The organism is Paraburkholderia diazotrophica (assembly GCF_038900755.1).
Classification (GTDB): Bacteria; Pseudomonadota; Gammaproteobacteria; order Burkholderiales; family Burkholderiaceae; genus Paraburkholderia; species Paraburkholderia diazotrophica_A.
In genome coordinates, this window is sequence record NZ_JBBPEN010000008.1 from 1 (window position 1) to 230,686 (window position 230,686).

The 230,686-nt window shown below is 63.4% G+C and carries 198 protein-coding genes, 1 tRNA gene, 2 pseudogenes and 1 riboswitch (1 of these 202 cut by a window edge); of the genes and pseudogenes, 92 read left to right on the forward strand and 109 right to left on the reverse strand.

What is annotated here, in order from left to right:
- The first annotated feature begins 257 nt into the window (after positions 1-257).
- A complete protein-coding gene (locus AABE10_RS23365) occupies positions 258-656 on the forward strand; it encodes a hypothetical protein (protein ID WP_342935618.1) in 399 nt (132 codons plus the stop codon).
- A 132-nt stretch (positions 657-788) separates the two neighbouring features.
- Here the strand turns inward: AABE10_RS23365 and AABE10_RS23370 are convergent, their stop codons facing one another.
- The 9 genes from AABE10_RS23370 to AABE10_RS23410 form a co-directional block, all read right to left on the reverse strand.
- Positions 789-2,315 (reverse strand): acyltransferase, encoded by a 1,527-nt coding sequence (locus AABE10_RS23370; protein WP_342935619.1) that lies wholly within the window; start codon positions 2,313-2,315, stop codon positions 789-791.
- A gap of 18 nt (positions 2,316-2,333) precedes the next feature.
- Positions 2,334-3,395, reverse strand: a complete 1,062-nt coding sequence (locus AABE10_RS23375; RefSeq protein ID WP_342935620.1) for an NAD-dependent epimerase/dehydratase family protein — start codon at positions 3,393-3,395, stop codon at positions 2,334-2,336.
- Between the two features lie 51 nt (positions 3,396-3,446).
- On the reverse strand, positions 3,447-5,372 hold the full coding sequence (locus AABE10_RS23380; RefSeq protein WP_342935621.1) for a rhamnan synthesis F family protein: 1,926 nt from the start codon (positions 5,370-5,372) through the stop codon (positions 3,447-3,449).
- Between the two features lie 141 nt (positions 5,373-5,513).
- A complete protein-coding gene (locus AABE10_RS23385) occupies positions 5,514-6,704 on the reverse strand; it encodes a class I SAM-dependent methyltransferase (protein ID WP_342935622.1) in 1,191 nt (396 codons plus the stop codon).
- A 512-nt stretch (positions 6,705-7,216) separates the two neighbouring features.
- A complete protein-coding gene (locus AABE10_RS23390) occupies positions 7,217-7,930 on the reverse strand; it encodes an ABC transporter ATP-binding protein (RefSeq protein WP_342935918.1) in 714 nt (237 codons plus the stop codon).
- A gap of 7 nt (positions 7,931-7,937) precedes the next feature.
- The gene (locus tag AABE10_RS23395; protein WP_342935623.1) at positions 7,938-8,741 is read right to left on the reverse strand and encodes an ABC transporter permease; all 804 of its coding nucleotides are present in this window, start codon (positions 8,739-8,741) and stop codon (positions 7,938-7,940) included.
- Between the two features lie 104 nt (positions 8,742-8,845).
- A complete protein-coding gene (locus AABE10_RS23400) occupies positions 8,846-9,823 on the reverse strand; it encodes a glycosyltransferase family 2 protein (RefSeq protein WP_342935624.1) in 978 nt (325 codons plus the stop codon).
- On the reverse strand, positions 9,820-10,791 hold the full coding sequence (locus tag AABE10_RS23405) for a CgeB family protein (RefSeq protein WP_342935625.1): 972 nt from the start codon (positions 10,789-10,791) through the stop codon (positions 9,820-9,822). Before AABE10_RS23405 ends, AABE10_RS23400 begins: the two co-directional genes overlap by 4 nt.
- Complete coding sequence (locus tag AABE10_RS23410; RefSeq protein WP_342935626.1) at positions 10,779-13,310, reverse strand: glycosyltransferase family protein; 2,532 nt, start codon at positions 13,308-13,310, stop codon at positions 10,779-10,781. The genes AABE10_RS23405 and AABE10_RS23410 overlap by 13 nt, the downstream gene beginning before the upstream one ends.
- A 101-nt stretch (positions 13,311-13,411) precedes the next feature.
- Here AABE10_RS23410 and AABE10_RS23415 point away from each other — a divergent pair, with 101 nt between their 5' ends.
- The gene (locus tag AABE10_RS23415) at positions 13,412-14,323 is read left to right on the forward strand and encodes a glycosyltransferase family 2 protein (RefSeq protein ID WP_342935627.1); all 912 of its coding nucleotides are present in this window, start codon (positions 13,412-13,414) and stop codon (positions 14,321-14,323) included.
- A gap of 55 nt (positions 14,324-14,378) precedes the next feature.
- Here the strand turns inward: AABE10_RS23415 and rfbD are convergent, their stop codons facing one another.
- From rfbD to AABE10_RS23445, 6 genes are all read right to left on the reverse strand, one after another.
- A complete protein-coding gene (gene rfbD / locus AABE10_RS23420) occupies positions 14,379-15,266 on the reverse strand; it encodes a dTDP-4-dehydrorhamnose reductase (RefSeq protein WP_342935628.1) in 888 nt (295 codons plus the stop codon).
- 8 nt (positions 15,267-15,274) lie between these two features.
- Positions 15,275-15,826 (reverse strand): dTDP-4-dehydrorhamnose 3,5-epimerase, encoded by a 552-nt coding sequence (gene rfbC / locus AABE10_RS23425; protein WP_342935629.1) that lies wholly within the window; start codon positions 15,824-15,826, stop codon positions 15,275-15,277.
- Positions 15,811-16,704, reverse strand: a complete 894-nt coding sequence (rfbA, locus tag AABE10_RS23430; RefSeq protein WP_342935630.1) for a glucose-1-phosphate thymidylyltransferase RfbA — start codon at positions 16,702-16,704, stop codon at positions 15,811-15,813. The genes rfbC and rfbA overlap by 16 nt, the downstream gene beginning before the upstream one ends.
- A gap of 10 nt (positions 16,705-16,714) precedes the next feature.
- A complete protein-coding gene (rfbB, locus tag AABE10_RS23435) occupies positions 16,715-17,776 on the reverse strand; it encodes a dTDP-glucose 4,6-dehydratase (RefSeq protein WP_342935631.1) in 1,062 nt (353 codons plus the stop codon).
- Positions 17,777-17,973: 197 nt separating this feature from the next.
- Positions 17,974-18,876 carry an NAD-dependent epimerase/dehydratase family protein gene (locus AABE10_RS23440; RefSeq protein WP_342935632.1) on the reverse strand — a complete coding sequence of 301 codons (903 nt, stop codon included), beginning with the start codon at positions 18,874-18,876 and terminating at the stop codon, positions 17,974-17,976.
- A 33-nt stretch (positions 18,877-18,909) separates the two neighbouring features.
- Positions 18,910-19,149 (reverse strand): hypothetical protein, encoded by a 240-nt coding sequence (locus AABE10_RS23445; protein ID WP_342935633.1) that lies wholly within the window; start codon positions 19,147-19,149, stop codon positions 18,910-18,912.
- Positions 19,150-19,209: 60 nt separating this feature from the next.
- Between AABE10_RS23445 and AABE10_RS23450 the strand changes: the two genes are divergently transcribed.
- Complete coding sequence (locus tag AABE10_RS23450) at positions 19,210-20,058, forward strand: symmetrical bis(5'-nucleosyl)-tetraphosphatase (protein ID WP_342935634.1); 849 nt, start codon at positions 19,210-19,212, stop codon at positions 20,056-20,058.
- 27 nt (positions 20,059-20,085) lie between these two features.
- Here AABE10_RS23450 and AABE10_RS23455 read toward each other — a convergent pair whose 3' ends face one another.
- The 8 genes from AABE10_RS23455 to AABE10_RS23490 all read right to left on the reverse strand — a co-directional run bounded on the left by AABE10_RS23455 (position 20,086) and on the right by AABE10_RS23490 (position 27,395).
- Positions 20,086-20,940 carry a lysophospholipid acyltransferase family protein gene (locus AABE10_RS23455; protein WP_342935635.1) on the reverse strand — a complete coding sequence of 285 codons (855 nt, stop codon included), beginning with the start codon at positions 20,938-20,940 and terminating at the stop codon, positions 20,086-20,088.
- A gap of 60 nt (positions 20,941-21,000) precedes the next feature.
- Positions 21,001-22,278 (reverse strand): dihydroorotase, encoded by a 1,278-nt coding sequence (locus AABE10_RS23460; RefSeq protein WP_342935636.1) that lies wholly within the window; start codon positions 22,276-22,278, stop codon positions 21,001-21,003.
- A gap of 55 nt (positions 22,279-22,333) precedes the next feature.
- Positions 22,334-23,374, reverse strand: a complete 1,041-nt coding sequence (locus tag AABE10_RS23465) for an aspartate carbamoyltransferase catalytic subunit (RefSeq protein ID WP_342935637.1) — start codon at positions 23,372-23,374, stop codon at positions 22,334-22,336.
- 220 nt (positions 23,375-23,594) lie between these two features.
- Complete coding sequence (gene pyrR, locus AABE10_RS23470; protein ID WP_342935638.1) at positions 23,595-24,107, reverse strand: bifunctional pyr operon transcriptional regulator/uracil phosphoribosyltransferase PyrR; 513 nt, start codon at positions 24,105-24,107, stop codon at positions 23,595-23,597.
- Complete coding sequence (gene ruvX / locus AABE10_RS23475) at positions 24,094-24,534, reverse strand: Holliday junction resolvase RuvX (RefSeq protein WP_342935639.1); 441 nt, start codon at positions 24,532-24,534, stop codon at positions 24,094-24,096. The genes pyrR and ruvX overlap by 14 nt, the downstream gene beginning before the upstream one ends.
- Positions 24,531-25,106 (reverse strand): YqgE/AlgH family protein, encoded by a 576-nt coding sequence (locus AABE10_RS23480; RefSeq protein ID WP_342935640.1) that lies wholly within the window; start codon positions 25,104-25,106, stop codon positions 24,531-24,533. Before AABE10_RS23480 ends, ruvX begins: the two co-directional genes overlap by 4 nt.
- Before the next feature lie 264 nt (positions 25,107-25,370).
- Positions 25,371-26,789 (reverse strand): hypothetical protein, encoded by a 1,419-nt coding sequence (locus AABE10_RS23485; protein ID WP_342935641.1) that lies wholly within the window; start codon positions 26,787-26,789, stop codon positions 25,371-25,373.
- 435 nt (positions 26,790-27,224) lie between these two features.
- Positions 27,225-27,395 carry a rubredoxin gene (locus tag AABE10_RS23490; protein ID WP_004186709.1) on the reverse strand — a complete coding sequence of 57 codons (171 nt, stop codon included), beginning with the start codon at positions 27,393-27,395 and terminating at the stop codon, positions 27,225-27,227.
- Positions 27,396-27,655: 260 nt separating this feature from the next.
- Here AABE10_RS23490 and AABE10_RS23495 point away from each other — a divergent pair, with 260 nt between their 5' ends.
- Positions 27,656-28,516, forward strand: a complete 861-nt coding sequence (locus tag AABE10_RS23495) for a hydroxymethylpyrimidine/phosphomethylpyrimidine kinase (protein WP_342935642.1) — start codon at positions 27,656-27,658, stop codon at positions 28,514-28,516.
- A gap of 414 nt (positions 28,517-28,930) precedes the next feature.
- Positions 28,931-29,563, forward strand: a complete 633-nt coding sequence (gene cysC, locus AABE10_RS23500) for an adenylyl-sulfate kinase (protein ID WP_428983378.1) — start codon at positions 28,931-28,933, stop codon at positions 29,561-29,563.
- Between the two features lie 145 nt (positions 29,564-29,708).
- On the opposite strand, the gene groL is transcribed toward cysC, so the two are convergent.
- The 3 genes and pseudogenes from groL to AABE10_RS23515 all read right to left on the reverse strand — a co-directional run.
- The gene (groL, locus tag AABE10_RS23505; protein WP_342935643.1) at positions 29,709-31,349 is read right to left on the reverse strand and encodes a chaperonin GroEL; all 1,641 of its coding nucleotides are present in this window, start codon (positions 31,347-31,349) and stop codon (positions 29,709-29,711) included.
- Positions 31,350-31,392: 43 nt separating this feature from the next.
- Complete coding sequence (gene groES, locus AABE10_RS23510; protein WP_342935644.1) at positions 31,393-31,683, reverse strand: co-chaperone GroES; 291 nt, start codon at positions 31,681-31,683, stop codon at positions 31,393-31,395.
- A 367-nt stretch (positions 31,684-32,050) separates the two neighbouring features.
- A pseudogene (locus AABE10_RS23515) lies at positions 32,051-32,281 on the reverse strand (transposase); the annotation flags it as partial.
- 628 nt (positions 32,282-32,909) lie between these two features.
- On the opposite strand from AABE10_RS23515, the gene AABE10_RS23525 reads away from it, so the two are divergent.
- Entirely contained in the window at positions 32,910-34,019 is a 1,110-nt protein-coding gene (locus tag AABE10_RS23525) for a glycosyltransferase family 4 protein (RefSeq protein WP_342935920.1), read from the forward strand.
- Complete coding sequence (locus AABE10_RS23530) at positions 34,016-34,861, forward strand: polysaccharide deacetylase family protein (RefSeq protein ID WP_342935645.1); 846 nt, start codon at positions 34,016-34,018, stop codon at positions 34,859-34,861. The genes AABE10_RS23525 and AABE10_RS23530 overlap by 4 nt, the downstream gene beginning before the upstream one ends.
- Before the next feature lie 112 nt (positions 34,862-34,973).
- Here AABE10_RS23530 and AABE10_RS23535 read toward each other — a convergent pair whose 3' ends face one another.
- Positions 34,974-36,203: an acyltransferase gene (locus AABE10_RS23535; protein ID WP_342935646.1), complete on the reverse strand. Its 1,230-nt coding sequence runs from the start codon at positions 36,201-36,203 to the stop codon at positions 34,974-34,976.
- Between the two features lie 464 nt (positions 36,204-36,667).
- Here AABE10_RS23535 and AABE10_RS23540 point away from each other — a divergent pair, with 464 nt between their 5' ends.
- On the forward strand, positions 36,668-38,413 hold the full coding sequence (locus AABE10_RS23540; RefSeq protein WP_342935647.1) for a SulP family inorganic anion transporter: 1,746 nt from the start codon (positions 36,668-36,670) through the stop codon (positions 38,411-38,413).
- A gap of 291 nt (positions 38,414-38,704) precedes the next feature.
- Positions 38,705-40,261, forward strand: a complete 1,557-nt coding sequence (locus tag AABE10_RS23545; protein ID WP_342935648.1) for a hypothetical protein — start codon at positions 38,705-38,707, stop codon at positions 40,259-40,261.
- An 84-nt stretch (positions 40,262-40,345) separates the two neighbouring features.
- Here AABE10_RS23545 and AABE10_RS23550 read toward each other — a convergent pair whose 3' ends face one another.
- From AABE10_RS23550 to xylA, 6 genes are all read right to left on the reverse strand, one after another.
- A complete protein-coding gene (locus tag AABE10_RS23550; RefSeq protein ID WP_342935649.1) occupies positions 40,346-41,743 on the reverse strand; it encodes an MFS transporter in 1,398 nt (465 codons plus the stop codon).
- Between the two features lie 57 nt (positions 41,744-41,800).
- Positions 41,801-42,547, reverse strand: a complete 747-nt coding sequence (locus AABE10_RS23555) for a type IV pili methyl-accepting chemotaxis transducer N-terminal domain-containing protein (RefSeq protein ID WP_342935650.1) — start codon at positions 42,545-42,547, stop codon at positions 41,801-41,803.
- 534 nt (positions 42,548-43,081) lie between these two features.
- Positions 43,082-44,278, reverse strand: coding sequence for a sugar ABC transporter permease (locus tag AABE10_RS23560; RefSeq protein WP_342935651.1), 1,197 nt, complete (start codon positions 44,276-44,278; stop codon positions 43,082-43,084).
- Complete coding sequence (gene xylG / locus AABE10_RS23565) at positions 44,275-45,861, reverse strand: D-xylose ABC transporter ATP-binding protein (RefSeq protein WP_342935652.1); 1,587 nt, start codon at positions 45,859-45,861, stop codon at positions 44,275-44,277. The genes AABE10_RS23560 and xylG overlap by 4 nt, the downstream gene beginning before the upstream one ends.
- A 76-nt stretch (positions 45,862-45,937) precedes the next feature.
- Positions 45,938-46,966 carry a D-xylose ABC transporter substrate-binding protein gene (xylF, locus tag AABE10_RS23570; RefSeq protein ID WP_342935653.1) on the reverse strand — a complete coding sequence of 343 codons (1,029 nt, stop codon included), beginning with the start codon at positions 46,964-46,966 and terminating at the stop codon, positions 45,938-45,940.
- Positions 46,967-47,224: 258 nt separating this feature from the next.
- Complete coding sequence (gene xylA, locus AABE10_RS23575; protein ID WP_342935654.1) at positions 47,225-48,550, reverse strand: xylose isomerase; 1,326 nt, start codon at positions 48,548-48,550, stop codon at positions 47,225-47,227.
- A 297-nt stretch (positions 48,551-48,847) separates the two neighbouring features.
- Here xylA and AABE10_RS23580 point away from each other — a divergent pair, with 297 nt between their 5' ends.
- The 3 genes from AABE10_RS23580 to AABE10_RS23590 all read left to right on the forward strand — a co-directional run bounded on the left by AABE10_RS23580 (position 48,848) and on the right by AABE10_RS23590 (position 52,322).
- The gene (locus AABE10_RS23580) at positions 48,848-50,074 is read left to right on the forward strand and encodes a DNA-binding transcriptional regulator (RefSeq protein WP_342935655.1); all 1,227 of its coding nucleotides are present in this window, start codon (positions 48,848-48,850) and stop codon (positions 50,072-50,074) included.
- 60 nt (positions 50,075-50,134) lie between these two features.
- Positions 50,135-51,226 carry an aldose epimerase family protein gene (locus AABE10_RS23585; protein WP_342935656.1) on the forward strand — a complete coding sequence of 364 codons (1,092 nt, stop codon included), beginning with the start codon at positions 50,135-50,137 and terminating at the stop codon, positions 51,224-51,226.
- Positions 51,227-51,665: 439 nt separating this feature from the next.
- On the forward strand, positions 51,666-52,322 hold the full coding sequence (locus AABE10_RS23590; protein WP_342935921.1) for a PepSY-associated TM helix domain-containing protein: 657 nt from the start codon (positions 51,666-51,668) through the stop codon (positions 52,320-52,322).
- Positions 52,323-52,468: 146 nt separating this feature from the next.
- On the opposite strand, the gene AABE10_RS23595 is transcribed toward AABE10_RS23590, so the two are convergent.
- On the reverse strand, positions 52,469-53,242 hold the full coding sequence (locus AABE10_RS23595) for an SDR family oxidoreductase (RefSeq protein WP_342935657.1): 774 nt from the start codon (positions 53,240-53,242) through the stop codon (positions 52,469-52,471).
- Between the two features lie 161 nt (positions 53,243-53,403).
- Between AABE10_RS23595 and AABE10_RS23600 the strand changes: the two genes are divergently transcribed.
- Positions 53,404-53,994 (forward strand): helix-turn-helix domain-containing protein, encoded by a 591-nt coding sequence (locus AABE10_RS23600; RefSeq protein ID WP_342935658.1) that lies wholly within the window; start codon positions 53,404-53,406, stop codon positions 53,992-53,994.
- 57 nt (positions 53,995-54,051) lie between these two features.
- Here the strand turns inward: AABE10_RS23600 and AABE10_RS23605 are convergent, their stop codons facing one another.
- The 5 genes from AABE10_RS23605 to AABE10_RS23625 form a co-directional block, all read right to left on the reverse strand.
- On the reverse strand, positions 54,052-54,903 hold the full coding sequence (locus tag AABE10_RS23605; RefSeq protein WP_342935659.1) for a carbohydrate ABC transporter permease: 852 nt from the start codon (positions 54,901-54,903) through the stop codon (positions 54,052-54,054).
- Positions 54,904-54,913: 10 nt separating this feature from the next.
- A complete protein-coding gene (locus tag AABE10_RS23610; RefSeq protein ID WP_428983379.1) occupies positions 54,914-55,864 on the reverse strand; it encodes a carbohydrate ABC transporter permease in 951 nt (316 codons plus the stop codon).
- Between the two features lie 90 nt (positions 55,865-55,954).
- Positions 55,955-57,226 carry an ABC transporter substrate-binding protein gene (locus AABE10_RS23615; RefSeq protein WP_428983374.1) on the reverse strand — a complete coding sequence of 424 codons (1,272 nt, stop codon included), beginning with the start codon at positions 57,224-57,226 and terminating at the stop codon, positions 55,955-55,957.
- 50 nt (positions 57,227-57,276) lie between these two features.
- Complete coding sequence (locus AABE10_RS23620; RefSeq protein ID WP_342935661.1) at positions 57,277-59,259, reverse strand: beta-galactosidase; 1,983 nt, start codon at positions 59,257-59,259, stop codon at positions 57,277-57,279.
- An 11-nt stretch (positions 59,260-59,270) separates the two neighbouring features.
- Positions 59,271-60,422 (reverse strand): sn-glycerol-3-phosphate ABC transporter ATP-binding protein UgpC, encoded by a 1,152-nt coding sequence (locus tag AABE10_RS23625; RefSeq protein ID WP_342935662.1) that lies wholly within the window; start codon positions 60,420-60,422, stop codon positions 59,271-59,273.
- A 240-nt stretch (positions 60,423-60,662) separates the two neighbouring features.
- Between AABE10_RS23625 and AABE10_RS23630 the strand changes: the two genes are divergently transcribed.
- Positions 60,663-61,691, forward strand: a complete 1,029-nt coding sequence (locus AABE10_RS23630; RefSeq protein WP_342935663.1) for a LacI family DNA-binding transcriptional regulator — start codon at positions 60,663-60,665, stop codon at positions 61,689-61,691.
- Positions 61,692-61,814: 123 nt separating this feature from the next.
- Here AABE10_RS23630 and AABE10_RS23635 read toward each other — a convergent pair whose 3' ends face one another.
- Complete coding sequence (locus AABE10_RS23635) at positions 61,815-62,417, reverse strand: lipocalin family protein (RefSeq protein ID WP_342935664.1); 603 nt, start codon at positions 62,415-62,417, stop codon at positions 61,815-61,817.
- Between the two features lie 249 nt (positions 62,418-62,666).
- Between AABE10_RS23635 and AABE10_RS23640 the strand changes: the two genes are divergently transcribed.
- Positions 62,667-63,662 (forward strand): aldo/keto reductase, encoded by a 996-nt coding sequence (locus AABE10_RS23640; protein ID WP_342935665.1) that lies wholly within the window; start codon positions 62,667-62,669, stop codon positions 63,660-63,662.
- A gap of 10 nt (positions 63,663-63,672) precedes the next feature.
- Here AABE10_RS23640 and AABE10_RS23645 read toward each other — a convergent pair whose 3' ends face one another.
- From AABE10_RS23645 to AABE10_RS23675, 7 genes are all read right to left on the reverse strand, one after another.
- Positions 63,673-64,164 carry a YbhB/YbcL family Raf kinase inhibitor-like protein gene (locus tag AABE10_RS23645; RefSeq protein ID WP_342935923.1) on the reverse strand — a complete coding sequence of 164 codons (492 nt, stop codon included), beginning with the start codon at positions 64,162-64,164 and terminating at the stop codon, positions 63,673-63,675.
- Positions 64,165-64,367: 203 nt separating this feature from the next.
- Positions 64,368-65,159: an ROK family protein gene (locus AABE10_RS23650; protein WP_342935666.1), complete on the reverse strand. Its 792-nt coding sequence runs from the start codon at positions 65,157-65,159 to the stop codon at positions 64,368-64,370.
- 50 nt (positions 65,160-65,209) lie between these two features.
- Positions 65,210-67,945 carry an MGH1-like glycoside hydrolase domain-containing protein gene (locus AABE10_RS23655; RefSeq protein WP_342935667.1) on the reverse strand — a complete coding sequence of 912 codons (2,736 nt, stop codon included), beginning with the start codon at positions 67,943-67,945 and terminating at the stop codon, positions 65,210-65,212.
- Between the two features lie 34 nt (positions 67,946-67,979).
- Positions 67,980-69,977 carry an amylo-alpha-1,6-glucosidase gene (locus tag AABE10_RS23660; protein WP_342935668.1) on the reverse strand — a complete coding sequence of 666 codons (1,998 nt, stop codon included), beginning with the start codon at positions 69,975-69,977 and terminating at the stop codon, positions 67,980-67,982.
- A 113-nt stretch (positions 69,978-70,090) separates the two neighbouring features.
- The gene (locus tag AABE10_RS23665; protein WP_342935669.1) at positions 70,091-71,446 is read right to left on the reverse strand and encodes an ATP-binding protein; all 1,356 of its coding nucleotides are present in this window, start codon (positions 71,444-71,446) and stop codon (positions 70,091-70,093) included.
- A complete protein-coding gene (locus tag AABE10_RS23670) occupies positions 71,443-72,156 on the reverse strand; it encodes a response regulator (RefSeq protein WP_342935670.1) in 714 nt (237 codons plus the stop codon). The genes AABE10_RS23665 and AABE10_RS23670 overlap by 4 nt, the downstream gene beginning before the upstream one ends.
- Before the next feature lie 59 nt (positions 72,157-72,215).
- Positions 72,216-72,509 (reverse strand): EF-hand domain-containing protein, encoded by a 294-nt coding sequence (locus AABE10_RS23675; RefSeq protein ID WP_342935671.1) that lies wholly within the window; start codon positions 72,507-72,509, stop codon positions 72,216-72,218.
- A gap of 371 nt (positions 72,510-72,880) precedes the next feature.
- Here AABE10_RS23675 and AABE10_RS23680 point away from each other — a divergent pair, with 371 nt between their 5' ends.
- From AABE10_RS23680 to AABE10_RS23705, 6 genes are all read left to right on the forward strand, one after another.
- Positions 72,881-73,276, forward strand: a complete 396-nt coding sequence (locus AABE10_RS23680) for a hypothetical protein (protein WP_342935672.1) — start codon at positions 72,881-72,883, stop codon at positions 73,274-73,276.
- 162 nt (positions 73,277-73,438) lie between these two features.
- Positions 73,439-73,912, forward strand: a complete 474-nt coding sequence (locus AABE10_RS23685; protein WP_342935673.1) for a ferritin-like domain-containing protein — start codon at positions 73,439-73,441, stop codon at positions 73,910-73,912.
- Between the two features lie 329 nt (positions 73,913-74,241).
- Positions 74,242-75,849 (forward strand): efflux transporter outer membrane subunit, encoded by a 1,608-nt coding sequence (locus AABE10_RS23690; RefSeq protein ID WP_342935674.1) that lies wholly within the window; start codon positions 74,242-74,244, stop codon positions 75,847-75,849.
- Positions 75,850-75,972: 123 nt separating this feature from the next.
- Complete coding sequence (locus AABE10_RS23695) at positions 75,973-77,124, forward strand: efflux RND transporter periplasmic adaptor subunit (RefSeq protein ID WP_342935675.1); 1,152 nt, start codon at positions 75,973-75,975, stop codon at positions 77,122-77,124.
- Between the two features lie 11 nt (positions 77,125-77,135).
- The gene (locus AABE10_RS23700) at positions 77,136-80,189 is read left to right on the forward strand and encodes an efflux RND transporter permease subunit (protein ID WP_342935676.1); all 3,054 of its coding nucleotides are present in this window, start codon (positions 77,136-77,138) and stop codon (positions 80,187-80,189) included.
- A gap of 146 nt (positions 80,190-80,335) precedes the next feature.
- Positions 80,336-80,995, forward strand: a complete 660-nt coding sequence (locus AABE10_RS23705) for a LysE family translocator (protein WP_342935677.1) — start codon at positions 80,336-80,338, stop codon at positions 80,993-80,995.
- Between the two features lie 71 nt (positions 80,996-81,066).
- Here the strand turns inward: AABE10_RS23705 and rarD are convergent, their stop codons facing one another.
- A complete protein-coding gene (gene rarD / locus AABE10_RS23710) occupies positions 81,067-81,942 on the reverse strand; it encodes an EamA family transporter RarD (RefSeq protein ID WP_342935678.1) in 876 nt (291 codons plus the stop codon).
- A 352-nt stretch (positions 81,943-82,294) separates the two neighbouring features.
- Between rarD and AABE10_RS23715 the strand changes: the two genes are divergently transcribed.
- A complete protein-coding gene (locus AABE10_RS23715; protein ID WP_342935679.1) occupies positions 82,295-83,083 on the forward strand; it encodes a sulfite exporter TauE/SafE family protein in 789 nt (262 codons plus the stop codon).
- A gap of 58 nt (positions 83,084-83,141) precedes the next feature.
- Here the strand turns inward: AABE10_RS23715 and AABE10_RS23720 are convergent, their stop codons facing one another.
- From AABE10_RS23720 to AABE10_RS23730, 3 genes are all read right to left on the reverse strand, one after another.
- On the reverse strand, positions 83,142-83,396 hold the full coding sequence (locus AABE10_RS23720) for a hypothetical protein (RefSeq protein ID WP_342935680.1): 255 nt from the start codon (positions 83,394-83,396) through the stop codon (positions 83,142-83,144).
- 297 nt (positions 83,397-83,693) lie between these two features.
- On the reverse strand, positions 83,694-85,769 hold the full coding sequence (locus AABE10_RS23725; protein WP_428983380.1) for a D-(-)-3-hydroxybutyrate oligomer hydrolase: 2,076 nt from the start codon (positions 85,767-85,769) through the stop codon (positions 83,694-83,696).
- A 651-nt stretch (positions 85,770-86,420) separates the two neighbouring features.
- The gene (locus tag AABE10_RS23730) at positions 86,421-86,777 is read right to left on the reverse strand and encodes a BON domain-containing protein (RefSeq protein WP_342935682.1); all 357 of its coding nucleotides are present in this window, start codon (positions 86,775-86,777) and stop codon (positions 86,421-86,423) included.
- A gap of 873 nt (positions 86,778-87,650) precedes the next feature.
- Between AABE10_RS23730 and iscB the strand changes: the two genes are divergently transcribed.
- The 4 genes from iscB (at position 87,651) to AABE10_RS23750 (ending at position 92,666) form a co-directional block, all read left to right on the forward strand.
- Positions 87,651-89,045, forward strand: coding sequence for an RNA-guided endonuclease IscB (gene iscB / locus AABE10_RS23735; RefSeq protein WP_342935683.1), 1,395 nt, complete (start codon positions 87,651-87,653; stop codon positions 89,043-89,045).
- Complete coding sequence (locus AABE10_RS23740; RefSeq protein WP_342935684.1) at positions 89,042-90,583, forward strand: TAXI family TRAP transporter solute-binding subunit; 1,542 nt, start codon at positions 89,042-89,044, stop codon at positions 90,581-90,583. The genes iscB and AABE10_RS23740 overlap by 4 nt, the downstream gene beginning before the upstream one ends.
- A gap of 156 nt (positions 90,584-90,739) precedes the next feature.
- Positions 90,740-91,384, forward strand: coding sequence for a 2-hydroxychromene-2-carboxylate isomerase (locus AABE10_RS23745; protein WP_342935685.1), 645 nt, complete (start codon positions 90,740-90,742; stop codon positions 91,382-91,384).
- Positions 91,385-91,718: 334 nt separating this feature from the next.
- Positions 91,719-92,666, forward strand: a complete 948-nt coding sequence (locus tag AABE10_RS23750; RefSeq protein WP_342935686.1) for a LysR substrate-binding domain-containing protein — start codon at positions 91,719-91,721, stop codon at positions 92,664-92,666.
- Between the two features lie 105 nt (positions 92,667-92,771).
- On the opposite strand, the gene xdhC is transcribed toward AABE10_RS23750, so the two are convergent.
- From xdhC to AABE10_RS23770, 4 genes are all read right to left on the reverse strand, one after another.
- Entirely contained in the window at positions 92,772-93,362 is a 591-nt protein-coding gene (gene xdhC / locus AABE10_RS23755) for a xanthine dehydrogenase accessory protein XdhC (RefSeq protein WP_342935687.1), read from the reverse strand.
- Between the two features lie 17 nt (positions 93,363-93,379).
- The gene (gene xdhB / locus AABE10_RS23760) at positions 93,380-95,743 is read right to left on the reverse strand and encodes a xanthine dehydrogenase molybdopterin binding subunit (protein WP_342935688.1); all 2,364 of its coding nucleotides are present in this window, start codon (positions 95,741-95,743) and stop codon (positions 93,380-93,382) included.
- Between the two features lie 33 nt (positions 95,744-95,776).
- Positions 95,777-97,294, reverse strand: coding sequence for a xanthine dehydrogenase small subunit (gene xdhA, locus AABE10_RS23765; protein WP_342935689.1), 1,518 nt, complete (start codon positions 97,292-97,294; stop codon positions 95,777-95,779).
- A gap of 161 nt (positions 97,295-97,455) precedes the next feature.
- Positions 97,456-97,632: a hypothetical protein gene (locus AABE10_RS23770; RefSeq protein WP_342935690.1), complete on the reverse strand. Its 177-nt coding sequence runs from the start codon at positions 97,630-97,632 to the stop codon at positions 97,456-97,458.
- A gap of 59 nt (positions 97,633-97,691) precedes the next feature.
- Between AABE10_RS23770 and AABE10_RS23775 the strand changes: the two genes are divergently transcribed.
- Positions 97,692-98,903: an MFS transporter gene (locus AABE10_RS23775; protein WP_342935691.1), complete on the forward strand. Its 1,212-nt coding sequence runs from the start codon at positions 97,692-97,694 to the stop codon at positions 98,901-98,903.
- Between the two features lie 77 nt (positions 98,904-98,980).
- Here the strand turns inward: AABE10_RS23775 and AABE10_RS23780 are convergent, their stop codons facing one another.
- The 3 genes and pseudogenes from AABE10_RS23780 to AABE10_RS23790 all read right to left on the reverse strand — a co-directional run bounded on the left by AABE10_RS23780 (position 98,981) and on the right by AABE10_RS23790 (position 101,970).
- On the reverse strand, positions 98,981-100,225 hold the full coding sequence (locus AABE10_RS23780) for a pyridoxal-phosphate-dependent aminotransferase family protein (RefSeq protein ID WP_342935692.1): 1,245 nt from the start codon (positions 100,223-100,225) through the stop codon (positions 98,981-98,983).
- 166 nt (positions 100,226-100,391) lie between these two features.
- A pseudogene (locus AABE10_RS23785) lies at positions 100,392-101,786 on the reverse strand (bifunctional aspartate transaminase/aspartate 4-decarboxylase); the annotation flags it as partial.
- A gap of 16 nt (positions 101,787-101,802) precedes the next feature.
- Positions 101,803-101,970, reverse strand: coding sequence for a hypothetical protein (locus tag AABE10_RS23790; RefSeq protein ID WP_428983375.1), 168 nt, complete (start codon positions 101,968-101,970; stop codon positions 101,803-101,805).
- A gap of 581 nt (positions 101,971-102,551) precedes the next feature.
- Here AABE10_RS23790 and AABE10_RS23795 point away from each other — a divergent pair.
- Both AABE10_RS23795 and AABE10_RS23800 read left to right on the forward strand, forming a co-directional pair.
- Complete coding sequence (locus AABE10_RS23795; protein ID WP_342935693.1) at positions 102,552-103,538, forward strand: LysR family transcriptional regulator; 987 nt, start codon at positions 102,552-102,554, stop codon at positions 103,536-103,538.
- A 51-nt stretch (positions 103,539-103,589) separates the two neighbouring features.
- On the forward strand, positions 103,590-104,591 hold the full coding sequence (locus tag AABE10_RS23800; RefSeq protein ID WP_342935694.1) for a 2-hydroxyacid dehydrogenase: 1,002 nt from the start codon (positions 103,590-103,592) through the stop codon (positions 104,589-104,591).
- Between the two features lie 136 nt (positions 104,592-104,727).
- Here the strand turns inward: AABE10_RS23800 and AABE10_RS23805 are convergent, their stop codons facing one another.
- A complete protein-coding gene (locus AABE10_RS23805; RefSeq protein ID WP_342935695.1) occupies positions 104,728-105,285 on the reverse strand; it encodes a plasmid fertility inhibition factor family protein in 558 nt (185 codons plus the stop codon).
- A 261-nt stretch (positions 105,286-105,546) separates the two neighbouring features.
- Here AABE10_RS23805 and AABE10_RS23810 point away from each other — a divergent pair, with 261 nt between their 5' ends.
- The 3 genes from AABE10_RS23810 (at position 105,547) to AABE10_RS23820 (ending at position 109,050) form a co-directional block, all read left to right on the forward strand.
- Positions 105,547-106,446, forward strand: a complete 900-nt coding sequence (locus AABE10_RS23810) for a crotonase/enoyl-CoA hydratase family protein (RefSeq protein WP_428983381.1) — start codon at positions 105,547-105,549, stop codon at positions 106,444-106,446.
- Positions 106,447-106,649: 203 nt separating this feature from the next.
- A complete protein-coding gene (locus AABE10_RS23815) occupies positions 106,650-107,807 on the forward strand; it encodes an MFS transporter (RefSeq protein WP_342935696.1) in 1,158 nt (385 codons plus the stop codon).
- An 85-nt stretch (positions 107,808-107,892) separates the two neighbouring features.
- Entirely contained in the window at positions 107,893-109,050 is a 1,158-nt protein-coding gene (locus AABE10_RS23820; protein ID WP_342935697.1) for an MFS transporter, read from the forward strand.
- Between the two features lie 105 nt (positions 109,051-109,155).
- Here the strand turns inward: AABE10_RS23820 and fahA are convergent, their stop codons facing one another.
- Together fahA and hmgA are read right to left on the reverse strand one after the other, a co-directional pair.
- On the reverse strand, positions 109,156-110,466 hold the full coding sequence (gene fahA, locus AABE10_RS23825; RefSeq protein WP_342935698.1) for a fumarylacetoacetase: 1,311 nt from the start codon (positions 110,464-110,466) through the stop codon (positions 109,156-109,158).
- Positions 110,463-111,785: a homogentisate 1,2-dioxygenase gene (gene hmgA, locus AABE10_RS23830; protein ID WP_342935699.1), complete on the reverse strand. Its 1,323-nt coding sequence runs from the start codon at positions 111,783-111,785 to the stop codon at positions 110,463-110,465. The genes fahA and hmgA overlap by 4 nt, the downstream gene beginning before the upstream one ends.
- A 237-nt stretch (positions 111,786-112,022) precedes the next feature.
- Here hmgA and AABE10_RS23835 point away from each other — a divergent pair, with 237 nt between their 5' ends.
- Positions 112,023-112,853: a diguanylate phosphodiesterase gene (locus tag AABE10_RS23835; RefSeq protein ID WP_342935700.1), complete on the forward strand. Its 831-nt coding sequence runs from the start codon at positions 112,023-112,025 to the stop codon at positions 112,851-112,853.
- Between the two features lie 29 nt (positions 112,854-112,882).
- On the opposite strand, the gene AABE10_RS23840 is transcribed toward AABE10_RS23835, so the two are convergent.
- On the reverse strand, positions 112,883-113,689 hold the full coding sequence (locus AABE10_RS23840; protein ID WP_342935701.1) for an IclR family transcriptional regulator: 807 nt from the start codon (positions 113,687-113,689) through the stop codon (positions 112,883-112,885).
- A 117-nt stretch (positions 113,690-113,806) separates the two neighbouring features.
- Here AABE10_RS23840 and AABE10_RS23845 point away from each other — a divergent pair, with 117 nt between their 5' ends.
- Positions 113,807-114,997, forward strand: a complete 1,191-nt coding sequence (locus AABE10_RS23845; protein WP_342935702.1) for an acyl-CoA dehydrogenase — start codon at positions 113,807-113,809, stop codon at positions 114,995-114,997.
- 99 nt (positions 114,998-115,096) lie between these two features.
- On the opposite strand, the gene AABE10_RS23850 is transcribed toward AABE10_RS23845, so the two are convergent.
- Positions 115,097-115,735, reverse strand: coding sequence for a peroxiredoxin (locus AABE10_RS23850; protein WP_342935703.1), 639 nt, complete (start codon positions 115,733-115,735; stop codon positions 115,097-115,099).
- Positions 115,736-116,120: 385 nt separating this feature from the next.
- Between AABE10_RS23850 and AABE10_RS23855 the strand changes: the two genes are divergently transcribed.
- From AABE10_RS23855 to AABE10_RS23865, 3 genes are all read left to right on the forward strand, one after another.
- A complete protein-coding gene (locus tag AABE10_RS23855; protein ID WP_007584918.1) occupies positions 116,121-116,423 on the forward strand; it encodes a DUF883 family protein in 303 nt (100 codons plus the stop codon).
- A 123-nt stretch (positions 116,424-116,546) separates the two neighbouring features.
- Positions 116,547-116,930, forward strand: coding sequence for a phage holin family protein (locus AABE10_RS23860; RefSeq protein WP_342935704.1), 384 nt, complete (start codon positions 116,547-116,549; stop codon positions 116,928-116,930).
- 72 nt (positions 116,931-117,002) lie between these two features.
- Positions 117,003-117,479 carry a DUF3318 domain-containing protein gene (locus AABE10_RS23865; RefSeq protein WP_342935705.1) on the forward strand — a complete coding sequence of 159 codons (477 nt, stop codon included), beginning with the start codon at positions 117,003-117,005 and terminating at the stop codon, positions 117,477-117,479.
- A gap of 27 nt (positions 117,480-117,506) precedes the next feature.
- On the opposite strand, the gene AABE10_RS23870 is transcribed toward AABE10_RS23865, so the two are convergent.
- The 7 genes from AABE10_RS23870 to glyA form a co-directional block, all read right to left on the reverse strand.
- Positions 117,507-117,938, reverse strand: a complete 432-nt coding sequence (locus AABE10_RS23870) for a type IV pilin protein (RefSeq protein ID WP_342935706.1) — start codon at positions 117,936-117,938, stop codon at positions 117,507-117,509.
- A 40-nt stretch (positions 117,939-117,978) separates the two neighbouring features.
- A complete protein-coding gene (locus AABE10_RS23875) occupies positions 117,979-118,497 on the reverse strand; it encodes a hypothetical protein (protein WP_342935707.1) in 519 nt (172 codons plus the stop codon).
- Between the two features lie 11 nt (positions 118,498-118,508).
- On the reverse strand, positions 118,509-119,267 hold the full coding sequence (locus AABE10_RS23880) for a PilW family protein (protein ID WP_342935708.1): 759 nt from the start codon (positions 119,265-119,267) through the stop codon (positions 118,509-118,511).
- 80 nt (positions 119,268-119,347) lie between these two features.
- Positions 119,348-119,770 (reverse strand): type IV pilus modification PilV family protein, encoded by a 423-nt coding sequence (locus AABE10_RS23885; RefSeq protein ID WP_342935709.1) that lies wholly within the window; start codon positions 119,768-119,770, stop codon positions 119,348-119,350.
- Positions 119,771-119,781: 11 nt separating this feature from the next.
- Entirely contained in the window at positions 119,782-120,342 is a 561-nt protein-coding gene (locus AABE10_RS23890; protein WP_342935710.1) for a GspH/FimT family pseudopilin, read from the reverse strand.
- Between the two features lie 169 nt (positions 120,343-120,511).
- Entirely contained in the window at positions 120,512-121,003 is a 492-nt protein-coding gene (gene nrdR / locus AABE10_RS23895; protein ID WP_342935711.1) for a transcriptional regulator NrdR, read from the reverse strand.
- Between the two features lie 6 nt (positions 121,004-121,009).
- Positions 121,010-122,257, reverse strand: coding sequence for a serine hydroxymethyltransferase (gene glyA, locus AABE10_RS23900; protein WP_342935712.1), 1,248 nt, complete (start codon positions 122,255-122,257; stop codon positions 121,010-121,012).
- Positions 122,258-122,441: 184 nt separating this feature from the next.
- Positions 122,442-122,556, reverse strand: a riboswitch (ZMP/ZTP riboswitch).
- Positions 122,557-122,743: 187 nt separating this feature from the next.
- Here glyA and ydfG point away from each other — a divergent pair.
- From ydfG to AABE10_RS23945, 9 genes are all read left to right on the forward strand, one after another.
- Positions 122,744-123,490: a bifunctional NADP-dependent 3-hydroxy acid dehydrogenase/3-hydroxypropionate dehydrogenase YdfG gene (gene ydfG / locus AABE10_RS23905; protein WP_342935713.1), complete on the forward strand. Its 747-nt coding sequence runs from the start codon at positions 122,744-122,746 to the stop codon at positions 123,488-123,490.
- A 108-nt stretch (positions 123,491-123,598) separates the two neighbouring features.
- Positions 123,599-124,069 (forward strand): tol-pal system-associated acyl-CoA thioesterase, encoded by a 471-nt coding sequence (ybgC, locus tag AABE10_RS23910; protein WP_342935714.1) that lies wholly within the window; start codon positions 123,599-123,601, stop codon positions 124,067-124,069.
- Positions 124,070-124,234: 165 nt separating this feature from the next.
- Entirely contained in the window at positions 124,235-124,912 is a 678-nt protein-coding gene (tolQ, locus tag AABE10_RS23915; RefSeq protein ID WP_012401829.1) for a protein TolQ, read from the forward strand.
- Positions 124,913-124,922: 10 nt separating this feature from the next.
- Positions 124,923-125,369 (forward strand): protein TolR, encoded by a 447-nt coding sequence (gene tolR, locus AABE10_RS23920; RefSeq protein WP_342935715.1) that lies wholly within the window; start codon positions 124,923-124,925, stop codon positions 125,367-125,369.
- The gene (tolA, locus tag AABE10_RS23925; protein ID WP_342935716.1) at positions 125,366-126,379 is read left to right on the forward strand and encodes a cell envelope integrity protein TolA; all 1,014 of its coding nucleotides are present in this window, start codon (positions 125,366-125,368) and stop codon (positions 126,377-126,379) included. The genes tolR and tolA overlap by 4 nt, the downstream gene beginning before the upstream one ends.
- A 124-nt stretch (positions 126,380-126,503) precedes the next feature.
- A complete protein-coding gene (gene tolB / locus AABE10_RS23930; RefSeq protein ID WP_342935717.1) occupies positions 126,504-127,796 on the forward strand; it encodes a Tol-Pal system beta propeller repeat protein TolB in 1,293 nt (430 codons plus the stop codon).
- Positions 127,797-127,815: 19 nt separating this feature from the next.
- On the forward strand, positions 127,816-128,322 hold the full coding sequence (pal, locus tag AABE10_RS23935; protein WP_342935718.1) for a peptidoglycan-associated lipoprotein Pal: 507 nt from the start codon (positions 127,816-127,818) through the stop codon (positions 128,320-128,322).
- Between the two features lie 15 nt (positions 128,323-128,337).
- On the forward strand, positions 128,338-129,087 hold the full coding sequence (gene ybgF / locus AABE10_RS23940) for a tol-pal system protein YbgF (RefSeq protein WP_342935719.1): 750 nt from the start codon (positions 128,338-128,340) through the stop codon (positions 129,085-129,087).
- 236 nt (positions 129,088-129,323) lie between these two features.
- Positions 129,324-129,399, forward strand: a tRNA-Lys gene (locus AABE10_RS23945).
- 290 nt (positions 129,400-129,689) lie between these two features.
- Here AABE10_RS23945 and AABE10_RS23950 read toward each other — a convergent pair.
- Complete coding sequence (locus AABE10_RS23950; RefSeq protein ID WP_342935720.1) at positions 129,690-129,878, reverse strand: hypothetical protein; 189 nt, start codon at positions 129,876-129,878, stop codon at positions 129,690-129,692.
- 376 nt (positions 129,879-130,254) lie between these two features.
- On the opposite strand from AABE10_RS23950, the gene AABE10_RS23955 reads away from it, so the two are divergent.
- Positions 130,255-130,656 (forward strand): 3-hydroxyacyl-CoA dehydrogenase NAD-binding domain-containing protein, encoded by a 402-nt coding sequence (locus AABE10_RS23955; RefSeq protein WP_342935721.1) that lies wholly within the window; start codon positions 130,255-130,257, stop codon positions 130,654-130,656.
- A gap of 70 nt (positions 130,657-130,726) precedes the next feature.
- Here AABE10_RS23955 and AABE10_RS23960 read toward each other — a convergent pair whose 3' ends face one another.
- Both AABE10_RS23960 and AABE10_RS23965 read right to left on the reverse strand, forming a co-directional pair.
- Positions 130,727-131,791, reverse strand: a complete 1,065-nt coding sequence (locus AABE10_RS23960; protein ID WP_342935722.1) for a glycosyltransferase — start codon at positions 131,789-131,791, stop codon at positions 130,727-130,729.
- Positions 131,791-133,038 carry an oligosaccharide flippase family protein gene (locus tag AABE10_RS23965; RefSeq protein WP_342935723.1) on the reverse strand — a complete coding sequence of 416 codons (1,248 nt, stop codon included), beginning with the start codon at positions 133,036-133,038 and terminating at the stop codon, positions 131,791-131,793. The genes AABE10_RS23960 and AABE10_RS23965 overlap by 1 nt, the downstream gene beginning before the upstream one ends.
- 285 nt (positions 133,039-133,323) lie before the next feature.
- On the opposite strand from AABE10_RS23965, the gene AABE10_RS23970 reads away from it, so the two are divergent.
- The gene (locus AABE10_RS23970) at positions 133,324-134,583 is read left to right on the forward strand and encodes a group 1 glycosyl transferase (RefSeq protein ID WP_342935724.1); all 1,260 of its coding nucleotides are present in this window, start codon (positions 133,324-133,326) and stop codon (positions 134,581-134,583) included.
- Positions 134,584-134,700: 117 nt separating this feature from the next.
- Here AABE10_RS23970 and AABE10_RS23975 read toward each other — a convergent pair whose 3' ends face one another.
- Positions 134,701-135,846: an acyltransferase gene (locus AABE10_RS23975; protein ID WP_342935725.1), complete on the reverse strand. Its 1,146-nt coding sequence runs from the start codon at positions 135,844-135,846 to the stop codon at positions 134,701-134,703.
- Between the two features lie 396 nt (positions 135,847-136,242).
- On the opposite strand from AABE10_RS23975, the gene AABE10_RS23980 reads away from it, so the two are divergent.
- Positions 136,243-137,751 carry a hypothetical protein gene (locus AABE10_RS23980; protein WP_342935726.1) on the forward strand — a complete coding sequence of 503 codons (1,509 nt, stop codon included), beginning with the start codon at positions 136,243-136,245 and terminating at the stop codon, positions 137,749-137,751.
- Positions 137,752-137,823: 72 nt separating this feature from the next.
- On the forward strand, positions 137,824-139,083 hold the full coding sequence (locus tag AABE10_RS23985; protein ID WP_342935727.1) for a glycosyltransferase: 1,260 nt from the start codon (positions 137,824-137,826) through the stop codon (positions 139,081-139,083).
- A 127-nt stretch (positions 139,084-139,210) separates the two neighbouring features.
- On the opposite strand, the gene AABE10_RS23990 is transcribed toward AABE10_RS23985, so the two are convergent.
- On the reverse strand, positions 139,211-140,956 hold the full coding sequence (locus AABE10_RS23990) for a GMC family oxidoreductase (protein WP_342935728.1): 1,746 nt from the start codon (positions 140,954-140,956) through the stop codon (positions 139,211-139,213).
- 255 nt (positions 140,957-141,211) lie between these two features.
- Positions 141,212-141,898: a DapH/DapD/GlmU-related protein gene (locus AABE10_RS23995; RefSeq protein ID WP_342935729.1), complete on the reverse strand. Its 687-nt coding sequence runs from the start codon at positions 141,896-141,898 to the stop codon at positions 141,212-141,214.
- Between the two features lie 199 nt (positions 141,899-142,097).
- Between AABE10_RS23995 and AABE10_RS24000 the strand changes: the two genes are divergently transcribed.
- A complete protein-coding gene (locus AABE10_RS24000) occupies positions 142,098-142,793 on the forward strand; it encodes a hypothetical protein (protein ID WP_342935730.1) in 696 nt (231 codons plus the stop codon).
- 179 nt (positions 142,794-142,972) lie between these two features.
- On the opposite strand, the gene AABE10_RS24005 is transcribed toward AABE10_RS24000, so the two are convergent.
- The 9 genes from AABE10_RS24005 to AABE10_RS24045 form a co-directional block, all read right to left on the reverse strand.
- Positions 142,973-144,316, reverse strand: coding sequence for a glycosyltransferase WbuB (locus AABE10_RS24005; protein WP_342935731.1), 1,344 nt, complete (start codon positions 144,314-144,316; stop codon positions 142,973-142,975).
- Between the two features lie 117 nt (positions 144,317-144,433).
- Positions 144,434-145,576, reverse strand: coding sequence for a glycosyltransferase family 4 protein (locus AABE10_RS24010; RefSeq protein ID WP_342935732.1), 1,143 nt, complete (start codon positions 145,574-145,576; stop codon positions 144,434-144,436).
- A gap of 105 nt (positions 145,577-145,681) precedes the next feature.
- A complete protein-coding gene (locus tag AABE10_RS24015; RefSeq protein ID WP_342935733.1) occupies positions 145,682-146,665 on the reverse strand; it encodes a GDP-L-fucose synthase in 984 nt (327 codons plus the stop codon).
- Between the two features lie 5 nt (positions 146,666-146,670).
- Positions 146,671-147,798, reverse strand: a complete 1,128-nt coding sequence (gene gmd, locus AABE10_RS24020) for a GDP-mannose 4,6-dehydratase (protein ID WP_342935734.1) — start codon at positions 147,796-147,798, stop codon at positions 146,671-146,673.
- 59 nt (positions 147,799-147,857) lie between these two features.
- The gene (locus AABE10_RS24025; protein WP_342935735.1) at positions 147,858-150,080 is read right to left on the reverse strand and encodes a polysaccharide biosynthesis tyrosine autokinase; all 2,223 of its coding nucleotides are present in this window, start codon (positions 150,078-150,080) and stop codon (positions 147,858-147,860) included.
- Positions 150,081-150,160: 80 nt separating this feature from the next.
- Positions 150,161-151,300, reverse strand: a complete 1,140-nt coding sequence (locus tag AABE10_RS24030; RefSeq protein ID WP_342935736.1) for a polysaccharide biosynthesis/export family protein — start codon at positions 151,298-151,300, stop codon at positions 150,161-150,163.
- A 54-nt stretch (positions 151,301-151,354) separates the two neighbouring features.
- Complete coding sequence (locus AABE10_RS24035; protein WP_342935737.1) at positions 151,355-152,740, reverse strand: undecaprenyl-phosphate glucose phosphotransferase; 1,386 nt, start codon at positions 152,738-152,740, stop codon at positions 151,355-151,357.
- Between the two features lie 65 nt (positions 152,741-152,805).
- Positions 152,806-154,410 (reverse strand): mannose-1-phosphate guanylyltransferase/mannose-6-phosphate isomerase, encoded by a 1,605-nt coding sequence (locus AABE10_RS24040; RefSeq protein ID WP_342935738.1) that lies wholly within the window; start codon positions 154,408-154,410, stop codon positions 152,806-152,808.
- A 75-nt stretch (positions 154,411-154,485) separates the two neighbouring features.
- Complete coding sequence (locus AABE10_RS24045) at positions 154,486-155,487, reverse strand: GlxA family transcriptional regulator (RefSeq protein WP_087732615.1); 1,002 nt, start codon at positions 155,485-155,487, stop codon at positions 154,486-154,488.
- 862 nt (positions 155,488-156,349) lie between these two features.
- Between AABE10_RS24045 and AABE10_RS24050 the strand changes: the two genes are divergently transcribed.
- The 3 genes from AABE10_RS24050 to AABE10_RS24060 all read left to right on the forward strand — a co-directional run bounded on the left by AABE10_RS24050 (position 156,350) and on the right by AABE10_RS24060 (position 159,535).
- Positions 156,350-158,632, forward strand: a complete 2,283-nt coding sequence (locus tag AABE10_RS24050) for a hypothetical protein (RefSeq protein WP_342935739.1) — start codon at positions 156,350-156,352, stop codon at positions 158,630-158,632.
- A gap of 203 nt (positions 158,633-158,835) precedes the next feature.
- Complete coding sequence (locus AABE10_RS24055; protein ID WP_342935740.1) at positions 158,836-158,976, forward strand: hypothetical protein; 141 nt, start codon at positions 158,836-158,838, stop codon at positions 158,974-158,976.
- 85 nt (positions 158,977-159,061) lie between these two features.
- Entirely contained in the window at positions 159,062-159,535 is a 474-nt protein-coding gene (locus AABE10_RS24060) for a GDP-mannose mannosyl hydrolase (protein WP_342935741.1), read from the forward strand.
- Between the two features lie 151 nt (positions 159,536-159,686).
- Here AABE10_RS24060 and galU read toward each other — a convergent pair whose 3' ends face one another.
- Positions 159,687-160,604 carry a UTP--glucose-1-phosphate uridylyltransferase GalU gene (gene galU, locus AABE10_RS24065; RefSeq protein ID WP_342935925.1) on the reverse strand — a complete coding sequence of 306 codons (918 nt, stop codon included), beginning with the start codon at positions 160,602-160,604 and terminating at the stop codon, positions 159,687-159,689.
- 184 nt (positions 160,605-160,788) lie between these two features.
- Here galU and AABE10_RS24070 point away from each other — a divergent pair, with 184 nt between their 5' ends.
- The 3 genes from AABE10_RS24070 to AABE10_RS24080 all read left to right on the forward strand — a co-directional run bounded on the left by AABE10_RS24070 (position 160,789) and on the right by AABE10_RS24080 (position 163,620).
- Positions 160,789-161,850 carry a GlxA family transcriptional regulator gene (locus AABE10_RS24070; RefSeq protein ID WP_342935742.1) on the forward strand — a complete coding sequence of 354 codons (1,062 nt, stop codon included), beginning with the start codon at positions 160,789-160,791 and terminating at the stop codon, positions 161,848-161,850.
- A gap of 289 nt (positions 161,851-162,139) precedes the next feature.
- Positions 162,140-162,532 carry a hypothetical protein gene (locus AABE10_RS24075; protein ID WP_342935743.1) on the forward strand — a complete coding sequence of 131 codons (393 nt, stop codon included), beginning with the start codon at positions 162,140-162,142 and terminating at the stop codon, positions 162,530-162,532.
- Between the two features lie 275 nt (positions 162,533-162,807).
- Positions 162,808-163,620 (forward strand): mechanosensitive ion channel family protein, encoded by an 813-nt coding sequence (locus AABE10_RS24080; protein ID WP_342935744.1) that lies wholly within the window; start codon positions 162,808-162,810, stop codon positions 163,618-163,620.
- 105 nt (positions 163,621-163,725) lie between these two features.
- Here the strand turns inward: AABE10_RS24080 and AABE10_RS24085 are convergent, their stop codons facing one another.
- Entirely contained in the window at positions 163,726-164,415 is a 690-nt protein-coding gene (locus AABE10_RS24085; protein WP_342935745.1) for a DedA family protein, read from the reverse strand.
- A gap of 254 nt (positions 164,416-164,669) precedes the next feature.
- On the opposite strand from AABE10_RS24085, the gene mutL reads away from it, so the two are divergent.
- Together mutL and miaA are read left to right on the forward strand one after the other, a co-directional pair.
- Positions 164,670-166,799: a DNA mismatch repair endonuclease MutL gene (mutL, locus tag AABE10_RS24090; RefSeq protein ID WP_428983376.1), complete on the forward strand. Its 2,130-nt coding sequence runs from the start codon at positions 164,670-164,672 to the stop codon at positions 166,797-166,799.
- A gap of 31 nt (positions 166,800-166,830) precedes the next feature.
- Complete coding sequence (gene miaA / locus AABE10_RS24095; RefSeq protein WP_342935746.1) at positions 166,831-167,799, forward strand: tRNA (adenosine(37)-N6)-dimethylallyltransferase MiaA; 969 nt, start codon at positions 166,831-166,833, stop codon at positions 167,797-167,799.
- A 109-nt stretch (positions 167,800-167,908) separates the two neighbouring features.
- Here the strand turns inward: miaA and purM are convergent, their stop codons facing one another.
- The gene (purM, locus tag AABE10_RS24100; RefSeq protein ID WP_342935747.1) at positions 167,909-168,976 is read right to left on the reverse strand and encodes a phosphoribosylformylglycinamidine cyclo-ligase; all 1,068 of its coding nucleotides are present in this window, start codon (positions 168,974-168,976) and stop codon (positions 167,909-167,911) included.
- Positions 168,977-169,082: 106 nt separating this feature from the next.
- Between purM and AABE10_RS24105 the strand changes: the two genes are divergently transcribed.
- From AABE10_RS24105 to AABE10_RS24140, 8 genes are all read left to right on the forward strand, one after another.
- Positions 169,083-170,159: an AI-2E family transporter gene (locus AABE10_RS24105; RefSeq protein WP_342935748.1), complete on the forward strand. Its 1,077-nt coding sequence runs from the start codon at positions 169,083-169,085 to the stop codon at positions 170,157-170,159.
- A 42-nt stretch (positions 170,160-170,201) separates the two neighbouring features.
- Positions 170,202-170,954, forward strand: coding sequence for a DnaA regulatory inactivator Hda (gene hda / locus AABE10_RS24110; RefSeq protein ID WP_342935749.1), 753 nt, complete (start codon positions 170,202-170,204; stop codon positions 170,952-170,954).
- A 34-nt stretch (positions 170,955-170,988) separates the two neighbouring features.
- Positions 170,989-171,675: an HAD family hydrolase gene (locus AABE10_RS24115; RefSeq protein ID WP_342935750.1), complete on the forward strand. Its 687-nt coding sequence runs from the start codon at positions 170,989-170,991 to the stop codon at positions 171,673-171,675.
- Complete coding sequence (gene pcnB, locus AABE10_RS24120; RefSeq protein WP_342935751.1) at positions 171,672-173,306, forward strand: polynucleotide adenylyltransferase PcnB; 1,635 nt, start codon at positions 171,672-171,674, stop codon at positions 173,304-173,306. The genes AABE10_RS24115 and pcnB overlap by 4 nt, the downstream gene beginning before the upstream one ends.
- A gap of 48 nt (positions 173,307-173,354) precedes the next feature.
- Positions 173,355-173,942, forward strand: coding sequence for a 2-amino-4-hydroxy-6-hydroxymethyldihydropteridine diphosphokinase (folK, locus tag AABE10_RS24125; RefSeq protein WP_342935752.1), 588 nt, complete (start codon positions 173,355-173,357; stop codon positions 173,940-173,942).
- Positions 173,943-173,953: 11 nt separating this feature from the next.
- Positions 173,954-174,634, forward strand: a complete 681-nt coding sequence (locus AABE10_RS24130) for a deoxynucleoside kinase (protein WP_342935927.1) — start codon at positions 173,954-173,956, stop codon at positions 174,632-174,634.
- A 42-nt stretch (positions 174,635-174,676) separates the two neighbouring features.
- The gene (gene panB, locus AABE10_RS24135) at positions 174,677-175,492 is read left to right on the forward strand and encodes a 3-methyl-2-oxobutanoate hydroxymethyltransferase (protein WP_342935753.1); all 816 of its coding nucleotides are present in this window, start codon (positions 174,677-174,679) and stop codon (positions 175,490-175,492) included.
- 205 nt (positions 175,493-175,697) lie between these two features.
- On the forward strand, positions 175,698-175,832 hold the full coding sequence (locus AABE10_RS24140; protein WP_342935754.1) for a hypothetical protein: 135 nt from the start codon (positions 175,698-175,700) through the stop codon (positions 175,830-175,832).
- A gap of 33 nt (positions 175,833-175,865) precedes the next feature.
- On the opposite strand, the gene AABE10_RS24145 is transcribed toward AABE10_RS24140, so the two are convergent.
- From AABE10_RS24145 to grpE, 5 genes are all read right to left on the reverse strand, one after another.
- Positions 175,866-177,746 (reverse strand): bifunctional anthranilate synthase component I family protein/class IV aminotransferase, encoded by a 1,881-nt coding sequence (locus tag AABE10_RS24145; protein ID WP_342935755.1) that lies wholly within the window; start codon positions 177,744-177,746, stop codon positions 175,866-175,868.
- Positions 177,747-177,770: 24 nt separating this feature from the next.
- On the reverse strand, positions 177,771-178,904 hold the full coding sequence (dnaJ, locus tag AABE10_RS24150; protein ID WP_342935756.1) for a molecular chaperone DnaJ: 1,134 nt from the start codon (positions 178,902-178,904) through the stop codon (positions 177,771-177,773).
- A gap of 262 nt (positions 178,905-179,166) precedes the next feature.
- Positions 179,167-181,119: a molecular chaperone DnaK gene (dnaK, locus tag AABE10_RS24155; RefSeq protein ID WP_342935757.1), complete on the reverse strand. Its 1,953-nt coding sequence runs from the start codon at positions 181,117-181,119 to the stop codon at positions 179,167-179,169.
- A gap of 152 nt (positions 181,120-181,271) precedes the next feature.
- Positions 181,272-181,769 (reverse strand): thioredoxin family protein, encoded by a 498-nt coding sequence (locus AABE10_RS24160; RefSeq protein WP_342935758.1) that lies wholly within the window; start codon positions 181,767-181,769, stop codon positions 181,272-181,274.
- Positions 181,770-181,788: 19 nt separating this feature from the next.
- Positions 181,789-182,388, reverse strand: a complete 600-nt coding sequence (grpE, locus tag AABE10_RS24165) for a nucleotide exchange factor GrpE (RefSeq protein ID WP_342935759.1) — start codon at positions 182,386-182,388, stop codon at positions 181,789-181,791.
- Positions 182,389-182,735: 347 nt separating this feature from the next.
- Between grpE and AABE10_RS24170 the strand changes: the two genes are divergently transcribed.
- The gene (locus AABE10_RS24170) at positions 182,736-182,897 is read left to right on the forward strand and encodes a hypothetical protein (RefSeq protein WP_177200512.1); all 162 of its coding nucleotides are present in this window, start codon (positions 182,736-182,738) and stop codon (positions 182,895-182,897) included.
- On the opposite strand, the gene AABE10_RS24175 is transcribed toward AABE10_RS24170, so the two are convergent.
- The 3 genes from AABE10_RS24175 to hrcA form a co-directional block, all read right to left on the reverse strand.
- Complete coding sequence (locus tag AABE10_RS24175) at positions 182,869-183,276, reverse strand: RNA-binding S4 domain-containing protein (RefSeq protein WP_342935760.1); 408 nt, start codon at positions 183,274-183,276, stop codon at positions 182,869-182,871. The genes AABE10_RS24170 and AABE10_RS24175 overlap by 29 nt on opposite strands.
- Before the next feature lie 96 nt (positions 183,277-183,372).
- Positions 183,373-184,443 (reverse strand): ferrochelatase, encoded by a 1,071-nt coding sequence (hemH, locus tag AABE10_RS24180; RefSeq protein ID WP_342935761.1) that lies wholly within the window; start codon positions 184,441-184,443, stop codon positions 183,373-183,375.
- A gap of 194 nt (positions 184,444-184,637) precedes the next feature.
- Complete coding sequence (hrcA, locus tag AABE10_RS24185) at positions 184,638-185,657, reverse strand: heat-inducible transcriptional repressor HrcA (protein ID WP_090870768.1); 1,020 nt, start codon at positions 185,655-185,657, stop codon at positions 184,638-184,640.
- 306 nt (positions 185,658-185,963) lie between these two features.
- Between hrcA and AABE10_RS24190 the strand changes: the two genes are divergently transcribed.
- Positions 185,964-186,866, forward strand: a complete 903-nt coding sequence (locus tag AABE10_RS24190) for an NAD kinase (RefSeq protein ID WP_342935762.1) — start codon at positions 185,964-185,966, stop codon at positions 186,864-186,866.
- Between the two features lie 79 nt (positions 186,867-186,945).
- Positions 186,946-188,613: a DNA repair protein RecN gene (gene recN, locus AABE10_RS24195; protein WP_342935763.1), complete on the forward strand. Its 1,668-nt coding sequence runs from the start codon at positions 186,946-186,948 to the stop codon at positions 188,611-188,613.
- 231 nt (positions 188,614-188,844) lie between these two features.
- Here recN and glnE read toward each other — a convergent pair whose 3' ends face one another.
- Entirely contained in the window at positions 188,845-191,637 is a 2,793-nt protein-coding gene (gene glnE / locus AABE10_RS24200) for a bifunctional [glutamate--ammonia ligase]-adenylyl-L-tyrosine phosphorylase/[glutamate--ammonia-ligase] adenylyltransferase (RefSeq protein ID WP_342935764.1), read from the reverse strand.
- A gap of 186 nt (positions 191,638-191,823) precedes the next feature.
- On the opposite strand from glnE, the gene AABE10_RS24205 reads away from it, so the two are divergent.
- From AABE10_RS24205 to AABE10_RS24230, 6 genes are all read left to right on the forward strand, one after another.
- A complete protein-coding gene (locus AABE10_RS24205) occupies positions 191,824-196,059 on the forward strand; it encodes a YhdP family protein (protein ID WP_342935765.1) in 4,236 nt (1,411 codons plus the stop codon).
- A gap of 167 nt (positions 196,060-196,226) precedes the next feature.
- Positions 196,227-197,075 (forward strand): carbon-nitrogen hydrolase family protein, encoded by an 849-nt coding sequence (locus tag AABE10_RS24210; RefSeq protein WP_342935766.1) that lies wholly within the window; start codon positions 196,227-196,229, stop codon positions 197,073-197,075.
- Between the two features lie 99 nt (positions 197,076-197,174).
- Positions 197,175-198,641, forward strand: a complete 1,467-nt coding sequence (gene tldD / locus AABE10_RS24215; RefSeq protein ID WP_342935767.1) for a metalloprotease TldD — start codon at positions 197,175-197,177, stop codon at positions 198,639-198,641.
- A gap of 385 nt (positions 198,642-199,026) precedes the next feature.
- A complete protein-coding gene (gene aroG, locus AABE10_RS24220) occupies positions 199,027-200,100 on the forward strand; it encodes a 3-deoxy-7-phosphoheptulonate synthase AroG (RefSeq protein ID WP_342935768.1) in 1,074 nt (357 codons plus the stop codon).
- A gap of 180 nt (positions 200,101-200,280) precedes the next feature.
- Positions 200,281-200,619, forward strand: coding sequence for a type II toxin-antitoxin system RelE/ParE family toxin (locus tag AABE10_RS24225; RefSeq protein WP_090870752.1), 339 nt, complete (start codon positions 200,281-200,283; stop codon positions 200,617-200,619).
- A complete protein-coding gene (locus AABE10_RS24230) occupies positions 200,616-200,951 on the forward strand; it encodes a helix-turn-helix domain-containing protein (RefSeq protein ID WP_342935769.1) in 336 nt (111 codons plus the stop codon). Before AABE10_RS24225 ends, AABE10_RS24230 begins: the two co-directional genes overlap by 4 nt.
- A 171-nt stretch (positions 200,952-201,122) precedes the next feature.
- On the opposite strand, the gene AABE10_RS24235 is transcribed toward AABE10_RS24230, so the two are convergent.
- The gene (locus AABE10_RS24235; RefSeq protein ID WP_342935770.1) at positions 201,123-201,689 is read right to left on the reverse strand and encodes a cob(I)yrinic acid a,c-diamide adenosyltransferase; all 567 of its coding nucleotides are present in this window, start codon (positions 201,687-201,689) and stop codon (positions 201,123-201,125) included.
- 228 nt (positions 201,690-201,917) lie between these two features.
- Here AABE10_RS24235 and AABE10_RS24240 point away from each other — a divergent pair, with 228 nt between their 5' ends.
- The 6 genes from AABE10_RS24240 to proC all read left to right on the forward strand — a co-directional run bounded on the left by AABE10_RS24240 (position 201,918) and on the right by proC (position 209,112).
- Positions 201,918-203,333, forward strand: coding sequence for an FAD-binding oxidoreductase (locus AABE10_RS24240; RefSeq protein WP_342935928.1), 1,416 nt, complete (start codon positions 201,918-201,920; stop codon positions 203,331-203,333).
- Positions 203,334-203,397: 64 nt separating this feature from the next.
- Positions 203,398-204,903, forward strand: coding sequence for an FAD-linked oxidase C-terminal domain-containing protein (locus AABE10_RS24245; RefSeq protein WP_342935771.1), 1,506 nt, complete (start codon positions 203,398-203,400; stop codon positions 204,901-204,903).
- Positions 204,904-205,118: 215 nt separating this feature from the next.
- On the forward strand, positions 205,119-206,207 hold the full coding sequence (gene glcE / locus AABE10_RS24250) for a glycolate oxidase subunit GlcE (RefSeq protein ID WP_342935772.1): 1,089 nt from the start codon (positions 205,119-205,121) through the stop codon (positions 206,205-206,207).
- A gap of 7 nt (positions 206,208-206,214) precedes the next feature.
- A complete protein-coding gene (gene glcF, locus AABE10_RS24255; RefSeq protein WP_342935773.1) occupies positions 206,215-207,441 on the forward strand; it encodes a glycolate oxidase subunit GlcF in 1,227 nt (408 codons plus the stop codon).
- Positions 207,442-207,585: 144 nt separating this feature from the next.
- Entirely contained in the window at positions 207,586-208,284 is a 699-nt protein-coding gene (locus AABE10_RS24260; RefSeq protein WP_342935774.1) for a YggS family pyridoxal phosphate-dependent enzyme, read from the forward strand.
- A gap of 12 nt (positions 208,285-208,296) precedes the next feature.
- Positions 208,297-209,112, forward strand: a complete 816-nt coding sequence (gene proC / locus AABE10_RS24265; protein ID WP_342935775.1) for a pyrroline-5-carboxylate reductase — start codon at positions 208,297-208,299, stop codon at positions 209,110-209,112.
- Between the two features lie 86 nt (positions 209,113-209,198).
- On the opposite strand, the gene ubiA is transcribed toward proC, so the two are convergent.
- From ubiA to recG, 7 genes are all read right to left on the reverse strand, one after another.
- Positions 209,199-210,062, reverse strand: coding sequence for a 4-hydroxybenzoate octaprenyltransferase (gene ubiA, locus AABE10_RS24270; RefSeq protein WP_342935776.1), 864 nt, complete (start codon positions 210,060-210,062; stop codon positions 209,199-209,201).
- A 180-nt stretch (positions 210,063-210,242) separates the two neighbouring features.
- On the reverse strand, positions 210,243-210,731 hold the full coding sequence (locus AABE10_RS24275; RefSeq protein ID WP_342935777.1) for a Dps family protein: 489 nt from the start codon (positions 210,729-210,731) through the stop codon (positions 210,243-210,245).
- Positions 210,732-210,904: 173 nt separating this feature from the next.
- Positions 210,905-211,063, reverse strand: a complete 159-nt coding sequence (locus tag AABE10_RS24280) for a hypothetical protein (RefSeq protein WP_342935778.1) — start codon at positions 211,061-211,063, stop codon at positions 210,905-210,907.
- Between the two features lie 73 nt (positions 211,064-211,136).
- Positions 211,137-212,591 (reverse strand): catalase, encoded by a 1,455-nt coding sequence (locus AABE10_RS24285; RefSeq protein WP_342935779.1) that lies wholly within the window; start codon positions 212,589-212,591, stop codon positions 211,137-211,139.
- A gap of 65 nt (positions 212,592-212,656) precedes the next feature.
- Positions 212,657-212,791 (reverse strand): hypothetical protein, encoded by a 135-nt coding sequence (locus tag AABE10_RS24290; RefSeq protein ID WP_342935780.1) that lies wholly within the window; start codon positions 212,789-212,791, stop codon positions 212,657-212,659.
- 171 nt (positions 212,792-212,962) lie between these two features.
- A complete protein-coding gene (locus AABE10_RS24295) occupies positions 212,963-213,922 on the reverse strand; it encodes a LysR substrate-binding domain-containing protein (RefSeq protein WP_087732579.1) in 960 nt (319 codons plus the stop codon).
- Positions 213,923-214,045: 123 nt separating this feature from the next.
- Entirely contained in the window at positions 214,046-216,277 is a 2,232-nt protein-coding gene (gene recG, locus AABE10_RS24300; RefSeq protein ID WP_342935781.1) for an ATP-dependent DNA helicase RecG, read from the reverse strand.
- 233 nt (positions 216,278-216,510) lie between these two features.
- Here recG and queA point away from each other — a divergent pair, with 233 nt between their 5' ends.
- The 6 genes from queA (at position 216,511) to AABE10_RS24330 (ending at position 223,281) form a co-directional block, all read left to right on the forward strand.
- On the forward strand, positions 216,511-217,572 hold the full coding sequence (queA, locus tag AABE10_RS24305; RefSeq protein ID WP_342935929.1) for a tRNA preQ1(34) S-adenosylmethionine ribosyltransferase-isomerase QueA: 1,062 nt from the start codon (positions 216,511-216,513) through the stop codon (positions 217,570-217,572).
- A gap of 82 nt (positions 217,573-217,654) precedes the next feature.
- On the forward strand, positions 217,655-218,860 hold the full coding sequence (tgt, locus tag AABE10_RS24310) for a tRNA guanosine(34) transglycosylase Tgt (protein ID WP_342935782.1): 1,206 nt from the start codon (positions 217,655-217,657) through the stop codon (positions 218,858-218,860).
- Between the two features lie 218 nt (positions 218,861-219,078).
- A complete protein-coding gene (gene yajC / locus AABE10_RS24315) occupies positions 219,079-219,408 on the forward strand; it encodes a preprotein translocase subunit YajC (protein ID WP_012401902.1) in 330 nt (109 codons plus the stop codon).
- Positions 219,409-219,529: 121 nt separating this feature from the next.
- The gene (secD, locus tag AABE10_RS24320; protein WP_342935783.1) at positions 219,530-221,584 is read left to right on the forward strand and encodes a protein translocase subunit SecD; all 2,055 of its coding nucleotides are present in this window, start codon (positions 219,530-219,532) and stop codon (positions 221,582-221,584) included.
- 18 nt (positions 221,585-221,602) lie between these two features.
- Positions 221,603-222,553, forward strand: a complete 951-nt coding sequence (gene secF / locus AABE10_RS24325) for a protein translocase subunit SecF (RefSeq protein WP_152755222.1) — start codon at positions 221,603-221,605, stop codon at positions 222,551-222,553.
- Positions 222,554-222,876: 323 nt separating this feature from the next.
- Positions 222,877-223,281, forward strand: coding sequence for a hypothetical protein (locus AABE10_RS24330; RefSeq protein WP_342935784.1), 405 nt, complete (start codon positions 222,877-222,879; stop codon positions 223,279-223,281).
- Between the two features lie 71 nt (positions 223,282-223,352).
- Here AABE10_RS24330 and AABE10_RS24335 read toward each other — a convergent pair whose 3' ends face one another.
- From AABE10_RS24335 to AABE10_RS24350, 4 genes are all read right to left on the reverse strand, one after another.
- Positions 223,353-224,630, reverse strand: coding sequence for an MFS transporter (locus tag AABE10_RS24335; protein ID WP_342935785.1), 1,278 nt, complete (start codon positions 224,628-224,630; stop codon positions 223,353-223,355).
- A 264-nt stretch (positions 224,631-224,894) separates the two neighbouring features.
- On the reverse strand, positions 224,895-225,464 hold the full coding sequence (locus tag AABE10_RS24340; protein ID WP_342935930.1) for a YceI family protein: 570 nt from the start codon (positions 225,462-225,464) through the stop codon (positions 224,895-224,897).
- 40 nt (positions 225,465-225,504) lie between these two features.
- Positions 225,505-226,068: a YceI family protein gene (locus AABE10_RS24345; RefSeq protein WP_342935786.1), complete on the reverse strand. Its 564-nt coding sequence runs from the start codon at positions 226,066-226,068 to the stop codon at positions 225,505-225,507.
- A gap of 8 nt (positions 226,069-226,076) precedes the next feature.
- Positions 226,077-226,649: a cytochrome b gene (locus AABE10_RS24350; RefSeq protein WP_342935787.1), complete on the reverse strand. Its 573-nt coding sequence runs from the start codon at positions 226,647-226,649 to the stop codon at positions 226,077-226,079.
- Between the two features lie 424 nt (positions 226,650-227,073).
- On the opposite strand from AABE10_RS24350, the gene AABE10_RS24355 reads away from it, so the two are divergent.
- The 4 genes in view from AABE10_RS24355 to AABE10_RS24370 are tightly spaced (at most 7 nt apart) and all read left to right on the forward strand, a layout consistent with a single transcriptional unit that may run on beyond the window.
- The gene (locus AABE10_RS24355) at positions 227,074-227,802 is read left to right on the forward strand and encodes a paraquat-inducible protein A (RefSeq protein WP_342935788.1); all 729 of its coding nucleotides are present in this window, start codon (positions 227,074-227,076) and stop codon (positions 227,800-227,802) included.
- Between the two features lie 7 nt (positions 227,803-227,809).
- Positions 227,810-228,478 carry a paraquat-inducible protein A gene (locus AABE10_RS24360; protein ID WP_342935931.1) on the forward strand — a complete coding sequence of 223 codons (669 nt, stop codon included), beginning with the start codon at positions 227,810-227,812 and terminating at the stop codon, positions 228,476-228,478.
- Complete coding sequence (locus tag AABE10_RS24365) at positions 228,475-230,115, forward strand: intermembrane transport protein PqiB (RefSeq protein ID WP_342935789.1); 1,641 nt, start codon at positions 228,475-228,477, stop codon at positions 230,113-230,115. The genes AABE10_RS24360 and AABE10_RS24365 overlap by 4 nt, the downstream gene beginning before the upstream one ends.
- On the forward strand, positions 230,112-230,686 hold the 5' portion of the coding sequence (locus AABE10_RS24370) for a PqiC family protein (protein WP_342935790.1). Its footprint extends 163 nt past the window's final position; the window shows 575 of its 738 coding nt (coding positions 1-575); the start codon lies at positions 230,112-230,114; the stop codon falls past the right edge of the window. Before AABE10_RS24365 ends, AABE10_RS24370 begins: the two co-directional genes overlap by 4 nt.

The window sequence follows — 230,686 nt, forward strand, 5'->3', positions numbered from 1 at the left end:
TCGCCCACGTGCAGACTCATCACCCCGATGCGGACATTGCCGGTTGACCCCGACCATCGCGATTCGGCTACGCTCGCCCGTCAGTTGCAAACAATTCCTTATTCGGTGTGCTGAAATCACCGCTTACCTTGAATCGCTGTATCAGGAGCTTCTGAAGCACGGGTTCGGCGAAGAGTACGCTGCTTACGCGGACTCTGCCCTTTCGCACGGAGTCGTCAAGTTCAAGGAGTGGGCGTTTCACTTCGACTGAGCAATCCTTGCGGTATTTCTTTAGGAATCGCGCCGAGCGCGAATTGCTGCCGCCTGAGACAGAAGCCATTCGACAATTCTGCCGCCAGGATGTAGGACGCCTGGCAACGGGCGATACGCTCGGCGATGCCATAGCGCGGAAATTCGCTGCCTCCAACGTAACGCTTTGTCGCGAGCATCGATCGAATGATGCCCGCTTATGCATGCGCGACGGTGTCGATCGGTCTATCCCGCGCGCAAGCATCGAGAAGGTTTTTTCGTTCGAGACGTACGTCACGCTGCAGGAAGTCGCCGATCTGGAGGCAAGCGCCGCTACCGCCAATGACCCGGCATCGAGCGCAAAGATCGAGCAGCGCGTGCGGGCATGGCGGTCCTGGATCGGAAGCCCTGCGGCAAACGCGCCTTGAAGCGGCGGCAGTCAGAGGCGACGATCACGTCCGCCTGTGCTTGATCGACTCATACGTGCGGCGCAATGTGCAGGAATGGCGCCCCGTTCTATGGCAGTTCGTCGGCATGGTGACGTCGCCACGGCACCGAGTTCACGGAGAACGCGATGCACTGGGCGCGGGAAAGTGAGAGTCGACGGGCAGCAGTGCAAACCGACTATCCTTGACCACGAGAAGAACAGGCTGCGAGCAGCCAGCAGATGTGTCGTTATGCGTGCCAACGTCAGCTTCGAAGCCGGGGGTCACACCTAGCCGTGAGAGTTTGAGCACTTGCACGACGTCCGCTCGCGCGAATTTAGGAAGTGCGCTTCCCCGGTAGCCGCCGCCCTGAAAGACCAGAACGGCGATTCCACCGGAGCCGGCCTCTCGGTCGGCCGCCCAGCCACGAATTTGCATCACGCCGTCAGCGCCGCAGGTCAAGCTGTCTGCGTGACCGACTAACTCTGGGGCCGGCACCAGATGAGCCCGTTGCGCCGCGTCCGCGAGAGCGTCCAAACTGACCGGCTGCGACCTGGAGATTTCATGTCCGAGTTCGTCGGCGCGTGCAGCCAACTGGGAATCGCTCCAGGCCCTCACTTCAGCGTGTCCGCTATATGCGACAAGACACGCCGCCACTGCCGGACCAAGTCTCGCACAGGTAGTCTTGCTGAAGCCGTCGACGATGCCTTTGAGCCGTCTGTATAGCCAGAGGTCCACTCTGCCTATCAACGCAGCACCAAGGAGGCTCAATACGATGCTAGCGACCCAGAGCAGTGACCCAGACCAGTGCGCAGGCGCAAGCCGAAAGATCCAGAGCATGATCGGCACATGACACAAATAGAGCGCATAACTCCAGTCGCCCAAACGCGTCAACCATTTAATCTCGCGTGCCTTCTCCACCCCTTCGGGACGCGGAATCACCGCCCAATGCACGAGGCACAAACAACCCGCCGGCAGAAGATACGCGGCGTGCTGCGGAAATACTGCCGCCGATGCGACGATTGCGAGCCCCAATAGCCACGAGAACGAGGAGACGATACCGTACCGTATGATGGTTGGGACCAACATTCCCAATGCAAACGCCAGCGTCCATTGAGACACCAGCAGGTGAGACAGGCGGGGAAACTGGCCTTGGGAAATGCCCGGAGCGAACTGAACCACGGCCAGAATGCCAAGCGCCCAAAGCGCCGCAATCACCGGTACCGCACGCGTGGCGCGAAATAGAACGATAAAAAAGACGACAAGATAAAACGAAAGCTCAAACGGAAGCGTCCATTCCACCCCGAGCGGATAGATGCGTCCAGGTCCTGGAAGCAGGAGAAAGGACGCGAGGTCGAACGTAAATCCGTAGCCAAGCACTGAGCTACCGAAAAAGAACAGCAACACAACTATCCAGTAGACGGGATAGATGCGAATAACGCGGTGCAGAAAAAACTGTCCCGCGCTGTTCTTACCCGCCAGAGTGGCCATCAAATAGCCGGAGATAACAAAAAATAGCGTGACGCCGAACGCTCCCGATATGCCAGGAGTATGCAGCAGGACCGAGTTGTCGGCGCGCGTGTTCCACAAGTGGTAACTCGCATGCCATACAACGACCATAAACGCAGCGATTGCCCGCAGATACTGAAGCCTGTATTTCATTCGGCGCCTTCGCTCAGATCAGGATGCCCGGGTCTCGTCAATCCAGGCGCAAAGCGCTTTGACGCCACGCTCCAGACTCCATTGCGGCTTCCACCCGAGTTGTTCGCTCGTACGGGTGATGTCGGCCGACGCAGCCCGAACGTCGCCATTACGGAATGCACCGTTCACAACGGGCTCCGGCGCACCGTAAATAGCGCTGATCAGCGTGGCCAGTTCACGAATCGTCGTCTCCTTGCCCAGGCCGACGTCGTATATGGCACCGGGAACGAGCGACTGTGCGGTCGCGATTCGGATCACGGCGTCAGCGACGTCATCGATGTAAACGAAGTCTCGAACGATCTCGCCGTCTTCATAAAGCGGAATGGCTTTCCCGGCGCGAGCGAGCTGGGCGAAAAGCGACACAATGCCCGTATAGGGATTGCTCAGCGATTGTCCAATACCGTACACGTTCTGCAACCGCAACAGGCCAACCTCGACCCCGAACGACAACGCCCATGCGCTCAGCACCATCTCTTGCGTGAGCTTGGTGGAGCCGTAAATGCTCGTTGGACGGGGTTGCGTGCGCGTCGCTTCGAATGGCAGGCATTTCAGTCCCGGGAAATCCCAGATGCCCTTTTCGAGCTGATCGCGCGATCGCTGCCCTGGGTACGTGACGGTGCCGGCCGCATCCTGCCAGGCTCCCTCACCGTACACTGCACGGCTCGATGTCAGCACGACACGGCGCGGCAACGCTTCGTGGCGGACAAGCGCATCCAACATCTGGGTCGTACCGACGACGTTGACCATCGCGTGCCGCGTACCTTCCGTAAGGGACTGTCCCGTTCCCGTTTCTGCCGCAAGGTGGATCACGGTGTCAGGCTTCACATCCTTGAGAAGGCTGTCCCACGTTTCTCTTTGCGTGACGTCACCTACGATCAGCTCTACGCCCGCGTCGAGTCGCGACGGACGATCAGGTGTGGCATGGATCTGCGGATGCATATTGTCGATGGCCACAACCCGATCGAATTCGCGAACGAGCGCAGGAGAAATGGCACAGCCGATAAATCCGGCACCGCCGGTGACAAGGCAGGTTCCCTTCATGATTTTCGTTCCAGTTTGCGTTTGATTCGTTACTTACCACACTGCGCCACGTCAAGCACCTTCGCGCCGTTTCGTCGACCGCGGAACGACGAGGCGATACATCGGGCGAAGAGCCTTGAACGTAGTAGGCGATCGATAAAGAATTGACGACTTGATGGCCAATAAGAGATCAGCCCAAGACCGGCGTATGGAAGTAGGTTGGACACCCGGCAATTGCTGACCATTCGCAAAGGGATAGCCCGCGGCCTTCCATCGTTCAAGCAAATGGCTCTGTCCGTTGAAATCCCAGTTTGGCAGCGAGGCAGAAAGTTTCTGGAGCTTGTATTCGAGCACTGCATAGTTCCAGCCGGCCAGATGCGAGCTGAGAATCTGTTCGGTCGTGTAGCGCGCGTCCTGTGCGACGTAACAGATCAGGCGCTCCAGAGCGTGCGCCAAGCCGCCGTCAACGTGATGCGGCTCGGCGTTGAAGTCCGTCCACTTCCACTGATGTTCGAACAGCTTTCGGAGGGCTTTGGGACGGAACCAGAACATCGTCCCGTATGCCGCAATCGGCGTATCGGCATCGAAATGCACCTTGAGATCAAGCAGCTTGGCAACCTCTTCCGTCTTGGCACGGTTGGCATACCACGCGTGACCGAGGGTCCCATAGGAATACTGCACGACTGGCGGTATCGCAACGCCGATCCACGGATTGTCGCGGAACATGTCCAGCACGTTGCTCGTAAAACCCGAACTGTTCAGCAGATTCTCGAACAGATGACGCTTGAACAGATTGCCACGTCCCGGGTGAACTTGCGGCGACTTTTTCGTATGAAGTCGGCATACGAGATCGTACGGCCCGTCAAGGAACAAGTCGCGGCACGAGATGAAGAGCGCGGACATATCCCGACCTCGATTCTGCTCGACGACTCTAACAATGAATTTGTCAATATTGGCTCGACCCGCCACAGTCTTTTCGATGATTTCCTTCTTCGCAATCGTTTCCGTCGTGGCGATGAAATCGAACTTTCCAGGGATCGTATCGGTTAGCGCGAGAATTTCATCGAGCATCTCCGTGTAGTAGACGTGTACACATACTGCCAGGCGTCCATAGTCCGGCAGAGGTTCGTCCTGCTTTAGTCGCACGTCCGGAAGCACTCGGGTCAATGCCGCATTCGTGTTTAGCGTGCGCAGTTCGGCCTGGCGCGTTACATTGCGCCAAATGAGCCCGAAATCGTAGTCGGATGTTTTGCCGATGATGCTGAGCGCTCTCGGCAGGTCAGCAGCATTGTGCTCAAGAAAGCGTGGATCGTGAAAAAAAGCGCGGCGCTTGATGATCGGATTGCGATCTATGATGGTTTCATCTACGTCGATGATCAACGGATAGTGACTACCATACTTGCGTGAGTCGATGTAGGTTTCGCACTTGTAGCCGAGCTTTGTGAAATACTCCGTAAAGCGGGCTTCATGGCTCATGATCGCCGCTTCATAAGTGGTGCTACAGGTCATTTGCTGCCAGTACTGCTGAAACGTCTTCGACTGGAGCATGTCGCGGCGAACAGCAATGAAATTCGCATTCAGATGGTACGGAAGAGAGCCGGTGCCAGTGAATGGATTTGGCGTCAATTCCATATGCGCCGTAATGCCCCAGAAATCGCAAGAACGCGATTCCATCTCCGAGAACAGTTCGCTAAACGGAAATAGCGGACCGTAGCACGTGTGGTTGACCATCAAGACTTCATCATAAAACCCGAGACGATCGAACTTGATTTTTTCCAGGCCTTCCTTATATGCGAGGACATCGAACCCTTCATTCGGTCTCAGGATGACCTCGCTGACCACTCCCTGCAATGCAATCTCTGAGTCGCGCGATAGCGGCCCATTCGAATAGAAAATTGTTTTCTCGACAAATTTGCCAAGTTCTTTCAAAAAGAAAATGACGTATTCATCGACAATCCCGTACTCGTCGTAGAAGGAGAATATACAAAGCCTGCGCATGGTCACTCTTGCAAATAAGGAAAAGGAAGTACGAAAAAGGCTGCCGTCGAAATATCGAAGGCTCTATCCTGAACACGCCGACCGCATCCTGTTTGCGCGCGCCGAGCCCAAGCGAACCTCTCTGAATTTTTGATGATCAGCTCAACCTAACCGCGAGCGCCCCCGAAGCCCGCTAATCTCCGCGTGCAGCGCATCTTGCTGCTTCTTGTGTTGCTCTAATTCCTGTCGAAGCTCCTGGATGTCGGTGCGCTCAGGCGCTCGGCGTAAATCGACAAGTTCCGCGCGGAGTGTCTGATTGGTCGCAAGCAAATCATCACCCCAAGCCTTCAATTCGTCGACTCGTGCCGCGAGCGCATCTCCTCGCTCGGTTTGCTCTTGGAGCGCATCGTGGAGCGTCTTTCTAGCTGCCTCAACCTCCGCGAGTTGCGTACGCAAGGATGCAGCCTCTTCGGTGCGATTCGCCTCGATCGCATTGACCTCTTTTAACGCTCGTTCCAGTTGGTCTGCATGAGCAATTCGTCCTTGCATCTGTGCATTGAGATCATCGACCATCAATGCCAGCCTGCCGATTTCGGCCACCCGCTGTGCATCGCGAAACTCCACGTTCCATCGCTCGCCGACCAACGCGAACCGTTCGCGAATCGAATTTACGCGACTGTCGTCATCGATCGAACAGAGCTGCCGAGCGGCAGCAGGAACCGCTTTCCCAACCGCAAGCACGCCGAGCCCATGACCATGCGTGAACGTGAAGCTGGGGTAACGCTCTTGCAATTCGCTCCAAACCTTCCACACGCCGAAGTCGTTGGCACGCACATTGATATCGTGAAAAAGAACGACTGCCCTATCCGTGAGCTTTGGCAACCAGCTCTCGAAATCATGACGCACTGCGTCGTATGTGTGCAGTCCGTCAATGTGCAGGAGATCGATTGAGCAATCGGGAAAATAGCCGAGCGCTTCGTCGAAGGTCGAGCGCACGAGCGTTGAGAACGAGCCGTATCGCGAGTCATGAAACGTCCTGAGCTCTGCGTAGACGCCTTCGCTATAGCGGCCGGCGTGCTCGTCACCGAGCCATGTATCTACGGCGCTGCATTGCGTATCGAGCCCTTCGCGAACGACTGCTTCGCAGAACGCCGAGTACGATACGCCATTGTGAGTACCGAGTTCAACGATAGAACGCGGACGGATCGACGCGACCAGCCAATGTGCAAACGGCACATGCTCCCACCAGGCACTGGTGATACCAAGACGAACCGGGCGCCAGAAGAGCGGAGCGAGTTCCCGACTGCACATTGCGTCAAGCATCGTACTTTTGCCCAGAGGAATATCCCCCATCCTTAAACTCCACGTTTCAGACGTACATCAGAGCATCCCCGATCGCAGCACCAATTCACACAAAACAATCGGGGTTGAAGCTGGAAGGATACTATACCTCGCCGCCGATAAGACTAGCTCCGAGGCACTTCGAAGCAGCGCACAGGCACGAATGCGGCGGCGAGCCCGACTTGCGCGTCAGCTTACATCGTACAGTCGCGGATGACTGTCACGTGTGTGCCCGCCCGCGTGCACGGACGGCAAGCGAACCAGCGCGCAGCGCCTTCAATACGGGACGAACGCGAGCATTACGAAACGATTGCGATTGCCAGTCATCGGCCGGTGCCCTGGAGACACAGACGGGACCGCCAAACCGAGGCTATGAGCAGTGGACCGTTGAAAACTCGCGCGGCACGGTTACGCAAGCGCGCGACATGCCGCGCGCGCATGACGTACGGTGCGTAAGCGTGGGCGATGACCGATTCGTGCAGCCAGAAGAGCCGCCGTCCGCGGGCTCCGGCCAGCGCAAAAGACTAGCCCTCGGTGATCTGGCCGTGCTGGAATGTCAGCACGCGATTGCACATCTTCTCCACCAGTTTTGGCGAGTGCGACGCGAGCACCAGAATAGATGAATTCTCGACGACGCTGTCCAGACGCTCTGCTGCCTTCTCGTTGAAGGCCGCGTCGCCGACAGACAGCCACTCGTCCATCAGGACGATGTCCGCATGAATCGACGTCGAAACGGCGAATGCCAGACGCAGCATCATACCGCTCGAATACGTGCGCACCGGCATGTTCAGGAAGTCTTCGCCCAGTTCGCTGAACTCCGCGATCGCGTCAAGCTTCTGTTCAATTTCACGCGGCTTGATGCCCATCATGATGCCGCGCAGAAAGATGTTCTCGTAGCCGGTCGCTTCCTGGTCCATCCCGAGCGAGATGTCGATTAGCGACACGATGCGTCCTTTGACTTCCAACGTGCCGGCGACAGGCGGATAAACGCCCGCCAACACCCGCAACATCGTCGTCTTGCCTGCGCCGTTGTGGCCGACGAGACCAACCCGGTCGCCCGGTTTGAATTCAAAGCTGACGTTGTCAAGCGCCCGAACGGTGACACGCTTCGCGGCGTCTGCCGCGACACGGCCGCCCGTCGTCGCGCGCATCAGCGACTTGCGCAGCGAACGATGCGATGCGTTATAGATCGGGAACTCCACGACCACATTTTGTGCACGAATGTAAGACTCACTCATTCCCGACTCACAGCCAGTAAGCGATTCGATCGCGGAAACGGCCCTGCAGCGCGATTCCTGCGACGAGAAGAACAAACGTCGTTGCCAGCGACCAGATCCACGATTCACCGGGAAATTGAGCGTTGATGATGGGCGCGCGCACAATCTCGACCAGGTGCGCAAACGGGTTGTAATCTGCCACCCAATGGTATTTGTTGCCCAGCGCTTCCGGCCGCCAGATGATCGGTGTGAGGTAGAACAGCACCATGATCACATTCGAAACAATCATCGGCATGTCGCGAAAGCGCGTGCAGAAGACGCTGACGATCATCGAGATAGCCAGCATCGCGACCGTGCCGAGGAAAAGCCCGGGAATGGCGAGCAGCGCGTACCACGTCAACGACGGCCCCAACAGCGCGATCACGATAACGATGATCACGCAGTTGTGAGCAAGGATGATCAGATTGCGCACCAGGATGCGCAGCAGGTACACGCCCATCGGAAAGCGGATCTGCTTGATCGTCGTTTCGAACTGCGTGAACCCTGTGCAGGCTTCATTGATCTGCGAGGCGTAAAACGTCCACAGGACGTTGCCGATCGCGAAGAATGGCAGGAACGACGTGATGTCGTTCTTGAACAGCTCCGACCACAGCAGGCCCATCGTGCCGATCATGATGCCCGTGGAAAGGGTGACCCAGAACGGCCCCAGGATGGAGCGACGATAGCGCTGACGGATGTCGTACCACGCCAGCAAAGCCCATAAGTGCGGGTTCGCAAGCGCGGCCCAGAATTCGCGCAACCCGTTATAGCGTTTCATTGCGGTTGTGTTCATACTCGCTTGCAATCAACTTATTCCAATATTGTAACTTAATGCCCTCTGGCTCCGACCCAACGCGGGAACATCATGCCCTCCCCTCGCGCCGTCGGATGCCACCACTACGACGTAGCAGAGACGGCTCGCGTACCGTTTCGCTCGGTCAAGCCTGTCCACGCACCCGACAGCATGGCGCGCAGGCGAAGCAGCCGCGGCGGCGCGAACAGCGTCTGCACGACGAAAAGACGCACGAGGCGTCGCGCCCAGAAACGCCGCCAGGCCGGCGATACGTACGGCGAACGCATCAGCCGGACAGAATTGCGGAAATAGAAGTAGTCGCGCGCCGGACTATGCACGGGCAATTCACGCCGCCCGAACAGCCAGAACGACACGACGTCGTCACCGATTGCGTGCTCGAGCCTCGCCTGCGGGACGCAGAAAATCGCGCGCCCGGCAGCGCCCGCTCGCAGGCACCACTCGACATCGACCTGATCGACGAAATACGCTTTGTTCATCGGACCAGTCGCGTCGAATGCTTCCAGCGCGATCAACATGCCTGAGGCGATCAGATATTCGCAGCGAACAGGCGCCTCGCCCATCGCGCCGACGAATCGTACTCTTCCGCCCGTGACGACGGGTACGGGCGCCGCCGTTCGCGATTTCCTGTCCACGATCGCGGGCCCGACGGCACCCAGCACCCATCCGGATCCACGTAACTGGCGGGCGGCATCGGCAAGAGCCATCACCATGCCCGCTTCCGGCACGCTATCGTGATCGAGCAGAAGCACGTCGGTCGCACCCCGCTCCCTGGCAAGCGCGATTCCCTTGTTCTGCGCGGCGGCGATGCCCAGATTCACGGACATCCGATGCAGCGCCGCTCGCTGCGCACACGCACGCTCGATGTGCGCGACGCATTCATGCGTAGAGCCGTTGTCGATCACGAGCGTCGCGTCAACCTGCGCACAGGTCGCATCCAGCAGCGCGGCGAAAACATCCGGCTCGGGATTGAGCGTCACGACGATCGCGAACACACGACGTCCCGCCCGCGCGTTGCCCGCTTCGCGCGCCGCGCTCGTGTCGCGCTCGGACAGCCCACTCATGCGTTCGCCAGACTGCCGATCAACGACAGGATGCGCTCCGCGCGCTGGGTATAAGTATGGTCGGCGAGTGCGCGCCGCTGCGCTGCATTCGCGATGGCCATGGCCTTTGCCGGCTCCGCGCGCAACATCTCGACGTGACGCCGCAACTCCGCCGGCGAATCGAAAAGCAGGATTTCTCCGGCGTCGGGATCGAAATAGTCGTAGATCTCCAGCCCTTCGACGAACATGCATTGCACCGTCCCCGACATTGCCGCTTCGAATGTGCGCGGGCCCGGCGTGGGCGCATCAAGATTGAAGCGTGCGTTCGCGAGATCGAAACGCCGTCCGATATTCAGCGTAATCAACGAGCTGGCGTAGTAGTCGGGTAATAGGCGGTTTTCGATACGCTCGTTACGTGCAAACCGTATTTCCTTCGGCCATTCGGCACCCAGCACCTCGACCTGTATGCCGTTCAGGCTCGACACGCAATCACGCAACAGCGAGACACGGTTCGGAAAACCGACGCCGCAGAAAAAGACTTCACGATCTTTTTGTGCATGCAACGGCCGATAGTGCTCCGCTTTGCTCGCACCGAGTGGCACGTGATAAACATGCGGATGCTGATAATGCGTAACGGCCCATCGGTCGTTCGAGAATATGACGTCCGCGATATTCAGCAGCTTGTAGTTGAAGTCGAACTCGTACGGATCGTCGTGCAGCCAGAACGCCAGGCAAGCGCCGTTGCGCAGGCAGTAGTTCTTTAGACCGTGATAGACGCTCACGGCCGGCATGCATGAACCGAACACCAGCACCAGTTGCGGACCAAACGCCTCGGCGCAGTATTCCGCGACTTCCAGTGAGCAGACCCGAACGGCGGCATCGCCCAGCAGGTCGCGGAATCCTTCACCGACATAGCCGCGCAATTGCGCGTTGTTGTTGATCGAATCCGGCGAGGCACCGCATACGAGTACTCGCTTTATCGGGTCCATAAGATCCTTTTCGCATGTTTGGCCATCAGCGCCGCTGTTTTTCTAATGCCGTGCTGTGTGAAATACGCGTATACCCGTCGCGCTTTTGATCGCTGCAGCAACTCGCTTCTGATCTGCGCACGCATCGCTGGCAAGCGCGGACGGGCGCCATGCTGGAACCACGATGGCGATTGCAGCGCCACGCCCAGCTCCGCAATACCTCTTGGGCGGACCACGGCATCCACTGCGCGGTCGTGTGCCAGATTCCGCCAATGCTTGCGGTATTCGCCGGCCAAAGCGGCAACGTGAGGTGTTAGCGTCGGATACAGGTCGCCTGTGATGTTTGCGCGCAGCGTCGCGAGGAGTTGGCGGTCTTCGGCGAGCAAGCGGATCGCATTGACGAGATCGCCCTCCTCACCCTCCCGGATCTTGAGCCCGTTGACAAGGTTGCGCACCCGCTCGCCAAGCGCGCCGATATCGGCGACGATGGGCACGATGCGATGCTGCCATGCTTCGGATAACGTGAGGCAATACGTTTCCGGCCAGATCGACACATGCAGCGACACGTCGCATTCGAGCAGCGCGGGCGGCAGATCATCTGCGTGATAAGTGCCGTGCACGAAGACGTTCGGAAACCGCGCTTTGTCTTCGAGGTGTTTGTACTCGTCATCGAGGCGGCCGAATACATGGAACTCGATGGGAAGGCCGCTCAGTTGGGCAACGGTCGGCGCCAACAGATCGCCACCCTTTCCATGCGTGACGTTGCCGAGCAGCGCAACCTTCAGCGCCGGCATTGCGCCCCCGGCACCGGCCGACCGCTGCACGGGTTGAGCAACGGCCTCGTCGTCGAGGATCGGCACGGGCAGAACGATTGCGCCCGAATGCTGGCGCATCGCCGGATAGATCGTTCTGAAGAGATTGCGCGCTCCCGCGGTGTTGAAGAACACAATGTCCGCTGCGGCGAGCACGCCGTTCCAGAAGTCGCGACGCGCGGCCTGCGAGCCCGGCTGAATCTGCGACTTGTTCCAGAGACACAGGTCGCATTGCGCGAGCGACACATCCGGTGCGCCACAGAAGCGCCCTTTGAATGAGATTAGCTGATACTCGTTGCACACGGCAAAGTAGTCGTGAGCGGTGATGGCGGTCGGTATGCCCAGCGACTTCGCGATGTAGACGAGCGAAGGCGCATGTCCGATGAAATGCTGGAAGTGAACGAAATCGACCTGGTGCTCGACGAGCAACTCATGAAACGCTTTCTCCCGCTCCGGTGACGACAGCATCTGCACCGCATAGCGTTCCGCGAACTTGTAACGCTTGATCAGCGCGTAGTCCCGGTCCAGCAGCTGCGTTTCCCACTGATCGCCCGACTCGCCGCGCACGTAGAACAGCACATTGAACTCGCCGCCCAGCTTCGCCCGCAAACGGTCGAGGTAAATTTCGACACCGCCGAAGTGCCCGCGCCCGATGTGGTTATGCGCGACGAAGAGAATTGTCTTGCGCGCAGCAGACGGCGCTGGCAATCCGTGTGCGACCGTCGATACGGCCAGCGGATCTGCGACGGGCGTGCGCGCCGGCAGTTGCGCGACTTGTCCGAGCATCGTCGCGACGCGCTGATCATATGTGTGATCGCGCAAGGCCCGCTCGCGCGCGGCCGTGGCGATGCTGTTGCGCAGAGGCCGGTCATCGATGAGCCGGGTCGCCTTCCGGATGAAGTCAGCTGCGTCGGAGAACAATACGATCTCGCGATCGGGTTCGAACGCGAGCGCCACTTCGGCGAGCGATTCCTGCACCATTTGCACGCCACCGGCAAGCGCAGCCTCGAAAAGGCGCGGCGGCGGCGTTTCGGCAAACTCCCTGTCCCCTGATGCCGAAAAAACACGTGGCAGCAGGATCGTGACAGCCGAGCGATTGACGAAACGGCCAAAATCCGGCGGTGACGTGCGCCAGTTGATCAGGCTTTCCGGCAGATCGACATTGCGCGGCGGCAAATGTTCGTTGACGGGAAGCGCAAACTTAAAGCGCCAGCTGGAAGGCATCTCGCCAAGTATCGATCGGACGAAGGCCGTGCGATTGGGCCACGCGGTGCCCGCGAAGAACAGGTCATAGCGCAGCGGCCTGTCAGTTGTCAGGACGGGAATATCGTGAAACTCAATCGCTCCGGCGAGGGGCAAATGCCGCCCCTTCCCGCCATACTCGGCGACGCTTGACGAATCGTTCGTGAATACGAGATTGAAGATCGCCGCATTGCGTTTGTTGACGGACACCTCATAGGGATCTTCCGTCACCCACAGCAATGACCGGCCGCACGCGCGCGCGAGGCGCAAGCACAATGTCTGATCGAGCTCTTCTCCGTCGAACGCCACGAACAGGTTGCAACGATGTTCGTAAGCCTTGTTGATGGCGTCGAGTGGGTCTGCCTTGACGATGAACTCGACATTCCGGGAACGGCCGAAGGCGTCGCGCAGCGCGATGCAGATATAGTGGTTCGGGTTGCGAAACTTCGTATCGAGCAACAGTATCCGGTAATTCTCGCTACTCATGTGTATCCTAAGTTAGTCGCCTTGGTACTGAAGTCAGCCAATTGACCACCGTGCAACTATTCGATTAACCTGCTCGAACTTTCCCGTCTGGACCCTGCCTCTTGTCTCAACGTACCGCCGCCGTCATTGTCACATACGAGCCAGAGCGCGAAACCTTGCTGCGCCTGATTGAGACTCTCGCAACACAGGTACGAACGATCTTTATCGTCGACAACGCGTCCGGCAACCTGGAACAATGGCAACAGGCACTACCTCCCGCGCACTGCGACATCATCCGGCTCTCGAGCAACGAAGGAATCGCGGCTGCCCTCAATCACGGCCTCGCGCGCGCGCAAAGCGAAACGCGCATTGAGTTTTGCGCCCTCTTCGATCAGGACAGCGCGCCATCCGCTGACATGATCGACCGGCTCGAGGCCTACCAGGATCAGTTGTCGTCCCGTGGACCGGTCGCGCAAATCGGCCCTTACTTCTTCGAGCACAACCGCGGGATCTTCCTGCCGTTCATCGAGTTCCGATTCGGCTTCCCGCGCAGAAAGCGCGACCCCGGCAACGGCACATGGACGACTGCCGACTACCTGATCTCGTCCGGCGCCCTGCTGTCGATTGCAGCACTGAAGGCAGTCGGCAACATGGACGAAGCATTGTTCATCGACTACGTCGACATCGAGTGGGGACTGCGCGCTCAAGCTGCGGGTTTTCAGAGTTACGGCGCGTTCGACGTTCGCATGGAGCACCGGATCGGCGAGAGCGCGCTCGAGGTCGCCGGCATTCGTCTCGCCGTGCACAAGCCCATCAGGCGCTACTACTACTATCGCAATGCCCTTCTGCTGTGCAAGCGTCGCTATATCTCCGTTGCCTGGAAGGTCAGCGAGATGGCTCGCCTTGGGATCAAGTTCTTTGTGTTCGCCGCGATGTCGAAACGCCGCGCGGCTGACGTCGCAATGATGACCAAAGGCATCTGCGACGGGCTGCGCGGCAAGACCGGCAAATTCGAAGAAGCCGGCCGGTCCTGACGCGCACGCGCAATCCGGCCCAGGCCTTTTACCCCTAGACCCTTTTAGGCAGCAACTACATTTCGCCGATACACAGGCGCAACGCGTCGTCCCATTGCGGCACCTGCAAGCCAAACGACGCAGCGAGCTTTTCGCACGACATGCGCGAGTTCGCTGGCCGCCTGGCGGGCGTCGGATACTCGCTTGCCGGAATCGCTTCGACGGAAGGCTTGTTGTCGAGCGCGGCCGTCTGGAAGATGGCCTGCGCAAAGCCTGCCCACGACGTCGAACCGCCCGCCGTCAGGTGATACACACCTGCCTTCGAGGCCCACCATTCGGCGCCGGCCGCGTGACCTTGCGCAACTATATGCGCAGTCAGCGCAGCGATCGTCTTGCTCCACGTCGGCGCGCCGAACTGATCGCCGACGATACGCAACGACGGTTTATCCGCGGCAAGACGCAGCATCGTCAGAAGAAAATTCTTGCCGCGCCGGCCGTACACCCAGCTCGTGCGGAAGACCAGCGACGCCCCGCCGACTTGGGCAATAGCCCGTTCGCCGGCCAGCTTGCTCGCGCCATACACATTCTGCGGGTTCGTCTCGTCCGACTCGACATAGGGCGCCGGCTTCGTGCCGTCGAACACGTAGTCGGTTGAAAAATGCAGCATCGGCGCACCCAGCTTCTTCGCCTCTTCCGCGATGATGCCAGGCGCTTCACCGTTGATCCGCATTGCGTCGTCGCGCTCTTTTTCAGCCAGGTCGACGGCCGTGTACGCAGCCGGATTGACGATCAGCGCAGGCTTCAATTCGCGAATGACGCTGCGAATCTGGTCGAAGTTCGCGAGGTCGAATTGCTGCCGGTTCAGCGCCGCAACGTTGCCGAGACCTTGCAGGCTTCTCGCCAGTTCGAAGCCAACCTGACCGTTGACACCCGTTACGAGGATGGTGCGTTGTTCAGTCGTCATCTACGTCCTTATGCAAAGCAATCGGCTTCCGCCAACCGCTTGCCCGCCGCATCCTTCGCCGCGAGCAGGGGCTCGAAATCGATCGGCCATTCGATACCGATCTCCGGATCGTTCCACACGATGCTGCGCTCATGCGCCTGATACCAGTAATCGGTCGTCTTGTAGAGGAACTGCGCCGACTCCGACAACACGACGAAGCCATGCGCAAAACCAGGCGGCACCCACAACTGCCGATGGTTTTCTTCCGACAGATTCACACCGACCCACTTGCCGAAATTCGGCGAGCTCTTGCGAATGTCGACGGCGACGTCGAACACTTCGCCTTCCACAACACGCACGAGCTTGCCCTGCGCGTGTTCGATCTGATAGTGCAACCCGCGCAGCACGCCCTTGGCTGAACGCGAATGGTTGTCCTGCACGAACTCGACACCCGCCTCGACGTGCTCGGCGAATTCGCGCGCGTTGAAGCTCTCGTAGAAGAACCCGCGCGCATCGCCGAACACCTTCGGCTCGATGATCTTGACTTCGGGAAGTGCAGTTGCAGTTACGCTGATGGCCATGCGACTTGATCCGTAAGAATGTTTTGCAGATATTGCCCGTAGGCATTCTTCGAAAGCGGCTTTGCGAGCGCGAGCAGCTGTTCGCCGTCGATCCACTTGCGACGGTAAGCGATCTCTTCCGGACAGGCGACGACCAGCCCCTGACGCTTCTGCAGCGTCGCAATGAACGTCGCGGCCTCGATCAGCGAATCGTGCGTACCCGTGTCGAGCCACGCATACCCGCGTCCCATGATTTCGACGTCGAGCTTCTTCTGCTCGAGGTAGCGCGAGTTGACGTCCGTGATTTCCAGTTCGCCGCGCGCGGAAGGCTTGATATCGGCGGCGATATCGCAGACCTTGTTGTCGTAGAAGTACAAACCCGTGACCGCGTAATTCGAACGCGGCTTTGCAGGCTTTTCTTCGATCGACAGCGCGCGGAATTCCTTGTCGAATTCCACCACGCCGTAGCGCTCGGGATCGTGCACGTGGTACGCAAACACCGTCGCGCCGTCGGTGCGCCCATTCGCGCGCTCCAGTTGCTTCGCGAGATCATGACCGTAGAAGATGTTGTCGCCGAGGATCAGCGCCGACGGATCGTTACCCACGAATTCACGGCCGATGATGAACGCCTGCGCGAGACCATCGGGCGATGGCTGCACCGCGTACTGAATATTGATGCCCCACTGACCGCCGTCGCCGAGCATCGCCTCGAAGCGCGGCGTGTCTTGCGGCGTCGAGATGATCAGCACGTCGCGAATGCCCGCGACCATCAGCGTCGACAGCGGGTAATAGATCATCGGCTTGTCGTAGACGGGAAGCAATTGCTTCGACACGACATGCGTAATCGGATACAGCCGCGTGCCCGACCCGCCCGCGAGAATGATGCCTTTGCGTGCCATCGTGCCGCCCTTACGCGCGCTGCGCGTAGTTGGTTTCGACCCACTTGCGGTACTCGCCCGAAGCGACTTCGTCGACCCATTCCTGGTTGTCGAGATACCACTGGACGGTCTTCGCAAGCCCCGTCTCGAACGTTTCGGCCGGCTTCCAGCCAAGCTCGCGCTCGAGCTTGCGCGCATCGATCGCATAGCGGCGATCGTGGCCCGGACGGTCCTTCACATACGTGATCTGATCGCGATACGAGCCCTTCGCTTTCGGCCGCTGCTGGTCCAGCAGGTCGCACAGCGTGTGCACGACTTCGAGGTTCTTCTTCTCGTTCCAGCCGCCGACGTTATACGTCTCGCCCGGCACGCCGCGCGCGAGCACTTCGCGGATCGCGCTGCAGTGGTCGCCGACGTACAACCAGTCGCGCACGTTCTGACCGTCGCCGTAGACGGGCAGCGGCTTGCCGCCGAGCGCGTTCGCGATCATCAGCGGGATCAGCTTTTCGGGGAACTGGTAGGGGCCGTAATTGTTCGAGCAGTTCGTCGTCAGCACGGGCAGGCCATACGTGTGGTGATACGCGCGCACGAGATGATCGGAGCCCGCCTTGGTCGCCGAATAAGGGCTGTTCGGCGCATAGGGCGTGGTTTCGGAGAATTGCGGATCGGTTGCGGACAGCGAACCGAAGACCTCGTCCGTCGACACATGCAGGAAGCGGAAAGCGGCCTTGTCCGCATCGTTCAGCGCGCTCCAGTAAGCACGGGCTGCTTCGAGCAGCGTGAACGTGCCGACGACGTTGGTCTGCACGAAGTCCGCCGGTCCGTGGATCGAGCGATCGACGTGGCTTTCGGCTGCAAAGTGCAGCACTGCGCGCGGCTTGTGCTCGGCAAAGAGTGCGTCGAGCGTCGCGCGGTCGCAGATGTCGGCGCGGACGAACACGTGACGGGGATTGTCCTGCTGCGACTTCAAGGTGCCCAGATTACCGGCATAAGTGAGCTTGTCCAGATTGAGGACTGGCTCATCGGAGGCGTTCAGCCATTCAAGCACGAAATTGGCGCCGATAAAGCCGGCACCGCCCGTTACCAGGATCATGGGATTCCTTCTAGAAATTTTCTCGAACGAGTGGCCGGTAGTCGCAGCCGCCGAAAACCCGGCAGCCTTTACCCGAGTGGCCCGGACTCCGGCAACGTTGACCGGCCCGCGCGCGAGGCGCGTGGTTTTGCAACGGGCAATTATAAAGGTGTCAATGCGAAACACCAGCGTGCTAACAAACTGAGACGTTTTGTAAGTCAGGCCAGAGCAAGCATCCAGTCGATGGTGTCTTCGAGCCCGATGGCGGGCATCTCCGGCACCACGCGGTTCAGCCGTTCGGCCGAACCCACCAGCACCCTGACCTCGTTTTGACGCACGAACGCAGGATTGACGCGAACCTCCAGATCGTGCCCCGTCGCTTCCCGCACCATATTGACGATATCCGTCAGCGTGCGCGGCCTGCCGCTGCAGACGTTGAGCGTCTCCCCCGCAACCGGCGATTCCAGCAGCGCCCGATAGGCGGTCGACACCATCCGCACATCGGAAAAGTCGCGCGCGACGTCGAGATTTCCCAGCTCGATAAACGGCCGCCGCCGGACGAAATGGGAAACGATTTTGGGAACCAGGAAACGCTCCGATTGCCCGCGTCCCGTGTAATTGAAGGGCCGCGTGACAACGATGGGCAGGCGATCGAACCATGTCCGCACCAGATGCTCCATCGCCAGCTTGCTCGCCGCGTAGTGGTTGACGGGCGCGGGCGCGGTAGCTTCGTCGACGACGCCCTCCGCGTTGCCATAGACGTTCGCGCTGCTCGCGATCAGGATCTTGCGCGGCTCGTGGCCGACGTCGACGCACGCCTGCAGCAGGTTCGTCGTGCCGATCACGTTGACGTTGTATAGATCCAACGGGTCGTCATGCGCGACGAAGCTGATCGCCGCCAGATGCACGATGAATGCGGGTTTCAGTTCGCCGATCACGCGGCGGCAATCGGGCAGCGACGTGATGTCGAGGGTGCGCTCGCCGGGCTCGGGCGCGCCCGCCGTCGTGCCGATGACCTCATAGCCCGTGTCGGCCAGTTCCTCGCGAACGTAGGCACCGGTGAAACCGCTCGCCCCCGTAAGGAGCACACGATGGATGACCCGCTCAGACGGATGCCGCAAACCCTTCCTCCCCTGCTCTGAAATGCTCGCCGTTTAGGCGACCGGCCGATTGGACGAATAAATCGGCCCGCTCCATTCCTCAGGCGCGAAAAGCGAGTTTGACGGCCAGAAAATCCTCAAAAAATCCGAAAAAATCAAAAAATATTTCTGTAATTGCGCCGTCGGCGCGATGTCGGCGACGTCGAGACTCGAGCGCTCAACGACGGTGTCACGGGCACGCGCTATGATGTCGGGTTGTGCGGCGCGGGTTGTCTGCGGTCTGTCCGTTCGCATATCGAGCGGGCATCCGTCATGTCACGACACTGCCGTCCTTTGGAACCACCCATTCTCCCGATGACCGTTTCCACCAGCTCCCCTCCCCTCGCTTTCGGCGATCTGCAGGGCTGCCGCACCCAGTTCCAGCAACTTCTCGCAAAGGCTGCGCCGCCCGCCGATGCGCCGCTGTGGTTCGCGGGCGATCTGATCAATCGGGGCGGCGAATCGCTTGCGACGCTGCGCGACATCATCGCGCTCGGCGAACGCGCGGTTCCCGTGCTGGGCAATCACGACCTGCATCTGCTGTCGGTGTCGGCGGGCATCCGCAAGTCGAAGAAAGGCGACACGATCGACGAAATCCTTGCCGCGCCCGATGCCGAAGATCTGCTGCACTGGATTCGCCACCGGCCGCTTGCGCACTACGACAACGGCATGCTGCTCGTGCATGCGGGCGTGCTGCCGCAATGGGACGTCGATCTGACGCTGGAACTCGCCGATGAACTGCAACGCGCGTTACGCGCGCCGGGCTGGAAAGAGACGCTCGCGGGCCTGTACGGCAACGAGCCGAACCGATGGAAGCCGAGCCTGAAAGGCATCGACCGCCTGCGTCTGACCTGCACCGCGCTCACGCGCATGCGCTTTTGCGATGCCGACGGCGCGATGGATTTCTCGTCGAGCGGCGGCATCGGCTCTGCGCCGAAGGGCTTCATGCCGTGGTTCGACGTGCCCGAGCGCAAGACGGAAGACATCACGGTCGTGTTCGGACACTGGGCCGCGCTCGGCCTGATGATCCGCGACAATCTGATCGGCCTCGATTCGGGCTGCGTGTGGGGCGCGCAGCTGACAGCCGTCCGGCTGGCGCAGTCGCCCGCCGAACGCACGGTCACGCAGGTGGAATGCGAAGGCTGCCGCGCCGACGCGGGTTGAGCGGCGCGTGATCGGAGCCTGATCGCGTTACGCGTGACGCGTCAAATCGACGTCCGAACCGCCGTCCAGCGGTTCCGTCGTGCTGTTCGAGTTCGCGTCGATGAACTCCTGAGTCCGGCCGGCGATCTGTCCGGAGCGGCGCGCCTCCGGGTCTTGCAATGCGGCGAGCGCCGCTTGCACGGAAGCCTGCGCCTCCGCCGCCAGCACGCGCCGGTCGGCACCCGGCGCGAGCGGCGCGCCGACATACACATGCGCGGTCAACGGCCCGCCGCGCAACAGCGCATCAAGCGATTCGCCAAGCGACATCTCGCCGATATACGCAGGCGCCGTCGATTGCCGGCCCCGCGCATCTTCATACATCAGGCACAGCGGCTGCACGGGGCGTGACGCCGATACGGGCGCCTGAAACATGTTCGCGTGAAACGGCAGCAGTTGAGTGCCGTCGGACGTGGTGCCTTCCGGAAACACGCACATCAGTTCGCCCGAGTTCAGCCGGTCGGCGAGTTCGTGCATGATGCGTTTCGCGTCGCTGCGCTTCTCGCGCTGGATGAACACGGTGCCCAGTTGCTGCGCGCACCAGCCGACGACGGGCCACTTGCGGATTTCCGCCTTCGACACGAATGGCGTCGGCCGCCACGCGTTGATCACGTAGATGTCGATCCACGAAATATGATTCGCGACGACCAGCACGCCTTCATTGAGCCGCACGCCATCGTTGTGCACGACGAGGCGCATGCCGCACAGTTGCAGCATGCGCAGCGACCAGGCGCGATTCAGTTCCAGACGCTGCCGCGCAGTCGCACGAGGAAAACGCGTCCAGACGGTCCACATGCCGTGCAGCAGATGCACGACCAGCCGAACCTTGCGAAATGCGAGCTTCATGGTAAGAGTTTCCGCATACCTTCCGATCCTTCGGAGCTTCTTCTCTGCCGACGTCCGGCCTCAGCGCTGCTCGAACGCAACCTGCCCGCCGACCACCGTCGCACGCACCCGCGCAGGCAACTCGTAGCCGAGGAACGGCGTGTTGTGCCCCTGGCTCTTCAGCGCGCGAGGCTCGACGCGCCAATGCGCGCCGCGGTCGAACACGCACAGGTCGGCGGTTGCGCCCGCTTCGATGCGTCCCACGGGCAGCTTCAACACGTCGGCGGGCGCGGCCGTGACGCGGTTCAATGCCTTCGCGAGCGAAACGCCCGCCTCGTCCGCCCACTTGATCGTTAGCGACAGCAGCAGCTCGAGCCCCGTTGCGCCCGGCGTCGCCTCGGCGAACGGCAGCAGCTTTTCGTCGTCGTCGACGGGCGTGTGGTCCGAGCAGATCGCGTCGATCGTGCCGTCGAGCAGACCCGCGCGAATCGCCTCGCGGTCGCGTTGCGAGCGCAGCGGCGGATCGAGCCGGAACTGCGAATCGAAATAGCCGATGTCGATGTCGATCAGATGCACGTGATTGATCGTGACGTCGCAAGTGACGGACAAGCCTTCCGCCTTCGCTGCGCGCATCAGCGCGACGCCCGCGCCCGACGACACGTGCGACAGATGCACGCGCGCGCCCGTCACGCGGACGAGTTCGAAAATCGTGTGCAGCGCGATCGTTTCCGCCGATACGGGCACGCCCGACAGCCCGAGGCGCGACGCAAGCGGCCCGCTCGCCGCGACGCCGCCCTTCGCGAGATACGCATCCTGCGGACGCAGCCACACGGTATAGCCATACGTGTTCGCGTACTGCAGCGCGCGCAGAAGCACCTGCGTATCGACGATGGGCGTATCGGCCTGCGAGAAGCCGATGCAGCCCGCTTCCGTCAGCTCGACCATCTCGGTGATCACCTGCCCCTTGAGGCCGACCGTCAGCGCACCCAGCGGATACACATGCGCGCGGTTCAGATTGCGCGCGCGGAACTTGAGCATTTCGACGAGACCCGGCTCGTCGAGCACGGGATCGGTGTCGGGCGGACAAACGAGCGTCGTCACGCCGCCCGCGAGCGCCGCAGCCATTTCCGATTCGAGCGTCGCCTTGTGCTCGTAGCCGGGCTCGCGCAGCCGTGCCGACAAATCGACGAATCCGGGCGCCACATACAGGCCCTTCGCATCGATTGTCCTTGCCGCGTTGAAATCGGCAGGCGCGCTGCCGAGCGCGACGATCTTGCCCGCCGCAATGAATACGTCCTGTTGCTGCTCGGTGCCCGCGACCGGGTCGATCAGCGTGCCGCCTCGAATATGAATCTTCATGCGCTGCCTTTTTTGCCTGCCTGTGCCCGATGTGATTGCGCGAACTGCGCGCGAATCAGTCGTTGTTGCCCGCGACGATGCCCATCACCGCCATGCGCACAGCGATGCCGAACGTCACCTGATTAAGGATCACCGATTGCGGACCGTCCGCGACCTGCGAATCGATTTCGACGCCGCGGTTCATCGGACCCGGGTGCATCACGATCGCATCGGGCTTCGCGAGCGCGAGACGCTCGGGCGTCAGCCCCCAGCTCTTGAAGTACTCCTGCGCCGACGGCAGCAGCGCGCCGCTCATCCGCTCGTTCTGCAGACGCAGCATGATGATCACGTCGACGTCCTTCAGCCCTTCGTCGAGGTTGTGGAACACGCGCACGCCCATCTGCTCGAGACCGCCCGGCAGCAGCGTGCGCGGACCGATCGCGCGCACTTCCGGCACGCCGAGCGTGGTGAGCGCGTGAATGTCGGAGCGCGCGACGCGCGAATGCAGAATGTCGCCGACGATCGCCACGCGCAGATTCGTGAAATCGCGCTTGTAGTGGCGGATCGTGTACACGTCGAGCAGACCCTGCGTGGGATGCGCGTGCCGGCCGTCGCCGGCGTTGATCACGTGCACGTGCGGCGCGCAGTGCTCGGCGATCAGATACGGCGCGCCGCTCGACGCGTGACGCACGACGAACATGTCGGCATGCATCGCCGACAGATTGTTGATCGTGTCGAGCAGCGACTCACCCTTGCTCGTCGACGAAGCGTTGATGTTCAGATTGATCACATCCGCCGACAGCCGCTTCGCGGCAATCTCGAACGTGGTGCGCGTGCGCGTCGAGTTTTCGAAGAACAGATTGAATACCGACTTGCCGCGCAACAGCGGCACCTTCTTTACCTCGCGGTCGGTCACGCTGACGAACTGCTCGGCCGTATCGAGAATGTGGCTGACGATCGCGCGCGGCAAGCCTTCGATTGTCAGCAGATGCTTCAGCTCGCCGTTCTTCGTGAGCTGCGGATTGCCCTTCAGGAAACCGTAGCGAAAACGGTCCGCTGATGCGGCGCTCGCGGTCGAATCGGTGGAACCTTGGGAAACCGGGTTGGGCGTGTTCATGGTGTTCCTGGATCAGACTTGGGACTGCGGGTGATGCTTTGCGTGATGCCTGGTGCGCTGCGCCGGAGTGCTGCTTGCGATGCCGCCTTTCGAATGCTGCCGGGAGATAGGATCTCTTCGCGTCGCGCTCGCGTGTATTACATGCGCTACGCCCGCGATGCGCACCAGCACGTTTGATTTGCTGCCGCGAATGATGCTGATCCCGCTAATGCGCCCGCGCTCAATCCGCGCGCGGCTCGGTGTGAAACGTGAAGCGCTCGCCGTTGCGCGCGAGCACGAGCGTCGTATTGGCCGGCACCTCGATCGTGCCGCCGACGAAGCGCGCGGCCACCGGCAACTCTCGCCCGCCCCGGTCGGCGAGCACGGCGAGTTCGACGGATGCGGGACGCCCATAGTCGTACAGTTCGTTCAATGCGGCGCGCACGGTGCGGCCCGTGTACAGCACATCGTCGACGAGCACGATGCGGCGGTTGTCGACTTCGAACGGCAACGAAGTCGGGCTCGCCTGCGTGTGCAGACCTTTCTTCGCGTAGTCGTCGCGATGCAGCGCGACGTTGACGACGCCGAATGTCGCGACGTTCAGGTCTTTGGCGAGGCGCTCGGCGAGCCACGCGCCGCCGCTGTAGATGCCAGCGAGCACCGCGCCGTCGGGACCGCCCAGCGTGTCACCGTATGCGGCGCGAATCTGTTCGAGCACGGCGCGATAAAGCGCCTCGGCGTCAATGGGACTCATGATCGTCGGAAAGTCCGTCCAGATATTGCTGAAGAATGATGCACGCGGCTTCGGCGTCGAGCATGCCGGCCTGTCTCGACCCGCTACGAATGCCCGCCTCTGCTTCGACCGACGAATAGCGCTCGTCGACCCACGAGACGGGGAGATTGAAGCGCCCGTTCAGCTGATTGCCGAAGCGCTTCGCAAGCTGGGTTCGTTCGTGCGCGGTGCCGTCGGGATGCATCGGCAGCCCGACGACGAGCGCATCGGGCTTCCATTCGTCGATCAGCTTGCCGACGGCTTCGAAACGGTATTCGCGATTGCGGTTTTGCAAAACGACGAGGGGCCGCGCGCTGCGCGTCAGTGAATTGCCGACGGCCACGCCGATGCGTTTTTCGCCATAGTCGAACGCAAGCAGCGTCGCTTCACGTCCGGCTATGTCGCTCATGCGTGACCCGCTTCGCCGGAGAGCATCGACGACGAAATACCGAGCAGTGCGAGCGCGGCTTCGAAGCGGTCTTCGGCGGGCACGTCGAACACGATCTTCGGATCGGCCTGAACGGTGAGCCAGCCGTTCTTCGAGATTTCATCTTCCAGTTGGCCCGCGCCCCAGCCGGCATGACCGAGCGTCAGCAGGAAGCGCTGCGGGCCCTTCCCGCTCGCGACGGCTTCCAGCACGTCTTTCGACGTGGTCATTTCGAGCCCGCCCGGCACCTGCATCGACGACGTATACGTGCTTTCCGATGCGTCATGCAGCACGAAGCCGCGTTCTGTTTGCACGGGGCCGCCGAAGTACACGGGGACATGCAGCAGAGGTTCGATTTCGAGCTTGAGATCGATGCGATTGAAGAGCGCCTGAAGGTCGATGTCGGTTGGCCGGTTGATGACGAGGCCAAGCGCGCCACGCTCGCTGTGATCGCAAAGGTAGACCACCGTTCCTGAAAACGTGGGGTCCGCCATGTTCGGCATGGCGATCAGGAACTGGTTGGTCAGATTGATGCGATCGTTACTCTTGGGCATAGGTCGAATTTTAGCAAAGACGGTGCGCAACTGCGGCCTTCCGGGCTCACACACGGAGGCCTGCCGGATCGTACCGCGCGCCACGCTTGCAACCTGTGCGCAACCGGTGTGCATCGGTGCGCGGACGGCAAGAACCGCAGTTCATGAAACTGCACTCTATCACGCGCTTCCCCCTTGCCGGGCAAGTGGAACGTGCGCTATCGAGCGGCAGATGGCATAGGACAAGTGACCGTCCCTGTTCAACCCGCGTGAGCCTTCGACCCGCTACGCGCCGCCCTGTTCGATCGCGTGCGTGAGCGACGCGAGAGCGCTCGTCGCGGATTGCGGCGCGACACCCGCCGCCACCTTGTGCAACATCGCGCGCAGCGCCTCGACGGCGGCTTCGAGCGAAGGCGCGCCGGGCGCGTCGACGACGACGTGTGCGCGAACCGCGGGCGTCGACACGCCGGCATGCGCGCGACGACGCCACGCAAGCCCGAGCGCATCGGCGAGCAGCGCCACCTGTCCCAGTCCGAGCGCGGACGCCGCCGCGCCCAGCCGGTACGCGGCATCGCCCGCCTGCAGCGCGGCGCTCGGGTCGGCCTTCTGCGGATTGTCCGCAGCGCGCGCATGGTCGGTCAACGCGACGATCGCGCCATCCGCCGTTTGCAGGAAGTTCTCATAGGCGTTGGCATTGACCGTCAGCACGCCCAGCTCGCGCGTCATCGCGACGTGCGCGGTCAAGGCCAATGCCTCGGCCTGGTGCGCGCCCGCCTCCCACAACGCCTCCGATGCCTGCGTGCCCGCAACGTGCCAGTCCACCGTCAGGCCATAGTCGCGCAGCAGTTCCACGTGTTCGGTGTCTTCGGCGGCCGCGCCGAAAAGCGCGTAGTCGCGCCACAGAAGCGCGAGCGTCGCGCGCACGAGCGAGCGCGGCGCAAGGGGGATGCCCCGCGCGGCGTCCGCGAGCGCCAGATTGCAGCGCGCATAGAAACGCCGCGTCTCGGCGTCTTCGATGGACAGGCCGCGTGTACGCAGCGCGCGGGCACAGGCGGACGCGAGACGCCAGAAGTCGTATGGATCAGGGCCCGCCAGTTCGGCAAGGCACGCATCGAGCTCGCCGAGCGCGGCGTTGACGGCGCCCGCCACCGCGGCGCTCGCGCCGACGTTGCCCTTCGAACGCAGCACGGGCAGCAGCGCCCGCTCGTAACGCGCCCGCGCATGCGCGAGACGCGCGGCAGACTGCGAGCGCAGCGTGACGGGCGGAATCGGCCGGCTGGCCAGCGCGATGTCCTCGAAGGTCACGCTGTAGCCGGGCGTGTGCTGCGCGATATGCGTGCTGAGCGCCTGGTAGTGCGAGAACAGCGAAGGCGAGCAACTCAGCTCGCGCAGATTGCGCCGCTCCAGCGCCGCGTGAAACGCGTGCAACGCCGCGCCGAACGTGGCGCGCGCGGGGGCCTCGTCAAGGAGACCGCTGGCGGCCATCGGCGATACCAGCAGCAACGCGTCGGTGAAACGTTGCGCGGCCACCCAACCCGCCTCGCGCAGCGCGCGCACTGCGACGAGCAGTTGCGCAGTCATCTCGCGACGCTCGTCGAAGGCGTCGAGAGCATCGGCAATAGCCTGTTCCACCGGACGGACAGCGCCGCCACGGGGGTTCGGTAAAGCGTCGAGCGTATCGGGCGATGCGGATCGAGGAGTCATGAGCAGGCTGCAGGTACGCCGGCATGTCAGGCGGACACCGGCACGGCGCCGCCCGAATTGCCGCAGTGGCGAAAGTAAAGCAACCGCAGGGCCATCGGACGCCTCACCGAAACGGCGCCGCGTCTTTCGAAGACCCGAAGACGCGATACGACGGGCGGGCGGCAACGGCTACGCGAGACGGCAAGCGCACCCGTCGCGCATATCGGCGATCGCCGGCAAACGTCGACGCCGACGAGACGGCACCTGCTGGACCAAAACCACAATCAGGCGCAATAGCGCACCATAAAGCGCAATGAAAGCCCGGTGACGCGTTACCTGCGACACCGCGTGTGCACGGATGTTCCATTCCGCGCGAAAACATGCAATTCGGGTCTTGCAGCCCTTCGCGTGTACGACGGGCAAACAGATGCCGCCCGTCGCCGAACGATGGGTCGCTCAGATCTGGACCATCTCGAAGTCTTCCTTGCGCGCGCCGCACTCGGGGCAGGTCCAGTTGATGGGGACATCTTCCCAGCGCGTGCCCGGCGCGATTCCTTCCTCTGGCAGACCGGCTTCTTCGTCGTAGATCCAGCCGCAGATCAGGCACATCCAGCTCTTATATTCCATTCTTGAGTCGCGTCGAAAAGTCCGTGGAAACGGGAGCCATGATGGTACCGTGTTGCCGCCACTATGCCTAGCGGATGCGGGGCCCGAGCGGCTCCGCGCGGGCCCCGTGGCCGCTTTATCTATGATGGGACAGGCTGCATGATGCGAAAAAATGCCGGATGCCGAGATAAAGCCGCATAATTGAGCCGTCTGCGGGCCCCATCGGCGCCTCGCGCGCTACGGCCCACGAACGTCCCGCTTATCGACTCATCAAAGATTTCATGGCCAGCGACACCCCTCCCATCGTTCTCACCTTCGGCCTCTCCGATCCGACGGGCGGCGCCGGGCTGCAAGCCGACCTGATGACGCTTGCCAGCATGGGCTGCCACGGCGTGTCCGTGCTGACCGGCTACACGGTGCGCGACTCGGCGAACTGCGACGAAGTGACCGGGCTCGACCCGGAAGTCGTCGCTACGCAGGCGCGGATGCTGCTGGAAGACATGCCCATCGCCGCGTTCAAGGTCGGCGCGGCGACGCGTGCGGAAGTGGTCAGCGCAATCGCCGAAGTGGTCGCCGATTACGACGACATCCCGCTGATCCTCGCTCCCGACTTCACGCTCGACGACGAACACGTGCTCGCCGCCGACGAATTGCGCGAGGCGATCGCCGATCTGCTGGCGCCGCAGACGACGCTGCTCGTCGCGGACACCACCGCGCTGCTCGCGCTTGCGCAACCGGACGGCGACGCCGAAGCGCCGACGCTCGATGCCGCAATCTCGCATCTGCTGTCGCAAGGGTGCGAATACATCCTGTCGACGGAAACGGGCACGCACCGGCTCGTCAATACACTATTCAGCGACGACGGCCAGATACGGCAGGACATGTGGGATCGCGCCCAGCAGCGCGTCATGGGCATCACGGATACGCTCGGCGCCGCGATCGCCGCGCTGCTGGCGAATGGCCAGGAGCCCGCCGAAGCCGTGCGTGAAGCGCAGGAGTATCTGTTCCAGGCGACGCAGGCCGCGTTTCGCCCGGGCATGGGCGCTTACTTGCCGGACCGCTTCTTCTGGGCACGCAGCAGCGATGAAGACGTGCCGCTTGCCGGAGGCAAGGAGACGCCGCCGGGCGAGGCGCGGCACTGACCCGTCGGGTCGCGCGCTCTCCCCGTTCCGTGCCGTCGCCCTTCGCTCGCAGCTTGCGGAGGGCGCAGCCGCATCACCCGCGTTCACACCAATCCGATAGTCAAGCATGAATTGGCAAGCCGGATATTACTTCCGTAATCAAGCGTTACAGCAACGTTAAATCTAATGGATTAGAGTTACGAACTGTAAAGTTGAACTCTGTCCCCGCCTGTCTTTATTCACTTGCCCGCGCAAGCTGCGATTCGCACCCGAGCGTCCATTCGGGCAGTGTCGAAGGCAGGCTGTTGAACTCCTTCGGTCGAAGAAAAGGAAATAGCCGAATTGGAAAACGTTTGCCCTGGCGGCACCTACAACACTGAACCGAGGCCATCTCACGCGCGCGACGACGCAACGAACAACCGCGCCGCACGTGAGATCGGTGAAACGCCCGCCCAACGCGTCCAACCCGTCCAGCCGTTTGTGCGTCGTTTCAATGGAACGATCACGGAACCCGACCGCGCGCTGATGTTCGGACACAAGCCCGTCACCGTGTGGCTGACCGGCCTGTCGGGAGCCGGCAAATCGACCATTGCGTTTCATCTGGAACGCGAACTCATGTCGATGGGCCATGCGTGCTACGTGCTCGACGGCGACAATGTTCGTCACGGCCTCACGAGCGATCTGGGTTTTTCGAAGGAAGATCGCCGGGAAAATATCCGGCGGGTCGCGCATGTCGCGCAACTGATGAACGACGCAGGCCTGATCGTGATTGCCGCGCTTATTTCGCCGATGCGCGACGACAGGGCGATGGCCCGCGACATCATCGGACGCGAGCGATTTGTCGAAACTTATTTATCCGCTTCGGCAAACGATTGCGCGAAACGCGATCCGAAGGGCCTCTATGCGAAGGCGATTGCGGGAACCATCAGGTCGTTCACGGGCATATCCGCGCCCTATGAACCGCCTGAAAATCCAGACCTGCTTCTCGAAACAGCCGTGGAAACGGAAGCCGCCAGTGTGTCGTGCGTGCTCGATCATCTGGGCGCGCACTTTCTGCTGAAGCGCTGACGCAATCGGCACAGCGGCGCCGTACGCAAGAACACCGCTTGCCTGCCGGAAGCGCAAAACAAAAAACCCGCATCGCTGCGGGTTTTTTGTTTTTGGGAAGCACGCCTTGCGACGCGCCTCCCGCATGCATTTCCGTTGCCGGAAATTACATGTCCATGCCCATGCCGCCCATGCCGCCGGGCATGCCGCCAGGCATCGGTGCATCTTCCTTCGGCAGTTCGCAAACAGCAGCGTCCGTCGTCAGCAGCAGGCCCGCGACGGAAGCTGCGTTTTGCAGCGCCGTGCGCGTCACCTTCGTCGGATCGACGACACCGGCTTCGACCAGGTCGCCGTACTCGCCCGTTGCCGCGTTGTAGCCGTAGTTGCCCTTGCCGGCAGAAACAGCTGCCACCACGACGCTGGCTTCTTCGCCGCCGTTCGTGACGATCTGGCGCAGCGGCTCTTCCATCGCGCGCAGCACGATCTTGATGCCTGCGTCCTGGTCAGCGTTGTCGCCCTTCACACCAGCAATTGCGCTGCGAGCGCGGATCAGCGCGACGCCGCCGCCAGCCACGATGCCTTCTTCCACAGCTGCGCGCGTTGCGTGCAGTGCGTCTTCGACACGTGCCTTCTTTTCCTTCATTTCGACTTCGGTCGCGGCTCCAACCTTGATCACTGCAACGCCGCCGGCCAGCTTGGCCACGCGCTCTTGCAGCTTTTCACGGTCGTAGTCCGACGTCGCTTCTTCGATCTGCGTGCGCACTTGCTTCACGCGTGCTTCGATGCTTGCTGCTTCGCCAGCGCCGTCGATGATCGTCGTGTTTTCCTTGCCCACTTCGATGCGCTTCGCTTGACCCAGCTCTTGCAGCGTAGCCTTTTCCAGCGACAGGCCGGTTTCTTCAGCGATGACCTGGCCACCCGTCAGGATCGCGATGTCTTCCAGCATTGCCTTGCGACGGTCGCCGAAGCCCGGAGCCTTCACAGCAACGGTCTTCAGAATGCCGCGGATGTTGTTGACGACCAGCGTAGCGAGCGCTTCGCCTTCGACGTCTTCAGCGATGATCAGCAGCGGACGGCCAGCCTTCGCGACTTGCTCCAGAACCGGCAGCAGATCACGGATGTTCGAAACCTTCTTGTCGTGCAGCAGCACGAACGGGTTTTCCAGAACAGCGACTTGCTTGTCCGGATTGTTGATGAAGTACGGCGACAGGTAGCCGCGGTCGAACTGCATGCCTTCGACAACGTCGAGCTCGTCTTGCAGCGACTTGCCGTCTTCGACGGTGATGACGCCTTCCTTGCCGACCTTGTCCATTGCTTCAGCGATGCGATCGCCGATCGACGCGTCGCTATTCGCCGAGATCGCGCCGACTTGCGCGATTTCCTTGTTCGTCGTGCAGGGCTTGCTGATCTTGCGCAGCTCTTCGATTGCTGCAGCGACGGCCTTGTCGATGCCGCGCTTCAGGTCCATCGGGTTCATGCCCGATGCGACGTACTTCATGCCTTCGCGAACGATCGACTGGGCCAGAACGGTTGCCGTCGTCGTACCGTCACCGGCGTTGTCGCTGGTCTTGGAAGCAACTTCCTTGACCATTTGCGCGCCCATGTTCTGAAGCTTGTCCTTCAGTTCGATTTCCTTCGCGACCGACACGCCGTCCTTCGTGACCGTCGGGCCGCCGAAGCTGCGCTCGAGAACAACGTTACGGCCCTTCGGACCCAGCGTAACCTTCACTGCGTTGGCGAGAATGTTCACGCCTTCAACCATCTTGGCACGGGCGGAATCGCCGAACACGACGTCTTTAGCTGCCATCTTCTAACTCCTTGAATTCTTGAGATTGAACCGGAACAAGTGCTTACTTGTTGACAACGGCCATGATGTCTTCTTCGCGCATTACCAGCAGTTCGCTGCCGTCGACCTTGACGGTCTGGCCTGCGTACTTGCCGAACAGGACGCGATCGCCGACCTTCACGTCGAGCGCGATCGGGTTGCCCTTGTCGTCACGCTTGCCCGGGCCGATGGCCAGCACTTCGCCTTGATCCGGCTTTTCTGCTGCTGCGTCGGGGATCACGATGCCCGATGCGGTCTTGGTTTCCTGATCCAGACGCTTGACGATCACGCGATCATGCAAAGGACGAAGGTTCATGGATATATCCTCTCTTGATTGGGACTGAAGTACGCTGAGGAAAGCCAGCTGGCTGAGCCAGCCGGCGAAGTTGTTAGCACTCTCGTGCAGTGAGTGCTAATTATATGGACGGGGAATTACATTTTCAAGAAGGGGCGTCGGATCGGAATCGAGGTCTGAGTGAGCCAGAACTTTGTTCCCGTCCTTTAACGTCGTGCAGAGCGCCAAGAGGGCAATATTCAGTCGATACAATAGCTTAAGGCTCCTCGTCACCCTCATATGGCGCGGCAGCCCTACCCTCGTCCGTCACTTTTGATGGGCAGCGATGCCGCCCGCGGAAGCTCAGTGGAAACCCTTAGAGACGGTTTCATAAAGTCTGTTGGGCTCGCTAAAAAGTGTTCCAGCAGATCAAGCAACAGCCGAGCTTGAGGAACGCTTCGTGGATGTCAGCGCGACGTTCGAAACGAATACGTAGACGACGGAAATGATGCAGCCAGGAATGTGTACGTTCGACAACCCAACGGACTTTTCCAAGGCCGCTACCGTGCGGATGGCCGCGCCGCGCAATGCTGGTGGGGATGTTGCGCTCGTGCAGGATGCGTCGGTATTTCGCGTGGTCGTCAGGAATTTCGGCCATTTCGCAAACGAAGCCGCCGGCAAACTGCTGTACCGCTCTTTGAACCAGACGTGCGGAACTCCCGCCTGGCTCTCGAACAAGACATCGTCCTTCTAGACGGGTGCTCATTCGCCCTGTCGTATCAGCCTTCTCCGATCGGTGTTGTCATGATGGCCTGCGCATCGAGCTTTTGAGATTTGCTCGCCCGTTCCCTCGCGCTGTGGCATGCACACTCCCGCTGCCGCCAATTCATGACACGCATCATCGAAGGCTTCAGCCATTTTGTCGCCTTCAATTGCTCCTGATATCAGTCGCCGGGCGGAACTTGCGCCCGCTGAAAAGCGCCACTTCCGCGCACACCTCCATCCGGCCACTGATCGTAGCGCGTTCAGCCGCAGCTTCCGATGCTTAAGCAGCCAACCTGGCCTGATTGGGTAGCTGTTCAATAGCCAGGGAGGACTGAAGGAGCCGCGCAGGGCTTCCCGCGACGTCGGCTAGCGGCTCGCATCTTGATTCTGTTCTCTGCATGGAGACCAAGAAATTACAGAAGCCGACAATAATTACTGTATATTACGAACTTTTGCCTGCAAATTCAGTTGCTTACAAGCAGATTTCAAGGATGGATCAGGGCATGGATATTTTGCACAGCGAATCTTCAACGGGGTGGGGAGGCCAAGAGATTCGCACATTAAAGGAGATGGTCGCATTGCGTGAGCGGGGGCATACCGTCGAGCTGGTCTGTCCGGCGAGGGCGGAGCTCGGCCGGCGCGCGGCGGCTGGTGGTTTTTCCGTGCATCACGCCCCCATGAGAACTGGCGGCGATGTTGCGTCAATGGTGGCGATTCGGTCGCTTGTGAGCCGTCGTGCATTCGATGTGGTCAACACGCACAGCGGTCACGACACCCTCGTTGCCGGATTCGCGGCCCGGTCCGCCGGTACGCCACTTATAGTCAGGACGCGGCACCTGGCGTTGCCGGTCACGTCGCTGGCGACGTATCGGTGGATTCCGCACCGTGTGATCGCCGTCAGTTCGTACGTGCACCGATATCTGGTCTCAGCCGGTGTCGATCATGACCGGATTGCGACCATTTATGATGGCGTTCCCGAGCCCGAGCAGCAAATCGAATCGACATTGCGCAGCGAACTCGGCCTTGGCGCCGACGCTGTGATCGGCTGCATGGTCGCGATGATGCGGGACCAGAAAGGCCACGACGATCTGATTGAAGCGGTGCGGCCTTTGTTGGGAAGCCGGCCCGAATTGCATCTGGTCATGGCCGGCGACGGACCGAGCTTTGCGCGAATCCGAAGCCGTATCGACGCGTTGGGGCTGAGTAGCCGGGTCCATCTGCTCGGTTTGCGTGCAGACGTGCCGAATGTGCTGCGAGGCAGCGACTTTTTTGTGCTGCCGACTCATCAGGAAGCGCTCGGGCAGTCGTTCATCGAGGCCATGTCGCGCGGCTTGGCGGTCATCGGCACGCGCGTCGACGGCGTGCCGGAACTGATTGAGGATAGCGTCAACGGGTTGCTGGTTCCTCCGAAAGATCCTGTCTCGCTAAGGGCGGCGATCGTGCGGCTGCTCGACGATCGTGCGCTGCGCACGCGACTTGGGGAGCAGGCGCGCCGTATCATGGGGCGCTTCACGATCGCGCAGATGGCAGATCAAACGATCGCGTTTTACCGCCGATGCCTCACCGAGCGAAACTACCATCGGAAACTGGCCGGACTGGGGCCGGTGTCATGAAACACGTTGCGCGCGCGGTTCCGGTGCTGATGTATCACCACGTCAGTACGTCGCCCGGCATGATCACGGTTACGCCCGAGCATTTCGCCGAACAGATTGCATGTCTTGCGCAGCTTGGCTACCGGACGCTGAGCGCGCGCCAGTTCGCGGACTACCTGGCGGGAGCGCCGGTCCCGCCGAAGTCGGTCGTCATCACGTTCGACGATGGGTATCTCGACAACTGGGTGCATGCGCATCCCATTTTGCAGCGGCACGGCTTCAGCGCGCTTTGCTTTCTTGTAAGCGCGTGGCCGGGCGAAGGAGCGCCCCGGACTAACGTGGCAGATGACGACATCACCACGCTGCCGCGCCTGCTTGGTCACGAGGAGGGTGAATCAGCCATCGAGCAAGGCCGGGCCGACGATGTGATCCTCCGCTGGTCTGAAATCGAGGCGATGCGGCACGCCGGCACGTTCGAGTTCCACAGCCACACGCACACGCATGCTCGCTGGGATCGGCTGACACAAGATCGTGACGAAAAACGGGAACGACTGCGCGACGATCTGGTGAAAGCACGCGCGACACTTCGTCAGCGGCTTGGCGATGTGTCGGACCATCTTTGCTGGCCGCAAGGCTATTACGACGACGATTACCGCGAGATCGCGCTCGCCGCCGGGTTCCGGCACTTTTATACGTGCGACCGGGGCACGAATCCAGTCCAGCGGCAACCTCTTCCAACGGAAGCCGGGCGATCGATCAGGCGGCTTGAAGTGCGGGACAGGCCGGCGGCATGGCTTGCCAGTCGTCTCTGGGTCCATAGCCGTCCGGGAATCAGCCGGGCTTACCTCGCAATCAAGCGCTGAAGCCGATGGGCGCCGGTCAGTGTGGCGGCCACTGCGACGACGTTCGCCCTAATGTCGCTGCATCGGAAAAACCCGAAGCTCCCGGCATAAAAAACGCCCGCCGCGACCCATCCTAATCCGGCGACACGACGGAATGCACGGGCACGGCCGCGATTTTCTCGCGCGTCAGGGCGCGGCGCACATACGTTCTCGTGGGGGCGACGACCTTCTCCTGAAAGACAATTGCCACGCAGGCGATCAACACCAGAAAGACGGGATAAAAGGAAAACCGCAACGGTATTCCACCCGCGATATGCGTGCACAGATGCAAGCGATCAAGACAGGAGAGCATCGGGAATGGCAGGTCCAGGATCTTTTCCATCTTTGCATACAGGTCGAACAATGGGCTTTGAAGCGCAAAGATCGACAGGGACGCGTTTCCGAGCCGACGCACAAACTCACGCGACTGCGCCGACACGTCGCGCAGCAAGCATGAAAACACGATCACGACGGTTATTTGAGTGGGCAGCATTGCGCCGTTATGAAGCAGAACCCGTGTCGAATACGAGCCGTTCGCATACACGTAGCTCGCAACGCAGAAAACGACTGCCAGCAAAGAGAGCAAATAGCGCCAATGGCGCGCGACAGTATCGGCGATCTCATCGCTATGTTTGACGAATAGGCCGTATGCGAGTATCCCCGCCAGGAATTCCGGAAGACGGAGTAGCGGGTTCGTATGAAGCATTCCAATTACACCGATGCCATGCCGCTTCTCCACAATCGCAACCAGTGCAACGACGAGATAGACCGCACACACCGAGAGCAGCATTGCGGCTTTATTTGAAATCCTCATCAGTCGCGGCGCGATTGCCGGAAATACCAGATAGAAGAACATCAAGGTCGAAATCGACCACGCGGGGATGTTGTACGACAGATAAAACGGATTCCACGCCTGCAGCAAGAGAAGCTGCATGAGCAGGTTCAAAACGGCCTCATCCACTCCCCTTGTGTGCGGCGCTATCGTTTGCAAAAGCGTATCGTTCGGATGAGAACTCAAAAGCGCCAGTGCAATGGTCAACAGCAAGGTGAAAATATGGATGGGATAAAGACTGCTGAATCGCTTGATGAAAAATCGGGACGCTGAAACTCTAAATCCTCGCCGCGGTTCCGCGCCGATATAAATGTGCGAAAGAATAAATCCGGACAAAACGAAAAACGTGCTTGTTGCGTAGCCGCCGAATCCGAACACGTCATACAGACGCATCGACCCGTATTCCTTATACGACGGCAATGTATGAAAAAGAACCAGATAGAATGCGAGCAAAGCTCGCAGTGCATCCAGTCCAGGAAACGTCCTGTTCAATTTATTCTCCCCTTTCGGGCCGATATATTTCTTTTTTGATTGAAATTATCTTTCCCTCACACTACACGCTTGCATTTTTCTGAACGAAACATTCTCGATTGAAAGTTTCGTTCAATACGAGCACGCTAATATTCTTTGGACGGCCTGCTTTAAGTCTGTACGTTGTCGCACCTTCTTTCCCGCGCATTGAATGCTTGCGAAGCCTTTTCAAATGCGTCGTTAAGCGCGATGAAATATGATACAGGCTGATTGCAAGTCCGCTAAGTGAGGAACGCTAATTTCCTTCATCGCGAGTTGTCGATGAAGCGATAAGCATGGCCCCGCCGCGCTGCTCATGCGAGCAATCGCGCCACGAAGCCGCTCGTCCGCTACTACACTGGGATATTGGCAGCGTCGCACGCCGGGCCGCATGGGCCGCCGCGTAGACCGCGCACCTTCGGGCCACCGATATGCAATCGTCCAGCATGAACGACAGAGTGCTTGCACGCCTCGCGCGGATCGCGCCGGGCATCGTCGCCTTTGTCCGCTATCGCCGCGAAGACCTGCGCCATGACGTAGTCGCGGGTGTGTGCGTGGCTTCCGTCGCGCTGCCCGTCGGTGTCGCCTATGCGGAGCTGGCCGGATTCAACCCGGCCGTCGGCCTGTACTCGTGCATGTGGCCGCTCGTCGCTTATGCGCTCTTCGGCACCTCGCGCCAGTTGATCGTCGGTCCGGATGCGGCGACCTGCGCGCTCATCGCCGCGTCGATCGCGCCGCTCGCAGCCGTCGGCTCCCCCGAATACATGTCGCTGTCGATCACGGTCGCGTTCCTCGCGGGTGTGTTCTGCATCGCCGCGAGCTTCGTGGGCCTCGGCGCATGCGCCGACTTTCTGTCGCGGCCGATTCTCACTGGCTTCATGAACGGCATCGCGATATCGATCGCGCTCGGACAGGCCGGCAAGCTGCTCGGCTTCAAGATCGAGTCGACGGGCGTCGTGGGTCCGCTGATCGAAATCGTGACGAAGATCGGGCAAACACATCTGCCGACGCTGGCCGTCGGACTAGGCGCGTTCGCACTGCTCCTGCTCATGCCGAAGTTCGCGCCCCGCGTGCCCGCAGCGCTCGCCACGCTTGCCGCGGCCGCGTGCGTGACGGCGCTGCTCGCGCTCGACACGCATGGCGTGCGCACGATCGGCGCCGTGCCTGCGGGCCTGCCTTCGTTCGTCCTGCCGCGCTTCTCGCTGGATACCCTCGACACGCTCGCCGTCGATGCCGCAGGCATCGCGTTGATTTCCTTCTGCAGCGCGACGCTGACGGCGCGCAGTTTCGCCGCGAAAAACGGCTATGACATCGAGGACGACCGCGAGCTGTCGGCGATCGGCGCGGCGAACATTGCGTCGGCGCTCTCGCACGGCTTCGCGATCAGCGGCGCCGACTCGCGCACCGCGATGAACGACATGGCGGGAGGACGCACGCAACTGGCATCGATCGTCGCCGCGGCCGCCATCGCGTTCGTGCTGATTTTCCTCACGGGGCCGCTGCGGTTCGTGCCGACTGCGGCGCTCGGCGCGGTGCTCGTGATGGCCGCGATATCGCTCGTCGACATCACCACCGTCAAGGCACTCTGGAGCGAAGCGCGCGGCGAGTTTGCCATCTGCATCGTCGCGACGGTGGGCGTCGTTGCGCTCGGCTCGCTCAAAGGAATCATGCTTGCCGTCGCGCTCGCGCTGTTCCGCTTCATCCGCCTCGTTGCGCGCCCCTCCTATGAAGTGCTCGGCCAAGTGGACGGGATGAAGGGCTTTCACAGCACCGCGCGTCATCCCGATGCGCGCTGCACGCCCGGACTGTGCCTGTTCCGTTTCAATTCGCCGATCGTGTTTTTCAACGCGCGATACTTCAAAAGAACGGCACTCGACGTGGTTGCGGAAACGGAGCCGAAGCCGCAATGGCTCGTGCTGGACGCACTAGCCGTGACGGGCGTCGATGTCACCGGGAGGCACGCGCTCGACGAGCTGCGCGAAAAGCTCGGGCAGCGCGGTGTCTCGCTCGTGCTCGCGGGACGCCGCACGCAACGGCTCGACTGGCTTCGCAAGCACGGCATGGACGACGTGACGGCCGCGCAGTTGCACTTTCCGACGCTGCGGGCCGCGGTGCGGTCGTATCATGCAGCGCAGCGCGGTGATGCGCCATTGTCCGCTTCGATGTCGCGCGAGGCGCAAGAACAAGGATAAGCAGATGCTCCCATGCAGAATCCGCTCGACGAGACCGTCTCGCCTCCGACGCAAGGCGGACGAAAGCCCGCATAGCGCAACACTCGTCTGCACGTTGCCGCGTCATACCCGATCGACCTCAAGCCCCACATCGACGCCGTGCAAGCCACGACCCCGCATCGTGCGACAACGTACATTGCATTCGCCGCGATCGATCTACAGTAAAACCCCGGGCTCGAGAGTTGACGTCGGATCCAGATTGATTGTGTCGCTGGGCCTTAACAAAGATCGCATCGAGGGGAGAAGCGCGATATGGCCCGCGACCGTCAAGTGAATGAACATCAGTTTGCCGGCGTAAAGGCCGCTGTGCTCGGCTTCTTTCTTTGCTTCTTCCTGTTGATATCGAGTGGAAGAATAGGCAGCTATGACGCCGGCCAGCAGCTTTCGGCCGCCACGCTGGCCGCGACCCAGCATGCGCTCAGCACGTCGAACCCACCGGATCCCGTCTTCTGGAGCCATGCGCCGAATGGTCGCTACTACGAGCCGCACGACCTCGGCGCTGAGCTATTGATGCTGCCCGCCGCGTGGATCGGCGCGCAACTGGATCACCGGCCCGTCGACAGCCAGTTTCTCAATCCGCCCTTGCCTGCCAAAGTGGGCGTCTCGCTGACCTATGCGGTCGTTTGCGCGACCGGCTGCTTCTTTCTGTTCCTGCTCTTCGCGCAGCGCTACGCGGTATCGCAAGCGTTCCTGATCGTGTTCACATTTGCGGCAGGCACCTACTATCTCGCGTATGCAAAGGTCGCGTGGGACGTTGCGCCTTGCGCCGCTGCAATGTGCGCATTCCTCTACTACGCGCAGCGCATGCTGCTACCCGATGCGAGCGCTCGGACGTTTGCGGCAGCCGGATTCTGGCTAGCCGTCGTTTGCACGTTCCGCTACTCGATGGCTCCCGCGTTCGTCGTTGCGCTCGTGTTCCTGTGGTGGCGCACGCGGGCATCGCTGCGCCCTTACCTGCTGCTGGCATCCGTATTCGTGCTCGGCATGGTTCCGATGTTCGTCTACAACGCCGCGCGCACAGGCTCGTTCTGGCGCCCGGCCAACACATCCGCATTCGAATTGAGCCACGGCAATGCGATGGACGGCAACATCGTTCATGGCTTTTTGGGCCTGATATTCAGCAGCAATCGCGGCCTTTTCTTTTATTCGCCGATCCTGCTGCTCGGCCTGCTGCTGCCGTGGATCTGGCGCGGCCTGCAAGCGAGGCATCGACACCTCATCGAAGCGATGTCGATTGGCACGTTCCTCTATATGCTGGTCGTCTCGAAGCTCAACCATTGGGGAGCGTTCGGATGGGGGCCGAGATATCTGCTGCCGTGCCTGCCGATCATGTTTCTCGTCGTCGGTCCGTGCCTCGTTGAGGTTGTGAAGAAATCGCGACTTGCCGCGAGCGTTGCGATTACGGCAGCCGTGCTCTTCAACGTTGCGCCCGCAACGACGAACTGGCACGTCATCATCGCCGAATACCCGGGGGCCGAAGTGATGGACGCGTCGACGCCCTATGCGCTCGAAGGAATCTGGGAAGGATTCTGGCGCGGAGTCAACGACAAGCCACTCGTCTTCGCCAACTCGAATGCGCAGTTCGCGAAGTCCGATGACGGCCGGCGCTTTCCGGATTTCTGGACCGCGAGGCTGATCGAGCGCTCGTCCGCGGGCCGCGTCGCCGGCTGGCTGATCATCGCCGCGTTACTCGGCGGCATGGCAGTGGCGCTGCGACGAATCGTTCGACGTGCCTCAGACGGTGGATCGTTCGATGGTCTCGACGGGATACAGATACAGCCTGAACGCACGAACGGGTTGCTGTCCTGAAGGCAAGCGCGTCATCAAGCAACGAAAATCGCCAGCGCGCGACACGCTGGCGATCATCCGCAACTCAAACCACCACGGACATCATCAAGCCCCGCTATCCGCGCTCACGCCCGCGCGAATCGGCTCGACGACAGCATGGCTCTCCTTAGGCAGCGCCCATTCGAGCCAGCGCGCGCGATGCAGCACCACCAGGCCGAATGCAATCGCCGCAAGCATGCCGAACGTCGCAAAGCCCATCTGATAGCTGCCCGTGCTTTCCTTCGCGATGCCCATGATGACGGGCAGATAGAAGCCGCCGATCCCCCCCGCCGCACCGATGATGCCCGACATCAAGCCCGTCTTGCCCTTCCAGCGCTGCGGCACGAGCTGGAACGTCGCGCCGTTGCCGAGACCGAAGCACACATACGTCGCGATCAGCAGCACGATACCCGCCGACAGCGGCGGCATCCAGGCGGCAAACAGGAAGTCGCACAGCGAGATCGCCGCAAGCAGGATCACGAGCGCGCGCACGCCGGAAATGCGATCCGCGACGAGCCCGCCGACGGGCCGCACGAGCGCGCCGATGCACGCGAGCAGCGACATGAAGAGACCTGCTTCGAGACGCGGCATCTGATAGAGCGAGATGAGCAGCGTCGTCACGTACGACGACATGCCGACAAAGCCGCCGAACGTGATGCTGTAAACAAGCATCACGATCCACGTATCGCCCTCGACGAGCACGCTCCGATAATGCTTCGGCAGCACGGCGATCGCGAGAAGCGCGCCGAGCACGGGCAACAGCAGCACGCCCGTCTTGCCCGCGCCGAACACGCCCGAGTGCACGGCAACGACGAGCGCGACGAGACCCACGAGCGTCACGATGAAGCTGCGCAACGCCTGCGAGCCGCTGCCCGTCTTCGGCCCGAGATCCTTCGCCCAGAAAAACAGCGCGACAGCGGCAAGGCCCAGCAGCGGCAGCGCGGCGCCCGCGGCCTTCGCCCAACCGAAGTGATCGGCGAGCGCAGGGAACATGAAGCCGTCGAGCACTGCGCCGATGTTGCCCGCCGCCGCAAGGCCCAGCACGAGGCCCTGCACCTTCGGCGGATAGTTGCTGCCCGCCATCGGCAATGCGACCGCGAAGCTCGCGCCGCCGACGCCGAGAAACACGCCGAGAATCAGCAGCATTGTGTACGACGGCGTGCCGGGCATCAGCAGCAGCACGATCGAAGGAATCGCCGACAGCGCGACGCCCATCAGCGCAACGCGTCTGCCGTCGCAAGCCTGATAGAGATTGCCGAGCGTCACGCGCAGGATCGCCGCGCCGAGCACGGGCACCGCGACGAGAAAGCCCAGTTCCGCGGGCGACATCGCGATGTCCTTGTGAATGAACGGCGCGAGCGGCCCGAACATGACCCACACGGTGAAGCCCGTATCGAAGTACAGGAAGCACGCGAGCAGCGCGCGCCAGTTACCGCTTGCAAGCGAATTCAGCAGGTTTTTCATCGGTCTCTCTCTTTGAACGAAAGCAGGACTGGTGCGTTGGTGATGCAAATAAAACGGTCAGGCGCGTTCGGCGATCCGACTCCGCGCGTAAATGGTTGGAACAGCAACGGATGAAACGCTGCGCGGCGAGTCGCGTCGCGGCGAAGCGTCGCCGTCATCGCCATCGACGACGCTGTAGATCAGCGCGTCCATCTCCTTGATGATGTCGGCGAGCACGGTCGTGATGACGGCGAACTCGCGGCCATACGAGCCCGCGCGCGCCGCCGATATACGCGCATTCAACGCGACGATGTTCGCCTGCATCGAAATGCTCGACAGTTGCTCCGCGATGGCCGCCTGACGGCGTTGCGCGGCGGCTTCGATGCCGCGCATCTCGTGCTGGTACGCGAGCGTGATTTCCTGAAGCAGTTCGAGCAGCGGCGTCGCCTGCGCGACGAGGGCTTCGACATGCGCTTGCGCGGCGTCGTCGCGCGCCTCCACGTGCGCGGCCGTTTGCTCCGTCAGCGCGATAAAGCGTCCCACGCGCTCGTCCGCCTTGCGCGTGCCGAAGTAAAGCTGGCGCAACGCGTCCGAGAACACGCCCGGCAGATGATCGTCGCCGTTTGCGAGCACCGCGTGTGTCGTTGCGAACGTCGCGAGGCATTCGCGCGCGACGGCGAGCGCGGCCATGTCGCCATGCGACGCGAGCAACACGTGCAGCACGATGCGTTGCGAAAGCATCCGCTGACGGCCCGACAGATTGATCAGTTCCCCGATCGTCTGCCCCGATACTTCGATGCGTTGCGTGCAGGTCTGCTCGTTCATCGTGCCGATTGTTTCAAATGAGCGCGTCGGATGCGCGTGTCAAAAGCGCGCGCGTTTCGAGCGCATTTCCAGAGCGCTTCGAAGCGCGTTCCGTTTGCGCAAGAAAAAGCGTCCCGAACCGCACGCATGTGCCGTCGACCGATGCGATCGAGCGATCCTCGCGTTGCGTTTCGGGACGCCGTTGCCCCTGGTCGCCCGCCATGCGAGCGTCCGCAAATAGTCAGAAATCCTTGAAGCCGCCGTTGGCCCCGCGGCCGATAATGCAATAGGTATGCCATCGGCCTTCCCCAGGCCGTCGGCTTGACGTCGAAACGGGTTTCAACAAGCGCTAGCGAAGCGTGCGAGCATCGCCCAATCGGTTGCAGGACAAGGCTTGCGCGCTTTGTTTTATTTTTCTGACGCGCCGCACGTCCCGCCCGTTTTCATTCGCGTATGACAAAAGAAAAGCGCCCTTTGCAGGGCGCCTGCACGCGCCTTCACGAAGCGCGCGGATGCTGTGCCGTGGTGCAGCGCACCACAGCCGTGCGCGATGCGCTACCGCCGTTCGGACCCTGAGACCACGTCGATCCATACGGCCAGCACGAGAATGCCGCCCTTCACGATCATCTGCCAGTACGAGTCGACGTCGAGCATCGACATGCCGTTGTCGAGGCTCGCCATCACGAGCGCGCCGATCAGCGCGCCGTAGACGGTGCCCGAGCCGCCGCGCATCGACGTGCCGCCGATGAAGCACGCCGCGATCGCATCGAGTTCGCCCATCGATCCCGCCGAAGGCGACCCCGCCGCGAGACGCGCGGTGTTGATGAGCCCGCCGAACGCGCACATCAGGCCCATCAGCGCGAAGATAGCGAGCTTCACGCGGTTCGTGTTGATGCCGGACAACCGCGTCGCTTCGAGATTCGAGCCGACCGCATAGATGCGCCGGCCGAACACCGTTTGCGTCGCGATGTACGTGAAGATGCCGAGCAGCGCGAGCAGCAGCAGCACGGGCACGGGAATGCCGCCGTAGCGGTTGAGCGTCGCGACGAACGCGAGCAGGATCAGCCCCGCCGCGACGATCTTCACGCCGTCTTGCCACAGCGGCACGACGCTCAGGTTGTAGTGCTGGCGCTTCTGCCGCTGCCGCACCGTCAACGCGGCGAGCAGCACGAACAGCACGACGGCGAGCGTGTCGCCGGCTATACGCGGCAGATAGCCTTGCCCGATGAACACGAAGTTGTCGGAGACGGGCGCGATCGTCGAACCGCCCGTGATGCCGAGCAGCACACCGCGATACGCGAGCATGCCGCCCAGTCCGACGATGAACGACGGCACGCGCAGATACGTCGACCACCATCCGTTGAAGAGCCCGACGGCGATGCCGAGCACCATCACGACGGGCAGCGTCGCCGCGAGCGGCCAGTGATACGTGACGTCGAGAATCGCCGCGACGCCGCCCAGCAGACCGAGCAGCGAACCGACGGACAGATCGATCTCGCCCGAGATGATGACGAACACCATCCCGCACGCGAGCATCCCGGTGATCGACATCTGCCGCAGCAGATTCGACAGATTGCGCGGCGTGACGAATGCGCCATCGGTCAGAAACGAAAAGAAAATCCAGATGACGGCGACGGCGAGCAGCAGCGCGAGCAGCTTGTAACGCGCGAACAGCAGCTTGATGCGCTGCCCCGACGCGAGTGATGCGCCGTGTTTTGCGTGGCTATCGGTGGAAGTGAGATCAGGAGTCATGCGACGCTCGCCAGTTGAGTGGGGTCGTTGCCTAAGGTGCCATTGTTCCCGGTGTCGTTACCTCCGGCGCCGATGGCCGCCGTGAGAATGTGCTCCTGCGTGAGGCCGTCGTTGGCGAAATCGCCGCGCAACTCGCCCTCGCCGATCACGAGCACGCGATCGCTGACGCCGAGCACCTCCGGCAATTCCGACGACACCATGATGATCGACACGCCGCGCTTCGCGAGCGCGAACATCAACTTGTAGATTTCATACTTCGCGCCGACATCGACGCCGCGTGTCGGCTCGTCGAGAATCAGCACGGACGGATCGGTGAGCAGCATGCGCGTGAGCACCGCTTTCTGCTGGTTGCCGCCCGAAAGACTCGCGATCGACAGCATCGGATGCGCGGCGCGCACCGACAGCCGCTTCATTTCGGTGTTGATCGTGTCGAGTTCCGACGCCGTGTCGATGCGTCCGCCTTTCGCAAAGCGTTGCAGCACCGCGAGCGTGATGTTGTGGCCCACGCCCAGTTGCGGCACGATGCCATGACGCTTGCGGTCCTCGGGCACCATCGCGATGCCGGCGGCGATCGCATCGGCGGGCGTGCGGATCTTGAGGTGCTTGCCGTTCATCCACACTTCGGCTTCGCTGATGCCCGCATACGCGCCGAAAATCGCCTGCATCAGTTCGGTTCGGCCCGCGCCGACCAGCCCCGCGACGCCGAGTATTTCGCCTTTGCGCAACGCAAACGACACGTTGTCGACCCGCTTGCGGTTTGTGTTCGTCACGTCGTAGCACGTGACGTTGCGCGCTTCGAATACCACATCGCCGATATCGTGCGGCTCGCGTGGAAAGAGATTCGTGATCTCGCGCCCGACCATCATCGCGATGATGCGATCGGTGTCGAGCTGCTTCATCGGCTGCGTGCCGACGTGCTTGCCATCGCGTATCACGGTGATCGTGTCGCACACGGCTTCCACTTCGTCGAGCTTGTGCGAGATGTACACGCATGCAACGCCGCGCTGCTTCAGGTCGCGCACGATGTCGAGCAGAATCTTCGTTTCCGCCGCCGTCAGCGACGAAGAAGGTTCGTCGAGAATCAGCAGCCTTGCCTGCTTGTTGAGCGCCTTGGCGATTTCGATCAGTTGCTGATGCCCGCCGCCGTAGTTCATCACCGGCTGCGCGACGTTGATGCCCGTGATGTTCAACTCTCGCAGGAGCGAATCGGCGCGCTGATACATTGCCGCATAGTTCATGCGGCCGCCGGGCAGCGTGATTTCGTTGCCGAGAAAAATGTTCTCGGCCACCGACAGTTGCGGCACCAGCATCAGTTCCTGGTGAATGATGACGATGCCCGCGCGTTCGGTATCGCGGATGTTCTGCGCGACGAGTGGCTTGCCGTCCCAGACGATTTCGCCCGACCATTCGCCGTGCGGATAGACGCCGGACAGAATCTTCATCAGCGTCGATTTGCCTGCGCCGTTTTCACCGCACAGTCCGACGCATTCGCCGGGCGCGACGACCAGATCGATGCCGTCGAGCGCCTTCACTCCGGCAAACGACTTGGCGATGCCGCGCATCTCCAGTAGCGCTTGTGCCATGCGTAATGTCCTGGATGGATGAAAGATGCGCGCGCGCTATCCCGCATGCGGATACGGGAAAGCGCCGCGCCCGCTATCAGTTGCCAGCCAGTTGCGCCTGCGTGTAGAAGCCGTCCTTGATCACGACGTCGACATTGCTCTTCGTGAGGAGCGTCGGTTGCAGCAGAACGGTATCGACCTGCTTCTTGCCGTTGTCGTACTTTGCGTTGAACGCGGGCTTCTCGCCCTTCGCGAGATCGACGGCGAGCTTCGCGGCTTCGCCTGCAATCAGCTTCAGCGGCTTGTAGACGGTCATCGTCTGCGTGCCGGCGATCACGCGCTTGACGGCTGCGAGGTCGGCATCCTGGCCGGACACGGGCACCTTGCCCGCCATCTTCTGCGCGGCGAGCGCCTGGATCGCGCCGCCTGCCGTGCCATCGTTCGACGCGACGATCGCATCGATCTTGTTGTTGTTCGCCGTCAGCGCATCTTCGGTAATGCGCAGCGCCGTTGCCGCGCTCCATTCCGGCACCCACTGCTGGCCGACGATCTTCACGTCGCCGCGATCGATCGCGGGCTTGAGCACCTTCATCTGCCCTTCGCGCAGCATCTTCGCGTTGTTGTCGGTCGGCGCGCCGCCGAGCAGGAAGTAGTTGCCCTTCGGCTGCGCGCTAAAGACGCCCTGCGCCTGCAGTTCGCCCACTTTCTCGTTGTCGAACGAGATATACGCATCGACATCGGCATCGAGAATCAGGCGGTCATATGAGACGACCTTGATGCCTGCCTTGTGCGCTTCGGCAACGACGTTGCCGAGCGTCTTCGAGTTGAACGGCACGATCACGATTACGTCGACGCCGCGCGAGATCAGGTTCTCGATCTGCGAAATCTGCCGCGCTTCGCTCGCATCGGCGGATTGCACGGAGACTTTCGCGCCGAGCTTCGTTGCAGCGGCGACGAAATAGTCGCGATCGCGCGACCAGCGCTCGACGCGCAGATCGTCGATGCAGAAGCCGATCTCGGGCTTGTCCTTGCTCGCGTGCGCGAGCGGCGCCACCATCGTCAGGCCCGCCGCCATCGCGGCGCAAACGAGAGAACTCAATACGGAACGACGCATTGCAGATTTCATGTCTCACTCCATTTAGGGTTGCGTGCGGTATCGAATGCGAGAACTCGAAAACGCCGTCTTAACCTCAAGGGCGCGCCGCGAATACCTGTTCGCGAGCGTCTGTTGTTGTCGAAAGCCGTGCCCCATTTTTATTCGCACGACAGCGTGTGCCGTGCGCGCCGGCGGAGCAATTGCGAAATCTGCCGGCGCTGCTAACGATATTTCGTGTGGCGTGAAGGCCCGGTTAAAAGGCCTGTTTGAAAGGCTTGTTTGAAATGCCTATTCGGCGTGCGAGTAAATCGCCTGATTGACGATGTTCTCCAGATGCTCCTGCTGTCCGCTGACATGGCGCGGCGCGATGTTCCGCTGCACGGCATCGCTTGCAAGCGACTCGAGCGTATAGCCGCCCGTAAGCACCTTGCGTCCGAACTCGCTGTCCCAGCCCGCGTAGCGCTGCCGCTTGAATGCGTCGAGACGATCGTTTTCGACGAGATGCGCGGCGCGCTCCAGCGCGATTGCGATCACATCGATTGCGCCAATATGACCATGCAGCAGGTCTTCAGCATCGATGCTCTGGCGCCGCACTTTCGCATCGAAGTTCATGCCGCCCGTCGTAAAGCCGCCGTTGCGCAAGATCTCGTAGAACGCAAGCGTCAGTTCTTCGACACTATTTGGGAACTGGTCCGTATCCCAACCGTTTTGCGGATCGCCGCGATTTGCATCGACGCTGCCGAAGATCCCGAGCGCAAATGCATTGGCGATTTCATGGTGGAACGAATGGCCCGCGAGCGTCGCATGATTCGCTTCGATGTTCACGCGGATTTCATTCTGCAAACCGAATTGCGTCAGAAAGCCGTGAACGGTAGCGACGTCATAGTCGTATTGATGCTTGGTCGGCTCCTGCGGTTTCGGCTCGATCAGCAGCGCGCCCTTGAAGCCGAGCTTGTGCTTGTGCTCGACGACCATGCTCATGAAACGGCCCAACTGCTCGCGCTCGCGCTTGAGATCGGTGTTGAGCAGCGTGTCGTAGCCTTCGCGGCCGCCCCACAGCACATAGTTCGCGCCGCCAAGCCGATGCGTCGCTTCCAGCGCGTGGAAGACCTGCGTGGCGGCAAACGCGAACACATCGGGATTCGGATTGGTCGCCGCGCCCGCCGCATAGCGCGGATTCGAGAAGAGATTCGCCGTGCCCCACAGCAGCCTGACGCCCGTCTCCTGCTGCTTGCGCGCGAGCACGTCCGTCATTGCCTTGAAGTTGTTCACATACGTGTTGATGCTATCGCCTTCAGGCGCGACGTCGGTGTCATGAAACGTATAGAACGGCGTATCCAGTTTCGAAAACAGCTCGAATGCATGGTCGGCTTTCATATGCGCCTTTTCGAGCGCGTCACCCGAGCGATGCCACGGACGCTCGAACGTCCCCGCTCCGAAAATGTCCGTGCCCGGCCACACGAACGTATGCCAGTAACAGACGGCAAGGCGCAGATGATCTTCCATGCGCTTGCCGAGCACCAGTTTGTTCTTGTCGTAATGGCGGTATGCGAACGGGTTGTCCGTCTGCGGGCCTTCGTAGCGCACAGCGGGCAAATGTTCGAAGTAAGACATGCGCGTCTCCTTGGGTATCGGCCCGGCGTTGCATTGGGCCATGCATGATGTGACGCCATGCTGACGCTTGCCGCTTTGCGCGGCAATTGCGAAATTCGCCAGCGCGCTTGGTGATTCTTGCTGGCGCTTAAAATCCATTGGCGGGCAAGGGAAAGTGACGCCTAGAATAAGCAGAACACTTAAATGTCTGCGCCACGCATCGCTAATGCAGCCGCAAACATAAAAACGCAAGTCCGGAGACAACGTGATGATCAACATAATGAGCGCGCCGCGCCGCAGCATGCGCCAGGAATTTCGATGACACGACAGCACGCCGCTCAACGCACGCACCGGATCGCACTGCTGTTCAATGCGAACAAGGTGTACGACCGCGAGATCATCACGGGAATCGGCAATTACCTGCTGTCGACGCGCGTCGCGTGGGACCTGTTTCTCGAAGAAGATTTCCGCGCACGGCTGAACGGCATCGAGTGTTTCGAAGGCGATGGCTTTATCGCCGACTTCGACGATCCCGCCGTGTGCGATGCATTGGCGAATTCGCGTTTACCCGTCGTTGCAGTGGGCGGATCGTATGAGGACGCGTCGAAGTATCCGGCCAACCTGCCGTACATCGCGACCGACAACATGCAGTTGATGTCGCTCGCGTACAAACATCTGATCGGTGCGGGGCTGCAACGCTTCGCGCTCTACAGCCTGCCCGAATCGCCGACGAACCGCTGGGCCCAGGAGCGCGAACTCGCGTTCGATGCACTGTTGAAGGCGGATGGACTCGAAGGCGACGTGCATCGCGGGCTGCCGACGAGCGCGCCCGTCTGGCACCAGGCCAGCGTGCAACTGACGGAGTGGCTGCAAAGCCTGCCGAAGCCCGTCGGCATCATCGCCGTGACGGATGCGCGCGCGCGTCAGGTGTTGCAGGCATGTCTGATCAGCGGCATTGCGGTGCCCGAGCAGGTGGCGATCATCGGTATCGACAACGATCCGTTGACGCGCTCGCTCACGCGCATTCCGTTGTCGTCGGTCATTCAGGGCACGGAGGAAATGGGCCGCACGGCCGCGCATCTGCTGCACCAGATGCTGGGTGGCGCACGCTTTGCGGGACGCCGCATTCTCGTGCCGCCCGTGGGCATCAACGTGTGCGAATCGACGAAGCACGAGCCGCTAGCAAGCCCCTATGTGATGCGCGCGCGTCACTATATCCGCCAGTACGCGTGCCAGGGCATCAAGACGGAACAGGTCGCCGACTATGTGGGCGTGTCGCGCTCGTCGCTCGAGGACTACTTCCGGCGCGAACTCGGCTGCACCGTGCATCAGGAGATCCTCAAGCACAAGCTCGATGTCGCGAAGCAGTTGCTCGCGCAGCAGGACATGTCGAGCGCGGAAGTCGCGATACGCTGCGGCTTCACTTCGTTGCAGTACATGTATGCCGTGTTTCGCCGCGAACTCGACTGCACGCCGCGCGAGTATCAGGAGCGCATGCAGGCCGGGCAGCAGTCGCGCTCAGCGTCATCGTCGCAAATGCCTTAATCTGGTCTCACATTCCGGTTTCACCTTCGCCTCACCCTCGGGTCTGAACGAGCGATCGACATGAATTTCGCCGACATGCAAAGCACCGATACCTCCACTTCATCCAGCGTGCAGGTCGAACGCTGGGGCACGTTGCCCGGCCTCGGCGACATTCGTCTGTTCACGCTGCGCAACGCGCACGGCATGCGCGCGACGATCAGCGATTTCGGCGCGACGCTCGTCTCGTGGCATGCGCCCGACCGTGCGGGCCGCGTCGCCGATGTGCTGCTCGGCCACGACACGCCCGCCGACTATCTGGCGAGCCACTGGTTTTTCGGTTCGACGATCGGCCGCTGGGCGAACCGCATCGCGCACGGTCGCTTTACGCTCGACGGCGTCACGTATCAACTGGACCGCAACGAAGGCGACAATCTGCTGCATGGCGGCGCAAGCGGCTTTCACAAGGCGCTGTGGACGGCGCGCGAAGTCGACGGCGCGCTCATGTTCTCGCATGAATCGCCGGAAGGCGATGCAGGCTTTCCGGGCGCAGTGACGGCCACCGTCCGCTACGCGCTCGACGACGACGGCGCGCTGACGATCGACTACGATGCGACGACCGACGCGCCCACGCCCATCAGTCTCACGAATCACGCGTACTTCAACCTGTCCGGCGACGCGCTCGCCGATGCGTCCGACATTCGCGGCCACGTGATCTCGATCGATGCGGACGCATTCTTCGCCGTCGACGACGCGATGATCCCCATTGAACGAAAAGACGTCGCGGGCAGCGTGTTCGACTTCCGGGCGGGCGCGCCGATCGGCGCGCGGCTCGACTGGCCCGATGCGCAGCTTGCACGCGCGAGCGGCTTCGACCACTGCTATGTGCTGCGCGATGCGCCCACTACGTTGCGCACGGCAGCCGTGCTCTACGATCCCGCGAGCGGCCGCGAGCTCACCGTATCGACAGACGCACAGGGCATGCAGTTCTACACCGGCAATTTTCTCGCCGGCGTGAAGGGCCGCAACGGAAGGACGTATTGCAAGCACGCGGCGTTGTGCCTCGAAACAGGCGCGTTTCCGAACCAGATCAACATGCCGGACGCGAAAGCCGTCGTGGTGCGGCCCGGCGCGCACTACCGGCACACGACCGTCTATCGGCTCGGCGTCCGTTGACCGCTAGAGCCATCGCACGCGGCTTGCCGTAATCTGTCGAAACATTGACGGTGTTGTAAATCGCGTCCGGCGATTGCGGCGTTCATTACGCCGTGAAATCATAGGCACCCTTAGACGGTCGCTGATTCGATCGACAATCCGATCGCACATCTGATCGTCGAATCCGATTGCCAAATCCGATCTTCGAAACTGATCGTCCAGCCAGCCCACTGCAGCGCCCCATTCATGGGCAACGCGGCCAGCCAGCCATGCCATCGCGTCCTTGCGCCGATGGCTCATCCGTAGCCAAGCACGAAGCCCGTCGCAAGCCTCTCAGGCGACGGCGCGGTTTCGGTTGCGCAGCGGTTCGTATCCGTTGCGGCCGCACGCTGTCTTGCCCCTGGAGCGACCTGTGAATACACGCGAAACCGTCGTCATCGATCCCGCCACGCGCGGCAATATGCAAAACAAAGGTCACGGCAACGGCATGCCACCTGCCGGCTCGCGCCGCATCACGTTCATCAGATGGCTGCGCAAGGTGCATAGCTGGATCGGTTTGTGGGGCGCCGCGCTCGGCCTGCTGATGGGCACAAGCGGCTTTCTGCTGAACCATCGCGCGGGGCCGCTGCGCGTGTCGACGGGCGAGCCGCAAGTCGAGGCGCTACAGGTTCGATTGCCGCAGCCCGCGCCCGAATCGCCACGCGATCTCGCCAAATGGCTCAAGCAGGAACTGAAAGTGCAAGGGAAGCCCGGACGCATGCAGAAGGAACCGGCGCATCCCGTCGCGTGGGGCGATCGCAAGGCCGTCCAGCCCGAGCGCTGGCAGATCTCGTTCGCGACGCCGAACGAGAGCACATCGGCGGAATACTGGGTCGGCAATGACTACGTGAGCGTCAGGCGCAGCGCCAATACGTTCCTCGCGGCACTCACGAATCTGCACAAGGGCGTGGGCCTGAGCGTCGGCTGGGTGCTGCTGATCGACACGTTCGCGGGCGGCGTGATCCTGTTGTCGTTGACGGGCGTGCTGCTGTGGACGCAGTTGAACAAGCGCAGAACGATCGGCGCTGTGCTTGTGCTTGGGTCGATCGTCGCGGCTATCGTCGCGGGGCTCGCTTAACTCGACATTCGCGCTGAATTCGCACCGCGTTCAAACCACAACGCACGTTTGAACAACGAGCGCGATGCACAGCCACGTAGCTGTACATCGCCCTTTTTCTCATCGGAACCTGGCGTTTCGCAGTCCGCGTTCAGCGCTTCGCGCGCTTATCCGCGCAACATCGGCGCACCCATCGGCGCACCCGTGCTACCGCCATCGACGACGATCTCCGCCGCCGTCATCCCCGACGATGCATCCGACGCGAGGAACACAGCCGCCTGCGCGACTTCTTCGGCATCGGCGAGCCGGTTCATCGGGATCATCGGTTTCATTGCGGCTTCCGTGGCGTCGAGCGTCGCGCCCTCGCGGTCGCCGCGCGTCCAGATCGGTGTGCGCGTCGCGCCAGGGATGACCGTGTTCACGCGAATGCCGCGCGTTACCAGCTCGGACGCGAGCACGCGGGCCATGCCGGAGATCGCGGCCTTCGATGCCGAATAAGCCGCCGCGCCAGGACGCCCCATCTCGCGCATCACCGAGCCGTTCAGCACGATCGCGCCGCCCTGGCCCATCAGCGGCACGGCCGCCTGCACCGTCAGGAACACGGCCGTGACGTTGGTGCGCATGATCGATTCGAACTTTTCCGCCGTCGTGCCGCCGACGGGCGTCGCGCCGCTCACGCCCGCATTCGCGAACACGATGTCGAGCTTGCCGAACTTCTCGCCGATCACCTGCATCACTTCATCGATGGCCTTCGGATCGTTCACGTCCGCGCGGATCGGCAGCGCGTTCGGGCCGAGCTCGGCGACGGCTTCGTCGAGCTTCGCCTGGTCGCGACCCGTGATCGCGACGCGCGCGCCCTGCGCGATCAGCAACCGCGCCGTCGCGAAACCAATGCCGCTGTTGCCGCCCGTGACGAGCGCCGTCTTGTTTTCGAATGACATTGCAATTCTCCAGTTAATAGATGAGGCGGACATCCGCCGGCAGCTGCTTTATAATTGCAACTGCAATCTTAAATTAATGATAGTGACCGCAATGAATATGTGTCAAGCGCTTTTTTGGCGTCGGCGTTTGCGTCGCTATCGTTCGGTAGGACGGAACAGCGATGAAAGTAAGCAAGGAAAAGGCGGCGCAGAACCGCGCGGCCCTTGTCGAGACGGCCGCACGGTTGATCCGCGAGCGGGGCATCGACGGAGTCGGCGTGGCCGAGATCGGCAAGGCGGCGGGGCTCACGCACGGCGCGCTGTACGCGCACTTCAAGTCCAAAGAGGCGCTCGCGGCGGAAGCGCTCGCGTACGGCGTGCAGATCAGCCACGAGCGGATGACGGCGCCGCGCGACGGCCATATGCCGAACCTCGGCGAACTGCTCGACAGTTATCTATCGGAGGAAAAACGCGACGACATCGCCAATGGCTGCGCGATGGCGGCCTCGGCGAGCGAGATCGGCCGGCAGGACGAGACAATCAGCGCGCGCTACAGCGAAGGGATCGAGAACATGGTCGGCGTGTTCGAGAAACACCTGCGCGCGCGCAAGGCGAAGGGCAACGCGCGCGAAAAGGCGATTGCGATCACGATGGCGCTGATCGGCGGCATCGCGGCTTCGCGTGCCGTGCTGAAGGCGCAACCGGAACTCGCGAACGAGATTCTGCGCGCGGTGCGGCGCACGGTCGGCGAGATTGCGGGCGAGAAAGCGTGACGGCTACGCGCCGTCTCGCGCTCCCGCATGCGTTGGCGACCAGGGCAACAAACTGCCCTAGCCTTTCGTCGCGCCGAACGTGAGGCCCGCAACAAAGTGCTTCTGCATCGCGAAGAACATCGCGACGGAAGGCAGCGCGGCAAGAATCGACCCGGCCGACACGAGATTCCACGCCGTCGTCCATTGCCCCTTGAGCGCAGCGACGCCCACTGTGATCGGCGCGGCCTCGTCGCCTTGCGTGAGACACAGCGCCCAGAAATAGTCGTTCCAGACGAACGTGAAAACGAGAATCGCCAGCGCGGCGAGCGCGGGACGAATCAACGGCAACACGATGCGAATGAATACGGTCCATTCGCCCGCGCCTTCGATGCGCGCCGCCTCGACCAGTTCATACGGCAACTGCTTGATGAAGTTGCGCAGAAAAAGCGCGCAAAAGCCCGTCTGAAACGACACATGAAAGAGAATGAGCGCGTACAGCGTATTGAAGAGCCCGAGGCTCAGCGACAGGTCGCGCACGGGAATCATCAGGATCTGGATCGGCACGAAGTTGCCCGCGACGAACGTCGCGAAGAGCGTCGTGTTGCCGCGAAAGCGGTAGATCGCGAGCGCGAAGCCCGCCATCGCCGCGAGCGCAATCGAACCGATCACGGAAGGCACCGTGATCAGCACGCTGTTCCAGAAGTAATGCAGCATCGGCGATGTGGTGAGCGCTTCGCGGTAGTTGTCGATGAACGCGATGTGCTTCGGCCAGCCCCAGTAGTTGCCTTCGCTGAGTTCTTCCGTCGAGCGCACCGACGTAATGAGCACCGCGATCATCGGCAGCAGCCAGATCAAAAGCGCAATGGGCAACGACAGTTTGTACAGGCGCCGGTTGAGCGGCTTCCATTTCGCAACGGGCATCGGATACATGATCCGCTCCTTACTGTTCGTGGCGCAGCATGCGGCGCAGGTGATAGACGATATATACGAGCATGATCGCGAACAGCACGACGGCAATCGACGCCGAGTAACCGATGCGGTAGTACTTGATCGCCTGGTCGTACATGTAATACGCGAGCACTGTCGAGCTTTCGAACGGGCCGCCGCCCGTCATCACCGAGATCAGATCGAAACTGCGCAGCGCGCCGATCACCGTCACGACGATCGCCATGAACGTGACGGGACGCAATTGCGGCAGCACCACGTGCCATAGCATCGACCAGCCCTTCGCGCCTTCCATGCGCGCCGCTTCGAGCTGCTCGCTATTGAGCGTCGTGAGGCCCGTCAGATAGAGAATCATGCAGTACGCCGTCTGCGGCCACAGCGCAGCGAAGATGATGCCGAAGGTCGCATAGCGCGCATCGCCGAGCACGGGCACGCCGTGTCCGAGGATCATCGCTAGCAGGCCGAAGGTCGGATCGTAGAACCACGAAAAGATCAGCCCGACGACGACGCCCGACAGCACGAACGGCGCAAAGAACAGCGACTTCACGACGCGCATGCCCGACACGGCCTGGTTCAGATAGAGCGCGACGGCGAGTCCCATCGGCGGCGCGAGCAGGAACAGCACGAGCCAGATCAGGTTGTTCTTCAACGCGGTGTAGAACGTCGGCGCCTGAAACAGCTCAATGTAGTTCGCGAGACCGACGAAGGCCTTGTCGGTCATGCCGTCCCAGTTGTAGAAGCTGAGCCAGATCGACGACAGGATCGGCCAGACGACATACACCGCAACCATGATGCAAGCGGGCGCGAGAAACAGAAAAGCGGCCTTGCGCTGCCGGCGCGCGGAAGGCGACGGACCGCGCCGCCTGCCCGCCGCTCCGGGCGCAGGCGCGGCCTGCGGCGAAGGCGGCGTGGCGTTGATGTCCTGACGTGTGACGGAATGCGACACGACGATGCTCCTCTTCATCCAGGCGGGCTGCTGACTTGCTGCGCGCGCCGGGCGACATGCGCATGCGAACGTCGCCCGGCGCTCCCGCCCTTACTTCTTGTAGATGCGCTTACGCGTCTGTTCGAGTTGCGCGAGAATCGCGTCGAGCTTCGACGGATCGGAGACGAACTGCTGCATGCCCTTCATCCCTTCGTCGGCCATTTCCTTCGTCATGTCGCGATCGTAGAACTGCGCGATGCCGCCCTTCGTGTTCGACAGAATCTGGAAGCCGATCTTCGAAATGGGATCTTCCGGTTCCGGCGACTTGCTGTTCGCCGACAGCGAGCCGAGACCCGCCGCAAGCTTCGCGCCCTGCTCGGGCGATTCGACGAACGCGAGGAACGTGTGCGCATCGGCCTTGTTCTTGGCCTTCGCCGGAATGTGCAGCGACTCGACGGGTCCGTCTTCGGCAGTCGGCACGTTCGAATCGATGATCGGGAACTGGAAGTAGCTGATGTTCGGCTTCACGCTCGCCGGGAAGCCGCCCGTGATGAACGTGCCCATCAGCATCATCGCGGCTTTGCCCTGGAACAGGAACGGTTGCGCCGCGTCCAGATCGTAGGAGAGCGAGTTGTCGATGAAATCGTGATCGTCGAGCAACTGCTTCCACGTCGTGTAGACCTTCTTCACGCGCGGATCGGTATAAGGCACGTCGCCTGCCATCAGCTTCTGATGGAACGCGTTGCCGTTCAGGCGCAGGTCGAGGTAATCGAACCAGCCCGCGAGCGTCCATGCATCGCGGCCGCCCACTGCAAACGGCGTGATGCCCGCGGCCTTCAGCTTCTTGCACGCGTCCATCAACTGATCCCACGTCTTCGGCTCGGACGCGATGCCGGCCTTCTGGAACAGGTCCTTGCGATAGAACAGGCCCCACGAGTAATAGACGGTCGGCGCCGCGTACTGCTTGCCGTTATATGTCGACGATTCTTTCGTCGATGCATACATGCTGTCCCAGCCATTCTTCTTCCAGTCGCCGCTCAGGTCTTCGAACAGGCCGCGCCGCGCGTAGTACGCCATGCGCTCGCCGTTGTGCCAATTGACGACATCGGGTGCGACCGTCGATAGCCAGCCCGGCAATTGCACCTTGTACGCCTCTTCGTCGACGAACGACACCTTCACGTCGATGTCCGGGTGTGCCTTCCTGAAGTCGTCGAGCACCGATTGCCACACCGCGCGCTGGCTTGCGCCCTTGAACGCGATGTTCATCGTCATCGTGCCCGCCTGCGCGACCGTAGTCGTCGCGGCGAGCGACGATACGGTTGCCGCGACGGCGATGGCCATCGTCGCGAACGCGTTGCGCGGTTTGAACTGGCTTGCTGTCATCCTTCGTCTCCTGTCATCTGCGTCTGGTTTTTACGTGCTGGATCACTTGCCTACTCGGTGCGATAAACCGCTACGCCTTGCGGCTCGACTTCACGCGTGCCGATCACGAAGCGCGATACATCGACGCCTTCGATCACGTGTCTTTCGTCTGCATAGTTGAAGACATAGGTGAGCTTGCCGCGCCGGCTGATGCGCACACTGTCACCACACGGCATCGGCGTGAGCCCGGCTTCCGTCGCGATGCGCGCGAACAGCGACTCGGTGAGACGGTCGTCGAACAGGCTCGCGAAGTAATGAACGCGATCGTGCTGCACATACGCAGGATGGCCGTCGGCGAAACGCGCATGCACGGCGAACGTGCGCTCATCGACGGCATCGATCAGGTCGCGCCAGTGACGCGCATAGCCTTCGCGATGCGCTACGCCCTTGGTGTCGAGCCGCACCGGCTCTGTCACATTGGGCCGCATCGATTCGACGCGCCACACGCGGACCGGCAGCAACGATGCGAGCGCACCCGGCGGCAGGTTCGCGGGAATCTGCAGATCGGGCGTCTTTGACCCCGTGCGCGGGCCGAGCACGATCTGCGCGCCCGATGCCGCGAGCCGCGCCGCAAAGTCGGCGGGCACGACGGGCAGCGGCGGCACGACGATCATGCTGTAGCCGTCGAGCGGTGCATCGGCGGAAATCACGTCGACGTCGAAACCCAGCGAGCGCAGCGCCGAGTAGTACTCGAACGCAAAACGCGGATAGTGGAAGTCCGCACCCTGCGGATGAATCTCGAAGAGCCACTTCGCTTCGTAGTCGTAGATCAGCGCGATCTTGCTGCGCACGTCGGCGTTCGCATCCGAATCGGCGGACAGCACGTGCGCTATCTCTTGCGCGACCTTCGCCGCTTCGCTGCCGCCGATATCGAGGCGATTGTCGGGTGTGTTCAGGCCCGCATGCATCTGCTCCTGCGCGAAGGGGGCCTGACGCCATCTGAAGTACGACACGCAGCCCGCGCCATGCGCGAACGCTTCCCAGCTCCACAGACGCACCATGCCCGGCAGCGGCGCGGGATTCCAGTGCGCCCAGTTGACGGGACCGGGCTGCTGCTCCATCACCCAGAACGGCAGCTTCGACATGCCGCGATACACGTCGTGATTGAACGACGCGAAATCGGGATGCCCCGTGCGCAGAAACTTCGCCTTGATCTCCGGCGCGTACCACTGCTCTTCGAGCGCGCCGAGCGGATAGCTGTCCCACGTCGCCAAATCGAGATCGCGCGCGACCTTGTAGTGATCGAACTCCGTGAAGAGCTGCATGAAGTTGTGCGCAACGGGCCGCCCCGGCGAATGCGCGCGAATGATCTCGACCTGCATGCGGTTGTAGCGCGCGACTTCGTCGGAAGCGAAACGCCGATAGTCGAGACGATGCGACGGATGCGCTTCCGTCACCGTCGCAACAGGCGCGTCGATTTCGTCGAAGCTGCGGTACTCCATGCTCCAGAACACGGTGCCCCACGCACGGTTCAACGCGTCGATCGTTCGATAGCGTTCCTTGAGCCACACGCGAAAGCGCGCGACGGCAGCAGGCGAATAGCTGACCACCGTGTTGTGGCAGCCGAACTCGTTATCCGTCTGCCAGTATGCGACGGCGGGATGCTTGCCGTAACGCTCGGCCACGGCCGCGCAGATCGCGCGCGACGCGTCGAAATACGACGGCGAGGAAAAATCGTAGTGTCGTCGCGAGCCAAACGCACGCGGCCGGCCATCGGCGCCAACGGGGAGAATGTCGGGATGACGGTCGATCAGCCACTTCGGCGGCGTCGCAGTGGGCGTGCACATGACCACCTGCAAGCCCGCATTGCCGAGCACGTCGACGGCACGATCGAGCCAGCCCCAATCGTATTCGCCCGGCGCGGGCTCGATACGGCTCCACGCGAACTCCGCGATTCGCACCTGTTCGATGCCGAGCGCTTTCATACGGCGCGCGTCGTCTTCCCACATCGATTCCGGCCAGTGCTCCGGGTAATAGCAGACTCCAAGGCGCATGCGCATGTCCCTTATGCGTAGTGTTCGACGGTGTTGAGCGCCTTCACGGCGAATCCGTCGTCGGTGAAAAGATGGCAGGCGTTGGCGGGCGCCTCGAATACCGCGCGCTCGCCCTGCTCGATGCGGGCGTTGCCGGGCACTTTCGCGATCAGCACGTCGCCGCCGGCTTGTTCGAGATGCGCATAGCTGTGTTCGCCGAGATGCTCGACGAGCGAAACGGCGCGCGTGAGCGTTGCCTCACGTCGTGATACATCGGCCGCGATGAGCCGCAGATGTTCGGGACGCACGCCGAGCGTCACCGGCTGAGCGCCTTGCAGCGTGCTGCCGTCGACGAGAACGCGCACGGTTTCATTCGTGTGATCGAGCGTGACGTCGACGCCTTGCGCGTCGACCGCCGTGACACGTGCAGGCAGAAAATTCATGCGCGGCGAGCCGATGAAGCCCGCGACGAAGCGGCTGCTGGGCCGGTGATACAACTCGAGCGGCGCGCCGATCTGCGCAATGCTGCCGTAACGCTCGGTGTCCTTGCCCGTATGCAGCAGCACGATCTTGTCGGCGAGCGTCATGGCTTCCGTCTGATCGTGCGTCACGTAGACGACGCTCGCCGATGCGAACTGCTTGTGCAGCCGCGCGATTTCGATGCGCGTCTGGCCGCGCAGCGTCGCGTCGAGATTCGAAAGCGGCTCGTCGAACAGAAACACGCCGGGCTCGCGGACGATCGCGCGGCCAATCGCGACGCGTTGCCGCTGCCCGCCCGACAGCGCGCGCGGCTTGCGCTCCAGCAGCGCTTCCAGTTGCAGGATGCGCGCGGCTTCGCGAACCTTGCGGTCGATTTCGTCTTTCGGCTTTTTGGCGAGCTTCAGACCGAAGGCCATGTTCTCGTACACGCTCATGTGCGGAAAGAGCGCATAGGTCTGAAACACCATCGCGACGCCGCGCTCGGCGGCAGGCACGTCGTTGACGATGCGCCCGCCGATCGACAGGTCGCCGTCCGTCACATCTTCGAGCCCCGCGATCATGCGCAGCAGCGTGGACTTGCCACAGCCCGACGGACCGAGGAACACGCAAAACTCGTTCTCGCCGATCTCCAGATCGACGTTGCGGATCACGGGCGCGTTGTCTCCATACGCTTTCTGCACGCCCCTCAAGGAAATGCTCGCCATCGCTTCGACTCCGTGATTTAATCAGCGCGAAGCGGAGATTAAGCGCTTAATCTAAGCGGCCGAAAAAACGCGATCGTGTCGCGATCGCGGGCTCTCCGGCCTCTCCGGCCTCTCCGTTAGCCCTTGCCGAGGGCCGGTCAAGGCTGTCTCCGATCATCGTTCTGGTGTTTCGCGCATGGTGCCCCGCCTTCGTAGCCAATGCAAATGATGAACGCTTGTCCCATATATTGACGCGCAAACATGTCCACACTCAGCGAAGTCGCGCGGCGCGCCGGCGTCACGTCAGCCACGGTCTCGAACGTGCTGCGCAACCGCGGACGCGTCGGCGAGCAGACACGCCAGCGCGTGCTCGAGGCCGTCGAGGCGCTCAACTATCGTCCGCATCTTGCTGCACGCGCGCTGGCCGAAGGGCGCGCGCCCACGATCGCGTTGATGGTGTCGAGCATCGCGAATCCGTTCTATCCCGAGTTCGCGCTTGCCGTCGAACGCGAGGCGCGCAAGAGCGGCCACTTCGTCATCATCTGCAACACGAATGAGGACCCGCACGCGGGCCGCGCGTACCTCGATCAGATTGCAGGCACGCTCTCCGAAGGCGTACTCGTGATGAACGCGAATCTCGACTTCGACGATCTGCACAAGACGCAAGCGCGCGGCGCGCCCGTGGTGCTGTGCATGTGGGAGCGTCCCGACGATCCGCCGGGCTTGCCGTGCATTGCCGTCGACTTTCGTCTTGCAGGCCAGCTAGCCGCGAAGCATCTGATCGAGCTGGGCCATCGGCGCATCGGCGCAATTGTCGGCAGCAAGCCTTCTGGCATTCACGCGTCGCGTCACGAAGGCTTCGTCGATGCGATGCGCGAAGCGGGTCTGAAGGTGCCCGCCAAAAACGTGCGCTACGCGCCCGATACGATTCAAGGCGGCTACACGGCCGCGCGCGATCTGCTGAAGCGCGACGCGAACATGACCGCGATCTTCGCGACGAACGACCTGCCCGCGCTCGGCACCATTCATGCCGCCGCCGATCTCGGGCGCAACGTGCCGCGCGATCTCTCCGTGGTCGGCATCACCGACATCCAGCTTGCGCAGCAATCGCGCCCGCCGCTGACGACCGTCGCCGTGCCGACCGTCGAAGCAGCCGAACTTGCCGTGACGCTGCTGCGCGATCTGATCGAGCGGCCGACGCGCGAGCATGGTGCGCCGCAGAAGGCGCCGCGCATGTGCGTGACGTCGGAGCCACGGCTGATCGTGCGCGGATCGACGCAAGGGCGTTGACGTCGACCACGCATGACGCGCGAGGCAAGCGAAAAACTTACCGCGAAGCGCGGTTCGGTAGCACAACACAAGCAATGAGCGGACAATCGCTACGCAAAAGCAGAAAAATTTTCAGCCATGCCGTCAGTGCTGTGTACGGCGCAGCATCGAAAGGTCATAGCCGAGCGCGCGCACGCGTTCGAGCAGCGCGTGTTGCAGTTCCCCTTCGGGCTTCGCATCACGCGTGAGTATCCATAGATACGCGCCACTCGGCTCGCCGATGATCGACCATCGATAGTCGTCGGCGTGATCGAGCACCCAGTAATCGCCGACGTAGAACGGTCCGAAGAAAGACAGTTTGAGTTTGGCGTTGTCCGAGCCTGGCATCACGCGTGCCTTGCCTCTCGCAATGCGCCGCACGCCGTTTGCGCCGTCGCGGCCCGTGTTGATCACGCTAAGCGAGCCGTCATCGCGCTTCGCATAGTTGGCCGTGACGAAATCGCGGCCCCGTTCGAAGTGATTGTCGTAGCGCGCAAACTCGTACCAGTGCCCCGTGTAGCGGTCCAGATCGACGCTCTTCACAGGCTCGGGCACGCGTGCATTGCCCTTCCTGTTTTTCAACCGGATTGCGTACGTGACGGCAATCCCTAACGTCACCACTGCCACGACGGCTGCGGCGACGATCGCACCGCGCCTGGGGAAACTGCTTTGCTCGATATTGTCGTTGACGCTTCGTTCGACACTCATCGGACATGAACCTCGACTCGATGTCAAAGCCGTTTAGACCTTACGCGAATGAAAAGTTTTCGCCATTACGGGACGAAGAAAGGACAAGGCAGTATCGTCGATTCAACTGCGCACCACCGCGCATGACAGACCAGCGACGCGAATCCGCAATAGCCGCTATCCTTTCTCCTTTGTTGCGCTTTTGTGTTCCCGTCCTGCTGCACATCGCACCACTCCATCACTCATCGTTCCCTTCTCGCGGAGTCGATCATGCAATACCGCAAATTCGGTAACACTGGCCTTACTGTCTCGCGTTTGTGTCTCGGTACGATGACCTTCGGCTTGCAAACCGAAGAAGACGTATCGCGCGGCATTCTCGACAAGGCAACGGACGCCGGCGTGAATTTCATCGATACGGCTGACGTCTATCCGCTCGGGGGCACCGAGGGTGTCGTGGGCCGCACGGAGGAAATCGTCGGGCGCTGGCTCAAGGGCAAGCGCGACCGCTTCATTCTCGCGACGAAAGCCGTCGGCAAGGTTGGCCCGTCGCCGTGGGACCAGGGCGCATCGCGCAAGCATCTGCTCGATGCGATCGATGCGTCGTTGCGGCGTCTCGGCACCGATTACGTCGATCTGTATCAACTGCACTCCGATGACCGCGACACGCCGCTCGACGAAACGCTCGAAGCGCTCGACGTGATCGTGCGCTCGGGCAAGGCGCGTTATATCGGCGTGTCGAACTATCTCACTTACCGGCTCGCGCGCATGCTCGGACGCGCGGACGTGCTGCGCACTGCGCGCTTCGTGTCGGTGCAGCCGCGCTACAACCTGCTGTTCCGGCAGATCGAGCGCGAACTGCTGCCGCTCGCCGATGAAGAAGGTCTCGCCGTGATGCCGTATAACCCGCTCGCAGGCGGACTGCTGACGGGCAAGCATCGTCAAGACGCGAAACCTGCAGAAGGACGCTTCACCGAAACGGTTGGCAAGGCGGGCGCAATGTACTCGGAGCGCTACTGGCACGAGCGCGAGTTCAAGACCATCGACACGCTGCGCGAGATCAATGCGAAAACGGGCGAGCCGATGACGAAGACTGCGATCGCGTGGGTGCTCGCGAATCCCGTCATTACATCGGCGATTATTGGCGCGAGCCGAGTCGATCAGCTGAACGACTCCCTCGCCGCTGCCGACTACACGCTCGACGCCGAACTTAAATCACAGCTCGATCAGGCGACGGTCGAATACCGTTGGGGCGATGCGCCGCGCTAAGCGGAGCGCGTTAGCGTCCGTAGCGCAGCACGGTGCTGCTCGCGGCCAGCACATGATTGTTGATGGCCGCGAGGAACTGATCGTGATTGAGGCCTGGCTGCAGCGCGTCCTGCGAAAGATCTAGCGCATACACCTGTAGCACGTAGTGATGCGGCACATCGCCGACGGGTGGACACGGCCCGTAATAGCCGGGCTTGCCGGTGCGATTGATGCCGCTCACGCTGCCCTCGGGCGCGGACGCGCCATGCGCCATCGACGTCATCGATGCGGGTATTCCGTACAGCACCCAATGGATCACGCCCAGGCCTTTCGCGCCATCGGGATCGAACAGCGTCACCGCGAAACTGCGCGTGCCCGCGGGCACGTTGCGCCACTGCACGGCGGGCGACTGGTTGCCGCCGCCACAATTGTTCGCGCTTGCCGCATGGCTCGAATCGACCGTGCCGCCATCGGGGGTGCCCGGCGACGTGACTTCGAAAGCATCCGCCGCAAGAACCTGCATCGCGCCCGCCGACAACGCGACACACAGCGCCGCGCGCGCCAGCCGTGCATAGGGAAATGTTTTCATCGAACGGCTCCGTTGACCTCGGTGAACGGGCTGCGGCCACGCATTCGCAGCCGCCAAAGCACAAACGGACTACCCTGCCCCATTATTCCGCGACATGACGGTCAGGGCACTTCGCTTCAAGGCATTCGTGCGGCGCGCTATTTGAATGCGCCCGTCTTCCGGTTCGCTTCGGGCAACTGGCGCGACTCGCGCACGGACTTCGCATGCCAGAGCTTCGCCCCGCCTTCGATGCCCGCATCGTTCGACACGATCGCGACATTCGCCGGCAACTCGAACGTGAGTCTCGACGCGTTGCCGCCACCGATCCACAGTTTGTCGTAGTTGACGAGCGAAGCCAGGATGCCGATCACTTTTTCGACACGCCGGTTCCAGCGCTTGTTGCCCGCTTTCTCGCGCGCCGCGTTGCCGATGTACTGGTCATAGGCGCGGCCCTTGCTGACGGGATGATGCGCGAGCTCGAGATGCGGCATCAGCTCGCCGTCGCGAAAGAGCGCGGTGCCCGCGCCGGTGCCGAGCGTCAGCACGAACTCGATGCCGTGCCCTTCGATCGCAGCGAGGCCCTGCATTTCGGCATCGTTGATCATCCGCACGGGCATGCCGCCGACACGCGCAGCAAGCTCGTCCGCAAGCGGAAAACCGCGCCAGCTTTCGTCGCCGATATTCGGCGCGGTCAGAATGCGGTTGTCGCGCACGACGCCGGGAAAGCCGATCGACATCAACGCGGGATGATGCTCGTGGGCGAGCGGCTGCACGAGTGTCGCGAGCATATCGACAAGTTGCTGCGGCGTGCACGGATGCGGCGTCGGCACGCGCACGCGCTCGCTTTTCATGCCGCCCGACGAATCGAGCACGGCCGCCTTCAGTCCCGTGCCACCGACGTCGATCGCGAGTATCCGTTCGTCACCGATTGCTGTCTTTGCTTTGCTCATGGCCAGGTCGTTGTCCTTGGGTCTGTATTTGTCGAGTCAGTGCCGTTGCGCTACTTCGCTGCGGTCGCAACGGCAGCCGGTTCAGCGACGCCTTTCGTCACAGGGACATTCCCCGAGCTGACGAGTTCGCGCGGCTGCAACAGCAATGCGACGAGCCCTGTCCAGCCCGTCTGATGCGACGCGCCCACGCCGCGTCCGTTGTCGCCGTGAAAGTACTCGTGAAAGAGCACGAGATCCTGCGAGCGCGGATCAGCCTGCAACAGCGGATACGCGGCCATCACGGGACGCTCGCCGTTCTTGTCCTTCAGAAAGAGCGTGGTCGTGCGCCGCGCCAGCGCATCGCCGATCTCGGCCAGCGACAGCTTGTTGCCCGAGCCCGTCGGATACTCGACGCGAAACTCGTCGCCGTAATAGCGGTGAAATTCGTAGAGCGACTCGATCAGCAGATAGTTGACGGGCATCCATACAGGCCCGCGCCAGTTCGAATTGCCGCCGAACACGCGCGAATCCGATTCGGCGGGCAGGTACTTCACACAAAAGCTCTGACCGTTGTGCCGATAGACGAATGGATTGTCGCGATGCACGCGCGACAGCGCGCGCACGCCGTGATCGGAGAGGAACTCCGCTTCGTCGAGCGCGCGCCTGAGCAGCGCCTTCATCCGATGCCCGCGCAGCAGCGAGAGCAGCAGGCTGTTGCCGCGCCCCGGCTCGTTCCAGCGCGATACCAGCCGCGCAAGGTCCGGCCGAAAGCGCAGGAACCATACGAGGCGATCGCGCAAGCCCGGCAGCGAGCCGTGCAAACGCTCTTCGAGTACATGCACCGCGATCAGCGGGATCAGGCCGACGATCGAGCGCACGCGCATCGGCGTGCTGGAGCCGTCGGGCAAGCGCAGCTTGTCGTAGAAGAACTCGTCTTCGCTGTCCCACAGGCCCGTTTCGCAGTTGTCCTCGCAACTGACGGCCTGCGCGATATACAGAAAGTGCTCGAAAAACTTCACGCCGATATCGACGAACACATGATTTGCAAACGCGAGTTCGAGCGCGATGCGCATCAGGTCCAGCGCATACGCGGCCATCCATGCAGTGCCGTCGGCCTGATCGATACGGCCACCCGTCGGCAGCGGCGACGAGCGATCGAAGATGCCCACGTTATCGAGCCCGAGAAAGCCGCCCTGGAAAATATTGTGGCCATCGGCGTCCTTGCGGTTCACCCACCATGAGAAGTTGAGCAGCAGCTTGTGAAAGACCAGTTCCAGAAAATCGCGGTCGCCCTTGCCCGTCAGTGCACGGTCGATTTCATAGACACGCCATGCGGCCCACGCATGCACGGGCGGATTCGCATCGCCGAAGGCCCATTCATATGCGGGGATTTGCCCGTTCGGATGCATGTAGCGGTCCTTCACGAGCAACAGCAATTGACGCTTCGCGAACGCGGGATCGATCAACGCGAAAGCCGCCGCATGAAACGCGAGATCCCATGACGCGTACCACGGGTACTCCCACTTGTCCGGCATCGACACGATGTCGGCATTGCACAGATGCCTCCAGTCGCGGTTGCGGCCCTGCTTGCGTGATTCGGGCGGCGCAGGCTGCGCGGGATCGCCGTCCATCCATCGTTGCACGTCGAACTGGTAGTACTGCTTCGACCACAGCATGCCCGCCAATGCCTGACGCTGCACGAGCCGTTCGTCCTCGCCATCGATGTCGCGCTGCAACGCTGCATAAAACGCATCGGCTTCGGCGATGCGCTGCGAGAACAGTTCGTCGACGTCGAGCGGCTCGTCGTCGACGGCGAACTCGGGCCGCCAGCGCAGATAGACGACAGCCGTGCCGTGCGGCGGCAGATTCAACGGCACATGCGCGGCCGCCTTCGTGCCCGCGTCGCGGCGAATCGCGTCGGCGTCGCCATGCACGAGGTACTCGTTGAAGCCGTCCTTGAACGGACCCGCCGACTCCATGTTGAAATGACGCCGGACGTTCGTATCGTTCTCGCAGAATATCCATTCGAGCACGGTCGTATCGGGCGACCACGCGGTCACGACAATCGGCTCGTGGCCCGGGTGCGTGCCGAGCAGGCGCGTGACGCCGTGCACCGTTTCCTTGACGAGCTTCGGCCGCTCGTCGGCGTCCTTCCACGACCACTTGTTGCGCGCCCATATCTGCGGCAGAAGATCGAGCGCCGCTGACTCGTCCGCGCGATTCTCGACAGTGACGCGCATCACGATATCTTCAGGCGTGTTCTTTGCGTATTCGACGGTCACATCGAAGTAGCGCAGATCGTCGAACACGCCTGTATCGAGCACTTCGTACTCGGGCATGTCGCCGCCGCGCCGCGCGTTTTCCGCGACGAGATCCTGATACGGAAACGCGGCATGCGGGTACTTGTATAGCATGCGCATATAGGAATGCGTCGGCGTGCCGTCCAGATAGAAGTACAGCTCCTTCACGTCCTCGCCGTGATTGCCTTCCTGATTCGTGAGGCCGAACAGACGCTCTTTCAGAATGGGATCGGCGCGATTCCACATTGCAATCGACACGCACCAGTTCAACGTCTCGTCACCGAATCCTGCGATGCCGTCCTCGCCCCAGCGATACGCGCGGCTGCGCGCGTGATCGTGCGGGAAGTAGTCCCATGCGGTGCCGTTCGGGCTGTAGTCCTCGCGCACCGTGCCCCATTGACGCTCGCTGAGGTACGGACCCCAGCGCTGCCAGCGCGCGCACTCGGCGGAATGCAGACGTAGCCCCTCGGTCGTGGAAAGCAGATTGGCAGCGCGCAGCGCAGGCATGGCAGCGTCCTTCGTCTCGTGGTGGCGTCGGGAGTCACATCGTAGCGCGGTTGGGGTGTTCGTGTGTCGTAGCAGGCATCTCTGCGCTGATGCATTCCCCAAGCAACACCCCCACACGCAACCGCTCCCCAAGCGACCACGCCTGAAACGGCGTGCCGCCCGGCGCATGGGGCGCGTCACCGTCCGCGACTTCTGAAATGTGATCGAGGCCCGCGCGGTCCAGATGTGCATCGAGCGGCGCGAGAAAGCGCGCGCGCGCCGCGTCGCGTGCGGCGGCATCGGGACGTTGCACGCGCAGCCATGCCTCGATGAAAGGACCGAGCAGCCAGGGCCATACGGTCCCCTGATGATAGGCGCCGTCGCGCTCGAACGGCGTCCCCGTATAGCGCCCGCGATACGCAGCATCTTCCGGCGACAGCGTGCGCAATCCGAGCGGCGTCAGCAGATGTGCTTCCACCTGCGCAACAACGGCGCGCGCCGTCTCCCCTTCGACGAGCGCGAACGGCAGCCCGCCGGCGGCGAAAATCTGATTGGGCCGCACGGAGCGATCGACGGCGCCCCGCACGTGATCGACATCGACGTTATCAAACAGCGCGCCCGTTTGCGGATCGACGAAGCGCCCGGCAAACGACTGCGCCGCGCGCATTGCGGGCTCGCGCCAGCGCGCATTCCATTGCGCGGCAATCTGCAACGCGTTGAACCACAGCGCCTGCACTTCGACGGGCTTGCCGATGCGCGGCGTCACGACCCAGTCGCCGACCTTGGCGTCCATCCACGTGAGCTGCACGCCCGGCACGCCGGCGCACAACAGGCCGTCGTCGTCGGCGCGTATGCCGTAACGGGTGCCTTGCGTGTAGCCGGACAGGATCGTATCGACAGCTTCCTGCAAGCGGCCTCGCGTTTCGTTCGACGCATGTCCCGTCTCCAGATAATCATGCGAGGCAATCGCGAACCAGAGCGATGCGTCCACCGAGTTGTACTCGGGCTGATCGCCATAGTCGGGGAAGCGGTTCGGACACATGCCCTCGGAGATCGTGCCCGCCCACGCAAGCAGAATCGATTCCGCTTCCGCATGGCGCCCCGTGGCGATGAGCAGGCCGCGCATCGCGATGAACGTATCGCGGCCCCAATCGGTGAACCACGGAAAGCCCGCGACGATCGTGCGGCCCGTCGAACGCGCGACGACATAGGCATCGGCGGAACGTTGCAGGCGCGATGCGAAAGAAGCGCGACGCGATGATTCAGTACTCGCGAGCGCTTCGGCGTGTGCGCTCGCCGCCTGCCTGTCGGTCGGCACATGACCCATGTCCGCGCTTAGCACCATGACGGCCGCATCGCTCAAAAGATCGAAGCTGAAGACGCCGGGCGTCGCGAGGTCTTCCGTGTAGTCGAGGCCGCGCTCGCGTTCGCGCACATAACAGAAGTTGCGATACCAGTCGGGCGCGTGTTCGTATGCGCCGTTCGTCAGCGCGCGAGTCGCGGGCAGATCGCGATACGGCTGCCATTGCACGCGCTCGCCATCGACGAGAGCGGTGAAATCGAATGCGCCGTTCTCGTGATGCAGCGCGTGATAGTCGCGGCCCGACAGCAACGGACGCACACGCAGCGCGATCGCGTAATCGCGCGGCTTATCTTCTTCGAACTCCGCCCGCCAGCGCAGCACTGTCTCGCACGTCCTTTTCGCAACGAATGCTTCGGCGATCACGCTCGTTTGCGCGTCGATCTGGAAACGCCATGTCGGCCATGGCATCGTATCGAATGCGATCAGACTCGCGGCGATGTCGGGATACAGAATGTCGGGCGCGTAGCGCTGCATCGTGAGCGGATAGCGCGCTCCGTTCGCGTCGATCCACGCTTCGATGCCATTGACGAGCACCACGCGCCCCGCAGGCGCGCGCGTCGCCGTCAGCAGCAGCGCGTGATAACGGCGCGTGCGCAACGTGCCCACCGTGCCCGATGCAAAGCCGCCGAAGCCATCGGCCTCGAGCCATTCGTCTTCCAGTCGTTCGAACGGGCGTTCGACGCGTGTCATCGCAGATCCGCTTTCCACTGGCGTGGCCGATCAAGACAGTCGACAGATTAGCGGCTCACGCGGCAAAAGTCTCGCGCAGCGCGTGTCATCCGTAGACGCGGACCGCGCGAAGATCACATAGCCGGTTGCGCCGCCACGCGACGCTGAATCGGCAGAACGGCCCAGACTTCGAGCCCGCCGCCTTCGCGCGGATGAAACTCCAGCGTGCCGCCATGCAATCGCGCGATGCGCTCGACGATCGCGAGACCCAGCCCCGTGCCGCCCGTCTTGCCATGCGCATTCTTGCCTCGCTGGAACGGCGCCTTCAGCCGTTCGAGTTCTTCCGCGCTCAGTCCCTTGCCGCGATCCGCGACCGCTACACGGATTGCACCCGCATCGGCCCATGTCCTGACAGCCAGCCCCGTCTGCCCGTACACGACAGCGTTCTGCATCAGGTTCATCACGAGCCGCATCATCGTGATGGGCCGGAACGCGTGTTCGGGAAGCTCACCCAGCGACAGCTCGAACTCGTGCCCGAGTCCCGCGAAATCCGCGGCAAGCTGGCTGATCAGCGCGTTCAGGTCGCCGGGCTGCGGCGTCTCGCGCTCGCCGCTTCCCGCGTAGTCCGTGAACTGCTGAAGGATCGTGTCGATCTGATCGAGATACGATTCCGCTGCGCCGGCGAATGCATCGTCGCCGCCCGTCTCGTTCGCCATCGCCATCGCGAGACGCAGCTTCGTGAGCGGCGTGCGGATGTCGTGCGAAACGCCCGCGAGCATCAGCGCGCGCGTCGCCTCGGCCTGCTGCAACGCCTGCATCATCTGATTGAACGCGCCGCTCACCTGCGCGATTTCGGTCGGCCCGTCGACGGGCAAAGAGGGTGGCGTTTCGCCCGCGCTCACGCGCCGCGCCGCGTGCGCGAGTTCCTGTAGCGGACGGTTCAGATAGCGTTGCAGCGCGAAGCCCGTCAACGCCGCCAGCATGCCGAGCCCCAGCGACAGCAACACGGCCGTCAGCATGCCGCCGCCCTGCGCCTCTTCCGGCACCTGCAAGCCGATCCAGTACAGCTTGCCCGCGACGTGCATGCGTATCCACATGCGCGGGCCGGCCTGTTGCCAACGCACTTCCGAACCCGACGGCAGATAGTGGCTCAGACTTTCCAGAAACAGCTGCAACTGGTGAAGCCGGTAGAAAGCGAGCAGCCTGACGCGCGGCTCCGTCACCGCGTCGGCGGGCGGTTCGTTGCGCGCGTCGAGCCGCGCGACGAGCGTGTCGCGCGCAGTCTCGGGCGACGCGGCGAGCGCGTTGTCCAATGTCCTGATGTACGTGCCGAACACGGCCGCGGCGCGCTCGGTACGCGGACTTTGCACATAGTGGATCAGCACGCTCAGCGCGCAGACCTGGCTCACCGCCATCAGCACGATCAGCAGCATGATGTTGCGCGTGAGGACGCTGCGCGGCAGCAGGCGCGACAGGATGCGCGTGTTCATGCTTCGACGTCGGCGACGAGCATATAGCCGACGCCCCACACGGTCTTGATGAAACGCGGCTTCGACGGATCGCTTTCTATCGCCTGCCGCAAGCGCAGAATCTGCACGTCGATGCTGCGATCGAGCGCATCGTGGTCGCGCCCTCTGGCGCGCGCGATCAGATTGTCGCGACTCACTGCGCGATTCGGCGACGCCGCGAGCGCCGTCAGTAGCAGCATCTGCGCGGAGTGCAGTTCGACAAGCGTATCGAGCCGATAGAGACACTGCTTGCCGACATCGAGCCGGAAGTCGCCGAAGCGCAGCGTTTGAGTAGTGACGGTCGGATCGCCCGATGCGATCTTCTGACGGCGCAACAGCGCATTGATGCGCGCCACCAGTTCGCGCGGCAGGAAGGGTTTCGCGAGGTAATCGTCGGCGCCTGTTTCGAGGCCGATCACGCGATCGAGCGGATCGCCCTTCGCCGTGAGCATCAGGATCGGCATCGTATGGCCTTCCGCGCGCAGGCGCGCGCAGATCTGCAAGCCGTCTTCTTCGCCGATCATCAGGTCGAGCACCAGCAAGTCGTAGGGCTCGCGCTGAAGGTAGCGTTCGAGCCGCTTGCTGTTTTCGACGGCGCGGACCTCGAAGCCATGTCCGCTCAGAAAGCGCTGCAGCATGTTGCGCAGTTCCGCTTCGTCGTCGAGCACGATGATGCGAGCGGGTCGGTCCATGCGATGGCTCCTTTCGCTACCGTTGCAACAGTTTAGCTTCGGGCCGACCCGTTTTTCCGTCAGTGCGATCCCGCGCGCTGCGCCATGAATTGCTCGATCTGCACGAGCGTCACATAGCCCTGTTTCTGCGCGTCGATCTCGCTGAAATGCTGCGCGACGCGCGGCATGCCTGTCTGGGCCTGCGCCAGCGTCAGCTTGCCGTCATGCGTCGTGTTGGCGGCGGCGAAACGCTGCTGCAATTCCTGCATCATCCGCTCCATACGCGGCGATGCGGCCATCGGTTGCGGCGCCGTTTGCGCCATCGCGCCCGTCGATGCAATGCACAAAGCCAGCATGGCGATCCACTTCTTCATCTCACTCTCCAATCGGTTCATTCAACTTCTTCGCTCACGTGTGTTGCGATTCGTCGTTGGCGAAGCGAATTCTTGCCGCCTGGAAAGCGGAAGGCAATTTCAAAGTTATGTCGCCATATGTCGTGCGATTCGCCGCATGGACCGTGCATTCACGCGTGTCGCCGATGCGCTGTTGCATCGCGATCACGAAGCAAGCGCAGCAAATACAGCAAACGCTTCAAGCATGAGCGTGCTTTTCCGGCGACATCGAATGAAACAAGTTATCGCTGCCCATCCGGGGATGCGTTGCGTATCGTCTGCACGTCGGCGGCGATGTGAGGACTCCGCATTCCATCCGCCGACTGTCCGCTCGTCCCGCCCAGGAGTTTGATGTGAACATTCGCTCTGCTTATACGTCCGCGATTGCCGCGATGGGTATCGCCTGCTCGACCAGCGCCTTCGCCGGCACCGTGTTCGTCCACGCGGCCTATGTGCCCGCCGTCGTCTACGCGCCGCCGCGCACGCTGTATTACGTGCCGCCGCAACCGCCTTATGTCGTGCCTGTGGTCAACAGCGCACCCGTGGGGCCCGTCGTGGCTGTGGTGCCCACGGTCCCCGTTGTGCCTTATATCGCCGTGGTACCGCCGCCCGCGCCCGCGAAGCCGTTGCCCTATGCGACGGTGGCCGTGCCCGTCGTCGCGGCGCCTGCTTACGCCGTTGCGCCTGCAAGAAGCATCGTCTATGCGCAGCCGGTCGCGGCTGTGCCTGGTGTCGTCGTCACTCGCTGATTGCATCGCCGCGCCGATTCGCTTGATCTTTGGAAAGCCGGGGCCAACAATGAAAACCTTCGTCTAACCGCATTAACCGCATTAACCGCATTAACCGCATTAACCGCATTAACCGCATTAACCGGCACTAACCGGCATTCGACGAGCTTCGCGGAGGGCGCTATGTCAGAGATCGAAAAGGATAAGGTCATTGCCGTGCTCAACCAGATTCTCGAATCCGAGCTGGCGGGCGTGGTCCGTTATACGCACTACTCTTTTCTTGTGTTCGGCTTTGGCCGCATCCCGATCGTGTCATGGCTGCGCCAGCAGGCCGGCGAATCGCTCGCGCATGCGCATCTCGCGGGCGAATGGATCACGACGCTCGGCGAGTATCCGTCGCTCGGCATCGGTCCCTTGCTCGATTCGCATACGACCGATATCGCGTCCATTCTGCGCGAGTCGCTTGCAGCCGAAGACGTCGCGCTCGGCCTTTATCGCGATCTGCTTGCGCTTGCGAAAGACCGGTCCGTTGCACTCGAAGAATATGCGCGACAAATGATCTCGGTCGAAGAGATGCATGCGGGCGAAGTCGACAAGATGCTGCGCAGACCGGGCACTGTAGCGACATCGGGCGAGCGCGGCGCCGATACGCACTAGCGTCGACGCTTGCATTCGCGCCCGCGTTGCTGAACTTTCACTTCGCCGCACACGCCGATTTTCGATCGCTTACCGGATAGTTCGTCTATCCGCATCTCAAGGGCACGGCTTGCATCGATACGCGATGCAAGCCGTGCCCTTTCTCGTATTGCATGCGCTCCCGATGCATTTAACGTTTGCCGACGTTAATGCGCGCCTATTTCCCTAAATGTTCTGCATGCATGGCGGAGTTTGCAACGACCCATGCTAGGCTATGCGCGGCATCAGGCTGTTGAATTGCTGCATTCGCTATTTCGTTCGTAGTCCGCGCAGTAAAGCAAGGTGGATAAATGATCGAAGACGTCAACCGCAGTTTCAGTCGCAGTCACAATCGCGATCGATTGCGCCGGCATTCGCGCGGTGCGTTTCGCCGCCGCCCAACATATGAGACCTTTGCGCGCGCTGCATCGATCGCTGTCCTGATCGCGTTGTCGGGCTGCATGGTCGGCCCCGATTACCGCACGCCCGCCCCGCCCGCCACCGAAACCTACACGCCCACGCCGCTGCCCGATCAAACGGCGCCGTCGCCGGGCGCTTCGGGCGTCCCGCAACGGTTCGTCGCCGGCCAGGACATTCCCGCACAGTGGTGGACGCTCTTTCATTGCGAGCCGCTCGACGCGCTGATCCGCGAAGCGCTCGCCAACAGTCCCAACGTCGCCGCTGCGCAAGCGGCGCTCAGGCAAGCCGGCGAGAATCTGCGCGCGCAAATGGGCACCACGCTGTATCCGTCTGTCGATGCAAAGGCCAACGCGACGCGCGAGAAATTCAACGGCGTCACGTTCGGCCAGCCGGGACTCACGGAAGTGCTGAACCTCTATAACGCATCGGTGAGCGTGTCGTACAACCTCGATGTGTTTGGCGGCGGAAGACGCGAACTCGAATCGCTGCGCTCGCAGGTCGATTACGAGGGCTTTCAGTTGCAAGCCGCGTATCTCGCGTTGTCGGCGAACATCGTGACGGCGGCCGTCAAGGAGGCGTCGTTGCGCGAGCAGATCGAAGCAACCGAGCGCATTGCCACCGACGAAGACGCGCAGCTCGGCGTGTTGCGCAAGCAGTTCGAGCTTGGCGGCGTGAGCCGCGCGGCCGTGCTCTCGCAGGAAACGCTCGTCGCGCAGACGCGTGCGACGCTGCCGCCGCTGCGCCAGTCGCTCGACCAGACGCGCCATCAACTCGCCGTGCTAGCGGGCAAGCCACCGAGCGACACGGGCGTGCCCGAGTTCACGCTGTCGATGTTCACGCTGCCGCAGAGCTTGCCCGTCAGCGTGCCGTCGTCACTCGCGCGGCAGCGGCCCGACATCCTCGCCGCCGACGCCACGCTGCATCAGGCGAGCGCCCAGGTCGGCGTCGCGACGGCGAACATGTATCCGCAGCTCACGCTGTCTGCGAGCTACGGCCCGCAGGCGCTTACGCCCGCGGGCTTGCTCAAGTACGCCGACATGATCTGGAGCATCGGCGCAGGCGTCACGCAGCCGATCTTTCACGGCGGCCAACTGAGCGCGCAAAAGCGCGCAGCCGAAGCCGCCTTCGATCAGGCCAACGCGCAATACCGGCAGACTGTGCTGCTCGCGTTCCAGAACGTCGCCGATACATTGCGCGCACTCGAACACGATGCCACCGGCTTGCAAGCGCAGACGGAGGCATGGCGCGCGGCACGCGATTCGCTCGACCTGACGCGCGGCCAGTTTCGCATCGGCGGCGTCAGCTATCTGGCGTTGCTCGATGCGCAGCGTCAGTACCAGCAGACCGTCGTGAATCTCGCGCAGGCGCAGGCCGCGCGCTATGCGGACACGGCGGCGCTGTTCCAGGCGCTCGGCGGCGGCTGGTGGAACGACACGTCGACGAGCCAGGCAGCGCAGGCGACGCCGACGGCAGCCCCAACGTCTGCCAGGCCGCAGTGAATCCTTTTGCGATAGCCGCGCGTCGCATGCGATGAGAAGGCAGCGCCGGCGGACGAGTTGGTTTGTGCCACATCAGTGCCTCATCAGCACCTCAGCAGTTTGCCGTGCAAGGACAAGACGACGATGACAACGAAAAGACCGATGACCAGGCGGATGATCATCATGCTGATCTGCGTGGGCGTACTGCTCGGCGCACTGGTCGGCTTCAATCTGTTCAGGGCGCACATGATCAAGAAGTTCATGGCGAGCAACGCCGCGCCGCCCGCGACCGTCACGGCCGCTGTCGCGGGCTATCAGACATGGCAGCCGCAGCTTGCCGCCGTGGGCAGCCTGCGCGCGGTGCGCGGCGTCGACGTGACGACGGAAGTGGCCGGGCTTGTGCGCGAAATCGCGTTCAGCTCGGGCCAGGAAGTGAAGGTGGGCCAGGTGCTCGTGCGCCTGAACGACGATTCGGATCGCGCGCAACTGGCGTCGCTGCAAGCAGCCGCGGAACTCGCGCAAACCGTCTACAAGCGCGACAAGGCGCAGTTCGACATTCAGGCGATTGCAAAGGCGCAGCTCGACGCCGATGCCGCCGACCTGAAGAGCAAGAAAGCCCAGGTCGACCAGCAGGCCGCGCTCGTCGACAAGAAGACGATACGCGCGCCCTTCGCGGGACGCGTCGGCATCACGACGGTCAACCCCGGCCAGTACATCAATCCCGGCGATGCGATCGTCACGCTGCAAGCCATCGATCCGATCTACGCCGACTTCTATCTGCCGCAGCAGCAACTCGGGCAATTGCAGGTCGGCCAGGCGATCGTCGTCGATACGAATGCGTTCAGCAACCGCACGTTCGACGGCAAGATCCGCTCGATCAATCCGCGCGTGGACAGCACGACGCGCAACGTGCAGATCGAAGCAACCGTCGACAACCGCGAGCGCAAGCTGCTGCCCGGCATGTACGCGAACGTGAAAATCGACGCGGGCACCGTGCAGCGCTATCTGACTTTGCCGCAAACGGCGATCACCTATAACCCGTATGGCGCGACCGTGTTCGTCGTGAAGCCCGGCGCGCAAAAGAACGACCAAGGCAAGGTCATGCCCGTCGCGCAGCAGGTGTTCGTCACGCCTGGGCCGACGCGCGGCGATCAGGTCGCGATTCTCAAGGGCATCAGCGAGGGTATGCAGGTCGTGACGAGCGGTCAGCTCAAGCTGAAGAACGGCACGCCGCTCGTGATCGACAACCGCGTGCTGCCCGCAGACAACCCGAACCCGACGCCTCAGGAACAATAAGAGGCCGCGCGATGAAATTCACCGACATCTTCATTGAACGCCCGGTGCTCGCATCGGTGGTGAGTCTGCTGATCCTCGTGCTCGGCTTGCGCTCGCTCTCCGCGCTGAAAGTCAGCGAATATCCGCAGACCGAAAACGGCGTGGTGACGATCACCACTTCGTATTACGGCGCAAGCGCCGACACGATGGCCGGTTTCATCACGCAGCCGCTCGAATCCGCGATCGCGCAAGCCCAGGGTATCGACTACATGTCGTCGACGAGCAGCACGGGCGTCTCGACGATCACCGCGACGCTGCGCCTGAACTACGACTCGAATCGCGCGCTGACGGAGATCAACACGCAGATCGCGTCGGTGCGCAACCAGTTGCCGCCGCAAGCGCAGCAGCCGGTGCTGACCGTGCAGGTGGGCCAGACCACCGACGCCATGTACATGGGCTTCTACAGCGACGTGCTGCCGAGCAACAACGTCACCGACTATCTGCTGCGCGTCGTAAAGCCAAAGCTCGATTCGATCCAGGGCGTGCAGACGGCGGAAATTCTCGGCGGCCGTCAGTTCGCGCTGCGCGCGTGGCTCGATTCGAACCGGCTCGCCGCGCACAACGTCACGGCCGCCGACGTCTTCACGGCTCTCGGCAACAACAACTATCTGGCAACGCTCGGCACGACCAAAGGCCAGATGATCAGCGTCGACCTGAATGCGGGCACGGACCTGCATTCCGTCGACGACTTCAAGAAGCTCGTCGTCAAGCAGAAGAACGGCGCGATCGTGCGCCTCGAAGATGTCGCGAACGTCGTGCTCGGCGCGGACAACTACGATTTCAACGTCGCGTTCAGCGGCAAGCGTTCGGTGTTCATCGGCATCAAGGTGGCGCCCGACGCGAACGTGCTCGACGTCGCGAAGCGCGTGAAAACGATTTTCCCCGATCTGCAAAAGCAGTTCCCGACAGGCATGACGGGTGACATCGTCTATGACGCAACCGACTTCATCAATACGGCGATCGAAGAAGTGGTGAAGACGCTCGTCGAAGCGCTGCTAATCGTGACGGCCGTGATCTTCCTGTTCCTCGGCAGTTTCCGCGCGGTGATCGTGCCCGTGATCGCGATGCCGCTCTCGCTGATCGGCACGTTCTTCGTGATGCAACTGCTCGGCTATTCGATCAATCTGCTGACACTGCTGGCGCTGGTGCTCGCGATCGGGCTCGTCGTCGACGATGCGATCATCGTGGTCGAGAACGTCGACCGGCATATGAAGGAGGAAGGCAAGCAGCCCTTCGAAGCCGCGCTGATCGCCGCGCGCGAACTCGGCGGACCGATTCTCGCGATGACGGTCGTGCTCGTTGCCGTGTACCTGCCGATCGGTTTCCAGGGCGGACTCACGGGCGCGCTCTTCACCGAGTTCGCGTTCTCGCTGGCGGGCGCGGTGACGGTATCGGGCGTGATCGCGCTGTCTCTTTCGCCGATGATGTGCTCGCGCTTCTTCCGCACGGACCAGGAGTCGGGCCGCTTCGCGCGCTTCGTCGACGGGCAGTTCGAGCGCGTGCATCGCGGCTATGGGCGCCTTCTGCATGCGATGCTCGACACGTGGCCCGTGTTCATCGTGATGGGCGCGCTGCTGTTGTGCGGCACCGTGTATCTCTTCATGACGTCGCAATCGGAGCTTGCGCCGCAGGAGGACCAGGGCATCGTGCTGTCGCAGATCCAGGGGCCGCCGAACGCGACGATCCAGCAGATGCAGACTTACGCGGACCAGGTGTTCGACATCTCGAAGCAGTTGCCCGAGTACTCGCAGATGTTCCAGCTGACGGGCGCGCCGACGCTGAACCAGGGCATCGGCGGCGTGCTCTTCAAGACGTGGGACAAGCGCAAGAAAGGCGCGACGCAATTGCAGCAGGAATTGCAGCAGCAGTGGAACGGCATCGCGGGCGCGCGCGTCGCCGCGTTCCAGTTTCCGCCGCTGCCGGGCGCGCAAGGGCTGCCTGTGCAATTCGTCATCAGCACGACGGAGCCGTTCGAGAACCTCAATGAAGTGTCGCAAGCGGTGCTGCAAAAGGCGCGCGAGAGCGGCATGTTCTTCTTCGTCGACAGCGACCTGAAGATCGACAAGCCCGAAAGCGTGCTGCTCGTCGATCGCGACAAGGTCGCTTCGCTCGGCTTGTCGCAAAGCGATGTCGGGCAGACGCTCGGCGCGGCGCTCGGCGGCAACTACGTCAATTACTTTTCGATCGCGGGCCGCTCGTACAAGGTGATTCCGCAAGTGCTGCAAACGGACCGGCTGAACCCGTCGCAAGTGCTCGACTACTATTTGCGCACGCCCGATGGCAGCGTGATTCCCGCATCGACGGTCACGCATCTGAAGCAGACCATCGTGCCCGAGTCGATCAATCACTTCCAGCAGCTCAATTCGGCGACGATTTCCGGCGTGCTCGCGCCAGGCATCTCGCAAGGCGAAGTGCTCGACTTCCTGCGCAAGGCCACCGCCGACGTCGCGCCGACGGGCTATACGGCCGACTACTCGGGCCTGTCGCGGCAGTTCGTGCAGGAGTCCGGCGGCTTCGTGATCACGCTGCTGTTCGCGACGATCATCGTGTTTCTCGCGCTCGCCGCGCAGTTCGAGAGCTTCCGCGACCCTGTCGTGATTCTCGTGTCGGTGCCGATGGCGCTATTCGGCGCGCTCATCTTCATCAACGTGGGACTCTCGACGCTCAACATCTACACGCAGGTCGGCCTCGTCACGCTGATGGGCCTCGTCAGCAAGCACGGCATTCTGATCGTGCAGTTCGCCAACGAGCTGCAACGCGCGGGACGCGGCAAGCGCGAAGCGCTCGAAGAAGCGGCCGGCGTGCGCTTGCGGCCGATCCTGATGACGACGGCGGCCATGGTTCTGGGCGTGCTGCCGCTCGTGATCGCATCGGGCGCGGGCGCGGCGGGCCGCAACGCGATGGGGCTCGTGATCTTCACGGGGCTGTCGATCGGCACGCTGTTCACGCTCTTCGTGGTACCCGCGATGTATATGTTCCTCGCCGCCGACCATCATCGGGACAGGGAGCATCCGGTGGAGGCCTGAACGATTCGCAGCAGCGATGCGCACGCCTTCACGATAAGCACGCGGCCATTTTTGTCCGCATTTGCCGCGCTATGCGATGCACGGCTATGCTTGCGGATGGTCATCCGCCGTGGCCCTCATGTCACGTCAAATACACAGGAGCATCGATGTTGAGTCCCGGTCTTTTCTTCACAGCAGCGGGCGTGGGTCTCGCGGTCGCGGCGCCCGTCGGTCCGATGGGCATGCTGTGCATTCGCCGCACGCTCACCGATGGTCCGCGCGCCGGTCTCGCGATCGGCTTCGGCATTGCGGGCGGCGATGCGTTCTATGGCCTGATCGCCGCGCTCGGACTCGTGAGCGTGTCGCAGTTCATGCTGGCGTATGACAGGCCACTGCATATCGTCGCGGGGCTCTTTCTGCTGTATCTCGGCATCCGCACGATGTTGCAGAAAGTGCCCGCCGATAATGTAAGCAACAGCGGGAACAACGGCGGCAACGGCGAAGGCAGGCTCGCGGGCATCGGCCATGCGGGCGCGTTGAAGGCTTTCGCGAGCGCATTGCTGCTCACGCTGACCAACCCGCAGACGATCATCATGTTCGCAGCCCTCTTCACGACACTCGCGCCGCGCGGACCGTTTTCGTCGAGCGTCGCCCTCACGACGGTATTGGGCGTGTTTTGCGGATCGGTCGCGTGGTGGTGCTTTCTTGTGACGGCCGTGTCGCTTGCACGTCATGCGATCGGGCACAACCTGCGCGTCGTCATCGACCGCATTGCGGGGTTTGCGCTGGCCGCGTTCGGCGTCGCCGAAGTACGCCGCGCGATCTGACGCGAACGCTTGCATATCGTCAGCAGCAAGCCGGGCCGCCTGCGGGCGGCCTTTTGTTTATCGCGTCGACGTCACGCCCGGGCGAAGCGCGCGCGCCACAAGCCGTCGAGCGAATAGAGCGCGAGCGCGATCCAGATCGCGCCATAGCCGATCAGTTGCACGTGTCCGAACGGCTCCTGATAGATCAGCACGCCAATCAGCAGTTGCAGCGACGGCGTCACGTACTGGATGAGCCCGAGCATCGACAGCGGAATGCGCCGCGCGCCCGCTGCGAACAGCAGCAGCGGCACGGCCGTGATCGGCCCGGCGAGCGCGAGCAGCACCTTCACGCCGAACGACGCGTCGCCGAAACCGCTCGCCCCATGCGACGACGCGACGAACAGATACAGCGCGGCGACAGGAAAAAGAAGCACGGTTTCGAGCGTCAGCCCTTCGAGCGCGCCCAGCTGCGCCGTCTTGCGCAGCAGCCCGTAGCCCGCGAAGCTGAACGCGAGCGCGAGGCTGATCCACGGCGGATGGCCGTTTTCCCACGTGAGCCACAGCACGCCGCACGCTGCAACGGCCACCGAGAGCCACTGCACGCGCCGCAGCCGCTCGCCGAGAAGCATGAAGCCGAACAGCACGTTGATCAGCGGATTGACGAAATATCCCAGGCTCGCCTCGACGATATGCCCCGCGTTGACGGCCCAGATATAGGTGCCCCAGTTCGCCGACAGCAACAGCGCGCTCGCGGCGAAGCGTCCGAGCAGCTTCCGGTCGCGCAGCACGGGGCCGAGCCAGCGCCATTGCTGCCGCACGGCCAGCACGATGAAGAGAAACAGCATCGACCACACCATCCGGTGCGCGAGCATCTCAATGGGGGAAATCTGGTGCAGCGTCTTGAAGTAGACGGGAAAGAGTCCCCATAGGGTGAATGCGAGGACTGCATAGGCGACGCCGTAGTTCATTTTTATCGGTCTGCGGATGGAGAGGCACGGGCAACGCATCGCGCGGCGTGCGTCGTCGGGGCCCCGTGCAAACGCCTCACGACGCGCCCGCGGCGCCCGAAACGCTATTGTAAGCGGGCGGTGGGAGCCGGCATCATTGCGGACATCGGTGAGCATCGGAACGTTGCGCCGCCGGTTTTGCGACAATAGCGGTCTTTCGCCGCGCCGCAGCCCAATGGAACCGCCTGACGGACTGCCCGGGCCCCCGCCTGAAGAACCGCCTTCAGGCACAGCCCGAGCGCGGCTTCTGGCGACTGTACCGGCAAGCCTGCCCGCAACCGAATTCTTTAAGAGACCGTCCGCGGTCCGAGCAATGGCACTTCCCCACATCGATCTCCTGTATTCCGCGTCGGGCCTTTTCGTCGGCTTTCTGGTCGGGCTGACGGGCGTCGGCGGCGGCTCGCTGATGACGCCGATCCTCGTGCTGCTCTTCAACATCCATCCCGCGACGGCCGTCGGCACGGACCTGCTGTACGCGGCCGCGACCAAGGCGACGGGCACGCTCATGCACGGCGTGAAGGGATCGATCGACTGGCAGGTGACGCTGCGGCTGGCGGCGGGCAGCGTGCCTGCCGCGACCGTCACGCTGATCCTGCTGCATCGCTACGGGATGGAATCGCAGCGCGGCGGACATCTGATTTCCGTCGTACTGGGCGTCGCGCTGCTGATCACTGCGATCGCGCTAGTGTTCCGGCCGCAGCTCACCGCGTTCGCGGCCTCTCGCAAGCGCGCGACGGGCCAGGGCAGCACGCTCGCGCTGACGATGCTGACGGGCGCGGTCCTCGGCGTGCTGGTGTCGCTGACGTCGGTGGGCGCGGGCGCGATCGGCGTCACGGTGCTGCTGCTGCTCTACCCGATGCTGCCGACCACGCGCATCGTCGGCTCGGACATCGCGCACGCCGTGCCGCTCACGCTGCTTGCGGGCGCGGGCCACTGGCTGCTCGGGTCGGTCAACTGGTCGCTGCTCGCGTCGCTGCTGGTCGGCTCGATTCCGGGCATCATGATCGGCAGCTATCTGTCGTCGAAGGCACCGGACAAGCTGCTGCGCAACCTGCTCGCGGCGACGCTGACGCTCGTCGGCGTGAAGCTCGTGATGGCGTGATGCGCCGCGTCGCCGCACGCGATGTCTGCACCGCACATCGTGCGCCGCGCCGTGACGATCATTTGAAGAAGCGGCAATTGAGATCGGTTTCGAACTGCCGGATCCAGTGGCCCGCCTGGTCCTCGTGATACGACTGCGCCCAGCCGCCGCGCCGTATCGTCAACAGGCGCGCGTGATGTGAGGCGTCGTCGGGATCATCGGAGGCGGTGATGTCGAAATGCGCGGGCGCAAATCCATGCCGCGCGCAGACCAGTTCGAACGCGGCGCGTTCGCCGATGGGGAGATCGGTGTAAGTGAAGCGGTGTCTGTCCATGGCCGTCGCTCCGGAAGCGTCGATACTTCACAGTACTTCACGCGACGGGTAAACAGTGTGTCACGGCGCACAAGCACGATGGTCCGTCGCGTTTGAACGATGCATGCACGATGCGCCCGACCGGTTGCTTGCAAGGCGCCCTGTGTCCGGCTCCATTCGTGTGCATCGTTGCGACGACATCTCATGCGCGCGTCACACCGCTCGCGGATTTCTGCGCTGACTTTCTGCGCTGACGCGAGCGGTGCGATCGTTGCTACGGCAAGCGGCGCTTCATGAGTTTCATGACCCTGATGCCCTTCACTTGGGCACGTTCACCGCGCCCGCTCCGACCTGAATCGCATTCGCGCCCGGGCTCATCGAGATCGCGGGCAGATTCGCCGTCGTCAATGCAGGCGCAGCACCCGGCGTGCCACCGCGTGGCACCGTGCGGATCACCTGCGACGGCGGCAGCGGCGCGCCGCTCTTCAGGTGATTCCACATCAGGTCGAGTGCCTGGATGTTGTAGTAGTGAACCGGGATGAAGCGCGTGTCGAAGCCGGCCGTGCTCAGGAACGCGTCGAAGTGCTGGCCGTTCATCACTTCATAGAACGACAGCTGGCTCTTCGAACCCTCCGTGATGCTGTTCATCGCCAGATACGCGCGCGATGCGTGATTCACGGGCACGAGGGCGTCGCTGCGTCCCTGCACGATGATGGCCGGCTTGCCGTGCAGATTCGCGGTCACGCGGATCGCGTTGACGTTGTCCTGCATGCGCTGGTCGCCCGTCGTCCACAGCGCGCGCAGACACGCGGCGCCCGTGAAGCTGGCGTCGGGCGTCGCAAGCCGATGGTCCGCGCCGCCAGGCGCCGCCGAGTTGTTGTAGACGAGGTTGATGCCGTTGGTCGGCGGCACGCCGTTGCCGAGGCCGAAGATGGAGAACATCGGCGGCACCGTCGGCGCGACGCCCGCTGCGCCTGTCGCCGCGTTCGTCGTGCCGAAGCTGAAGCCGCACAGATTGTCGACCACGCTCGACTTCGTGTACGCGTTCGCATACGTGACGGCGACAGCGGGCACGGCTTGCGAATCCCACATCGGCGCGTGCAGCAGGTCCGAGTCGGTTTCGTAGCCGGCCGCGTGCAGACGGTTGAGCGCATCGTTGGCCTGACTCGTTTCGTCCGCGCCGCTCACGAAGCCCCCTGCCGCCAGCGACGCGCAGCGCGCCGCGCGGATCGCCTGGGTGGTCGCGAGCGGCAGCGCCGTCAGATACGGCGAGCCCGCCGCCGCCGTCGCGGCCGCCGCGCACGGCTGCAGCATGTTCGCGTAGGTCATGTAGTCGGCCAGCGGCGCGCCCGCTGCGGGAATGGGGACGGCGCCCTCCAGCACCTTCGCCGACGACGCCATGCGCAGATTGATCTGCGGCTCGCCGACGACGACAGCCGTGATCCATCCCTGCGTGTCCTGCTCGGCCGCCGCGAGCGACGCGCCGCCGCCGTTGCTGACGGACGCCGCGATCGTCGTAATGCTGCCGGGGCTGTAGCGCACGCCGTGCTGCTGGCCGTTGTTATCGACGGTCGGCGCGAACTGCTGGTTGAGCGCCCAGTAGGCGAACTGCACGGCTTCGAGCGTGTTCTTGCCCCAGTCCTGCTCGGGGTTCTGCTGCGAGTGCGCGTGCTTGAACGCATAGCGGTTCGGGAAGCCGGTGTTGAACGACGACAGCGCGCTCGACGACACGTTCGCCGTGAAGAGGCTCTTCGTGCCCGCCGCCGTTGCCGCCGCGACCGTGCCGTTCATCAGCGTGACGAGGCTCGTCGCCAGCTCATGCGCGCCGTTGCCGCTGCCCTTGTCGGTGTAGGCGACCGCGCAGCCGCGCTTGAGGCCCCACTCGCCCGCCGCCGAAATCGCGCCGTAGACGCCGCGCGAACCCGACGACGTCGCCGTGACGATGCACGGATTGTTCGGGTCGAACGTCGACGGCACCTGCACCATCAAGGTCACGTTCTGCTGGCCCGTGCCGTTGTCGGCGTAGGCGAGATACTCGGTGCCGGCGATCTTGCCCTCGCCGAGCGTGTCGTTGCCGTTCAGGTCGACGTTGGGCCCCCAGAAGCGCCCATAGCCGCCGTTCGCCGACATATCGACGAGCGCCCGGTAGTTCGACCAGATCGCAAGGCGGCGCAACTCGGCGGGCGTCGGCGCGGCGGAGTTCGCGAACGAAGGCGGCGTCGCCGAGCCGAGGCCCGTCTTGCCGAGGCCGCCCGTCAGCAGGTCGTCGCTGTTGCCGTCATAGGCGGTCGTCGTGACGCTGCTGGACACCACGAATGATGGCAGCGCGTTAGTGGTTGGGTTGTTGTGGTGATCGTCGCCGTGGCCACACGCGGCGAGCAGTATCGCGGACATCGTCGTGCAAAGAGCAGTGGCGGCACGTCTGAACGGCAGTTTCCCTGTCATCGTCGTCTCCAGTGTCTTGTTGTGTCGGCGCCGGGGCTCATCCGCTGCCGTCAGTCGAAGCACGCAGCGGGCGAGCCGACGGCGGCTGCTCCAATGCAAGTTTCGCGCCGAATGCACGGATGTCGCGCCGGACGCGCTGCCGGGCAGGTTCAGAGCGCGTTCGCGCTTTGGATGACCGCGAACGCGAGCCACGCGGACCGTCTTGCGCCGTAGACAATTCACTGGCGACGACACCCGCCGCGCCACGCCTGCATGGCCTGGAATATCGGCCGGCTGCGGCTTTCGAGGCGATCCGCTTGCCGTCTACGCGCGGAGACGGCGGCCGCGCCGTCCCGTTTCGTGGAGAAATGCGGGCCTTCGCGCAGCCGTTTGCCGCGCGCGTCCCCGACTTGCCGAACCTACGCGCCGCGCCAATGCCCGGCAAAACGGTACAAAACCGCGCCAAACAAAAACGGGCTTCCGTTCGGCACGGAAGCCCGCTTGTCATTCTGACCGGTAAGGACGCCGCAAGATGCACGGTACCGCCCGTCGCGCTGCCCGTCGTCCGCCGCCCGCGCCATCCGGACCGCGGTCCCTTGGGCGCCGGCGCGGCCGCATCGATTACTGCTGCCGGACGGTGATCCTGTTCGACACCGAAGTCACGCCATCCACGCCTTTCGTGACTTCGCCAGCCTTCTGGATCTGGTCGTTGTCGGGCGCAGTGCCTGTCAGCGTCACGGCGCCGCCACGGGCGCGGACGTTGATTTTCGACACGTCGATGCCACCCGACTTCTGGAGCGCCGAGCGGACCTTCTTGCCGAGCGCGCGGTTCTCCTTCTTGGCAGCCTTCGAATTGGCGGCGGGCGCTGCCGCCGTCGTGCCGGTGGACGTGGAGTCGCTTGCCTGGGCATACGTGTGGCATGCGACAACCATTGCGACAACACCACCCAGTGCCTTCAGAAAATCGACCGATTTCATGACTTCTCCTTTTTGCTTTGGTTTGGACCGCGTTTGGCTAGCGGCTTGGTTACGACTGCGGGCGACCCGGCTGCACGCGGCGCACAAAGGCGCAACGAGGCAATGGCGGGCCTGGAGCGTTGTCACGGTCTGCGAGAGAGGCATTGGAAGGTGTGCGACGGCCGCGCTACCGATGCGCAGCGGTTCGTGTGCGCTGGCCGTCCGCCGCGCGTCGGCGTCGCGCCCTGGTCTCGTGAGTCCGGCCGGGTCGCGCAGCGCAAACGTTGTTTCGCGGCAGCGATGCCAATGTAATCTAGCCGCGAGAGTTCTGCAAAGGATATCGCGCTTTCGTCGCGCTTCGCGTTGCAACGTCGGGCTTCGTTGCCCTGCGCGCCGGCGATGTCGAATGAATGCCGGCTCACGCTTTGTTACGCGTTTATGCCACCGGGTCCCGGTTGCGCGCGCCGCCGCGCCTTCAATCTCATGTACCATCGGCACGAACGTCGAAACGGGCGGCCGGTATTTGCAGCAGATGCAGCAGGCGGGCGCGAGCTGTTGCGCCCACGAAAGCCCGATCGACATCATTGAGCCAATCTGACCACTTCCTGATCACTACGCATTCCCGTCAATCACCCCGCCCGAAAGGGCGAGGCTGGAAGTTCGAGCCTGATTGACCAGCCTGAGCTGCGGAAGTCTCGCAGCTACGTTGTACGGAAGTTAGAGACACACCCTGGGATGCTTCACTCAGTTCCAGGCTCTGTAACCTGCAGCTGCAGACACGCTTTGGGTAGGCACGAAACGGGCTGCAAGGATGTGCTGCCGTACAACATTGGCGAGGGGAGCGGAGCCGCAAGGCTCCCGTCACGAGGCCCGTAAGGGCACAAGGAGTTGGGATTGGCAGTGTTTGTGTTAGACAAACGAGGCATGCCGTTGATGCCATGCTCCGAGAAGCGCGCGAGGCTCCTGCTCGCGCGCGGTCGTGCCCGGGTGCATCGCGTGATGCCATTTGTGATCCGGCTCACGGACCGAAGGGCCGGGGAGTGCGAGTTTCAGTCCCTGCGGCTGAAGCTCGACCCGGGCAGCAAGGTGACCGGCATGGCACTCGTGCGCGAGCACGACGACGGCGCAGCGATCGTCAACCTGTTTGAGTTGGTGCATCGCGGCCGGCAGATCAGCGAAGCATTGGCACAGCGGCGCGCGTTCCGCCGTCGGAGGCGCGGCGCGAACCTGCGTTACCGCGCCCCGCGCTTCAATAACCGCACCCGCAATACTGGCTGGCTTGCACCGTCGTTGGGGCACCGCGTCGACACGACGATGGCCTGGGTAACGCGATTGATGCGCTGGGCCCCGGTCTCGGCGCTGTCGATGGAGCTGGTGTGCTTCGACATGCAGGCCATGCAGAATCCGGAAATCTCTGGCGTCGAATATCAGCGGGGTGAGTTGGCCGGCTACGAGGTACGCGAGTACCTGCTCGAGAAGTGGGGCCGCACATGTGCCTATTGCGATGGCCACGATGTGCCTTTGCAAATCGAGCACATCGTGGCAAAAGCGCGGGGCGGCTCGAACCGCGTGTCGAACCTGACACTTGCCTGTGAGCCGTGCAACCGCAAAAAGGACGCGCGGGATGTTCGCGAATTCGTGAAGGACAAGGCCCGGCTCGCGCGCATCCTGGCGAAGGCGAAGGCGCCGCTGCGCGACGCGGCGGCGGTGAACAGCACCCGCTGGGCCTTGTTCATCGCGCTGAAGACGACCGGGCTGCATGTCGAGACGGGCAGCGGCGGCCGTACGAAATGGAATCGCACCCGGCTGAAGCTGCCGAAGACGCATGCGCTCGACGCCGCATGTGTCGGCCTGGTCGACGCAATGTCCTGCTCGCCGCGACCGACACTTGAAATCACATGTAATGGGCGCGGAAGTTATCAGCGTACGCGTCTCACGGCGCAAGGCTTCCCGCGCGGCTATCTGACCCGGCAGAAGCGGGTGCGCGGCTTCCAGACCGGCGACCGTGTCCGGGCAGCCGTGCCAACGGGCAAGAAAGCGGGAACTCACATTGGCCGGGTCGCCGTGCGTGCAACTGGCAGTTTCAATATTCAGACGCCGAACGGTGTCGTACAGGGCATCTCGCACCGGCATTGCACCCTTGTGCAGCGGGCGGATGGTTATGGCTATTCAATCGTGCCATCGAGAGAGGAAAGGGAATCAGGGGCTGGCACAACAGCAAGGCGTGCGCCGCACGCCGCGCTATCCCTCCTCGGCATGAATGCCGAGGTTTCCCGCGCAACCAGATGAAGCCTTCCGACGGACCTCCACCGGAACGCACTCCTCGCCGCAAGCCGCCCCATCTCGTCGTCCGCTTCGTGGCGATCTCCTGGCGCGATCTTGCCGTGTCGTTCGGCCCGATCCTGCTGATCAGCGCAATCGCGATCTACATCGCCGTGCGCCTGATCCAGCCCGCGCCGCCCGACACGCTGACGATGGCGGCCGGCCCGAAAGGCAGCACCTTCTGGGTGGCCGCGCAGAAGTACAAGGCCATCCTCGCGCGCAACCGGATCACGCTCAACGTGCTGGAGACGGAAGGCTCCGCCGACAACCTCAAACGTCTGACCGATCCGCACACGGACGTCGACGTCGGCTTCGTGCAGGACGGCATCGCGCCATCGAAGGAGACGATGGACGGGCTGATGTCGCTCGGCAGCGTCGCCTATGTGCCCGTCGCGATCTTCTATCGCGGGGCGATGATCACGCTGCTGTCCGAGTTCAAGGGCAAGCGCGTCGCGATCGGCGCAGAAGGCAGCGGCACGCGCGAACTGGCGCTGCAACTGCTGAAGGCCAACGGCATCACGCCCGACGGCCCGACGAAGCTGCTGCCGCTCTCCGGCGATGACGCCGCCCAGGCGCTGATCGCGGGCAAGATCGACGCGGCCATCCTCACGGGCGACAACGCGCAGCCTCCCGTGATGGGCAAGCTGTATCGCACGGCGGGCGTGCAGTTCTACGATTTCACGCAGGCGGGCGCGTATGCGCGGCGCTTTCCGTACCTGACGCAGCTCGAAATGCCGATGGGCTCGTTCGACCTGGGCAAGAACCTGCCGTCGACGACACTGCACATGATCGCGCCGACGGAAGAACTGGTCGCGCGCGGTTCGCTGCATCCGGCGCTCTCCGATCTGCTGATCGAAGCGGCGCGCGAGGTTCACAGCAAGGCGAGCGTGATGCAGAAGGCGGGCGAATTCCCCGCGCCGCTCGCGCACGACTTCCCGATCAGCGACGATGCCGCCCGCTACTACAAGTCGGGCAAGGGCTTTCTCTACCGCATTCTGCCGTTCTGGCTCGCGAGTCTCGCGGACCGGCTGCTGGTCGTGCTGGTGCCGGTCATCGTCGTGCTGATTCCGGGGCTCAGGCTCGTGCCGTCGCTGTATGCGTGGCGCGTGAAGTCGCGTATCTACCGCTGGTACGGCGCGCTGATCGCGATCGAGCGCGAGGCGCTCAACGATACGTCGGCGGCCGAGCGCGAGGCGCTCGTCGAGCGGCTCGACAAGATCGAAGAATCGGTCAACGGACTGAAGATGCCGCTTGCCTATGCCGATCAGTTCTACGTGCTGCGCGAGCATATCGGCTTCGTGCGGGCGCGCCTCACGCGCGATTCGGAAGCGGCAGCCGCAGCGCGCGACGTGACGGGCGAAGCGCAACCGGCTGAGTCGAACGATTCGACCGGCTCGCCGGACGAGGCACGCACCCATTCCGGTGGCGCGATCAGCCGCGCCGAAGCGCGCGCCGCCAGTCACGAGACTCACGAAGACCAAGAAAGATCGGGCCGCGACGAGTAATCGTTCCCGTGAACGCCTGCTGAAGAGCCGGACGCAACAGCGCCGTTTCATCAAATGATGCGAACGGGGCGTGCTTTGCGTAAGATCGAATCAACCAGAACGGGCTGATGCACGGCATCCGCGACAGCCCGCCGACTCAGGAAACCGGGAGACATCATGACCGATGGCATCGACGCCACGCAGCCACTGTGGTTTTACGACTTTGTCTCACCGTTCTCGTATCTGCTGCTCGAACAACACGACAAATGGCCGGGGCTGCCGTTCGTGTTCACCCCTGTTCAGCTGAACGATCTGTATCGCCACTGGCGACAGCGGATCGCCTACGACGTACCCGCGAAACGCATCTTCACGTACCGCTACGCGCTCTTTCGCGCCGAGCAGCTGGGCATTCCATTCCGGATGCCGCCCGCGCATCCGTTCGACTCGGCCAAGCCGATGCTGCTCGCGACCGCGCTCGGCGCCGATCTGAACACGGTGCGCGAAATCTTCCGCTTCATCTGGCGCGACGGCCGCGATCCGTCGACGGCGGATGGCTTCGCCGCGTTGTGCGAGCGCCTGAACGTGTCCGACGGCGAGGCGTTGATCGCGCGCGAAACGACGCGCGCGCAACTGACCCGCAACGGCACCGACGCGATTGCCATCGGCGTATTCGGCGTGCCGACGTTCTGGCTCAACAAGCAGTTGTTCTGGGGCGAAGACGCGCTGCCGATGGTGCTTTACTGCGCGCGCACGCCGAACTGGCTCGAATCGAAGGAAGTGAAGCGCATCACATCGCTGCCGTCGGGACTCACGAAGGCCTGAGCGGGCGGTGTCAGGTGGCGGGCGACTGCTGCATGGTGGCTTGTCTCGCGCGGCGCTGGCAACGCACGTCGTGCATCGCGTGGCACCTGCAGCGCGACACATGAAGCGCGACATCCGCCGCACGGTGCCATTGAAAGGCGCCTATGACGCGCTGCTCACGGTCCGTGATGCCCGTCATACCGCTTGCGCTATGGTCGTCGCGGGGCAAACGGGCCTAAGGTTATAGCTTCGCGCGTGCGGCGCGATGCTGGCAACGGGATCACTGCCGCGCGCGATGCACAGTTCGATACCGCATTCGAATGCCTTCAACGGGCCTTCCCCGCCCCGCCGATTCATGGACGACAACGCCGCTTCACTCGATATCTGGCTCGTGCGCGTGCTGCGCACGCTGCTCGTCGAGCGCAGCGTCACGCAGACCGCGTTGCGGCTGAACCAGACGCAGCCCGCCATCAGCACTGCGCTGCGCAAGCTGCGCGAAACGCTGAACGATCCGATCCTCGTGCGCGGCAAGTCGGGCATGGTGCCGACGGAATACGGCGAATCGCTGCTCGCTTCCGCGCAGAAAGTGCTGCGCGATGTCGATTTCGTCGCGACGCCTCATGGCGACTTCGATCCGGGGCGCTCGCGCCGCACGTTCCGCATCGCCGCGCCCGATTATCTGAACGACTTCTTCATGCCGACGGTGATCGCGCAGTTCCGCGAGGCGGCGCCGCATGCGCGGCTCGAAATCGAATCGCTCGGGCCGCTGCTCGATCATGCATCCGCGCTCGACGCAGGCGAGCTCGATCTCGTGATCGGCAACTGGCCGAAGCCGGACACGCGCTTCGAGCGCAGCGACCTGTTCTCCGATACCGTCGTGTGCATGATGCGCGCCGATCATCCCCTCGCGAAAGCGCCGCTGACCCGCGACGCGTATCTCGCCGCGCCGCACCTCGCGCCCGCGCACTACAGCGGCGCGCGCGGCGGCGCGATCGACACGGGCTTCAAGCGAGCCAACGCGTCGCGGCGCATCGTCGCCACGCTGCCCTACTTCGGGCTCGTACCGCAGGTGCTGCTGCAATCCGACCTGATCTTCACGACGACGCGCCGCTTCGCGCGGCATTACGCGGAGATGCTGCCGCTTGCCGTCGTCGATGTGCCGATTCCGTTTCCGCGCATCAAGTGCTATCAGATGTGGCATCCGCAGCCGGACCGGCCAAGCGATATCGCGTGGCTGCGCGGATTGATGGCGCAGGTGTCGGAGATGCTGGTGGCGGCGAAGGGGCGGCGGGGGACGAAGTAAAGCGCGGCGAGCTCATTCGCGGATGCTTGCGCGGAGCGAGGCAAACGAAAAAAACAGGCGCGGCAAGAGTCCCCGCCGCGCCCGCTGGAGGAATCGAACGTCGCGTCAAACGCCGATACAGCGCGCGTTCTGAGCGGAGCCGAGATCCGCGAGCGAAACCCGCTGCGTGCGCACTTGCAGCAGTTCGGCGCACACGGCCACTGCAATCGACGGCGGCGCCTTGTCGACGATCCCCGGCACGCCGATCGGACAGGTCATTTCAAAGAGGCGCTCGGCATCGACGCCCCGGTCGATCAAACGACGCTCGAACTTCACGCGCTTTGTCTTCGATCCGATCAACCCGAAGTACGCGAAATCGCGCCGCCGCATGATGCGCTCGGTCAGCGAAAAATCGAGCGCATGATTGTGCGTCATCACAAGGAAGTACGCGCCCGGCGGCGCTTCGTCGACAATGGCAGCGGGCGTGTCGGTCGCTTCGACCTGCACGTTCGCGGGCACTTCGTCGGGGAACAGTTCGTCGCGTTCATCGACCCATTGCACGACGCACGGCAAACGGCCCAGCAGCGCGATCAGCGCATGACCGACGTGGCCCGCGCCAAACAGCACGATATGCATCGGCGGCGGCAACTTCGTCGCGTGGCCGCTGCGTCGGCCGATCTGAACGGGCCTGTCGGAGAAAGACGGAACGCGCGTCATGATGAGCACTGCCTCGATTAGCGCCGGTCGGAGCGGGCGGCACGCACCGCGCCGATCGCCTTCAGGATCTCTTCGCCCGTTGCGGGCGCGTTCAGCGGCGGATTCACCTTGTAATCGCCGACGGCGGCCACCGCATCGCGGATCGCGAAGAACACCGAGAACGGCAACAACAGCGGCGGCTCGCCCGTCGCCTTCGAACGGTGAATGCTGTCCTCCGCGTTGCGGTTCTTGAAGAGGCGCACGCGGAAATCGGGCGGCGTATCGTTGACGGTCGGAATCTTGTAGGTGGAAGGCGCATGCGTCATCAGCTTGCCGCCCGCGTTCCACCACAGTTCCTCCGTCGTCAGCCAGCCCATGCCCTGGATGAAGCCGCCTTCGACCTGGCCGACATCGATGGCCGGATTCAGCGACGCGCCGACGTCGTGCAGCGCATCGGCGCGCAGCACGCGCATTTCTCCCGTCAGCGTGTCGATCACGACTTCCGATACGGCCGCGCCGTACGAGTAGTAGAAGAACGGCCGCCCTTGCAGCTTCGCCTGGTCCCAGTAGAGCTTCGGCGTCGCGTAGAAACCGTCGGACCACAACTGCACGCGCGCGAGATACGCCTTCGCGATCACTTCTTCGAACGGCACGACGGCATCGCCGATCAGCACGCAATCGCCCGCGAATCGCACCTGCGATGCCGTCACCTCGCCCGCGCCGAACTTGTCGGCGGCGAACGCGGCGAGACGCTCGCGCAACTGGCGCGCGGCATCCTGTGCGGCCTTGCCGTTCAGATCCGAGCCCGTCGATGCCGCGGTCGCCGACGTGTTCGCGACCTTCGACGTATCGGTCGCCGTCACGCGCACGCGGTTGAAGCTCACGCCCAGTTCATGCGCGACCACCTGCGCGACCTTCGTGTTGAGCCCCTGGCCCATTTCCGTGCCGCCATGATTCACGAGCACGGAGCCGTCGGTGTAGATATGAACGAGCGCGCCCGCCTGGTTGAAGTGCGTAACGTTGAACGCGATGCCGAACTTCACGGGCGTGAGTGCAAGACCCTTTTTCAGCACTTCGTTATTGCGGTTGAATTCGAGCACTTCGGCGCGGCGCCTGCGATAGTCGCTCGTCGCTTCGAGTTCGTCGATCAGCTCGTGAATCACGTTGTCTTCGACGATCTGGCCATACGGCGTCTGATTGCGCTCGGTCTTGCCGTACAGATTGCGGCGGCGCACGTCGAGCGAGTCCTTGCCGAGCGAGCGCGCGATATCGTCGATGATGTACTCGATCGCGAACGCGCCCTGCGGGCCGCCGAAGCCGCGAAACGCCGTGTTCGATTGCGTGTTCGTCTTGCCGCAGAAGCCGTCGATCGCGACATCCGACAGGTAGTACGCGTTGTCGAAGTGACAGACGGCGCGCGTCATTACGGGGCCGGACAGATCGGCGGAGAATCCGCAGCGCGACGTCATATCGACGGACACGCCTTCGATCACGCCTTCGTCGTCATAGCCGACGTCATACGTGTAGTGGAAATCGTGGCGCTTGCCCGTGACCATCATGTCGTCGTCGCGATCGGGGCGCAGCTTCACTGGACACAGCAGCTTCCACGCGGCGAGCGCCGCGCAGCACGCGAACAGCCCCGACTGCGATTCCTTGCCGCCGAAGCCGCCGCCCATCCGGCGGCATTCGACCAGCACGTTATGCGAATGGACGCCCAGCACGTGTGAGACGAGATGCTGCATTTCGCTCGGATGCTGCGTCGAGCACCACACGTGCATGCCGTCGTCGTCCTTCGGCACCGCGTATGAAATCTGGCCTTCCAGATAGAACTGCTCCTGGCCGCCTAGAAGCATTTCGCCCGCTTCGCGATGCGTCGCGCGTTGCAGATTCGACGCGGCGTCGCCGCGCGCGAGCTTCATCGGCGGAATCACGCTCTGGTTCGCGGCGCGCGCCTGCTGTGCCGTCAGCACGGCGGGCAATTCCTCGAATTCGAATTCCGCGCGACGCGCGCCAAGGCGCGCCGCATCGTGCGACGTCGCGACGACGATGAACATCGGCTGGCCGACGTATTGCACGATGCCGTCCGCGAGAATCGGATCGTCGCCTTTGACGATCGGCGCACAGTCGTTGTGGCCGGGAATATCGTCGGCAGTGAAGACGGCGACGACGCCGGGCGTCGCGCGCACCTTGTCGAACTTCATCGACACGATCTTCGCGTGCGCTTTCGGCGAGAGCCCGAGCGCCGCGTGCAGCGTGCCCGCAAGCTCGGGGATGTCGTCGGTGTAGGTTGCGCGGCCGCTCACGTGCAGATGCGCGGATTCATGCGGACGCGACACGTGCACTTGCGTGAAGTCGGCGAGTTCCGTGGCGTCCTTCAGGAACGGTTCGGCTTGCTGGTTCATTCTGCGGGTTCTCCGTGATCCTGTCAGGTTCGCTCAGGCGTCTGCGCCGGCTGCTTCCACTGCGCGCACATCGAGCGCGCTCTTTTGCAGCGGATCGTTCGGGCGTGTTTCGAGCCAGAAGCGATACAGCGTGTTCTTCGCGGCTTCCAGGCGATAGCCGCTCGTCGCGCGCATGTCGGTGAGCGGCTCGTAGTCCTTCGCGAGCGCGAGCATCGCGGCCTGCGCGGTGGCTTCGTGCCAGCCGCCATCGGCGAGCACGGCTTCGGCGTGCGTCGCGCGCTTCGGCGTTGCCGCCATGCCGCCGAACGCGATGCGCGGCTCGCGAATCGTGTCGCCGTCCGCGATGAACGAGAACGCGGCGCACACGGCGGAAATATCGGAGTCGAAGCGCTTCGAGATCTTGTACGTGCGGAACTTGAAGTGCTTGCGCGCTTCGTTGCGCGCGGGCACCTTCAGGCCCACGACGAACTCATGCTCCGCCATGTCCTTCTTCTGATACGCGAGATACAGGTCTTCAAGCGGCAACTCGCGTTCGACATCGCCGCCGCGCAGCACGACACGCGCGCCGAGCGCGATCAGGCCCGGCATCGAATCGCCGATGGGCGAGCCGTTCGCCACGTTGCCGCCGAGCGTGCCCGCGTTGCGAATCGGCAGCGACGCAAAGCGCTGCCACATCTCCGTAAGTTCGGGATACTGCTTCGCCAGTTCGGCATACGCGCGCTCGACCGTCACGCCCGCGCCGATTTCGATCCAGTCGTCGTTCGTCTCGACTTTCTGCATCTCGGCGATCTGGCCGACATACACGATGTGACCCAGGTCGCGCATCATCTTCGTGACCCATAGGCCGATGTCGGTGCTGCCAGCAAGAATGCGCGTCGTGGGCGCATCGGCCTTGATCTTCGCGAGCGCATCGATCGTGCGCGGCGCATCGAACGTCTGGCCGTTGCATTCGTAGTGGAAGGTTTCGCCGCGCTCGAGCGTCGCGAGCTTTTCGGCCAACGCCTTTACGTCGACGGGCGCTTTCGGCGCGGGCAACTGAAACATGCGCTCGGCCGCATCGACGATGGGGCGATAGCCCGTGCAGCGGCACAGGTTGCCCGTCAGCGCGTTGGCGATCCCGGCGCGATCGGGCACGGTCCGGTTCGCGCACGCATGCTCGTGGCCATGCTTCTCGTACAACGACCACATCGACATCACGAAGCCCGGCGTGCAGAAGCCGCATTGCGAGCCGTGGCACTCGACCATCGCCTCTTGCACCGGATGCAGGCCGCCGTCCGGCTGGCGCAGGTCTTCGACAGTGAAGAGCGCCTTGCCGTCGAGCGTCGGCAGAAACTGGATGCACGCGTTGACGGCCTTGAAGCTGACGCCGCCCGCGTCGTCGCGCTCGCCGATCACCACCGTGCACGCGCCGCAATCGCCTTCTGCGCAGCCTTCCTTGGTGCCCGTGCAGCGCGCGTCTTCGCGCAGATATTGGAGAACGGTGCGGGTGACGGGCGCGTCGGTGATCTCACGGATCGCGTTGCGATGGTAGAAGCGGATCGGCTGGCTCATGTCTCGTGCTCGTTTCGGTTATTCGCATCCGCATGGGGAATGCGGACGGTGCGGCTGACGGTTCGAAAAGTAGCATCATCAATAATCGCAACCCATAGGCTCGATCGCATGGGGGACATACAGCTGGAGCGATAAATTGAGACGGCGGCAGGCCGCTGCGCTTATGTTGGCAGGTCCGATTCGAGCTGTTTTTCCTTGCATTCGCTCATATACGACACCCCATGCGCTGCCAGCGCGCGATCAAAGCCCACCAGAAACCGGCGAAATTGACGGGAATCCGTCGGCGCCGTCGCGCAGCCCTGTTTCATCGACGAGAAAATATCGAGCAGAGTCTGCAAGGGAATCGGTTCCATGGGAAAATCACGCCTTCCTGCCGATTTCAATTCTCGTTTTCCCCATGTCAGTCGATTCCGCTACGCCGCGCAGCGAATTTGCGACCACGTTGCAGATCATTCCCGTCGTTTTTTTCACGTTCCTTTGCTACCTGACGATCGGCATTCCGCTCGCGGTGCTGCCCGGCTACGTCCATGACGATCTCGGCTACAGCGCCGTGCTCGCGGGTCTAGCGATCAGCGTCCAGTACTTCGCGACGCTCGCATCTCGGCCGCTTGCCGGCCGTTCCGCCGACACGCTGGGGCCGAAGAAAACGGTGACGATCGGCCTGATCGGCTGCGGCGCGAGCGGCGCGCTGCTGCTCGTGGCCGTGCTGCTCGGCCATTGGCCCGCGCTGAGCCTCGGTCTGCTGGTGCTGAGCCGTCTCGTGCTCGGCTTCGGCGAAAGCCTGTGCGGCACGGGCGCGATCCTGTGGGGCATCGGGCGCGTCGGCACGACGAACAATGCGCGCGTGATTTCGTGGAACGGCATCGCCACTTACGGCGCGCTCGCGGTCGGCGCACCGCTCGGCGTCGCGATCGAGCATGCGGTCGGGTTCTTCGCGCTCGGCGTCGTCGTGATCGCGCTGGCGGCGCTCGGCTACTACCTCGCGCGCCTGATCGCGCCCGTGCCCGTCGTGCACGGCGAACGCATGTCGTATCGCAGCGTGTTCACGCGAGTGCTGCCGCACGGCATCGGGCTCGCGCTCGGCTCGGCGGGCTTCGGCTCGATCGCGACGTTCATCACGCTCTTCTACGCGGCGAACCACTGGCCGAACGCGGCGCTGTCGCTGACGGTGTTCGGCACGCTGTTCATCGGCGCGCGACTTTTGTTTGCCAACACGATCAAGACCTACGGCGGCTTTCGCGTCGCGATTGCATCGTTCTCGTTCGAATGCGCCGGCTTGCTGTTGCTGTGGCTCGCGCCCGTGCCGCACGCCGCGCTGGCAGGCGCCGCGCTGACGGGCTTCGGCTTTGCGCTGGTGTTCCCGGCGCTCGGCGTCGAGGCGGTGGGACTCGTGCCGCCGGCGAGCCGTGGCGCGGCGCTGTCCGCGTATTCGGTGTTTCTCGATCTGTCGCTCGGCGTGACCGGGCCGCTGGCGGGCTATATCGCGGGTGAGTTCGGCTACGGCTCGGTGTTTCTGTTCGCGGCCGTGGCTGCCGCAGCCGCCGTCGCGCTGTCGACAATGCTCTATCTGCGCAACGCGCGCACGCCGAACGCGCCGGCAGCGGCGTAATGGCCGCCTGAGTTCGGATAAGAAAAAGCGACGCCGCGTGCGTCGCTTTTTTCCCCCTGGTGCCCCGCTTTCGCCGATCAGGCGTTCAGCGCTTCGCCCTTCGCGCTGCTCGCGAGCGAACGCTCCAGCGCCGCGACGCCTGCAGGCAGATCGACATTCACGCCGAGATCGATCATCGTCCGCCCGAACGCGTGCAGCGTGCGGAACAGGTTATGTTCGCGGGCCTGCTCGCCCATCTGGCCGATGCGCACGATCGGCAAGCCGAACGACCCGGAGATCTCGACCTGATGGTGACGCGAGATGTGCCCGCAGATATCGCCGGGCGTGAGATCGGGCCGGTCTTTCGTCGGCACCTCGATGCCGACCACGGAATTCAGCCGGCACTCGGCCGGCGCGTAGAGTTGCAGGCCCATTGCGCTGATCCCCGCCTGTAGCGCGAGCGAGCACTTCAGATGCCGCGCGAAGCGCTTCTCCAGCGTCTCCGCGCACACGAGCCGCAGCGCCTCATGCAGAGCGAGCACGCCCGACACGGGCGCCGTGTAGTGATAGCCCGCGTTGTGCCAGAAGTTCTCGGCGAGCGATGCGTCGAGACACCAGTGCGCGCTTGCATGCGAGCGTCCTTTCACGCGCTCCCATGCCGCATCCGAAAACGCGATCAGCGATACGCCCGGAATCGACGACAGTCCCTTCTGTCCGCCCGTGATGACGGCATCGATGCCCCATGCGTCCATTTCGAGCGGCATCGTCGACAGCGTGCATACGGCATCGACGACGACGAGCGCGCCCGCCTTCTTCGCAAGCGCCGCGATGTCCTTCAGGTGATAGTTCCACACGGTGTTCGAGGTCTCGCCCTGCACGATCGTCACGATCTCGGGGCGCACGCGGCGAATCGCCTCCTCGACCTGTTCGAGCGTCGCGACCGTGCGATCCGCGACTTCGAGCAGCGACACATCCGCGCCGACGCGCCGCCCCATTTCGGCCATCCGCGCGCTGAAAAAGCCGTTCTTGATGCTCAGCACGCGCGTGCCGGACCACGCGAGGTTGGAGATCGCCATTTCCATCGCCGCCGAGCCCGGACCCGCGACGCCCAGCACCCACTTCGAGTTCGTCTGGAACACATAGCGGGCCATCGTCTTCACCTGTCCGATCACCTTTGCCATCGTGCCGCCCAGATGGTTGATGACGATCGCATTCGCCTTCGCGACGGCGGCGGGAATCGGCACGGGGCCGGCGCCCATCATCAGGAGCGGTTCTTCGGGAAGAATCGCGTCGAGCGATTCGACTTCAGGACAGGGAACGACGTGGGACGTTGTATGGGTCATGACGGAGACGCGCGAAAGATGAACGTTGCAGGAAAGACGGCCCGCCGCGCGCAGCAACACCTGCGGGCGGCGGGCCGTCTTCGATCATTCACCGATATGCTCGCTTGCGCAAGCGTTCAGACAGATTCGATGACGGATTCGGGTACGCCGTGGTCATCCGATGCAGTCATTTGACCTCTCTTCTCTCGATGCGCTTGCCCGTCTCCTTCGTGTAGAGCTCGACATATTCATCCGTGAGCCGCCGGATCGCGCGCCCGATCTTCCGATAATCGGACTCGTTGAGATTGGCCAGCGACACGCGCCCCGCAGGATGCTTCGTGCCGAAGCCGAGGCCTGGCAGCAGCACGACACGCGCCTCGCGCGCGAGACGGAACAGCAGCTCCGACGGCTCCGTGTGCTTCAGCAGCCAGTCGACGAATTCGCGGCCATACTGGCGCTCGCCGAAATACTCCATGTCGAGGATCGTGTAGTAGTCGACCAGGTTCGTGTCCTTGTCGTCGAATGCGATGCCGACTTCCTCGTACAGCGCGCGCTTGCGGCTGCGAATCAGACGCTTGAGCGCGTTCTTGTACGCGTCCGGCGTATCCATCAGCGAAAACAGCGAGAAGAGCACCATTTGCACCTGCTGCGGCGTCGACAGGCCTGCCGTGTGATTCAGCGCGACGGTGCGGCTGTCGGCCACCAGCCGGTCAATGAACTTGAGCTTGTCGGGCTCCGTCGTGATCGACTCGTAGCGCTTGTGCAGCATCTTCTTCGTGTCCTTCGGAAGCTCGGCGATCAGCCTGTCGAGAATGTTGTCCTTGTGCGTCGCGATCGTGCCGAGACGCCAGCCCGTCGCGCCGAAGTACTTCGAATACGAGTAGACGAGAATCGTGTTCTTCGGCGCCAGCGCAAAGAGCGAGACGAAGTCGTCGGCGAAGGTGCCGTACACATCGTCCGTCAGCAGGATCAGGTCCGGGCGCTCGTTGACGATTTCGGCGATGTATTCGAGGCTCTCGTCGCTGATCCGCACCGACGGCGGATTGCTCGGGTTCACGAGAAAGAACGCCTTCACTTTCGGATCGCGCAGCTTGTCGAGTTCGGCCTTCGAGTACTGCCAGTTGTTCTCGACGTCGGCATCCAGATTGACGACGTTCAGCTGATACTCGTCGAGCGTCGGAATCTCGATGTACGGCGTGAAGATCGGCCGGCCGAGCGCAATGGTGTCGCCGGGCTTGATCAGTTGGTTCTGCTTCATCGTGTTGAAGATATACGTCATCGCGGCCGTGCCGCCCTCGACGGCGAAAACGTCGAACTCGCCGACGAACGGATACTTGCCGATCATCTCGCGCCGCAGATACTGCCCGACGATGAACTCCGACAGCTTCAGCATGCGGTCGGGCACCGGGTAGTTCGACGCGAGAATGCCCTCGCACATCTCATAGAGAAAGTCGGTGCCCGACAGGCCGAGCTGGTCGCGCACATACGACACGGCGCCCGCGAGGAAGTCGATACCCGGCACGCCCTTGTTTTCGCGCAGGAACAGCTCGAAGCGCTCGGCGAGCCCTTCGCGCTTCGGAAACGCGATGTTCTTCGGATCAGGCGAGATGCGCGCCCGTCTGTCCGATGAGCAGCGACAGGATCAGCGTGCCGCACACGCCGCCCAGCTGAATCGGTCCGATCCTGAACGAGCCGATCAGATAGCCGAGCGCAAGACTCGCGAACAGCGCAATCTCCGGCTGAGACTCAAGCAATTCACCGATCATGTTCGAAGTCCCGTCAATTGCAGTTTTTCGTATGAATCTTTTTAAAAATTGCGCGCGCATTAATTCATCCATCGATTTAGCTGTATTAATTGAAATGCACGCACGAATAACGACGGGAATTAACCCATCTCATTCAAAGACGGGGGTAATGCGATGCGGTGACGTACAGTTTCAGCCGCCGGTTTTCGCGCTTTTGACAGATATCAAATCAGCCTGTGGCGCTTCTGTTGACAGACATCGTGCCCTCGCATGATTGTCGAACGACCAGGATCTTCACTTTTCAGCCGGATGGCTTTTTTATGCATGCATTTGAACCTTGCGAAATCACCTTGACAGATTCCGCCAAAATTAAAGCAAGCTGATTTTTACAATTGCGAAATAACGTCGTCCATTCAATAAATATTGAAATCGCCAGCCACTGTCAATATTATTTTTCTGGACGACCTGGTAAAAATTCCAGAACCGGCAATCGTTTGTAATCGGCCGGTACATCACCGGCGAGGCGATGCGGACAGCACTCTGCCGCACGCCTCGCCGGGTCGACGACGCGCGGCCAAACCGCGCTTTGCGAGGGCGCTACCATGAATCAGATCTACGCTATGCGGGTCTTCGTCCGGGTTGCGGAGACACAGAGCTTCAGACGCGCGGCCCAGCAACTGAAAGTGTCGAACGCACTGGTCACGCGTTCGATCGCGACCCTGGAGGCGCATCTGCATGCGCGCCTCATCAACCGCACGACACGCAATCTGTCGCTGACGGAAGCGGGCACGCACTATCTCGAAGGCTGCCGTGGCCTGCTCGAAGAACTCGATCTTCTGGAAGGCTCGGTGGCGGGAACCGAGCGCGAGCCCGCCGGCACGCTGCGCGTCGTCGCGACGGGCGCGCTGTCGCCTCAGGCCCTCACGCAATTGCTGGACGGCTACCGGCGGCGTTATCCCAAAGTGCGCATCAGGCTCACGCTCGCGGAACGCGCGCCGCATCTGCTCGAAGACGGCTACGACGTCGGTCTCTTTATCGCGGGGCATGGACCGACGGGGCAAAGCGCGGAAGTCGACAGCATCGAGCTGTCGTTCGCGACGCAGCGACTCGTGCCGTGCGCCGCGCCCTCCTACCTCGCGCTGCGCGGCGAGCCGCGCGATCCCGAGCAACTCATGCTGCACTCGTGCATCGCAACGCCTGCCGAGCAGCGCGGTCCGATGGCATGGCATTTCGTCGATGGCGAAGGCGATCCGCAACCGGTCGCGTTCGAGCCGTCGTACACGGTGAACAGCCCGCTGCTCGTGCGGCTCGCTGCGATCGCCGGCATGGGCGTCGCGGTGCTGCCCGAAACGCTCGTCGCCGACGACTTCGCGACGGGTACATTGAAGCGCATCATGCCGGACTATTCGGTCGACGAGTCGCAGGCGAAGGTGTCGCTCGTCTATCCACGCCGCCGCCACTTGCCGACGAAAACGCGTACATTCGTCGATTACACGGTCGAGCATGCGGGATGCGCGGAGCCGGAGGTTCCCGCGAACGGTCATACGATAGTGGCGCACGAGCTGCACGTCGTGCGGCACGCCTCATAGGCCGCGCGGCGTCGCCAGCACGCCGGCGGTGCCCACAGGAGTCCGGAACCCATGCGCATGATCCTGTTCAGCAGCCGGCAGTACGACATCGACACGTTCACCGAGGCGAACACCGCGTTCCGGTACGCGTTGCACTTTCAGGAGTCGCATCTCGATGCGGACACAGCCGTGCTCGCCAACGGTTACGACATCGCGTGTCCGTTCGTCAACGACACCGTCGACGCGGCGACGCTCGAGCGCCTGCATGCGGGTGGCACGCGGCTGATCGCGCTGCGCTCGGCGGGCTTCAATCACGTCGATCTTGCTGCGGCCCATCGCCTGGGCATGCCCGTCGTCAGGGTGCCCGCGTATTCGCCGCACGCGGTCGCCGAGCATGCGGCGGGACTGGTGCTCGCGCTGAACCGCAAGCTGCCGCGCGCCTTCGCCCGCACGCGCGAGGGTGATTTCTCGCTGAACGGGCTGCTCGGTTTCGACCTCCACGGCAAGACGGTCGGCGTAATCGGCACGGGCATCATCGGCCGGTGCTTTGCGCGCGTGATGGCAGGCTTCGGCATGCAGGTGCTCGCGCACGATCCCGGTCCCGAGTCGCCCGAAGTCCTCGCGCTGGGCGGGCGCTATGTGCCGCTCGATACGCTGCTCGCCGAGTCGGACATCGTGAGCCTGCACTGCCCGCTGCTGCCCTCGACGCACCACCTCATCGACAGCCGCGCGCTCGCGAAGATGAAGCGCGGCGCCATGCTGATCAACACGGGGCGCGGCGGGCTGGTCGAAAGCAATGCGCTGGTCGGCGCGCTGAAGAGCGGCCAGCTGGGGCATCTCGGGCTTGACGTGTACGAAGAGGAAGGCGGCATCTTCTTCGAGGACCATTCGAATCTGCCGCTGCAAGACGATGTGCTCGCGCGTCTGCTGATGTTTCCGAATGTGATCGTGACCGCGCACCAGGCCTTTTTCACGCGCGAGGCGATGACCGAGATCGCGCAGACGACGCTCGACAATGTAAAGGCGTGGCACGAAGGGACCCCGCGCAATGTCGTCGAGGCGCCGGCGAAGTGATGATCGGCGCATAGCCCGCCCGACAGGCCGAAGCGGCCACTGAAGCAATGAAGGCCAGCGTGACGATGCATCGTCACGCTGGCCTTTCTGCTTGCGCCGGTTCAATCGCAGTAGCGAACGGGCGAACGGGCGTCGTTCAGGTTCGCGGCAGCACGTCCGCGCCGGCGGAGCCGGGACGCAGCGCGGTGCGCGCGTCGTCAGGCGCGCCGCAGTATTGGCGCAGCAGCGCCGCTTCGCGCTCATGCACTTCGACGGGAAACCACACCGCGCCCGCCGCCAGCATGTAGCGCGCGCGATGCTGCCCGTTGCGAAACGCGACCACGCCCTCGTGTTCCAACCTGAGCCAGCCGAGCAGGCCCGGCGCGCGGCGCGTTGTGATCGTCACATAGGGCATCTGCGGAATGCGCGCGTTGGACGGATCGAGAAACTCGCGGATGCCGCGCACCTTGCCTTGATGCCATTCGTTGACGGGACGCAGCACGTAATCGGTGTTGTCGCGATCGGCGCATGCAAGCAGCTTGCGCGCATCGACGAGCACGACCTGATGACGCGTGCCGTCCGCAGTAAAGACGCGCTTCATCCGCACATGGTTGTAGGGCGGATGATCGAGCAGCGGAACGATCCATACCGGCTCGCTGCCGGATGGCGATGATGCTGCCGAAGACGTCGTCGGTAATTCCATCAATGAGGACATAGGGCGTACTCCATGCGCCGGTGCGTGCGCGCGCCCTGGCAGTTCAAAAAGCGCCTAAGCTACGAGTCGATTGTTAAAAGCACGTGACCGGCATGCAAGCGATTCGCGCTGTATCGCTGCCGCTTCGCCACGTTTCGTCGCGCAGGCTCGAGCTTCCGGTTTAGCGGATGTTTTGCGCGGTTTCTTTAGGGTGTCGCCGCGCATTTGCGCGCTTTTCCATTCCAGTCTAGATCCTTAACGAACGCTGAAGCGGAGAGAGTGATGGCTACCCAACAGTTCGGCGAACACGTTCGAATTGAAACTGCACAAAAATCCCCAACTGCACAGAATAAGCAATCCGCGGGCCCGCTAGCTGTAGCAACGATCGTCATCGACCGCCCCGCCTGCCGCAATGCCGTCGACCGTCCGACAGCCGATGCGCTCTCAGCGGCGTTGCGCCACTTCGAAGCAAGCGATGCATGGCGCGTCGCCGTATTGACGGGCGCAGGCGGCACTTTTTGCGCAGGAGCGGACCTCACTGCACTACAAGACGATGCACGGCGCAACGAATTGCACGCCGACGGCAGCGGCCCGGGTCCGATGGGACCGACACGCACGATGTTCGCGAAGCCTGTCATTGCGGCGATCGCGGGCCATGCGGTGGCGGGCGGCCTGGAACTCGCGGCGATGTGCGATCTGCGTATCGTCGAAGCGGATGCGGTGCTCGGTGTGTTCTGCCGACGCGTCGGCATTCCGCTGATCGATGGCGGGACAATTCGCCTGCCGCGCCTGATCGGCCAGTCGCGCGCGCTCGATCTGATCCTGACGGGCCGCGCCATTGGCGCCGACGAAGCGCTCGCGTTCGGCCTTGCGAATCGCATCGTGCCGAAGGGCGCCGCGCGCGCCGCCGCCGAGCAACTGGCCGCCGAGCTCGCCGCGTTCCCGCAGGCCGCGTTGCTCGCCGATCGCCGGTCCGTGTACGAAAACACGCTGCTCGAAGATCTGCCCGAAGCGCTCCGCCGCGAAGGCGCGGGCGGCTATCAGGCCGTGTTCGCCGAGGGCATCGCCGGCGCGGCGGCGTTCGCTGCAGGAGCGGGTCGACACGGAAGTGCGATCCGCGATGAGTCCGGCGATGTGTCCCGTGATGTGCCTGATACCGCGCCGGACAAAAAAGTCCCTTGAAACAAGGGATTTTCTCGGCGCAATCACATCGCAATCGACGAAATACAACAGTGTGTCAGGCCGTCAGCACAGCCATATTGGCTTAGGTACAATCCCCTACTGATTTTCCCTTGCTGACGCCTGCGCACTCGTCCCGAAAGCGCGCGACGGCAACGCGAACGGCGCCCCGCCCGCCGGCGCGACCCTCCCGTAAAAGCCCCGACATGCCCTTGCCTTTGCTTGCCCTTGCCGTTGCCGCGTTTGGTATCGGTACCACCGAGTTCGTCATCATGGGGCTGCTGCCCGACGTCGCGCGCGATCTGAGCGTGTCGATTCCGGCTGCGGGCATGCTGGTGTCCGCGTATGCGCTGGGCGTGACGATCGGCGCGCCGATCGTCGCCATTGCGGTCGCCAACATGCCACGCAAGAAAGCGCTGATGAGCCTGATCGGCATCTTCATCGTCGGCAATCTGCTGTGCGCGATTGCGCCGGGTTATGCGGTGCTGATGGCCGCGCGCATCGTGACGGCGTTCTGTCATGGCGCGTTCTTCGGCATCGGCTCGGTCGTCGCTGCCGGGCTCGTCGCGCCGAACCGCCGCGCGCAAGCCATCGCGCTGATGTTCACGGGCCTCACGCTCGCGAACGTGCTGGGCGTGCCGCTCGGCACGGCGCTCGGCCAGGCCGTCGGCTGGCGCGCGACATTCTGGGCCGTGACGGCCATCGGCGTGATCGCAGCCGTCGCGCTCGCGCTGTGCCTGCCGTCGAAGATCGAGATGCAGAAGGCAAGCCTCGTCCACGAGTTCACGGTGCTGAAGAATCCGCAGGTGCTGATGGTGCTGGGAACGAGCGTGCTCGCGTCGGCGAGCCTCTTCTCGACCTTCACCTACATCACGCCGATCCTCGAAGACGTGACGGGCTTCACGCCGCATGCCGTGACGATGGTGCTGCTGCTGTTCGGCCTTGGGCTGACGGTCGGCAGCACGCTCGGCGGCAAGCTCGCGGACTGGCGCCCCGTGCATTCGCTGATGTCTTTCCTGCTCGCGATCGTCGCGATCCTGTCGATCTTCGCGATCACGATGCACAGCGAAATCCCGGCGATGATCACGATCTTCCTGTGGGGCGTGCTCGCCTTCGCGATCGTGCCGCCGCTGCAAATGCTGATCGTCGACCGCGCGAGCAGCGCGCCGAATCTCGCGTCGACGCTCAATCAGGGCGCCTTCAATCTCGGCAATGCGACGGGCGCGTGGCTCGGCGGCATGGCGATCGGCGCGGGCGCGCCGCTGACGTCGCTGCCGTGGGTTGGCGTCGCGACGGCGGCTGGGGCCGTTGCGCTGACGTGGTGGTCGGTGTCGCTCGACCGGCGGCTGCCGGTGGCGGGCTGAGCGGCCATACATATCGAACGCCTTCACCCGCCATCCGGCCTTCCGACGCTACGCGTGACATGACGGCGTAGTAGCATCTCGCCCGATGAAAGTCGTCCTCTCCCGCGATTTCCTCGCGCTAATCCTGAGCGTGGCCGTGGTCGGCCTCGGCAGCGGCGCGACGCTTCCTCTCACTGCCCTCGCGCTGACGCAGGCCGGCTACGGTACCGACGTCGTCGGTCTGCTGACGGCCGCGCAGGCGGGCGGCGGCCTGCTGGTCGTGCCGATCGCCGGCCGGATCGCCGCGCGCTGCGGCGGCCGCGAAGCGATCATCGGCTCGGTGCTGATCGTCGCCGCCGCGACGGCACTGATGCAGGCGACGCCGAATCCGTTCGTCTGGGGCCTGCTGCGCGTGCTGTGCGGCGCGGCGCTGATGCTGCTGTTCACGATCGGCGAGGCATGGGTGAACCAGCTCGCCGACGATGCATCGCGCGGCCGCGTCGTCGCGATCTACGCAACGAATTTCACGCTGTTCCAGATGGCGGGCCCCGTGCTCGTGAGCCAGGTCGCGCGGTTCGACCATTGGCGCTTTGTGATCTGCGGGCTAATCTTTCTGATCGCGCTGCCCGTGCTGTCGATGATCCGCTCGACGCCTCATGCGTCCGACGAACACGAGCCGCACGGCAGCTGGCGCCGCGTGCTGCCGCAGATGCCCGCGCTCGTGATGGGCACGGGCTTCTTCGCGCTGTTCGACACGATCGCGCTGTCGCTGATGCCCCTCTTCGCAATGGCGCATGGCGTCGCGACCGACGTGGCTGTGCTGTTCGCGTCGGCGCTGCTGCTCGGCGACACGACGATGCAGTTCCCCATCGGCTGGCTCGCCGATCACCTGGGACGCGAGCGCGTGCACATCGGCTGCGCGGTGCTCGTCGTCGTGCTGCTGCCGCTCTTGCCATGGGCCCTGCAGTCGCCGTGGCTGTGCTGGCCGCTGCTCTATGTGCTCGGCGCGGCGGCGGGCGCGATCTATACGCTGTCGCTCGTCGCGTGCGGCGAACGGTTTCGCGGCGTGGCGCTGGTGTCGGCGAGCTCGCTCGTCGGCGCTTCGTGGAGTATCGCGAGTTTCGGCGGACCGCTGATCGCGGGCGCGTTGATGAAGAGCGTCGGCAACGACGCTCTGATCGGCGTAGTGCTCGCGAGCGCGTTGGCGTTTCTCGCGGCGGCCGTGTGGGAAAAACGGCGCGGCGTGATGGGCGCGGCGTCGTGACAACGACGAGGCCACGCGCATGCGATGCAGCGCGCGGCTTTCTGGACAAGGCTCAGATCCGCGAGCGATTCGCCGACCTGAGCCGTGTGATAGTTGTGACAGACCTCACTGACGCGCCGGCAAAATCTCCCCGACGCATGTGCCGAAGCCCACGCGATACCCATCGCCCTGACACCATCCCGCGAGCGTCAGCGTGTCGCCGTCTTCGATGAACGCGCGCGTGCCGCCTTCTTTCAGTTGCAGCGGCTTCTTGCCGTTCCACGTGAGTTCGAGCAGGCTGCCGAACGAATCGTCCGTCGGACCGCTGATCGTGCCCGAGCCCATCAGATCGCCGACGCGCGTATTGCAGCCCGACACCGTGTGATGCGCGAGCTGCTGCGCCATCGTCCAGTACATGTGACGGAAGTTCGTGCGCGCGATCGTCGTCGCTTCGCTTGCGCCTTGCGGCTTCAGCAGCACTTCGAGCGAAATGTCGAATGCGTGCTCGCCGGCGTGACGCAGATACTCGAGCGGCTGCGGGTCCTGCGCGGGCTGCGCGACGCGGAACGGTTCGAGCGCATCGAGCGTGACGATCCACGGCGAGATCGTGGTGCCGAACGTCTTTGCGTTGAACGGCCCGAGCGGCACGTACTCCCATTGCTGGATGTCGCGCGCGCTCCAGTCGTTGAGCAGCACCATGCCGAAGATGTGCTCTTCCGCTTGCGCGCATGGAATCGGCTCGCCCAATGCGTTGCCGCGTCCGACGATAAAGCCCGTCTCCAGTTCGATATCGAGCTTCCGGCACGCGCCGAAGACGGGCCGCTCCCGATCGGGCAGCTTCAACTGGCCATTCGGCCGACGCACGGGCGTGCCGCTCACCACCACCGACGACGCGCGTCCGTTGTAGCCGATCGGAATCTCCGACCAGTTCGGCAGCAGCGCATTCTTCGGATCGCGGAACATCGAGCCGACGTTCGTCGCATGTTCCTTCGACGAATAGAAATCCGTGTAGCCCGGAATCTGCACGGGCAGATGCAGCGTCGCATCGGCCTGGCGGATCAGCGCGCGGCTCTTCAGCTCGGCGTCGTCGCGCAGCGTCGCGTTATCGCGCGAAAGCAGCTTGCTCAACTGGATGCGTACGCTGCGCCATGCATCGCGGCCAAGCGCGATGAAGTCGTTCAACGCGTCGCGTACGAATACGCTGTCGCCGGCACTCGACGCAGGCACCGTCAGCAGGCCCGCGCTTTCGAGTGCGGCCAGGTCGACGATGCAATCGCCGATCGCGACACCTGCGCGGCGCGTCGCGTTCAGCCCATCGCTGAAGATCCCGAACGGCAGGTTCTGAATCGAAAAGTCGCAGGCCGGCTCGTTCGCCGATTCGACCCAACTCTTGCGCGACGCATCGAGCGTCGCCTGAAGATCGCTCAATGCGTTCATCGTTGCTCCGGGTTGAAGTGTTTCTTGAGACCTTGCCAGCACTCGAAGTAATGCGCCTGAAGCTGCGCGGTTTCGAGCGCGAAACGCGTCGGCTTGATCAGCGTGCGCGTTTCGAACATGAAGGCCATCGTGTTGTCGACCTTGTTCGGCTTCGAGGTATCGATATTCGATGCCTTCTCGAACGTTTCTGCGTCCGGCCCATGGCCCGACATGCAGTTGTGCAGGCTCGCGCCGCCCGGCACGAAGCCTTCCGCCTTCGCGTCGTACGCGCCGTGCACGAGGCCCATGAACTCGCTCGCGACATTGCGGTGGAACCACGGCGGGCGGAACGTATCTTCGGCGGCGAGCCAGCGCGGCGGGAAGATCACGAAGTCGATGGTATCGACGCCCGGCGTGTCGCTCTGCGACTGCAGCACGAGAAAGATCGACGGGTCCGGATGGTCGTAGCTGATCGAGCCGATCGTGTTGAAGTGACGCAGATCGTACTTGTACGGCGCATAGTTGCCATGCCACGCGACCACGTCGAGCGGCGAATGGCCGATGTCCGCGCGCCACAGATGACCGTTCATCTTCGCGACCAGTTCGAAGTCGCCTTCGCGGTCTTCGTAGGCGGCGTGCGGCGTCAGGAAGTCGCGCGGATTCGCGAGGCCGTTCGAGCCGATCGGCCCGAGGTCCGGCAGACGCAGTTGCGCGCCGAAGTTCTCGCAGATATAGCCGCTCGCACGGCCGTCCGGCAGCGCCACCGAAAAACGCACGCCGCGCGGAATCACCGCGATCTCGAACGGCTCGACGTCGAGCTTGCCCAGTTCCGTGAAGATGGACAGACGCCCGGCCTGCGGCACGATCAGCAGCTCGCCGTCCGCGTTGTAGAAGAAGCGGTCTTGCATCGACTGGTTCGCCGCATATACATGAATCGCGCAGCCGCTCATCGCTTCCGCCGATCCGTTGCCCGCCATCGTTACCCAGCCGTCGATGAAATCGGTCGGCTCCGTCGGCATCGGCAGCGGGTCCCAGCGCAACTGGTTGGGCGGCGTCGGCGGCACGTCGGCGAAATTCGCGACCAGCCGATGCGACGGCAGCGCCGTGAACGGCTGATGCACGGCCGCCGGCCGGATGCGATACAGCCACGAACGGCGATTGTGGCCGCGCGGCGCCGTAAAGGCCGTGCCCGACAACTGCTCTGCGTACAAGCCGTACGGCGCGCGCTGCGGCGAATTGCGGCCTTGCGGCAGCGCGCCGGGCAAGGCCTCGGTGGCGAATTCGTTAGCGAAGCCCGACTGGTAGCCCGGCTGGATTTCGCGTCGTGTAGTCGATTCCATGCAGTGATCTCCGTAGATGCCCGGCCGCGCGCTCGCTTGCAGCGCGGCGTACATTTTACGAATAGTAAAACACATTATGATTAGTGAAATTAACGTAAACCCTCAGTTCGGCCACGATCACCACACGGCTGGCGAAATCCATATCAGTATTTGGTGCATGAAAGGAGTGGCGACGGCTGCTACCATCGAATCATGCGGCAGCGACCGCACCCCTGTTTCGCTCCCCCGAACGCATTCATGATCCCGCTGACCATCCCCCAACTTGTCGACCGCGCCTCCACTCACCCGTTTCTCGGCGAGCATCTGAGAATGGGCGCAGGGATTCGCGCCGACGAGGCGGTCGCGCGGTTCGGCAACGTGGAAATCGGCAGTAGCTATGAGCCGATCTTCGACATTTCGGTGCATGCGCTCGCGCAGTCGCTGTCGTCGGCGCCCGAGAGCGCGGACCGTTTCGGCGACGAACTGGGCTTTCAGGCGATCACGCAACAGCTGGACGGCATGGAGTCCGACACGTTCGATCCGTTCGAGCACGTCGCCGACGATCAGCAACTCGTCGCGCTGGACCGGATGTCGCGCGCGATGCACGCGATCAATTTCTTCGGGCCGCAGCGGCATGGGCTGCTGTTTCTGCGCGTGCACGAGCGGCTGCTAAAGAGCGTGCGCTACGATCACGGCCGACATTTCTCGACCGTGCTGATGTCGTTTGGGTTGAATCCGTCGCGCATCGTGATCGAGTTGCCGCCTGCGGCCGTCGCGCATCGGACATTTCTTGGCTATCTGACCAAGAGCTATCAGCACTATGGATTCAAGGTCGCCGGCAATCTGCCGAACGCAGGACAGATCCTGTCCGTGTCGGACATGGCGAGACTGGACTTCATCAAGATGGATGCGGCTTCGGCATTGCGCGATTCGATGGTGAAGCCACTGGTCGGCTATGCGAACCGACTAAGAATTCCGTTGATCTTCAATCGCGTGACGACCGAAGCGCAGTTCGATCTATTGCAGCAGTACGACGTGCGGTTCGTGCAAGGCCCGCTATTCGTCGTGCATGAGAATCGGCTGGCTTGAGGTTGGTGGGTGTGCCCTGTGTGCTGGATTCAGGCGCTATCGCCTAGTCGACGCGCGAGCGTCTTCAGACGCGGCGCGACCCTTTCCCGAAACACGCGCTCCCCCATCGACGAGGCCGGTCCGCTGCAACTCAGCACCAGCAACCGGCCGTCGCGTGGGTCCCTGAACGGCACGGCGACGGCGTTTACGTCGTCGTGCCAGTCGCGAAACGAATAGCAGCAGCCCTCGTCCGCGAACGCATCGATTTCCTTCTGCGCCTGCGCGACCTGTTGCGCGCCTTCGTCGCCGGCTGCGCGCTGCAATTCGGCGAGCAGCGCGGCGCGCGCGTCGGCGGGCTGCACGGCGAGATAGGCGCGGCCCATCGAACTCGTCAGCATCGACAGTTTCGAACCTGATGCAAGGCCCAGCGTCAGCGCCGTTTCGCTGCGGATCGTCTCCAGGTAGATCATGTCCAGACCGTCGCGGCAACCGAGCGACACCGCCGCTCCGACCTCGCGCGCGAAGTCGCGCATATGCGGGCGGGCGAGTTCGAGCGTATCGGTGCCCGACAGCAGCGCGAAGCCGAGCGACAGCACGCCCGCGTCGAGCGCGTATTTGCCGAGTGCCTCGTCGAAGCGCAGATAGCCGAGCACTGTCAGCGTGTACGCGAGCCGGTTGACGGTCGCCTTCGGCAAACCCGTGCGCTCGACGAAGTCGCGGTTGCCGAGCAGCGTCTCTCCGGGCCGGAACGCGCGCAGCAGATCGAGCCCGCGCGCCAGCGCGACCACGAACTTGCGCTCGTCGACGGAATCGGAAACGCGCGCCGATAGCGATGGGGCGGATGCAGGTTTCGACATGGGGTGCTAAACTCAATCGTCGTTTGCAAAACATTGTTTCGCACAGCGGAACTCAAGTCAAGCATGGGACAGGAGCAAGCGCGAAAACGCCGGCTTCTGTCGACAAGGAGATACGTCATGGCAGCCGCCGCACAGTTTCACTGGGAAGACCCGCTGCTCCTCAACCAGCAGCTCACGGAAGAAGAACGCATGGTGCGCGACGCCGCGCAGGCCTATGCGCAGGACAAGCTCGCGCCGCGCGTGCTCGAAGCGTTTCGCCATGAAAAAACGGACATCGCGATCTTCCGCGAGATGGGCGAACTGGGCCTGCTCGGTCCGACCATTCCCGAGCAGTACGGCGGCCCCGGCCTCAACTACGTGAGCTACGGGCTGATCGCGCGCGAGGTGGAACGCGTCGATTCGGGCTACCGGTCGATGATGTCGGTGCAGTCGTCGCTGGTCATGGTGCCGATCTTTGAATTCGGTTCCGACGCGCAGAAGGACAAATATCTGCCGAAGCTCGCGACGGGCGAGTGGATCGGCTGCTTCGGCCTGACGGAGCCGAACCATGGTTCCGATCCGGGCAGCATGGTGACGCGCGCAAAGAAAGTCGATGGCGGCTACTCGCTGTCCGGTTCGAAGATGTGGATCACGAATTCGCCGATCGCAGACGTGTTCGTCGTCTGGGCGCAGCTCCAGGCGGATGGCAAGGATGAGATTCGCGGCTTCATCCTTGAGAAGGGTTGGAAGGGTTTGAGCGCGCCCGCTATCCACGGCAAGGTTGGCTTGCGCGCGTCGATCACCGGCGAGATCGTGCTCGATGACGTGTTCGTGCCTGAGGAAAATCTGATGCCCAACGTGAAAGGTCTGCGTGGACCGTTCACCTGTCTGAACTCGGCGCGCTATGGCATCGCGTGGGGCGCGCTCGGCGCAGCCGAAGCGTGCTGGCATACGGCCCGTCAATACACGCTCGATCGCAAGCAGTTCGGCCGGCCGCTCGCGGCCAATCAGCTGATCCAGAAGAAACTCGCCGACATGCAAACCGAAATCACTCTCGGCCTGCAAGGCGTGCTGCGTCTTGGCCGGATGAAGGACGAAGGCACGGCAGCTGTCGAGATCACGTCGATCATGAAGCGCAATTCATGCGGCAAGTCGCTCGACATCGCGCGTACGGCGCGCGACATGCTGGGTGGCAACGGCATTTCGGATGAGTTCGGTGTCGCGCGGCACCTGGTGAATCTCGAAGTGGTGAACACGTATGAAGGCACGCACGATATCCATGCGCTGATTCTCGGACGCGCACAGACGGGCATTCAGGCGTTCTTCTGACGCTCGTCGATTCACAAAGAATCCATAGGAAGTCTGCAAACGAAAAGCCCGCGTTCGCAATGAACGCGGGCTTTTCTGTCTTGCTCTGAGAAGCGAGGCTTACTTGTTCGGCTGCGGCGTCATCCGCAGATACGGACGCAGCGCCTTGTAGCCCTTCGGAAACTTGCGCCTGATTTCTTCCTCATCCTTGAGCGACGGCACGATCACGACATCATCGCCATGCTTCCAGTTGCCCGGCGTCGCGACCTGATAGTTGTCCGTCAGTTGCAGCGAGTCGATTACACGCAGCACTTCGTCGAAATTGCGGCCCGTGCTAGCCGGGTACGTGATGATCAGACGCACCTTCTTCTTCGGGTCGATGATGAAGAGCGAGCGCACCGTCAGCGTTTCGTTCGCGTTCGGATGAATCATGTCGTACAGCTGCGACACCTTGCGGTCGCCGTCGGCGAGAATCGGGAACCCGACGCTGGCTGCCTGTGTCTCGTTGATGTCCTTGATCCACTCGTTGTGCGACTCCTTGCTGTCGACAGACAACGCGATCGTCTTTACGTTGCGCTTCTCGAATTCGCTTGCAAGCTTCGCGGTCAGCCCGAGTTCCGTCGTGCAGACGGGCGTGAAGTCCGCCGGGTGCGAAAACAGGACGCCCCAGCTGTCACCCAGCCATTCGTGGAACCTGATGCGGCCGATGCTCGACTCCTGCTCGAAGTCCGGTGCGACATCGCCAAGACGTAGACTCATAGTGCAGCTCCTTGAAGTTGTTCGAATGATCCGCTCGGTCCGGCCGGCGGAGGGTTACAAATTAGAGCATACGGGACGAGGTCGTGCACCGCTAACGAACATCGACTGCGACGCTTATCTGTTTTTGTAATTTTCTCGCCGATGTACGAAACTTAGCGGGACAGATCAACTCCATCCACACGATGGTTTGTTCTGCGGACACGTGAGCGTCACGGTTCGAAGCGGCCATATGACACGTCCGCGGCAGCCAGGAACGCTTCATGCAAGCGCGTTCGGAACTTGCGCGCGGCGATGCGCGTAACCGGATGGCGCGCGGCTCGTTGGCTCGCCAGCAGCCGTTTCTTTGGTTACGATTCACGCGTAGCGTGCACGAAGGGAGCAGTCAATGTCGGAAGTCAACAAGGAGAGATTGATGTCGGATATCAAAACCGTACTCGCAGACGCGGAAGATCTGCTGAAGCAGGCCGCGAGCGCCACGGGCGAACGCGCTTCTGAACTTCGCGAGACGGCGCTCTCGCGTCTCAAGCAGGCGAAGGAAAAGGCTGCCGACGTGCAGGTGGTGGTTGTCGAGAAAGGCAAGAAGGCCGCTCGCGCCACCGACGACTATGTCCACGAACACCCGTGGGCGTCGATTGGCATCGCAGCCGGCGTTGGCGTGCTGGTGGGCCTGCTGATCAATCGCAAGTAACGCGCGCGACGCGCGCCGGCTGCGCGGTCGAGCGGCCGGCGCGCTTTGCTGACTTGCAGACCGGCGCGCGAGCGGCCGGTCGGCTCCATCTACGCGCATCCTCGCGCGCAACACGCTCAAGCCATGATCGACACACAATCGCACAGCGGGGACCGCGGGCCATTGCGGCGCATCCTCAGTTCGTTCTTTTCGATCCTGCAAACGCGGCTCGAACTGATCGGCATCGAGCTGGCCGAGGAAAAAGACCGATTGCTGCTGGTGCTCTTCATGGGGCTCGCCGCCATGATGCTCGCGACGATGGCGTTGATCGCGCTGACCGCGCTCATCGCGATTGCCTTCTGGGACACCTACCGATGGCAGGCGCTTGCCGGCATCACGATCGTCTACGCAATCGCGGCGATCGTTTTCGCGCTCAAGGCTCGCAGCGGCTTGCGCAATGCGCCAATGATCTTCGAAGCCACGCTCCACGAATTCCAGAAGGACCGCGAGATCTTCCGCAAACGCTGAAGGCCGTGCGCCGTCCTTGGCTGTCGATCGACAGCGACTTTGATCAACCGTTCGATCAACCGGCGATCCACCATGAGCCAGGTCCATTCCGATAACGCATTTCGAAGCCACCGCCACACCGGCAAAGACCTGAGCGCGCCGCATCTGCGCGCGCTGCGCAAGGAACTGCTGATCGTGCGAGCGGACGTCGAACGCATGGAGCTTGCCCAGGCGACGCTCGATCTGCGCAATGCCGTCACGCATTTCAGCTGGCTCAAGTTCATCGTGCCCGGCTTCGGCGCGATGCCTTGGGGACGCCGTCGCGGCGCGGCCAGCGGAATCGGTGCGCTGCTCAAGGAGTACCCGCTGATCAGTTCGATCGTGTCGCTCGTGCTCGCGAAGCCGATCCGCAACAGTGTGACGGCGACCGCGAAGCCCGCGCTCAAGTGGGGCAGCCTCGCGTTGGCGGCATGGGAAGCGTATCGCATCTACAGACAGATCAGGCGCGAGGGTGCGAAACCTACGGCAACGTCCACCGGCGCAAAAGACGCCAATATGAACCCGCCCTGACGCGATTCGTGTCGATCGTTCAATCATCTATCGCGTGCTCCAGCATTGGTCGGCGACTGCGTCCACCGAGCCACGGTTCGACTTCGTGCCCGTCGCATCGAGAATGAACGTGCCGCACGCGTCATCAGCCATCGGTCCGTTCCCGATCGGTTGCGCTTCGAGCGTATAGCCGCCGTTCGAATCGTCGGCGGACAGCATACGCAAGTGATAGATCGCCTTCCCCGCTTGCGGCGCCTGGTCGAAACCCAAGGGCAACGGCGCCCCATCCACGTAAGCGGACGACTCCACGAACTGCGCCGCGCGATACAGCGCCGACGCAGCATCCATCCTGTGCGCCTTCGCGATATGCGCGACATACGATGGTATTGCGAAGACGGCGAGCGTCGCCGCGATCGCCATCGCAACCACGAGTTCGAGCAACGAGAAGGCATGCGACTTGTGCTTTATCGCAAGGGTCATGGCCGGTTGTGCGCTCAGAACACTCATAAGACTCATAGGTTCAAAAGGGACGCGCCGCCACGCGACGCCAATGTTTCTCGACCGTGCCGCCGTCGATGACAACCTGCAATTGCAGCCACATCTGCGAATCGACTTTGCGGCCGTACCCTCTCGCCGTCACGAGATAAGCATGCGCGTCGGCACGATTCGCCAGCCGCCATCCTTCGACGAGACATCGCGGCACCCGCAATGACAACGTTGCGGGCCACGACGCGAATGGAGCGATTGCGTTGGACTCGAACGTCGTCTGCGACTTCCAGCCGGCCGGCTCACCTGCGACGTCCGGCATCGCCGGCACGGAACCACCGATGACGTTGCGGGCGCAGGCCGTCAGCGCTGCGTCCGCGGCATGGAACGCGAGCAGATGGTCATATATGCCAGTCGCGTTACGCGCAGTCGCCACCGATTGCTCGAACCACGCCGCCGATGTCGCAAGCATCATCGATGCGAGCAGAAGCACGACGGGCAGCGCAATCCCCCGTCCATGCGCAAGACGACGCACCGTTCTGCGTTGTTTCATCTGACTGTCGATCACCCAGCACTCCCTTCATTGTTTCGAAGCGCGACGCGCCGCCAGAACGCGCGCCGCATTCTCGTATCGGCACTGACGGCTGGCACGCCGTCGCAATCGACATAGCGCGTCTGCCCCATCTGAGGCGCGCCGCGAACGAGCACGCACACATCGACGGCGACGACGCTGCTCCATTGCGTCGGCGCAAGCGACGCGGCATTGAGCGCCGACGGCGCCCCCATCAGCCAGTACCGCAAGCGCACGCGCTCGACGCCTTCGACGAGCGGTTGCGACGAATTCGCCCCCGTGCCTTCGCAGTACAACTCGGGCTCGCCCGTCGAGCTGCTGGTCTTCGCATAGAAACGGTTGACGATGGACACGCCCGGCGCATCAGCATCCGCTTTCGTGACGCCCTGGCCAAGGCAATCGGTCGTGAGGTTCGCGGCAGATGGCCATGTCGATACGTTGTCCGCGACGTAGCGCACCGCGATGCCGTCCGAATGCGTTGCGAGCGATTCGCAGGAGAGGCTGTCGTCGGCGCCCACCGGCCGTCCGCCCGAGCAGCCGAAAAGACCGGGACGCGTGACGAAAGCTCGCGACATGTCGGCGGAAACGAACCCGGCCATCTGCAACTGCTCGCCGATCAGCGACAGCGCCGTCATGCCCGCATCGTGGATCTGCGCTGCATCGGCAGCCCGCGCAAACGCGATCCGTTGCGAGCGATAGAGCGACACAGCGCCCGCTGTCACGATCAGCCCTAAAGCCATCGCGATTGTCATTTCGAGCAGCGTGTGACCGTATGCGCCTGCAAACCGCGTACGAGGTGGCGTCCGAATAGGGTCTTGAGAAACGAGCGGCATCATCGAGAAAACGCCACCACGATGCATTCACGCCCTTGGGGCACATCGACATCGCCGCACGATGCGGGGATATCGATCACGTCTCCCGAGCCCGTGGCGTTACGCGCCAGAGTAAGCTGCGCCGCCCAGGTCGCGCGGGCGAACGACAGATCGGCGCCCGAGACGGCCGCATCGCCTTTCGGCAAGATACTCGCCGCACGCGCCTTCCATTCACTGAGCGCGGGAGCGCTCTCGCTCGCGGAAGGCGCACGCGCTGCCTCGGCAATTGCGTCGGCGATGAGCGCGGCCTGCTCCCGGTACGACGTCGCACGGCTGTCGCGCGCAATCGACAGTTGCACCGCGATCAGGCCAAGCACGGTAACAGCCGTGAGGGCAACGGCGATCAGCACTTCGATCAGCGTCTGCCCGCGCGGAAGAAACACTCGCGCGCGCCTCATGTCGTGGCCCCGCATGCACCATCGACGATACGCGCACGGCCGCCCGCAGCGATACGGATGCAGCGCCGCCAGTCCTTGCCCTGTGTCGCCTTCGAAGCCGCACGCGGGCCGACGTCGAAGCTGCGGAAGCTGCCGTTCGCCTGTCCCGCCGGCGGCGTAAACGTGAGGTTCGTGAGCGCGCCGGCGATGCTGACATCCGCCAGTTCGGGCTGCACGCGCAACGGATAGAAACCGCCCGCGCGCTCGATCATCACGGCCCATCCGCACGACCAGTCGACGGGGCCCGTCTTGCACGCCTGTCCAACGGCAAGACAATGACGCGCCGAATCGACACGGCACACTGTCACGCGCACGCCGCGCCGAAGTGCTTCACCGCGCGCGTAACTGAGCGTGGAAAGCAACGCGCGCGCACGTGCGTCGACCTGATCGCGCGCGTGCCAGGCCACGAACGAAGGAACGCTCATCGTCGCGACGATCGCGAGCAGCGCGATGACGACAAGTGTCTCGAACAGCGTGAACCCGCGACAGACACGCGATGTATGAGCATCACATTTCATCAGCATTCCTTTACTTATGCCAAGAACGTGAGACTCTAACGGCGTGCGGCGAGGTTCACAATTAGCCGGATGGCCAGGTGGCGGACGCGCGAATCCCTGCACGACAATGCACGTACATCGTGGATTCGCGGATGGACTTCAGGGAGGAAGGATGCGGATGCGCAAACAATCAGCGCTTGCGAGTGGGCTTCGCGGGCGTGGCCGGTGCGTTCATCCGGCGAAACTCTTCGATGACGTCTTCGAATTCGGAAACGTCTTCGAAGCGCCGGTAGACGGATGCAAAGCGCACGTACGCGATGGTGTCGAGCGCGCGCAGCTCGTTCATCACGAGCTCGCCCAGACGCTCGCTGCGCACTTCGCGCTCGCCGCTGCCAAGCAGCTGATACTCGATGCGCGACGCGGCGGCATCTACCGCGTCGGCCGCAACTGGGCGCTTGCGCAGCGCCAGTTGCATGCTCGCGACGATCTTGCGGCGATCGAATTCAGTGCGGCTGCCGTCCTTCTTCACGACGGCGGGCAAGGCCAGTTCGACCCGCTCGTATGTCGTGAAACGCTTGTCGCAGGCCGGGCAACGGCGACGGCGACGGATCGCGGCGCCATCCTCCGATACGCGCGAGTCGACGACCTGCGTATCGTCATGCCGGCAGAAGGGGCAGCGCATGGCAGCTTAACGGTAGACCGGGAAACGTTGCGTCAGCTCGGCGACCTGCGCGCGCACGCGCTCGATCGTGGCCGTGTCTTCCGGATTGTCCAGCACGTCGGCGATCAGGTTGCCGACCTGCTCCGCTTCCTTCGTGCCGAAACCGCGCGTCGTCATTGCCGGCGAACCAAGACGGATGCCGCTCGTCACAAACGGCTTTTCCGGGTCGTTCGGAATCGCATTCTTGTTCACAGTGATGTGCGCCGCGCCCAGTGCCGCTTCCGCCGCCTTGCCCGTGATCTTCTTCGCGCGCAGGTCGACGAGCATCACATGGCTTTCCGTGCGACCCGACACGATGCGCAGACCGCGCTTGACGAGCGTTTCAGCGAGCACGCGTGCGTTCTCCACCACACGCTGCTGATATTCCTTGAATTCCGGCGACAGCGCTTCCTTGAACGCGACCGCCTTGCCCGCGATCACGTGCATCAGCGGACCGCCCTGAATGCCCGGGAAGATCGCCGAGTTGATCTGCTTCTCGTACTCGGCCTTCATCAGGATCACGCCGCCGCGCGGGCCGCGCAGGCTCTTGTGCGTGGTCGTCGTGACGAAGTCGGCGAACGGCACGGGGTTCGGATACACACCCGCGGCGATCAGGCCGGCATAGTGCGCCATGTCGACCATCAGATACGCGCCGACCGACTTCGCGATCTTCGACAGACGCTCGAAATCGATGCGCAGCGCGAACGCCGATGCGCCTGCGACGATGAGCTTCGGGTTGTGTTCCTGGGCGAGCTTTTCAGCTGCGTCGTAGTCGATGTCTTCCGCTTCGTTCAGACCGTAGCTGACCACATTGAACCACTTGCCCGACATGTTGACGGGCGAGCCGTGCGTCAGGTGGCCGCCATGCGCGAGGCTCATGCCCATGATCATGTCGCCCGGCTTGAGCATCGCGAAGAACACGCCCTGGTTCGCCTGCGAACCCGAATTCGGCTGGACGTTCGCGGCCTCCGCGCCGAACACCTGCTTCACGCGGTCGATCGCCAGTTGCTCGACGACGTCGACGTACTCGCAACCGCCGTAGTAGCGCTTGCCCGGATAGCCTTCCGCGTACTTGTTCGTGAGCTGCGAGCCTTGCGCGGCCATCACGGCCGGGCTCGTGTAGTTTTCCGACGCGATCAGTTCGATGTGCTCTTCCTGACGGTGGTTCTCGTCCTGGATTGCCTTCCAGATTTCGGGGTCCACGTTGGCGATGGTGCTTTGGGCTCTGTCAAACATGCTGGTTCCGTTAAGTGTGTTCAGGTTGACCGGATCGTGCGCAGGTCGTGTGCCGGGAGCGTAGTGGGTACGCAGCACTGCTGGCCGCTGCTGATGGTGGGAGCCTTGACGTGGCGGGTGAAGGACGTGCCGCACACGCGAGGCAGGACAACCACCGGCAGCGCAAACGACGGCGCGCTCGAAACATGGCTGCCCAGGCGAACGGCAAAACGGCACCCTGCGCTTCACGGTGGGATGCTCCACCTTGAACCCGTCAGGCTTGACAGCGTCGGGTCCTATCGCCAGTCACGTAGGGATGAGCGCGTTAGTTTATTGGAACCAGGTGGAATAGGCAACCGAACGGGCAAGCGCGCCGGACCCGCCGCCAGAAGCCCCGCGGCGCCGCTCGGCCCGCCCGGACGTGCCTTCGCGCGGCGGGGTCATTCTTGCCGCAGCGCGCCATTGGAAGTAGGCTTGTGGCCTTTCTCCACCGACCATGGAACAGCAATGATCGTGTTCGTTACCGGGGCGTCCGCTGGGTTCGGCGCCGCCATCGCCCGCGCGTTTGTCAAAGGCGGCCACCGCGTCGTCGCCACCGCGCGGCGCAAGGACCGTCTGCACGCGCTCGCGGACGAACTCGGCGACAACCTGCTGCCGGTCGAACTCGACGTGCGCGACCGCGCGGCCGTCGAGGCGGCGCCCGCCGCCCTCCCCGCCGAGTTCGCCGCCGTCGACGTGCTCGTCAACAACGCCGGCCTCGCACTCGGCCTCGAACCGGCGCAACGCGCGATGCTCGACGACTGGACCACGATGATCGAGACCAACTGCACGGGCCTCGTGCAGGTCACGCGCGCCTTCTTGCCCGGCATGATCGAGCGGAATCGCGGGCACGTGTTCAACCTCGGCTCGGCGGCGGGCACGTGGCCGTATCCGGGCGGCAACGTCTACGGTGCGACCAAGGCGTTCGTGCGCCAGTTCAGCCTGAATCTGCGCGCCGACCTGCACGGCACGCCAGTTCGCGTGACGGACATCGAGCCGGGCCTGTGCGGAGGCACCGAGTTTTCCAACGTGCGTTTTCGCGGCGACGACGAAAAGGCGGCAAACGTCTATCAGAATGTCCGGCCGCTCACGCCCGAAGACATCGCCGATTCGATCTACTGGATCGCGACGCGCCCCGCGCACGTCAACATCAACACGATCGAGCTGATGCCCGTCGCGCAGTCGTTCGCCAGCCTGAACATCCATCGGGGTTGAGCATCTCGCAACGGGACATCTGGCGGCCGCGAGAGAGCGCGCGGCGCCCGCGCAACAAATGTGCCCAAAAATGCGGCGCGCTTTTGCGTTCCGGTAAAATGCGCGGCTATGAATATGTCTGACAGTCAGTCTGACGCGGAAACCGGCTTTATCTGGCCGATTCGCGTGTATTACGAAGACACCGACGCCGGCGGCATCGTGTTTTACGCGAACTACCTGAAGTTTTTCGAGCGCGCCCGCACCGAATGGCTGCGGGCCTGCGGAGTCGATCAACGCAAGCTGGCCGACGAAACAGGCGCGCTGTTCGTCGTGCGCAGCACCGCGCTCGATTATCGCGCGCCCGCGCGGCTCGACGACGTGCTGCGCATCGTCAGCCGGATCGAGCGGATTGGCCGCGCGTCGGTGGACTTCGCTCAGAAAGCCTGGCGCGACGACACGCTGCTGGCAACGGGCACGATCCGCGTGGGCTGCGTCGACTCGACGGCGATGAAACCGGCCGCCATTCCTCCGCCTGTTCTCGCTGCGTTGCGGCGCGGATCGCTCTCAAACGGCGCGAGCGTGTCAACGGCAGGCAATTAAGTGTCGTTGTTACCTCGACAGTGAATTCGTAACGGTCACAACAAGACCAAGCATGGTTCGGCGAAAGGTCCGCCGAAGCTTCCGGTTTGCCGACTGAATGCCAACCGACCGCTTCGAACCGCCTTTCAGCCGAATGCCCCTTCCGGGACGTTACAGCGAAACTCTATGAACACTACTCAAGATCTTTCGATCATTTCTCTCGTTCTCAATGCAAGTCTGCTGGCGCAGGCGGTGATGGCGCTGCTGCTGCTGCTGTCGCTGATGTCGTGGACTTTCATCTTCCGCAAGTGGTTTGCGATTCGCCGCGCGCGGGCGCAGACTGAACGTTTCGAACGCGATTTCTGGTCGGGCGGCGACCTGCAGGCGCTGTACCAGAGCGCCGCGAATAACCGTCACACGATCGGGGCGCTCGAACGTATCTTCGAATCGGGCATGCGTGAGTTTCTGAAAGGCAAGGAAAAGCGGATCAACGATCCGGGCGCGATTCTCGACGGCGCGCGCCGCGCCATGCGCGCCGCATTCCAGCGCGAAATGGACGTGCTCGAAGCCAACCTCGCATTCCTTGCATCCGTCGGTTCCGTCAGCCCGTACATCGGTCTCTTCGGCACGGTGTGGGGCATCATGAATGCGTTCCGCGGCCTCGCGAACGTCCAGCAGGCGACGCTCGCGAACGTCGCGCCCGGCATCGCCGAAGCGCTGACGGCAACGGCCATCGGCCTGTTCGCAGCCATCCCCGCCGTCGTCGCGTACAACCGCTACGCGCACGACATCGATCGCCTTGCGATCCGCTTCGAAACCTTCATCGAAGAGTTCTCGAACATCCTGCAACGCCAGGCCCATTAAGGAGTCCACGATGGCCGGTTCAGTTCGTTCCAGCATGCGCGGCAGCCGCTCGCGCCGCGCGATGGCCGACATCAACGTCGTGCCGTACATCGACGTGATGCTCGTGCTGCTCGTGATCTTCATGGTGACGGCCCCGCTCGTCGCGCCGTCGATCGTGAACCTGCCGACTGTCGGCGGCGCCGCGCCCCAGCAGCAGACGCCGCCCGTCGTCGTCAACATCCGCGCGGACGGCAACATGAGCGTCAAGTACAAGGATGACGCGGGCACGACCCAGCAGGAGACGATGACGCAAGCCGACCTGCGCAGCTTCGTCACCGACCGCGAGGCGTCGCATCCCGATCAGCCTGTCGTGATCGCCGCTGACAAGACCGTGAAGTATGAAGTCGTGATGAACGTGATGTCCGACCTGAAGGCTCGCGGCGTCAAGCGCGTTGGGTTGCTCGTCAAATCGCAATGATCCGTCGACCGAAAAACGTCTATCCGCTGCAGCCGCCGCGCGAGCGCGGCACGGGGCGCGCGTTCGCGCTCGCCGCGCTGATGCACGTGCTTCTCGGATTCTTCCTGTATCACGGCATTCACTGGCAGAACAGCACGCCCGCAGGCGCGGAAGCCGAACTGTGGACGCAGGTGCCGGATACGCCGGCGCCCCGCCCCGCTCCGCCGCCGCCCGCACCCGTGAAGCCCGCGCCGCAGGTCAACGACGAAGAGGCTGACATCGCGCTGCAGGAAAAGAAGCGTAAACAGCAGGAAGCCCAGCGTCAGGCGGAACTCGCCGAGCAGCAGCGTCAGCAGAAACTGCAGGCCCAGCAGGAAGCGGAAGCGAAGCGCCAGCAACAACTGGCCGCCGATCAGGCAGCGGCTGCTGCGGCCGCGAAGCTCAAGCAGCAACAACAGCAGCAGCAAGCCGAAAGGTTGAAGCAGCAGCAATTGGCCCAGCAGAAGCAGGACCAGTTGAAGAAGCAGCAGGAAGAGCAGCAGAAGGAACAGCAAGCGAAGCAGGCCCAAGCCGAAGCGCAGGCCAAGGCTGAAGCGGCGAAGGCCGCGAGGGCCAAGGCACAGGCGCAAGCCGAAGCCGCGAAGAAGCTCGACGCGGAGCGCCGCGAGCGTCTCGCCGCGATGCAGGGTATGGCGGGCGGCGAAGGCTCGACGGGCAACGGTCTGGCGAAGGGCGGCACGGGCAGCGGCGCGGGCGGCAACGCCACATCGCCGGGCTATGCGGAGAAGGTGCAGCGCCGCGTGCGTCCGAACATCGTCTGGTCGGGCGAAACGGCGGGGCTCGAAACCGTGGTTGCCGTCCGCTGCGCGCCGACGGGCACGTTGCTGAGCGCGACCGTCACGCGCAGCAGCGGCAATTCGGCATGGGACGACGCAGCGTTGCGCGCTGTCCAGCGCTCGGACCCGATGCCGCAAGACGTCAACGGCAAGACGCCCGCGAGCTTTACGATCACACTGCGTCCGGCCGCCTGAACGCTGAACCGCGTCGAACGGTCCGCCCGCCTTACAGGTAGGTGACCGGGAACGATTTCTGCGTATGGCGGTCTGTTTGTAACCTTGGAGTGTTAGAAATTCGTTTTTGGGGAATTTATACAGAATGAGTTTGATGACCAAGCTAGGCCTGCGAGCGCTCGTAGCGTCGTGCCTGATCGCCGCCGGCGGTGCCGCCCATGCACAACTCAACGTCCTCGTGACGGGCGTAGGGTCCACCCAGTTCCCGATTGCCACGGCAAATTTTGCCAACGAGGCAAGTTCTCCCCAGCAGATCAGCGCGATCGTCCGCCAGGACCTTCAGCGCAGCGGTAAGTTCACCAACATCGACGCCGGCGGCACGCCCGTTTCGGAAGGCGATTCGGTCGATCTGGGCGCGTGGAAGGCCAAGGGCGCGGACGCGTTCGTTGCAGGCAGCGTCACGCGTCTGCCGAACGGCCAGTATCAGGTGCGCTTCAAGTTGTACGACACCGTCAAGCAGCAGAACCTCGGCGGCCTGGAGCTGACCAGTCCGGAAAGCGGCCTGCGCATGAGCGCCCACAAGGTCGCGGACTATATCTACGCCAAGCTGATGGGCGGCCGTGGCGTGTTCGCGACGCGCCTGTCGTATGTGATCAAGACGGGTGGCCGATACCAGCTGCAGATTTCGGATTCGGACGGCCAGGAAGCGCACATCGCGCTTTCCAGCCCCGAGCCGATCATTTCGCCCGCATGGTCGCCTGACGGCACAAAGGTCGCGTACGTGTCGTTCGAAAGAAAGAAGCCGATCGTCTACATCCACGATCTGCCGACGGGCCGCCGCATCGTCGTATCCGATCAGAAGGGCAACAACAGCGCGCCCGCATGGTCGCCTGATGGCCGTACGCTCGCCGTCGCCCTGTCGCGCACCGGCAATACGCAGATTTTCGCCGTCAACGCCGACGGCAGCGGCCTGCGCCGTCTGACACAAGGCACCTCGATCGATACTGAGCCGTCGTACTCTCCCGACGGCCAGTCGATCTATTTCACCAGCGACCGCGGCGGCCAGCCGCAAATCTACAAGATGCCGGCCAGCGGCGAAAGCTCGGGCGGCGCGCAGCGCGTGACATTCAGCGGGAACTACAATACGAGTCCGCGCGTGAGCCCGGACGGTAAGCAACTCGCATACATCTCGCGCACGGGTGGGGGCTTCAAGCTGTACATCCAGGATCTGCAGTCGGGCGTCGCGACGGCGCTCACCGATACGACACATGACGAATCGCCGAGCTTCGCGGCGAATGGTCAGTACATTCTTTACGCCACTCAGGTGAACGGCCGTGGCGTGTTGGCCGCAGTTTCGACCGACGGTCGTACGCGGCAGGTCCTGTCCGTTCAGGGGGGCAGCGTACGCGAGCCTTCCTGGGGCCCGTTTATGCAATAACACACAAGGAGAGTGAAGCATGATGTCCAAACTTCGAATCGCGTTTGCCGTGACCATGGTCGGCGCGCTGGCTGCCTGTCATTCGGGCGTCAAGCTCGACGAGAACGCCAACAAGGGCGGCGCAGGCGCGCAGCCTAACCCGAACGATGTCGCCACGGTGAACGTCGATCCGTTGAACGATCCGAATAGCCCGCTCGCAAAGCGCAGCATCTATTTCGATTTCGACAGCTACTCGGTCAAGGACGACTACCAGCCGCTGCTGCAGCAACACGGTCAGTACCTGAAGAGCCATCCGCAGCGTCACGTTCTGATCCAGGGCAACACGGACGAGCGCGGCACGAGCGAGTACAACCTGGCACTCGGCCAGAAGCGTGCTGAAGCGGTCCGTCGCGCGCTGTCGCTGCAGGGCGTTGCGGATTCGGAAATGGAAGCCGTGAGCCTCGGCAAGGAAAAGCCGGTGGCAACGGGTCATGACGAAGCGTCGTGGGCGCAGAATCGCCGCGCCGACCTCGTCTATCAACAGTAATAGGTGGCAAGCCGTATGACGCACCGTTTCTCCTGGCTGCGCATGGCCGCAGCCGCTTGCGTCGCAGGGACGGCCGCGATGGCCCTGCCCGCTCACGCAGGCATGTTCGACGACGATCAGGCTCGCCAGGCGATCCTCGATCTGCGCAGCAAGACTGATAGTCTGTCGAGCCAGCTGTCGGCGGCTCAACGCACGATCCTCGACCAGCAAAACCGTCTCGACCAGCTGAACCAGCAGGTCGCGACGCTGCGCGGTCAGAACGAGGACCTCACCAATCAGCTCGCCACGTTGCAGAAGCAGCAGAAGGACTACTACACCGACCTCGATGGTCGTCTGAAGAAGTTCGAGCCGCAGCAACAGACGGTTGATGGCGTCGAGGGCACCGTGCAGCCCGGTGAAACGGATGCGTTCAACGCGGCTTCGCAGCAGTTCCGCAACGGGGACTTCAAGAACGCGGCGACATCGTTCCGCAGCTTTATCGCGAAGTACCCGCAAAGCCCGTATCAGCCGACGGCGCAGTACTGGCTCGGCAACGCGCTGTACGCGCTGCGCGACTACAAGGGTTCGACGACCGTGTGGCAAGGCGTCGTGCAGAAGTATCCGCAGCATCCGCGCGCGCCTGAAGCCCTGCTGGCAATCGCGAACAATCAGCTCGAACAAGGGCAGAAGGCCGCCGCCAAAAAAACGCTGGAGCAGATCGTCGCGCAATACGGCGGCTCTGATGTCGCGCAGTCTGCGCAAAGCAAGCTTTCGCAGATCAAGTGATTTGGCTGCGTCCGGTTTGTGCCGGGCGCCCGGTTGCCGGATGTAGATGCAGTAAAACACGCAGTATCGAGGTTCGATAACCGATACGCGTGCCTCTCGCTGGAAAGCCCGGAACTTCGCAGTTTCGGGCTTTTCGTTTTTGGGCTTGTGCTTGTCGGGCTGCTCGTCGGCGACCAATTTGGCCGGCGTATTGTTGACAGCCCCTGCCCCCGCCGATATAATTTCGCTTCTCTTTCGGGTCGTTAGCTCAGCTGGTAGAGCAGCGGACTTTTAATCCGTTGGTCACTGGTTCGAATCCAGTACGGCCTACCAAAAGATTCAAGGGCTTAGCTTCGGCTAGGCCATTTTCTTTGCATCGCAATCCGCCTACCGCTCCGCAAACCTACTAGCCGTTCCACGCACAAAGCGTGATCGAGCCGCTGTCGACCACGCTCTCCCTCCCAGCCAATTCCGCTACCGAACCCGTTGTCGCCGGCGCCAGTTTCACCGGCTGCCGTCATCGAACTGCACAATCGGAAAAACAACTCTGACATAGAGAACCTGCTGCCCAACCTGGCTGGGCAGAGTAGCGAGTCGAGCTTCAGTGTAGGACTGTTGGTGGGTTATCTCCTGTTAGCTCCCAGCATCATGTCCGCGAGTTCGATGAGCGAAGTCGCCACAAAGTCCCACTCGTCTTCTGCAACAAGGTCTTTCGATTGCGCGTTACCATGTTCATACGGACGCGAAACAAACGCTGTCTTGAGCCCGCACGCCTTCGCGGCCTTCAGGTCATCGTTGTGTGCAGCCACCATGCAGAGTTCCCCCGGTTCTATTGCGAGCAGCTCCGCGTATCGAGATAAACGGTATGCGTAACATCCCAGCGCACGTTTAGACGTAGATTCGAATCTCTGGAGTTCTAAGTTTTAGAGAGACTTCTGACTGCACTGCATGACGAAAAGGACACAATGCGGAAATTCCTCATACGAATGGTGGACACACCTACACGTTTCGACCGCAGTTCTGTCTTGCGCACGAACGGCCAGAACAATTGCACAACGGCTCAACCACGATCTTCCGCAACTAAGAGGCGCGCGAGAAGAAAGGTAAGCTTAGCGAAGAGGCCGTCGAGACACGCGTGGACCTCTCTCCGCTACGTTCGCATGCGAGGACATTCAGGACGCAGATCTCATGGTCGCAGCCGCCTTCGAGGACATGACCGTGAAAGCGTCCGTGTCTCGCATGCTCGACGTGGTGACGAAGCACGGGGGAATTCCAGCGTCGAGCACCTGGACGCCCGACATGATCGCCGCTTACACGAGGCGCCCGCAAGACGTGATCGGCCTGCATTTCTTCAGTCCAGCTAACGTAATGAAGCCGCTCGAGGTGGTGCGCGGCGATGCAGCGGGCAAGGATGTGCCCGCAACCGTAAATGCGAATGCCTTCGGACATCCGTTCCGCGTTTCGGGCCCGCGTCTCGTCGGCCACGCGCTGATCGAGGACAAGCGTCGTGGCGTGAAGGACGTCGTCGTCACGATGTGCGTACTTCGAAAAGCCCCGCCGCGCCCTGGTCGCCGCCGATGCCTTGAATGAAGCGCTGTGACAAGGGCGCCGGTGCGACATTGATGCCGCCGCTCCAACGCGACCCGCCGCGCAACGGCGCTCAAACACGCGCCGCCACCTTCCTTGCGACATCCAGATACCGCGCGGCCGTATCCTGCAACGTCAGCCCGACGAGCGACCGCTGCACCCGAGGCTGCGCGAGCGCGCCGAGCAGCGCCGCGGCATAAGCGGCCGTATCGTCGGTATCGACCAGTTGCACGCCAGGCAGCGTCTTCGCGAACTGGAACGGCATAATCGTGCTGGCGACGACGGGAATCCCCGAAGCCAGCGCCTCCAGAAACGCGATGCTGTGTCCCTCGGAACGCGACGGCATCGCGAACACATTCGACGCCCGAAGCACGCCGCACACATCCGGGTGCGGCCCCTCCACGCTCACGCGCTCTTCGAGCGCGAGCTTCTTCACCAGATCCTGAACCGCGGCCAGATAAGCCGGGTCCTCGACGACGCCATACAGTTGCAGCCGCACATCCTTCAGCTGCGCAGCAACTTCGTAAAACGCATGCACCGTCTGCAACTGGTTCTTCACCGACGTGTATCGCCCGATCTGCACGATCTGCAGCGGCGCATCGCCGTCGCGCGGGCGATCGTCGAATGCGAAGCGCGTCGTATCGACACCGTTCGGAATCAGCGTCAACGACGGATGCGCGCGCACACTGTTCCTGTAGTCATGCAGATTGGCCGGCGACACGCCGATCACCGCCCTCGCCCTCGACGACAATATCCGTTCGACGTAGCGAAAGAGCGCCCGCTCGAAATCGTTGACGGCCGAATGCATCACGTAGATCACGGGCACTTTGGTCGGCAGCGCGCGTGCATAAAAGGCGGGAATCGTCGCGTGAGCGAACATGACGTCGGGCCTGAAATGCCGCAGCATGCGGGCGAGAAAAACGAGCTTCCCCGGCAGTGTCGAACGCCTGCAAGGAAAGACACACTCGACGCCGTGACTCGCCAGCTCGCGCGTGAGCGGCGCGAAATCCACGTGCTCGGGCAACAGCGAGGTCACGCCGACCACGCTGCCCTCGCGCTGCTGATGGATCGCGAGATCCTTCGCGAGCACTTCCGCGCCCGACAGGCGCGGCTCAAGCACGAGATGGAGAATCCGCATCAAAGCACCCTTGCCGTCCGATACGCCATCCACATCGCCGCGCAACTCAGTCCGAGCGTCATGGCCCATGCAATGCCCGTGACGCCCCAGTAGTGCGTCGCAGGCGGCACGCAGGCGAGCAGCACGATGACCTGGATCACCGACGCCTGCGTGGTCGCCTTCGCGTCGCCGACCGCGCGCAGATACGAGACCAGCACCGCGATCAGCGCGCCGATCGCCATGTTGATCACAAAAATCTTGAAGAGCGGCACGGCAGGCAGCCACGCCGGTCCGAGAATCAGCGAAAAGAGCAGGTGCGCCGCGAGCCGCAGCACGATCACGACGACGACGAGCCCCAGTGCGATCAAACCAATATAGCGCCTGAAAAGCCGCGCGGCGACCTTGGGATCGGCGCGATGGCGCGCCGCGAAGGTCGGAAACAGATACTGCGACATCGCGATCGCGGCATCGGCGAGCAGCATCTGTGCGAGCCGCGACGACATCTGATACGCGCCCAGTTGCGCCGGCCCCAACAGTTTGCCGACCACCACCTTGTCGAACTGGTTCAGCACGAGATTGACGACGCTGCCCGCCCAGATCCAGCGACTGAATCCGATGTAATGGCCGATTCCAGACCAGCGCAGGCGAATGGGCGGACGCGGATTCATGGTGATCCACGTCAGCGCCGTCTTCAGCGATTCGCCGACGATCATGCCGAGCAGCACCGAATACGCGCCCGCGCCCGCCAGCGCAAGCGCCAGCCCGAAGCAGCAATCGACGAACGCCGCCGATATCTCGACGAGCGCGACGTGCTGGAAGCGCCGGTCGCGCTGCACGACGTAATACGCCGGCGACGCGACGCCGCGCAGCAGCGGCAGCAGCGCCGCAAGCTGCAACAGCAGCAGCGCGCCGCCCAGATGAAACTGGCTGTTCATGACCGGCGCGAGCGCGACGAGTGCCGCGCCGATCAGCACGCCGCGCGACGCGAGCGTGGTCCAGACGGCGCCCAGTTCATCGCGTGTCGGCGCGGCCTGCCCCTGTATCACGGCCTGCGACAGGCCCGTATCGGACAGCGCCTCCGCAATTGCGACGGCCAGCAGCGCGACGCTCACGCTGCCGATCGCCTCCGGCCCGAGAATGCGGCCGATCGCGAGAAACTTGATGGCCACGAGCCCACGCATCAACACCTGTTGCAGCAACACCCACGTCGCTGCGCTCGAACCCAGACTCGCCCTGAACGAAAACGCCGGTAGCCTCATCGTCCGCAATCTTCTTCTCCTTGTTTCGTCAATGCAGTGCATCGTGATGGGAAAGCACGGTGTCGAAGCGATGCGTCATGTCTCGCGCGACGTGCAGAAACGGCGCGGGCCGCCGGCGCAAATACGTCGTTCTTCAAGGTACCTCGCCATACCCGCACGCGGACGCCATCTGCCAGGCAGAATCGGCAACGCGCAACGCGGGCTGTCCGTTCTCGCCAAAGATATGGCGAAATTGTCGGTTCGCGCCGAAAGCGGGATGCTAAGGTGGACCCAATACTGCTCGTCAGGACCACCATGGAACGCGCAACTCACCTCGTGCCCGTCGAAGCGCCCATCGCCGATGCCGCCAGGCTCGGCTACGTCGTCATCATCGAGCCGAATTTCACGGGGCATCGCTGGCGCTACGTCGAATGGATCGCGCAGACCTGTCTCGAAGCGGGTTATCCGTGCCTCGTCGTGACGGAGAACTCGAACGAGGATCATCGGCTCGCGCGCGAGATCGTGGCCGCGGAGCGCGAGGATTTGCAGATCGCGTTCGTCGATGCGGAAAGCCAGCGCCAGAGCCGCGGCCTGAAGCGCGTCAGCTACGCGCGCTTTCATGCCTATTTCAAGCTCGCATACGATTCCGTCAAACGTGTCGAGCGCGTGCGGCTCGTCGTCGTGCCTTACGTCGACTATTTCTTTCATGCGCTGCCGCTGCTCGGCACGCCGTTCGGCAGGGCGCCATGGATCGCCATTACGATGCGCGCGACGTTCCACCATCGCAAGGTCGGCGTGCGCACGCCGGGGCGGCCGCTCGTCAATACGCTGAAATCGCTGCTGTTTCGCCGCGCCGTGCATACGAAAGGACTGCGCGCGCTGCTGTCGATCGATCCGACGCTGGCCGAGTGGGTCGGCCGCGCGAAGCCGAAACATGGCGCGAAGGTCGAGTACGTCGCCGATCCGTTTCCCGATGCAAAAGCCGAGGACCCGCTCGTCGCGCGCGAGCGTCTCGGGCTCGATCCCGACGGCCGCTATCTGCTCGTCTATGGCTCGATCAGCGAGCGCAAAGGCATCTGCGAGCTCGCCGAAGCGCTCGCGGGCATGACGGACGCGCCGACCTTGCTGCTCGCAGGCGAACAGGACCCCGACATTCGCGGCTTCATGCGCGCATTCATTCCGATCCTCAAGCCGGCGCCCGTGATTCTCGACCGCTTCATCTCGAACGAGACGGAGCGCGACCTGTTCTCCGCTTGCGACGCCGTATGGCTCGGCTACAAGGGCCACTACGGGATGAGCGGCGTGCTGGTGCAGGCGTACCGCTTCGACAAGCCCGTCGTCGCGACGAGCGAGGGGCTGATCGGCTGGTTCTGCCGCGGCGGGCAGCTCGGGCCGTGCCTCGACGATCTGTCCGCGCAATCGATCAAGCACGCGCTCGACGAAGTCGCCGCGAAGTGGCACAGCGGAGAACCGCATCGGCGGCCACTCGATCATCTGCTCGCGCGCAACACGCTCGGGCAATTCAAGGAAACGCTGCGGCAGGCGATCACCGAAGCCATAGCGACACGCGCCTGAGCCACACTTCTTTTGCTCAACGGCGACATTCACGCCGACGTCATGCGGGGCGCTCGCGTCGATGTGCATGCGTCACGGGCAGTTGTAGGCCGTTATCGCCGCGCGGGCATCAGCGCATCAGGACAGTTGGCCGCCGACAGGCATCTCTTCGCGCACCGACGCATTCCGCTTGGCCGGAAACAGTGCATTGCGCAGCCGCAGGAACGGATACTCGACGGCGCGCGTCATCGCGTAGCCCGCGATGATCGCGACGGCCGCCTGCGCGGACAGCGCGAGCGCCCACACGACGACGGGCGGCAAGCCGAGCGCCGTCGCCTTGTGGATCACCATGTCGCCGGGCGCGAGCGCAAGCGAGTGCCACAGATAGATACCGTATGAGTAGACGCCGAGCCACGCGACCGCGCGATACGCAAACGACGTGCGCACCTTGCCCGAATGTTCGAGCATCAGCACGATGAACGCGCAAAAGCCGAGCGCCTGAATCGTGTAGCCGATGCTTTCGTCGAGCGGAATGTGCTTCGTCGCGAACGCGAGCCACGCGACGAGCACGGCGACGACGGCGAGCAGCAGCCCCGTCTTTTTCGCAAGACGCTGATACACGTCCGGCTTCATCCAGTAGATCGCGGCGAGGATCACGCCATAGAGCAGGCTATCGATCCGGTACTGCGTATAGAAAAACGCGGGGTCCACGCCCCCTCTCGCCACTTCGATGCAACGCGCGATCAGCACGATCACGCAGATGCCGCCGAGCACGCCGATGATCGAGCGCGCGCGCATCTGCCAGCGCGCGAACAGCAGCAGCACGGCAGGCAGGAACAGATAGAAGTGCTCTTCGACGGCGAGGCTCCACGTCTGCGAAATCGACGTGCCGAAGTAGTTTTGCAGGTGGGTCAGGTTCTGCCACAGGAACGAGTCCAGCGGGTGACGCCCGATGATCGCGTGAAAGAGGATCAGCACGTAATACGCGGGCCAGATCTTGAACATCCGGCGCACGATGAAGCGGCGCGCGTCGACGTGTCCCTTCTCCGCGTATTGCCGCAGCAACAGTCCGCCGACGAGGAATCCGCTCAGCGTGAAGAACAGGTTCACGCCTTCGCGGCCGAAATTCTTCAGCGGATACTCGATGATCGAGATCAGCGTGATGCCCGTGTTGACGGTATGGAAGTGAAAGCCCATCACGGCGAGGATCGCGATACCGCGCACGAAGTCGAGTTCGACGGACCTGCCCCGCACCATCGATTCCGAGCTGCCGAATAGCTTCATGCTGTTCCCCTTCGACGTCGTTTGGTCGTTCGTCGTTTCGTTCGCCGTTTCGTCGTTCGCGAGCCGCCGTGCGGAGATTCGCCTGCCTGGTTTTTGGCCGACGCATGGCCGCTTTTCGGTGGGCATTTCTGGCACAGTATTCCAGTCATGTTGCTTGCTACCGCATGCACCCGTGCGCCAAGTTGCCGTCGTTCTCGGACAGTGTCGTTAGAGGTGCGAAACCGTCTGACGAACGGCATCGGGCCGCATCGGTCGACCCCGCCAGAACCCAGGCGAAATACGCCTCGCGCGGACTTGGGCGGAAGCCGGCCATTTATATTCAGACTGAACAGTGGCGCGCGTCGCCCTGCCACGATGAACGCACCGCACACCCCACCGGGAGAGGGAGAATCGTCGATGCGCAACAAGTACGCTACGTTGTGGATCTGGATGTGCATCTTTCCGCTCGCGCTCGACTACAAGGCTCCCGACGCCGATTCGGGTCACGCCGCCCAGGTGCTGCTCGTCCTCCCCGTCCTCGCTGCCGCCGTCGCGCTGATGTTCATCGCTCCGCGCTTCAGGCAATCATCGCCGTTGCGCAGCTTCGTCACGTTCTGCCTCGTGTTGAGCGTGCCGTGCAGCCTCATCTCGCAACTCGTGCAGGGCAACGATTTCGGCAACTATATGCGCGTGATCCTGCCCTTCCTGCTGTTTCTGCTCGGCTATGAGATGGCTTGCCATCCGTGGCACGAAGACCGCATCGGACAGATGGAAAAGGCGCTCTTCTGGGCCAACCTCGTTGCGCTGATCTTCACGCTGATCTTCGGCATCGCGACGAGCGGCGGGCTCGGCGCGATCGCCGACGTGCGCTATCGCATCGTCTCCGTGACGCTGCTCGGATTGCAGGGCGTGCTGCTGCACGAGTTCGTGCTCGCGCGGCGCTTTTCGCCGTTCATGCTCGCCACATTTCTCGCCACGGTGCTCATCGAGCTGTTGAGCGTCACGCGCAGCCTGCTGGTGGGCACGGTGATGCTGTTTCTGCTGGCCGCGTGGATGAGCGCGCCATCGGCGCGCCATCTGCTGAACTCGGCCGTGCGCGTGTTCGTCGTGAGCGTCGTGATCGGCGCGATGGCCGCCGGCGCAGTATGGAGCTTTCCGTCCGTCAGCAAGCACTGGATGCAGCGCTTCGACGCCGCCGCCAACACCGAGACCGGCAAGGACCCGACGACGATCACGCGTCTTGCCGAAATGAAGGACCAGTTCGACCAGGTCACGTCGTCGACGCAAACGCTGCTGCTCGGCGAAGGCTACGGCCACTACTATCGTTATTCGCCGCAGTATCTGCCCGATCTGGCGGGACAGATCAGCAAGAAGGATTTCTACGCGATCCACGAGTGGGCCGCAGGTCATAACTTCTGGATCTATCAACTCTTTGCGGGCGGACTTCTGTTCGGCATCGCGCTACCCGTCGCGGTGGTGTTCGTGCTTTGGCGTTGCTCGCTTGCCTACCGGCGATGGCGCGCGCACTCGCCCGGCGCGCCGCTCTTGCCCGTGTTCGGCCGCGCGATCCTTCAGCTGGCCGCGCTACCCGCGACGTCGATCGGCGGCAATCCGCTCGGCCCGCGTTTCTCCGGCCTCGTATTCGGCGTCGCGCTCGGCCTGACGGTCGCCACCTATTGCCGGCTGCATCGCGAGCTGGACGCAAAAGCGCGCTCGCGCGTCGAACCCGTCGTGCCGCCGCAGGCATCGAGGACGCCTGTCGGCGCAAGACGTCCAACGCCAGGACCGACGGGACACCCGACGCGCCCTGCGCCGTTTGCATCCGCTGCGCGGCACGACGCGCTTCAGGACACGAGCGACACCGAGCCGTTCGATGCAAGCCGCGCGGGTGGCCTGCGTCAGCGCGACGTGCCGGCATCCGCATGAGGGACGCTCGCCTGACACCCAATCCGATGGCATCACGCCCTTTCCTTTCGCACTACGCCGCATGACTTGCCAATGAAAATCCTTCATCTGCTTTCGACAGTCGATCCGCGTGCAGGCGGGCCGACTGAAGGTGTCCGACAGAGCGGCGTCGCGATGGCGTCGCTGGGTCACGAGATTGAAGTGGCATCGCTCGATGCCGCCGATGCGCCCTGCGTCCGCGACTTCCCGCTGCCCGTGCATGCGCTGGGCCCCGGCCGCAATGACTACGGCTTCACGCCCAGCTACGTGCCGTGGCTCAGCCGCGAAGCGCAGCGCTTCGACGCAGTGATCGTGCATGGCCTGTGGCAATACCACGGCTTCGGCGCGTGGCGCGCGCTGCGCGGGTCCAACGTGCCCTATTACGTGTACACGCACGGCATGCTGGACCCCTGGTTCAAGCGCACGTATCCGCTCAAGCATCTAAAGAAATGGGCGTACTGGCCGTGGGCCGAATATCGCGTGCTGCGCGACGCGGCCGCCGTGATCTTCACGACAGAGGAAGAGCGGCTGCTCGCGCGCCAGTCGTTCTGGCTGTATCGCGCGAACGAGCGCGTCGTGCCGTTCGGCACCAACGCGCCGCCGCCGCACGCGCGAGCGCTGCGCGAAGTCTTTCTGAGCGCATATCCGCAATTGCGCGGCAAACGGATCGTACTGTTTCTCGGGCGCATTCACGAAAAGAAGGGCTGCGATCTGCTGATCCACGCTTTCGCCGATCATGCGCAGCGCGACCCGGACGCGCATCTCGTGATCGCCGGTCCCGATGCGACGGGTTGGCAGCGTCCGTTGCAGGCGCTGGCGCGCGCATGCGGCATCGAGGAGCGCGTCACGTGGCCGGGCATGCTGCAAGGCGATATGAAGTGGGGCGCGTTCTATGCAAGCGATGTGTTCGCGTTGCCGTCGCATCAGGAGAATTTCGGCGTCGCCGTTGCGGAGGCGCTGGCGTGCGGCCTGCCTGTGCTGCTGTCCGACAAGGTCGGCGTATGGCGCGAGGTGGAAAGCGATCACGCGGGGTTGGTCTCGAGCGATACCATCAGCGGCACGCAGCGCAACCTGCTGAATTGGCATTCGCTCGACGCGTTCGACAAGGCGAAGATGCGCGAGCAGGCGCGCAGAACGTTCGACGCGCGCTTTGGGATCGCGAGCATGGTCGATGCGTTGACGGCGTTGCTGCAGCCTCAGGGGTCGCCGACGGCGATGGCGTCACGCGTGGCCGAAGCGCAGCAGAATGCGCCGGAGGCTGCTGCGGGTATGGCTTCGAAGGCGGCCGCGCAGCGGGAGCATTCCGTCAGTTGAATGCCGCGTCACGCGTCGCAAGACGCTGCTTCCAATAAAAAATCCCGCGACACGAATCGCGGGATTTTTAATGTCGTATCGGCATTCGCTCGTCGAGCGCTCGCATTACGTCGAGCGCCTGCGCCCCTCACACCGCCTCATTCCCCCCAGCCCGAACCAGCGACTGCGCCGCAATCGGCAGCTTGCTCACTTCGGGATTCGGCACGTTGCCGAACCGCGCGTTGGTGGCTTCGCCGATCGGCACCACGGTCGCCATATCGGGCTTGCCGAGCCGTTGCACGAGATGCGCGCTGAGCCGCAGCGCGAGCGCCGAGATCGTGATCGTCGGGAAGTTCGCGCCGACAGTTGGAAACACCGAACTGCCCGCGATATACAGATTGCTCACGCCGTGCAACTTGCAGTCGCGATCGACGACGCCCTCGCGCGGCGAATCGTGCATCCGCGTCGTTCCCATGTGATGCCACGTGCCTTCGAGCTTCGCGGGCCACGACGTGCGTCCCGTCAGCGGCTCGTCGAGTTCGACCTCTCCGACGCCCATCATCTTCAGTTCGTCGGCGAGCAACTGGAACGTGCGGTCGAACGTGCGCTGCACGAGTTCCGTCAGCCGCCAGTCCACTTTCACGCGCGGCAGCCCGAGCCGGTCCTTGCGGTCGGACAGCGTCACGCGGCTGTCGCGATTCGGCTCCGCTTCGACGATCGCCTGCAGCTTCACGTCGGATATCAGCGCGCGCAACTGCAACAGACGCGTCAGCCCGAAGCCGATCGTATCGATGGGATGCGCGGCCATCGTCATGTAGTCGTCGCGCGCGCGCCGGCCCGGCTGCTCCTTGCGATGCAGTGCCTCGCGGCAGCGGATCAGCGCCTCCGATCCCGCACTGCCTTCGCCGAAGAAACGCGAGAAGAACCACACGCGCGAGTTGAGCAGCTTCTCGCGCATGATCACGTCATGCGTCAGCGCGAACTGCGACGAGATTTGCGTGCCGTGCGCCGCGACGACCGGGTTCTGATAGTGGTACTTGATGTCGTACAGCTTGTTGCGCGCCCATTGCTTCGAGAACTTCACGGTGCCCGTCATCAGGCGCGGATGGTCCATGAAGAAGCGGCCGACCAGATCGTTTCCATTGCCGAGGCCCGCTGCCTGCACCTTGTTCGACGCGAGCAGAAGGCGCGCGTTTTCGATGCCGCCTGTCGCGAGCACGAAGAGCTTCGCGTTCATGCGGACGCGCTTGCCCGAGAGCGTCGCGATATCGACGCCCGTGACTTCCTTCGCGTCGCTGTCCGTGTCGATGTTCACGACATTCGCGTACAGGAACACGCGCACGCGCTCCGAGCGGCGCAGCACTTCGCGATACACCTTGCCGAAACGCACCGGCGGACTGAACTGCGAGACGGTGTCACGCACGTTTCCCGACATCAGCGGATAGCGGCGCACGTCGTGCCGGTTGATCTGCTGCTCCCACCACGCCGGATCGAAATTGTCGGGTCCGAGCTTGAGCAACGTGTGCGTGCGCTGATAGTACGGCGTGAGTTCGTCGAGACCGAACGGCCAGCCGCTGTTCGCGACCCAATCCTTTTTGTCGAAGTCCCAGGGATCGAGCGGCCGGCACCAGCCGCCCCAGCAATTGCTGCTGCCGCCGAGATAGCGGCTCCTGCAGCCGTCCGCGAATGTGTAGGGGATGCCGACGTTGTCGCCGCGATAGAGATCGCGCGTGTCGTCGTCTGCCTTGTAGCCGCCGCTTTCGAGCAGGCAGCATTCGATGCCCGCGCGATCCAGTTCCATCGCGAGCGTGATACCCGCGACGCCTGCCCCGATGATGCACACGGTCGTCGACACAGCGACGCCCTCTTCGACACTGCGGGTATCGATAAACATCCCCTGCTCCCAGCCTTGTGTTCTGTTCGTACCTTCTACGGCCGTGTGAGACTCCGTCCGTTCTGGCCCCTCGCCGAGCCTGCGTGCCAGGCTCGTCGTGCAGCAACGCGTTGCAGGTTTGCGCCGTCGCGGCGCGTCGCGGCAGGTAGTGATTTCCCCCAGCCGCCCATGCCTACGTAGGATGATGGCTCCGCGCTACGCCGTTCATCCGCCAACATCGCGCTTCCGGCAGACAGACCATGCATACGATGCACGTTATGCGGCCCCGCCCACATCCCCGTCGAAACGCTTGCGAATGAAGCGGCAAGGATTGCCTCCGTATACGCCTTCCGCGTCGAGCGAACGATGCACGACCGAAAGCGGTGTCACCACGGCGGATCGCCCGATCGTCACACCCATCTGCACGACGCACTTCGACGAGACCCACGCGCCGTCTTCGATGACGATCGGCGCTACGCGCAAATCCATGTTCGTTCGCATTTCATGCGAGCCCGCGCTCAAAAACGTGCCCTGCGAAATGCAGACGTTCGAGCCGATACGAATCGGCGCCTGGTTGTAGATCCACACATCGACGCCGAACCAGCAGTTGTCGCCGACCGTCAGATTCCACGGCGCCTTGACGCGCACGGGATGCACGAAGCGGCAGTTCGCGCCGATCTTCGCGCCGAAGAGCCGCAACAGCGCAACGCGCACCGACGACACGGGCAGCAGCTTGTTGTTGATCACGCAGGCTTCGACGAAGAACCAGATGAGCTCGGTGAGAAAACCACGCGACGCGACATAGTTACCCTTGCCCGCGCGACTCAGGTCGATCACGCGGCCTGTCGTGGAGGGCTGCGCTGTGGAGGGCTGCGCCGCGTCGGCCGGCCCCGACGCGCGCGCGTCATGCAAGCCTTCCCTCTGCGCGTCCTGGCCGATCGTGGAGCCGATTGTATTGTTCATACTGTTCTCCGTGATGGAGCGTGGTCTCGTGTGCGGCCATCAGGCCGTCTGTCGCGCGCCCTTTCGTCATCGATTATCTGGTCCGTGCAGCGGCATGGATGACGGCTGGCCGCGCCGGGCGTAGTTTTGGCGGATCCATGCAGAGCGTCCGGTTCACCATGGAAGCAGACTTCGACGTTTGCACGGGAGGAAGACGACGATGACCGCTCATCTTCATTCGCGACGACGCTTGCCGCCTGGATATCCGCTGCGCAGTTCCAATCGTTCGCGTGCGTGGCTTCAGTCGATCGCGCTTGCATCGGCGCTGCTGTCGAGCATTGCGCTGATGCCCTGCGCCCATGCGCAGAACAACAACGCCGCACCGGGCAATGGAGCGAAGGCCGCCGCCGCGGCCAAAAACAATGCGAACGGCGCGCCGCCAAAGAAGACAGCCGCGCAGCGCACGCAAGAGGACGCGCAGCGTCTGCTCGGCGGCCCGAATGCTTCGCTCGGTGGCTATGAAATGGATGGCGCGACACCCGATTCGGAACGCGAGTCGCTGCTGAACAGCGAGCGCATGCGCACCGCGAAGCCCAATACGCAGGGCGCGGGTGGTCCCGCAGCGGCCGGCGGCAACGGTGGTAATGGAGGTGCTGCGGGCGGCAAAGGCGCGGCGGCTGCCGTCGCCATCAAGCGGCCTGCGCGCGGTGGCGCGGCGGCCAATGGCGGCGCGGCGGCCAATGGCGGCGCGGCGGCGAACGGCGCCGTTGGCGGCGTCGCGGGCCCGGCTGGCGCCGCGGGACAGCGCGGCGGCGGCGCGATGCCTCCCGCCGATGCAGGCGTTGCCGCTAATGCCGTCTACGGCAACCCGTACATCAACCGGGGAGGACGCGACATCTATCGGTCGCCGTGGTAAGCGTGTTCGCTGCATCGGTGTCAATCGACTCGACGTGACAGGGAAAAACGAAGGGGCCGCATTCGAACTGCCTTCGTGCCGTTCGAATGCGGCCTCTTCGTTTCAAGCGCTTGAGGCGTTCGAACGCGTCTCGGACCAGGACGCGCCGCAAGCAAAACCGGCGCGTCGCTGCACTCGCTCTACTCCACTTTCGACTCCTCGACGGACGCCGACAGAACGCCGCCATTCGCCGTGGGCGCCGCGACGGGTGGAGCGGCGACAGGCGGAGCGGCGACAGGCGGAGCCGCCGTCGCGGGCGCGCCGTCGCCAGCAAGCAGCGAGAGACGCGTATCGAGCGTCAGCAGCGTCGACAGCGGCGAGAGCATCGTCTCGGCATAGCGCCGCCCCGCCGCGCCGAGCGCAGCGCGTCGCGCGCCATCGGCGGCGAGCCCCACGATCGCCTCGACGAGCGCGCCCGTGTCTTCGGGCGGCACGATCACGCCGTTGTCCGCGACGGCTTCGTACAGTGCCGTGCCCGGGCGCGCCATCGCGATCACGGCGCGGCCGCTCGCGAGCATGCCCGTCAGCTTCGACGGCATCACGAGATCGGCGGCATCGCCACGCTGAGGCAACACGTGAATGTCGGCGACGTTCAGCAGTTCGTTGAGCGACGCCGCCGGCTGCAACGGCAGAAAGCGGCAGTTGCGCAACCCTTCGCAGCGCTTGACGAGGTCTGCCCGCGCCGCGCCGCTGCCGCAGAACACGAAGCTGATGTCGTCGCGCGCGTCGAGCGCGGCGGCCGCCGCAGCAAGCGTCTCGATGCCCTGCTTCGCGCCCATGTTGCCCGAGTAGAGCACCACCGTATGGCGCGCCGGAATGCCGAGCGTCTCGCGATACTCGCTCGCGCGCTCGAGCGGAAAGATCGCGCGCGTATCCACCCAGTTCGGCAGGAACTCGGTCTTCGCCGTCTCGACGCCTTTGCCGACCGCGCGCTGCACCATCTGGTTCGATATCGACGATACGACGTCGAAGCGCTTCAGGATCACGCGCTCGACCCAATAGGCGACGCGCGCCGCGCGTCCGCTTTTCAGCAGGCCGAGATCGAAGGCCGCGTCCACTTCGTAGTCCTGGATGTGCAGCCACGCCTTCGCGCCCGTGATGCGCGCGAGCACGAGCGCGCCGGGCGCGCACAGCATCGTCGGCGCAATCAGTATCACGGCGTCCGGGCGCCACGCGATCTGTCGCGCGAGCAGCGGCAGCGACGAGAGCGCGAACGACGCCAGATGCGTCATCCGCTTCAACCCGCTTTGCCGCGCGGGCACCCATAGCGGCGCCCGCCAGATGCGCACGCCGCGCATGACGTCGCGCCGGTAGCGCCACATCGAATAGCCCGGTGCGACTTTCCATTCAGGGTAGTACGGCGGCGCGCAGATTACGCGCACCTCATGGCTGCATTCCGCCAGCATCTGTGCCATCTCGGCTGTGTATTTCCCCGTTCCCGAAAGCTCGGGCGCGTAATTGAGGCCATAGATCAAGATCTTCATATTTGACATCCACGTCGAATGCCCGTCATGCGGCAGCGGACGGCGCTACGCCTCCCAGCCACTACCTTGCGCGGCCACGGCGTGGTCAGGCCGTGGTGTACGCGCAATCGATCGATCTCAATCGCTCAGCATCAGCGCGCAACCGCGCGCGATGTTGGCCGCGGCGGACGGCGGATCGAAACGCCGTATCACGTCCATGCAGCGGCGCGCCGTCGCTTCGGCGTCCGCGAATGCTTCCGTCGCTTTCAGCAGCGTGCGCTGCAGACCGGCAGCGTCGCCTGCGGTGAATGCATAGCCGCTCACGCCGTCGTGCACGAGTTCGGGCACGCAGCCGCAACTCTCGCTGACGACGGTCGGACATCCATGCGCGAGCGCCTCGTTGACGACGAGCCCCCAGGGTTCGCTTCGGCTGGGCAGCACCAGACACGTCGCGCCGTAGTACTCGCGCGACAGCGGTTCGTCCTGCAGACTGCCGACGAACGTTATCGAATGGTCCATGCCCAGCTCGCTGACCCTCTTGCGCAACGCGCCTTCGAGCGGCCCCGTGCCGACGATGCGCAATTGCGGATCGGGCAGGCGCTTCGCGATTCCCGCGAATGCGTCGATCAGCGTCGTGATGCCTTTCTCTTCGGACAGACGTCCGACGAACAGGAACACGTGCGGATTGCCCGCGCGATAGCGCAAGCGCTCGGCAAGCGCGCGTTCGGGTGAGAACGTGACGGGCAGCGCGGCCGCCTGGCACGGAATGAAAATCTTGTCGGCCTTCGCGCCGAGCGACATCAGATATTCGCGGCTGCGTTCGCCGAAACCGAAATAGCCGTCGCACAGCGAGAAGAACACGCGCTTTGGAATCGACGTCAAGAGGCGCTTCGGACGATCGCGTGCCGTCGAGTCGCAAAACACGGCGCGCCGCTTGCCGGTGACGATGCACGCGGCGAGCATCGCCCAATACTCGGGCCGGTGATAGCCGGGCAATACGATCAGATCCGATCTGGCCTTCAGCACTTCCCATACGAGGCGCCCGGTGAGGCGCAACGTCGGCACATCTTCGTAGCAGCCGTCGAAGAGCTTGTGCATCGGATAACGGTGAAACGAATAATCGACGTCAGAAAAACCCAGCCGGTCGTGCTCTGTGTCCGCGATCTGCACCATCGAATAGCGGATCGCACCCGTGGCGGAAATGCTGTGCAATGCAGAGAACACGGCGCCCTTGTGCCGTGACCACACGACGTTATGAAAGATCGTGACTGACGCATCCATTTGTTACAGTCCTCATTCGGTCGAAACTGCCGACTGCCCTGGAAAAAAGAACGGACGTCACCCTAATCCCGGTCCCAGGCAACGTCCGTCACCAGGAACGGGATTTCAGGCGCGCGCAGCCATCTCTAAGAAAGGCGTGGCGAATTTCTCCCCGTACTTCTCGTCGTACTTCGCGGCAAACTCCCGATACGTATTGCCGATTCCCTCGACCAGGCCGATGCTCGCGCGCCAGCCCATTTCCGCCAGCCGCGAAACATCGAGCAGCTTGCGCGGGGTGCCGTCCGGCTTGCTCGCGTCGAACTGCAGCTCGCCTTCGAAGCCGACCACGTCGCAGATCGTCTGCGCCAGCTCGCGGATGCTCAGGTCTTCTCCGACACCGACGTTGAAGAGACCCGTGTTCACATCGTGCTCGAGCACGAAGAGCGTCGCCGCCGCGAGATCGTCGACGTGCAGAAACTCGCGGCGCGGCGTGCCGCTGCCCCACACCGTCAGCGCGCGATCGCCATGCAGGCGCGCTTCGTGCGCCTTGCGGATCAGCGCGGGCAGCACATGGCTGTTCTTCAGGTCGTAGTTGTCGTTCGGCCCGTACAGATTGGTCGGCATCAGCGCGACATAGCGCGTGCCGTACTCGCGGTTGTACGCGTCGCAGAGCTTGAGACCCGCGATCTTCGCGATCGCGTACGCGTCGTTGGTGGGCTCGAGTTCGGAGGTCAGCAGATACACTTCGCGAATCGGCTGCGGGCACATCTTCGGATAGATGCACGACGAGCCGAAGAACACGAGCCGGTCGACGTTCGCGCGATACGCCGCGTGAATCACGTTGGTTTCGATCACGAGGTTCTCGTAGAGAAACTCGCCCGGCTGCGTCGCGTTCGCGAGAATGCCGCCGACGCGCGCCGCCGCGAGCAGCACGACATCGATCTGCTCGCTCGCGAAGAAGCGGTTCACGGCCGCCTGATCGGTAAGATCGAGCTCGGCATGCGTGCGCGTGACGAGATTGCAGTAGCCGCTCGCCTGGAGCTTGCGCACGAGCGCGGAACCGACCATCCCGCGATGTCCTGCGACGTAGATGCGTGCGTTCTTGTCCATGGCCGTCACTCGTGATGTTCCAGCGCCTTGAAGCCGGCCAGCGTGACGAGCGCATCGCGCCGCGCGATCTGATAGTCCGACACCACCATTTCCTTGACGAGCGACTCGAACGGCGTCACCGGCTGCCAGCCGAGCTTCTGATGCGCCTTCGACGGATCGCCGAGCAGCGTCTCCACTTCCGTCGGGCGGAAGTAGCGCGGATCGACGCGCACGATCACGTCGCCCGGCTGCACGCGCATTTCGCTGCGATGACGGCGCTCGACGTGTTCGACGATGCCCACTTCATGCACGCCGTTGCCTTCGAAGCGCACCGTGATGCCCAGTTCGGCGGCCGCGTGCTGCACGAATTCGCGCACGCTGTACTGCACGCCCGTCGCGATCACGAAGTCTTCGGGGGCTTCCTGTTGCAGCATCATCCACTGCATTTCGACATAGTCGCGCGCGTGTCCCCAATCGCGCAGCGCGGACAGATTGCCGAGATAGAGCTCGTCTTGCAGGCCGACCGCGATGCGCGCGATCGCCCGCGTGATCTTGCGCGTGACAAATGTTTCGCCGCGAACAGGCGACTCGTGATTGAACAGAATGCCGTTGCACGCGTAGATGCCATACGCTTCGCGATAGTTGACGGTCGTCCAGTACGCGAACAGCTTCGCGACAGCGTAAGGGCTGCGCGGATAGAAAGGCGTCGTCTCGCGCTGCGGCACTTCCTGCACGAGGCCGTAGAGTTCCGACGTCGATGCCTGATAGAAGCGCGTCTTCTTCTCGAAGCCGCAGATGCGGATCGCTTCGAGCAGGCGCAGCGTGCCGAGGCCATCGGCGTTGGCCGTGTATTCGGGTTCTTCGAACGAAACGGCGACGTGGCTTTGCGCCGCGAGGTTATAAACTTCGTCCGGCTCGACGCGCTGGATGATGCGCAAGAGGCTCGTCGAATCGGTCAGGTCGCCGTGATGCAGTTGCAGGCGCTGGTCCGGGTCGTGCACGTCGCGGTAAAGGTGGTCAATGCGGTCCGTATTGAACAACGACGAGCGACGCTTGATTCCATGTACTTCGTAACCCTTGTCGATCAACAACTCCGCCAGGTATGAGCCGTCCTGGCCGGTGATGCCTGTAATCAAGGCAACCTTCTGAGTCATTATGTTCTCCTGATGAATGACGTCGGACCACGGCGCGGCCCGCCGCACAGGAACAGCATTTAGCCTGCGATACTCTCGTAACCGTAGTAACCGCCGCGATAGCCCGAGCCGATGAAGGCGCCCGCCTGCGGTACGTCGGTCAACAAGACCCCCTGCAAATTCACGCCGCCATTACGCAGACGTTTCGCGGTCTCCGCGAGTTCGCCTACTGGATGGCGTCCGTGACGAATCACGAGCAACGTCGTTCCCACGTGCTTGCCGATCACGGTCGAGTCGGTGACGGCGAGGACGGGCGGCGTATCGATGATGATCAGGTCGTACTGCTTCTTCAGCTCGTCGAGCATCGTTTCGAACCGCTTGCTCATCAGCAGCTCGGACGGATGCGAGGGCAACGAGCCCTTGGTCAGCACGTCGAGACCCGGCAGCACGTCGCGCTGGATCGACGATTGCAGATCGCCGCCGCGCAGCACGTCGGAGAGCCCCGGCTGATGCTGAAGGCCGAAGTGCGAGTGCACGTCGCCGCGCCGCATGTCGCCGTCGATCACCAGCGTGCGCTTGTTCACGGAAGCAACGAGCGCCGACAGGTTCACCGACAGGAACGACTTGCCCGCGTCAGGACGCGAACCCGTCAGCATGACGACGTTGCTCTGGCTGTCTTCGACGGTCAGTTGCAGCGAGGTGCGCAGATTGCGCACGCCCTCGACGGCGATATCCTGCGGCGCCTGTTCGGCGAGCACGTGCAGGCCGCGCCGGCGCATCATCACGTCCTGCTGCAGACGTATCTGTTGCTCGCTGCGCGGCACGACGGCGAATACGGGCACGCCGAGCGCGGCTTCGAGTTCGTCCGGACGTTCGACGCCGCCATACAGCGTCTTGCGCACGAACGCGAACACGATGCCGATGAAAAGGCCCGTGCCGAAGCTGATCAGGATCACGATCAGACGCTTGGGACGCACGGGATCGTCGGCCGCTTCCGCGAAGTCGACGATGCGCACGTCGCCCACCTGGCCCGCCTTCGCGATGCGCAGTTGCTGCGCGCTATTCAGCAGGTTCGTGTACAGCTCGGTATCCACGTGCACGTCGCGCAGCAGGCGCAGCGCCGTCTGCTCGGTATCCGGCAGCGACTGCACGCTCTTGCCCATTGTCGAGAGATTGCCCTGCAGCGACCTGATCTGCGCGTCGAGCGCGGCCACCGCCGGGTGATTCGCCGTGAAGCGCTGCGACATCTCCGCGCGCTGTGTTTGCAGATCGACGAGCTTGGTCTTGTTGTCGACGATCTGTTGCAGCAGCAGCCGGCTTTCTTCGCTCAGATCGACGGTGCCGTGCTGGTTGCGGAATGTGTTGTAGCGTTGCTCGGCGGCGTCGAGTTCCTTGCGCAGCTGCGGCAGTTGCTGGTCGAGGAACGCGAGCATGTGCTCGGCTTCCGACGAGCGGCTCTCGATGTCCTGGCGGATGAACTCGCGCGCCATGTTGTTCATGATGTCGGCCGTGAGCTTCGCATCGCTGCCTTCGAGGCTCGCGCGAATCACGCCCGACTGCAGTGTCGATTCGGCGACATCCATCGACTTTTGCAGACGTTCGACCGTCGTCAGCGTCGAGCCGCGCGTCATGTCGTAGCGCGTGCCCGGCGCGCCGACGAGCGCATCGACACGCAGCGCGATCGGGCCGACGGGCGTTTCACGCACGACATTTTCGCCGACATGCCCTTCGAGAATCGCGACGCCGTCAGGACTGTTCAGCACGAAATCGCCATTCTTTCCGGCGATCAGCGTGAAGTCCTTGTCGTACATGTCTTTCGCGGTGTCGAACTGCGACACCTTGATGCTTTCATTGCCCCACGCGTAGCTCGGAAGCTGCAGCGCGGGCGGCAGCCTGAAGCCCCACTTGCCGTTCATCAGCGGGGCAAGCAGCCCGCCGACGAACGGCAGCGTGTGGGGGCGCGCGGCAATATCGAGGTGCAACGCCTTGACAGTTTCCTCGGTCACGAGTCGTGACTTCATCAACTCGATTTCCGCGGCCGTCGACGGCTTCGTATCGAACATTCCCGTCAGCGGTTGAAGGCCGTCCTGCTTGTTGTTATCGGCCTTGTCTACCACATGAAAAAGGACATCAGCGCGATACACGGGCGTCGCCAGAAATGCATAGGCGGTGCCCAGCGCCGTGATGGCCAGCGTAATCAACAGAATCGACTTCCAGTTCGCAACGATAGCCTGCAGATAATCTGTCAGGTGCATCTCATCGGAACTGACGTCCGTATAGCGATTGTCAAAGTTGATAGCCATTTGCGTGATCCATCAAGTAACCACACTGTCGGAAGCATTGCGTTGCTGCACCCCGTTATTGCACGACGCATTCGTCACCCTTACTTCGCGAGCAATGCAGCCGTCACGCCAGCATTGATTGCAGGCAACAACAGCGACAGCACGCGGTTGAATTTCACGAGACCGTTGTTGTCCACGTACACGACATCCTTCGGTTCGAGATTGAACTGGTTCGCAAGCACCATCGAAGTCGGTGACGTCGCGTCCAGGTGGTAGATCTGGGGCTTGTCGCTCATCGAATTGCGGATCACGAAGGTTTGCTTCGCGTAAGCCGTATTCGGGTTGAGACTGCCCGCCTGCGACAGCGCTTCCGCCAACGTCAGGCGGCCGTCGCGCATCGGCAGGATCGTCGCCGGCTTGTTGACTTCGCCCATCAGATAGATGCCGTACTCGTCGCGCGAGCCGACCCGAAGCAGGTCGCCGCCCTGCAGATAGAGCTGCGTCGGCGCGCGGCCCGCCCTGATGAGGCCCGGCACGTTGATTTCATACGTCTTGCCGTCGCGCACGAGTTCCACGTGGCTCTGGTCGGCATTCGGCGTGAAGCCGCCCGTGCGGTTGATCGCTTCCGTCAGCGACATCGGAATATCGTTGACCTGCGCGGGCCCCGGCGCATGCACTTCGCCATCGACATACACCTGCGCAGCACGGAACGCGGCGACACGCACCGTCACTTCAGGCTTCTGAAAGACGACGCTCAGCTTGCGATACAGCTCTTTCTGCACCGTCGCCGCGTCTTTTCCGCCCGCGTGGATCGTGCCCGCGTATGGGAACTGGATATTGCCGTCGGCATCGACGAGAAAGCCGACGCCCGGATCGTTCTTGCTGCTCGAAGGCGATGGCTGGCCGAGCGCGGCCGCCAGTTCGGGGTGATCCCAGACGGTGATCTGCAGCACGTCACCCGGCCCGAGCTTGTAGGTGGGCGCCCTGGGGCTGAACAGCGACGCGATCTGCTGATCCACTTGCATCGCCTGCCCGTTCATCGTGCGCACGAGCTTCAGGTTGATATCCGTGATGGGAATCTGCACGTTCTGTTCGGGTTCGCTGCTGTACTCGCCGCCCGTCTCGGGCAGCGTGGGAGGCGATTCAAACCGTTGGCCCGGGACGATGCTGCAGGCGGAGAGCAGCATCACGGACATCGACAGCACCAGCGGCGCGCACACGCTTATTCGTTTCTGGTTCATGGCATTTCCTCCTTGCAGGGGAGCTTGATCCTTGTTCATTGACTTGCCCCCATCTCAGTACGCGTTGGTATGAATGAAGCCCTTGACGATCGTGGCGCCGATGATCCGCATGTCGAGCCAGAAGGTCCAGTGCCCCAGGTAATACAGATCGTGCGCGACGCGCCGCTCCATCTTTTCGATGCGGTCTGTTTCGCCGCGAAAGCCGTTGATTTGAGCCCAACCTGTGATACCCGGCTTGATCCTGTAGCGATGGATATAGCCGGCCACGACCTTCTGATACAGATCGTCGTGTTCGAGTGCGTGGGGGCGTGGCCCGACCACGGACATGTCGCCGCGCAGCACGTTGAAGAACTGCGGCAGCTCGTCGAGACTCGTTCGGCGCAAGAACGCGCCGACCCTGGTGATGCGCGGATCGTCGCGGGTCGCCTGGCTGACCTTGCCGGCTTCCTCTGTGTGCACACGCATCGAACGGAATTTATAGATTGTGAAAACGCGACCATCGGCCCCCTTACGTTTCTGCCTGAAAAAAACGGGACCGGGCGACGTCACCTTGACTGCAATCGCAATCGCGATCAAAAGCGGCGCGAGGCCGATGATCGCGCAAGCGGCGAACACCCGGTCGAAAAGATCTTTCTTGAAGAGCGCGCGCGACGACAGCGGCGACGCGACGAGGTTGATCGCAGGCACCCCGAGCAGTTCGATCACGCTGCTGGTGTCGAACAGCGCGAGGCTGCGCACGTCCGGCATGAAACGGATGTTCACGAGGTCGTTGCGGAACTCGGTGACGAGGCGAAAGATCGTGCGCTCGTCGGTGAGCGACAGCGCGAGCCATAGCTCATGCACGTCGTTGCTGCGCACATACTCGGCGAAAGCCTGCTGCGAATCGAAGCAGGTCACGCGCGGATTCGTCAGCGGCGACTCTTCGGGATGCGTGTTCAGCACGGCCGTCGCGCGAAAGCCCGTGGCCGGCTGCGATTGAATGCGGCGCAGGATCTGGTCGCAATGACCGCCGCTGCCGACGATCGCCACCTGATGCAGGTTCCAGCCGGCGCGGCGCGCGCGCGCGAGCACCGCGTGCGCGATCAGCCGCCACGCGATCAGCAGGCCGCCCGCCATCGCCGTCCAGTACGCGAACCACAGCCGCGAGACGATGTCGATCCGGTGCAGCGAATACATTAGCGCGAGCGCGCAGCCCTGCACGACGAGCCACGCGAGCGCGACCTGTCCGGCGAGCGCGAGCTTCGAGCGGCCGCGCCAGGACTCATAGACTCCGAACGCAGGGAACATCGCGAGCGCGAAGGCCCCGGAGAAAAGGACGAATGCGTCGTAGAACCCTCGCTGCGAGAATTCGTCGAAGCGGATCTGCGATGCGACGGCGGCGCCGAGCAGAATCAGCGCCACGTCTGCAACCCGCGCAAAAAAGTCCTGTAAGTCCCGCATATCAGTCACCCTGCCATTCGTCGTTCGTTGCCTTTCGTCCGGGTGTTGCGCATGTCGGCGCCGCGCTAACTCGCGGCGGGAGTCGGACCATGCCCCGTGTCCTGACTCTCGCCCTGGTCCTGCATGTGGCCTTCGCCGTGCGACTGGCTCTGCCCTTGCGCCGGACGGCAGCGCCCGTATGTGTCGTCGAAGCGCACGATGTCGTCTTCGCCCAGATACGAACCCGACTGCACCTCGATGATTTCGAGCGGCACCTTGCCGGGGTTTTCGAGCCGATGCCGCACGCCGAGCGGGATATACGTCGATTCGTTTTCCGTAAGCAGAAACTGGTCTTCGCCGCGCGTGACGAGCGCCGTGCCGCGCACGACGATCCAGTGCTCCGCACGGTGGTGATGCAGTTGCAGCGACAGCTTGGCCCCCGGCGTGACCACGATGCGCTTCACCTGGAAGCGGTCGCCGTGATCGATCGAATCGTAGAAGCCCCACGGACGGCGCACCTTGCGATGCGCATCGGCCTCGGGCCCTTTCTGCGCCTTGATGCGCGCGACCAGCCCCTTCACGTCCTGCACGCGCGAGCGGTCGGCGACCAGCACGGCGTCCGCCGTTTCGACGACGACCACATTCGTCGTGCCGACGCATGCGACGAGCCGCCCTTCCGAATGCGCATAGCTGGTGACGGCGCCTTCGAACATCACGCGGCCGCGTCCCACGTTGCCCGCTTCGTCCTTCGGCTGCGCGGCCCACACGGCGTCCCACGAGCCGAGATCGGACCAGCCCGCGTCGAGCGGAACGACGACGCCCGTCGACGTCCAGCCAGCCGACACGTTCAGACGCTCCATCACCGCGTAGTCGATCGAATCGGCGGGTGAACGCGTGAACGCGTCCGCGGCGGGACGGAAAGTCGTGCCTTCGAACTGCCCTTGCACGAACGCCGCGCAACACGCGGCGTGCATGTCGGGCTGAAGCGATTGCAGCGTCGCGAGCCACACGCTCGCGCGCATCACGAAAATGCCGCTGTTCCACCAGTACGTGCCTGCCGCAACGTATTGCCTCGCGAGCTCGGCGGCAGGCTTTTCGACGAAGCCGTCGATCTCGCGCGCTTCGTCATCCAGCTTCCTGCCGACCCGGATATAGCCGAAGCCCGTTTCGGGCCCGCGCGGAGGCACGCCGAGCGTCGCGATCGCGCCGCGCTGCGCATGCCGCGCGGCAATCTCGATCGCGCGTTGCAACGCAGGCACATCGGCGATCGAATGATCGGACGGCATCACGACGAGAATCGCGTCGTCGCCGTTCGCGCACGCGAGCGCGGCCGCGAGCGTGAGAGCGGGCGCCGTATCGCGCCGCGCCGGCTCGACCACGAGCCGCGGCGTGCAGCCGTTGCACGTCAGCTGCTCGGCGATCACGAAGCGATGCTCTTCACCGCACACGACGATGGGCGCGCTGGATACATCCCAGCCCGCTGGAAAGCCTTCCATCCGGTGAACGGTGTCCTGCAACAGCGATTCCGAACCGACCACGCCGATCAACTGCTTCGGAAAGTGTTCACGCGACATCGGCCACAGCCGGGTGCCCGATCCGCCCGCCAGTATCACCGGCACGATGTGCGTGCAGTCCGGCAATGAACTGCCCGGCGCTGCCGCATTCGTCGGATTTTTCTGGTCGACTGTCATGTACGCACTCCTTAATGTCTGCCCTTGATGGCCAGGCATGACTACCTGAGACGCGTTTTCAGATCGCGCCGGCGTTCAGATGCCGGCTTCGCGCCGGGTCTTCATCCGGTATTCCGTCGGCGAGACTTTCATTCGCTTGCGGAAGATCTTCGCGAGGCGATCGCCGTTGCCCATTCCCGTGCGCCGCGCGATCTTGTCGACGGGCAGTTCGGAGTCGGTCAACAGGCTGCAGGTAATCGCGAGCCGTGCGTGCAGCAGGTAGTCGGACGGAGTGACGCCCACTTCCATCTTGAAGCGGCGCAGGAAATTGCGTTCGCTCATCGCGGCCACCTGGGCCGCGTCCGCGATCGAAATCGACCGCTGGCAGTTCTCCTGTAGCCAGCGCGCTGCCGCGCGCACCTTGTCCGCGGGGCTGCGGCCCGTGCTGTCGCCCAGCAGCGACATCAGGCTGTCGCCCGCATCGGGCATCAGTCGCTCGGCCACGTTGCGCGCCACGTCGATGCCGAGATCGCGCTTGATCAGCATCAGCGCGCTCTTCATCGATTCGAGGCGATCGTTCGCTTCGTTGCCGTTTTGATCGTCGCGCTCCTCGCGCACGTTGTAGCTGCCGAAATCGCGTTGCTGCACGCCGTTGATGCACGCCGCTTCAAGCAGCGCGCGCCCTTCGCCGATCGGACGCACGGTGCTGGTGTTCGCATGAACGCGCCGCAGCCACGCAATGAGCCGTTCGTCGCGGGACGCGCTGCGCGCACCCTTGCCGCCCGCCACGAACAGCGCATCGAATCCCATGTAATGCCGCGCATCGAGTCCGTCCGTCCAGACGCGAATCGATGACGAGCACGTGATGTTGCCGCCCGAGGCCGACAGGAAACTGACGTCGTAGGTCCAGCCGTGGCTGGCGGATGACGCCAGTTCGTTAGCTGCGTGAAAGACCTCGGCGACGATCCCCGCGCCAAGGAGGGAGCAACCGTCGAACAACAAAATTGCGATGTGGCGAGTGGCGGTTGCGTAGTGCGCGCTGCGCTCAGGCGCTCGTACCCAGCCTACCATTGGAGTTTCCAAACTTGCATACGCCATGACTCTTCCCCCTTGACCTTCCGGCGTGGAAAGAACTAGTTAAATCCAAGCGATGTGCAGTGCATCATACGCATTAAAAAAACAATCCCGGCGGGCGGTGACTGAAACTGACGATGTATTGGCGTATTCGGTCCGATTGCTGATCGAAGCCTTTCAGCCCGCATTTGACAATCGCATATAGCCAAATTAATTCGGCTTACACGCCGGCGAACGAATTCACCATTTCATATCACAAATGGGGTGCTTCCGGCTCTGCCCCGCCAGGCTTGACACAAAGCATTACAATTTGTTGCAATTACTGGACCATCCCACGGGAGAACTGCAATTTTTTCGGATTTGCTTTAGCAGCTGTAATTGTTACTCATAAATCGTCGATTCCTCCTTTGACTGGCATTTTGCTAATATGAAATTAAAGGCGTATTAATATGATGAAAAACCGGGTGGCAATGCCCGGATTACGAATTATAAGAAGACGAAAAGGCCTCCGAATAATTAATTCTTTTCGTCTTTAGATTCGTCTATAAATAAAACCATTAATGTTTCAAAAGCGAAACATTAAAGCCCGATAAAAGGCGCCGCAGCGCTATCGAGACGGGGTGGAGCGACGGTTTTGACGGCTCTCGCCGGTCCTATCGAACGCGCAAAGGCTTGTCGCGTGGCCGCCGAACCCTTATGCGACGCGGATAATGCGCACCAGGCGAATACCGCCATTGGCAAGCGTCGCGACGACGCAACATTCGCATCGATCCGCCATTGAAGTTGCGCACGAACACTAAAGAACGTCCAATTCCTGCTAAGTGCGCGGTGTAATCTTGGTCGCTCCAATGCGTTCCCGGTCATCCATACCGTCACGGGGGAAAGAATGACTGATGGCGACCTGTCGTCGTGCAAAAGATACGTACTGCCGCTGACGTGCATCTCTGACGCGCTCGATGTGTCCCTCGTCTCGCGCGCGTCGCTGCTTGCTGTAGCGATTGTGTTGGCGAGCGGCTGCGACAGGGCGTCCGCCGATAACCCGCAAGATACGGCCTGGACGAAATGCGCCGACGAGCACGGCACCTGCTCGTTCAGCGGCACGCGCGACGTCCGTTACGGCACGCAAGCGCGTAATGCCGTCAAAACGCTGACGAACGGCACTGCATGCGACAACGGCGTATTCGACGATCCAGCGCCCGGCGAAGAGAAGCAGTGCTGGATTTCAGATACCAACAGCGCGGCCGGTGCATCCGGCGCCTCGGCGAAAGCCAGTGCGACATCCGCTGCGTCGCCTCATGCAACGGCCGATGACAGCGCCGCGCAAGCTAAAGCGCCACCGTATTCGAACCACGCTCAGGCGCTCCGCTGCAACGCTTCACCGGATGCCGCAGCAGCGAATCCGCAAGGCGGTCTCATCGAAGCCGACACGCCGGACAGCAACGGCACGCATCTTTTTACGCTCGATCGTTCGTTCCGCGTCGCCATCACGACCCGCGCATCGCGCAACGACAAGCTCGCCTGGCAGATCCGCGATGCGTGGGGCACCGTGCGGGCAAGCGGCATTGTCGACGTCGCGCAAGGCGCGCGTCAGGTCGCGCTGAATTGCACGTCGATGCTCGCGGGCTACTTCGCGTTGTCCGCCTCGCTCGAGCAGGAGCATGGACAGTTGCCTGCGCGCGGCACGCGTCCCGAGGGCATCGCCACCTTCGGCGTGCTGCCCGACGTGTCGGCAAGCTTGCCGCCCGTGCATTTCGCGCGCGCGGATCTGCATCGCTTCGGTGGCCAGGGCACGGCGTTCGTCGCGCCGGGACAGCGCTGCTGCGATGGCGACGGCTATCGTCCGCTGTATCCGCAACTCGGCCTCACGTGGGTCAACGACAATCGCAACTGGTATACGGAAGAGCCCGATCGCGCGAATACTTTCGATCCCGCCACTGCGAAGCTTTCGCCGTGGTTCCGCAAAGGCGACCTGTTGCGTCTGATCCAGCTCGACGGCTTTCCTGGCTGGGCGAGTCCAACAGGCAAGCAGACGCACAGCTATCTGCCGAAATCGACGGGCGCATTGCGCGAGTACATGCAGCGCGTCGGCACGGAATCGAGCCGCGTGCGAACCACGGTCTTTGCGACGCAGTCGAGCAACTACTATCAGGTCACGTGGGAGCCCGACGCGGGAGGCGGCCTGCCGTGGAAAGACACCGACGCAAATTTTGTCGAGCTATACAAGACAGTGTACGAAGGCATCCACGCGACCGATCCGAATGCCGTCGTGATGGGGCCGACGTATGGCTCCGTGACGGGCAATATCGAATCGCTCAGGCGCCTCGCGCCGCTCGGCCTGCCGAAGTACCTCGACGGCATCGCGATTCACGGCTACTACGATCCGAACGGCCCTAGCCCGTCGCATCCGCCCGAGCGCCTGATGAACGCCAGCGATCCGCAGCAGGCGCAATACGCGCTGCCGACTTCGATGCGCGCGTTACGCCGCGTGATGGCCGCTCATTACAAGCCGGGCGCGAAGCTCTTCGCGACGGAAACGGGCATCAGCTATGACGTCGGCGAACAATACGGTCCGCACTATCCGACGGGCGACGTGCTGTACGCGCAAGGTGCCGTCGTCGCGCGCACGCATCTGATCCTGCTCGGCGAAGGCGCGGACATGACCTACATCTTCTATTCGAACGACACGCCCGATGCGACGCCGGGCTACGGCGTGTTTTTCGACCTCGATCATCCGAAGGGCGATTTCGGTCCGGGCGCGATCAGCCCGAAGCCCGCGGCCCTCGCGGTCGCGGCGATGACGCGGCTGATCGACGGCACGGTCACGCTCGGTCCCGTCAAGCACACGCCCGCCGGCGTCTATGCGTACGCGTTCCAGCGGCTGAACGGCGGCAAGATCGTCACGGCCGCATGGACGCACGACAACGCGAAGTGGAACAAGTCGACGCATTTCGATCCGGCAGCAGGCGTGTCGTGGCGTCTGCAAGTGGATGCGCCCGGCACTTCAGGCACGGCGACGGTGTTCGACATGATGGGCAATCCGTCGAGCGTGCCCTATCAGAACGGCTACGTGACGCTCGCGCTGACGGAGACGCCCGTCTTTGTCGTGTCGTCGAATGCGGCCGTGATGAAGGCGAACGTCACGACGCCCGCGGGCTATATCGCGCCTTGATGCAAGCCGCGATGCACACGTGACGCGTGCCATCCGCAGGAGCGCCACGCGCGCGGATTTGTCCATACGTGACGGGATTTAGGCGTGAGACGACAGAACCGCCTTTCATTGCTGCGGATAGACTCTTGGCAATGCCACAGGCGAGGCGCCTCCCGCGCGCTGCGCAGCGGGCGCGCGCGAAGGCACGGCTAGGGAGCGGTCGGATGAGTGGCTTCGCCTGGATCATGGTGGTGGTCATCGCAGTGCTGGCTTCCGGGCTGATTCTGTGCGCGGCCATCGTCATTGTCATTGCCGTTCTGTTCGCCACGTCGTCCCGGCTTTTCACCCGCGACTCCGATCAATAAACCCGCAGGCCAGCGCACGCCGGCTTCGCGCTAACGCGTCGACCTCGCCGCAACTGCATCCACACGACATTGACGAGAGACAGACATGGCCACCACATGCGCCGATTTCCTCGAAGCAGACGATTTCCTTCAGGTGGTAAGGATGACACCCCTCGTGTCGATCGATCTGATCGTGTCCGACTACGCGGGACGCGTGCTCGTCGGACACCGACGCAATCGGCCCGCGCTCGGCACATGGTTCGTACCCGGCGGACGCATCTGCAAGAACGAGCGGCTCGACGCAGCCTTTACGCGCATCGTCGACGCGGAACTGGGCATTTCGGGCATGGAGCGTTCGGCCGCGCGTTTCGGCGGGCTGTTCGAGCATCTGTATAGCGACAACTTCGCGGGCGCCGACGAGATCACCACGCACTACGTCGTGATCGCGTATTTCCTGACGCTCGAGAACACGGCATCCGTGGGTCGCTTCGATCAGCACAGCCGCTATACCTGGCTCACGCCCGAAGATCTGCTCGCGCACGACGGCGTGCACGAAAACACGAAAGCGTATTTCCGCTAGCGCCGCAGTCAGCCCGCCCCGTCGAAAGATGTCGCGGGCACGAATGAAAAACGGTGAGCGGGAGCGCGCCGCTCTCGACGGTCATGCGATACCGGACACACGCGGACACACGAACCCGGACGCGTGAAATCCTGGACCCGCGCCGCCGCGCTCAGGCGCTGCTCACCAGATCCGCCGGCACTTCCGGCGCGCCGCCCGCGACATGCGCGCGGCCACGCAGATACGCTTCGAACTGTTCCTTGACCTCGGGATGGTGCAGCGCGAATTCGACCGTCGCCTTCAGGTAGCCGAGCTTGCTGCCGCAGTCGTAGCGCGTGCCGTCGTACTCGTACGCGAGCGCCTGCTCGCCGCCGAGCAGCGCCTGGATTGCGTCCGTCAGCTGGATCTCGCCTCCCGCGCCCGGCTGCTGGCGGCGCAGGTGATCGAAGATCGACGGCATCAGCACGTAGCGGCCCACTACGCCGAGATTCGACGGCGCGTCTTCCGGCGCGGGCTTTTCGACGATGCCCGACATCTTGTAGAGCCGCTCGTCCCAGCGCTTGCCGCCGATCACGCCATACGAGCGCGTTTCGTGTTTGCCGATTTCCTCGACGCCGACGATCGAGCAGTGATAGCGGCTGAAGAGCTGCATCATTTGCGACAGCACGGGCGGCTTGCCATCGAGCAGATCGTCGGCGAGCATCACGGCGAACGGCTCGCCGCCGACCAGCTTTTCGGCGCACAGCACGGCATGGCCGAGCCCGAGCGGCTCCGGCTGGCGCACGTAGCAGCATTCGACGTGGCTCGGCTTGATGTTCTGCACCAGCTCCAGCAGCGCGAGCTTGCCGCGCGCGAGCAGCTCGCATTCGATCTCGTACGATTTGTCGAAGTGGTCTTCGATCGCGCGCTTGCTGCGTCCCGTGACGAAGATCATCTCGGTGATGCCCGCCGCGATCGCTTCCTCGACCGCGTATTGAATCAACGGCTTGTCGACGATGGGCAGCATCTCTTTCGGACTTGCTTTCGTCGCTGGAAGGAAGCGCGTGCCGAGTCCCGCCACGGGAAATACGGCCTTGCGTAGGGTGAGCATGCTCGCCTCGTCGAGTGGATTGATCAGCATCGATACGCCAGCGTATTCCGCGAATATCGAGCCGATCTGCCAACTTCTCGTTTTTTTCCGACTCCGTGCGACAGCGGGTAAAAACGTCGGCCTATGATTGACGCAAAGCACACAGACCTTACTCTTTCGCCGTCCTCGGCACTGGAGACAGACGATGCGATATGAGCACGCGGTGAATCAGTGGCTGGATTCATCCTCGTATAGCGCAGTCGTCAACGTCGGGCACATGGTCAAACGTATCGGTATTCTCGTTTTTGAACGATTTCCGTTAAGCGACGTGTGTCTGCTTGCCGACGCATTCCGACTCGCCAATGAAGCCCAGGCGGATCAATCCGGCGAGGGTTCGGGTGTCGAACCGTCGTATTCGATTGTGATGCTGTCCGAAATGGGCGGCAGTGTCGTCAGCAGCTGTTCGCTGCGCGTGTGGACAGAGAGCCTCAATGGGCCGCTGCTGAACGGCTTCGACACGCTGTTCATCGTCGGCGGTCCGGGCGCGTCGCGCGCGAAGGCGAACGAGCGGCTGATCCGGCGGCTGCGCGCGATCGCGCCGAAAATCCGCGTCGTCAAGGCGCTCGACGAAGGCCTCGGCGTCCTCGCCGCCGCCGATCTCGCCTTCGAGCGGCGCGGCTGGCGCAACGTGCCGGGCGCGACCGATCCGTTCGGCCAGCCGCTCGCGCCCGTCCCGAACGACCCGCAATGGCAGATCGAGTCTGGCGCAACGCTCGACGTCGACGCGCCCGTGCGTTCGATCGCGGCGGCGCTGACAGTCATCAAGCGCGATCACGGCACGCCGATGGCGCGCCTCGTGTCGGAGCGCGCGCTGTCAGGCGCGTCGCGCCGCCTCGACGCCCTTCTCGACGACGACGAGAAGAAAGGCATCAGCCGCAAGATCACGACGGCCGCCCACTGGATACGCGAGAACTACACGCGCCATATTTCCGTGGCCGAGGCGGCCGAAGTCGCGAAAATGAGCGAGCGCAATTTCCTGCGCCGCTTCAAGTCGCAAATCGGCCTCACGCCGTCGGAATACCTGCTGCGCGCGCGGCTCGACGCGAGTTGCCTGCTGCTCGCGGAGACGGACATGTCGATCGACGGCATTGCGCGCCGTTGTGGCGTGCGCAGCGGCGACGGGCTCGCGAAGATCTTTCGCAAGCGCCTGTCGATTTCGCCGACCGACTATCGCGCGGCACATCGGCGCAGCGCTTCCAAAGGCTGACCGGCTGCGCGGCTCGCGGGCGCGCCGGCGAGAGACGCGCGAGACAGCCGTCGTCACCGTCGTCACATTGAAGGCGCAAGGGTCTTCTGGCAACGGAAGACCCTCGCGCTTCTTTGCATTCGTCCTGTCAGGCAGCCGCGCGGGCCCATTACCCGTCGTGCGCGGCCAACGCGTTATTGCGGACTCCATATATTTGCATTTATCGAGATGAAAAGACGTGCAATCATCCCGCGGCTACTCGCGGTGCCGGTTGCAACACGTCGACGACACATAGCGAGCAGCGTTCGCAATGCAACGCTCTGATCTCAACGTCATGGTCAACTTCCTGCTCGATCTGATTTCGAACCTGGTAATCCTCGCCGTCATGCTCACTATCTGCAGCGTGTTCAACGGCATGAGGCCCGGCGCAAAGGCAAACGGCTATCTTGCGTTCTTCGTGTTCATCGCGATTGCGCTGACGTTCGATGCCGCATTGACCTTCCTGGTGTTCGCCGATTCGCAGACGCGCTACGGCAAGTTCAGCACCACGGAATCGTTCATGCAGCGCGGCGCTGCGTATCTGACGGCATCCGGCATCGCGATTTTTCTCGCGCGCATGCGCAGCCGCAAGGCGGCACAGGATGCACAAGGCTCCGCCATCATCCGCACATCGGCGTACACCAAATCGCAACTCCCTATGTAGGCAGCCGCAAGGTCGGGAATAGGTCTTGCTAACGGCCGCGCCGTCGCCTATAACATTCGATGATTGCAGGCGGCGCGACTTGCGCCGCCCTTCTTGTATATCGGGCAACCAGCCTCCTTCAGCCGTTCGCCGTACAGATAAAACGTCGTGCAGCACAAGCGATGGACGCGGCGTCGCTTCCTCTCGCGGACTCGCCCGGCCAGTCCGCGCCGCGTTCTTCGGCGTCGTCGATGCACGCAGTCAGTCAAGCGCAAACCGACTCAAGCGAGGGAATCGTGGACATTGAAGCCGTACGCGTCTTTCTGATGACCCGGGGCATCGACTTCGGGACCAAGGTACTCGGTGCGATCGTTCTGTGGATTATCGGGCGATGGGTGATCGGGTTCATCACCGGCCTGATCCGCAAGCTGCTCTCGCGCAACAGCAAGGTCGATCCGACGCTTGCGCATTATCTCGGCTCGATACTCGCCGGCATCCTGAACCTGCTGCTGGTGCTCGCGATTCTGCAAGTGTTCGGCGTGCAGACGACCTCGTTCGCCGCGCTGCTCGCGGGCGTCGGCCTTGCGGTCGGCACGGCCTGGGGCGGGTTGCTCGCGCATTTCGCGGCGGGCATCTTCATGCAGGTGCTGCGGCCGTTCAAGGTCGGCGATTTCGTGACGGCGGGCGGCGTCACGGGCACGGTGCAGGAACTGGGGCTGTTCGGCACGACGATCATCACGCCCGATAACGTGTTGACCATCGTCGGCAACAACACGATCTTTTCCGGCGTGATCTCGAACTTCAGCGCGCAACCGGTGCCGCGCGTCGAGCTGACGGCAAAGGTGGCGAACGGCGTCGATCCTGTCGATGCCGCCAACCGCCTGCGCGCGCCCGTGACGAAAATTCCGAATGTCTCGCAGAATCCGCCGCCCGATGTCGAACTGATGTCGTTCACGCCGGAAGGTCCGTTGTTGTGCGTGCGGCCGTACACGCACAACGACAACTACTGGCAAATGTACTTCGATACGAATCGCGCGATCGTCGAGACGTTCCGCGAAGCGGGTTATCCGACGCCCGAAACGCCTTTCGTGCGTCGCGCAGCTTCGTAGTTCTTTATTTGTCGCGTGGGGACTGCTTCGCTTTGCGCGGGCAGGCGGGCGGTCGAGGGCACTCGCTTCGAGCGCCCCGCGCTCATTGCCCCCTTCGTTGCCCCTTCATTGCCCCGTATGGTTGCTCGCCGACCCTGTCGGCTGACGCTTGCCGCGCATCATCTTCCACAGCGCGCCGAGCGCCACGGGCACGATCGCCGCGCCGATACCGACCAGCACGATCACATTCAGATACTGGCGAATAAACGGAATGTTGCCGAAGAAATAGCCGAGCAACGTGAGCAGCAGGACCCAGAAGAACGCGCCCGCGAAATTAAAGAGCTGGAAGCGCCGGACGCTCATCTGCGACGCGCCCGCGACGAACGGCGCAAACGTCCGCACGACGGGAATGAAACGCGCGAGCACGATCGTCTTGCCGCCGTGGCGCTCGTAGAAGTCGTGCGTCTTGCGCAGCGCCTCGCGATCGAGAAAGCGCTCGAGCACGGGAATGTGCGAATTGAACACCTTAGGCCCGATTGCGCGGCCGATCAGATAGTTCACTGTGTTGCCGAGCACGGCCGCGGCCAGCAGCAGCACGATCAGCAGTTCGATGTTCATTTCGCCCGTCGCGCAAAACGCGCCGCCGATGAAAAGCAGCGAATCGCCGGGCAGAAACGGCAGCACCACGAGACCCGTCTCGCAGAACACGATCAGGAACAGCACCGCGTAGACCCACGCGCCGTACTGATGGATGAAGACTCCTAGAAACTTGTCGATGTGCAGGACAAGATTGACGAATTGCAGCAGCGTGTCCAAAGATCGTCCTTTAAAAAGCAGATGGCTGACATGACGGGCTGGCGGCCGTCGCGTGCGGAATGCGAAGCGAAATCACGATTCGCAACCGAGCCTAAACTTGACCGCGCCATGATACCGAAGTGCCATGACGTCTTGAAAAAAAGTCGCGGGCTTCGATCCGGCTCGCTTGCAGACCCAACTGCACTAACCGCACGTTCAATCGCGGATCCGGTTACGCGCTCAGACGATCTGCGACGAATCGCTATAATTTCGCCATGTCCGCGATCCCCGAATCTTCCGAAACGCCCGACGGCGACAAGCCCGCAACGAGCCCCGCAGCCGGTCCCGGTATGGGCCAGGCATCGGACCCGGCTTCGCAGCAGGCTTCGAGCGCCGCTGCGAATGCCGTCGACAGCGCCGTCGCGCCGCGTGCATGGCGCGCGATCCAGCCGCTTCCCGACCAGTTGATCAGCCAGATCGCGGCGGGCGAAGTGGTCGAGCGGCCGGCATCCGTCGTCAAGGAAGTGCTCGAAAACGCGCTCGATGCAGGCGCCAGGACGCTGCGCATCCTGCTCGACGAAGGCGGCGTCAAGCGCATTTCGATCACCGACGACGGCTGCGGCATTCCCGAAGGCGAACTCGCGCTAGCGTTGATGCGCCACGCGACCAGCAAGATCCGCTCGCTCGCCGAACTCGAAGCAGTCGCGACACTCGGGTTTCGCGGCGAAGCGCTCGCGTCGATCGCGTCGGTATCGGAAATGTATATCACGAGCCGCACCGAAAATGCTTCGCACGCGATGCGTATCGATGCGCAGACGGGCGCGCTGTCGCCCGCCGCCGGCACGCGAGGCACGACGATCGAAGTGCGCGAGCTGTACTTCAACACGCCCGCGCGCCGCAAATTCCTGAAGAGCGAGCAGACGGAGCTCGGCCATTGCCTCGAGATGATCCGCCGCGCCGCGCTCGCGAGGCCGGACGTCGCGATTTCTGTGCTGCATAACGGGCGCGCTGTCGAGCACTGGAACGCGAGCGATCCCGCGACACGCGTCGCGAAGATCCTCGGCGAGACGTTCGCAACGGCGCATCTGCCCCTCGACGAATCGGCGGGACCGCTCGCCGTGTACGGCTGCGCCGGTCTGCCGACGGCGAGCCGCGGGCGCGCCGATCAGCAGTATTTCTTCGTCAACGGCCGCTACGTGCGCGACAAGCTGCTCACGCACGCGGTCCGCGCCGCCTATGAAGACGTGCTGCATGGCGACCGTTTCCCGTCGTATGTGCTGTTCCTCGATCTGCCGCCCGAGGCCGTCGACGTGAACGTGCATCCGTCGAAAATCGAAGTGCGCTTTCGCGATTCGCGCTCGATTCATCAGTTCGTCTTCCATGCGGTGCAGCGCGCGCTCGCGCGACATGCGGGCGCGTCGCCGGAGACGACATCGGGTGGCCACGCCGCGCGCATCGACCCGATGCCGCCCGCGACGCCCGCGGCGACACCTTCTTCGTTCGGCTCGACGCCGCTCGGCGGCGGCTTCAAGGTCAGCGACGGCGGCAGTTCGCAGCCCGGCAACACGTGGCTGCGCCAGGCGCGCATGACGCAAGGCACGCTGCCCGTCGCGCAGCCGCTCGCGCTCTACGATGCGCTGTTCGGGCGCAAGGACATCGGCGCGGGCACCGTGCAGGGCACGACGACGCTCGAACTGCGCGACGCGGACGACAGTCACGGCACGGCACACAGGCCCGATATCGCCGACTACAGCCGTGCGCCTTCGGGCTTCACGCCACAGCAACTTCCCGGCGCGCCGCAAACTTTCGACGCCAACGACGAGCAGCCGCTCGGCTTCGCGCTCGGCCAGATCCACGGCATCTATGTGCTCGCGCAGAACACGCGCGGCCTCGTGATCGTCGATATGCACGCGGCGCACGAACGCATCCTGTACGAGCAGTTCAAGAACGCGCTCGCCGATCGGACGATCGCCGTGCAGCCGTTGCTGATCCCGCTGTCGATGACGGCCGATGGCGTCGAGATCGGCGTCGTCGAGGAAGAGCGCGAGACGCTCGATGCGCTCGGCTTCGATCTCGCCGTGCTGTCGCCGACGAGCATCGCGATTCGCGCAGTGCCCGCGCTCCTGAAGGATGCCGACCTGCAAGCGCTCGCGCGCGCGGTGCTGTCCGATCTGCATGCGTACGGCGGCTCGCGCGTGCTGACCGAGCGCCAGCACGAACTGCTCGGCACGCTCGCGTGCCATCACGCGGTGCGCGCGAACCGGCGTCTGACGCTCGACGAGATGAACGCGCTGCTGCGCCAGATGGAAGCGACGGAACGCGCGGATCAATGCAATCACGGACGTCCGACGTGGTATCAGCTGACGCTCGCCGATCTCGACCGCCTCTTTATGCGCGGACAATGAGCAGTCGCCCTTTCCGATTCCGCTCACTGTCATGACGCAGCACCAACAGCAACACGAACCGCAGCCCGTCGCGTGTCTGCTCGGCCCGACCGCCTCCGGCAAGACGGCCGCCGCGCTCGCGTTCGCCGGGCGCGCTCCCGTCGAAATCGTCAGCGTCGATTCGGCGCTCGTCTATCGCGAGATGAACATCGGCACCGCGAAGCCGTCGCCGGAAGAACGCGCCGTCGCGCCGCATCATCTGATAGACATCGTCGATCCCATCGACGCGTACTCGGCAGCCGATTTTCGCGCCGATGCGTTGCGCCTCGTCAGCGAGATCGTTGCGCGGGGTCATGTACCGCTGCTGGTCGGCGGCACGATGCTTTACTACAGGGCGTTGACGCAGGGTCTGAACGATCTGCCCGCCGCCGATTCCGGCGTGCGCGCGACGCTCGACGCCGACGCCACGCGCGAAGGCTGGCCCGCGCTGCACGCGCGTCTCGCCGACGTCGATCCCGTCACGGCCGCGCGCCTCGCGCCGAACGACTCGCAGCGCATCCAGCGCGCGCTCGAAGTGTTCATGCTGACGGGTCAGCCGATGTCGGCGCTGCTCGCCGCGCCCGCCCGCGACGATGACGCCGCGCGCCGCTACCGTTTCGTCCCCATCGCGCTCGAGCCATCCGATCGCAGCGTGCTGCACGCACGCATCGCGCATCGCTTCGACGCGATGCTCGCGAACGGTTTCATCGACGAAGTGAAGGCGTTGCGCGCGCGCGGCGATCTGCATCCGGGCTTGCCGTCGATGCGCTGCGTCGGATACCGGCAGGCGTGGGAATACCTGGACGGCGAAACCGACTACGACACCATGCGCGATAAGGGAATCTTCGCGACGCGCCAGTTGTGCAAGCGCCAGCTAACGTGGCTGCGCGCGATGCCGGAGCGCATCGTGATCGACTGCTGCGCGGGCGATGCGACGGCGCAGGCGTTGCAAGCGATCGGGCGTGTAGCGTCAAGCGTGTGACGTCAAGCGTGTGACGTCGGGTGCCGTGCCGATAGGACGCGAGCACATGAAAAAAGCCGCCGGGCTTCGTAGCCGAGCGGCTTTCTGACCTTTTCAGCGACGCTACGCTTCAGACCACGACGGTCTGCGCCTCGCCTTCCTTGCTCGCGCGCACCGCGCCGATCTTCCAGACCTGCTCGCCGGCGGCCGACAACAGGCCGATCGCCTTTTCCGCATCGGCAGCAGACACGATCACGGCCATGCCGATGCCGCAGTTGAACACGCGATGCATTTCCGCGTCGGCGACGCCGCCGTGCTTCTGCAGCCACGAAAACAGCGGCGGCAGCGGCCATGCGCGGTGATCGAGCTCGGCCGTCAGGCCCTCTTTCAGCACGCGCGGAATGTTTTCGACCAGACCGCCGCCCGTGATGTGCGCCATGCCCTTCACTTCGAGCTGCTGCATCAGCGAAAGGAGCGGCTTCACGTAGATGTGCGTCGGCGCCATCAGCGCTTCGGCGAGCGAGCGGCCGTCGAAATCGGCGTTCAGGTCTGGCTGCGCGCGCTCGATGATCTTGCGCACGAGCGAATAGCCGTTCGAATGGATCCCGCTCGACGCGAGGCCCAGCACGACGTCGCCCGGCACGATCTTGCTGCCGTCGATGATCGTGCTCTTCTCGACCGCGCCGACCGCGAAGCCCGCGAGGTCGTATTCGCCGTCGGGGTACATGCCTGGCATTTCAGCCGTTTCGCCGCCGATCAGCGCGCAGCCGGCCAGTTCGCAGCCCGTCGCGATGCCCTTGACGACGGTGGCCGCCGTGCCGACGTCCAGCTTGCCGCACGCGAAATAATCGAGAAAGAAGAGCGGCTCGGCGCCTTGCACGAGGATGTCGTTGACGCTCATCGCGACGAGGTCCTGGCCGACGGTATCGTGCCTGTTCAGCTGGAACGCGAGCTTCAGCTTGGTGCCGACGCCGTCCGTACCCGACACGAGCACAGGCTCCTTGTACTTCTTCGGCACCTCGAACAGCGCGCCGAAACCGCCGATGCCGCCCAGCACGCCGTCGCGCAGCGTCTTCTTGGCAAACGGCTTGATCGCGTCGACGAGGGCGTCGCCCGCGTCGATGTCCACGCCTGCGTCGCGGTACGACAATCCTTGGGCCGAATCAGGGGAATTCGGGGCGGATTTCGGTTGATTCATGAGGGAAGAGCTCGAAGGTCGGTAAAATGCGATTTTACCCGATGCCGGCCGTGTGGCTGGAATTTGAAACGCCGCCTCCGACGACACGACACCTGGGAAATCCGCTTTGCAGCAAAACAGTCCGATCCTCACGCCGTATCAGCGCCGCGCCTTCATCTGGCTTGCCATCGCGCTAGCCGTGGGCATTCTCCTCTGGCTGCTGAGCCCCGTGCTCACGCCGTTCCTGCTCGGCGCGATCCTCGCTTACATTCTGCAGCCGGGCGTCGCGTGGCTCACGCGCCGGCGCGTGCCGCGCGGCCTCGCCGCGCTTCTGATGATGCTGCTGTTCGTGCTGATCGTCACACTGCTGGTGCTGCTCGTGCTCGCCGTCATCCAGAAGGAAGTGCCGCAGCTCAAGCAGCAGGTCCCCGGTTTCTTCTCGCACCTGCACTTCTGGCTGCAGCCGAAGCTCGCGATGCTGGGTCTCGCCGATCCGCTCGACTTCGCGAGCATCCGCGACATGGTGATGAGCCAGCTCGAAGGCAGCGCGCAGACGGTCGCGCTGTACGCGTGGACGTCGATCCGCACGAGTTCGAACGTGATGATCACGGTCGTCGGCAATGTGGTGATGGTGCCGCTCGTGCTGTTCTACCTGCTGTACGACTGGAACGCGATGCTCGCGCGCCTGCGCGGCTTCGTCCCGCGCCGCTGGTTCGCGAAGACGATCCACCTCGCGCGCGACATGGATCACATGCTGTCGCAATACCTGCGCGGCCAGTTGCTCGTGATGGGCGTGCTCGCGGTGTTCTATGCGGTCGCGCTGTATATCGCCGGCTTCGAGATCGCGCTGCCCGTGGGCATCTTCACGGGGCTCGCGGTGTTCATTCCGTACATCGGCTTCGCGACGGGCCTCGCGCTCGCGCTCGTCGCCGCCTTGCTGCAATTCGGCAACTGGTACGGCTTCGGCGCCGTCGCCGTGATTTATGGAATCGGCCAGATACTGGAGAGCTTCTTTCTGACGCCGCGACTCGTCGGAGAACGGATCGGCCTGCATCCGCTCGGGGTGATCTTCGCGCTGCTCGCGTTCGGGCAGCTGTTCGGCTTTTTCGGCGTGCTGCTCGCGCTGCCCGTGAGCGCTGTCCTCTCGGTCGCGTTTCGCGAGCTGCGGCAGAGCTATCTGTCGAGTTCGCTTTACAGGAACTGATCGCCTGTCGGTTATTCGGGGCTCATTTACGGCTTATCTATCGTGTCGCGCCAACTGACGCTCGATCTCGGCACCCCGCCGCCATCGACATTCGACAACTTCTTTGCCGGCGCCAACGCCGAGCTGGTCACGCGCCTGCGCGAACTGGACGCGGCGCTCACGGCGGGCCCCGTCGCGGACCGCACGTTCTACGTGTGGGGCGAGACAGGCAGCGGCCGCACGCATCTGCTGGAAGCGCTCGTGCACGAAGCGCCGCCGGGACACGCACGCTATGCCGGCCCGCAGAGCAGTCTCGCCGCGTTCGCTTTCGACCCTTCCGTCGCGCTGTATGCAATCGACGATTGCGACCGCCTGTCCGGCGCGCAGCAGATCGCGCTCTTCAATCTGTTCAACGAAGTGCGCGCACATCCGACGAGCGCGCTCGTCGCGACGGGCAACGCGGCGCCGATGGGACTCGAAGTGCGCGAGGACCTGCGCACGCGGCTCGGCTGGGGCCTCGTGTTCCACCTCGCGCCGCTCGCCGACGAAGGCAAGGCGGCCGTGCTGAAGCACGCGGCGCGCGAGCGCGGCATCAATCTCGCCGACGACGTGCCCGCCTATCTGCTCACTCATTTCCGCCGCGACATGCCGAGCCTGATGGCGCTGCTGGACGCGCTCGACCGTTTTTCGCTCGAACAGAAGCGCGCGGTGACGCTGCCGCTGTTGCGCACGATGCTGGCGTCGCCCGGCAACGGCGGCAACAGTGGCAACAGCGGCGGCGACGGGCCCGACGGCCCGCGCCGTGTCGCGTCCTGAGCCTCGTCATCCGCTTCAAGTAAAATAGTCCCCCATGGCCAACCTCGCTCTCTTCGACCTCGATCACACGCTCATCCCCACCGACAGCGACCACGAATGGGGCCGCTTCATGGTGAAGCTCGGCATCGTCGACGCCGAGAATTTCGCGCGTGAGAACGACCGCTTCTATGCCGACTACAAGGTCGGCAAGCTCGACATTCATGCATATCTGGTCGCCATGCTGACGCCGCTCGCGAAGTATTCGCGCGAGCAGCTGAAGGCGTGGCACGACCAGTACATGCACGAAGTGATCAAACCCGCGATCATTCCAGCCGCGATGGAACTGGTGCGCAAGCATCGAGATGCAGGCGACCTGTGCTGCGTGGTCACGGCGACCAACGAGTTCATCACGGCGCCCATCGCCGAAGCGTTCGGCGTCGAGAAGCTGATCGCGTGCGAAGTGGAGACGATCGACGGCCATCCGGCTTCGGCCTACACAGGCTTTCCGAAGGGCACGCCTAGCTACCGCGAAGGCAAGATCGTGCGCACGGAGGAATGGCTTGCGTCGCTGGGCAAAACCTGGTCGGACTTCGAGCGCAGTTATTTCTACAGCGATTCGCACAACGACATCCCGCTGCTCGAAAAGGTCACCGACCCGATCGCGACCAACCCCGACGACACGTTGCGCGCTCACGCGCAGAAGCACGGCTGGCGCATCCTCGAACTCTTTCAACCCACGTGATCAAGAAACTCATTCGCAAGCTGCTAGGACAGGACGCGGACCCCGCCGACGAGGCCGCGTCGTCCGCTCAAACCGACGACAATCCGCATAACGGCAACAGCCATGAACGCGCGCGCACCGGCCGCACGGCCGCCGCGTCGTCGAAAGGCAGTGCTGCATCATCGAAAGGCGGCTCGCGCCGCAAGCCGGCCGCGGCAGGCGTACCCGAGCCGGAAGCGCCCGTCATCATCTCCTCCGAAATTCACGGCATCGACCCGTCGCTGATTTCGCGCAACGCGATTCGCGTCACGGAAGGCCTGCAAGAAGCTGGCTTCCGCGCGTTCATCGTCGGCGGCGCGGTGCGCGACCTGCTGCTCGGCATCGCGCCGAAAGACTTCGACGTCGCCACCGACGCCACGCCCGAACAGGTGCAGAAGCTCTTTCGGCGCGCGCGCATCATCGGGCGGCGCTTTCAGATCGTGCATGTGCAGTTCGGCCAGGAAATCATCGAGACCTCGACGTTCCGCGCGCTGGTCGACGCGCCGGCCGCCGATGCCAATGTCAGCGCCGCGCCGCCGCGCCGCCTGAAGCGCGACGAGCTCGACCGGCGCACGCATGCCGTCGACGCGAGCGGCCGCGTTCTGCGCGACAATGTCTGGGGCGAGCAGCACGAAGACGCGACACGCCGCGACTTCACCGTCAACGCGATGTACTACGACCCCGCGACGCAGACGGTGCTCGACTATCACAACGGCATGTCCGACGTGCGCGCGCGCCTCCTGCGCATGATCGGCGACCCGGCCACGCGCTATCGCGAAGACCCCGTGCGCATGCTGCGCGTTGTGCGCTTCGCCGCGAAGCTCGATTTCGAAATCGAAGAAGCGACGCGCGCGCCGATCACGGATCTCGCCGATCTGATCAACAACGTGCCCGCCGCGCGTCTCTTCGACGAGATGCTCAAGCTGCTGCTGTCGGGCCATGCGCTCGCGTGCCTGCAACGTCTGCGCAAGGAAGGCCTGCATCACGGCCTCTTGCCGCTGCTCGACGTGGTGCTCGAACAGCCGCATGGCGAGCGGTTCATCACGCTCGCGCTGAACAACACCGACGCGCGCGTTCGCGCGGGCAAGCCGGTCTCGCCGGGCTTTCTGTTTGCGACGCTCCTGTGGCACGACGTCCAGCAACGCTGGCAGCAATACCAGGCGAACGCCGAATACCCGGTGCCTGCGCTTCATCAGGCCATGGACGACGTACTCGACATGCAGACGGAAAAGCTCGCGATCCACAAGCGCTTCTCGTCGGACATGCGCGAGATCTGGGGCCTTCAGCATCGCCTCGAAAAACGCTCGGGCCGGACCGCGCTGAAGCTGCTGGAACACCAAAGATTTAGAGCGGCGTATGATTTCCTCCTGTTGCGCTGCGAATCGGGCGAACTGGATGAGTCGGTCGGTTCGTGGTGGACGGAGTTCATCGAAGGAGACGCTGCCGCGCGCGAAGCACTGCTTGCGCAAGGCGGGAAGGACCGGACGCCCAGAAAACGACGGCGACGCAGCAGCCGCAATCGCAGCAAACAGGGCGACGGAATGGAGGGCGGAACGGGTTCAGGAAACCGCGCAGCGAACGATGCGAGCCAAGACGGCCCGCATGACGACTGACGCAGTTCCGGCGCGCGCCGTCGAACGCAAGTTGCAGGAAGTTATGCCATGACGGTTGCCTATCTCGGCCTGGGCGCGAATCTCGGGGACGCGCGCCAGACCCTGAAAGACGCGGTGGTGTGCCTGGCACAACAGCACACCATCACCGTGCTCGCGAAATCGAGCTTCTATCGAACCGCCCCGATCGACGCGGGCGGCGACGATTATCTGAATCTCGTCGTGAAGCTCGAAACGACGATGCCCGTGCGGCATCTGCTCGCGCTGTGCCACAAGATCGAGCATCAGTTCGGCCGCGAGCGCCCCTTTCGCAACGCGCCGCGCACGCTCGATCTCGACATCCTGCTTTACGGCGAACACGCAATCGACGAACCGGATCTGATCGTGCCGCATCCGCGGATGACGGAGCGCGCGTTCGTGCTCGTGCCGCTCGTCGAAATCGAACCCACGCTGATCATTCCGCAACGCGGCCGCGCCGATTCGTTTCTTGCGGCTGTCGCCGATCAGCGTATCGAGAAGATGAAGTCGGCGTGTCAATGTCCGATGGGGACCATGGCGAACGCAGCGCCAAATGCAGCGAGCGCGCAGACAGCCAATGATAGCGAAGCGGGCAACGCCCCCAAGGGCGGTTGCCGATGAACTCGCTGCCGATGACCGCCCCGCCGCTCACCGTCACCGCACCCGATCTGCGTCCGCCGCACGGCTATCTGACGATCGAAGGGCCGATCGGCGTAGGCAAGACCTCGCTCGCGCGCCGGCTCGCGCAACGCTGGTCGATGCACGAACTGTTCGAGCGCCCGCAGGACAATCCGTTTCTCGAACGCTTCTATCGCGACACGTCGCGCTATGCGTTGCCCGCGCAACTGAGTTTCGCGTTGCAGCGCGCGCAGCAGGTGCAGGACATCGACGCGCTACGCACGGCAGGCACGCCGCTCATCACCGATTTCATGACGCAGAAGAACGACATCTTCGCGCGTCTGACGCTGCAGGACGACGAATACCAGTTGTACCGCGCGCTGTCCGCACGGCTCGATGTGCCGGGCCCGGCGCCGGATCTGATCATCTATCTGCAGGCGAGCCCCGAGGTGCTGTTCTCGCGCATCCAGAAGCGCGCGGTGCCGATGGAGCTGCAGATCTCCGATGCGTACCTGCGCTCGCTGTGCGACGCGTACAACGAATTTTTCTATCACTACGACGGCGCGCCCGTTCTCACCGTCAACGCTGAACACCTGAATCCGCTCGATTCCGACGCGGACCTTGCTCTGCTCGTCGAGCGCGTCGAAACGATGCGCGGGCGCAAGGAATTCTTTGTCAAAGGCTCCGCGCTATAGCGTCTGGCTGTAGCGCGCTGCCGCATTCCCATCGGACATCCCATGACCTATTTGCAGGAGACGAGCCGCAGCGCCGTCACGGTCCCGAAACTGCAGGCGATGCGCGAGGCCGGCGAGAAGATCGCCATGCTCACGTGCTACGACGCGAGCTTCGCGGCGCTGCTCGATCGCGCGGGCGTCGACGTGCTGCTGATCGGCGACTCGCTCGGCAACGTGCTGCAAGGGCAAACGACGACGCTGCCCGTCACGCTCGATGACATCGCTTATCACACGGCGTGCGTCGCGCGCGCGCAGCCATCCGCGCTGATCGTCGCCGACATGCCGTTCGGCACGTACGGCACGCCCGCCGATGCGTTCGCGAGCGCCGTGAAGGTGATGCAGGCGGGCGCGCAGATGGTGAAGCTCGAAGGCGGCGAATGGCTCGCCGATACCGTGCGCTTTCTCGTCGAGCGCTCGGTGCCCGTGTGCGCGCATGTCGGACTCACGCCGCAATCGGTGCACGCGTTCGGCGGCTTCAAGGTGCAAGGCAAGACGGAAGCGGGCGCGAGCCAGCTGCTGCGCGATTCGCGCGCGATGCAGGACGCGGGCGCGCAACTGATCGTGATGGAAGCAATGCCGACGCTGCTCGCCGCTGAAGTGACGAAGCAACTGCGCATTCCGACGATCGGCATCGGCGCGGGCATCGAGTGCTCGGGTCAGGTGCTGGTGCTGCACGACATGCTGGGTATTTTCCCCGGCAAGCGTCCGCGCTTCGTGAAGGATTTCATGCAGGGACAGCCGAGCATTCTGGCTGCCGTCGAAACGTATGTGCGTGCCGTGAAGGACGGCACCTTTCCGGGGACCGAGCACACGTTCTGAGCGCGCCGTGAGAACACGCGGCGGCGTGTGCTGATACAGGCATACGCCACCGCTGTTGCCGTTCAGTCGCCGGCCGAAGCCGAACCAGACCTCCGGATTCTTTTAAGGCCGGTGCGATTCGGTGTTCGATTCGACGTGCAATTTCCGTCGTTTATCTTCGTTCTCGTTTCAACGCGCGGACCCGCGCGTCAACGGAGAGACGACCATGAGCCCCGTTTGCCTGATCGACGTCACGAGCATTCGTGACCACGCAAGCCCCCGTCATCAACACGACGACGTCACCTGGCACGAGCGTCTCGGCGCGTGGATCGGGCGACTGATCCATCGCCGTCGCGGCTGATGCGCGCGCTCTCCGATCCGCCGGCCAGAACAATCAACCGATAATCCGCGCCGGCAACGCCCCGCGCAGCGCATTGCAGAGCATCAGCGCCTCTGCGTTCGACACATCGTCCCGAGTCAATACGCGCTCGCCCGCCTGCATCGCGGGATCATCGAGCAGCACGCTCCGCATCACGCCCGGCAACACACCCGACGACAACGGCGGCGTCCACCACCGGCCTTCCAGCTTCACAAACACGTTCGATCGTCCGCCCTCGGTCAACTCGCCTTTCTCGTTGAAGAACAGCGTATCGAACGCATCATGGGTTTCGGCTTGCCGCCAGCCGCGATCGTATTCCGCGCGGCGCGTCGTCTTGTGCAACAACAGCGGATCGGCCGCCTGCGTCGTCGCGAACCCGTGATCGGGGCCGAGCAGCACGCCGACCACTTCCTCCGTCAGCGGAACAAGCAGTGCGCAGGTGATTTCCACCGCGCCCGTCTTGTCGAGGGTCAGCCGCATCCGGTGCGGTGTGTCGGCGCGCAGCGCGGCACATTGCGCGGCGAGCTTCGCGCGCACGGCCTCTTCATCGAAGGCGAAGCCCAGCCAGCGGGCGCTGCTTCCAAGCCGCGCGATATGACGATCGAGGTGCCGCACGCCGTCCTCATGTGTCGCGTACATCGTTTCGAACAGCTGGAAACCGGGATCGGCTTCCGTCAGAAAACGCGCTTTCAATTTGCACTCCGCGTATTCGTCTTGCGCGACGCTATCGAGCACGATACCCGCGCCGATGCCCATTTCGCCGCGCCGCCGGCCGGCCTGCGTCGGCGCGCCGAGCGTCAGCGTGCGGATCGCCACCGACAGGCAGAAATCGCCGCACTGCCGGCCAACTGCTTCGCCGAGATCCGGCTGCGCATCGAGCCAGCCGATCGCGCCCGTGTACAGGCCGCGCGGCGTCGATTCGAGTTGCTCGATCAGTTGCATCGTCTTGTGCTTTGGCGCGCCCGTGATCGAGCCGCACGGAAAGAGCGCGCGCAAGACATCGGCGAAAGTGGTGCGCGCCCGCATCGTCGCCGTGACGGTCGATGTCATCTGCCACAGCGACTGATACGGCTCGATCGAAAAAAGCGCCGGCGTTTTCACGGTGCCCGTTTCGGCAATCCGCGACAGGTCGTTGCGCAGCAAGTCGACGATCATCACGTTTTCCGCGCGATTCTTCGGATCGTGGGCGAGAAAATCGGCGGCCGCGCGGTCTTGCGCCGAATCGGTCGAGCGCGGCATGGTGCCTTTCATTGGCCGCGTGCGCAGCGAAGCGCCCTTCTTCTCGACGAACAGTTCCGGTGAGCACGACACGACCCAACGGCTGTCCGGCAACGCGATCAGCGCGCCGTAGTGCACCGACTGCCGCGCGCGCACTCGCCGGAACAGCGCGGCGGGCGTGCCGAACACGTCGAAGCCGAGCCGGTATGTGTAGTTGATCTGATAGGAGTCGCCGGCGCGCAAGGCGTCGTGAATCGCGCCGATGGCCTGCGTGAATTCGCGTTCGTCGACGCTCGCCTCGACGCCGCCGATGCCCGCCACCGACGGCTCGACAGCCGCGCTGTCGTACAGCGCGAGCCACGTGTCGACCTCGTCGCGCGACATCTTCTGGCAAGAATCGAACAACAAAAAACGCAGCGTGCCGGCGGCGCGCTGCGTCTTCTGATGCATGGCTCGTCCGAATTCGTAGTCGGCCAGCACGACGGCGAAAAGGCCGCCGTTCACATCGGCCGACACCGCCTCGCAGACGGCATCCAGTTGCGCGACGTCAGTGCACGCGCGCTCGTGCCGGAAGCCGGTGTAGAGCCGGCTCGTCCGGCGACCTGGCGTGGAGTCGCAGTCGTCCAGCAACGCGAAGACGGTGCCTCTTTCGTGAACCGCTGTTTCGTGAGACGTCATGCATACCGCCAACTTCGGAACGCGTTAGTCGAAGAAGCTCTTGACCCGGTCGAACCAGCTCTTGCTCTGCGGGCTGTGGCGCGCGCCGCCTTCGACCAGCGACTTCTCGAACTGCTGCAACAATTCGCGCTGCGACTCGGTGAGCTTGACGGGCGTTTCCACCTGCACGTGCACGTAGAGGTCGCCAGCGATGCTCGAACGCAGACCCTTGATGCCCTTGCTGCGCAGACGGAACGTCTTGCCCGACTGCGTGCCCTCCGGCACGGTGAAGCTCGCGCGCCCAGCGAGCGTCGGCACTTCGATCTCGCCGCCCAATGCCGCCTTCGTGAACGGGATCGGCATCTGGCAATGCAGGTCGTCGCCGTCTCGCTCGAATACCGGGTGCGCCTTGATGTGAATCTCGACGTACAGGTCGCCCGACGGACCGCCGTTGATGCCGGGCTCGCCATTGCCCGCCGAACGGATGCGCATGCCGTCGTCGATGCCTGCCGGAATCTTCACTTCCAGCGTCTTGGTTTCCTTCGTCTTGCCCGCGCCGTGGCAGTGCGTGCAAGGCTCAGGGATGTAGGTGCCCGTGCCGTGGCACTTCGGACACGTCTGCTGGATGCTGAAAAAACCCTGCGACATCCGCACCGCGCCCGCGCCGTTACAGGTCGGGCAGGTTTCCGGCTTCGTGCCCGGCTTTGCGCCCGAGCCATGACAGACTTCACACGACACCCAGCTCGGCACGCGGATCTGAGTATCGTAGCCGTGCGCGGCCTGTTCGAGCGTGATTTCCATGCTGTAGCGCAGATCGGCGCCGCGATACACCTGCGGACCGCTGCGGCCGCCGCGTCCACCGCCCGCCGCCTGGCCGAAGATGTCGCCGAAAATATCGCCGAATGCGTCGGCAAAACCGCCGAAACCCTGAGCGCCCGCTCCCGCCATGTTCGGATCGACGCCCGCATGGCCGTACTGGTCATAGGCCGCGCGCTTTTGCGAGTCCGACAGCATTTCATAGGCTTCCTTCACCTCTTTGAAATGCTCTTCCGCATCCTTGTTGCCCGGATTGCGGTCGGGGTGATACTTCATCGCGAGCTTGCGATAAGCCTTCTTGATTTCGTCGTCGCTCGCGTTCTTTGCGAGGCCCAGAACGTCGTAGTAATCCCGTTTCGCCATATCGGTTCAACGCCATCCGCGCACTGCGGCGCGGCGGCTCCTCTTGAATGCTGGAGTCTCGCGACTCGTAAGGCTTGGGCCTCGACCGCAATTACGGGTCAAAAGCCGCGCCCTCCATAAAACAAATGTGCCCGGAGAGCCAAAAAGGCTCGCCAGGCGCGTGATCCGGTCAAACGCCGCAGACTTCCGTCAGGCGCCAACCTCTTGCAGCCGGGCTGCGCATATCGTTATGCGCAGCCTTGCGGTTAAGGAGCAACCCGGCTTAGTCCTTCTTCACTTCCTTGAACTCGGCGTCCACGACGTCGTCGGCCTGCTGCTGGCTCGCGCCCGATGCTTCCGCGCCCGCCGCGCCACCCGCACCCGCGGCGCCTGCTGCACCTTGCGCCTGCATGTCGGCGTACATCTTTTCGCCGAGCTTCTGCGACGCCGTTGCAACTGTCTCGATCTTCGCTTCGATCGTAGCCTTGTCGCTCGAGCCGTTCTTCAGCGTCTCTTCGAGATCCTTCAGCGCGGCTTCGATCTTTTCCTTCTCGCCCGCGTCCAGCTTGTCGCCGTACTCAGTGAGCGCCTTCTTCGTGCTGTGGACCAGCGCGTCGCCCTGGTTGCGGGCATCCGCCAGTTCACGCAGCTTGTGATCTTCTTCCGCGTTCGCTTCCGCGTCCTTCACCATCTTCTCGATTTCGGCTTCGGACAGACCCGAGTTCGCCTTGATCGTGATGCGGTTTTCCTTGCCCGTGGCCTTGTCCTTCGCGCCGACGTGCAGGATGCCGTTCGCGTCGATGTCGAAGGTCACTTCGATCTGCGGCACGCCGCGCGGTGCGGGCGGAATGCCTTCCAGGTTGAACTCGCCCAGCAGCTTGTTGCCCGCCGCCATTTCGCGCTCGCCCTGGAACACCTTGATCGTCACGGCGCCCTGGTTGTCGTCCGCCGTCGAATACACCTGAGCGTGCTTCGTCGGGATCGTGGTGTTCTTGTTGATCATCTTCGTCATCACGCCGCCGAGCGTTTCGATGCCCAGCGACAGCGGCGTCACGTCGAGCAGCAGCACGTCCTTGCGGTCGCCCGACAACACCTGGCCCTGGATCGCCGCGCCGACAGCAACGGCTTCGTCCGGGTTCACGTCACGGCGCGGTTCCTTGCCGAAGAACTCCTTCACCTTTTCCTGCACCTTCGGCATGCGCGTCTGGCCGCCGACGAGAATCACGTCGTCGATTTCGCCGACCTTCACGCCTGCGTCCTTGATCGCGATGCGGCACGGTTCGATCGTGCGCTCGATCAGGTCTTCGACCAGCGCTTCCAGCTTGGCGCGCGTGATCTTCAGGTTCAGGTGCTTCGGACCCGATGCGTCCGCCGTGATGTACGGCAGGTTGATTTCCGTCTGCTGACCCGACGACAGTTCGATCTTCGCCTTTTCAGCGGCTTCCTTCAGGCGTTGCAACGCGAGCACGTCCTTCGACAGATCGACGCCCTGCTCTTTCTTGAACTCGCCGATGATGTAGTCGATGATGCGCTGGTCGAAGTCTTCACCGCCGAGGAACGTATCGCCGTTCGTCGACAGCACTTCGAACTGCTTCTCGCCGTCCACGTCCGCGATTTCGATGATCGAGATATCGAACGTGCCGCCGCCCAGGTCGAACACCGCGATCTTGCGGTCGCCCTTTTCGGCCTTGTCCAGACCGAACGCGAGCGCAGCTGCCGTCGGCTCGTTGATGATCCGCTTGACTTCGAGACCGGCGATGCGGCCCGCGTCCTTCGTGGCCTGGCGCTGGCTATCGTTGAAGTATGCCGGCACCGTAATCACGGCTTCCGTGACGGTCTCGCCGAGATAGTCCTCAGCCGTCTTCTTCATCTTGCGCAGGACTTCCGCCGACACTTGCGACGGCGCGAGTTTTTGCCCGTGCGCCTCGACCCATGCATCGCCGTTATCGTGCTTGACGATCTTGTAGGGCATCAGGCCGATGTCCTTCTGCACTTCCTTTTCTTCGAAGCGGCGGCCGATCAGCCGCTTGACCGCGTACAGCGTGTTCTTCGGGTTGGTGACGGACTGACGCTTCGCCGGCGCGCCGACGAGCACTTCGTTGTCGTCCATGTAGGCGATGATCGACGGCGTGGTACGAGCACCTTCCGAGTTCTCGATCACCTTGACCTGGTTGCCTTCCATCAGCGCCACGCACGAGTTGGTGGTGCCGAGGTCGATGCCGATGATTTTGCCCATTTTTACTAATCTCCTGACTTTGATCGCTGCGGGCATCGCTGGCTGGCCCATCCGGCCACCGGGCGCCCCGCCCTGAATTTCACCCTGCACTCAACATAAGTGCGCTCACATCGTTTTCAAGACCCCAAATACGATGCGGTCATTAAATTTTTTCAATCGGTGCGGCCGTTGTCCGAGGCTGGTTTGCCAGTCCCGCCAGCGGCGCCTGAGCCGGATGCGTCCGAGCCAGCCGCCGTGCCTGCCCCTGCGCCTACCGCGCCTGGGCCTTCGGCCGCGCGCATTTTCTCACGGGCCGCGGCGACGGCCGCCTCGAACTGTGCGAGCCCGTGCCAGCCGGTCGCCCGGCCGAGACGCTTGCCGCGATGGAAGAAGAACCATGTCGGCACGCCGTGCAGCATGAAGCGCCGGCCGAGATCGCGATGCTCGTAGACATTGCTGTGAAACCACCGCAGGCCGAGCGCGCGGATTGCGTCCGGCTGCGCGAGCATCGCCTTTTTCGCGATCTCGCAGTTGTAGCAATCGAGCCCCCAGAAAAACACCACCGCCAGGTTCTCCCCCGCGGACTGAAGCCCGGAGTCGAACGTTTCGGCGGTGAGTTCCTGCATGTCGAAGGCCGCGAACGCGGCGCTGTCGACGGGTATGCCGGCCATGATGGGTACGGACAGGCGCTTACCTGGGCGCCGCGACCGTCACCAGCGCCGGACGCAGCACGCGATCGGCGATCACGTAGCCCTTTTGCAGCACGGCGACGACGGTGTTCGGCTCCTGCTCGGCCGGCACCATCGAAATGGCCTGATGGCGATGCGGATCGAACTTCTCGCCGACCGGATTCAGCGCGACGACCTTGCCCTTTTCGAGCGCGCCCGTCAGCTGACGCAGCGTGAGTTCGACGCCTTCGCGCACCTTCGCCAGATCGTCGGTCGAATGCGCAACGGCGGCTTCGAGACTGTCGACGACGGGCAGCAAATGCTCGGCAAAACTTTCGATCGCGAATTTGTGCGCCTTCGCGACATCCTCCTGGCCGCGGCGGCGAACGTTTTCCGTCTCCGCTTTCGCGCGCAGGAAGCTTTCCTGCAGTTCAGCTAGTTTCGCCTGAGCTTCGGCCAGCGCGGCCTCGGCGTCTGCCTGCGCGGGTTGCGCCGGCTGTTCGGCAGCGCCCGCTTCCGGCTGCTGTGCCTGCTGCTCGCCCGATGCGGCCTCTGCGGCCTGGCGCGCTTCGTCGGCGGGCGTGGGGTTCTGGCTCGTCGGTTTCTCTTGCGTGTTTTCCATGTCGCTGAAATTCAAAAAAATTAAGGCCAAGAAACGGCGGAAGGGTCATGCGGACCACCCGATGGACGTTGTGCCGCTTACGACCCGCCGGCCGCGCATCAACCGTCGAAGTAAGGGCGCGTACGCCGTATTTCAAGGCACCCGAAAGGTTTTTTGCACCTTGCAGGCGCCCGGAAATGCGCGGTAACAAGCATTTCAGGCGCGTCATCATAATAAGATTGAGCGCGCTGCGCGAGTGTCCTAAACTCATCTTGAGCGTCCGAAAAGGCACGTTAACCCTAACCTGACGCCCACCTTACCACTAGCTGAACCGCCCGTTTCCGCTTGCAATCTCCAAGGGGAGTACCGTGAAACTGACCTTCGCTATATCGGTGGTCGCAATGGTACTCATCGCAGGCACCACGACCATCTGCATGTCCGGCGTCGTCAACGACCGCACGACCGAATACGGCGGCGTGCACGCGACGATCGAACAGCTGTTCAACCCCCACTGGAAATTTTGTCGATAACGCGTCTGTCGCGCTTGGTCGGCCGGCCATGTAACCCGGCGGCCGGCTCGCGATACGTCTTGCGCCGCTCATGCTCGAGCTGCCGCTTGTGCCTGCTCTCTTCGGTTTCCGCGTAGAGCGTCTGCGCGACGCTCGCCGGGCCGCGCACGTCGCATACGCCGAGCACCTCGACCTGCCACACGACCCGTTCGATCTCGATCTCGACCATATCGCCAACGCGCACATCCTTCGCCGGCTTCACGGCCGCACCGCCGATCCGCACCCGGCCCTTCTCGACGGCGTCCGCCGCGATCGAGCGCGTCTTGAAGAAGCGCGCCGCCCATAGCCATTTGTCGATGCGCAAGCGTGCGCCAGGTTCGGTAGAAATCTTGTAGTTCATCAGTCCTTCTTCGAGCGCCGAGGCGCGGTCATACGGAATACGTCTCGAAAGACGTCCGCCGGTCATGAACGCACATTGCATGCCGGACGCGAAATTTCAAGCCACGGATGCGCTTTGCGGCACGTTCGCCTGAACGGGCCAGCCTTGCAGATGCTGCGCGACGATTTCGCCGAGCGCCGCGATCCACGCCGGCGACGCGTTCAGGCACGGAATGGCGTGAAAAACTTTCCCGCCTGCATGAATGAATTCATCACGCACTTCCATGCCGATTTCCTCGATGGTTTCAAGGCAGTCGGCCGTGAAGCCCGGACAGAATACATCCGCGCGGCGCACGCCCGCCGCGCCCAGTTCCTTCAACGTCGGCGCCGTATAAGGCTGCAGCCACTCCGCCTTGCCGAAGCGCGACTGGAACGTCACGCGGCATTCGACGGACGTGAGCCCGAGCGCGTGCATCAACAAAGACGCCGTCTGCTGACATTGCTCGTGATACGGATCGCCCAGATCCAGCGTGCGCTTCGGCACACCGTGGAAGCTCAGCACGACCTTGTCGCCCGCTGCGAAATCGGGACGGCCGTGCGTGTGCCAATAGTGATTCACCTGCGCGGCCAGCGCCGCGATATACGCGGGATGGTCCGCGTACTGGCGCACGGTGCGGACTTCCGGCTGATTGCGCATCCGCTTGAGCGCAGCGAATGCATCGTCGAAGGCGGTAGCCGTGGTCGACGACGAATACTGCGGGTACATCGGCATCAGCAGGATGCGCTCGGCGCCTGCCAGCTTGAGCTGGTTGAGCATCGCGGGAATGCCGGGCGTGCCGTAGCGCATCGCGTAATCGACGATCACTGCATAGTCGTTCACCTGCAGCAGATGCCGCAGCCCTTCGGCCTGCTTCTCCGTGTGTACGCGCAACGGCGAGCCCTCCGGCATCCACACGGCTGCGTACTTCTTCGCCGATGCCGCGCCGCGAAACGGCAGGATCACGAGACGCAGGACGATCTGCCACAGGAACGACGGGATCTCGACCACGCGCGGATCGGACAGGAACTGCGCGAGATAGCGCCGCACAGCGCGAGGCGTCGGCGCATCGGGCGTACCAAGGTTGATGAGCAGTACGGCGACACGATGTGCCGCGGCAGGCTGCGAAGGTCGCTCGAGGTCGAAGCGCATAGGCTGGAGAAACGCCGCGCAGGCGCGGCACGTAATGGTCGTATTGAACGTATTGGGCTGGAGAACATTATAGCGGCGCGGTCTGCCGCCGATACCTGGCCATTCGGCCAACTGGCACGACGAAAAACGCCGCGCATGATGACCATCACAACGGCGGCGATGTGCCAGCGGACGTAGCGCGCCGTTGCTGCCGCTTACTGCTGACTGAGCGTCATCGAAAGCAGTCGGGCGGTGATGTCGACGATGGGAATCACGCGGTTGTACGCCATGCGCGTCGGCCCGATCACACCGAGCGTACCGACGATCTTGCCGTTCACTTCATACGGCGCGGTCACGACGCTCATTTCCTCGATGGGGACGAGATTCGACTCGCCGCCAATGAAAATCTGCACGCCTTGCGCGTGACTCGACACGTCGAGCAACTGAAGGAGACTCGTCTTTTGATCGAATACATCGAAGAGCTTGCGCAGCCGCGCCATATCCGACGACAGATCGGCGACTTCGAGCAGGTTGCGCTCGCCGGAAATCAACACGGTTTCGCCTGTGTCGGTGACGTCGGTGCTGGCGGTGACGGCCGCATGCATCAGCGTCGTCATGTCGCCGCGCAATTCGTCGATCTCTTCGCGCAGACGCCTTCGCACCTCGTCGAACGACAGGCCCGCGAAGTGTGCGTTGATGTAATTCGACGCCTCGGTGAGCTGGGACGGCGTGAAATCGCGCTGCGTCGCCATGATGCGGTTCTGCACGTCGCCTTCGGGCGTCACGATGATCAAGAGGATGCGCTTGTCGGACAGGCGCAGGAATTCAATCTGCTTGAACACGTGGCTGCGGCGCGGCGTCAGGATCACGCCCGCGAACTGCGACAGATTGGACAGCACGCTCGCCGCCGCCGCGACAACCTTCTGCGGCTCGCCGGGCTGGAGCGTCGTTTTCACCGCGCGCATCACGGCATCGTCATCGGCGGCGGGCTCGACGGTCAGCATCGTGTCGACGAAAAGCCGGTAGCCGCGTGGTGTCGGAATGCGTCCCGCCGACGTATGCGGACTGATAACGAGGCCCAGTTCCTCCAGATCGGACATCACGTTGCGGATGGTCGCCGGGCTGAGCTCGAGCCCGGAGTACCGCGACAATGTGCGCGAGCCAACCGGCTGACCCTCGGCGATATATCGCTCGATCAGCGTTTTCAGGAGGGTTTGTGCGCGAGGATCTAGCATGGCGAGCAAATTTTAGCGTAATGACCGAACAGCGAACCGAACAGCCGTCCATACAGCGGCGAGCACACGCCAGCATGCAACGCAACGGGTGCGCTGCCGCGGGCCACGCGCTGCGCAGCACCCCATCCGCGCTCGCGCCGCCGCTCGTTCGCCTATGCAGTCGTCACGTCTGTCATGAGGACTTCACCATTCTAACGATAATCGGCCAATGGCTGGACGGTAGCGCGCGGCGACGGGACATCCGCCCACCCGGCGCGCCCGCCGCCGACGGTTCTTTTCGGGTCGCACCTATGGTGTAATGCCGGCATGCAAGCTAACAGCCAGTTCAAGTCCGTTGCGCTCGTCGGGCGCAGCAATACGCCGGGCATCGGGGAGCCGCTGACCGCGCTCGCCACGTGCGTCGAAAAGCTCGGCTTCGAGGTCGCGTTCGAGGCGGAAACCGCGCACGAAATCGGCGTGACGCGCTGGCCAATGCTGCGTCCGGCCGAAATCGGCGCGCGCGCGGACGTCGCGATCGTACTCGGCGGCGACGGCACGATGCTCGGCATCGGCCGCCAACTGGCGCCGTACAAGACGCCGCTCATCGGTATCAACCACGGGCGGCTCGGCTTCATCACGGACATCCCGTTCTCTGACATGCGCGAGATCATCCCGCAAATGCTGTCGGGCAGCTTCGAGCGCGAAGAGCGCACGCTGCTCGAATCGCGGATCATGCGCGCCGGTCAGCCGATCTACCATGCGCTCGCGTTCAACGACGTCGTCGTGAACCGTTCGGGCTTTTCGGGCATGGCGGAACTTCGCGTGTCGGTGGATGGACGCTTTATGTACAACCAGCGCTCGGACGGTCTGATCGTCGCGACGCCGACGGGCTCGACGGCTTATGCGCTGTCGTCGCAGGGGCCGATTTTGCATCCGCAGCTCCAGGGACTCGTGCTCGTGCCGATCGCGCCGCATGCGCTGTCGAACCGGCCCATCGTGCTGCCCGACGATTCGAAGGTCAGCATCCAGATCATCTCGGGCCGCGACGTCAACGTGAACTTCGACATGCAGTCGTTCACCGCGCTCGAACTGAACGACACGATCGACGTGCGCCGCTCGCGCCATACGGTGCCGTTCCTGCACCCCGTCGGCTACAGCTATTACGCGACGCTGCGCAAGAAGCTGCACTGGAACGAATACCCGTCGCACGAAGACGACCCGGACGACTGAACGGGCTCGCACAGCCCGCAAGACGCCGCAGGACAACGTAACGCCAACCATCACGCAAGCCACGCCAGACAGACGAGCCATGCTCCGCCACCTCTCGATACGCGACTTCGTCATCGTCGCCGCGCTCGACCTCGAATTCGATAGCGGCTTTACGGTCTTCTCCGGCGAAACGGGCGCCGGCAAATCCATTCTGATCGACGCGCTCGCGCTGGCGCTCGGCTCGCGCGCCGATGCGAGCGTCGTGCGCTCGGGTGAAGCGCGCGCGGACATCACGGCGGAGTTCGAAACGCACCCACTCGTCGATGCATGGCTCGACGAGCAGGCGCTCGCCGCCGGTGAATCGGAACATGGCGATACGGTGATGCTTCGGCGCGTGATCGATGCAAACGGCCGCTCGCGCGCGTTCATCAACGGCACGGCAGCCACGCTCACGCAACTGCGCGAAGTCGGCGAAATGCTCGTCGATATTCACGGCCAGCACGCGCACCAACTTCTAATGCGCCCCGACGCGCAACGCGAGCTATTCGATACGCACGCGGGGCTGCTCGATACGAGCACAGCCGTGACGCGCGCGTGGCGTGCGTGGCGCGATGCGGCGCAGGCCGTCGAAACCGCGCAAACCCGGGACCGCGAGCTGCAACTCGAACGCGAGCGGCTCGCATGGCAGCTCACGGAACTGGACAAGCTCGCGCCTCAGCCCGGCGAGTGGGAAGAGGTCAACGCGGAGCATCGACGGCTGTCTCATTCGGCGAATCTGATCGACGGCGTGCAGGGCGCGCTATCCGCGCTGTCCGAATCCGACGACGCAATGATCGGGCATCTGTCGTCGATCATCTCGAAGCTGCGCGATCTCGCCGAGATCGATCCCGAGCTGAACGACGCGCTCGCGGCGCTGGAACCGGCCGAAATCCAGTTGCAGGAAGCCGCGTACTCGCTGAGTCACTACGCGCAGCGGCTCGAACTCGACCCCGATCGGCTCGCTCAGGTCGAAAAGCGTCTCGACGCGCTGCACTCGGCTGCACGCAAGTTCCGTCTGCAACCCGAAGCACTGCCGCAAGAGCATCAGGAACGCCGCGAACAGCTCGCAAGGCTCGATGCCGCCGCCGATCTCGACGCGCTCCGTGCCGCCGAGGTCAAGGCGAAAGACGCGTACGTCGCCGAAGCGAAGGTGCTGTCGAAGGCGCGCGCGAAGGCTGCGAAGGCGCTGGGCTCGGCCGTGACGGCGGGCATGCAGGAACTTTCGATGGCGGGCGGCAGCTTCGAGGTCGCGCTCGTGCCGCTGCCCGAAGGCGGCGCGCATGGGATGGAGCAGATCGAATTCCGCGTCGCCGGTCATGCGGGCGTGCCGCTGCGGCCGCTCGCGAAAGTGGCCTCGGGTGGCGAACTCGCGCGTATCAGTCTCGCCCTCGCGGTAATCGCTAGCACGGCGAGCCCCACGCCCACGCTGATCTTCGACGAAGTTGACACGGGTATTGGCGGCGGCGTCGCGGAAGTGGTCGGACGCCTGCTGCATCAGCTCGGCGAGCATCGCCAGGTATTGTGCGTGACGCATCTGCCGCAGGTCGCCGCACGCGGCGATCATCACTTCCAGGTCGCGAAGAGCGGCAACGGCAAGGGCGGTACGATCAGCACTGTCACGTCGCTGGACAAGACGAGCCGTATCGAAGAGGTCGCGCGCATGCTGGGCGGCCTGGAGATCACGGCCACCACGCGCAAGCACGCGAAGGAAATGCTGACGACGGCCTGAGTCCCGAACGGCGCGCGCGGCGTCCCATTGCTCGCGCGTGGCCGTTTGCGGCGCGGGCCACTCGGTCCCGGTATTCACCCAATTCGCCCGGTTCGCGCAAGCCCGTTTGCGCCTAACCTGACGCCTCGCGTGACGGGGCGTCGTTCAATAGGGTCCGCGCCTGACTCCCTGAACTCCTGCGCCGCAGCACCTGAACGCATAGCGCCCCGCACGCTTTTGCCGCAGCACGACTCACCCGAACACCCGCTTCCACAACCGCAACACGGCCTCGCGTTCTTTCTCGACGGTCTGCGGCTCGACCCGCGCCTTTTCCATTCCGTCGAGCCGCAGCTTGTGCTGCAGCTTGCGATACGTCCGATAAGCCGCGCCGACGGTATCCGCCTCCTCTCCGCTCATCAGGCCGAAACGCGACACCTCGCGCAGCAATGCGATGTTGCCCGTGTTGCGGATAAGCTCGGGATCGCGCGCCGCATGCAGCAGCACCCAGTACTGCACGGCGAACTCGATATCGACCATGCCGCCGCGATCGTGCTTCAGATCGAACAGCTCGGTGCGATTCGGATGGCCTTCTTCGACACGCCGGCGCATGTCGATAATCTCGCCGGCAAGCGCAGCCGCGTCGCGCGGCGTCGTCAACACCTGTTCGCGGATCGCCTCGAACTTCGCGCCGATCTCGGGATCGCCCGCGCAATAGCGCGCCCGCGTAAGCGCCTGGTGCTCCCAGACCCATGCCGTATTGGCCGCGTCGCCTTCGCGCAGCTGATAGCGTCGGAATGCGTCGAGGTCCGTCACGAGCAGACCCGACTCGCCGTTCGGACGCAGCCGCAAGTCGACGTCGAACAGGATGCCCGCGCCCGTCGCCGTCGTGAGCCACGTAATCAGGCGGCGCGTGAAAGTCGCGTAGGTGTCCGACGCGTTGTCGTCCGGGTCGTCGTAGAGAAAGATCAGATCGAGGTCCGATGCGTAGCCGAGCTCCTTTCCGCCGAGCTTGCCGTACGCGATGATCGCGAAGCGCGGCACGTCGCGATGGCGCTTCGCAAGCTGGTTCCAGACGGCTTCGATCGTCACGTCGAGCACGGCGTCCGCGAGTTCTGACAGACGGTCGCTGACATGCTCGACGCTCAGCTTGCCCGCCAGATCGATCAGCAGAATGCGGAACACTTCGGCCTGGTGCGCGTGGCGCAGCAGGTCCATCTGCTGTTCGACGCCGTCGGCTGCCGCGAGCCGCGCGCGCAGCGCTCGCTTGAACTCGGGCCAGTCGAATGGACTGGCCATCGCTTCGTCGTCGAGCAGCTCGTCGAGCAGTTGTGGATGGCGGATCAGATAGCCGGCCGCCCAGCGCGACGCGCCCAGCACCGACAGCACGCGATGCAGCGCCTGCGGATACTCCGTCAGCAGCGCGAGATACGCGCCGCGCCGTCCTACGCCTTCGAGCAGATCGAACAGGCGCACGAGAATGTCGGCCCGCCGCTCGGGCGGCTCAAGCGTGCGCGCGGCCTCGAGGGCGCGCTGCGCGACGATATCGAAGCGTTGCCGGCTGCGTTCCGCGAGACCGGCATAGCGCGATGACTGCCACACGGCTTTGAGCCGCGCGAGCAGATCGCCGGGCGCGTCGATGCCCAGCTCGACGAGGCGCGCAGCGAGCGCTTCGTCGGCGCCGTCGTCGGCGAGCGCGCTACTCCAGACCCACGCCGCCGCGCCGTCTTCGGGCGCGCCGCAGCCGCCCTGCCCGCTCACCTTGTCGGCGAAAATCTGGTCGAACTGCTGCTCGACCAGTTCGCGATGCGCTTCAAGCTTCGCCATCAGCGACGCGTAATCGTCGAAGCCCATCGACTTCGCGAGATGCGCGCGCTCGCTCGAATCGACGGGCATCGCGTGGGTCTGCGCGTCATTGCGGTACTGCAAGCGGTGTTCGAGCTCGCGCAGGAACAGATACGCGCTCGACAGATCCGCGCACACTTCCGGCGAAACGAGGCCGCGCGCGGCCGCATGCGTCAGCACGGCGAGCGTCGGACGCACGCGAAAGCCCGCGTCCTGGCCGCCGCGTATCAGCTGGAACACCTGCGCGCTGAACTCGATCTCGCGGATGCCGCCGCGGCCGAGCTTGATATCGTCGGCCTTGTCGGGGCGCATCGACGCGCGCCGCTGCGCTTCCTGGCGAATCTGCAGATGCAGCGAGCGGATCGCGCTGATTACGCCGAAGTCCAGGTAACGCCGGTAGACGAACGGCTTCACGATCGAGTCGAGCTGCTTCGAAAGCCTGCGCGCCGACTCGCTCGCCAGCGCGGACACGAGCCGCCCCTTGATCCACGCGTAGCGTTCCCATTCGCGGCCCTGCACGTAGAAATACTCTTCGAGCATGCCGAGACTGCACACGAGCGGCCCGGAATCGCCATTCGGCCGCAGCCGCATATCGACGCGAAACACGTAGCCGTCGGCCGTCACTTCGGCGAGCGCCGCGATCAGCCGCTTGCCGAGTCGCGTGAAGAAGTCCTGCGTCGCGATGGGCGAGCGCTGGCCGCCCGTCGTCTCGCCGTCGTCTTCGTAGACGAAGATCAGGTCGATGTCCGACGATACGTTCAGCTCGCGCCCGCCCAGCTTGCCCATGCCGACCACGCCGAGCGACAGCCGCTCGCCCTGCGAGCCGCGCGGCTCGCCGAAGAGCGCTTCGAGATCGGCGGAAACGACGGCCATCGCGCGCTGGATCGTCGCTTCGGCGAGATCGGTCATCGTGCCCGTCACTTCGGCCACGTCGGCCGCGCCCGTCAGGTCGCGCTCCATCACTGCGCAAAACACTTCAGTACGAAGCTGACGCAGCGCCTTTTTCAGCGCGTCCTCGGAAAGCGGCGCATCGGGCGCCGCCCGCAATGCGTCGGCAAGCGCGTCGAGCCGCGCGTCGATGCGCTGCCGATTGATGGGCGCCGCCGCCAGCGCCGCGACTCGCGCCGCGAGATTGGGTTGCGCCGCATAGGCACGCGATGCGTAGTGCGAATAGCTGGAACTCAACAGAGGTGGTTCGGTCATCAAGGATCTGGCTCGCTTGTTGCTGGATTGCGGCGGGGGTATCTCGCGGCCGTTGCTCGCGCAAGGCACCGGCACCCCGTGTGGCCTTGCGCGCGCCCGCTGCCCCTCACGGCCTTGGCGGCTGGCCCGTGTGATACATTTCGTCGTTAGAACCGCAAAACTACCATATGCCTACCCCGTCGCAGCATGTCCGAGCGAAACTCATCCGCCGACCCGCATGAAGCCGGACGCGTCAAGCCCGTAGGCGGAAGCGATCATGTGGTGCTGCGCCACACGCTGCGAGTCCTTCTCAGCATTGCGCTCTTCCTGTACTTCGTCGTCCTGCTGGCCGTGCTCGGCCTGCGCTATCTCGTGCTGCCGTACGCCGACTCCTTCCGGCCGAGAATCGAGGCAGCCGTCTCCGAAAAGATCCACGCGCAGCTCAGGATCGGCAAGCTCGCGCCGCATTGGACCGGCTTCCAGCCAGGACTCGAAGCCACCAACGTCACCATCACCAACCGCGACGGCAAAGTCGCGCTGATGATTCCGCATGCGAGCGCGACCGTGTCGTGGTCGTCCGTCTGGAAGCTCGCGCCCATTCTTTCCAGCGTGATCGTCGACAAGCCGGATCTGCTCATCGAGCGCGAGACGGACGGCTCGCTGACCATCGCGGGCGTGACGGTGCCCACGGTTCACACGGGCAACGACACGTTCAGCACATGGCTGTTGCGCCAGCAGGCGATGATCCTGCGCGGCGGCACGCTGCGCTGGCACGACGCGCGCCGCGACGCGCCCGAGATCGCACTGCAGAATATCCGCCTCGCCATTCTCAGCGACGGCTACGATCACAAGCTCGCGCTCCAGGCACCGCCCGACGGAAAGGTGCTGTTCGGTCCGCTCGACTTCCGCGCGCAGTTCCGGCACGCGCGGCTCGGTGCGATGGGCAAGCCGATCAACTGGACGGGCGAGGCGTATATCTCGACGGGCCCCGTCGATCTGCCGATGCTCGCCCGCTACATGGATTTCCCGATCGAAACCTACGCCGGCCGCATCGACAACGCGATCTGGCTGCAGTTCACGCAAGGCCGCGTGAGATCCGCCGCCGGGGAGCTGTCGGGCAGCAACATTGCGCTGCGCGTGAAGCCGACGCAGCCGAAGCTCGACGTGCCTGTCGCGCGTTTTTCGTGGGCCGTCGCGCACGACGCCGACGAATGGACGCTCGATCTGCGCGATCTGCGCGCCGAACTGGGGCAGCCGCCGCTCGACGACGGCACGCCCGTCGCTCGCATCCTCGCTTTTCATACGCTGTCGAGCCGTTATCGGGTGCCGAGCGTCCAGCACGGACAACTGCTCAGCATCACGGGCGACCGCGTCGATCTCGGCATCCTTGCTGAATTCAGCCGCGCACTGCCGCTGCCGAAGCGTCTGTTGAACAACCTCGTGCGCTACAACCCGCGCGGCCTCGTCGCTGACTACACGATCGAAGTCGAGCGCGGCAAGCCCGATTCGGGCGAAGCCGCGAGCGAGCATCGCGAGCCGGGCGCAGAGCCGATCATCCGCTATCGCTTCAAGGGCGACCTGCAAGGCATCAGCATCGCCGCGCAGGAGCCGCCACCGGGGCTCACCGCGAGAAATCACCCGCGCGCGGGCATTCCGGGTGTCGAGAATCTGTGGGGCAACGTCGATGCCGACGAACGGCACGGCGCACTCGCCATCGACACGGCGAACGCGGCGATCACGATGCCCGGCGTGTTCGACGATCCGCGCCTGACGTTCGACCATCTAAGCGGCAAAGGCACATGGACGATCGCGCCCGCCGTCGCGCCGGGGCAGCGGCACAAGGCGTTCGACGTGCAGGTGTCGGAACTGAAAGTGTCGAACGCGGACGCGGACGCGAAAGCGACGGCCAGCTATTCGAACATCGGCAGCGGGCGCGGCTCGCTCGATCTGAAGGCCGAATTCGAGCGCGCCCAAGTCCCGCGCATCACGCGCTATCTGCCGACCAGCATCAGCGAAAAACTGCGCATCTATCTGGGCCACGGCTTGCAGGCGGGCATGTCGCGCGGCGCGACCATCGAGATTCACGGCAATCTCGACAAATTCCCCTACTCGCGCGATCCGAAGGCTGGCATCTTCCGGATCGTCGCGCCGTTCAAAGGCGGCCGCTTCGATCCGTCGCCGTACCCGCCGCGCACGCTGAAAAACGGCACGCCGAACGTATGGCCCGCGCTCGACGGCATCGACGGCGAGTTCCAGCTGAAAGAGAACCTGCTGCGCTTCGACGCCGAGCGCGCCCATTACAAGCGCCTCGCGCTGAACAAGGTGACGGGCAGGATCGACGACCTGGGCACGCGCGCATCGAGCCTGGTCATTACGGGCGATGCGCGCGGGCCGCTCGCCGACATGCTCGATTACGTGAACAACAGCGCGCTCGGCGGCATGACGAAACACCAGACGGAGAAGCTTCATGCCGACGGCCCCGCCGCGCTCGCGCTCAAGCTGACGGTGCCGCGCACGCTGCCCACGCCCGGCGCGCCGCCGAAGCCGCGCGTCGCGGTGGAAGCTGCGCTTGCGTTCGAAAACGACAGGCTGTCGATGGACAACGTCCCGCCGCTTTCGCAACTGCGCGGCAAGGTGCGCTTCACCGAGCACACGGCGCAGGTCGACGGGCTCACGGCGCAGTTCATGGGTGGCGACGTGCGCGCGAAAGGCGGACTGAACGCGAGCGGCGCATATGCATTCGACGTGTCCGGGCACGTCGCCGTCGATGCCGCGCGCGGACTGAACCTGCGCGGCCTGCCGGCGCAGGTGCTCACGCGGATGAACGGCAGCGCGCCGTACGACGTGAGCGTGCGCGGCGCCAAAGGCCGCTTGCCGGATGTCGCCGTTCATTCGGACCTGACGGGGCTCGCGCTCGATTTCCCCGCGCCGTTCAACAAGCCGCTCGGCAAGCCGATGCCGCTCGACTTCACGTTCCGGCCGACTGCTTCTAACGAAGGCGGTGGCGCTGTCGCGCAAGGCAGCGACGATAGCAACGGCATCCAGCGCGCCGATCTCACGTTCGGCCCGATCGCGGCGACCTATCTGCTCCGTCACGCGCCCGGCCGGCCGCCCGAAGTCGTGCGCGGCGCCGTCGGCGTGAACCGGCCCGCCGATCTGCCGTCGGAAGGCGTGACTGCCGCCGTCGACATCGATGCGCTCGACGCCGATGCCTGGCGCGCCCTCTTCGTGCAGATGCGCAAGGCGAACGAAGGCGTCGCGCCGATGCCGCCCAGCGCGACGGCCGCGCAGTTCATGCCGAACCGCTTCGCCGTGCACATCGGCACGCTGACGCTGCTCAAGCGGCGCTGGGAAAGCGTGGTGGTCGGCGCGTCGCGCTACGACAAGCAGTGGCAGGCGAACATCGCGTCGAACCAGGTGTCGGGGCACGTGTCGTGGCTGCCGGGCGCGACGCCGGGCTCGCCGGGCACGCTGCAGGCGCGCCTCGCCCGGCTCGTGATTCCATCCGTGGCCGAAAACGATCTGCTCGGCCCGGCCATCAACCAGCCGGCGCAGAACATTCCGTCGATCGATCTCGTCGTCAACGAGCTGATCGTGCGCGGGCGCAATGTCGGCAAGCTCCAGGTCGACGCGCACAATTTCGAGGACAACGGCACGCCCGTCTGGCAACTCGATTCGCTCGAAATCAGCAACCCGGCCGCGACGCTCACGGCGACGGCGAACTGGCGCACGGGCCGGAACTACGGCGCGAACCAGGACGACGAGGCCGAGCGCAGCACCGAACTCGATTTCAAGCTCGACATCAAGGATGCAGGCGCGCTGCTCGAGCGCGCGGGATTGCCGCGCACGCTGAAGGCGGGCGAAGGATCGGTGTCGGGCAAGCTCGGCTGGCGCGGCGGCCCGACGAAACCCGACTATCCGACGCTCAACGGCAACCTCGCCGCCGATCTGCGGCACGGACAGATTCTCAAGGTCGATCCGGGCGTCGCGAAGCTGCTCGGCGTGCTGAGCCTGCAAAGCCTCGCGCGCTACGCGACGATGGATTTCCGCGACGTGATCGGCGAAGGGCTGCCGTTCGAACGCGTGACGGGCACGGCGCGCGTCGAGAACGGCATCGGCACGACGAACGACTTCGAAATGGTGACGGCACCCGCGCGCGCCCAAATGAAGGGCTCCGTCAACTTGCCGCACGAAACGCAGGACCTGCAGGTGCATATCGTGCCGACCGTCAGCGCTGGCGCGGGCGTCGTCGCGGCGGCCGTGATCAATCCGCTGCTCGGGCTGGGCGCGCTGGTCGCGGATATCGCGTTGTCGCATTCGATCGAGCATGCGTTCGCAGTCGATTACGCGATCACGGGTTCGTGGGCCAAGCCGCACGTCGAGCGGGTCCACACCGATCGCGGTAATATGAACGCGCCGGCCGCCGTCGCGGCACCCAACTGAGCGAAGCGCACGTCTGATCCGCACGGGCACTGCATCGCACGTGCCTGTGTCGGCCGCCAGGAGATGCAGAGCCGCTGCCGGCATCCCCTTTCCGCAGTGCCCCGGTGCCGTGCTTTTGCGCCGTTCCATTTGGCCGGAGTCTTTTGGCAGGAGTCTATCGAACGCCTATGAGCGACCTGAACACGCAATCCGCGAAATCATCCCCTCACGCTGACCCCTTCCGCGTCGCCGCGCTGCAGATGGTGAGCACGCCGGAGCGCGACCGCAATCTCGCCGATGCCGAACGCCTGATCGCGCAAGCCGCCGCCGACGGCGCGCAGCTCGTCCTGTTGCCCGAGTACTTCTGCTTCATGGGCTACAAGGACACCGACAAGCTCACCGTGCGCGAACCCTATGGCGACGGCCCGATCCAGCGCTTTCTCGCCGACGCGGCGCGCCGCCACAAGGTGTGGGTCATCGGCGGCACGCTGCCTTTGACGGCGCCCGAAGAAACGCGCGTGCTCAACACGACACTCGTGTTCGATCCGCAGGGCAACGAGGCCGCGCGCTACGACAAGATCCATCTGTTCAACTTCGAGAAGGGCGAGGAATCGTTCGACGAAGCGCGCACGATCCGCCCCGGCGACACCGTCGGCACGTTCGACGCGCCGTTCGGGCGCGTGGGCCTGTCGGTCTGCTACGATCTACGCTTTCCCGAGCTGTACCGGCGCATGGGGGACTGCGCGCTGATCGTCGTGCCGTCCGCATTCACGTACACGACGGGCCGCGCGCACTGGGAAACGCTGCTGCGCGCGCGAGCCGTCGAGAACCAGTGCTACGTGCTCGCTGCCGCGCAAGGCGGCAAGCACGAGAATGGCCGGCGCACGTGGGGCCACAGCGTGCTGATCGACCCGTGGGGCGAAATCATCGGCGTGCGCGACGAAGGCGCGGGCGTCGTCGCGGGCAATATCGAGCGTTCACGCATCGACGAAGTCCGGCAAAGCCTGCCGGCCTGGCGTCACCGCGTGCTCAGCTGACTACGTTTGATTTGAACCGCATGCATTGAAAGTGCCGCAGCCGTCACCCATCCGACGGCTGTGCACGCAACCGAATACCCTGAATCGAGCGAACTTCGCATGAACATCATCGAACCCAGCATCCGTAATCTCGCGACGGCCAAAGACGTGCTCCTCACGCCCTACGGCCTCGACGAAGCCGTGCTGACCCGCACGCTCGCCGAGATCTTCACGCATCGCGTCGATTACGCCGACCTCTATTTCCAGGCGACGCGCAGCGAGGCCTGGAGCCTGGAGGAAGGCATCGTCAAGTCGGGCAGCTTCAGCATCGACCAGGGCGTCGGCGTGCGCGCCGTGTCCGGCGACCGCACAGCCTTCGCTTATTCAGACGACCTGTCGCCCGAAGCGATCCGCCAGGCCGCGATCGCCACGCGCGCGATCGCCAAGGCAGGCGGCGGCAAGCAGAAGATCAGGGCGGCGTCGACGCTGACGGGCGTGTCCGGGCGCGATCTGTACCTGCCGTCCGATCCGCTGCATTCGCTCGACGCGACGGCCAAGGTCAAGCTGCTCGAGCGCATCGAGCAGATGGCGCGCGGCCGCGATCCGCGCATCACGCAGGTGATGGCGGGTCTTGCGGGCGAATACGATGTGGTGCTGGTCGCGCGCAGCGACGGCGCGCTGGCGGCGGACATTCGCCCGCTCGTGCGCGTGTCGGTGACGGTCATCGCCGAACAGAACGGCCGCCGAGAAATCGGCAGCGGTGGCGGTGGCGGCCGCTACGACTACGGCTATTTCACCGACGACATCCTGTCGAAGTACGTCGATGACGCGGTTCACGCGGCGCTCGTGAACCTCGATGCGCGTCCGGCTCCGGCAGGCGCGATGACGGTCGTGCTTGGGCCGGGCTGGCCCGGCGTGCTGCTGCACGAGGCGATCGGCCACGGCCTCGAAGGCGACTTCAACCGCAAGGGATCGTCGGCGTTTGCAGGCCGCATCGGCGAGCAGGTTGCGGCGAAGGGCGTCACCGTGGTCGACGACGGCACGCTGCCCAACCGCCGAGGCTCGCTGAACATCGACGACGAAGGCAACCCGACGCAGTGCACGACGCTGATCGAAGACGGCATCCTGAAGGGCTACATCCAGGACACGCTGAACGCGCGGCTGATGAAAATGCCCGTGACGGGCAACGCGCGCCGCGAATCGTACGCCGCGCTGCCGATGCCGCGCATGACCAACACGTACATGCTCAACGGCGACAAGGACCCGCAGGAAATCATCGCGTCCGTGAAGAACGGGCTTTACGCGGTCAACTTCGGCGGCGGCCAGGTCGACATCACGAACGGCAAGTTCGTGTTCTCGGCGTCCGAGGCGTACATGATCGAAAACGGAAAGATCACGTATCCCGTCAAGGGCGCGACGCTGATCGGCAGCGGCCCGGAATCGCTCAAGTACGTGAGCATGATCGGCAACGACATGTCGCTGGATACGGGCGTCGGCGTGTGCGGCAAGGAAGGCCAGAGCGTGCCCGTCGGCGTCGGTCAGCCGACGCTGCGCATCGAGAAGATGACGGTCGGCGGCACAGTCTGATCTTGATCGTCTCGCGCGTTTCATGCATTGAAAGCGCGAGACGTGCGGATTTCCCGCATTGTTGCCGCCAATAGCTTGCCAGCCGAGCAATGCTCGGGTTATAAAGCAATTCAACCCTTTTGACGAGCCACCCTTTTTCGCCATGTCCGCCAAGTTTTATTTTTATTTCTTTTGGGCATCTCAGACCGCTGGCGGATCGAGAGGGGTGTGAACGTACATAGGCACCTGAAATTCCCGAAGAAACCGCCAGCGAGTCTGGCGGTTTTTTTTCGTCCCTAACGACTTTGACTTTGACCGTTTTAGCTTGTTGACCTGTTCGCTGCGGCACCGTCATTGAATCGCAGACCGCGCGAACCGCGCTACGAACCGAATCGAGGAGAAAACCATGCCCCCGCACAATACCGACGATGTCCGCATCCGCGAACTGAAGGAACTGACGCCGCCCGCTCACCTGATCCGCGAATTCCCCTGCGACGAGAAGGTGTCCGACCTGATCTTCAACTCGCGCTCGTCGATGCATCGGATTCTGCACGGCATGGACGACCGTCTGATCGTCATCATCGGCCCCTGCTCGATTCACGACCCGAAGGCCGCGATGGAATATGCAAGCCGCCTGATCGAACAGCGCACGCGCTTCGCGACAGAACTCGAGATCGTGATGCGCGTGTACTTCGAGAAGCCGCGCACGACGGTGGGCTGGAAGGGCCTCATCAACGATCCGTACATGGACAACAGCTTCAAGATCAACGACGGCCTGCGCACTGCGCGCGAGCTGCTGATGAAGATCAACGAACTGGGCCTGCCCGCCGGCACTGAGTATCTCGACATGATCAGCCCGCAATACATCGCCGATCTGATCTCGTGGGGCGCGATCGGCGCGCGCACGACGGAGTCGCAGGTGCATCGCGAACTCGCTTCGGGACTGTCGTGTCCCGTCGGCTTCAAGAACGGCACGGACGGCAACGTGAAGATCGCCGTCGACGCGATCAAGGCCGCGTCGCAGCCGCACCATTTCCTGTCGGTGACGAAGGGCGGCCACTCGGCCATCGTATCGACGGCGGGCAATGAAGACTGCCATATCATTCTGCGCGGGGGCAAGGCGCCGAACTACGACGCCGACAGCGTGAACGCAGCATGCACCGACATCGGCAAGGCGGGCCTCGCCGCCCGCCTGATGATCGACGCGAGCCACGCGAACAGCTCGAAGAAGCACGAGAACCAGATTCCCGTGTGCGCGGATATCGGCCGCCAGATCGCAGCGGGCGACGAGCGGATCGTCGGCGTGATGGTGGAATCGCATCTCGTCGCGGGCCGCCAGGACCTGCAAGAGGGCTGCGCGCTGACGTACGGGCAGAGCATCACCGACGCATGCATCGGCTGGGACGACAGCGTCGCCGTGCTCGAAGGTCTCGCAGATGCCGTCAAGCAACGGCGCGTCGCGCGCGGCAGCGGCAACTGACCATCGCCCATCATTGCTTCACGCAGACTTTGCCCGGCTCATGCCGGGCTTTTTTTGGCCATTCGGTCGAATCGCGCTTCATGTGCTGCTTCTGTACCTTCAAATCTCGTGCCGGTGTTTGCGAAAAGACGTTGAACACTGGGGGAATTGGGTATAAAATTTTGTACATGAAGGGAGCACATGGAGCTCGAAAAAGAGATTCGCTGGATCGGCTCCAGCTATGACGATCTGCTTTCGTTTCCGGATGAACCTCGCCGCCAGGCAGGCTTCCAGCTCGCCAAGGTTCAGGCGGGCCTCGATCCGGACAACTGGAAGCCGTTCGATATCGTCGGCGCAGGCACGCGTGAAATTCGCATCAGTGAACAGGAAGGCGCTTTTCGCGTGATGTACGTCGCCAAGTTTGTCGAAGCCGTATATGTACTGCACTGCTTCCAGAAGAAGACGCAGGCAACCAGCCGGCATGACAGGGAAATCGCCGAAGCGCGTTATCGCGCCGCGGCCAATGTGAGGAAAGTATGAAGACCATCGACACCAGGGTCCGTCATGTCACGAAACCGGGCGCGAATCTGTTTCTCGAACTCGGCTTCCCCGCAGACGAAGCAAAACGGCTGCACGCCGCATCGCAAAAGCAGATCAACGACACGCGCCTGCTCAAGGAACAGTTGATGTCCGAACTGTCCACATGGATCGAACAGCATCATCTGAAGCAGTCCGAGGCCGCGGAAATCCTGATGGTGTCGCGGCCGCGCGTGTCGGATGTCGTCAACAAGAAGACTTCGAAATTCACGATCGATACGCTCGTCGAAATGATGAGCCGTATCGGCAAGCCGGTCACGCTGGCAGTCGGCTGAGCGGTCGGGCTGACTGTCGCTTCTTGTCGTGCTCGCTGTCGTGCTTCGCTGTCGTGCTCTCGTTGGCAGGCTCTCGTTATCAGGCTCTTGGTCCCGCTTTTTGTCGCGCTCTTCGTCGGACTTTTGCCAGGCTTCTTGCGAGACGGGCCGCTCGTGTTCTTGCCCGCCTCGCTAGCCGCCTGTGCTTTTCGAGCCGCGGTCGTGTTGCCACAGCACGTCGCTGCCGCCATCCATGCGGTTGAGTACGCGAGCCAGCACGAACAGCAGATCCGACAGCCGGTTCACATATCGACGCGGCGCCGCGTTGATCGTGTCGACGGCACCCAGCGCGACGATCGAGCGCTCGGCGCGCCTGCAAACCGTCCGGCACACATGCGCGAGCGAAGCGGCACGCGTGCCCGCCGGCAGGATGAACTCCTTGAGCGGCGGCAAGGTCGCGTTGTATTCGGCGAGCCAGGCATCCAGTTGAGCGAGATGCGTATCGGCGATCATCGAATGGCCCGGAATGCATAGCTCGCCGCCCAGATCGAACAGATCGTGCTGGATCGCCGTCAGCGCGGCACGCACGCCGTCGGGCAGTGTCTCGCACAGCAGCACGCCGATATTCGAGTTCAGTTCATCGACGTCGCCGATCGCGGCAATGCGCGCGTCGTCCTTGCGCACGCGGCGGCCGTCGCCGAGACCCGTGGTGCCGTCGTCGCCCGTGCGCGTCGCGATCCTGCTCAAGCGGTTGCCCATGATGTGCGTTTCCTTGTGTCGATTGACGATGCGTCCATGCGGATACATCGCGATATGCGGTCGCGCTTCATTATAAAGTCGCCGCGCTGCCCTCTCGCGAGCGCGCGCGACACGGCGTCAAACGCTGCGTCAAAGGCTGCGTCGAGCCTGCGAGTCCGGCGCCCAGCAGCGGTCGAAGGGCGTAAAATGACCATCAACCATCAGAACATTCGCCAACAGGAGACGCAGGTGAACCATCCCGTGCCGCCCACCCCCGTGCGCCGCCCTTTTCCTGCAGAGCTACTCACAGCGCTCAAATCGGCCTTCGGTGAACGCGTATCGACATCCGCCGCCGTTCGTGCCCATCATGGCCGCGACGAATCGCCGTTCGATCCGCAATTGCCTGACGCCGTCGTTTTCACACGCAACACCGAAGACGTTCAGACCGTCGTCGCGCTGTGCGGTCAGTACGACGTTCCCATCATTCCATACGGCAACGGTTCCTCGCTGGAAGGCCATCTGCTGGCCGTACAAGGCGGCGTATCGATCGATCTTTCCGAAATGAATCGCGTGCTGTCGATCAATGCGGAAGATCTGACTGTCACCGTCGAGCCCGGCATTTCGCGCAAGCAACTGAACGAGGCGCTGCGCGACACAGGTCTCTTCTTCCCGATCGACCCGGGCGCTGACGCGAGCATCGGCGGCATGTCGGCGACGCGCGCGTCGGGCACGAACGCCGTGCGCTACGGCACGATGCGCGAAAACGTGCTGGGCCTGACCGTCGTGCTCGCCGATGGCCGCGTGATCCACACGGGCACGCGAGCGCGCAAGTCGTCGGCAGGCTATGACCTTACGCGCCTGTTCGTCGGATCGGAAGGCACGCTCGGCGTGATCACCGAAATCACCTTGCGCCTCTATCCGCAGCCGGAGGCCGTGTCGGCGGCTGTCTGCGCGTTCCCGTCGATGGGCGACGCGGTGCGCGCCGTGATCGAGACGATCCAGATCGGCGTGCCGATCGCGCGCGTCGAGTTCGTCGATTCGCTCGCGATCCGCTCGATCAATCGTCACTCGAATCTGACGCTGCGCGAAGCGCCCACGCTGTTCTTCGAGTTTCATGGCACGGAAGCCGGCGTGAAAGAGCAGGCCGAACTCGTGCAAGAAATCGCCGCGCAAAACAGCGGCGAAGACTTCGAATGGGCGACGCGCCCCGAAGACCGCAGCCGCCTGTGGAATGCGCGTCACAACGCCTACTTCGCGATGCTGCAACTGAAGCCCGGCAGCCGCGCGGTCTCCACCGATGTCTGCGTGCCGATTTCGCGCCTCGCCGAATGCGTGGTCGAAACGGAAGCCGACCTCAAGGAGTCGCCGCTGCCCTGCCCGATCGTCGGACACGTCGGCGACGGCAATTTCCATGTCTGTATTCTGATCGATCCAAACAAGCCGGAAGAGATGGAAGAAGCGGAGCGCCTGAATCACCGCATCGTACAGCGCGCGCTGCGCATGGACGGCACCTGCACGGGCGAACATGGCGTGGGCCTGCACAAGATGAACTTTCTGCTCGAAGAACACGGTCCCGGCGCAGTCGATGTGATGCGCTCGATCAAGCACTCGCTCGATCCGCGCAACCTGATGAACCCTGGCAAGATCTTTACGTGGGCGGCATAGCGTAACCGCATGTCCGGCCGCGCAGAACAAAGAGGCGCGCGGCCGTCCAACGAGGAGACATTCCATGAACGCACCCGGCGAGCTGTCCCCCGAGCTGTCGCCCGAGATGCTTGCGCAACGTCAGCGCGAGGTCGTGCAGGCGTTGATGGCCGTACTGCCCACCCATTGCCTGCTCTTTCGCGAAGAAGACACGGTCGCATACGAATGCGACGGTCTTGCCGCGTACCGGCGCTTGCCGCTTGCCGTCGCGCTGCCGGAAACCGAGTCGCAGGTACAGCGCATCGCGCAGATCTGTCATCGGCTCAATGTGCCCATCGTGCCGCGCGGGGCGGGCACGAGCCTGTCGGGCGGCGCGATGCCGATCCGCAACGGCGTCGTCGTCTCGCTCGCGCGCTTTCGCAAGATCATCGAAGTCGATCCGTATGCGCGCACGGCGACCGTGCAGCCCGGCGTGCGCAATCTGTCGATATCGGAAGCGGCTGCGCCTTACGGCCTTTACTACGCGCCCGATCCGTCATCGCAAATCGCGTGCACGATCGGCGGCAACGTCGCGGAAAATTCGGGCGGCGTGCATTGTCTCAAGTACGGCCTCACGGTGCATAACGTCATGCGCGTGCGTGCCGTCACGATGGACGGCGAGATCGTCGAGTTCGGCTCGCTGAGCCCGGACGCGCCCGGCCTCGATCTGCTGGCCGTCATGATCGGCAGCGAAGGCATGTTCGCGATCGTCACGGAGGTCACCGTCAAGCTGATACCGAAGCCGCAGGCCGCGCAGGTCATCATGGCGAGCTTCGACGATGTCGTGAAAGGCGGCGATGCCGTCGCGAGCATCATTGCCGCGGGCATCATCCCCGCCGGCCTCGAAATGATGGACAAGCCGGCCACGCGCGCCGTCGAGGAGTTCGTCAACGCCGGCTACGACCTCGATGCGGCCGCGATCCTGCTCTGCGAGTCGGACGGCACGCCCGAGGAAGTCAGCGAAGAAATCGTACGCATGACGGCCGTGCTGCGCGAACACGGCGCGACGCGCATCCAGATCTCGCGCACGGAAGCCGAACGGCTGCGCTTCTGGTCGGGCCGCAAGAACGCGTTTCCGGCAGCCGGCCGCATCTCGCCCGATTACTACTGCATGGACGGCACGGTGCCGCGCCGCAGCATCGGGCCGCTGCTCGCGCGTATCGAGGAAATGGAAAAGAAGTACAACTTGCGTTGCATCAACGTGTTCCATGCGGGCGACGGCAACATGCATCCGCTGATCCTGTTCAACGGCAACGACCTCGACGAGTGGCACCGCGCTGAAGCCTTCGGTTGCGACATCCTCGAGGCCTGTGTCGAACTGGGTGGCACAGTGACGGGCGAACACGGCGTCGGCATCGAGAAGATCAACTCGATGTGCGTACAGTTTTCCCCCGAAGAGCGCGACGCGTTCCATGCCGTCAAGCGCGCCTTCGATCCTGCGGCGCTTCTCAACCCCGACAAGGGCATCCCGACGCGCGCCCGTTGCGCCGAGTACGGCAAGCTGCATGTGCGCGGCGGATTGCTGCCTCATCCCGAACTGCCGCGTTTTTGAGCGCCTCGCCGACGGTTGCCCGGGTCGCTCCGCGCGGCGACGGCATTGCGGCTGGGTTGGCTGATGTTTCGGTTCGCGGCAGGCTACACGTACGCGTCGTCCTTGAAAGCCCATAACGCATAACCGACGCCGTCGGGTTCGATACGGGTCGGAACCGGGTTGTCAGCACGGCTTGCCTCGGTACAATCGAAAGCACTACAACGAAACAACGCACCATGAAAGAGGACGACATCGTCGCCGCGTGGTCGGAACGGGTTCGTGCGGCCACGGCCGCCGAACAGCCGCTCCGCATCCGAGGCGGCGGCACGAAGGACTGGTACGGCCAGTCATTGCAGGGTGAGATCCTCGACACGCGCGCGCTTCGCGGCATCATTGCGTACGACCCGGCCGAGCTGGTCATCACCGCGCGCGCAGGCACGCCGCTCCTCGAAATCGAAGCGGCGCTCGCCGAGCATGACCAGATGCTCGCCTTCGAGCCGCCACACTTCGGCCCGCAGGCGACGCTCGGTGGCTGCATCGCGGCGGGCATCGCCGGTCCGCGCCGCCATTCGGCGGGCGCGCCACGCGACTTCGTGCTCGGCACCGTCGTCATGAACGGCCAGGGTCAAGTGCTCACGTTCGGCGGGCAAGTCGTGAAGAACGTCGCCGGTTACGACGTTTCCCGTCTGATGGCCGGATCGCTCGGAACACTCGGGCTGATTCTCGAATTGTCGATCAAAGTGCTGCCAAGTCCGAAAGCCGAAGCGACGCTCAAGTTCGACATGAACGGCACCGATGCCGTGCGCAAGCTCAACGAATGGGGTGGCCGCCCGCTGCCTATCACGGGCAGCGCGTGGCGCAACGGCACCCTGGCCGTGCGGCTGGGCGGCGCGGAAGCGGCCGTCAAGTCGGCGCGCACGTCGCTGGGCGGTGAAGTCGTCGACGCCGTGGAAGCCGAACGCTTCTGGGCCGGCCTGCGCGAACAGACCGATCCGTTTTTCGCGGCCATCGCGCCGAAGTCCGCGCTCTGGCGCCTCGCGCTGCCGACCATCACCGAACCGCTGCAACTGCCGGGCGCGCAGTTGATGGAATGGGGCGGCGCGCAACGCTGGTGGATCACCGACGCCGACGCGCAGACCGTGCGCATCAGCGCGAAGCAGGCCGGCGGCCACGCGACGATCTTCCGCACGGGCCACGGCTACGATCGTGGCGCGGGCGTCTTTACGCCGCTGCCCGCGCCGTTGATGAAGATTCATCGCGGCCTGAAAGCCGCATTCGACCCGGCGCGCATCTTCAATCGCGGCCGGCTGTACCCCGACTTCTGAGCGCGCGATGCAAACCAATCTCGCCGACTTCATTCGTAACACGCCCGACGGCGACGAAGCGGACGCCATCCTGCGCAAATGCGTGCATTGCGGCTTTTGCACGGCCACCTGTCCGACGTATCAACTGCTGGGCGACGAACTCGACGGGCCGCGCGGCCGCATCTATCTGATCAAGCAGATGGTGGAAGGCACGCCCGTCACGCGCAGCACGCAATTGCATCTGGACCGCTGCCTCACGTGCCGCAATTGCGAGTCGACCTGCCCGTCCGGCGTGCAATACGGCAGGCTCGTCGAGATCGGCCGCAAGCTCACGGAAGAAAAGGTGCCACGGCCCTTCGGCCAGCGGCTGATGCGCCGCGTGCTCGCGAGCTTCGTGCCGAACAGCACGTTTTTCACGCCTGCGATGCGTATCGGCCAGCACTTCCGTCCGCTGCTGCCGAAGAAGCTGCGCGACAAGGTCCCGCAACGGCAACGTCAGCTGGAATGGCCGACGGCCACGCATCCGCGCAAGATGCTGATGCTCGCGGGCTGCGTGCAGCCGTCGATGATGCCGAACGTCAACATCGCGACGGCGCGCGTGCTGGACGCGCTCGGCATCCAGACCGTCATCGCGCCGGAAGCGGGCTGCTGCGGCGCCATCCGGCTGCACCTCGGCTACAACGACGAAGCGCTGGACGACGTGCGGCAGAACATCGACGCGTGGTGGCCGCATGTCGAACAGGGCGCCGAGGCAATCGTGATGAACGCATCGGGCTGCGGCGCGACCGTCAAGGAATACGCGCACCTGCTGCGCAACGATCCCGCTTACGCGGAGAAAGCGAAACGCATCGTCGAGCTGACGCGCGACATCAGTGAAATCCTGCCCGACTTCGAAGAAGCGCTGACGCCGCTCACGCGCCGCCGCGCGATTCACACCGTTGCGTTTCACCCGCCTTGCACGCTTCAGCATGGCCAGCAGATTCGCGGCAAGGTCGAACAGCTGCTGACGGCGCTCGGCATCGACGTCAGGCTGCCTGCCGACAGCCACCTGTGCTGCGGTTCGGCCGGCACCTATTCGCTCACGCAACCCGCACTGTCGTACGCGCTGCGCAACCAGAAGCTCGAAAAGCTGAGGGCGCAGGAGCCGCAGATCATCGTCTCGGCGAATGTGGGCTGCATCGCGCATCTGCAAAGCGGAACCTCCACTCCTGTCGTGCATTGGATCGAACTCGTCGAGCACATGCTCGCGACCTGAGATTGCGTGCTGTGCCTGTGTCCTGATCGACAGCATCGCTTGCGGGCGATGCGCGCGCAACCTGGCCGTTCGGCCAGGTCGTGACGCGCGGGAGGCGTCCGTATAATTCAAATCGTCGCCCCTCGCATCGGTAATCAACGTTTCATGCCCGATCTCGCTCACAATCTCGACGCAGTGCATCAGCGCATCGCTCTCGCCGCGCAGGTCGCGGGCCGCGATCCGCGCTCGATTGCGCTGCTGGCCGTCTCGAAGACGTTTCCCGCCGAAGACGTTCGCGCCGCCCATGCAGCGGGCCAGGGCGCGTTCGGCGAAAATTACGTGCAGGAAAGCCTGACGAAAATCGAAGCGCTGTCGGATCTGCGTGCGTCGATCGAATGGCATTTCATCGGACCGCTGCAGTCGAACAAGACGCGCGCCGTTGCCGAACATTTCGACTGGGTGCATTCCGTCGATCGCCTGAAGATCGCGCAGCGGCTGTCCGAACAGCGGCCCGACAGGTTGCCGCCGCTCAATGTGTGCCTTCAGGTGAACATCAGCGGCGAAGCATCGAAGAGCGGCGTGACGCGTGAAGAAGCGTTGCATGTCGCGCGCGAAATCGCATCGCTGCCGAAGTTACGGCTGCGCGGCCTGATGGCGATCCCCGAACCGGCAGGCGACGTCGAACAGCAGCGCGCGCCGCATCGCGCGTTACGCGAGCTGTCCGAAAAGCTGTGCGCGGACGGTCTCGAACTCGATACGCTGTCGATGGGCATGTCGGGCGATCTCGAGGCGGCCGTGCTCGAAGGCGCGACGATCGTGCGTGTCGGCACGGCTATCTTCGGCGCTCGTGACTACTCTCACTAACTCCCGTACATCATGAAAATTGCCTTCATCGGCGGCGGCAATATGGCCGCCGCACTCATCGGCGGACTGATCAAGCGCGGCGTCGCGCCGTCGGACATTCGAGCCGTCGATCCCAACGAAGACGCGCGCAAGCGCAGCGAACAGCAGTTCGGCATCGGCACGAGCGCGTCGGCAGATGCATCGCTGAGATCGTTCGATGCCGTCGTGCTCGCCGTAAAGCCGCAGATCGTCAAGGACGTCGCGGCGGCGCTCGCACCGCATCTGTCGCCGTCGCAGGTCGTCATCAGCATCGTCGCGGGCATTCGCGGCGCGGACCTTGCACGTTGGCTCGGCGGTCACGCGCGCCTCGTGCGCACGATGCCGAACACGCCTGCGCTGATCGGCATGGGCGTGACGGGACTGGTCGCGCTCGGCGGCGTCGATGAAGCGGGACGCGCGCTGGCGTCGCAGGTTCTCGGCGCGGTCGGACAGACGGTATGGTTCGACGACGAAGCAAAAATCGATGCCGTGACAGCCATCTCGGGCAGCGGCCCCGCCTACGTGTTCTACTTCATCGAGGCCATGCAGGAGGCCGCGCGCCAGTTGGGCATGGACGACGAGCAAGGCCGCGCGCTTGCCGTCGCGACATTCACGGGCGCCGCGCAACTCGCCGCGCAATCGGGCGAGCCGGCAAGCGTGCTGCGCGAGCGCGTGACGTCGAAGGGCGGCACGACGGCAGCCGCGCTGGCATCGTTCGAAGCGCAAGGCGTGAAGGAATCGATCGTGCGCGGCGCGCTGGCTGCCGATGCGCGGGCCCGGGAAATGGGAGAGGAGTTCGGCAAGCAATGAAGGCGCTTGCCGTTTGACATAGGCAGACGCTGCGGCGCGAGACCGACAACGCAATCGGCACGCCTCAGCGCCTTATCGAAAGGCGTTCAGAACGCCTGCGCCGCGTAATGCGCGGCAATGCCGGCAAACAACGCGCCGCCCAGCCAGTTGTTATGCCGGAAGGCCGCGAAGCACGGCATGCGCTCGCGGTCCTTGATCAGCGTGTAGTGGTACACCGCGCAGCCGATTGCCGCCGCAAGGCCGATCCAGTACAGCACGCCGAAGCCCAGCACGATGCCGATGCCGACATAGATGCCGAGCGTGAGCGCGTAGCAGACCATGATCGCGAGCACGTCGAAGCGGCCGAACGTCAGTGCGGAAGTGCGTATGCCGATCTTGATGTCGTCGTCGCGATCGACCATCGCATATTCGGTGTCGTACGCGACGGACCAGAACACGTTCGCGAGCAGCATCACCCACGCGAGCAGCGGTACCTGATTCTGTATCGCGGCAAACGCCATCGGAATGCCGAAGCCGAACGCAATGCCCAGATACGCCTGCGGAATCGCGAAGAAACGCTTCGTGAATGGATACGTGCCCGCGACGAACAGCGCCGCCACCGACAACTCCTTCGTCAGCGTATTGAGCGGCAGGATCAGCAGAAACGCGATCAGCGACAGCCCGACCGCCAGCGCCACTGCTTCCCACGCCTTGATCTTGCCCGACGTAATCGGCCGGTTTTCGGTGCGCTTCACATAGCGGTCGAAATCGCGGTCCGCGTAGTCGTTGATCGCGCATCCGGCGGAGCGCATCAGCACCGTGCCGATCACGAAGATCACCAGCAGCGACAACGACGGATGGCCGTCGGATGCAATCCACAGCGCGTTGAGCGTCGGCCACAGCAGCAGCAGGCTGCCGATCGGCTTGTCCATGCGGACAAGGCGCAGATAAAGCGGGAGTCGGGCGAACATGGCGGTGCGCAGAAATACGAATCTCCGTATTTTAGAGCAGCGCGAGCGCCAGGCCCGACAGACGCGCACGCACGGACAACGCGACAAAAAAGCCCGACGGGCCTGCACCCATCGGGCTTCACGTTCATCTGCACAGGCCACCGACGCGTCGAACCGCGTCAGATGGGCCGCGAGAGCGAATTACGCCAGCATCGAACGCAGCATCCACGCGTTCTTTTCGTGCGTCTGCATGCGCTGCGTCAGCAGATCGGCTGTCGGCTCGTCGTTGGCGGCGTCCGTTACCGGGAAGATCGCGCGCGCAGTGCGCACGACGGCTTCCTGCCCTTCCACCAGCTGGCGGATCATGTCTTCAGCGGCAGGCACCCCGTCCGCTTCGGCGATCGACGACAGCTTCGCGAATTCCTTGTAGCTGCCCGGCGCCGCGACGCCCAGAGCGCGAATGCGCTCGGCGATCAGATCGACGGCGGTGGCCAGTTCCGTGTACTGCGTCTCGAACATCAGATGCAGCGTGTTAAACATCGGACCCGTCACGTTCCAGTGAAAATTGTGGGTCTTCAGATAAAGCGTGTACGTATCGGCGAGAAGGCGCGACAGACCTTCTGCGATCTTCTTGCGATCCTTGTCGCTGATACCAATGTTGACGTGCGGTACGGCTTCTTTCTTGGCCATGATGACTCCATCTAAGAGTGATACGAACCTGTCTGCATGCCCGGAGTTGCGTGTGTGCAGTCCGTCAACGCTCGAACGTCCGCCAGTTTATCTTAGAAACGACATGCGTTCGCGCGACGCATTACCTCGCCGATGCGCGTGTTCGGACCGTGGATGGTCATGCGCGCGGTCCGTCATCGGCTGATTGCGTGCAGCAGATTCGCGACGATCACTGCATACCCGCTGCTGACGATCGCGAGCCCCGCGAGCTTCTGAAAAAGCATGGGGCCGCGCACCTGTCGCGCGACGCTGCCGGCGCTGTGACCGACTGCGTTCATCACCATCTGAACCATGATCGTTCTCCTGTAGTACGGGTGGCGCGCTCATGCGCCACCCTTGCTGCTCAATCGCCTGCTCGCCCGTCGCTCACTTCGACTTCGCCTTCGAGAGCGCCTCGATAGCCGCCACCACGCCGTCCGCATACGCGGGATCGATCTTGCGGAAGTGCTCGACCTGGCGCGCGACGATATCCGCCGGCACACCGTCGATCGCCCGCGCGATGTTGGCAAAGAGACGCTCGCGCTGGCCCGCATCGAAGATACGGAAGAGGGCCGCCGGCTGGCTGTAGTAGTCCTCGTCCTCGCGATGGTTGTAGCGATCGACGTTGCCCGCCGCGAGCGGCGGCTCGATCGCATTGCGGTCCTGCGCAAAGTCGTCGAAGCGGTTCGGCTCGTAATTCACGTTGCCGCCGAGATTGCCGTCAGTGCGCATGCCGCCGTCGCGATGGAACGAGCGCACGTTCGGCGCACGCGACGCGTTCACGGGAATCAGATGGTGATTCACGCCAAGGCGATAGCGCTGCGTGTCGCCGTACGAAAACAGACGGCCCTGCAACAGACGGTCCGGCGAGAAGCCGATGCCCGGCACCACGTTGGCCGGCGTGAACGCGGCCTGCTCGACGTCCGCGAAGTAGTTCTGCGCGTTGCGGTTCAGCTCGATCACGCCGACGTCGATCAGCGGATAGTCCTTGTACGGCCACACCTTCGTAATGTCGAACGGGTTGTAGCGATACGTTGCCGCGTCCGCTTCGGGCATCACCTGAATCTGGAAGCGCCACTTCGGGAAGTTGCCGCTGTCGATCGACCCGATCAGATCGCGCTGCGCGCTCTCGCGGTCCCTCGCGACGACCTGCGCGGCTTCTTCGTCGGTGTAGTTCTCGATGCCTTGCATCGACTTGAAGTGGAATTTCACCCAGAAGCGCTCGTCGTTCGCGTTGATAAACGAGAACGTATGCGAGCCGAAGCCGTGCATCTGCCGATAGTTCTTCGGAATGCCGCGATCGCTCATCACGATCGTCACCTGATGCAGCGACTCCGGATGACGCGAGAAGAAGTCCCACGCGTTCGTCGCGCTGCGCATGTTCGTGTACGGATCGCGCTTTTGCGTGTGAATGAAGTCCGGAAACTTCAGCGGATCGCGGATGAAGAACACGGGCGTGTTGTTGCCGACCACGTCCCAGTTGCCCTCTTCCGTGTAGAACTTGATCGAGAAGCCGCGCACGTCGCGCTCGGCGTCGGCGGCACCGCGCTCGCCAGCGACCGTCGAAAAGCGCATGAAAAGCGGCGTTTCCTTGCCGACTTCCGAAAACACCTTGGCTTTCGTATAGCGCGAGATGTCGTGCGTCACCGTCAACGTGCCGAACGCGCCCGAACCCTTCGCATGAACGCGGCGCTCGGGAATCACTTCGCGGTCGAAGTGCGCGAGCTTTTCGATCAGCCACACGTCCTGCAACGCGACGGGGCCGCGCGGGCCAGCCGTCAACGAGTTCTGGTTGTCGGCGACAGGCGCGCCCGAGGCGGTCGTGAGATTGGGTTCAGACATATCTGTTCTCCTTGCTAGTTCGGGCGAATGCCGTCCTGGGGAATTCGAATGAGAGGAAAAGCGTGTCAGGCGGCCAGCGCGCGATCGACCAGCAGCCCAAACGCGACGGTCCTGAAACTGGACGTAGCATTGACGGCCGGAGCCGCTTGCTGCGGCGAAGGGGAAACAGACTGGATCAGCGACGACGTAGATGACTGCATGATTCCTCCCGTTTGTTGTGATGGATCTCGGCGACCCACGGAGGAAGTTTATTAAAAACTATCTAATACGACGATTTGATTAATTTTATGTATTCAATAGCCTCCGCCTCATGCAGAAGGCGGCGGCAGCCGGCGGCGCATCCCGGGGACCGAAATGCGCCTGCAAAGCGCTTAGTTGACGGCGGCGGGCAGATCGAGCTTCTTCACGCCCGGCAGATCGCACGCGGCGACGGCGTCGCAGATCGCGTCGATGGCGGGCATCCGCGTGAAGCTCTTGCGCCATGCGAGCACGACGCGGCGATCCGGCACCGGGTCGTCGAACGGCACGTAGCTGAGCAGCCCAGAATCGACGCCGCCCGCGTGCGCCTTCACTTCATGCACGGACATGCGCGGCAGCACCGTAATGCCGACGCCGCTCGCGACCATATGCCGGATCGTTTCCAGCGACGAGCCCTCGAACGTTTTCTGGATGCCGTCCGCGTTCTGCGAAAAGCGCATCAATTCCGGGCACACGCCGAGCACGTGATCGCGGAAGCAGTGACCGCTGCCGAGCAGCAGCATCGTTTCCTGCTTCAGGTCGGTCGGGTCGATCTTGTGACGCGACTCCCATGCGTGGCCCGACGGCAGCGCGACGACAAACGGTTCGTCGTACAGCGGACGCAGCATGAGACCCGTTTCCGGAAAGGGCAGCGCCATGATCGCGACGTCGATCTCGCCCTGCTTGAGCAGTTCGATCAGCTTGAGCGTGTAATTTTCCTGCAGCATCAGCGGCATCTGCGGAACGCGCTTGATCATCTGCTTGACGAGCGTGGGCAGCAGGTACGGTCCGATCGTGTAGATGACGCCGAGGCGCAGCGGCCCGACAAGCGGGTCCTTGCCCTGCTTCGCGATTTCCTTGATCGCGAGCGTCTGTTCGAGCACGCGTTGCGCCTGCGTGACGATCTGCTCGCCAATCGGCGTGACGCTGACTTCGCTCGTGCCGCGTTCGAATATCTGCACATTCAGTTCGTCTTCGAGCTTCTTGATCGCGACCGACAGCGTCGGCTGGCTCACGAAACACGCTTCCGCCGCGCGGCCGAAATGGCGCTCGCGGGCAACGGCGACGATATATTTCAGTTCTGTGAGGGTCATTGGGGACCAATCAGGGCGATAGATTCGATAGGTTTCTGTTATACACCTATGGGGCCAATTCGCCAACCTTCAAGCCTTCTTCACCTGTGCTGCGGCGCGCAAGCGCTTCCCCGCCAGGCGTCGTCACGCCTTCAGATACTGCTCGCGCGTGTTCAGCCAGCGCAAAAGATGCTGCGTGACGACGTTCGGATACTGCGCGAGCAGCGTCGCGGCGGCCTCGCGCGCCGGTTCGATCAGCCAGCCGTCGTTTTCGAGATCCGCGAAACGCAGCATCGCGGCGCCTGATTGCCGCGCGCCGAGAAATTCGCCGGGGCCGCGGATTTCCAGGTCGCGACGGGCGATTTCGAAGCCATCGGTGGTTTCGCGCATTGTCTGCAGACGCGCGCGTGCGGTCATCGACAGCGGTCCGGAGTACATCAGCACGCACACCGACGCCGCGCTGCCGCGCCCCACCCGTCCGCGCAGCTGATGCAGTTGCGCGAGCCCGAAGCGCTCTGCGTGCTCGATCACCATCAGCGACGCGTTCGGCACATCGACGCCCACTTCGATTACCGTCGTCGCGACCAGCAACTGCACTTCGTTGCGAGTGAACGCGTCCATCACGGCCGCTTTCTCGACAGGTGTCAGGCGCCCGTGCACCAGCCCGACCTTCAGTTCCGGCAGCGCGGCGATGAGCGTTTCGTACGTTTCGACGGCCGTCTGCAATTGCAGCGTCTCGCTTTCCTCGATCAGCGGACAGACCCAGTACACCTGGCGTCCCGTCAGCGCCGCTTCGCGCACGCGGCCGATCACTTCGTCGCGGCGCCCGTCCGATACCAGCTTGGTCAGGATCGGCGTGCGGCCTGGCGGCAGCTCGTCGATCGTCGATACGTCGAGGTCCGCGTAGTACGTCATCGCGAGCGTGCGCGGAATCGGCGTCGCGGACATCATCAACTGATGCGGCTGGAAATCGCGCGCGCCGTCGGCGGCGTTTTGGGCTTTCGCGCGCAGCGCGAGCCGCTGCTCGACGCCGAACCGATGCTGCTCGTCGACGATCACGAGGCCGAGCCGCGCGAACTCGACCGCATCCTGAATGATCGCGTGCGTGCCGATCACCAACTGCGCGATGCCGAGCGCCGCTGCTTCGAGCGCACTGCGCTTTTCCTTCGTCTTGAGGCTGCCCGCGAGCCACGCGACCGTCACGCCGAGCGGTTCCAGCCAGCCGCGCAGCTTGCGCGCATGCTGTTCGGCGAGGATTTCCGTGGGCGCCATCATCGCCGCCTGATAACCGGCGTCGATGGCCTGCGCGGCCGCGAGCGCGGCGACGATCGTCTTGCCGCTGCCGACGTCGCCCTGCAACAGACGCTGCATCGGATGCGGCTGCGTCAGATCGTGCGCGATCTCCGCGCTCACGCGCTGCTGCGCGCCCGTCAGCGCAAACGGCAGTGCCTTCAACAGACGCGCGACGAGCGATGCGTCGTCGGCGGGCGAGCGGCGCGGCATCGCGGGCGCGGCGCGCGTGCGGCGCTCTTCGTGTGCGCGCTTGAGCGACATCTGCTGCGCGAGCAGTTCCTCGAATTTGATGCGCGTCCACGCGGGGTGCGTGCCGTCGATCAGCGCCGTTTCGTCGGCATGCGAAGTGGGATGGTGCAGCGTGCGCACGGCGTCCATCAGCGGCGGCACGTCGAGCGGCTGCAAATATTGCCGGGCGACGGGCTCGGGCAACAGCTCCGGCAACGACGTGCGCGACAGCGCGTTGTCGATCGCCTTGCGCAGATACGCCTGCGAAACGCCCGCCGTGCTCGGATAGACGGGCGTGAGCGCTTGCGGCAGCGGCGTGTCTTCATCGACGACGCGCACGGCCGGATGCACCATCTCCATTCCGAAGAACCCGCCGCGCACGTCGCCGCGCACGCGCAGCCGCACGCCGACCGACATCTGCTTGACCTGCGAGCCGTAGAAATTGAGGAAGCGCAGGATCAGCTCATCGCCCGCGTCGTCGCGCATCTTCACCAGCAACTGGCGGCGCGGCCGGTACGCGATCTCGTTGTCGAACACAACGCCTTCCGTCTGTGCGACACCGCCGGGCAGCAGCTCCCCGATCGGCGTCAGCGATGTTTCGTCCTCGTAGCGCATCGGCAGGTGCAGCACGAGATCGATGTCGCGCGTGAGGCCGAGCTTCGCAAGCTTGTCGGCCGTTTTCGCGACCGTGCTCTTTTTTGCGGCGGGCTTCTTCGCGCCTTGAGCGCCTTGAGCGGCGGGCGCGGCGGGCTCCTGAGCCGCGTCCTCGCCCGCCTTGCTCCGCGCGGCGCGGCGCTTTTTCGGGGCGCTGTCGTCGTCGGTGTCGAGGGGTGAACGGGTATCGGACAAAGGCATGAGTCGCTTCGCAAGTACAATATCGGCTTCAGAAGTTTCGCGGCCAGCGTGCGCCTGTCGGGCGTGCATCAATGACGGCTGCGGCAATGTCCCGCAATCATAGCCGCTCGACGGCCGCTGGCGTACCCGCTATGGATCGTGTCGTCGATCCCGTCGCCGGTCCGGCCTCCAGCTTTGTCCCGTCCGAGACGGCCATCCAGTTTCTATCGCATCAGCGCATCACATCAGTCCGCATGTTCACGCTTTCCGATTTCGATTTCGACCTGCCGCCCGAACTGATCGCGCAAGTCGCCTTGCCCGAGCGCAGCGCGAGCCGTCTGCTCGAAGTGAATGGCCAGACGAAGCCCGCGACGTTCACCGACCGCCATTTCGCCAATCTGCCCGATCTCGTCGATGTCGGCGACCTGCTTGTATTCAACGATACCAAAGTGCTGAAGGCGCGGTTCCTCGGCCAGAAGGCCAGTGGCGGCAAGATCGAAGTGCTCGTCGAGCGCCTGACGGGCGAGCGTACCGCGCTCGCGCAGATCCGCGCGAGCAAGAGCCCTGCGCCGGGCACGACGCTGCGTCTTGCCGATGCGTTCGACGTCACCGTCGGCGAGCGCGTCGAGCCGTTCTACACGCTGCACTTTCCGGACGACTGCCTGACGCTCATCGAGCAGCACGGCCGCTTGCCGCTGCCGCCGTATATCGAGCACGACCCCGACGCATTCGATGAAACGCGCTACCAGACGGTGTACGCGCAAAACCCCGGCGCCGTCGCCGCGCCCACGGCCGGCCTGCATTTCGACGACTCGATCTTCGCGCGGCTCGACGAAAAAGGCGTCGAGCGCGCGACGCTCACGCTGCACGTCGGCGCGGGCACGTTCCAGCCGGTGCGCGTCGAGAATATCGCCGAGCACAAGATGCATAGCGAGTGGTATCAGTTGCCGCAGTCGCTGGTCGACAGGATCGCGGCGACGAAGGCGCGCGGCAATCGCGTGATCGCGGTCGGCACGACGTCGATGCGCGCGCTCGAAGCCGCCGCGCGCGACGCCGAAGCAGCGGGCCGTCCGCTTGCCGCGACGAGCGCCGACACGGACATTTTCATCACGCCGGGCTACAGGTTTCGCGTCGTCGACCGGCTGGTGACGAATTTCCATTTGCCGAAATCGACGCTGCTGATGCTCGTGTCCGCGTTCGCGGGCATCGAGACGATACGCGCGGCGTATCGGCACGCAATCGAGGAGCGTTACCGCTTTTTCAGCTACGGCGACGCGATGCTGCTCACGCGCAGCGACGACGCGCTGAACGCATAATCCAACACCGCCGCCGGAAATCTTCTGGCGGCGTTTATCATCTGCGCCAGACTGTTTTCTGGTGGCACAGGAGTACAAGAAGATGACCGACGGTCACAACAATGCTGCACGCGCGGACCACGGCGCTTATCTCGGCGACCACGTTCGCCCCGACAACGGCCTGAAGTTCGAGCTGCTGAAAACCGACGGCCAGGCGCGCCGCGGACGCCTCACGCTCAATCACGGCGTGATCGAAACGCCGATCTTCATGCCCGTCGGCACATACGGCACCGTGAAGGCGATCCAGCCGCGCGAACTCGAAGAAATCCGCGCGCAGATCATCCTCGGCAACACGTTTCACCTCTGGCTGCGCCCCGGTCTCGAAACGATCGCGGCGCATGGCGGCCTGCACGGCTTCATGGGCTGGAAGCGGCCGATTCTCACCGACTCCGGCGGCTTCCAGGTTTTCTCGCTCGGCGATCTGCGCAGGATCACCGAAGACGGCGTGACGTTCGCGTCGCCGATCAACGGCGACAAGCTGTTCCTGTCGCCGGAAGTGTCGATGCAGATCCAGAAGGTGCTGAACTCGGACATCGTGATGCAGTTCGACGAATGCACGCCCTACGCGACCAACGGCGTGCCGACGTCGCACGCGGACGCCGCCGATTCGATGCGCATGTCGATGCGCTGGGCGAAGCGCTCGATCGACGAGTTCAACCGGCTTGGCAATCCGAATGCGCTCTTCGGCATCGTCCAGGGCGGCATGTTCGAGGACCTGCGCGACGAGTCGCTCGCGGGGCTGTCGGAGATCGGCTTTCATGGTCTCGCGATCGGCGGGCTGTCCGTCGGCGAGCCGAAGGAAGACATGATGCGCGTGCTGAACCACATCGGCCCCAAGCTGCCCGCCGACAAGCCGCACTACCTGATGGGCGTCGGCACGCCGGAAGATCTCGTGGCGGGCGTCGCGGCGGGCGTCGATATGTTCGACTGCGTGATGCCCACCCGCAACGCGCGCAACGGCTGGCTCTTCACGCGCTTCGGCGACATCAAGATCCGCAACGCGACGCACAAGAACTCGCTGCGCCCGCTCGACGAGCAATGCGGCTGCTACACGTGCCGCAACTTCACGCGCGGCTATCTGCATCATCTGCATCGCGTCGGCGAAATTCTCGGCGCGCAGCTGAACACGATCCACAACCTGCATTACTACCTCGAACTGATGCAGGAAATGCGCGATGCGATCGACGCGCAGGCGTTCGACACGTTCAAGAAGCTGTTTCATGAAAACCGCGCACGCGGGACGGACTAGAGTTAGATGACGCGCGAGAGGTGCGACGCAGGCACATCGGGCAACGCGCGAAAAGCATCCTCCCACATAGCGCAGCAGACATTACAATTTACTTTCGGAGAAGCACCCGAAACCCCTTGACAGCCCGTCAGGAAAACCTGTTCCGGGTGCCGTCCCGTAAATGGCCGGTGGTAGAATAACCGGCTGATTTTTTTGATTGTTATAACGGAGAGACCAACGTGTCGTTCATTTCCAATGCCTTCGCGCAAGGCAGTGCAGCAGGTGGCGCCGAATCGAGCCTGATGAGCTTCCTGCCGCTGATTCTGATGTTCGCGGTGCTCTACTTCATCATGATTCGCCCGCAAATGAAGCGCCAGAAGGAACACCGCAACATGCTCGCCGCGATGGCGAAAGGCGACGAAGTGGTGACGAACGGCGGCATCGTCGGCAAGGTGACCAAGGTCGGCGAAGCGTATGTTGGCGTCGAAATCGCGGAAGGCACTGAAATCACCGTGCAGAAAGCGTCGGTCACGACCATTCTGCCGAAGGGCACCCTGAAGTCGCTGTAAGGCCTGCTCTCTCGCGTCCGGCGCGGCCTCGCGCCGGTCGAAGCCCCGCCCAGGCGCTTCCGCTCGCCGCGCTCATCGCCGGACGCATCGCAATCAAGCCAACCTCCCGTTGGACCACTCCATGAATCGTTACCCCCTCTGGAAATATGTCGTGATGCTGGTGGCGCTCGTCATCGGCCTCGTGTACACGCTGCCCAATTTCTTCGGCGAAGCGCCGGCGGTGCAGGTGTCGAGCGGCAAGGCCACGGTGAAGCTCGATTCGACCACGCTGTCGCAGGTCGAAGCGGCGCTCGCATCGAGCCAGATCAAGCCGGACGACGTCACGTTCGACAACTCCACGTTGAACGCGAACATTCGCGTGCGCGTGAAGGACACCGACACGCAGCTGCGCGTCAAGGACCTGCTGCAAAAGTCGCTCAATAGGGACGCGACCGATCCGCAATACATCGTCGCGCTGAATCTGCAGAGTGCATCGCCGCGCTGGCTGACGGCCCTGCACGCGCTGCCGATGTATCTGGGTCTGGACCTGCGCGGCGGCGTGCACTTCCTGCTGCAGGTCGACATGGCGGGCGCGCTGAACAAGAAGCTGGATTCGGACGCGTCGGATGCGCGCACCCTGCTGCGCGACAAGAACATTCGCGACGGCGGCGTGAACCGCGTCGGCCAGTCGGTCGTCGTCAATTTCGCGGACCAGAGCGTCGCGGAGAGCGCGCTCACGCAATTGCAGGCGGGCGTCACCGAACTGCAATGGGCGACGCAGCCGAACCCGAGCGGCGGCTTCCAGGTGGTGGGCACGTTCACGCCGGCCGTGCAGAAAACGGTGCAGGATGCGGCGCTCAAGCAGAACATCACGACGCTGCATAACCGCGTCAACGAACTCGGCGTGGCGGAGCCGGTGATCCAGCAGCAAGGCCCCGACCGCATCGTCGTCGAGCTGCCGGGGGTGCAGGACACGGCGAAAGCGAAGGACATCATCGGCCGCACGGCGACGCTCGAAGCGCGTCTCGCCGACCCGAACGGCCTGCACCCGAATCCGAGCGATCCCGTGCCGGCCGGCGACGAACTGTTCACGCAAGGCAACGCGGCGCCCGTGCTGCTGCGCAAGGCCGTGATCTTCACGGGCGACCGCATCATCGACGCGTCGGCGGGCTTCGACGAGCACCAGCGTCCTTCCGTCAACATCCGTCTCGATTCGGCGGGCGGCCGCGCGGTGCGCAGCGTGTCGCGCGACAACATCGGCAAGCCGATGGCGATGGTGCTGTTCGAGAAGGGCAAGGGCGAAGTGCTGACGGTCGCGACGATCCAGTCGGAACTGGGCGACCGTTTCCAGATCACGGGCCAGCCCACTCCTCAGGCGGCAACGGATCTCGCGCTGCTTCTACGCGCCGGCTCGCTCGCGGCGCCGATGGACATCATCGAAGAACGCACGATCGGCCCGAGCCTCGGCGCGGACAACATCAAGAAGGGCTTCGATTCCGTCGTCTACGGCTTCATCGCGATCGCGGCGTTCATGATCGCGTACTACATGCTGTTCGGCCTGATCTCGATGATCGGGCTGTCGGTGAACCTGCTGCTGCTGATCGCGATCCTGTCGATGCTGCAGGCCACGCTGACGCTGCCCGGCATCGCCGCTATCGCGCTCGCGCTCGGTATGGCAATCGACGCGAACGTGCTGATCAACGAGCGCGTGCGCGAAGAGCTGCGCAACGGCGCGCCGCCGCAACTGGCGATCCAGAACGGCTACGCGCACGCATGGGCGACGATTCTCGACTCGAACGTGACCACACTGATCGCCGGTCTCGCGTTGCTGGCGTTCGGCTCCGGCCCGGTGCGCGGCTTTGCGGTGGTGCACTGTATCGGCATTCTGACGTCGATGTTCTCGGCCGTGTTCTTTTCGCGCGGCCTCGTGAACCTGTGGTACGGCGGCAAGAAGAAGCTGAAGTCACTGGCTGTCGGCCAGGTGTGGAAGCCGGCTGCCGCCGACGGCGCAACGGCTTATCTCGATAGCGCCGACACGGACACCGACACGGCGCGCGCGATGGCAGCGACTACGGCGCCGAAGGCAAAAGCCAAGACGAAAGCGCCCGCCAGCAACGCGCAAGCGCGCGCCGGCAAGCCGACGCTGCGCAACCGCAACGCGCCGGATGGCACGAAGAAACCGGGTTCATCCCGCTGAGTCCCGGAGAAAGAGAACATGGAATTTTTCCGCATCCGTAAAGACATTCCGTTCATGCAGCGCGCGTTGATCTTCAACGCGATCTCGCTGCTGACCTTCATCGCCGCTGTGTTTTTCCTGCTGCATCGCGGGCTGCATCTCTCCGTGGAGTTCACGGGAGGCACGGTCATCGAAGTGCAATATCCGGGCGCCGTGCCGCTCGAACCCGTACGCGACACGCTGACGAAAATCGGCTACGGCGACGCGCAGGTGCAGAACTTCGGCACGTCGCGCGACGTGCTGATCCGTCTGCCGCTGAAGCAGGGCCTGACGTCGGCGCAACAAAGCGACCAGGTGATGTCCGCGCTGAAGGGCCAGGACGCGAACGCGAAGCTGCAACGCGTCGAGTTCGTCGGTCCGCAGGTCGGCAAGGAACTCGCGACCGATGGCCTGCTCGCGCTCGCGTGCGTGGTCGCTGGCATCGTGATCTACCTGTCGTTCCGCTTCGAGTGGAAATACGCGATCGCCGGCGTGATTGCGAACCTGCACGATGTCGTGATCATTCTCGGCTTCTTCGCGTTCTTCCAGTGGGAGTTCTCGCTGTCGGTGCTGGCCGCCGTGCTCGCGGTGCTCGGCTACTCGGTGAACGAATCGGTGGTTATCTTCGACCGGATTCGCGAGACCTTCCGCCGCGAACGCAAGATGGGCGTGATGGAAGTGATCAACCACGCAATCACGAGCACGATGTCGCGCACGATCATCACGCACGGCTGTACGCAGATGATGGTGCTGTCGATGTTCCTGTTCGGCGGCCCGACGCTGCACTACTTCGCGCTGGCGCTGACGGTCGGCATTCTGTTCGGCATCTACTCGTCGGTGTTCGTCGCGGCGGCGCTGGCGATGTGGTTCGGCGTGAAACGCGAGGACCTGCTGAAGGAAAAGAAGGAACGCCACGATCCGAACGATCCGAATGCGGGTGCGCAGGTTTGATTGGTTGCGTCTGAGATGTTCTGATTCATGAAGGAAAGGCCGGTTAGCTTCCGCTAGACCGGCCTTTTTGATTCTCAGGCGGGGCGCGAGTGATTCAAGGACGAAATCGCGACCCGCTGGTATCCCACGCAAAGAAGCAAGGCGATAGTACTCGATCCCGAAATCGCGTTTGGAAAACCTATCGTTACTCACGGGGCGGTGAGAACATCAATTTTGTACGATGCATTCGTAACAGAAAGAGACACAGCAATCGTCGCGAGGCTCTTCGAAGTACCCTTCACTTCAGTGGAGGCGGCAGTCGCTTTTGAAGAAAGTCTCCTCGCATGAGATTTTTCGTTGACAACAATTTCCCTCCGCCCTTGGCAAAGGCCCTTCACGCGTTGTGCGAGCCTTGGTGCCACGAGACGTGGCATCTCAAACAAAGGTTTGTCCAGAATGCCGTTGACTCGTATCGGATCGAATCCCTTTCGAAAGAGGGTGGCTGGGCTGTAATCGCCCACGACAAGCTGAATAAGGGTTTGGAGCGTGAAGCGCTACGCAGAGCAGGGTTGGTTGTATTTTTTCTTGATAAGGGATGGTCGCATCATGCCTTCTGGGACAAAGCGCACAATCTCGTGCGATGGTGGCCGCGGATCATCGAGCAATCGGCAGGCATTAAGGGCGGCGCCGCATTCAAAGTACCCTATAACTTTTCTGGCAAAGGGCAATTTGAGCAAGTCACGCTCTAGTCACTGACCAAAAGGCCGGTTCGAACCTGAACCGGCCTTTCGTTCACAGCGGCTGCGCAGCAGCCAGGCGATCACCTGAACCCAAGCTTGCGCCTCGCCGCCACCAGCGCGATCACGCTCACCACAGCCGCGAACATCAGATAGAAGCTCGGCGCGACCTTCGAATCAGTCGCGCGAATGAGCCACGCGATGATAAACGGCCCGAAGCCGCCGAAGATCGTCACCGCGATGTTATAGGCAAGCGACATGCCCGTCGTGCGCGTCTGCACCGGGAAGATTTCCGACAGCAGGCCCGGCAGCGAGCCGAAATAGCCCGTCATCAGGAAGCCGAACAGGATCTGCATCAGCATCAGCGTGCCGAAGGTCGGATGCGCGACCAGATACGTGAACGCCGGCAGGATCAGCAGGAACAGCAGCACGGCGGGCACGAGCATGATCCGCACGCGTCCGTAGCGGTCCGACAGATGGCCGACGATCGGCGAGAACACCAGCTGGATCACACCCACGAGCGCAATGGCCGCGAAGGCCACGGAAGGCGCGAGACCCAATTGCTTGATCGCATAAGTCGGCATGAACAGCACGAGATACGTCGACACCGTTCCGAGCACGACGATGCCCATGCCGATGAGGAGCCTCGCCTTCTGGCTCGCGAACGTATCGCGGATCGGCGTCTGCGTCGTTTCGGCCGCGAGAAATTCGGGCGTTTCGTCGAGCTTCGTGCGGATATACCATGCGACAGGCCCGATCAGCAGACCGAAGAAGAACGGCACGCGCCAGCCCCACGCGCTCAGCTGTTCCGGCGACAGTTCGCCCGTCAGCACGACGCCGAACAACGCGGCGAGCAGCGTCGTCAAACCCTGGCTCGCGATCTGCCAGCTCGCGAAATAGCCGCGCCGCCCCGGCACGTGCTCGGCGAGAAACGCGGTGGCGCTGCCGAACTCGCCGCCCGCCGAGAAGCCCTGCATCAGCCGCGCGACGACGAGAATCAGCGGCGCGGCGATTCCGATCGACTGCCAGGTCGGCAGCACGGCGATGATCAGCGTGCCCATCATCATCAGCACGATCGACAGCGTGAGCGCGGCCTTGCGCCCTGCCTTGTCCGCATACGCGCCGAGCACGATCGCGCCGAGCGGCCGCATGAAGAACGACACGCCGAACGTGCCGAGCGTCAGCAGCAGCGACACCGTATCGTTGCCCGCCGGAAAGAACAGCTTCGAAATGACGACGGCGAAAAAACCATAGACGACGAGATCGAACCATTCCAGCGCATTGCCGATCGACGCGGCGATCACCGTGCGCCACGTATCGAGACGACTTTGCGCCGCGCTTGCGGCTATCGTTGAACTCATTGCGGATCTCCAGGTGCGCGCGAGGTAGTCGTTGTCGTGGCAATCAGCGGGAATTGCCCGCTTCTGCCATGTTTGCCGGACTCGGTGCACGCACAACCGGTCCGGCGTCTGCCGTCACTATGTACCGCAAAAAAGAAAACTGCACGAGACGTGAAAGCGCCAGGTGTCCACCGCTTTCATTGTCATCACGAAGAAACCCATAAAAAAACCGCTTCGTCGCCAATGCGGACGAAGCGGCTTGCGCGCCGGTTCAGGCGAGAGCGCTTACTGCTTGATGCCTTCCGCCTGGATGTGCAGCACCGTCTTCATGCTGAAACCATATTTGGTGCCGAAGTCCATCCCATAGTCCGCGCGATTGAACTCGCCCTCCGCTTCCACGCCGCACACTTCGCGCTTCAGCACGGGATGCTGGATGCATTTGAACGATTCGATCTTCAGGCTCAGCGGCTTCGTGACGCCTCTCATCGTGAACTGCCCGTCCACGGCGACGGGCGTATCGCCGTCGAATTTGATGGCCGTACCTTTGTACGTTGCCGCCGGATACCTGGCGACGTCGAAGAAATCGGGTGAACGCAGATGCTCCTCGAGCTTGGTGTTGCCGATCTGGATCGAGGATGTATCGACCGTGACGTCCACCGTGCCCGTCTTCGCCGCGCGATCGAGCGTCACCGTGCCGGAGCTTTTCGTGAACTTGCCGCGCCACGTGGACACGCCGCCCATATGATCGGCTTCGAAACTCGGATAGGTGTGCGTCGGGTCGAGCTGATAGGTATCGGCGGCAACCGCGCCCGCCGCAATCGACGACGCCAGTGCGCCCGCAACAATCAAAAGCATCGGTTTCACTTCATTCTCCTTTCTGTGTGCATGCGATGAATCATTTGCTTGCGGCGACGATATGGAACTTGATCGTCACGTCGTCCGCGACCACCGACGTATCCTTCCATTCGCCCGTGCCGATATCGAACTGCGAACGCTTGACGGACACCGAGCCGTCGTAGACCTGCGCGGCGCCCTGCTTCGTCACCGTGACGGGCACGACGACCGTCTGCGACTTGCCCTTCATCGTCAGCTTGCCCGTGACCTTGAACTGGTTGGCGCCTGCGGGCGCGATCGCACTGGATACGAAAGTCGCTGTCGGATACGTCTTCGAATCGAACCACTCCTTGCCGCGCACCTGCTCGTTGTAGCTTTCGTCGCCGAGATCGTAGCTCGACGTATCGATCGTGACCTGCGCACTGCCCGACGTCGGCTTCGAAGGATCGAAAGAGACTTGCGCGGTGAACTTGCCGAACTTGCCTTCGACGGGCACGTTCATCTGCTTCGACGTCGCCGTGACCGTGCTCCTCGCCATGTCGACCTGCGCGAACGCGGCACCCGACGCAGCCAGCGACGCCGCGGCAAACGCCGCGAGCATGTAGCGATAGAACGAAACCTTCATGTTTATCCTTATTTGAGGAAAGGGATCATCCGCGACAGCAGACCGTCGCGATCGAGCCATTGATGTTTGATGGCCGCCAGCATGTGCAGCACGACCAGCCCGAGCAGCGTGTAATTGAGCACGATGTGGACCGACTTCAGCACTTCCTTCAGGTGCGGATCGGGGGCGATCAGACGCGGCAGCGGCACGAGGCCGAGATAGACGACGGGCACGTTCGCCGCCGAGCTATACAGATAGCCCGACACAGGAATCGCGACCATCAGCACATACAGCAGGAAATGCGTGAGATGCGCGATGCCGCGCTGCCACGCGGCCATATGCGCGGGCATCGGCGGCACGGCATGCGTCGCGCGCCAGAGAAGGCGCAGCACGACGAGCGCGAACACGGTCACGCCGATCCATTTGTGCCACGAAAAGTACTTGAGCTTGGTCGGCGTGAAGCCGGGGATGTCCGTCATCACCCAGCCGAGCGCAAAGCCGCAGACGATCAGCAGCGCGATCAGCCAGTGCAGCGCAATGGCCGTCGACGTGTACGACGAAGCCCGTGCGGAGAACGAACGAAGCGAAGAAGTGTGTGCCATGACAGAACCGACGCCAACCTGTAAGTTAAACGACGCAGTCGATGCCGTTATTCCGCCGCGCCCGATCCCGGCGCACCAACGGCTCGCGGCGCTAATCGTACCGCAAGCCGCATCGGCTGGCTGGCGGCTTTGCACGCGGCGCGAAATTTGCTGCCGCGATTCCCACCCGCTTGAACCGGTGAGTGCCGCATCTGTCGGACAGGGCCCACCGCAAGCCGACGAACGTCAGTCCATTCACCGGGCATCCGTCAGCGCACACCGACGGACGTCATCCCGGCGAGCTTTGATACTATTGCCTCCAAGCCGTGCCGCGCCGCCGCCCGCATGCCTTGCACGCCGCATGCAACGCGTCGCGCGGCAACGGGCTGTAAGGTCCAACCACAGACACGACGACACATCGCTTCCTGTTTTTCCGATCGCCTGCATGGAACATGACCATCTGATTGCCTGCCACGAATGCGACGCGCTGTTCCAGAAACCCCGCCTCGGACGCAGGCGGACGGCGCGCTGCCCGCGATGCGGCGCGATCCTGTATGGGAGCGCGTCGGGACGGCTGGAGGGCATCACCGCAATGACGATGGCCGCGCTGATCACGTTTCTGATCGCGCAGGGCTTTCCGATCGTTGAGCTGGAAACCAACGGCATCACGTCGCAGACCAGTCTGATCGGCGCCATCGTCGCACTGTGGAACGAAGACATGCAGATCGTCGCCGTGATGGTGTTCTGCTCGACGTTCCTTTTCCCGCTGACCGAACTGACGGCGCTGCTCTATCTGCTGATCCCCATTCGCGCCGGCATCGTGCCGCCCGGCTTCAACCAGGTGCTGCGCGCGATCCAGTTCGTGCGTCCGTGGGGCATGATCGAAGTGTTCATGCTCGGCGTGCTCGTGACGATCGTGAAAATGGTAAGTCTCGCGCGTGTGATCCCCGAGGCGGCGATGTTCGCGTTCGGCGCGCTGACGCTGATGTTCGTTGTGGTCGTCACCTTCGATCCGCGCACGCTATGGGACGTCGCCGAAGGTCTCGACGTGCTGCAGGCGCGGCGCGAGCGCCACGCGCGCGAAGGCGAAGGGGATGACGGCGATGCCGGTCAGGCTGGGCGCGGCGCAGACGAACCCGGCGTCGATGGCAAAGCCGCGCCGCACCAGGGATGACCGGCCGATGAAATACACGACGGCCTCGCGCGCCGGTCTCGTCGCCTGTCACGCGTGCTCGCGCGTGCAGCCGCGCGTGCGCTCGAAAGAGCCGCAACGCTGCACGCGCTGCGGCGCGGTCCTGCACCGGCGCAATCCCGACAGCCTGATGCGCACCTGGGCGCTCCTGATCGCCGCCGCCGTGCTCTACATTCCCGCGAACCTGCTGCCCGTCATGCATACGTCATCGTTGCTGGGCGCGGAGGACGACACCATCATGAGCGGCGTCGTCTACTTCTGGACGTCGGGTGACTGGCCGCTCGCGATCATCGTGTTCGTCGCGAGCATTCTCGTGCCGATGCTCAAGCTCACGGTGCTCGCGCTTCTGACCATTACCGCGCAACGCCGTTCGACATGGCGTCCGCACGAGCGCACGAAGCTCTACCGGATCGTCGAGCGCATCGGCCGCTGGTCGATGCTAGACATCTTCGTCATCACGCTGACGGTCGCGCTCGTGCGCTTCAAGTCGCTCGCCGTCATCACGGCGGGGCCGGGCGCGCTCGCGTTCGGCTCGGTCGTGATCCTCACGATGATCGCGTCGATGCAATTCGATCCGCGCCTCATCTGGGACGACGTGGACAAAGGCACAGGCGACGCAGCCCGCGCGAACCGCAATACTTCAGGACCCACCACATGAATAGCCCTCAAGAGCCGACGCCACCGGGCGACGCGCCGCGCAACGAGCCGCCCGTCCCCGAACCCGAGATCGTCACGAAACGCGGCTGGCTGCCTTCCCTCGTCTGGGTCATTCCGCTGATCGCGGCGCTGATCGGCGTCGGACTCGTCGTGAAGTCGGTGCTCGAAAAGGGGCCGACCATCACGATCACCTTCGTCAGCGCGGAAGGGCTCGAGCCCGGCAAGACGAAGGTCAAGTACAAGGACGTCGACATCGGCTTCGTGAAGTCGATCAAGCTCGCGAAGAACCATTCGCGCGTCAACGTCGAAGTCCAGCTGTCGAAGGAAGCGGAAGACTTCGCGGTGAAGGACAGCCGCTTCTGGGTCGTGCGTCCGCGCATCGGCGCAAGCGGCGTGTCGGGGCTCGGCACGCTGCTCTCGGGCGCCTATATCGGCGTCGACGGCGGCCGCGCGACGGAAACGCAAACGCAGTTCGTCGGCCTCGAATCGCCGCCCGCCGTCACCGTCGACCAGAAAGGCCGCCAGTTCACGTTGCGCGGCGAATCGCTCGGCTCGATCGACATCGGCTCGCCCGTGTTCTACCGGCGCGTGCAGGTCGGCCAGGTGACGGGCTTCTCGCTCGACAAGGACGGCACGGGCGTGACCGTGCAGGTGTTCGTGAGCGCGCCGTTCGATCAGTACGTCGGCACGAACTCGCGCTGGTGGCACGCGAGCGGCGTCGATGTGCGGCTCGATTCGAGCGGCTTCAAGCTGAACACGCAGTCGCTCGCGACGGTGATCGTCGGCGGGCTGGCGTTCCAGTCGCCGCCGGGCCAGGCCGTCGGCGCGCAGGCGCCGAACAACATGACGTTCCGCCTCGGCTCGGATGAAGGGGATGCGATGCGCGAGCCTGACGGCGAGCCCGTGCGCGTCGTGATGAAGTTCAACCAGTCGCTGCGCGGGTTGTCGCCCGGCGCGGCCGTCGATTTCCGCGGCATCGTGCTCGGCCAGGTGACGAACATCGGCGTCGAATACGATCCGCAGACGAAGAACTTCACGATGCCCGTCACGATGGATCTGTATCCCGACCGTCTGCGCCGCCGCACCAAGGGCGAGCCCGTGCCCGATACGGGCACGGAAGCGAGCCACAAGATGCTGCAGGGGCTGGTCAAGCACGGCCTGCGCGGCCAGCTGCGCACGGGCAACCTGCTGACGGGTCAGTTGTACATCGCGCTCGACCTGTTCCCGAAGGCGCCCGCCGCGATCGTCGACGTCTCGCGCGATCCCATCGAGTTGCCGACGATCCCGAACACGCTCGACGAATTGCAGCTGCAGGTCGCCGACATCGCGAAGAAGCTCGATCAGGTGCCGTTCGACCAGATCGGCAACAACCTGAACACCGCGCTGAAGAACGCCGACAAGCTCTTCACGCGACTCGACAAGGAAGTCGTGCCGCAGGCTCGCGACACGCTCGCGGCGGCGAAGCAGACGTTCGGCTCGGCGGAAGCAACGCTCCAGCAGGACTCGCCGATGCAATCCGACGTGCATCAGGCGCTGCAGGAGCTGACGCGCACGCTGCAATCGCTGAATGCATTGTCCGACTATCTCGAACGCCATCCCGAATCGCTGCTGCGCGGTAAATCAGGAGACAAGCCATGACGTTTGCCCGCGTCCCCCGAACGATGCGCGTTGCCGCGCTGGCGCTGTCCGCCGCGCTGCTTGCGGCGCTTGCCGCGTGCTCGTCGCCGGCGAGCCGCTTCTATACGCTTTCCGCCGGCGACGCGTCGCCGGATGCCGCGCGCACCGCGAGCAACCCTGCGTTTCTGATCGAAGTGCCGCCCGTCGACGTGCCGTCGCAAGTGGCGAAAAACCAGCTCGTCGTGCAGACGGGCCCGACACAGGTGCAGGTACTCGAACAGGAGCGCTGGGCGTCGCTGCCCGGCGATGAAATTCGCCGCGCGCTGTCCAGCACGCTGACGCAGCAACTGGGAACGATCGACGTATACGGCACGCCGTATCCCGATCGCGTGCCCGTGTACCGCATAAGCGTGAACGTGCAGCGCTTCGAGTCGTGGCCCGGCTCGCACGCGCTGATCGACGCCGTATGGAGCGTGCGCGCGGTGCGCACACAGGCGGTGCTGACGTGCCGCAGCGTGGTCAGCGAGCCGGTGCCCGGCGGCTATGATGCGCTCGCCGAAGGCCATCGGCACGCGGTCCAGCAGATCTCGAC

Bases quoted from the DNA above. Each gene is read 5' to 3' on its own strand.
- AABE10_RS23370 (WP_342935619.1), bottom strand. From the start codon at position 2,315: ATGAAATACAGGCTTCAGTATCTGCGGGCAATCGCTGCGTTTATGGTC.
- AABE10_RS23375 (WP_342935620.1), bottom strand. From the start codon at position 3,395: ATGAAGGGAACCTGCCTTGTCACCGGCGGTGCCGGATTTATCGGCTGT.
- AABE10_RS23380 (WP_342935621.1), bottom strand. From the start codon at position 5,372: ATGCGCAGGCTTTGTATATTCTCCTTCTACGACGAGTACGGGATTGTC.
- AABE10_RS23385 (WP_342935622.1), bottom strand. From the start codon at position 6,704: ATGGGGGATATTCCTCTGGGCAAAAGTACGATGCTTGACGCAATGTGC.
- AABE10_RS23390 (WP_342935918.1), bottom strand. From the start codon at position 7,930: ATGAGTGAGTCTTACATTCGTGCACAAAATGTGGTCGTGGAGTTCCCG.
- AABE10_RS23395 (WP_342935623.1), bottom strand. From the start codon at position 8,741: ATGAACACAACCGCAATGAAACGCTATAACGGGTTGCGCGAATTCTGG.
- AABE10_RS23400 (WP_342935624.1), bottom strand. From the start codon at position 9,823: ATGAGTGGGCTGTCCGAGCGCGACACGAGCGCGGCGCGCGAAGCGGGC.
- AABE10_RS23405 (WP_342935625.1), bottom strand. From the start codon at position 10,791: ATGGACCCGATAAAGCGAGTACTCGTATGCGGTGCCTCGCCGGATTCG.
- AABE10_RS23410 (WP_342935626.1), bottom strand. From the start codon at position 13,310: ATGAGTAGCGAGAATTACCGGATACTGTTGCTCGATACGAAGTTTCGC.
- rfbD (WP_342935628.1), bottom strand. From the start codon at position 15,266: ATGACGACTGAACAACGCACCATCCTCGTAACGGGTGTCAACGGTCAG.
- rfbC (WP_342935629.1), bottom strand. From the start codon at position 15,826: ATGGCCATCAGCGTAACTGCAACTGCACTTCCCGAAGTCAAGATCATC.
- rfbA (WP_342935630.1), bottom strand. From the start codon at position 16,704: ATGGCACGCAAAGGCATCATTCTCGCGGGCGGGTCGGGCACGCGGCTG.
- rfbB (WP_342935631.1), bottom strand. From the start codon at position 17,776: ATGATCCTGGTAACGGGCGGTGCCGGCTTTATCGGCGCCAATTTCGTG.
- AABE10_RS23445 (WP_342935633.1), bottom strand. From the start codon at position 19,149: ATGCGAACGGACAGACCGCAGACAACCCGCGCCGCACAACCCGACATC.
- AABE10_RS23450 (WP_342935634.1), top strand. From the start codon at position 19,210: ATGACCGTTTCCACCAGCTCCCCTCCCCTCGCTTTCGGCGATCTGCAG.
- AABE10_RS23455 (WP_342935635.1), bottom strand. From the start codon at position 20,940: ATGAAGCTCGCATTTCGCAAGGTTCGGCTGGTCGTGCATCTGCTGCAC.
- AABE10_RS23460 (WP_342935636.1), bottom strand. From the start codon at position 22,278: ATGAAGATTCATATTCGAGGCGGCACGCTGATCGACCCGGTCGCGGGC.
- AABE10_RS23465 (WP_342935637.1), bottom strand. From the start codon at position 23,374: ATGAACACGCCCAACCCGGTTTCCCAAGGTTCCACCGATTCGACCGCG.
- pyrR (WP_342935638.1), bottom strand. From the start codon at position 24,107: ATGAGTCCCATTGACGCCGAGGCGCTTTATCGCGCCGTGCTCGAACAG.
- ruvX (WP_342935639.1), bottom strand. From the start codon at position 24,534: ATGAGCGACATAGCCGGACGTGAAGCGACGCTGCTTGCGTTCGACTAT.
- AABE10_RS23480 (WP_342935640.1), bottom strand. From the start codon at position 25,106: ATGCCCAAGAGTAACGATCGCATCAATCTGACCAACCAGTTCCTGATC.
- AABE10_RS23485 (WP_342935641.1), bottom strand. From the start codon at position 26,789: ATGACTCCTCGATCCGCATCGCCCGATACGCTCGACGCTTTACCGAAC.
- AABE10_RS23490 (WP_004186709.1), bottom strand. From the start codon at position 27,395: ATGGAATATAAGAGCTGGATGTGCCTGATCTGCGGCTGGATCTACGAC.
- AABE10_RS23495 (WP_342935642.1), top strand. From the start codon at position 27,656: ATGGCCAGCGACACCCCTCCCATCGTTCTCACCTTCGGCCTCTCCGAT.
- groL (WP_342935643.1), bottom strand. From the start codon at position 31,349: ATGGCAGCTAAAGACGTCGTGTTCGGCGATTCCGCCCGTGCCAAGATG.
- groES (WP_342935644.1), bottom strand. From the start codon at position 31,683: ATGAACCTTCGTCCTTTGCATGATCGCGTGATCGTCAAGCGTCTGGAT.
- AABE10_RS23525 (WP_342935920.1), top strand. From the start codon at position 32,910: ATGGATATTTTGCACAGCGAATCTTCAACGGGGTGGGGAGGCCAAGAG.
- AABE10_RS23530 (WP_342935645.1), top strand. From the start codon at position 34,016: ATGAAACACGTTGCGCGCGCGGTTCCGGTGCTGATGTATCACCACGTC.
- AABE10_RS23540 (WP_342935647.1), top strand. From the start codon at position 36,668: ATGAACGACAGAGTGCTTGCACGCCTCGCGCGGATCGCGCCGGGCATC.
- AABE10_RS23545 (WP_342935648.1), top strand. From the start codon at position 38,705: ATGGCCCGCGACCGTCAAGTGAATGAACATCAGTTTGCCGGCGTAAAG.
- AABE10_RS23550 (WP_342935649.1), bottom strand. From the start codon at position 41,743: ATGAAAAACCTGCTGAATTCGCTTGCAAGCGGTAACTGGCGCGCGCTG.
- AABE10_RS23555 (WP_342935650.1), bottom strand. From the start codon at position 42,547: ATGAACGAGCAGACCTGCACGCAACGCATCGAAGTATCGGGGCAGACG.
- AABE10_RS23560 (WP_342935651.1), bottom strand. From the start codon at position 44,278: ATGACTCCTGATCTCACTTCCACCGATAGCCACGCAAAACACGGCGCA.
- xylG (WP_342935652.1), bottom strand. From the start codon at position 45,861: ATGGCACAAGCGCTACTGGAGATGCGCGGCATCGCCAAGTCGTTTGCC.
- xylF (WP_342935653.1), bottom strand. From the start codon at position 46,966: ATGAAATCTGCAATGCGTCGTTCCGTATTGAGTTCTCTCGTTTGCGCC.
- xylA (WP_342935654.1), bottom strand. From the start codon at position 48,550: ATGTCTTACTTCGAACATTTGCCCGCTGTGCGCTACGAAGGCCCGCAG.
- AABE10_RS23580 (WP_342935655.1), top strand. From the start codon at position 48,848: ATGACACGACAGCACGCCGCTCAACGCACGCACCGGATCGCACTGCTG.
- AABE10_RS23585 (WP_342935656.1), top strand. From the start codon at position 50,135: ATGAATTTCGCCGACATGCAAAGCACCGATACCTCCACTTCATCCAGC.
- AABE10_RS23590 (WP_342935921.1), top strand. From the start codon at position 51,666: ATGCAAAACAAAGGTCACGGCAACGGCATGCCACCTGCCGGCTCGCGC.
- AABE10_RS23595 (WP_342935657.1), bottom strand. From the start codon at position 53,242: ATGTCATTCGAAAACAAGACGGCGCTCGTCACGGGCGGCAACAGCGGC.
- AABE10_RS23600 (WP_342935658.1), top strand. From the start codon at position 53,404: ATGAAAGTAAGCAAGGAAAAGGCGGCGCAGAACCGCGCGGCCCTTGTC.
- AABE10_RS23605 (WP_342935659.1), bottom strand. From the start codon at position 54,903: ATGTATCCGATGCCCGTTGCGAAATGGAAGCCGCTCAACCGGCGCCTG.
- AABE10_RS23615 (WP_428983374.1), bottom strand. From the start codon at position 57,226: ATGACAGCAAGCCAGTTCAAACCGCGCAACGCGTTCGCGACGATGGCC.
- AABE10_RS23620 (WP_342935661.1), bottom strand. From the start codon at position 59,259: ATGCGCCTTGGAGTCTGCTATTACCCGGAGCACTGGCCGGAATCGATG.
- AABE10_RS23625 (WP_342935662.1), bottom strand. From the start codon at position 60,422: ATGGCGAGCATTTCCTTGAGGGGCGTGCAGAAAGCGTATGGAGACAAC.
- AABE10_RS23630 (WP_342935663.1), top strand. From the start codon at position 60,663: ATGTCCACACTCAGCGAAGTCGCGCGGCGCGCCGGCGTCACGTCAGCC.
- AABE10_RS23635 (WP_342935664.1), bottom strand. From the start codon at position 62,417: ATGAGTGTCGAACGAAGCGTCAACGACAATATCGAGCAAAGCAGTTTC.
- AABE10_RS23640 (WP_342935665.1), top strand. From the start codon at position 62,667: ATGCAATACCGCAAATTCGGTAACACTGGCCTTACTGTCTCGCGTTTG.
- AABE10_RS23645 (WP_342935923.1), bottom strand. From the start codon at position 64,164: ATGCAGGTTCTTGCGGCGGATGCTTTCGAAGTCACGTCGCCGGGCACC.
- AABE10_RS23650 (WP_342935666.1), bottom strand. From the start codon at position 65,159: ATGAGCAAAGCAAAGACAGCAATCGGTGACGAACGGATACTCGCGATC.
- AABE10_RS23655 (WP_342935667.1), bottom strand. From the start codon at position 67,945: ATGCCTGCGCTGCGCGCTGCCAATCTGCTTTCCACGACCGAGGGGCTA.
- AABE10_RS23660 (WP_342935668.1), bottom strand. From the start codon at position 69,977: ATGACACGCGTCGAACGCCCGTTCGAACGACTGGAAGACGAATGGCTC.
- AABE10_RS23665 (WP_342935669.1), bottom strand. From the start codon at position 71,446: ATGAACACGCGCATCCTGTCGCGCCTGCTGCCGCGCAGCGTCCTCACG.
- AABE10_RS23670 (WP_342935670.1), bottom strand. From the start codon at position 72,156: ATGGACCGACCCGCTCGCATCATCGTGCTCGACGACGAAGCGGAACTG.
- AABE10_RS23675 (WP_342935671.1), bottom strand. From the start codon at position 72,509: ATGAAGAAGTGGATCGCCATGCTGGCTTTGTGCATTGCATCGACGGGC.
- AABE10_RS23685 (WP_342935673.1), top strand. From the start codon at position 73,439: ATGTCAGAGATCGAAAAGGATAAGGTCATTGCCGTGCTCAACCAGATT.
- AABE10_RS23690 (WP_342935674.1), top strand. From the start codon at position 74,242: ATGATCGAAGACGTCAACCGCAGTTTCAGTCGCAGTCACAATCGCGAT.
- AABE10_RS23695 (WP_342935675.1), top strand. From the start codon at position 75,973: ATGACAACGAAAAGACCGATGACCAGGCGGATGATCATCATGCTGATC.
- AABE10_RS23700 (WP_342935676.1), top strand. From the start codon at position 77,136: ATGAAATTCACCGACATCTTCATTGAACGCCCGGTGCTCGCATCGGTG.
- AABE10_RS23705 (WP_342935677.1), top strand. From the start codon at position 80,336: ATGTTGAGTCCCGGTCTTTTCTTCACAGCAGCGGGCGTGGGTCTCGCG.
- rarD (WP_342935678.1), bottom strand. From the start codon at position 81,942: ATGAACTACGGCGTCGCCTATGCAGTCCTCGCATTCACCCTATGGGGA.
- AABE10_RS23715 (WP_342935679.1), top strand. From the start codon at position 82,295: ATGGCACTTCCCCACATCGATCTCCTGTATTCCGCGTCGGGCCTTTTC.
- AABE10_RS23720 (WP_342935680.1), bottom strand. From the start codon at position 83,396: ATGGACAGACACCGCTTCACTTACACCGATCTCCCCATCGGCGAACGC.
- AABE10_RS23725 (WP_428983380.1), bottom strand. From the start codon at position 85,769: ATGTCCGCGATACTGCTCGCCGCGTGTGGCCACGGCGACGATCACCAC.
- AABE10_RS23730 (WP_342935682.1), bottom strand. From the start codon at position 86,777: ATGAAATCGGTCGATTTTCTGAAGGCACTGGGTGGTGTTGTCGCAATG.
- AABE10_RS23740 (WP_342935684.1), top strand. From the start codon at position 89,042: ATGAAGCCTTCCGACGGACCTCCACCGGAACGCACTCCTCGCCGCAAG.
- AABE10_RS23745 (WP_342935685.1), top strand. From the start codon at position 90,740: ATGACCGATGGCATCGACGCCACGCAGCCACTGTGGTTTTACGACTTT.
- AABE10_RS23750 (WP_342935686.1), top strand. From the start codon at position 91,719: ATGGACGACAACGCCGCTTCACTCGATATCTGGCTCGTGCGCGTGCTG.
- xdhC (WP_342935687.1), bottom strand. From the start codon at position 93,362: ATGACGCGCGTTCCGTCTTTCTCCGACAGGCCCGTTCAGATCGGCCGA.
- xdhB (WP_342935688.1), bottom strand. From the start codon at position 95,743: ATGAACCAGCAAGCCGAACCGTTCCTGAAGGACGCCACGGAACTCGCC.
- xdhA (WP_342935689.1), bottom strand. From the start codon at position 97,294: ATGAGCCAGCCGATCCGCTTCTACCATCGCAACGCGATCCGTGAGATC.
- AABE10_RS23775 (WP_342935691.1), top strand. From the start codon at position 97,692: ATGTCAGTCGATTCCGCTACGCCGCGCAGCGAATTTGCGACCACGTTG.
- AABE10_RS23780 (WP_342935692.1), bottom strand. From the start codon at position 100,225: ATGACCCATACAACGTCCCACGTCGTTCCCTGTCCTGAAGTCGAATCG.
- AABE10_RS23790 (WP_428983375.1), bottom strand. From the start codon at position 101,970: ATGATCGGTGAATTGCTTGAGTCTCAGCCGGAGATTGCGCTGTTCGCG.
- AABE10_RS23795 (WP_342935693.1), top strand. From the start codon at position 102,552: ATGAATCAGATCTACGCTATGCGGGTCTTCGTCCGGGTTGCGGAGACA.
- AABE10_RS23800 (WP_342935694.1), top strand. From the start codon at position 103,590: ATGCGCATGATCCTGTTCAGCAGCCGGCAGTACGACATCGACACGTTC.
- AABE10_RS23805 (WP_342935695.1), bottom strand. From the start codon at position 105,285: ATGTCCTCATTGATGGAATTACCGACGACGTCTTCGGCAGCATCATCG.
- AABE10_RS23810 (WP_428983381.1), top strand. From the start codon at position 105,547: ATGGCTACCCAACAGTTCGGCGAACACGTTCGAATTGAAACTGCACAA.
- AABE10_RS23815 (WP_342935696.1), top strand. From the start codon at position 106,650: ATGCCCTTGCCTTTGCTTGCCCTTGCCGTTGCCGCGTTTGGTATCGGT.
- AABE10_RS23820 (WP_342935697.1), top strand. From the start codon at position 107,893: ATGAAAGTCGTCCTCTCCCGCGATTTCCTCGCGCTAATCCTGAGCGTG.
- fahA (WP_342935698.1), bottom strand. From the start codon at position 110,466: ATGAACGCATTGAGCGATCTTCAGGCGACGCTCGATGCGTCGCGCAAG.
- hmgA (WP_342935699.1), bottom strand. From the start codon at position 111,785: ATGGAATCGACTACACGACGCGAAATCCAGCCGGGCTACCAGTCGGGC.
- AABE10_RS23835 (WP_342935700.1), top strand. From the start codon at position 112,023: ATGATCCCGCTGACCATCCCCCAACTTGTCGACCGCGCCTCCACTCAC.
- AABE10_RS23840 (WP_342935701.1), bottom strand. From the start codon at position 113,689: ATGTCGAAACCTGCATCCGCCCCATCGCTATCGGCGCGCGTTTCCGAT.
- AABE10_RS23845 (WP_342935702.1), top strand. From the start codon at position 113,807: ATGGCAGCCGCCGCACAGTTTCACTGGGAAGACCCGCTGCTCCTCAAC.
- AABE10_RS23850 (WP_342935703.1), bottom strand. From the start codon at position 115,735: ATGAGTCTACGTCTTGGCGATGTCGCACCGGACTTCGAGCAGGAGTCG.
- AABE10_RS23855 (WP_007584918.1), top strand. From the start codon at position 116,121: ATGTCGGAAGTCAACAAGGAGAGATTGATGTCGGATATCAAAACCGTA.
- AABE10_RS23860 (WP_342935704.1), top strand. From the start codon at position 116,547: ATGATCGACACACAATCGCACAGCGGGGACCGCGGGCCATTGCGGCGC.
- AABE10_RS23865 (WP_342935705.1), top strand. From the start codon at position 117,003: ATGAGCCAGGTCCATTCCGATAACGCATTTCGAAGCCACCGCCACACC.
- AABE10_RS23870 (WP_342935706.1), bottom strand. From the start codon at position 117,938: ATGACCCTTGCGATAAAGCACAAGTCGCATGCCTTCTCGTTGCTCGAA.
- AABE10_RS23875 (WP_342935707.1), bottom strand. From the start codon at position 118,497: ATGAAACAACGCAGAACGGTGCGTCGTCTTGCGCATGGACGGGGGATT.
- AABE10_RS23880 (WP_342935708.1), bottom strand. From the start codon at position 119,267: ATGACAATCGCGATGGCTTTAGGGCTGATCGTGACAGCGGGCGCTGTG.
- AABE10_RS23890 (WP_342935710.1), bottom strand. From the start codon at position 120,342: ATGAAATGTGATGCTCATACATCGCGTGTCTGTCGCGGGTTCACGCTG.
- nrdR (WP_342935711.1), bottom strand. From the start codon at position 121,003: ATGCGCTGCCCCTTCTGCCGGCATGACGATACGCAGGTCGTCGACTCG.
- glyA (WP_342935712.1), bottom strand. From the start codon at position 122,257: ATGTTTGACAGAGCCCAAAGCACCATCGCCAACGTGGACCCCGAAATC.
- ydfG (WP_342935713.1), top strand. From the start codon at position 122,744: ATGATCGTGTTCGTTACCGGGGCGTCCGCTGGGTTCGGCGCCGCCATC.
- ybgC (WP_342935714.1), top strand. From the start codon at position 123,599: ATGAATATGTCTGACAGTCAGTCTGACGCGGAAACCGGCTTTATCTGG.
- tolQ (WP_012401829.1), top strand. From the start codon at position 124,235: ATGAACACTACTCAAGATCTTTCGATCATTTCTCTCGTTCTCAATGCA.
- tolR (WP_342935715.1), top strand. From the start codon at position 124,923: ATGGCCGGTTCAGTTCGTTCCAGCATGCGCGGCAGCCGCTCGCGCCGC.
- tolA (WP_342935716.1), top strand. From the start codon at position 125,366: ATGATCCGTCGACCGAAAAACGTCTATCCGCTGCAGCCGCCGCGCGAG.
- tolB (WP_342935717.1), top strand. From the start codon at position 126,504: ATGAGTTTGATGACCAAGCTAGGCCTGCGAGCGCTCGTAGCGTCGTGC.
- pal (WP_342935718.1), top strand. From the start codon at position 127,816: ATGATGTCCAAACTTCGAATCGCGTTTGCCGTGACCATGGTCGGCGCG.
- ybgF (WP_342935719.1), top strand. From the start codon at position 128,338: ATGACGCACCGTTTCTCCTGGCTGCGCATGGCCGCAGCCGCTTGCGTC.
- AABE10_RS23950 (WP_342935720.1), bottom strand. From the start codon at position 129,878: ATGGTGGCTGCACACAACGATGACCTGAAGGCCGCGAAGGCGTGCGGG.
- AABE10_RS23955 (WP_342935721.1), top strand. From the start codon at position 130,255: ATGGTCGCAGCCGCCTTCGAGGACATGACCGTGAAAGCGTCCGTGTCT.
- AABE10_RS23960 (WP_342935722.1), bottom strand. From the start codon at position 131,791: ATGCGGATTCTCCATCTCGTGCTTGAGCCGCGCCTGTCGGGCGCGGAA.
- AABE10_RS23970 (WP_342935724.1), top strand. From the start codon at position 133,324: ATGGAACGCGCAACTCACCTCGTGCCCGTCGAAGCGCCCATCGCCGAT.
- AABE10_RS23975 (WP_342935725.1), bottom strand. From the start codon at position 135,846: ATGAAGCTATTCGGCAGCTCGGAATCGATGGTGCGGGGCAGGTCCGTC.
- AABE10_RS23980 (WP_342935726.1), top strand. From the start codon at position 136,243: ATGCGCAACAAGTACGCTACGTTGTGGATCTGGATGTGCATCTTTCCG.
- AABE10_RS23985 (WP_342935727.1), top strand. From the start codon at position 137,824: ATGAAAATCCTTCATCTGCTTTCGACAGTCGATCCGCGTGCAGGCGGG.
- AABE10_RS23990 (WP_342935728.1), bottom strand. From the start codon at position 140,956: ATGTTTATCGATACCCGCAGTGTCGAAGAGGGCGTCGCTGTGTCGACG.
- AABE10_RS23995 (WP_342935729.1), bottom strand. From the start codon at position 141,898: ATGAACAATACAATCGGCTCCACGATCGGCCAGGACGCGCAGAGGGAA.
- AABE10_RS24000 (WP_342935730.1), top strand. From the start codon at position 142,098: ATGACCGCTCATCTTCATTCGCGACGACGCTTGCCGCCTGGATATCCG.
- AABE10_RS24005 (WP_342935731.1), bottom strand. From the start codon at position 144,316: ATGAAGATCTTGATCTATGGCCTCAATTACGCGCCCGAGCTTTCGGGA.
- AABE10_RS24010 (WP_342935732.1), bottom strand. From the start codon at position 145,576: ATGGATGCGTCAGTCACGATCTTTCATAACGTCGTGTGGTCACGGCAC.
- AABE10_RS24015 (WP_342935733.1), bottom strand. From the start codon at position 146,665: ATGGACAAGAACGCACGCATCTACGTCGCAGGACATCGCGGGATGGTC.
- gmd (WP_342935734.1), bottom strand. From the start codon at position 147,798: ATGACTCAGAAGGTTGCCTTGATTACAGGCATCACCGGCCAGGACGGC.
- AABE10_RS24025 (WP_342935735.1), bottom strand. From the start codon at position 150,080: ATGGCTATCAACTTTGACAATCGCTATACGGACGTCAGTTCCGATGAG.
- AABE10_RS24030 (WP_342935736.1), bottom strand. From the start codon at position 151,300: ATGAACCAGAAACGAATAAGCGTGTGCGCGCCGCTGGTGCTGTCGATG.
- AABE10_RS24035 (WP_342935737.1), bottom strand. From the start codon at position 152,740: ATGCGGGACTTACAGGACTTTTTTGCGCGGGTTGCAGACGTGGCGCTG.
- AABE10_RS24040 (WP_342935738.1), bottom strand. From the start codon at position 154,410: ATGACAGTCGACCAGAAAAATCCGACGAATGCGGCAGCGCCGGGCAGT.
- AABE10_RS24045 (WP_087732615.1), bottom strand. From the start codon at position 155,487: ATGGCGTATGCAAGTTTGGAAACTCCAATGGTAGGCTGGGTACGAGCG.
- AABE10_RS24050 (WP_342935739.1), top strand. From the start codon at position 156,350: ATGACTGATGGCGACCTGTCGTCGTGCAAAAGATACGTACTGCCGCTG.
- AABE10_RS24055 (WP_342935740.1), top strand. From the start codon at position 158,836: ATGAGTGGCTTCGCCTGGATCATGGTGGTGGTCATCGCAGTGCTGGCT.
- AABE10_RS24060 (WP_342935741.1), top strand. From the start codon at position 159,062: ATGGCCACCACATGCGCCGATTTCCTCGAAGCAGACGATTTCCTTCAG.
- galU (WP_342935925.1), bottom strand. From the start codon at position 160,604: ATGCTCACCCTACGCAAGGCCGTATTTCCCGTGGCGGGACTCGGCACG.
- AABE10_RS24070 (WP_342935742.1), top strand. From the start codon at position 160,789: ATGCGATATGAGCACGCGGTGAATCAGTGGCTGGATTCATCCTCGTAT.
- AABE10_RS24075 (WP_342935743.1), top strand. From the start codon at position 162,140: ATGCAACGCTCTGATCTCAACGTCATGGTCAACTTCCTGCTCGATCTG.
- mutL (WP_428983376.1), top strand. From the start codon at position 164,670: ATGTCCGCGATCCCCGAATCTTCCGAAACGCCCGACGGCGACAAGCCC.
- miaA (WP_342935746.1), top strand. From the start codon at position 166,831: ATGACGCAGCACCAACAGCAACACGAACCGCAGCCCGTCGCGTGTCTG.
- purM (WP_342935747.1), bottom strand. From the start codon at position 168,976: ATGAATCAACCGAAATCCGCCCCGAATTCCCCTGATTCGGCCCAAGGA.
- AABE10_RS24115 (WP_342935750.1), top strand. From the start codon at position 170,989: ATGGCCAACCTCGCTCTCTTCGACCTCGATCACACGCTCATCCCCACC.
- folK (WP_342935752.1), top strand. From the start codon at position 173,355: ATGACGGTTGCCTATCTCGGCCTGGGCGCGAATCTCGGGGACGCGCGC.
- AABE10_RS24130 (WP_342935927.1), top strand. From the start codon at position 173,954: ATGACCGCCCCGCCGCTCACCGTCACCGCACCCGATCTGCGTCCGCCG.
- panB (WP_342935753.1), top strand. From the start codon at position 174,677: ATGACCTATTTGCAGGAGACGAGCCGCAGCGCCGTCACGGTCCCGAAA.
- AABE10_RS24140 (WP_342935754.1), top strand. From the start codon at position 175,698: ATGAGCCCCGTTTGCCTGATCGACGTCACGAGCATTCGTGACCACGCA.
- AABE10_RS24145 (WP_342935755.1), bottom strand. From the start codon at position 177,746: ATGACGTCTCACGAAACAGCGGTTCACGAAAGAGGCACCGTCTTCGCG.
- dnaJ (WP_342935756.1), bottom strand. From the start codon at position 178,904: ATGGCGAAACGGGATTACTACGACGTTCTGGGCCTCGCAAAGAACGCG.
- dnaK (WP_342935757.1), bottom strand. From the start codon at position 181,119: ATGGGCAAAATCATCGGCATCGACCTCGGCACCACCAACTCGTGCGTG.
- AABE10_RS24160 (WP_342935758.1), bottom strand. From the start codon at position 181,769: ATGGCCGGCATACCCGTCGACAGCGCCGCGTTCGCGGCCTTCGACATG.
- grpE (WP_342935759.1), bottom strand. From the start codon at position 182,388: ATGGAAAACACGCAAGAGAAACCGACGAGCCAGAACCCCACGCCCGCC.
- AABE10_RS24175 (WP_342935760.1), bottom strand. From the start codon at position 183,276: ATGAACTACAAGATTTCTACCGAACCTGGCGCACGCTTGCGCATCGAC.
- hemH (WP_342935761.1), bottom strand. From the start codon at position 184,443: ATGCGCTTCGACCTCGAGCGACCTTCGCAGCCTGCCGCGGCACATCGT.
- hrcA (WP_090870768.1), bottom strand. From the start codon at position 185,657: ATGCTAGATCCTCGCGCACAAACCCTCCTGAAAACGCTGATCGAGCGA.
- AABE10_RS24190 (WP_342935762.1), top strand. From the start codon at position 185,964: ATGCAAGCTAACAGCCAGTTCAAGTCCGTTGCGCTCGTCGGGCGCAGC.
- recN (WP_342935763.1), top strand. From the start codon at position 186,946: ATGCTCCGCCACCTCTCGATACGCGACTTCGTCATCGTCGCCGCGCTC.
- glnE (WP_342935764.1), bottom strand. From the start codon at position 191,637: ATGACCGAACCACCTCTGTTGAGTTCCAGCTATTCGCACTACGCATCG.
- AABE10_RS24205 (WP_342935765.1), top strand. From the start codon at position 191,824: ATGTCCGAGCGAAACTCATCCGCCGACCCGCATGAAGCCGGACGCGTC.
- AABE10_RS24210 (WP_342935766.1), top strand. From the start codon at position 196,227: ATGAGCGACCTGAACACGCAATCCGCGAAATCATCCCCTCACGCTGAC.
- tldD (WP_342935767.1), top strand. From the start codon at position 197,175: ATGAACATCATCGAACCCAGCATCCGTAATCTCGCGACGGCCAAAGAC.
- aroG (WP_342935768.1), top strand. From the start codon at position 199,027: ATGCCCCCGCACAATACCGACGATGTCCGCATCCGCGAACTGAAGGAA.
- AABE10_RS24225 (WP_090870752.1), top strand. From the start codon at position 200,281: ATGGAGCTCGAAAAAGAGATTCGCTGGATCGGCTCCAGCTATGACGAT.
- AABE10_RS24230 (WP_342935769.1), top strand. From the start codon at position 200,616: ATGAAGACCATCGACACCAGGGTCCGTCATGTCACGAAACCGGGCGCG.
- AABE10_RS24235 (WP_342935770.1), bottom strand. From the start codon at position 201,689: ATGGGCAACCGCTTGAGCAGGATCGCGACGCGCACGGGCGACGACGGC.
- AABE10_RS24245 (WP_342935771.1), top strand. From the start codon at position 203,398: ATGAACGCACCCGGCGAGCTGTCCCCCGAGCTGTCGCCCGAGATGCTT.
- glcE (WP_342935772.1), top strand. From the start codon at position 205,119: ATGAAAGAGGACGACATCGTCGCCGCGTGGTCGGAACGGGTTCGTGCG.
- glcF (WP_342935773.1), top strand. From the start codon at position 206,215: ATGCAAACCAATCTCGCCGACTTCATTCGTAACACGCCCGACGGCGAC.
- AABE10_RS24260 (WP_342935774.1), top strand. From the start codon at position 207,586: ATGCCCGATCTCGCTCACAATCTCGACGCAGTGCATCAGCGCATCGCT.
- proC (WP_342935775.1), top strand. From the start codon at position 208,297: ATGAAAATTGCCTTCATCGGCGGCGGCAATATGGCCGCCGCACTCATC.
- ubiA (WP_342935776.1), bottom strand. From the start codon at position 210,062: ATGTTCGCCCGACTCCCGCTTTATCTGCGCCTTGTCCGCATGGACAAG.
- AABE10_RS24275 (WP_342935777.1), bottom strand. From the start codon at position 210,731: ATGGCCAAGAAAGAAGCCGTACCGCACGTCAACATTGGTATCAGCGAC.
- AABE10_RS24280 (WP_342935778.1), bottom strand. From the start codon at position 211,063: ATGGTTCAGATGGTGATGAACGCAGTCGGTCACAGCGCCGGCAGCGTC.
- AABE10_RS24285 (WP_342935779.1), bottom strand. From the start codon at position 212,591: ATGTCTGAACCCAATCTCACGACCGCCTCGGGCGCGCCTGTCGCCGAC.
- AABE10_RS24290 (WP_342935780.1), bottom strand. From the start codon at position 212,791: ATGCAGTCATCTACGTCGTCGCTGATCCAGTCTGTTTCCCCTTCGCCG.
- AABE10_RS24295 (WP_087732579.1), bottom strand. From the start codon at position 213,922: ATGACCCTCACAGAACTGAAATATATCGTCGCCGTTGCCCGCGAGCGC.
- recG (WP_342935781.1), bottom strand. From the start codon at position 216,277: ATGCCTTTGTCCGATACCCGTTCACCCCTCGACACCGACGACGACAGC.
- queA (WP_342935929.1), top strand. From the start codon at position 216,511: ATGTTCACGCTTTCCGATTTCGATTTCGACCTGCCGCCCGAACTGATC.
- tgt (WP_342935782.1), top strand. From the start codon at position 217,655: ATGACCGACGGTCACAACAATGCTGCACGCGCGGACCACGGCGCTTAT.
- secD (WP_342935783.1), top strand. From the start codon at position 219,530: ATGAATCGTTACCCCCTCTGGAAATATGTCGTGATGCTGGTGGCGCTC.
- secF (WP_152755222.1), top strand. From the start codon at position 221,603: ATGGAATTTTTCCGCATCCGTAAAGACATTCCGTTCATGCAGCGCGCG.
- AABE10_RS24330 (WP_342935784.1), top strand. From the start codon at position 222,877: ATGAGATTTTTCGTTGACAACAATTTCCCTCCGCCCTTGGCAAAGGCC.
- AABE10_RS24335 (WP_342935785.1), bottom strand. From the start codon at position 224,630: ATGAGTTCAACGATAGCCGCAAGCGCGGCGCAAAGTCGTCTCGATACG.
- AABE10_RS24340 (WP_342935930.1), bottom strand. From the start codon at position 225,464: ATGCTTTTGATTGTTGCGGGCGCACTGGCGTCGTCGATTGCGGCGGGC.
- AABE10_RS24345 (WP_342935786.1), bottom strand. From the start codon at position 226,068: ATGAAGGTTTCGTTCTATCGCTACATGCTCGCGGCGTTTGCCGCGGCG.
- AABE10_RS24350 (WP_342935787.1), bottom strand. From the start codon at position 226,649: ATGGCACACACTTCTTCGCTTCGTTCGTTCTCCGCACGGGCTTCGTCG.
- AABE10_RS24355 (WP_342935788.1), top strand. From the start codon at position 227,074: ATGGAACATGACCATCTGATTGCCTGCCACGAATGCGACGCGCTGTTC.
- AABE10_RS24360 (WP_342935931.1), top strand. From the start codon at position 227,810: ATGAAATACACGACGGCCTCGCGCGCCGGTCTCGTCGCCTGTCACGCG.
- AABE10_RS24365 (WP_342935789.1), top strand. From the start codon at position 228,475: ATGAATAGCCCTCAAGAGCCGACGCCACCGGGCGACGCGCCGCGCAAC.